Annotated in this window: 204 protein-coding genes, 6 tRNA genes and 3 pseudogenes (1 of these 213 cut by a window edge); 130 read left to right on the forward strand and 83 right to left on the reverse strand. The window is 58.8% G+C overall.

The window, feature by feature from the left end; all coding sequences use genetic code 11:
- Window positions 1-825 precede the first annotated feature (825 nt).
- The 9 genes and pseudogenes from ACFOZ5_RS07475 to ACFOZ5_RS07515 form a co-directional block, all read right to left on the reverse strand.
- A complete protein-coding gene (locus ACFOZ5_RS07475) occupies window positions 826-1,608 on the reverse strand; it encodes a hypothetical protein (RefSeq protein ID WP_379886408.1) in 783 nt (260 codons plus the stop codon).
- 859 nt (window positions 1,609-2,467) lie between these two features.
- A complete protein-coding gene (locus tag ACFOZ5_RS07480) occupies window positions 2,468-2,728 on the reverse strand; it encodes a hypothetical protein (protein ID WP_379886409.1) in 261 nt (86 codons plus the stop codon).
- Window positions 2,729-2,819: 91 nt separating this feature from the next.
- Window positions 2,820-3,362, reverse strand: a complete 543-nt coding sequence (locus ACFOZ5_RS07485) for a hypothetical protein (protein WP_379886410.1) — start codon at window positions 3,360-3,362, stop codon at window positions 2,820-2,822.
- 27 nt (window positions 3,363-3,389) lie between these two features.
- Window positions 3,390-3,950 (reverse strand): hypothetical protein, encoded by a 561-nt coding sequence (locus ACFOZ5_RS07490; protein WP_379886411.1) that lies wholly within the window; start codon window positions 3,948-3,950, stop codon window positions 3,390-3,392.
- A 343-nt stretch (window positions 3,951-4,293) separates the two neighbouring features.
- Window positions 4,294-4,983, reverse strand: a complete 690-nt coding sequence (locus tag ACFOZ5_RS07495; RefSeq protein ID WP_379886412.1) for a TSCPD domain-containing protein — start codon at window positions 4,981-4,983, stop codon at window positions 4,294-4,296.
- Window positions 4,984-5,010: 27 nt separating this feature from the next.
- Window positions 5,011-7,067, reverse strand: a pseudogene (locus ACFOZ5_RS07500) (adenosylcobalamin-dependent ribonucleoside-diphosphate reductase).
- A gap of 341 nt (window positions 7,068-7,408) precedes the next feature.
- A complete protein-coding gene (locus ACFOZ5_RS07505; protein ID WP_379886413.1) occupies window positions 7,409-8,203 on the reverse strand; it encodes an ABC transporter ATP-binding protein in 795 nt (264 codons plus the stop codon).
- On the reverse strand, window positions 8,200-9,123 hold the full coding sequence (locus ACFOZ5_RS07510; RefSeq protein WP_379886414.1) for an ABC transporter permease: 924 nt from the start codon (window positions 9,121-9,123) through the stop codon (window positions 8,200-8,202). The genes ACFOZ5_RS07505 and ACFOZ5_RS07510 overlap by 4 nt, the downstream gene beginning before the upstream one ends.
- A 60-nt stretch (window positions 9,124-9,183) precedes the next feature.
- Window positions 9,184-10,155: an ABC transporter substrate-binding protein gene (locus ACFOZ5_RS07515; protein WP_379886415.1), complete on the reverse strand. Its 972-nt coding sequence runs from the start codon at window positions 10,153-10,155 to the stop codon at window positions 9,184-9,186.
- A 329-nt stretch (window positions 10,156-10,484) separates the two neighbouring features.
- Here ACFOZ5_RS07515 and ACFOZ5_RS07520 point away from each other — a divergent pair, with 329 nt between their 5' ends.
- The gene (locus ACFOZ5_RS07520) at window positions 10,485-12,152 is read left to right on the forward strand and encodes an AMP-binding protein (protein WP_379886416.1); all 1,668 of its coding nucleotides are present in this window, start codon (window positions 10,485-10,487) and stop codon (window positions 12,150-12,152) included.
- A 101-nt stretch (window positions 12,153-12,253) separates the two neighbouring features.
- Window positions 12,254-12,721 carry a thioesterase domain-containing protein gene (locus ACFOZ5_RS07525; protein WP_379886417.1) on the forward strand — a complete coding sequence of 156 codons (468 nt, stop codon included), beginning with the start codon at window positions 12,254-12,256 and terminating at the stop codon, window positions 12,719-12,721.
- Between the two features lie 29 nt (window positions 12,722-12,750).
- Here the strand turns inward: ACFOZ5_RS07525 and ACFOZ5_RS07530 are convergent, their stop codons facing one another.
- Together ACFOZ5_RS07530 and ACFOZ5_RS07535 are read right to left on the reverse strand one after the other, a co-directional pair.
- On the reverse strand, window positions 12,751-14,445 hold the full coding sequence (locus ACFOZ5_RS07530; protein ID WP_379886418.1) for an ABC transporter permease: 1,695 nt from the start codon (window positions 14,443-14,445) through the stop codon (window positions 12,751-12,753).
- Between the two features lie 141 nt (window positions 14,446-14,586).
- Window positions 14,587-15,603, reverse strand: a complete 1,017-nt coding sequence (locus ACFOZ5_RS07535; protein ID WP_379886419.1) for a Fe(3+) ABC transporter substrate-binding protein — start codon at window positions 15,601-15,603, stop codon at window positions 14,587-14,589.
- A gap of 217 nt (window positions 15,604-15,820) precedes the next feature.
- On the opposite strand from ACFOZ5_RS07535, the gene ACFOZ5_RS07540 reads away from it, so the two are divergent.
- From ACFOZ5_RS07540 to queF, 5 genes are all read left to right on the forward strand, one after another.
- A complete protein-coding gene (locus tag ACFOZ5_RS07540; RefSeq protein ID WP_379886421.1) occupies window positions 15,821-16,090 on the forward strand; it encodes a PilZ domain-containing protein in 270 nt (89 codons plus the stop codon).
- Between the two features lie 170 nt (window positions 16,091-16,260).
- Entirely contained in the window at window positions 16,261-17,607 is a 1,347-nt protein-coding gene (locus ACFOZ5_RS07545) for an HD-GYP domain-containing protein (RefSeq protein ID WP_379886422.1), read from the forward strand.
- Window positions 17,608-17,752: 145 nt separating this feature from the next.
- On the forward strand, window positions 17,753-18,712 hold the full coding sequence (locus tag ACFOZ5_RS07550; protein ID WP_379886423.1) for an ABC transporter ATP-binding protein: 960 nt from the start codon (window positions 17,753-17,755) through the stop codon (window positions 18,710-18,712).
- Entirely contained in the window at window positions 18,709-19,482 is a 774-nt protein-coding gene (locus ACFOZ5_RS07555; protein ID WP_379886424.1) for an ABC transporter permease, read from the forward strand. Before ACFOZ5_RS07550 ends, ACFOZ5_RS07555 begins: the two co-directional genes overlap by 4 nt.
- 9 nt (window positions 19,483-19,491) lie before the next feature.
- Window positions 19,492-20,310: an NADPH-dependent 7-cyano-7-deazaguanine reductase QueF gene (queF, locus tag ACFOZ5_RS07560; RefSeq protein ID WP_379886425.1), complete on the forward strand. Its 819-nt coding sequence runs from the start codon at window positions 19,492-19,494 to the stop codon at window positions 20,308-20,310.
- Between the two features lie 43 nt (window positions 20,311-20,353).
- Here the strand turns inward: queF and ACFOZ5_RS07565 are convergent, their stop codons facing one another.
- Window positions 20,354-21,784 carry an adenylate/guanylate cyclase domain-containing protein gene (locus ACFOZ5_RS07565; RefSeq protein ID WP_379886426.1) on the reverse strand — a complete coding sequence of 477 codons (1,431 nt, stop codon included), beginning with the start codon at window positions 21,782-21,784 and terminating at the stop codon, window positions 20,354-20,356.
- Window positions 21,785-21,970: 186 nt separating this feature from the next.
- Here ACFOZ5_RS07565 and ACFOZ5_RS07570 point away from each other — a divergent pair, with 186 nt between their 5' ends.
- The 18 genes from ACFOZ5_RS07570 to secF all read left to right on the forward strand — a co-directional run bounded on the left by ACFOZ5_RS07570 (window position 21,971) and on the right by secF (window position 40,646).
- A complete protein-coding gene (locus ACFOZ5_RS07570; RefSeq protein ID WP_379886427.1) occupies window positions 21,971-22,525 on the forward strand; it encodes a nitroreductase family protein in 555 nt (184 codons plus the stop codon).
- 221 nt (window positions 22,526-22,746) lie between these two features.
- Window positions 22,747-23,145, forward strand: a complete 399-nt coding sequence (gene flgB, locus ACFOZ5_RS07575) for a flagellar basal body rod protein FlgB (protein ID WP_379886428.1) — start codon at window positions 22,747-22,749, stop codon at window positions 23,143-23,145.
- Window positions 23,146-23,175: 30 nt separating this feature from the next.
- Window positions 23,176-23,625 (forward strand): flagellar basal body rod protein FlgC, encoded by a 450-nt coding sequence (gene flgC, locus ACFOZ5_RS07580; protein WP_379886429.1) that lies wholly within the window; start codon window positions 23,176-23,178, stop codon window positions 23,623-23,625.
- A gap of 33 nt (window positions 23,626-23,658) precedes the next feature.
- Window positions 23,659-24,339, forward strand: a complete 681-nt coding sequence (locus ACFOZ5_RS07585; RefSeq protein WP_379886430.1) for a flagellar hook assembly protein FlgD — start codon at window positions 23,659-23,661, stop codon at window positions 24,337-24,339.
- Between the two features lie 12 nt (window positions 24,340-24,351).
- On the forward strand, window positions 24,352-26,286 hold the full coding sequence (locus ACFOZ5_RS07590; RefSeq protein WP_379886431.1) for a flagellar hook protein FlgE: 1,935 nt from the start codon (window positions 24,352-24,354) through the stop codon (window positions 26,284-26,286).
- A gap of 461 nt (window positions 26,287-26,747) precedes the next feature.
- Window positions 26,748-27,500: a flagellar basal-body rod protein FlgF gene (gene flgF / locus ACFOZ5_RS07595; RefSeq protein WP_379886432.1), complete on the forward strand. Its 753-nt coding sequence runs from the start codon at window positions 26,748-26,750 to the stop codon at window positions 27,498-27,500.
- Between the two features lie 79 nt (window positions 27,501-27,579).
- Complete coding sequence (gene flgG, locus ACFOZ5_RS07600) at window positions 27,580-28,368, forward strand: flagellar basal-body rod protein FlgG (RefSeq protein ID WP_379886433.1); 789 nt, start codon at window positions 27,580-27,582, stop codon at window positions 28,366-28,368.
- A gap of 20 nt (window positions 28,369-28,388) precedes the next feature.
- Window positions 28,389-29,099 carry a flagellar basal body L-ring protein FlgH gene (gene flgH, locus ACFOZ5_RS07605; RefSeq protein WP_379886434.1) on the forward strand — a complete coding sequence of 237 codons (711 nt, stop codon included), beginning with the start codon at window positions 28,389-28,391 and terminating at the stop codon, window positions 29,097-29,099.
- Window positions 29,100-29,128: 29 nt separating this feature from the next.
- Window positions 29,129-30,193, forward strand: a complete 1,065-nt coding sequence (locus ACFOZ5_RS07610; RefSeq protein WP_379886627.1) for a flagellar basal body P-ring protein FlgI — start codon at window positions 29,129-29,131, stop codon at window positions 30,191-30,193.
- A gap of 8 nt (window positions 30,194-30,201) precedes the next feature.
- Window positions 30,202-31,257 (forward strand): flagellar assembly peptidoglycan hydrolase FlgJ, encoded by a 1,056-nt coding sequence (flgJ, locus tag ACFOZ5_RS07615; RefSeq protein WP_379886435.1) that lies wholly within the window; start codon window positions 30,202-30,204, stop codon window positions 31,255-31,257.
- 5 nt (window positions 31,258-31,262) lie between these two features.
- A complete protein-coding gene (gene flgK / locus ACFOZ5_RS07620) occupies window positions 31,263-33,275 on the forward strand; it encodes a flagellar hook-associated protein FlgK (RefSeq protein WP_379886436.1) in 2,013 nt (670 codons plus the stop codon).
- A gap of 25 nt (window positions 33,276-33,300) precedes the next feature.
- On the forward strand, window positions 33,301-34,854 hold the full coding sequence (gene flgL, locus ACFOZ5_RS07625; RefSeq protein ID WP_379886437.1) for a flagellar hook-associated protein FlgL: 1,554 nt from the start codon (window positions 33,301-33,303) through the stop codon (window positions 34,852-34,854).
- 76 nt (window positions 34,855-34,930) lie between these two features.
- Window positions 34,931-35,017, forward strand: a tRNA-Leu gene (locus tag ACFOZ5_RS07630).
- A 128-nt stretch (window positions 35,018-35,145) separates the two neighbouring features.
- Window positions 35,146-36,216 (forward strand): tRNA preQ1(34) S-adenosylmethionine ribosyltransferase-isomerase QueA, encoded by a 1,071-nt coding sequence (queA, locus tag ACFOZ5_RS07635; protein WP_379886438.1) that lies wholly within the window; start codon window positions 35,146-35,148, stop codon window positions 36,214-36,216.
- A 10-nt stretch (window positions 36,217-36,226) separates the two neighbouring features.
- A complete protein-coding gene (gene tgt / locus ACFOZ5_RS07640; protein WP_379886628.1) occupies window positions 36,227-37,348 on the forward strand; it encodes a tRNA guanosine(34) transglycosylase Tgt in 1,122 nt (373 codons plus the stop codon).
- 48 nt (window positions 37,349-37,396) lie between these two features.
- On the forward strand, window positions 37,397-37,759 hold the full coding sequence (yajC, locus tag ACFOZ5_RS07645; RefSeq protein ID WP_379886439.1) for a preprotein translocase subunit YajC: 363 nt from the start codon (window positions 37,397-37,399) through the stop codon (window positions 37,757-37,759).
- 60 nt (window positions 37,760-37,819) lie between these two features.
- On the forward strand, window positions 37,820-39,694 hold the full coding sequence (gene secD / locus ACFOZ5_RS07650) for a protein translocase subunit SecD (protein WP_379886440.1): 1,875 nt from the start codon (window positions 37,820-37,822) through the stop codon (window positions 39,692-39,694).
- Window positions 39,687-40,646: a protein translocase subunit SecF gene (secF, locus tag ACFOZ5_RS07655; protein WP_379886442.1), complete on the forward strand. Its 960-nt coding sequence runs from the start codon at window positions 39,687-39,689 to the stop codon at window positions 40,644-40,646. Before secD ends, secF begins: the two co-directional genes overlap by 8 nt.
- Before the next feature lie 99 nt (window positions 40,647-40,745).
- On the opposite strand, the gene ACFOZ5_RS07660 is transcribed toward secF, so the two are convergent.
- Window positions 40,746-41,546, reverse strand: a complete 801-nt coding sequence (locus ACFOZ5_RS07660) for an inositol monophosphatase family protein (protein WP_379886443.1) — start codon at window positions 41,544-41,546, stop codon at window positions 40,746-40,748.
- 211 nt (window positions 41,547-41,757) lie between these two features.
- Between ACFOZ5_RS07660 and trmJ the strand changes: the two genes are divergently transcribed.
- The 13 genes from trmJ to der all read left to right on the forward strand — a co-directional run bounded on the left by trmJ (window position 41,758) and on the right by der (window position 54,622).
- A complete protein-coding gene (gene trmJ / locus ACFOZ5_RS07665) occupies window positions 41,758-42,603 on the forward strand; it encodes a tRNA (cytosine(32)/uridine(32)-2'-O)-methyltransferase TrmJ (RefSeq protein ID WP_379886444.1) in 846 nt (281 codons plus the stop codon).
- A complete protein-coding gene (gene cysE / locus ACFOZ5_RS07670; protein ID WP_379886445.1) occupies window positions 42,596-43,378 on the forward strand; it encodes a serine O-acetyltransferase in 783 nt (260 codons plus the stop codon). The genes trmJ and cysE overlap by 8 nt, the downstream gene beginning before the upstream one ends.
- An 84-nt stretch (window positions 43,379-43,462) precedes the next feature.
- Window positions 43,463-43,963 (forward strand): Fe-S cluster assembly transcriptional regulator IscR, encoded by a 501-nt coding sequence (gene iscR, locus ACFOZ5_RS07675; RefSeq protein WP_379886446.1) that lies wholly within the window; start codon window positions 43,463-43,465, stop codon window positions 43,961-43,963.
- 13 nt (window positions 43,964-43,976) lie between these two features.
- The gene (locus tag ACFOZ5_RS07680) at window positions 43,977-45,149 is read left to right on the forward strand and encodes an IscS subfamily cysteine desulfurase (RefSeq protein ID WP_379886447.1); all 1,173 of its coding nucleotides are present in this window, start codon (window positions 43,977-43,979) and stop codon (window positions 45,147-45,149) included.
- Window positions 45,150-45,262: 113 nt separating this feature from the next.
- A complete protein-coding gene (ndk, locus tag ACFOZ5_RS07685; protein ID WP_379886448.1) occupies window positions 45,263-45,691 on the forward strand; it encodes a nucleoside-diphosphate kinase in 429 nt (142 codons plus the stop codon).
- Window positions 45,692-45,744: 53 nt separating this feature from the next.
- The gene (gene rlmN / locus ACFOZ5_RS07690; RefSeq protein WP_379886449.1) at window positions 45,745-46,857 is read left to right on the forward strand and encodes a 23S rRNA (adenine(2503)-C(2))-methyltransferase RlmN; all 1,113 of its coding nucleotides are present in this window, start codon (window positions 45,745-45,747) and stop codon (window positions 46,855-46,857) included.
- Window positions 46,858-46,884: 27 nt separating this feature from the next.
- Window positions 46,885-47,712, forward strand: coding sequence for a type IV pilus biogenesis/stability protein PilW (pilW, locus tag ACFOZ5_RS07695; RefSeq protein ID WP_379886450.1), 828 nt, complete (start codon window positions 46,885-46,887; stop codon window positions 47,710-47,712).
- Window positions 47,699-48,754, forward strand: a complete 1,056-nt coding sequence (locus ACFOZ5_RS07700) for a RodZ domain-containing protein (RefSeq protein WP_379886451.1) — start codon at window positions 47,699-47,701, stop codon at window positions 48,752-48,754. Before pilW ends, ACFOZ5_RS07700 begins: the two co-directional genes overlap by 14 nt.
- A 79-nt stretch (window positions 48,755-48,833) precedes the next feature.
- On the forward strand, window positions 48,834-49,952 hold the full coding sequence (gene ispG / locus ACFOZ5_RS07705; RefSeq protein WP_379886452.1) for a flavodoxin-dependent (E)-4-hydroxy-3-methylbut-2-enyl-diphosphate synthase: 1,119 nt from the start codon (window positions 48,834-48,836) through the stop codon (window positions 49,950-49,952).
- A 41-nt stretch (window positions 49,953-49,993) separates the two neighbouring features.
- Window positions 49,994-51,277, forward strand: a complete 1,284-nt coding sequence (hisS, locus tag ACFOZ5_RS07710; protein WP_379886453.1) for a histidine--tRNA ligase — start codon at window positions 49,994-49,996, stop codon at window positions 51,275-51,277.
- A gap of 64 nt (window positions 51,278-51,341) precedes the next feature.
- The gene (locus ACFOZ5_RS07715; RefSeq protein ID WP_379886454.1) at window positions 51,342-51,998 is read left to right on the forward strand and encodes a YfgM family protein; all 657 of its coding nucleotides are present in this window, start codon (window positions 51,342-51,344) and stop codon (window positions 51,996-51,998) included.
- Window positions 51,998-53,167, forward strand: coding sequence for an outer membrane protein assembly factor BamB (gene bamB / locus ACFOZ5_RS07720; protein WP_379886455.1), 1,170 nt, complete (start codon window positions 51,998-52,000; stop codon window positions 53,165-53,167). Before ACFOZ5_RS07715 ends, bamB begins: the two co-directional genes overlap by 1 nt.
- Window positions 53,168-53,200: 33 nt before the next feature.
- Complete coding sequence (gene der, locus ACFOZ5_RS07725; protein WP_379886456.1) at window positions 53,201-54,622, forward strand: ribosome biogenesis GTPase Der; 1,422 nt, start codon at window positions 53,201-53,203, stop codon at window positions 54,620-54,622.
- 88 nt (window positions 54,623-54,710) lie between these two features.
- Here der and pta read toward each other — a convergent pair whose 3' ends face one another.
- From pta to ACFOZ5_RS07740, 3 genes are all read right to left on the reverse strand, one after another.
- On the reverse strand, window positions 54,711-56,864 hold the full coding sequence (pta, locus tag ACFOZ5_RS07730) for a phosphate acetyltransferase (RefSeq protein WP_379886457.1): 2,154 nt from the start codon (window positions 56,862-56,864) through the stop codon (window positions 54,711-54,713).
- Window positions 56,865-56,879: 15 nt separating this feature from the next.
- Complete coding sequence (locus tag ACFOZ5_RS07735; RefSeq protein ID WP_379886458.1) at window positions 56,880-58,091, reverse strand: acetate/propionate family kinase; 1,212 nt, start codon at window positions 58,089-58,091, stop codon at window positions 56,880-56,882.
- Window positions 58,092-58,188: 97 nt separating this feature from the next.
- Window positions 58,189-60,594, reverse strand: coding sequence for a bifunctional diguanylate cyclase/phosphodiesterase (locus ACFOZ5_RS07740; protein WP_379886459.1), 2,406 nt, complete (start codon window positions 60,592-60,594; stop codon window positions 58,189-58,191).
- Between the two features lie 296 nt (window positions 60,595-60,890).
- On the opposite strand from ACFOZ5_RS07740, the gene ccoM reads away from it, so the two are divergent.
- Window positions 60,891-61,028 carry a cytochrome c oxidase subunit CcoM gene (gene ccoM / locus ACFOZ5_RS07745; RefSeq protein ID WP_379886460.1) on the forward strand — a complete coding sequence of 46 codons (138 nt, stop codon included), beginning with the start codon at window positions 60,891-60,893 and terminating at the stop codon, window positions 61,026-61,028.
- 7 nt (window positions 61,029-61,035) lie between these two features.
- Here ccoM and ACFOZ5_RS07750 read toward each other — a convergent pair.
- The 3 genes from ACFOZ5_RS07750 to ACFOZ5_RS07760 all read right to left on the reverse strand — a co-directional run bounded on the left by ACFOZ5_RS07750 (window position 61,036) and on the right by ACFOZ5_RS07760 (window position 62,502).
- Window positions 61,036-61,111, reverse strand: a tRNA-Glu gene (locus ACFOZ5_RS07750).
- A gap of 112 nt (window positions 61,112-61,223) precedes the next feature.
- Window positions 61,224-62,132: a TIGR01777 family oxidoreductase gene (locus tag ACFOZ5_RS07755; protein WP_379886461.1), complete on the reverse strand. Its 909-nt coding sequence runs from the start codon at window positions 62,130-62,132 to the stop codon at window positions 61,224-61,226.
- A complete protein-coding gene (locus tag ACFOZ5_RS07760) occupies window positions 62,122-62,502 on the reverse strand; it encodes a sirohydrochlorin chelatase (protein ID WP_379886462.1) in 381 nt (126 codons plus the stop codon). The genes ACFOZ5_RS07755 and ACFOZ5_RS07760 overlap by 11 nt, the downstream gene beginning before the upstream one ends.
- An 87-nt stretch (window positions 62,503-62,589) precedes the next feature.
- On the opposite strand from ACFOZ5_RS07760, the gene ACFOZ5_RS07765 reads away from it, so the two are divergent.
- From ACFOZ5_RS07765 to ACFOZ5_RS07780, 4 genes are all read left to right on the forward strand, one after another.
- Window positions 62,590-63,204: a DUF924 family protein gene (locus tag ACFOZ5_RS07765; protein ID WP_379886463.1), complete on the forward strand. Its 615-nt coding sequence runs from the start codon at window positions 62,590-62,592 to the stop codon at window positions 63,202-63,204.
- A gap of 121 nt (window positions 63,205-63,325) precedes the next feature.
- A tRNA-Gly gene (locus ACFOZ5_RS07770) sits at window positions 63,326-63,401 on the forward strand.
- Between the two features lie 108 nt (window positions 63,402-63,509).
- Window positions 63,510-64,304, forward strand: a complete 795-nt coding sequence (locus tag ACFOZ5_RS07775; protein WP_379886464.1) for an MOSC domain-containing protein — start codon at window positions 63,510-63,512, stop codon at window positions 64,302-64,304.
- 17 nt (window positions 64,305-64,321) lie between these two features.
- The gene (locus ACFOZ5_RS07780; RefSeq protein WP_379886465.1) at window positions 64,322-66,256 is read left to right on the forward strand and encodes an ATP-binding cassette domain-containing protein; all 1,935 of its coding nucleotides are present in this window, start codon (window positions 64,322-64,324) and stop codon (window positions 66,254-66,256) included.
- Window positions 66,257-66,290: 34 nt separating this feature from the next.
- Here the strand turns inward: ACFOZ5_RS07780 and ACFOZ5_RS07785 are convergent, their stop codons facing one another.
- Window positions 66,291-66,722: a universal stress protein gene (locus ACFOZ5_RS07785; RefSeq protein ID WP_379886466.1), complete on the reverse strand. Its 432-nt coding sequence runs from the start codon at window positions 66,720-66,722 to the stop codon at window positions 66,291-66,293.
- A 167-nt stretch (window positions 66,723-66,889) separates the two neighbouring features.
- On the reverse strand, window positions 66,890-67,702 hold the full coding sequence (locus ACFOZ5_RS07790) for a hypothetical protein (protein ID WP_379886467.1): 813 nt from the start codon (window positions 67,700-67,702) through the stop codon (window positions 66,890-66,892).
- A gap of 422 nt (window positions 67,703-68,124) precedes the next feature.
- On the opposite strand from ACFOZ5_RS07790, the gene fadB reads away from it, so the two are divergent.
- From fadB to topA, 3 genes are all read left to right on the forward strand, one after another.
- Window positions 68,125-70,272 (forward strand): fatty acid oxidation complex subunit alpha FadB, encoded by a 2,148-nt coding sequence (gene fadB / locus ACFOZ5_RS07795; protein ID WP_379886468.1) that lies wholly within the window; start codon window positions 68,125-68,127, stop codon window positions 70,270-70,272.
- An 85-nt stretch (window positions 70,273-70,357) separates the two neighbouring features.
- Entirely contained in the window at window positions 70,358-71,533 is a 1,176-nt protein-coding gene (gene fadA, locus ACFOZ5_RS07800) for an acetyl-CoA C-acyltransferase FadA (RefSeq protein WP_379886469.1), read from the forward strand.
- A 323-nt stretch (window positions 71,534-71,856) separates the two neighbouring features.
- Window positions 71,857-74,490 (forward strand): type I DNA topoisomerase, encoded by a 2,634-nt coding sequence (gene topA, locus ACFOZ5_RS07805; protein WP_379886471.1) that lies wholly within the window; start codon window positions 71,857-71,859, stop codon window positions 74,488-74,490.
- Window positions 74,491-74,660: 170 nt separating this feature from the next.
- Here the strand turns inward: topA and ACFOZ5_RS07810 are convergent, their stop codons facing one another.
- Both ACFOZ5_RS07810 and gltA read right to left on the reverse strand, forming a co-directional pair.
- Window positions 74,661-75,530, reverse strand: a complete 870-nt coding sequence (locus ACFOZ5_RS07810; RefSeq protein WP_379886472.1) for an NAD(P)-dependent oxidoreductase — start codon at window positions 75,528-75,530, stop codon at window positions 74,661-74,663.
- A 347-nt stretch (window positions 75,531-75,877) separates the two neighbouring features.
- Entirely contained in the window at window positions 75,878-77,152 is a 1,275-nt protein-coding gene (gene gltA, locus ACFOZ5_RS07815) for a citrate synthase (RefSeq protein WP_379886473.1), read from the reverse strand.
- A 511-nt stretch (window positions 77,153-77,663) separates the two neighbouring features.
- Here gltA and sdhC point away from each other — a divergent pair.
- The 13 genes from sdhC to rluB all read left to right on the forward strand — a co-directional run bounded on the left by sdhC (window position 77,664) and on the right by rluB (window position 93,062).
- A complete protein-coding gene (sdhC, locus tag ACFOZ5_RS07820; protein ID WP_379886474.1) occupies window positions 77,664-78,041 on the forward strand; it encodes a succinate dehydrogenase, cytochrome b556 subunit in 378 nt (125 codons plus the stop codon).
- Entirely contained in the window at window positions 78,026-78,379 is a 354-nt protein-coding gene (gene sdhD / locus ACFOZ5_RS07825) for a succinate dehydrogenase, hydrophobic membrane anchor protein (RefSeq protein ID WP_379886475.1), read from the forward strand. Before sdhC ends, sdhD begins: the two co-directional genes overlap by 16 nt.
- Window positions 78,380-78,382: 3 nt before the next feature.
- Window positions 78,383-80,155 carry a succinate dehydrogenase flavoprotein subunit gene (gene sdhA, locus ACFOZ5_RS07830; protein ID WP_379886477.1) on the forward strand — a complete coding sequence of 591 codons (1,773 nt, stop codon included), beginning with the start codon at window positions 78,383-78,385 and terminating at the stop codon, window positions 80,153-80,155.
- A 14-nt stretch (window positions 80,156-80,169) separates the two neighbouring features.
- A complete protein-coding gene (locus tag ACFOZ5_RS07835; RefSeq protein WP_379886478.1) occupies window positions 80,170-80,874 on the forward strand; it encodes a succinate dehydrogenase iron-sulfur subunit in 705 nt (234 codons plus the stop codon).
- A gap of 315 nt (window positions 80,875-81,189) precedes the next feature.
- Window positions 81,190-84,024, forward strand: coding sequence for a 2-oxoglutarate dehydrogenase E1 component (locus ACFOZ5_RS07840; RefSeq protein WP_379886479.1), 2,835 nt, complete (start codon window positions 81,190-81,192; stop codon window positions 84,022-84,024).
- A 26-nt stretch (window positions 84,025-84,050) separates the two neighbouring features.
- Window positions 84,051-85,310 (forward strand): 2-oxoglutarate dehydrogenase complex dihydrolipoyllysine-residue succinyltransferase, encoded by a 1,260-nt coding sequence (odhB, locus tag ACFOZ5_RS07845; protein ID WP_379886480.1) that lies wholly within the window; start codon window positions 84,051-84,053, stop codon window positions 85,308-85,310.
- Between the two features lie 73 nt (window positions 85,311-85,383).
- The gene (gene lpdA / locus ACFOZ5_RS07850) at window positions 85,384-86,826 is read left to right on the forward strand and encodes a dihydrolipoyl dehydrogenase (protein ID WP_379886481.1); all 1,443 of its coding nucleotides are present in this window, start codon (window positions 85,384-85,386) and stop codon (window positions 86,824-86,826) included.
- Window positions 86,827-87,064: 238 nt separating this feature from the next.
- On the forward strand, window positions 87,065-88,234 hold the full coding sequence (gene sucC, locus ACFOZ5_RS07855; RefSeq protein WP_379886482.1) for an ADP-forming succinate--CoA ligase subunit beta: 1,170 nt from the start codon (window positions 87,065-87,067) through the stop codon (window positions 88,232-88,234).
- Entirely contained in the window at window positions 88,231-89,103 is an 873-nt protein-coding gene (gene sucD / locus ACFOZ5_RS07860) for a succinate--CoA ligase subunit alpha (RefSeq protein WP_379886483.1), read from the forward strand. The genes sucC and sucD overlap by 4 nt, the downstream gene beginning before the upstream one ends.
- Window positions 89,104-89,248: 145 nt before the next feature.
- Window positions 89,249-90,463 carry a tryptophan--tRNA ligase gene (locus tag ACFOZ5_RS07865; RefSeq protein ID WP_379886484.1) on the forward strand — a complete coding sequence of 405 codons (1,215 nt, stop codon included), beginning with the start codon at window positions 89,249-89,251 and terminating at the stop codon, window positions 90,461-90,463.
- Between the two features lie 132 nt (window positions 90,464-90,595).
- A complete protein-coding gene (locus ACFOZ5_RS07870) occupies window positions 90,596-91,330 on the forward strand; it encodes a segregation and condensation protein A (RefSeq protein WP_379886629.1) in 735 nt (244 codons plus the stop codon).
- Between the two features lies 1 nt (window position 91,331).
- Window positions 91,332-92,021, forward strand: a complete 690-nt coding sequence (scpB, locus tag ACFOZ5_RS07875) for an SMC-Scp complex subunit ScpB (protein ID WP_379886485.1) — start codon at window positions 91,332-91,334, stop codon at window positions 92,019-92,021.
- 18 nt (window positions 92,022-92,039) lie between these two features.
- Complete coding sequence (gene rluB, locus ACFOZ5_RS07880) at window positions 92,040-93,062, forward strand: 23S rRNA pseudouridine(2605) synthase RluB (RefSeq protein ID WP_379886486.1); 1,023 nt, start codon at window positions 92,040-92,042, stop codon at window positions 93,060-93,062.
- 4 nt (window positions 93,063-93,066) lie between these two features.
- Here rluB and ACFOZ5_RS07885 read toward each other — a convergent pair whose 3' ends face one another.
- Window positions 93,067-94,020, reverse strand: a complete 954-nt coding sequence (locus ACFOZ5_RS07885; protein WP_379886488.1) for a GGDEF domain-containing protein — start codon at window positions 94,018-94,020, stop codon at window positions 93,067-93,069.
- Between the two features lie 312 nt (window positions 94,021-94,332).
- Here ACFOZ5_RS07885 and smc point away from each other — a divergent pair, with 312 nt between their 5' ends.
- The 3 genes from smc to ligA all read left to right on the forward strand — a co-directional run bounded on the left by smc (window position 94,333) and on the right by ligA (window position 101,218).
- Window positions 94,333-97,830 carry a chromosome segregation protein SMC gene (gene smc / locus ACFOZ5_RS07890; RefSeq protein WP_379886489.1) on the forward strand — a complete coding sequence of 1,166 codons (3,498 nt, stop codon included), beginning with the start codon at window positions 94,333-94,335 and terminating at the stop codon, window positions 97,828-97,830.
- Between the two features lie 129 nt (window positions 97,831-97,959).
- Entirely contained in the window at window positions 97,960-98,982 is a 1,023-nt protein-coding gene (zipA, locus tag ACFOZ5_RS07895; RefSeq protein ID WP_379886490.1) for a cell division protein ZipA, read from the forward strand.
- A 205-nt stretch (window positions 98,983-99,187) separates the two neighbouring features.
- Window positions 99,188-101,218 carry an NAD-dependent DNA ligase LigA gene (gene ligA, locus ACFOZ5_RS07900; RefSeq protein ID WP_379886491.1) on the forward strand — a complete coding sequence of 677 codons (2,031 nt, stop codon included), beginning with the start codon at window positions 99,188-99,190 and terminating at the stop codon, window positions 101,216-101,218.
- Window positions 101,219-101,706: 488 nt separating this feature from the next.
- On the opposite strand, the gene ACFOZ5_RS07905 is transcribed toward ligA, so the two are convergent.
- The 6 genes from ACFOZ5_RS07905 to flgA all read right to left on the reverse strand — a co-directional run bounded on the left by ACFOZ5_RS07905 (window position 101,707) and on the right by flgA (window position 106,951).
- The gene (locus ACFOZ5_RS07905; RefSeq protein ID WP_379886492.1) at window positions 101,707-102,339 is read right to left on the reverse strand and encodes a CBS domain-containing protein; all 633 of its coding nucleotides are present in this window, start codon (window positions 102,337-102,339) and stop codon (window positions 101,707-101,709) included.
- Between the two features lie 225 nt (window positions 102,340-102,564).
- Entirely contained in the window at window positions 102,565-104,457 is a 1,893-nt protein-coding gene (gene mnmC / locus ACFOZ5_RS07910; protein ID WP_379886493.1) for a bifunctional tRNA (5-methylaminomethyl-2-thiouridine)(34)-methyltransferase MnmD/FAD-dependent 5-carboxymethylaminomethyl-2-thiouridine(34) oxidoreductase MnmC, read from the reverse strand.
- A gap of 3 nt (window positions 104,458-104,460) precedes the next feature.
- The gene (locus ACFOZ5_RS07915; RefSeq protein ID WP_379886494.1) at window positions 104,461-105,093 is read right to left on the reverse strand and encodes a peptidylprolyl isomerase; all 633 of its coding nucleotides are present in this window, start codon (window positions 105,091-105,093) and stop codon (window positions 104,461-104,463) included.
- A gap of 145 nt (window positions 105,094-105,238) precedes the next feature.
- On the reverse strand, window positions 105,239-105,709 hold the full coding sequence (locus ACFOZ5_RS07920; protein WP_379886495.1) for a flagella synthesis protein FlgN: 471 nt from the start codon (window positions 105,707-105,709) through the stop codon (window positions 105,239-105,241).
- Window positions 105,710-105,717: 8 nt separating this feature from the next.
- Entirely contained in the window at window positions 105,718-106,047 is a 330-nt protein-coding gene (flgM, locus tag ACFOZ5_RS07925) for a flagellar biosynthesis anti-sigma factor FlgM (RefSeq protein ID WP_379886496.1), read from the reverse strand.
- Between the two features lie 196 nt (window positions 106,048-106,243).
- Complete coding sequence (gene flgA, locus ACFOZ5_RS07930) at window positions 106,244-106,951, reverse strand: flagellar basal body P-ring formation chaperone FlgA (protein ID WP_379886497.1); 708 nt, start codon at window positions 106,949-106,951, stop codon at window positions 106,244-106,246.
- Between the two features lie 294 nt (window positions 106,952-107,245).
- Between flgA and ACFOZ5_RS07935 the strand changes: the two genes are divergently transcribed.
- The 8 genes from ACFOZ5_RS07935 to ACFOZ5_RS07970 all read left to right on the forward strand — a co-directional run bounded on the left by ACFOZ5_RS07935 (window position 107,246) and on the right by ACFOZ5_RS07970 (window position 113,606).
- Complete coding sequence (locus ACFOZ5_RS07935; protein WP_379886498.1) at window positions 107,246-108,175, forward strand: chemotaxis protein CheV; 930 nt, start codon at window positions 107,246-107,248, stop codon at window positions 108,173-108,175.
- A 54-nt stretch (window positions 108,176-108,229) separates the two neighbouring features.
- Complete coding sequence (locus tag ACFOZ5_RS07940; protein WP_379886499.1) at window positions 108,230-109,060, forward strand: CheR family methyltransferase; 831 nt, start codon at window positions 108,230-108,232, stop codon at window positions 109,058-109,060.
- Between the two features lie 33 nt (window positions 109,061-109,093).
- A complete protein-coding gene (locus ACFOZ5_RS07945) occupies window positions 109,094-110,020 on the forward strand; it encodes a LysR family transcriptional regulator (RefSeq protein WP_379886500.1) in 927 nt (308 codons plus the stop codon).
- A 65-nt stretch (window positions 110,021-110,085) separates the two neighbouring features.
- Entirely contained in the window at window positions 110,086-110,442 is a 357-nt protein-coding gene (locus tag ACFOZ5_RS07950; RefSeq protein ID WP_379886501.1) for a DUF7352 domain-containing protein, read from the forward strand.
- Between the two features lie 276 nt (window positions 110,443-110,718).
- On the forward strand, window positions 110,719-111,780 hold the full coding sequence (locus ACFOZ5_RS07955; protein ID WP_379886502.1) for an endonuclease/exonuclease/phosphatase family protein: 1,062 nt from the start codon (window positions 110,719-110,721) through the stop codon (window positions 111,778-111,780).
- A 53-nt stretch (window positions 111,781-111,833) separates the two neighbouring features.
- The gene (locus tag ACFOZ5_RS07960) at window positions 111,834-112,382 is read left to right on the forward strand and encodes a lipocalin family protein (protein ID WP_379886503.1); all 549 of its coding nucleotides are present in this window, start codon (window positions 111,834-111,836) and stop codon (window positions 112,380-112,382) included.
- Between the two features lie 90 nt (window positions 112,383-112,472).
- Window positions 112,473-112,679 (forward strand): DUF2905 domain-containing protein, encoded by a 207-nt coding sequence (locus ACFOZ5_RS07965; RefSeq protein ID WP_379886504.1) that lies wholly within the window; start codon window positions 112,473-112,475, stop codon window positions 112,677-112,679.
- A gap of 9 nt (window positions 112,680-112,688) precedes the next feature.
- Window positions 112,689-113,606, forward strand: coding sequence for an ROK family protein (locus ACFOZ5_RS07970; RefSeq protein ID WP_379886505.1), 918 nt, complete (start codon window positions 112,689-112,691; stop codon window positions 113,604-113,606).
- 9 nt (window positions 113,607-113,615) lie between these two features.
- Here the strand turns inward: ACFOZ5_RS07970 and ACFOZ5_RS07975 are convergent, their stop codons facing one another.
- The 3 genes from ACFOZ5_RS07975 to ACFOZ5_RS07985 form a co-directional block, all read right to left on the reverse strand.
- The gene (locus ACFOZ5_RS07975; RefSeq protein WP_379886506.1) at window positions 113,616-114,563 is read right to left on the reverse strand and encodes an AEC family transporter; all 948 of its coding nucleotides are present in this window, start codon (window positions 114,561-114,563) and stop codon (window positions 113,616-113,618) included.
- Window positions 114,564-114,624: 61 nt separating this feature from the next.
- Entirely contained in the window at window positions 114,625-114,879 is a 255-nt protein-coding gene (locus tag ACFOZ5_RS07980; RefSeq protein ID WP_379886507.1) for a hypothetical protein, read from the reverse strand.
- On the reverse strand, window positions 114,860-116,038 hold the full coding sequence (locus ACFOZ5_RS07985) for a toxic anion resistance protein (protein WP_379886508.1): 1,179 nt from the start codon (window positions 116,036-116,038) through the stop codon (window positions 114,860-114,862). Before ACFOZ5_RS07985 ends, ACFOZ5_RS07980 begins: the two co-directional genes overlap by 20 nt.
- A 409-nt stretch (window positions 116,039-116,447) precedes the next feature.
- Between ACFOZ5_RS07985 and ACFOZ5_RS07990 the strand changes: the two genes are divergently transcribed.
- Window positions 116,448-117,299, forward strand: a complete 852-nt coding sequence (locus ACFOZ5_RS07990) for a fructosamine kinase family protein (protein WP_379886509.1) — start codon at window positions 116,448-116,450, stop codon at window positions 117,297-117,299.
- A gap of 140 nt (window positions 117,300-117,439) precedes the next feature.
- Here ACFOZ5_RS07990 and ACFOZ5_RS07995 read toward each other — a convergent pair.
- From ACFOZ5_RS07995 to ACFOZ5_RS08005, 3 genes are all read right to left on the reverse strand, one after another.
- Window positions 117,440-117,530 (reverse strand) — tRNA-Ser (locus tag ACFOZ5_RS07995).
- A 104-nt stretch (window positions 117,531-117,634) separates the two neighbouring features.
- A complete protein-coding gene (locus tag ACFOZ5_RS08000) occupies window positions 117,635-117,973 on the reverse strand; it encodes a branched-chain amino acid transporter permease (protein ID WP_379886510.1) in 339 nt (112 codons plus the stop codon).
- Window positions 117,966-118,661 carry an AzlC family ABC transporter permease gene (locus ACFOZ5_RS08005; RefSeq protein WP_379886511.1) on the reverse strand — a complete coding sequence of 232 codons (696 nt, stop codon included), beginning with the start codon at window positions 118,659-118,661 and terminating at the stop codon, window positions 117,966-117,968. The genes ACFOZ5_RS08000 and ACFOZ5_RS08005 overlap by 8 nt, the downstream gene beginning before the upstream one ends.
- Window positions 118,662-118,851: 190 nt before the next feature.
- Here ACFOZ5_RS08005 and ACFOZ5_RS08010 point away from each other — a divergent pair, with 190 nt between their 5' ends.
- The 6 genes from ACFOZ5_RS08010 to pgsA all read left to right on the forward strand — a co-directional run bounded on the left by ACFOZ5_RS08010 (window position 118,852) and on the right by pgsA (window position 127,492).
- Window positions 118,852-120,465 carry a methyl-accepting chemotaxis protein gene (locus ACFOZ5_RS08010; RefSeq protein ID WP_379886512.1) on the forward strand — a complete coding sequence of 538 codons (1,614 nt, stop codon included), beginning with the start codon at window positions 118,852-118,854 and terminating at the stop codon, window positions 120,463-120,465.
- Between the two features lie 32 nt (window positions 120,466-120,497).
- Complete coding sequence (locus tag ACFOZ5_RS08015; RefSeq protein ID WP_379886513.1) at window positions 120,498-120,785, forward strand: hypothetical protein; 288 nt, start codon at window positions 120,498-120,500, stop codon at window positions 120,783-120,785.
- A 136-nt stretch (window positions 120,786-120,921) separates the two neighbouring features.
- A complete protein-coding gene (locus tag ACFOZ5_RS08020; RefSeq protein ID WP_379886514.1) occupies window positions 120,922-124,245 on the forward strand; it encodes a carboxyl transferase domain-containing protein in 3,324 nt (1,107 codons plus the stop codon).
- Between the two features lie 173 nt (window positions 124,246-124,418).
- Entirely contained in the window at window positions 124,419-125,075 is a 657-nt protein-coding gene (gene uvrY, locus ACFOZ5_RS08025) for a UvrY/SirA/GacA family response regulator transcription factor (protein WP_379886515.1), read from the forward strand.
- Entirely contained in the window at window positions 125,059-126,924 is a 1,866-nt protein-coding gene (uvrC, locus tag ACFOZ5_RS08030; protein ID WP_379886516.1) for an excinuclease ABC subunit UvrC, read from the forward strand. Before uvrY ends, uvrC begins: the two co-directional genes overlap by 17 nt.
- A gap of 7 nt (window positions 126,925-126,931) precedes the next feature.
- Entirely contained in the window at window positions 126,932-127,492 is a 561-nt protein-coding gene (gene pgsA, locus ACFOZ5_RS08035; protein ID WP_379886517.1) for a CDP-diacylglycerol--glycerol-3-phosphate 3-phosphatidyltransferase, read from the forward strand.
- Here pgsA and ACFOZ5_RS08040 read toward each other — a convergent pair.
- Genes ACFOZ5_RS08040 through ACFOZ5_RS08055 form a run of 4 tightly spaced genes read right to left on the reverse strand, consistent with a single transcriptional unit; the run spans window position 127,486 to window position 130,970 of the window.
- Window positions 127,486-128,124 carry an ABC-type transport auxiliary lipoprotein family protein gene (locus ACFOZ5_RS08040; protein ID WP_379886518.1) on the reverse strand — a complete coding sequence of 213 codons (639 nt, stop codon included), beginning with the start codon at window positions 128,122-128,124 and terminating at the stop codon, window positions 127,486-127,488. The genes pgsA and ACFOZ5_RS08040 overlap by 7 nt on opposite strands.
- Window positions 128,121-129,059: an MlaD family protein gene (locus ACFOZ5_RS08045; protein WP_379886519.1), complete on the reverse strand. Its 939-nt coding sequence runs from the start codon at window positions 129,057-129,059 to the stop codon at window positions 128,121-128,123. Before ACFOZ5_RS08045 ends, ACFOZ5_RS08040 begins: the two co-directional genes overlap by 4 nt.
- A gap of 1 nt (window position 129,060) precedes the next feature.
- Entirely contained in the window at window positions 129,061-129,852 is a 792-nt protein-coding gene (locus ACFOZ5_RS08050) for an ABC transporter ATP-binding protein (protein WP_379886520.1), read from the reverse strand.
- A complete protein-coding gene (locus tag ACFOZ5_RS08055) occupies window positions 129,846-130,970 on the reverse strand; it encodes an MlaE family ABC transporter permease (protein ID WP_379886521.1) in 1,125 nt (374 codons plus the stop codon). Before ACFOZ5_RS08055 ends, ACFOZ5_RS08050 begins: the two co-directional genes overlap by 7 nt.
- A 188-nt stretch (window positions 130,971-131,158) precedes the next feature.
- Between ACFOZ5_RS08055 and ACFOZ5_RS08060 the strand changes: the two genes are divergently transcribed.
- Window positions 131,159-131,234: transfer RNA gene (locus ACFOZ5_RS08060), tRNA-Gly, on the forward strand.
- Between the two features lie 88 nt (window positions 131,235-131,322).
- A tRNA-Cys gene (locus ACFOZ5_RS08065) sits at window positions 131,323-131,396 on the forward strand.
- Window positions 131,397-131,707: 311 nt separating this feature from the next.
- Here the strand turns inward: ACFOZ5_RS08065 and ACFOZ5_RS08070 are convergent.
- The 5 genes from ACFOZ5_RS08070 to ACFOZ5_RS08090 all read right to left on the reverse strand — a co-directional run bounded on the left by ACFOZ5_RS08070 (window position 131,708) and on the right by ACFOZ5_RS08090 (window position 139,382).
- The gene (locus ACFOZ5_RS08070; RefSeq protein WP_379886522.1) at window positions 131,708-132,223 is read right to left on the reverse strand and encodes a hypothetical protein; all 516 of its coding nucleotides are present in this window, start codon (window positions 132,221-132,223) and stop codon (window positions 131,708-131,710) included.
- 376 nt (window positions 132,224-132,599) lie between these two features.
- Window positions 132,600-134,357: a putative bifunctional diguanylate cyclase/phosphodiesterase gene (locus tag ACFOZ5_RS08075; RefSeq protein WP_379886523.1), complete on the reverse strand. Its 1,758-nt coding sequence runs from the start codon at window positions 134,355-134,357 to the stop codon at window positions 132,600-132,602.
- A gap of 278 nt (window positions 134,358-134,635) precedes the next feature.
- Window positions 134,636-136,192, reverse strand: a complete 1,557-nt coding sequence (locus ACFOZ5_RS08080; protein WP_379886524.1) for an FGGY-family carbohydrate kinase — start codon at window positions 136,190-136,192, stop codon at window positions 134,636-134,638.
- Window positions 136,189-137,751, reverse strand: coding sequence for a glycerol-3-phosphate dehydrogenase/oxidase (locus ACFOZ5_RS08085; protein ID WP_379886525.1), 1,563 nt, complete (start codon window positions 137,749-137,751; stop codon window positions 136,189-136,191). The genes ACFOZ5_RS08080 and ACFOZ5_RS08085 overlap by 4 nt, the downstream gene beginning before the upstream one ends.
- Entirely contained in the window at window positions 137,748-139,382 is a 1,635-nt protein-coding gene (locus tag ACFOZ5_RS08090; protein ID WP_379886526.1) for an FAD-binding oxidoreductase, read from the reverse strand. Before ACFOZ5_RS08090 ends, ACFOZ5_RS08085 begins: the two co-directional genes overlap by 4 nt.
- Before the next feature lie 209 nt (window positions 139,383-139,591).
- Here ACFOZ5_RS08090 and ACFOZ5_RS08095 point away from each other — a divergent pair, with 209 nt between their 5' ends.
- Window positions 139,592-140,266, forward strand: coding sequence for a spermine/spermidine synthase domain-containing protein (locus ACFOZ5_RS08095; protein WP_379886527.1), 675 nt, complete (start codon window positions 139,592-139,594; stop codon window positions 140,264-140,266).
- Between the two features lie 51 nt (window positions 140,267-140,317).
- Here the strand turns inward: ACFOZ5_RS08095 and ACFOZ5_RS08100 are convergent, their stop codons facing one another.
- Complete coding sequence (locus ACFOZ5_RS08100; protein WP_379886528.1) at window positions 140,318-141,175, reverse strand: PA4780 family RIO1-like protein kinase; 858 nt, start codon at window positions 141,173-141,175, stop codon at window positions 140,318-140,320.
- Window positions 141,176-141,411: 236 nt separating this feature from the next.
- Here ACFOZ5_RS08100 and ACFOZ5_RS08105 point away from each other — a divergent pair, with 236 nt between their 5' ends.
- Both ACFOZ5_RS08105 and ACFOZ5_RS08110 read left to right on the forward strand, forming a co-directional pair.
- Entirely contained in the window at window positions 141,412-141,825 is a 414-nt protein-coding gene (locus tag ACFOZ5_RS08105; protein ID WP_379886529.1) for a TA system antitoxin ParD family protein, read from the forward strand.
- A complete protein-coding gene (locus tag ACFOZ5_RS08110; protein ID WP_379886530.1) occupies window positions 141,815-142,384 on the forward strand; it encodes an AAA family ATPase in 570 nt (189 codons plus the stop codon). The genes ACFOZ5_RS08105 and ACFOZ5_RS08110 overlap by 11 nt, the downstream gene beginning before the upstream one ends.
- Window positions 142,385-142,467: 83 nt before the next feature.
- Here the strand turns inward: ACFOZ5_RS08110 and ligD are convergent, their stop codons facing one another.
- Window positions 142,468-143,448 (reverse strand): non-homologous end-joining DNA ligase, encoded by a 981-nt coding sequence (gene ligD, locus ACFOZ5_RS08115; RefSeq protein WP_379886531.1) that lies wholly within the window; start codon window positions 143,446-143,448, stop codon window positions 142,468-142,470.
- A gap of 24 nt (window positions 143,449-143,472) precedes the next feature.
- A pseudogene (gene sodC / locus ACFOZ5_RS08120) lies at window positions 143,473-144,028 on the reverse strand (superoxide dismutase [Cu-Zn] SodC).
- Between the two features lie 568 nt (window positions 144,029-144,596).
- On the opposite strand from sodC, the gene ACFOZ5_RS08125 reads away from it, so the two are divergent.
- Complete coding sequence (locus ACFOZ5_RS08125) at window positions 144,597-145,679, forward strand: sigma-54 interaction domain-containing protein (RefSeq protein ID WP_379886532.1); 1,083 nt, start codon at window positions 144,597-144,599, stop codon at window positions 145,677-145,679.
- A 140-nt stretch (window positions 145,680-145,819) separates the two neighbouring features.
- Here ACFOZ5_RS08125 and ACFOZ5_RS08130 read toward each other — a convergent pair whose 3' ends face one another.
- The 8 genes from ACFOZ5_RS08130 to ACFOZ5_RS08165 form a co-directional block, all read right to left on the reverse strand.
- Window positions 145,820-146,710 (reverse strand): hydroxymethylglutaryl-CoA lyase, encoded by an 891-nt coding sequence (locus tag ACFOZ5_RS08130; RefSeq protein ID WP_379886533.1) that lies wholly within the window; start codon window positions 146,708-146,710, stop codon window positions 145,820-145,822.
- 3 nt (window positions 146,711-146,713) lie between these two features.
- Window positions 146,714-148,720, reverse strand: a complete 2,007-nt coding sequence (locus tag ACFOZ5_RS08135) for an acetyl/propionyl/methylcrotonyl-CoA carboxylase subunit alpha (RefSeq protein ID WP_379886535.1) — start codon at window positions 148,718-148,720, stop codon at window positions 146,714-146,716.
- Window positions 148,717-149,511, reverse strand: coding sequence for an enoyl-CoA hydratase/isomerase family protein (locus tag ACFOZ5_RS08140; RefSeq protein WP_379886536.1), 795 nt, complete (start codon window positions 149,509-149,511; stop codon window positions 148,717-148,719). Before ACFOZ5_RS08140 ends, ACFOZ5_RS08135 begins: the two co-directional genes overlap by 4 nt.
- A gap of 10 nt (window positions 149,512-149,521) precedes the next feature.
- Window positions 149,522-151,129: a carboxyl transferase domain-containing protein gene (locus ACFOZ5_RS08145; protein WP_379886537.1), complete on the reverse strand. Its 1,608-nt coding sequence runs from the start codon at window positions 151,127-151,129 to the stop codon at window positions 149,522-149,524.
- A gap of 7 nt (window positions 151,130-151,136) precedes the next feature.
- A complete protein-coding gene (locus tag ACFOZ5_RS08150; RefSeq protein ID WP_379886538.1) occupies window positions 151,137-152,303 on the reverse strand; it encodes an isovaleryl-CoA dehydrogenase in 1,167 nt (388 codons plus the stop codon).
- A 100-nt stretch (window positions 152,304-152,403) separates the two neighbouring features.
- Window positions 152,404-152,793: a MerR family transcriptional regulator gene (locus tag ACFOZ5_RS08155; RefSeq protein ID WP_379886540.1), complete on the reverse strand. Its 390-nt coding sequence runs from the start codon at window positions 152,791-152,793 to the stop codon at window positions 152,404-152,406.
- 80 nt (window positions 152,794-152,873) lie between these two features.
- Window positions 152,874-153,524, reverse strand: a complete 651-nt coding sequence (locus ACFOZ5_RS08160) for a transglutaminase-like cysteine peptidase (protein ID WP_379886541.1) — start codon at window positions 153,522-153,524, stop codon at window positions 152,874-152,876.
- A 15-nt stretch (window positions 153,525-153,539) separates the two neighbouring features.
- The gene (locus ACFOZ5_RS08165) at window positions 153,540-154,190 is read right to left on the reverse strand and encodes a type II secretion system protein N (protein ID WP_379886543.1); all 651 of its coding nucleotides are present in this window, start codon (window positions 154,188-154,190) and stop codon (window positions 153,540-153,542) included.
- 294 nt (window positions 154,191-154,484) lie between these two features.
- On the opposite strand from ACFOZ5_RS08165, the gene gspE reads away from it, so the two are divergent.
- From gspE to gorA, 11 genes are all read left to right on the forward strand, one after another.
- Window positions 154,485-155,999, forward strand: a complete 1,515-nt coding sequence (gene gspE, locus ACFOZ5_RS08170; RefSeq protein ID WP_379886544.1) for a type II secretion system ATPase GspE — start codon at window positions 154,485-154,487, stop codon at window positions 155,997-155,999.
- Complete coding sequence (gene gspF, locus ACFOZ5_RS08175; RefSeq protein WP_379886545.1) at window positions 155,999-157,210, forward strand: type II secretion system inner membrane protein GspF; 1,212 nt, start codon at window positions 155,999-156,001, stop codon at window positions 157,208-157,210. The genes gspE and gspF overlap by 1 nt, the downstream gene beginning before the upstream one ends.
- A gap of 89 nt (window positions 157,211-157,299) precedes the next feature.
- Window positions 157,300-157,734: a type II secretion system major pseudopilin GspG gene (gene gspG / locus ACFOZ5_RS08180; protein WP_379886546.1), complete on the forward strand. Its 435-nt coding sequence runs from the start codon at window positions 157,300-157,302 to the stop codon at window positions 157,732-157,734.
- A complete protein-coding gene (gspH, locus tag ACFOZ5_RS08185; RefSeq protein WP_379886547.1) occupies window positions 157,715-158,299 on the forward strand; it encodes a type II secretion system minor pseudopilin GspH in 585 nt (194 codons plus the stop codon). Before gspG ends, gspH begins: the two co-directional genes overlap by 20 nt.
- A complete protein-coding gene (gene gspI, locus ACFOZ5_RS08190) occupies window positions 158,299-158,679 on the forward strand; it encodes a type II secretion system minor pseudopilin GspI (protein ID WP_379886548.1) in 381 nt (126 codons plus the stop codon). The genes gspH and gspI overlap by 1 nt, the downstream gene beginning before the upstream one ends.
- Complete coding sequence (gspJ, locus tag ACFOZ5_RS08195) at window positions 158,679-159,425, forward strand: type II secretion system minor pseudopilin GspJ (RefSeq protein ID WP_379886630.1); 747 nt, start codon at window positions 158,679-158,681, stop codon at window positions 159,423-159,425. The genes gspI and gspJ overlap by 1 nt, the downstream gene beginning before the upstream one ends.
- The gene (gene gspK / locus ACFOZ5_RS08200) at window positions 159,425-160,444 is read left to right on the forward strand and encodes a type II secretion system minor pseudopilin GspK (protein WP_379886549.1); all 1,020 of its coding nucleotides are present in this window, start codon (window positions 159,425-159,427) and stop codon (window positions 160,442-160,444) included. Before gspJ ends, gspK begins: the two co-directional genes overlap by 1 nt.
- Window positions 160,445-160,460: 16 nt before the next feature.
- Window positions 160,461-161,765: a type II secretion system protein GspL gene (gene gspL, locus ACFOZ5_RS08205; protein ID WP_379886550.1), complete on the forward strand. Its 1,305-nt coding sequence runs from the start codon at window positions 160,461-160,463 to the stop codon at window positions 161,763-161,765.
- A 2-nt stretch (window positions 161,766-161,767) separates the two neighbouring features.
- A complete protein-coding gene (gene gspM / locus ACFOZ5_RS08210) occupies window positions 161,768-162,295 on the forward strand; it encodes a type II secretion system protein GspM (RefSeq protein WP_379886551.1) in 528 nt (175 codons plus the stop codon).
- Between the two features lie 70 nt (window positions 162,296-162,365).
- Window positions 162,366-163,031, forward strand: a complete 666-nt coding sequence (locus ACFOZ5_RS08215; protein ID WP_379886552.1) for a GNAT family N-acetyltransferase — start codon at window positions 162,366-162,368, stop codon at window positions 163,029-163,031.
- Window positions 163,032-163,056: 25 nt separating this feature from the next.
- Window positions 163,057-164,418 (forward strand): glutathione-disulfide reductase, encoded by a 1,362-nt coding sequence (gene gorA, locus ACFOZ5_RS08220; RefSeq protein WP_379886553.1) that lies wholly within the window; start codon window positions 163,057-163,059, stop codon window positions 164,416-164,418.
- A gap of 39 nt (window positions 164,419-164,457) precedes the next feature.
- Here the strand turns inward: gorA and ACFOZ5_RS08225 are convergent, their stop codons facing one another.
- The 3 genes from ACFOZ5_RS08225 to ACFOZ5_RS08235 all read right to left on the reverse strand — a co-directional run bounded on the left by ACFOZ5_RS08225 (window position 164,458) and on the right by ACFOZ5_RS08235 (window position 169,571).
- Complete coding sequence (locus ACFOZ5_RS08225; protein ID WP_379886554.1) at window positions 164,458-166,428, reverse strand: hybrid sensor histidine kinase/response regulator; 1,971 nt, start codon at window positions 166,426-166,428, stop codon at window positions 164,458-164,460.
- Window positions 166,425-167,297, reverse strand: coding sequence for an ABC transporter substrate-binding protein (locus ACFOZ5_RS08230; RefSeq protein WP_379886555.1), 873 nt, complete (start codon window positions 167,295-167,297; stop codon window positions 166,425-166,427). Before ACFOZ5_RS08230 ends, ACFOZ5_RS08225 begins: the two co-directional genes overlap by 4 nt.
- A 129-nt stretch (window positions 167,298-167,426) precedes the next feature.
- Window positions 167,427-169,571 (reverse strand): TonB-dependent receptor plug domain-containing protein, encoded by a 2,145-nt coding sequence (locus ACFOZ5_RS08235; protein WP_379886556.1) that lies wholly within the window; start codon window positions 169,569-169,571, stop codon window positions 167,427-167,429.
- Window positions 169,572-169,871: 300 nt separating this feature from the next.
- Here ACFOZ5_RS08235 and ACFOZ5_RS08240 point away from each other — a divergent pair, with 300 nt between their 5' ends.
- Window positions 169,872-170,591, forward strand: a complete 720-nt coding sequence (locus tag ACFOZ5_RS08240) for a J domain-containing protein (protein ID WP_379886557.1) — start codon at window positions 169,872-169,874, stop codon at window positions 170,589-170,591.
- Window positions 170,592-170,599: 8 nt separating this feature from the next.
- Here the strand turns inward: ACFOZ5_RS08240 and ACFOZ5_RS08245 are convergent, their stop codons facing one another.
- Both ACFOZ5_RS08245 and ACFOZ5_RS08250 read right to left on the reverse strand, forming a co-directional pair.
- Window positions 170,600-171,595, reverse strand: coding sequence for a bile acid:sodium symporter family protein (locus ACFOZ5_RS08245; protein WP_379886558.1), 996 nt, complete (start codon window positions 171,593-171,595; stop codon window positions 170,600-170,602).
- Entirely contained in the window at window positions 171,592-172,275 is a 684-nt protein-coding gene (locus tag ACFOZ5_RS08250; protein ID WP_379886559.1) for a FadR/GntR family transcriptional regulator, read from the reverse strand. The genes ACFOZ5_RS08245 and ACFOZ5_RS08250 overlap by 4 nt, the downstream gene beginning before the upstream one ends.
- A gap of 128 nt (window positions 172,276-172,403) precedes the next feature.
- On the opposite strand from ACFOZ5_RS08250, the gene ACFOZ5_RS08255 reads away from it, so the two are divergent.
- Window positions 172,404-172,634, forward strand: a complete 231-nt coding sequence (locus ACFOZ5_RS08255) for a DUF2789 domain-containing protein (RefSeq protein ID WP_379886560.1) — start codon at window positions 172,404-172,406, stop codon at window positions 172,632-172,634.
- A gap of 15 nt (window positions 172,635-172,649) precedes the next feature.
- On the opposite strand, the gene ACFOZ5_RS08260 is transcribed toward ACFOZ5_RS08255, so the two are convergent.
- Both ACFOZ5_RS08260 and ACFOZ5_RS08265 read right to left on the reverse strand, forming a co-directional pair.
- Window positions 172,650-172,958, reverse strand: a complete 309-nt coding sequence (locus ACFOZ5_RS08260; RefSeq protein ID WP_379886561.1) for an Mpo1-like protein — start codon at window positions 172,956-172,958, stop codon at window positions 172,650-172,652.
- Window positions 172,959-173,061: 103 nt separating this feature from the next.
- Entirely contained in the window at window positions 173,062-174,030 is a 969-nt protein-coding gene (locus ACFOZ5_RS08265; RefSeq protein WP_379886562.1) for a beta-ketoacyl-ACP synthase III, read from the reverse strand.
- A 314-nt stretch (window positions 174,031-174,344) separates the two neighbouring features.
- Between ACFOZ5_RS08265 and egtB the strand changes: the two genes are divergently transcribed.
- The 8 genes and pseudogenes from egtB to ACFOZ5_RS08305 all read left to right on the forward strand — a co-directional run bounded on the left by egtB (window position 174,345) and on the right by ACFOZ5_RS08305 (window position 183,298).
- Window positions 174,345-175,667, forward strand: a complete 1,323-nt coding sequence (gene egtB, locus ACFOZ5_RS08270) for an ergothioneine biosynthesis protein EgtB (protein ID WP_379886563.1) — start codon at window positions 174,345-174,347, stop codon at window positions 175,665-175,667.
- Window positions 175,667-176,632 carry an L-histidine N(alpha)-methyltransferase gene (egtD, locus tag ACFOZ5_RS08275; RefSeq protein WP_379886564.1) on the forward strand — a complete coding sequence of 322 codons (966 nt, stop codon included), beginning with the start codon at window positions 175,667-175,669 and terminating at the stop codon, window positions 176,630-176,632. The genes egtB and egtD overlap by 1 nt, the downstream gene beginning before the upstream one ends.
- A 56-nt stretch (window positions 176,633-176,688) precedes the next feature.
- Entirely contained in the window at window positions 176,689-177,660 is a 972-nt protein-coding gene (gene thpD, locus ACFOZ5_RS08280; RefSeq protein ID WP_379886565.1) for an ectoine hydroxylase, read from the forward strand.
- 16 nt (window positions 177,661-177,676) lie between these two features.
- On the forward strand, window positions 177,677-178,837 hold the full coding sequence (locus tag ACFOZ5_RS08285; protein ID WP_379886566.1) for a zinc-binding dehydrogenase: 1,161 nt from the start codon (window positions 177,677-177,679) through the stop codon (window positions 178,835-178,837).
- Window positions 178,838-178,980: 143 nt separating this feature from the next.
- A complete protein-coding gene (locus tag ACFOZ5_RS08290; protein WP_379886567.1) occupies window positions 178,981-180,444 on the forward strand; it encodes a malate:quinone oxidoreductase in 1,464 nt (487 codons plus the stop codon).
- Between the two features lie 345 nt (window positions 180,445-180,789).
- Window positions 180,790-180,918, forward strand: a pseudogene (locus tag ACFOZ5_RS08295) (winged helix-turn-helix transcriptional regulator); the annotation flags it as partial.
- Window positions 180,919-181,041: 123 nt separating this feature from the next.
- Entirely contained in the window at window positions 181,042-181,452 is a 411-nt protein-coding gene (locus ACFOZ5_RS08300) for an ACT domain-containing protein (RefSeq protein ID WP_379886568.1), read from the forward strand.
- 130 nt (window positions 181,453-181,582) lie between these two features.
- Window positions 181,583-183,298 (forward strand): protein adenylyltransferase SelO, encoded by a 1,716-nt coding sequence (locus ACFOZ5_RS08305; protein WP_379886569.1) that lies wholly within the window; start codon window positions 181,583-181,585, stop codon window positions 183,296-183,298.
- A gap of 329 nt (window positions 183,299-183,627) precedes the next feature.
- On the opposite strand, the gene ACFOZ5_RS08310 is transcribed toward ACFOZ5_RS08305, so the two are convergent.
- The 5 genes from ACFOZ5_RS08310 to ACFOZ5_RS08330 all read right to left on the reverse strand — a co-directional run bounded on the left by ACFOZ5_RS08310 (window position 183,628) and on the right by ACFOZ5_RS08330 (window position 187,908).
- Window positions 183,628-184,026 carry a hypothetical protein gene (locus tag ACFOZ5_RS08310; protein WP_379886570.1) on the reverse strand — a complete coding sequence of 133 codons (399 nt, stop codon included), beginning with the start codon at window positions 184,024-184,026 and terminating at the stop codon, window positions 183,628-183,630.
- Between the two features lie 18 nt (window positions 184,027-184,044).
- The gene (locus ACFOZ5_RS08315; RefSeq protein WP_379886571.1) at window positions 184,045-184,923 is read right to left on the reverse strand and encodes an RHS repeat domain-containing protein; all 879 of its coding nucleotides are present in this window, start codon (window positions 184,921-184,923) and stop codon (window positions 184,045-184,047) included.
- A gap of 20 nt (window positions 184,924-184,943) precedes the next feature.
- Window positions 184,944-185,270 (reverse strand): hypothetical protein, encoded by a 327-nt coding sequence (locus ACFOZ5_RS08320; protein ID WP_379886572.1) that lies wholly within the window; start codon window positions 185,268-185,270, stop codon window positions 184,944-184,946.
- A 238-nt stretch (window positions 185,271-185,508) separates the two neighbouring features.
- Window positions 185,509-186,822, reverse strand: coding sequence for a hypothetical protein (locus ACFOZ5_RS08325; RefSeq protein WP_379886573.1), 1,314 nt, complete (start codon window positions 186,820-186,822; stop codon window positions 185,509-185,511).
- A 159-nt stretch (window positions 186,823-186,981) separates the two neighbouring features.
- Window positions 186,982-187,908, reverse strand: coding sequence for a LysR family transcriptional regulator (locus ACFOZ5_RS08330; RefSeq protein ID WP_379886574.1), 927 nt, complete (start codon window positions 187,906-187,908; stop codon window positions 186,982-186,984).
- Window positions 187,909-188,085: 177 nt separating this feature from the next.
- Here ACFOZ5_RS08330 and ACFOZ5_RS08335 point away from each other — a divergent pair, with 177 nt between their 5' ends.
- From ACFOZ5_RS08335 to ACFOZ5_RS08350, 4 genes are all read left to right on the forward strand, one after another.
- Window positions 188,086-189,996: an FAD/NAD(P)-binding protein gene (locus ACFOZ5_RS08335; RefSeq protein ID WP_379886575.1), complete on the forward strand. Its 1,911-nt coding sequence runs from the start codon at window positions 188,086-188,088 to the stop codon at window positions 189,994-189,996.
- Between the two features lie 4 nt (window positions 189,997-190,000).
- Window positions 190,001-191,191, forward strand: a complete 1,191-nt coding sequence (locus ACFOZ5_RS08340; RefSeq protein WP_379886576.1) for a YbfB/YjiJ family MFS transporter — start codon at window positions 190,001-190,003, stop codon at window positions 191,189-191,191.
- Between the two features lie 7 nt (window positions 191,192-191,198).
- The gene (locus ACFOZ5_RS08345; protein WP_379886577.1) at window positions 191,199-191,801 is read left to right on the forward strand and encodes a glutathione S-transferase N-terminal domain-containing protein; all 603 of its coding nucleotides are present in this window, start codon (window positions 191,199-191,201) and stop codon (window positions 191,799-191,801) included.
- Between the two features lie 137 nt (window positions 191,802-191,938).
- Window positions 191,939-192,217, forward strand: a complete 279-nt coding sequence (locus ACFOZ5_RS08350) for a hypothetical protein (RefSeq protein WP_379886578.1) — start codon at window positions 191,939-191,941, stop codon at window positions 192,215-192,217.
- A gap of 771 nt (window positions 192,218-192,988) precedes the next feature.
- Here the strand turns inward: ACFOZ5_RS08350 and ACFOZ5_RS08355 are convergent.
- The 4 genes from ACFOZ5_RS08355 to ACFOZ5_RS08370 all read right to left on the reverse strand — a co-directional run bounded on the left by ACFOZ5_RS08355 (window position 192,989) and on the right by ACFOZ5_RS08370 (window position 194,969).
- Window positions 192,989-193,666 (reverse strand): hypothetical protein, encoded by a 678-nt coding sequence (locus tag ACFOZ5_RS08355; protein ID WP_379886631.1) that lies wholly within the window; start codon window positions 193,664-193,666, stop codon window positions 192,989-192,991.
- Window positions 193,569-193,913, reverse strand: coding sequence for an RHS repeat domain-containing protein (locus ACFOZ5_RS08360; protein WP_379886579.1), 345 nt, complete (start codon window positions 193,911-193,913; stop codon window positions 193,569-193,571). The genes ACFOZ5_RS08355 and ACFOZ5_RS08360 overlap by 98 nt, the downstream gene beginning before the upstream one ends.
- A gap of 20 nt (window positions 193,914-193,933) precedes the next feature.
- Complete coding sequence (locus ACFOZ5_RS08365; protein WP_379886580.1) at window positions 193,934-194,578, reverse strand: hypothetical protein; 645 nt, start codon at window positions 194,576-194,578, stop codon at window positions 193,934-193,936.
- Window positions 194,579-194,681: 103 nt separating this feature from the next.
- On the reverse strand, window positions 194,682-194,969 hold the full coding sequence (locus ACFOZ5_RS08370; protein WP_379886581.1) for a hypothetical protein: 288 nt from the start codon (window positions 194,967-194,969) through the stop codon (window positions 194,682-194,684).
- A gap of 785 nt (window positions 194,970-195,754) precedes the next feature.
- Here ACFOZ5_RS08370 and ACFOZ5_RS08375 point away from each other — a divergent pair.
- Window positions 195,755-197,062 carry a carboxylate--amine ligase gene (locus ACFOZ5_RS08375; RefSeq protein WP_379886582.1) on the forward strand — a complete coding sequence of 436 codons (1,308 nt, stop codon included), beginning with the start codon at window positions 195,755-195,757 and terminating at the stop codon, window positions 197,060-197,062.
- 96 nt (window positions 197,063-197,158) lie between these two features.
- Here the strand turns inward: ACFOZ5_RS08375 and ACFOZ5_RS08380 are convergent, their stop codons facing one another.
- From ACFOZ5_RS08380 to ACFOZ5_RS08390, 3 genes are all read right to left on the reverse strand, one after another.
- On the reverse strand, window positions 197,159-197,929 hold the full coding sequence (locus ACFOZ5_RS08380; protein ID WP_379886583.1) for an SDR family NAD(P)-dependent oxidoreductase: 771 nt from the start codon (window positions 197,927-197,929) through the stop codon (window positions 197,159-197,161).
- A 92-nt stretch (window positions 197,930-198,021) separates the two neighbouring features.
- Window positions 198,022-198,252, reverse strand: coding sequence for a ChaB family protein (locus ACFOZ5_RS08385; RefSeq protein ID WP_379886584.1), 231 nt, complete (start codon window positions 198,250-198,252; stop codon window positions 198,022-198,024).
- 105 nt (window positions 198,253-198,357) lie between these two features.
- The gene (locus ACFOZ5_RS08390; RefSeq protein ID WP_379886585.1) at window positions 198,358-199,098 is read right to left on the reverse strand and encodes an NUDIX hydrolase; all 741 of its coding nucleotides are present in this window, start codon (window positions 199,096-199,098) and stop codon (window positions 198,358-198,360) included.
- A gap of 131 nt (window positions 199,099-199,229) precedes the next feature.
- On the opposite strand from ACFOZ5_RS08390, the gene pncB reads away from it, so the two are divergent.
- Genes pncB through ACFOZ5_RS08405 form a run of 3 tightly spaced genes read left to right on the forward strand, consistent with a single transcriptional unit; the run spans window position 199,230 to window position 202,040 of the window.
- A complete protein-coding gene (pncB, locus tag ACFOZ5_RS08395) occupies window positions 199,230-200,459 on the forward strand; it encodes a nicotinate phosphoribosyltransferase (RefSeq protein ID WP_379886586.1) in 1,230 nt (409 codons plus the stop codon).
- Window positions 200,460-200,508: 49 nt separating this feature from the next.
- Entirely contained in the window at window positions 200,509-201,387 is an 879-nt protein-coding gene (gene nadE, locus ACFOZ5_RS08400; protein ID WP_379886587.1) for an ammonia-dependent NAD(+) synthetase, read from the forward strand.
- Between the two features lie 17 nt (window positions 201,388-201,404).
- On the forward strand, window positions 201,405-202,040 hold the full coding sequence (locus tag ACFOZ5_RS08405) for an isochorismatase family protein (protein ID WP_379886588.1): 636 nt from the start codon (window positions 201,405-201,407) through the stop codon (window positions 202,038-202,040).
- A gap of 47 nt (window positions 202,041-202,087) precedes the next feature.
- On the opposite strand, the gene ACFOZ5_RS08410 is transcribed toward ACFOZ5_RS08405, so the two are convergent.
- The 4 genes from ACFOZ5_RS08410 to ACFOZ5_RS08425 form a co-directional block, all read right to left on the reverse strand.
- Complete coding sequence (locus ACFOZ5_RS08410) at window positions 202,088-203,188, reverse strand: acyltransferase family protein (protein WP_379886589.1); 1,101 nt, start codon at window positions 203,186-203,188, stop codon at window positions 202,088-202,090.
- Between the two features lie 135 nt (window positions 203,189-203,323).
- Window positions 203,324-203,896, reverse strand: coding sequence for an acyl carrier protein phosphodiesterase (locus tag ACFOZ5_RS08415; RefSeq protein ID WP_379886590.1), 573 nt, complete (start codon window positions 203,894-203,896; stop codon window positions 203,324-203,326).
- On the reverse strand, window positions 203,893-204,555 hold the full coding sequence (locus ACFOZ5_RS08420) for an alpha/beta hydrolase (protein ID WP_379886591.1): 663 nt from the start codon (window positions 204,553-204,555) through the stop codon (window positions 203,893-203,895). The genes ACFOZ5_RS08415 and ACFOZ5_RS08420 overlap by 4 nt, the downstream gene beginning before the upstream one ends.
- The gene (locus ACFOZ5_RS08425) at window positions 204,552-205,763 is read right to left on the reverse strand and encodes a lysophospholipid acyltransferase family protein (protein WP_379886592.1); all 1,212 of its coding nucleotides are present in this window, start codon (window positions 205,761-205,763) and stop codon (window positions 204,552-204,554) included. The genes ACFOZ5_RS08420 and ACFOZ5_RS08425 overlap by 4 nt, the downstream gene beginning before the upstream one ends.
- A 170-nt stretch (window positions 205,764-205,933) precedes the next feature.
- On the opposite strand from ACFOZ5_RS08425, the gene recQ reads away from it, so the two are divergent.
- The 6 genes from recQ to selD all read left to right on the forward strand — a co-directional run bounded on the left by recQ (window position 205,934) and on the right by selD (window position 214,399).
- Complete coding sequence (gene recQ / locus ACFOZ5_RS08430; RefSeq protein ID WP_379886593.1) at window positions 205,934-207,850, forward strand: DNA helicase RecQ; 1,917 nt, start codon at window positions 205,934-205,936, stop codon at window positions 207,848-207,850.
- Window positions 207,851-207,930: 80 nt separating this feature from the next.
- Window positions 207,931-208,860, forward strand: coding sequence for a hypothetical protein (locus ACFOZ5_RS08435; protein ID WP_379886594.1), 930 nt, complete (start codon window positions 207,931-207,933; stop codon window positions 208,858-208,860).
- A 213-nt stretch (window positions 208,861-209,073) separates the two neighbouring features.
- Entirely contained in the window at window positions 209,074-210,627 is a 1,554-nt protein-coding gene (locus ACFOZ5_RS08440) for a GNAT family N-acetyltransferase (RefSeq protein ID WP_379886595.1), read from the forward strand.
- A gap of 242 nt (window positions 210,628-210,869) precedes the next feature.
- Window positions 210,870-211,280 carry a hypothetical protein gene (locus ACFOZ5_RS08445; protein ID WP_379886596.1) on the forward strand — a complete coding sequence of 137 codons (411 nt, stop codon included), beginning with the start codon at window positions 210,870-210,872 and terminating at the stop codon, window positions 211,278-211,280.
- Between the two features lie 132 nt (window positions 211,281-211,412).
- On the forward strand, window positions 211,413-212,132 hold the full coding sequence (locus tag ACFOZ5_RS08450) for a helix-hairpin-helix domain-containing protein (protein WP_379886597.1): 720 nt from the start codon (window positions 211,413-211,415) through the stop codon (window positions 212,130-212,132).
- The gene (selD, locus tag ACFOZ5_RS08455) at window positions 212,129-214,399 is read left to right on the forward strand and encodes a selenide, water dikinase SelD (RefSeq protein WP_379886598.1); all 2,271 of its coding nucleotides are present in this window, start codon (window positions 212,129-212,131) and stop codon (window positions 214,397-214,399) included. Before ACFOZ5_RS08450 ends, selD begins: the two co-directional genes overlap by 4 nt.
- A gap of 32 nt (window positions 214,400-214,431) precedes the next feature.
- Here the strand turns inward: selD and senB are convergent, their stop codons facing one another.
- On the reverse strand, window positions 214,432-215,412 hold the full coding sequence (gene senB, locus ACFOZ5_RS08460; protein ID WP_379886599.1) for a selenoneine biosynthesis selenosugar synthase SenB: 981 nt from the start codon (window positions 215,410-215,412) through the stop codon (window positions 214,432-214,434).
- 127 nt (window positions 215,413-215,539) lie between these two features.
- Here senB and ACFOZ5_RS08465 point away from each other — a divergent pair, with 127 nt between their 5' ends.
- From ACFOZ5_RS08465 to ACFOZ5_RS08475, 3 genes are read left to right on the forward strand one after another with little or no spacing between them, the layout of a single operon-like run.
- On the forward strand, window positions 215,540-216,406 hold the full coding sequence (locus tag ACFOZ5_RS08465; protein WP_379886600.1) for a putative selenate ABC transporter substrate-binding protein: 867 nt from the start codon (window positions 215,540-215,542) through the stop codon (window positions 216,404-216,406).
- Window positions 216,406-217,077 (forward strand): ATP-binding cassette domain-containing protein, encoded by a 672-nt coding sequence (locus tag ACFOZ5_RS08470; RefSeq protein WP_379886601.1) that lies wholly within the window; start codon window positions 216,406-216,408, stop codon window positions 217,075-217,077. Before ACFOZ5_RS08465 ends, ACFOZ5_RS08470 begins: the two co-directional genes overlap by 1 nt.
- Window positions 217,077-218,567 (forward strand): PhnE/PtxC family ABC transporter permease, encoded by a 1,491-nt coding sequence (locus tag ACFOZ5_RS08475; protein WP_379886602.1) that lies wholly within the window; start codon window positions 217,077-217,079, stop codon window positions 218,565-218,567. The genes ACFOZ5_RS08470 and ACFOZ5_RS08475 overlap by 1 nt, the downstream gene beginning before the upstream one ends.
- A 50-nt stretch (window positions 218,568-218,617) precedes the next feature.
- Here the strand turns inward: ACFOZ5_RS08475 and ACFOZ5_RS08480 are convergent, their stop codons facing one another.
- Window positions 218,618-219,070, reverse strand: a complete 453-nt coding sequence (locus ACFOZ5_RS08480) for a hypothetical protein (RefSeq protein WP_379886603.1) — start codon at window positions 219,068-219,070, stop codon at window positions 218,618-218,620.
- A gap of 200 nt (window positions 219,071-219,270) precedes the next feature.
- Here ACFOZ5_RS08480 and ACFOZ5_RS08485 point away from each other — a divergent pair, with 200 nt between their 5' ends.
- The 8 genes from ACFOZ5_RS08485 to ACFOZ5_RS08520 all read left to right on the forward strand — a co-directional run bounded on the left by ACFOZ5_RS08485 (window position 219,271) and on the right by ACFOZ5_RS08520 (window position 229,207).
- The gene (locus ACFOZ5_RS08485; RefSeq protein WP_379886604.1) at window positions 219,271-220,191 is read left to right on the forward strand and encodes an ABC transporter ATP-binding protein; all 921 of its coding nucleotides are present in this window, start codon (window positions 219,271-219,273) and stop codon (window positions 220,189-220,191) included.
- A gap of 32 nt (window positions 220,192-220,223) precedes the next feature.
- Window positions 220,224-220,985 (forward strand): ABC transporter permease, encoded by a 762-nt coding sequence (locus tag ACFOZ5_RS08490; protein ID WP_379886605.1) that lies wholly within the window; start codon window positions 220,224-220,226, stop codon window positions 220,983-220,985.
- Between the two features lie 13 nt (window positions 220,986-220,998).
- Window positions 220,999-221,517, forward strand: a complete 519-nt coding sequence (locus ACFOZ5_RS08495; RefSeq protein WP_379886606.1) for a DUF192 domain-containing protein — start codon at window positions 220,999-221,001, stop codon at window positions 221,515-221,517.
- A 215-nt stretch (window positions 221,518-221,732) separates the two neighbouring features.
- Complete coding sequence (locus ACFOZ5_RS08500; RefSeq protein WP_379886607.1) at window positions 221,733-222,362, forward strand: hypothetical protein; 630 nt, start codon at window positions 221,733-221,735, stop codon at window positions 222,360-222,362.
- A 160-nt stretch (window positions 222,363-222,522) separates the two neighbouring features.
- Window positions 222,523-223,647, forward strand: a complete 1,125-nt coding sequence (locus ACFOZ5_RS08505) for a cellulose binding domain-containing protein (RefSeq protein ID WP_379886608.1) — start codon at window positions 222,523-222,525, stop codon at window positions 223,645-223,647.
- Window positions 223,648-223,679: 32 nt separating this feature from the next.
- Window positions 223,680-226,931 (forward strand): DUF1592 domain-containing protein, encoded by a 3,252-nt coding sequence (locus ACFOZ5_RS08510; protein ID WP_379886609.1) that lies wholly within the window; start codon window positions 223,680-223,682, stop codon window positions 226,929-226,931.
- A gap of 10 nt (window positions 226,932-226,941) precedes the next feature.
- The gene (locus tag ACFOZ5_RS08515) at window positions 226,942-228,234 is read left to right on the forward strand and encodes a DUF1552 domain-containing protein (RefSeq protein ID WP_379886610.1); all 1,293 of its coding nucleotides are present in this window, start codon (window positions 226,942-226,944) and stop codon (window positions 228,232-228,234) included.
- A gap of 205 nt (window positions 228,235-228,439) precedes the next feature.
- A complete protein-coding gene (locus tag ACFOZ5_RS08520; protein WP_379886611.1) occupies window positions 228,440-229,207 on the forward strand; it encodes an SDR family oxidoreductase in 768 nt (255 codons plus the stop codon).
- On the opposite strand, the gene ACFOZ5_RS08525 is transcribed toward ACFOZ5_RS08520, so the two are convergent.
- Together ACFOZ5_RS08525 and ACFOZ5_RS08530 are read right to left on the reverse strand one after the other, a co-directional pair.
- Window positions 229,204-229,659, reverse strand: a complete 456-nt coding sequence (locus tag ACFOZ5_RS08525; RefSeq protein ID WP_379886612.1) for a GatB/YqeY domain-containing protein — start codon at window positions 229,657-229,659, stop codon at window positions 229,204-229,206. The genes ACFOZ5_RS08520 and ACFOZ5_RS08525 overlap by 4 nt on opposite strands.
- A gap of 65 nt (window positions 229,660-229,724) precedes the next feature.
- A complete protein-coding gene (locus ACFOZ5_RS08530; RefSeq protein ID WP_379886613.1) occupies window positions 229,725-230,216 on the reverse strand; it encodes a hypothetical protein in 492 nt (163 codons plus the stop codon).
- 180 nt (window positions 230,217-230,396) lie between these two features.
- On the opposite strand from ACFOZ5_RS08530, the gene ACFOZ5_RS08535 reads away from it, so the two are divergent.
- Window positions 230,397-230,686 carry the beginning of a transposase gene (locus tag ACFOZ5_RS08535; RefSeq protein WP_379886614.1) on the forward strand. Its footprint extends 682 nt past the window's final position, so the window shows 290 of its 972 coding nt (coding positions 1-290); its start codon is at window positions 230,397-230,399; the stop codon falls past the right edge of the window.

A 230,686-nucleotide genomic window follows, 5' to 3' on the forward strand; every position in this document is an offset into this window, starting at 1 on the left:
CCGAAACTTCAGCTTACCGGAATCAGTGACTCTGAATCCGGAAAAGGCGGCGAACTGTTAAAGAGCTGATGACTTAAACGCGACAACTACGTTGACAGACTCCGCACCGGCCGCATCATTCATCCCACAAAACGTGGCTACATCCCTGAATCAACACCTCCAATACTAGCCCGCCTGGGTCTCTCACCTGACGAATGGCTGGAGGAAGCTTGCGAGTTCGAGGCCCGCTACGCCCAGAACCTGCGGGCCGAGCTGGGCAGGCGACGACGAGCGGCCTAATTCTATACCTCTTCAGGACCCCCCGTACTGACACCCTGTCAGCGACCTCCCTCGGCTTGAATTCGAGCGAACTGGCCAAAAATCACCTGAACTGACTACGTGTTGATCAGGCTTGCTGTGGTTGGCGATATTGAGCTTTGGTTCGCTACGATCGGGCGGGAGGCAGAAGGCTTCTTCTTTAGCGGCGCCTGTCTCAATTCCAATCTCTTTCAAGGGATGTCTATTCATCGAGATTTCTTTCCTCTGCCAACTCCACCCTCGTTTTAACCAGTCATCATGGCCCTTAGTAATACAATAGCAACAGGTTACCAGAGGGGTGCGGCTGTCCCTAGTAGCCCGTCTAATGGCGTCGTCGAGTAAGCCGACGGTCAATAAGAAAATACACAGCCATTACCGCAACCCACACCACGGGAAAAACCCACCAGCTGCCGGCGAAGGAGGAAACCACTAGCGCTAATAAGGCACCACCAAACATGAACACCTGCAACAAAATGTCAGAAATCGACTCGGGAAGGGACCGGAAAAATTCGGTGTCTCGCAGGCGTTTCACTTGCACAGGTCCTTATACTTGTTGGCGTTGTCCGCTTGCGCGCAAAACTCGCTGATAGGAACAGGAGCAGGTGATATCTGGTTCAGCGCATCGACACCATTTAATGCTTCATCCATGGCCATCATGATCTCTTGAGCCAATGCATCTTCCGGTGAATTTTCAGCCAGGGAGTAGTAACCATCCGGTAGCGGTCCGGCTTCCCCGGTGAGGATAGACAACAGAATCTGGTCGGCGGAATCATGGTTCTCTGCAATCGCCTTAATTGCTCCCCCGAATGAGGCAATAACAAAGTTAGTGATAGCCACAGGCACCTTGACTTTACGGTTGAGTCGACCCGCACCGATCCTTCCACCCGTGCTGGCGTAATTCGTGAACAGGCCGCCATGCATCCGTCCCGTCAGGTCAGCCTTACGGTACTTCAGCGAAAACCTGACAACACGGCTTCTGATCCTCGATGCCTCTTCCTCATGCTTCGGATCGGTCAGCTTGTATATCAGGACGCCGAGAGCCTGTTGCCGAAGCATCGCTCGAGCTTTCTGCCGCTCGCCCCAAAGTCCGGTTACCATCTGTACTTGAATGATCCCGATCCACCAGGTCTTCGGATGGTTGTAGATACCGTTCAGGTAACGCTGCCACGCAGGGTGACGCTGGTCAGTGAATCGTTTCGCGAAGTCTTCACTATCTGAGGATTGCTGAGCCTGCTGCAGAAACTGGTCTATGAGGGCCTTGTCGGAGGTCGGAAGAGAGAAGGGGGTTGCCCCCTGATTTGCACGAAGCATTGATATGTCCTTTATCAGAAGCCAGTCCATTAATCGTCAAGAGTAGACCACAGGGGCGGGAGCTTTGAAAGGTCTTAGATCACAAAGGGCGCACCAATTCTAGCAGGAACACAGTGATCGCCGGTCATACTCGGAGCTGGGGGCAGGTCAGCTGCTGAGTGGTTTTATGTGGTTACTTGGCACCTGTCTCTGGTTTTCTTTTCTGGGGGTGATTACCTAGCTTAATCTATTGATTAATATGGCTTTTGCGAGTGCCTGTCCACGTTCTGCTGCTGTAATTCTTCTGCTTCCTTTTGTCTAGGATTCTCCATCTCTGATGGGGCCCTCGATTTTGGTAGCACAAGGTCAGTTCCCCAAGGCTGCTATGATCGGCATGCTGGATTGCTGCGTATCGGTTTCTCAATAAAATCTAAGGGCTCAGTATCGTGAAGAATAATCTGATTTATGGGCCGGTTGCTGCATTATTTCTGTCCGCTTGTGGGCCGGTTGATCTAGAGCCTTTTACTGTTGCTGAGGTTTGCAAGGCTGGTATAGCAACAATAATGGGTAAGTCGCCAGATATAGTTAATGTCGACGGAGATGATGGAGGCTCAACGTATTATCTTCATTACTATAGAGCATCCGACAATTCGAGGTGGGACTTTAGATGCAAACTGAAAGGCAGCAAAATTATTTGGGCGACGAGAGAGGGGCCGTGGAGAACTCGTGATGGCGATCCTCCTGTAGATTTTGCCATAGAGGATAATCAGCTTGGTGTCGCAGAAGTATTCTCTGATGGATCATATCGAGGGGAAGTGTATACGAAACAGGATTTGTCGAACGAATAGCGCGAACTGCTACGGCTTGTTACGTTAATTCACTATGACCAATACTGCTCAATGTGCGCTTGCAGCCCGGTGCCAAAGAAATTTTCAATCAGCTCTTGGGAGAGCGGCTCAACTATTATCTCAACTCCATACCGCTCATTTAATTGGGTAGTAACCTGTTCAGGATTTAACCCCTGCTCTTTAACCACAAACTGTGTATCGGACACGGCAAAACCACCAGTCCGCTGGACCTCGTCATGCATTGGGAATTTTTCTATATTTTTAGTGACTGAAGTCAGATACATATCATTCATTGTTCTCTCCGAAAATAAAGCCGTTAAGCACGAGCGGTTACGGGATGGAGGCGAAGCCGCAATGCAGTGACCGTCGCCGTGGGTCGCTTGGTTATGTTCGATGTCCATGTTTAGCCATGAGGTCTCTGCATAGCTTGTCTAGGCTTTTACGGCTCTCCACAACATGTGCTTCGGACTGTTCAAAGGCGACCAGTGCGCGCCCGTCCGTTACAAATTTATTTTTAACCATAATCTCAACAACTGGCATATTTGAGATGTAATAATCTTTTGGTTCAAACCTTGCCGACGTGAAATATAGGCCGCAAATCATCTCCATTTTCGTGACAGCGTCATTCAGCTTATTGACTGAGCTTTTGGGCAAATCTTGATTTTGCGGCCCTGAATGCAAATGCTGAGCAGAGGTTTTCGGCTCTTCTAGTGAATCAATCAATTCTCGGCACGCAGCTATATATCCGTTTGAAGTTTCAAATAGCTCTTCAATTTTCTCAATCAGCAGGCCTCTCCGAGACCTCCTGCTGTTAAACCATTGGTTGAGTAATACTACAAAAATAGCGACTAGCGCGGAAAGCACAACAGTAACTAACCGAGCTTGATCCGATTTATCGGCGAAAATATCAATAATCCAGTTCAGCAACTCAAACTCCTAGAAAATAACGCCACATTAGCTTGGTTTAAAACTGAGTTGGTCGGAGTATTCTATGAACTCAGCTTGTAATTTTTTGAGTGAAGCTGAATCATCAGTAATCCGCTCCTTGCCTCCTGAATCTTCACAGCCATCAAGATACGCCACGCAAATCGACGCCTGCTTATAGCCCTCAAACAGTTTAAATATAACTTCGTTGTGAGTAGCACTTTTGCTCTTTAAATTTTGAACCCATTCAATGACGCTGTTGTAGTGCTGGAGGCAGTTGTAAAAGGTTCTTATATTGTAGCGCTGCCAATTGTCAAACTCATGGGCGACTTCATGATAAAAAGCGTTGAAAACTGGTGTTGTAAGTGTAGAGCCTAAGGAAACTGTAATCTTCCCCTCTTTGCCATACGACAAAGCGCTATTCAAGGCAGATTTGGCTCCCTCTTGTAGGAGAGATTTGATCTCACGCATTTCTTCGACAATAGCAAGCTTTTTGGATCTCAACTTTATGGTATAGCGAATGTATTCAGTCCCTTGAGCAAGTAACCAGCCAAATAACGTCGCTGATAAAGCAATTTCAAATTTAGACAAAAATTTACTCCTTGCGAAAGCTAACAGTTTATTCAACGCCGGTTACGACGATATACCAAGCCGTTTATTTAGGAAAAAGCAGGATAGTCATTAATATCAGTAATCTGCGTTCCCTGTCGGCTCAGTTCTGTGGCACATCCATCCCAGCAAAAGCGACAAAACGCCGGTAGATTTCGAATATACCGTCAAAACTGGTTCAATATCCGATGGATAACCGGAAAAAGCGTCACCGCCCACCGAAAACACGAAACTCTTCACTTTAGGCCATACATCTCTCAAAAGAAAAGCCCGATCAGCAAAACCAACCGGGCTCCTCGTACTACCTCATCTGCCTACCAACCCCTCAACCACACTTGGAGTCGCCACAGGAAAGACAAGTAGCACACCCATCCATAACAACAACAGCCTTGGTGCTGCATTTCGGGCAAAGCGTAGCATTAGCAGGATAATCCCCAACCGAATCATCATTAGAAGGCGTCTTCTGAGCCGTCTCAAACTCAGCCCGCTTCTCAGCCAGAATCCGCTTGGCCACATCACTCATCTCTTCACTCTCGATGAGACCAATAGCCTTCAGGTGCCGTTCAATCACCCCGCCAATCTCAGCCACCAGCGACGGCATGAACACACCGCCTTTCTTGAAGTAGCCACCATTGGGGTCATACACCGAGCGCAGCTCTTCCACCAGGAAGGTGACGTCGCCACCCTTGCGGAACACGGCGGAGATAACGCGGGTGAGGGCGATGACCCACTGGAAGTGCTCCATGGACTTGGAGTTGATGAACACTTCGTACGGCTGCCGGCTTTCGTGGTCGGTGCCTTCGTTGAGCAGGATGTCGTTGATGGTGATGTACATCGCGTGCTCGGCCACCGGCGGCTTGATCTTGTAGGTGGTGCCCAGCAGGAAGTCCGGCCGCTCGATGTTCTCGTTCATCTGGATGGGCTTGTTCTTCGCCGCCTGTTCCGCAGCCTGGGCCTCCGGGTCTGCTTTCTTGACCCGGTAGCCGACGATCTTGTTGGTAATCTTTGCAGTCATGGTCATGTTTTCCTGTCAGTTCCCGGATCAATATTTGCCGTAGGTGCCTTCTTTGAGGGCGTCGAAGAGGTTGGCGGCGTTGTGGATCTCGCCGTCGTACTCGACCTGCTCGTTGCCCTTGAAGGTAACCTTGCTGCCGTCGTCGAGGGTGAACTCGTACAGCGTGTTTTCAAGGTCGGATTCTTTCACCAGTACGCCCTGGAAGGCTTCCGGGTTGAAGCGGAAGGTGGTGCAGCCCTTCAGGCCCTTCTCGTAGGCGTACATGTAGATGTTCTTGAAGTCCAGGTACGCGAATTCTGTCGGCACGTTGNGGTGGTGAAGTAGTCCGGCAGTTTCTTGTCCGCGTCGTCGGAGAAGGGCATGGCGCCGGAGTTGATCAGGTGGCGGTAGGCCAGCAGCTCGAAGCTGAAGACGTCGACCTTCTCCTTGGATTTGCGCCCCTCGCGGATAATGTTGCGGGCGTAGTGGTGCGAGAAGCTCGGCTCAATGCCGTTACTGGCGTTGTTGGCCAGGGACAGGCTGATGGTGCCGGTGGGCGCGATGGAGGTGTGGTGGGTAAAGCGGCCACCTTTCTCGGCCAGTTGTTCCACCAGCTCCGGCTCCACGTCGGCGATGCGCTTCATGTAGTTGCTGTATTTGGCGTGCAGGATGCGGCCTTTCACCTTGTCGCCCAGCTTGTAGCCGTCTTCGGCCAGCTCCGGGCGCCAGGCCAGCATTTTCGGGGTGATCTCGAACTCGTCGTCCATGATCGGGGCCACGCCTTTTTCCTCGGCCAGGGCCAGGGACTGGCGCCAGCCTTCCACGGCCATCTCGCGCACCACGTCTTCGGTGAACTGCACGGATTCTTCAGAACCGTAGGGCATGCGCAGCATGGCGAGGGTGGAGCCCAGGCCGAGGATGCCCATGCCGTGGCGGCGCTTGTACATGATTTCGTGGCGCTGCTGCTCAAGGGGCAGGCCGTTGATTTCCACCACGTTGTCCAGCATGCGGGTGAAGATGGCGACCACCTGGCGGTACTTCTCGTAGTTGAAGCTGGCCTTGTCGGTGAAGGGGTTCTCGACAAACTTGGTCAGGTTCACCGAGCCCAGCAGGCAGCTGCCGTAGGGGGGCAGGGGCTGCTCGCCGCAGGGGTTGGTGGCGCGGATTTCCTCACAGAACCAGTTGTTGTTCATCTGGTTCACCTTGTCGATGAGGATGAAGCCGGGCTCCGCATAGTCGTAGGTGGACGTCATGATAGTGTCCCAGATGAACTGGGCCTTCAGGGTCCGGTAGATGCGACAGGCCACCTTGCCTTCGCTGTTGGTGACATAGCCCTCGGTCTTGGGGAAGTCACGGTAGACGAACTGGCTGGCGTCGTTCAGGTCCAGGCCTTCGTCCTCGGCTTCCTTTTGTGTGACCGGGAACGACAGGTGCCAGTCGTCGCCGTTGCGCACGGCTTCAATGAAGTCTTCGGTGATCAGCAGCGACAGGTTGAACTGACGCAGGCGGGCGTCTTCACGCTTGGCCTGGATGAACTCGATCACGTCCGGGTGGTGCACGTCGAAGGTGGCCATCTGGGCGCCGCGGCGACCACCGGCGGAGGACACGGTGAAGCACATGCGGTCGAAGATATCCATGAACGACAGCGGGCCGGAGGTGGTGGCGCCGGCGCCGGCCACGTAGGCGCCACGGGGCCGCAGGGTGGAGAACTCATAGCCGATACCACAGCCGGCCTTGAGGGTCAGGCCCGCTTCGTGGTTCTTCTCCAGAATATCGTTCATGGAGTCGCTGATGGTGCCGGACACGGTGCAGTTGATGGTGGAGGTGGCCGGCTTGTGCGCTTCCGCGCCCGCATTGGAGGTGATGCGCCCGGCGGGGATGGCGCCATTCTGCAGGGCCCAGATGAATTCCTTCATGTACTGGCCGCGCTTGGCCTTGGGCTCCACCTCGGACAGGGCCTTGGCAACCCGCTGATAGGTGTCATCGATGGTGGCATCTACAGGTTCGCCGGTCTTGGTCTTCAACTGGTACTTGCTGTTCCAGATGTCCAGTGAGGCATCCTGCATCGGAATATCCGTGGTTACTACCTGTAATTTTGCGCTCATCTCCACCCTCGAATTACCTGTGTTTTTATGGTCCGAACGCCGCCACTGCGGCGCTCACTGCGGGTTTGGTCGCCCTGTTGGGGAATCTGGCCAAACACTATATCTAGTTGGGATGATCGGGAGTATAGACACTATATAGTGTTGTGTGAAGAAAAGAGGAGCTATTAAAAGAGGGTGGTTGGTGCAAAAAAATTATCAGCAACAGGGTTGCAACGCCGGTAAGCCAGACGGGACAAGGCTTCCTGAAATATCGACGCCCAGGCGACATATTTTCAGGATGTGAAGCAAGGCGCGATTGTTGGCCGGGCCTTGCTCACATCGGTTACTTCCCGGGCGGCTTCCTAACCCAGCAACAGGCTGTCGTCTTCCACTTCCAGTCCGCGCTGCTGCTCGAACAGGTCCAGCAGGTCTTTCACTTCCAGGCCCTCCCGTTCCTTGCCGGCGATGTCGAACACCACCTGGCCCTGGTGCAGCATCACCGTGCGGTCACCCACCTCCAGTGCCTGCTTCATGCTGTGGGTAACCATCAGGGCGGTGAGCTTCTGCTCGCTGATGATGTCCTGGGTCAGTGCCAGTACGAAGCGGGCGGTTTTCGGGTCCAGGGCGGCGGTGTGCTCGTCCAGCAGCAGAATGGAAGAGGGTGTCAGGCTGGCCATCAGCAGGCTGACGGCCTGGCGCTGGCCGCCGGACAGCAGGCCCATCTTGTCCCCCAGGCGGTTTTCCAGGCCCAGGTTGAGCTTGGCCAGGGCGGCGCGGAAGCGTTCCATATAACTGCTCTTGACGGCACTGGTCAGCCATCGGCGCTGGCCCCGTTTGACGGCCAGGGCCAGGTTTTCCTCGATGGTCAGGCCCTCGCAGGTGCCCGCCAGGGGGTCCTGGAACACCCTGGCCACACGGCGGGAGCGCTTGTGGGTGGGCAGCTTCGTGACATCCTGGCCATCCACTTCGATACGGCCGCTGTCGACGATCACTTCACCGGCCAGGGCATTGAGGAAGGTGGACTTGCCGGCGCCGTTGCTGCCGATCACGGTGACGAATTCACCCTGGTTGACGGTCAGGCTCATGCCGCGCAGGGCCGGGTTCTCCAGGGGCGTGCCCTGGCCGAAGGTCAGCTTGAGGTTCTCTGCACTGATCATGAGGCGTTCCTCCCGGCCTTGTTGCGGGTCATCCGGGCCTGCACCCTGGTGCGAAAGCCAGGCAATACAATGGCCAGGGTTACCAGCACGGCGGTGATCAGGTTCAGGTCCTGGGCCTTGAGGCCCAGCACGTCGGCATTGAGGGCAAAGGCGATGGCCAGGCGGTAGACAATGGCGCCCACCACGCAGGCGATCAGGGCCCGTAATACGCTGCGGGGCGTCACCAGGGCTTCACCGCCAATCAGCGACGCCAGGCCGATGACAATCACGCCCACGCCCATGGTGACGTCGGCCGCCCCCTGGCTCTGGGCAAACAGGGCGCCCGCCATGCCCACCAGTCCGTTGGACAGGGCCACGCCCAGTACGATCATGCCGCCGGTGGCAATGCCCTGGGCCCGGGCCATGCGGGGGTTGGCACCGGTGGCGCGCATGGACAGGCCGAGCTCGGACTTCATGAAACGCCACAACAGCACCAGCACCACCACGGCGACAATGAAGAACAGGGCGACCGGTGCCATGTAGTAGTTTTCCCGGGAGAACTGGTTTTCCCACCAGGTGACCACGGTGGTGTCGCCCAGCAGCGCCAGGTTGGGGCTGCCCATGATGCGCAGGTTCACGGAGTAGAGCGCGATCATGGTGAGGATCGACGCCAGCAGGTTGAGGATGTTCAGCTTGACGTTCAGCAGCGCTGTCACGGCGCCGGCGGCCATACCGGCGAATATGGCCATCAGGGTGGCCAGCCAGGGATTCCAGCCGCCCAGGATGAGTACGGCGGCTACCGCAGCGCCCAGGGGAAAGCTGCCGTCCACGGTCAGGTCCGGAAAGTCCAGCACCCGAAAGGAGATATAGATGCCGAAAGCCACCAGGCCGTAGATAAGGCCGGTTTCCAGGGCACCAAAAAAGGCGATTTCATTAAGCATGAGCAGGATTCGCTGAAGCCTGGCGCAGGCCCGGCGGGATAGCCGGGCCCGCGGGGGAATTTACTTGCTGCCAACCACCTTGGCGGCTTCGGAGATCAGGTCATCGTCCAGGGTAATGCCCATTCGTTCGGCAGCGCCGGGGTTTACGAACAGTTCCAGGGTATCCACGGTTTCCACGGGCATGTCGGCGGGGCTGGCGCCTTCCAGGATGCGGGCAACCATGGCACCGGTCTGGCGGCCCAGGTCATAGTAGTCAAAGCCCATGGCGGCAACAGCGCCGCGCTCGACGGTGGCGGTATCGGCGGCAAATACCGGGATACCGGCGCGCTCACCCACGGAGATGACGGCTTCGGCGGCACTGATCACCGTGTTGTCGGTGGTCAGGTAGATAGCGTCTACCTTGCCGGACAGGGAGCGGGCTGCGCCCAGCACTTCCGACGTCTTCGTGGCGGCGGCTTTTTCCAGGGTCAGGCCGCGTTTTTCCAGGGTCTCCTCCAGCAGTTCGACCAGCGCAACGGCGTTGGCTTCGCCGGGATTGTAGACGGTGCCAATGCGCTTGGCATCGGGGACTACCCGCAACAGCATGTCCAGGTGGCGTTCCAGAGGCAGCATGTCGCTGACGCCGGTAATGTTGCCGCCCGGGGCATCCAGGCTTTCCACCAGCTTGGCGCCCACAGGGTCGGTAACCGCGGAGAACACCACCGGCAGGTTACGGGTGGCTGCTGCCATGGTCTGGGCCGACGGGGTGGCAATGGCGACGACGACATCCGGCTGTTCACCGGCAAACTTGCGGGCAATCTGTGCGGCGATGGCGGAATTGCCCTGGGCGCTCTCGTGCATCAGGGTCAGGTTGGTGCCTTCTTCATACCCCTGTGCGGCCAGTTCATCCTTTACACCCTGGTGCACGGCATCCAGCGCGGGGTGCTCTACAATCTGGGTGATGGCGACGGTCTTGCCTTGCTCTGCCTGGGCCAGGCCGAAACCGGTTATCAGCAGGGCGGTTGCCAGAATGCGCAGAAATGTCTTGGCCATTAGCCGTTTCTCCGGAAAGTATAGTGAGACTGGTCAGGCCCGGCGTCGCCGAACCCGCTGAAAAATGATGCGGGAGTTTATCACACGGTTGCCCGTTTTGCGCAGAGCCAGGTACCCCGGGTTATCCCTTATGGCGGCTTTGGGGTAAGCTCAGGGTGCCGGTTGGCCAGGGTTGCCCAGATCTGAAGTGCAACATATTTTGACGGTCGTGGCCATGATGCAATAGTCTTCAGTTAATCCGGCAGTCAGGTTCGGAAATCTCAACGATAACAACAAACAGGCGCGGCCCCATGAGGTCGCCTCTCAGCCAGAGGTCTTAGGGAAGACGCATGAGTACACAACAAAAACTACCACTGGACATGATTTACCATTGGGAAACGGCCCGCGCGGAGCAGGTCTACATGACCCAGCCCCTGAGCAATGGCCAGGTTACGGAATACACCTGGCGCAGGGCAGTGGGTGAGGCCCGTCGTATGGCCACCTATCTGAAGTCCCTTGATCTGCCGGAGAAAAGCCGCATTGGCATCGTCTCCAAGAACTGTGCCCACTGGATCATGTCCGATTGGGCGATCTGGATGGCCGGCCATATCTCGGTGCCACTGTACCCGACCCTGAATGCGGATACCGTCAGCTATATTATTGAACACGCCGAGATTCCGGTCATGTTCGTGGGCAAGCTGGACGACTGGGAAACCATGAAACCCGGGGTGCCGGATTCCGTGCACTGCATTACCTACCCGCTGAGCCCGTCCACCAACTTCAAGACCTGGGACGATATCGTCGCGGAAAACCCGCCCATGGAGGAGAACACCGAGCGGGATCCGGACGAGTTGGCCACCATCGTCTATACCTCCGGCAGTACCGGCCGCCCGAAGGGGGTGATGCTCAGTTTCGCCAACCTGGCCTATGCCGCCACGGGCGCCGCCGACCGTCTCGAGGTTACCAGCGAGGACCGTTACCTGTCCTACCTGCCGCTGGCTCATGTGTTCGAGCGCTACGTGGGCGAACTGACCTCCATGAACCGGGGCTTCCAGCTGTATTTCGCCAATACCCTGGATAGCTTTGTGGAGGATCTGCAGCGTTGTGAGCCGACCCTGTTCATTGCCGTGCCGCGGATCTGGACCAAGTTCCAGCACGGTGTGTTCGAGAAGATGCCCAAGGAAAAACTGGACAAGCTGCTGAAGATTCCGCTGCTCAACCGCCTTATCAAGAAGAAGGTGCTCACCAACCTGGGTCTGCAGCACGTGCGTTATGCCGGTTCCGGTTCCGCGCCCCTGTCCCACGATCTCCTGGAGTGGTACCGCAATCTGGGGCTGGAGCTGCTGGAAGGCTATGGCATGTCCGAGAACATCGCCTACTCCCACACCACCCAGCCGGGTCGGGCCCGCACGGGTTACGTGGGCGAGGCGCTGCCCGGCGTGGAATGCAAGATTGGCGATGGGGGCGAGGTGCTGGTCAAGAGCCCGGCCACCATGATGGGCTACTACAAGGACCCGGAGCGAACCAAAGAGGCCTTCACCGAGGATAGCTTCCTGCGTACCGGCGACGTGGGCGAGATCGACGAACTGGGCCGGCTCAAGCTTACCGGACGCATGAAGGAGATCTTCAAGACCAGCAAGGGCAAATACGTCGCCCCGGCCCCGATCGAAAACAAACTGATGCGGGATGACCATATCGAAGCAGTGTGTGTGTCCGGCGAGAACCAGGTGTCGCCATTCTGCCTGGTCATGCTTTCCGAGTCGGCCCAGGAGAAGCGGGATGACCCGGAATTCCGCAAGGAACTGGAAAAGGACTTTGTGGAGTTGCTCAAGGACGTCAACCAGACCCTGGACCCTCATGAGCACCTGAGGTTCATGGTGGTGGTAAACGAGCCCTGGACCATCGAGAACAACTTCCTGACGCCCACCATGAAGCTTAAGCGCAACGTGGTGGAAGACGCCTACCGCAAGAACGTAGACGACTGGTATGCTCAGGAGAAGACCATAATCTGGGAGTAGCCCGGATGCTCCGGCCGCCGGCTATCGACGGCCGGTGATTGTTCCAATGCCCGGAAACCGGCCTGCCATGGCCGGTTTTCGTGTTTCTGAGGGATACTGACATGAGCCGCCTGGACGATTTTCAGCAACGCATCCACGATGTTATTCCCCTGACCCATGCCATGGGAGCGGAGCTGCTTCATTACGACGGCCGGCAATTGCTGGTGCGGGCCCCGCTGCAACCCAACAGTAACCACCAGGGCACCGGTTTTGGCGGGGCTATTTACTCGGTGGCGGTTCTGGCAGCGTGGGGCCTGATCGAGCTGGCGGTGGAAGACGCCGGGGTGGAGGGCACGGTGGTGATCCAGAGCGGCAGTATGGACTACGGTCAGCCGGTGGATGGTGACTTTTTTGCCGTCTGCCGGTTGCCTGAGCCAGAGGACTGGGACCGTTTCCTGATCACGTTGCGGCGCCGCGGGCGCGCCCGGGTGGCCCTGAAATCCGGGCTTTACTGCGGTACGCCCGGGCTTGAAACGGAACAGCCGGCAGCGGCCTTCTTTGAAGGGCGTTTCGTGGTGGTGAGCCGTTAACCAGCGTCCCGTTTGGTCAATTCGCTGACCTACTGCTGGCTGTAGGCCCGGGCCGCGCCGATCGAGCGGCTCATCAGTATGATCGGCACAATACCCGCCAACACGATGATCAGCGCGGGCAGGGCGCTGATACCAAGCAGTTCGTCGGAGGCGTACTGGTAGACGTGGGTGGCCAGGGTGTCGAAGTTGAACGGCCGCAGGATCAGGGTGGCCGGCAGCTCCTTCATACAGTCGACGAACACCACCAGCGCCGCCGTCAGCATGGTGCCCCGCAGCATGGGCAGGTGAACCTGCAGCAGGGTGGCGGTGGTGCTCTTGCCCAGAGAGCGCGCGGCCATGTCCATGCTGGGCGTTATTTTCTGAAGCCCGCTTTCCAGACTGCCGGCGGATACCGCCAGGAACCGTACCGTGTAGGCGAATATCAGGGCGAAGGTGGTCCCGCTGAGCAGCAGACCGGTACTGAACCCGAACCACTCCCGCATCCAGGCGTCGACCTGGTTATCGAATGCCGCCATGGGCACGATCACGCCCACCGCCAGCACCGCCCCGGGCATGGCGTAGCCCAGGCTCGACAGGCGCATCATGACCTGCATGGGTTTGGTGTCGTGAAGGCGGCGGCTGTAGGCCAGGGTCAGGCCGATAATCAGGGTGGCGAACGCGGCGGCGGTGGACAGGAACAGGCTGTTGAAGGTGTTCTCCAGAAAGCCCGCAGACCAGCTCTGGTCGAAATAGATCACCGCGTAGCGAGCCAGTACCAGGGCGGGCACTATAAAGCCGAACACGATGGGGGTGGCGCAGGTGACCACGCAGATCCACTGACGGGGGCGGCTCATGGTGAAGCGATGGATGGGCGAGCGGTTGTCGCGGGCGGCGTATTGCTGCTGGCGACGGCGGGAATAACGCTCCAGGGTCACCAGGATCACCACGAACGTGAGCATGACCATGGCGATCTGTGCCGCGCCACCAAGGTTGCCCAGGTTCATCCAGGTGTCGAACAGGCCGGCCGTGAGTGTTTGCACGGCAAAGAAGTCCACGGTGCCGAAATCGTTGAGCGTCTCCATCAGCACCAGGGACAGGCCCACGGCAATCGCCGGGCGGGCGATGGGTAATACCACCCGGAAGAACGTGCTCAGGGCGGAATGCCCCAGGCTGCGGCTGACGGAGAATAGAGAGGGCGACTGCTCCAGGAATGCGGCCCGGGCCAGCAAATAGACGTAGGGATAAAGCACCAGCCCCAGCATCAGGGTGGCGCCCCAGAGGCTGCGGATCTCCGGAAACCAGTAGTCCCGGCTGCTCTGCCAGCCAAAAAAGTCGCGCAGGGCACCCTGTACCGGCCCCGCGTACTGCAGCAGATCCGTGTAGACGTAGGCGATGACGTAAGCGGGCACGGCAAAAGGCAGCAGCAGTGCCCACTGGAACATCCGGCGCCCGGGAAATTCGCACATGGTGACGGCCCATGCGGTGGACAGTCCGATGGCCAGGGTCAGAACCGACACCCCCAGCATCAGGATCAGTGTGGTACCGATATAGCGGGGCAGGGTGGTACTGATCAGGTGCGGCCAGATGTTTTCATCCGGGAACAGGGCCAGCCACGCCACCGACAATACCGGCAGCGCCACAATGGCAGTAATGGCAATAGCGGAAACCAGCCAGCGGCTGGAGGTGCGTCGCGGCGTCAGTGGGGATGGAGTAACCGGGTGCTCAACGACGTCCGCCTGGTTCATGGCAATCCTGTTCAGTGGGAAAGGGCGGGAGTGTAACCAGCGGTTGTATCCGCTTCAATACGCGACTGATTGACGGTGGCCAGAACGAACGATGCCGGAGCTCCGTGAAGAGGCTCCGGCATCGGTTGGTGGCCCGGTGGATCAGTTGTCGTAATCGACCCGGTCAACCATGCGTACGGCCTCATCGGCGTTGTCTGCGATCGTCTGCAGGGACAGGGTGTCGGCGTTCAGTTCACCCCATTCCGCTACGATACCGGTCGGGGAAACCTCCGGGTTGGCCGGGAATTCCGAGTTGGCCTCGGCGTAGATCTGCTGGGCCTCGTCGCCGGACAGGAATTCCATCAGCTTGATGGCATTGTCCCGGTTAGGCGCACTGGTGGTCAGCGCGATGCCACTGATGTTGACGTGGCTGCCCCGGCCTTCGTCGTTCGGAAATACGATGCGTACCTGTTCGGCAATCGGGCGCTGCTCTTCATCCTGCAGCATCACGCCATAGTAGTAGCTGTTGCCGATGGCCACGTCGCAAACGCCTTCGGTAACGGCGCGGATCTGGTCACGGTCGCCACCCTGGGGCTTGCGGGCCAGGTTGTTCTTGAGGCCCTGCAGCCATTCTTCTGCCTTTTCCTCACCGTGGTGGGCGATCATGGAGGAGAACAGCGCAATGTTATAGGGATGCTTGCCGCTGCGGGTACAGATGCGGCCTTCCCATTCCGGATCGGCCAGTTCCTCGTAGGTGGTGATCTCGCCTTCCTCGACACGGTCCAGGGAGGTGAAAATCATCCGGCCCCGGGTGGTCAGTGCGAACCACTTGCCATCGGGATGGCGCAGGTTCTCGGGAATGTTCTCTTCCAGGGTGTCGTTGTCCACCGGTGCGGTCAGGTCACGCTCCACCAGCTCGGAGAGGCGGGAAATGTCGACGGTCATCACGACGTCGGCCGGGCTGTTGCGGCCTTCACGTTCCAGGCGCTCCGCCATGCCTTTCTTGGCGAAAACCACATTGGTCTCGATGCCGGTTTCCTCGGTGAACGCGTCAAGCAAGGGCTTGAGCAGGAATTCCTGGCGATAGGAGTAGATGTTCACTTCTCCGCTGGCGGCAGCGGCCATAGGGGTGAGGGCAACGGTGCAGGCAGTTGCAAGTGCGGCTAGACGTCGTTTCATGATTACTCCGGATGTGTTGAGTGAGCCTGATGTGTAAAGTGAGAAGCGTATGTATTCTCGTTCGCGGGCGTGAAAGTGTCAATGTCTGTAAAAAAAGCAGGGCGAACGTCCTGTTTTCACTCACTGAGCCTGTTTTTTGGGGTGTTTTCTGGTTAGCTTGCAGACTATACGAGATAAGTCGAGCCTGACGGCTGATCGAGATCAAACAGGAAACAGGATGCAGACGGACAGACGTGAACACATAAGAACCGCCCTGAATGCGAAGGTCAGGGTGGTACACAATGACCTCGGCGAGGGCCTCTTCTCCACCCGGGATATTTCCGATGGTGGTGTTTTCGTGGTGGTGGAAGACGGCAGTTTCGTTCCGGAGATCGGCGATGTGGTGATCATTCAGGTTCAGGGGTTGCCGGTGCCTGCTCCGGAGCTGACCATGGTGGTGGTGCGCAAGAGCGTGGACGGGTTTGGCCTGCAATTTGCTGACGAATGATTGTGATATCGCCGGTTTTTTAGTCAACCTGACAATTTACTGGACAGTATGTGATTTTTGTCACAGTATTACGTTGTGTTGCAGAACGACAATATACGTAACCGAATGTGGCATTCCGGTTACTCTTCTACATCCATTTGTAATGGATTATTGGCAAGGAGGTGACGACAATGGATGTTGTCAGAGAGCGTCCAGCACAGGGGTGGAAAGTGGGAGTATCCCGGAGAAAGGTCTATACGCAGGACCTTGAGGTCGGCATGTTCGTGTCTGACCTTGATAAGCCGTGGCATCGCACCCCCTTTCCCATCCAGGGTTTCTACATCCGCTCACAGGATGATATCCGTGCACTGATTTCCCACTGCCGCTGGGTCATGGTCGACGTGGCCGAGGAGCGGGACAGTCTGGAGTACGATCAGTCCGGCGCCCCCACCTTTGCCCGCCGCACCAGCCGCAAGGCCAATCCCGGGGAAGTGGTTCAGCTTCCGCCCATTCAGATCAAGAACCCGGTCAGGCACGAAACCCGGCGCTCCCTCAAGCGTGAGCTGCGGGCGAGTAGTTCGCTTCTGGTGTCGGCGGAAGATGCGGTCCGCAAGGTGGTTGGCAGCCTGCGGAATGACATGGTGCCCGACCTGCGCCCGGTCAGTAAGGTCGCACGGCAGATGACGGCCAGCGTATTACGCAACCCGGATGCCTTGCTTTGGCTGGCCCGGGTTCGCAGCCATGACGACTATACCTACCGGCATTCCCTGAAAACCGCGGTCTGGGCGCTGGTGCTGGGCCGTCACCTGGGGCTGGATGAACAGTTGCTGACCATTCTTGCCACTGGCTGTTTGCTGGCCCATATCGGCAAGGCGGAACTGCCCAGGGAGCTGGTGTTCAACGAGTACCAGCTGGATGCCGAACAGTACCAGGCATTTCGTACCTATGTGGAGCGGGGCGTCCGGCGGCTGGAGGAGGCCGGAGTACCCCGCGGTGTGGTTGCGGTGGTGCGCGGCCACCGGGAACGTCATAACGGCTCGGGATTCCCGGCGGGTGTCCGGGGTGACCGTATCCCGCTGCTGGCCAAGATTGCGGGCCTGGTTGACTATTATGAGGGCCTGATTGCGCCCCGGGAAGGCTACCAGCCACTCTCTCCGGCGCAGGCCGTCAGCCAGCTGTTCGAGCTGCGCAATGTCGAGTTCCAGGAAGACCTTGTGGAACAGTTTATCCAGTCCGTGGGTATCTACCCCATTGGTACCCTGGTGCAACTGACGAATGGCCAGCGGGGCGTGGTGGTGTCCCATTCACCGAAGCGCCGGCTGATGCCCAAGGTCATGCTGATGACCGATAGCAACCAGCAGCCGCTGAAATTGGCGAAAATGCTGAATCTGGCCACCTGCAACGAAGGTCGTCCGCTGGATCAGTCACTGCGCGTTGAGGGTTGTCTGCCCAACGATACCGATGGTCTTGATCCGTCCCGGTATGACGTCACCGGTGCCGAATCCCGCTGGAACCTGCGCCGGCTGGTGGGTGCCTGATAGTAAACGTGAACGTCTGAGCCCCCGTTAGCTGGCGTGTTACGGCCCTTTGCCTGCCGCCCTGGCAGGTCTGCCCTTGATTTTTCCCTGATGAGTCTCAAGATATAGCGCTTTCGCGACCTACATTCGCTGTCCGGAAGATGCTATGACCAGCCAGTCAGATACCCCTGTATGGGCCCTGGAAATTGAAGGGCTTCGTAAACGTTACGGCAGTGGCTTTGAAGCCCTGAAGAGTATTGACCTGCGCGTTCAGGAGGGTGATTTTTTCGCCCTGCTGGGACCGAACGGTGCCGGCAAGTCCACCACCCTGGGTATTGTCTGCTCGCTGGTGAACAAGTCCTCCGGCACGGTCAGGGTATTCGGCCATGACATTGATACGGACCTGGCCAGGGCCAAGCTGAACCTGGGGGTGGTGCCCCAGGAGTTCAATTTCAGCCAGTTCGAGAAAGTATTCGATATCGTCACCACTCAGGCGGGCTACTACGGCATCCCCCTGCGCAAGGCGAAGGAATCGGCGGAGTACTACCTGAAGAAGCTGGGCCTGTGGGACAAGCAGAATGTGCCGGCACGCATGCTGTCTGGTGGCATGAAGCGGCGCCTGATGATTGCCCGGGCGCTGGTCCACAACCCCCGGCTGCTGATTCTGGATGAGCCCACCGCAGGGGTGGACATCGAGTTACGCCGTTCCATGTGGACCTTCCTGGAAGAGATGAACCGCAACGGCACCACCATTATCCTCACCACCCACTATCTGGAAGAGGCTGAAGCCCTGTGCCGGAATATCGCCATCATTGACCAGGGCCGGATCCTCCGTAATACCAGCAAGAAGGAGCTGCTGACCCAGCTGCATGTGGAAACCTTCGTGATGGACACCGACCTGACGTTGACCACGGCACCGGAACTGGACGGCTTTGTCACCGGGCTGGACGCCGAGGGTGCACTGGAAGTGGAGGTGGAGAAAGGCAAGAGCCTGAACGGGGTCTTTGCCCAGCTGGACCAGCAGGGTATCCGGGTGTTGAGCATGAGGACCAAGACCAACCGGCTGGAAGAGCTGTTCCTGCATATGGTTGAAGAGAATGCCCGTCAGACGGAGGTGGCCAAGTGACCCCCCGTGCCATCCTCACCGCTTTCCTGACCATCGTTATCCGCGAGGTGCGCCGGTTTACCCGGATCTGGCCCCAGACCATGCTGCCACCCGCGGTGACCATGACCCTCTACTTCGTGATCTTCGGCAATCTGATTGGCTCCCGGATCGGCCCTATGGGCGGTTTCGATTATATGGCGTTCATCGTACCGGGTCTGATCATGATGTCGGTGATTACCAGCTCCTATGCCAACGTGGTGTCGTCGTTCTTCAGTATGAAGTTCCAGCACAGCATCGAGGAACTGCTGGTGTCGCCCACCCCGAACTGGACCATTCTGGCTGGCTATGTAGCAGGGGGTATGGTTCGCGGGCTCGGCGTGGGGCTGATTGTCACCCTGCTGTCGCTGGCGTTCACCCGTTTGCAGATTCACAACCTGCCGATGGTGGTGCTGACGGTGTTCATGACGTCGGCGCTGTTCGCGCTGGGCGGCTTTATCAACGCCATGATGGCCACCAAGTTCGATGATATCTCCATCGTACCCACCTTCGTACTGACGCCACTGACCTATCTGGGCGGGGTGTTCTATTCCATCGATCTGCTGCCGGGCTTCTGGCAGGGTGTGTCGATGATCAATCCGATCCTGTATATGGTGAATGCCTTCCGCTATGGCATTCTCGGGGTGTCTGATGTGAACCCCTATATCGCGCTGGGTATGATCCTGGTATTTATCGTTATCCTGTCCGTGGTGTCCCTGCGCATGCTGCAACGGGGCAAGGGCATTCGCCACTGAGGAGCCGTCATGGCGCTTGATCACGCCCCCCTGGGCAAGACCAGTGAGTATCCGGAGCACTACGCACCCGAATTGCTTTTCCCGGTGCCCCGGGACGACAACCGCCGCCGGATTGCCCTGGACGACGGCCGCTGGCCCTGGTTCGGGGAGGATCTCTGGCAGGCGTGGGAGCTGTCGTGGCTGCGACCATCCGGCGTGCCCGAGGTGGCCTGGGGCGAATTCCGGTTGCCGGCGGCATCCCCCAGCCTGATCGAATCCAAGTCGTTGAAGCTGTACCTGAACTCCTTCAACCAGGAGGTGTTTTCGTGCCATGACCAGGTGCAGGAGACGATTCACCGGGACCTTTCCAGCGCCTGCGGTGCCCAGGTGGCGGTGACCCTGTTCAGTGTCGACCGGGGCATGACGGCCGCCGGACGCCCCGAGGGCGCTGTGCTGATCGACGACGAGCCGGTGGAGAACGTGGGCTACGCCTATTGCCCGGACGTGCTTGCCGCCGGAGGTGACACGGTGAGCGAGAGCCTCTGCTCGCACCTGCTCAAGAGCAACTGCCCGGTGACCGGTCAGCCGGACTGGGGCACGCTGCAGGTGGACTACACGGGGCCGGCCATCGACCGGTCAGCCTTGCTGCGGTATGTGGTGGGGTTCCGTCAGAAACAGGATTTCCATGAACACTGTGTGGAAACGGTGTTCACCGACCTGATGCGGGCCTGCAACCCTGAGCACCTGACCGTCAGTGCCCGGTACACGCGCCGTGGTGGGCTGGATATCAACCCCTGGCGCAGCACCGACCCGGGGGAGGCGCCCCGGCTGAGGCTGGTGCGGCAATAACCGGTGAGCCACGGGGCCTGTCCGGCAGCCCCGTGGTGCGATGCTACTGATCCGTTTCCTCTTCCCGCAGCCGGTCGGCGGCCTCTTCCAGCGCGTCCAGGATGGCGCGTCGGTCGTTCTCGCAGATATTCCCGGAGTCCAGGTACATGGCGAAGCCGGCGTGTTCGTGCTCCACGAAACTCCGGTTGGGCCCCAGGTCGCGGCGGAAATCGATGACTTCGTAGATGGATACCGGACGCCCGAAACCCTTGACCGTAATCTCGCCCTTGTCCCGGCACATGATCCGTTCCTTGATCAACGAGAAGGTTTCGTAGGAGACCAGGATCTGGCCTGGCTCGGCGAGCTGCTCCAGGCGGCTGGCCAGATTCACTTCCTTGCCGATAATGGTGTAGTCCATGCGGTTCTCGGCGCCGAAGTTGCCCACGGTGACAAAGCCGGAACTGATGCCCATGCGGATTTCCAGGGGTGTGCGGATGCCCTGGCTGCGCCAGCGCTGGCGCATGATCTTCATGTGGTTACGCATGTCCACCGCCATGGACACGCAGGCCAGGGCGTCTTCCTTCTGGCCGCGGGACGAGGGGTCGCCAAAGAAGATCATGATGGAGTCGCCAACGAACTTGTCGATGGTGCCACCGTATTTCAGGGCCACTTCCGACATTTCGTTGAAGTAGTTGTTGAGCAGTTCGGTGAGCGCTTCCGGCTCCATCTCCTCGGACAGGTCGGTAAAACCCTTGATGTCGGAGAAGAACACGCTCAGCTTCTTGCGGCGTGTTTCGAGCCGCACGTCCCGTTCACCGGTAAAGATGGATTGCCACACCTGGGGCGACAGGTACTTTGAGAGCTTGTCCGACAGGGCGATGGACTGTTCCCGCTGCTTCTGGATCTGGCCTTTGGCGGCCAGCAGGATGCGGGCCTGCTGGTGAGTGTAATAGGCGGTCACACAGATGTAGGTGCCAGTGCCGGCAAGCGATACCAGGCTGGTGAGCAGTGGCGTGCTGAAGTTCTCGGTCAACCCGATCAGGCCCACGACCAGTCCTGCCGCTGCAGCCAGTAGCAGGGCCCCGTAAAACCAGAGGTACAGCCCGCCCACGATCAGGCAGCTGAACATCAGCATCAATGCCATGGCAAGGGAGGGGACCGGGGTCAGCCCGGTGAGGCCGATCACCGACCCGACGATAATGCATTCCACCAGCAGCAGGTACTGGCGTATGCGGGGTTCGCGCCCCGAGCCGACGTGGCGGCTGATGAACAGAACCGTGTGGGGCCAGAGCACGCCGCCAGCCAGCAGCCACAGCATGTTCTGGTGGAAGATGTCATCGACCACGCCCGCGATGATAATGCCGCAAATGGCGCTGCAGCCAAGCACACGTCCGTTGAAGTCGGGCAGGGGAGGGATGGCCCGGGGGGTATCCGGTAATGATGTGTCCGCGCTGGACTTGTGGTCCGAATCCGACGTGCTCACGTAGCCTGACATGCTCCGTCCCTGTGGAAGACTGATACGATAGCGGGGATCCAGTGGGGTTCCCTTGTTATTTATTATGGCGGCGGTTACGGTTCCTGCCGAAAACCTGACTGAATCTGACGGTTGAGATTAACAGCAAAGCCAGAGGCGGACAACGCGCGAGGCTTTGCCCCCTGCATTGGGAGACGGCGTTTGACCATGAATACTATAATCAGGGCAATTCTTGATCGCAGCTCGGAGCCCCGGCTGAAAGCCCCGGCCCCGCCGAGGGACGTGCTGGAACTTGCCCTGGCCTGCGCGGCCAGGGCCCCGGACCATGCCCTACTGCGCCCCTGGCGGTACCTGGTGGTTGAAGGGGCGGGGCTTGAGCGCCTGGGTGAGCTATTTGAAGCCAGCGCCCCGGAAGACGCCACCGACGCTCAGCGGGAGAAGCTGCGCAAGTCGCCGTTGCGGGCGCCCATGATGCTGGTGGCCATCGCCTCACCGGTCAGTCACCCCAAGGTGCCCGCCCATGAACAGGCATACTCCTGCGCCGCCGCTACCGCCTACCTGGAACTTGCGTTGCAGGCCGAAGGGTACGGTGCCATGTGGCGGACCGGCGCTGTGGCGGAAAGTGCACAGGTCCGTGAAGGGCTGGGGTTGTCTGCAGATGAGTCCATTGTCGGGTTTATCTACACCGGCACGGTGGATACCCCGAAACCCGCAGTGCCACGTCCGGCGGTGTCGGAGTTCGTCGAGGACTGGCCCGGCTGATCCTGCTTTCTCAACGTTCCGGCAAGCTGAAGGAAAGGGCTTGCCGCATTCTCTTCACAGGTACCCCGCAGCGTTTAGCTTTAGACCCTCCTGGATTTCCATCTCACTGAAAAACAACGAATAAAATATTTTTTCAGACTCTGGCATCCTGATTGCTTTGTTACTTGCAAACGTTCCCTGACCGGCAAAGGCGGCAGGGAGATGCAGTTACTGGAGGCAACATGGCAATCACCTTCGACAACGCGCTGGGTATTCACGAGCAGGCACTGGTTGCCCGCAGCCGCCGGGCGGAAGTACTGGCAAATAACCTGGCCAACGCAGACACCCCCGGCTTCAAGGCCCGGGACGTGGATTTCCAGTCCATGCTCGACAAGGCAACCGAATCCACACAGGGGCTGTCCATGGAACGCACGCATCAGTCCCATATGGACGTCTCGGGCACGGGCTCTGCCAATGAGTTGCTGTATCGCCTTCCGCACCAGCCATCCATTGACGGTAATACCGTGGATGCCCAGCAGGAGCAGACCCGCTATATGCGCAACGCCATGGACTTCCAGGCCAGCTTCCAGTTCCTGAACAGCAAATTTTCCGGCCTGAGCAAGGCCATCAAGGGCGAGTAAGCCGGCCTTCGGGTATAGAGGAGAACAGATATGTCCCTGGGAAATATTTTTGATATTGCCGGCTCTGGTATGACCGCACAGCAACTGCGACTGAATACCACGGCGTCCAACATTGCCAATGCGGAAACAGCCAGCTCCAGCATCGACGAGACCTATCGGGCCCGTAAGCCGGTATTTGCCGCCATCCAGCAGCAGATGCTGAACCCGGACCAGGCCAGCGGCCACTTCGCGTTCGGCGAGGACAACGGACGCGGCGTCACCGTTGAGGGTATCGTCGAGAGCGAAGAAGATCTGCAGATGCGCTACGAGCCCCACCACCCGGCGGCCAACGAAGAGGGTTATGTGTTCTACCCGAATGTGAATGTGGTGGAGGAAATGGCGGACATGATGTCGTCATCACGCAGCTTCCAGATGAACGTGGATGTGATGAACGCTGCCAAGTCGATGATGCAGCGGGTGCTGACCCTGGGGCAGCAGTAAGCGGCCAGTGATTCTTGTTCGGGGATTTGACCAATGAGCATAGTAAATACCACCAATGCAACCACGGACGTGCTGGCGGAGTACCGGGCCAAGCAGGACGACAAAGCCACTGGCAGTGACGATCTGGGCAAGAATGAGTTCATGGAACTGATGATCGCCCAGCTGAAAAACCAGAACCCGCTGGAGCCCAAGGGCAACGGTGAGTTCATCGCTGACCTGGCCCAGTTCAGTTCGCTGGAGGAAATGCAGGGCCTGAATTCCACGGTGAACAGCGTGGTGGGCGAGTTCCGTTCCACCCAGGCCCTGCAGGCATCAGCCATGGTGGGCAAGAGCGTTATGGCGCCGGCCAACTTCGGCATTCTTGATGACAGTGGACAGATGAAAGGCGTCGTCAACGTGCCTTCCAGCACTGGCGGGCTTCGCATCAACATCGAGAGTGCGTCCGGCGAGATGGTCAGGCAGCTGGACCTGGGACAGGCTTCGGCCGGTCAGCAGGCCTTCGCCTGGGATGGACAGGACGGCAACGGCAATGAGTTGCCGCCCGGGAAATACTACGTTTCCGCCCAGGGCAGTTATCCCGGCGGAACCGAGCAGTTGCAGACCCTGATGAGCGCCAATGTGGACAGTGTATCCCTGGGGCAGGGCGGCAGTATCACGCTGAATCTGGCAGGTATGGGGTCTATCCCGCTGTCAGACGTACAGCATATCAACTGAGTGAGGTGACACATGGCTTTTAATATCGGACTCAGCGGGCTGCGGGCCTCACAGGTTGATCTGGATGTGACCGGCAACAACATTGCCAACGCCAGCACCGTGGGTTTCAAGGGCAGCCAGGCCCAGTTCGGCGACCTGTATTCCAGTGGTTTCCTGAGCTCCGGCAACATGTCGGTCGGCGGCGGTGTGAAGGTACAGGACGTCAAACAGAGCTTCGGTCAGGGCAGTATCAGTGGCACCCAGAACGGCCTGGACATGGCCATCGACGGCGACGGTTTCTTCGTGCTGAACAATAACGGCCAGGTGCAGTATTCCAGGGCCGGGCAGTTCAGTATCGACAAGGACGGGTTTGTAACCAACAACCAGTCCATGCGGGTACAGGGCTACCAGGCGGATGAGGATGGCAACCTGAGCGGGGTTCGCGGCGATCTTCAGATCGATACGGATAACCTGGAGCCACGGCGTACCACCCGTTTTGACTCGCAACTGAACCTGGATTCCCGGGAATCCGTGCTGGAGGTGGTGACCCAGACGTTCCCTTCGCCCGGCGTACCAGCCACCGGGGAAACGGTGGAGTTTACCTATCCCGATGGTCGGTCGGTTCCCCTTGAATTCGCCGCCGGGGAATCCGCGCAAAGTGTTGCCGGCAAACTGAATGAGCTGGATGGCGTCAGTGCTTCCGCAAGAACCACGCTTACCATACCGGATAACAGTACGTTTTCAGCGGGTGACAGCTATCTGGTCATGGGGGAGCTTTTCACTATTCCTTCGAGTGGCATTGCCGGCCCGGGGGACGCCCGGGACTGGCTGCAGGATGCGATCAATGCTTCCCCGCTGAGCACGCTGAATGCGACGTCCGAAGGAGCAACCGGACTCAGGTTGATCGACAGCCGTGGTAACCCGTTTTCGGTTCAGGTGGCAGATGCCAGCGGCACTGCGGCCAGCCCGCAACCCGGCGCATTCCCCTATGATGGGGCCGAGGAAATCACCAACCTTACGGTTGATGAAGGGATAGCGATCCGGGTGGATCCGAACGGTGGGGCTGATGAGGCTGACTATGTTTCCGATACAACCACCTCGGAAATCCTGGGGGCCACAGCTCCGACCACGACACGAAGAAACTCGTTTAACCCGGATGATCAGCGTACCTACAACCATGCGACATCTTCCACCATCTATGACAGTCTGGGTAACCCGCACACAATGACCCAGTACTTCGTGAAGGAGCCGGTGTCAGGGGGTGACAGTGTCTGGGCGATGTACGTTCAGATAGACGACGAGGACGTGGGCGACCCACCCTTCACGAGTGGCGACCCGACCCGGGCCAGGTTTGAGCTGGAGTTCAACAGCGATGGCTCTATCTCATCGGTTGATGGTGATCCGAACGGTCAGGTTCTGATTTCCAACTGGACTCCGAAGGACGACTCTGGTCAGCCCAATGGCGCAGATGGTCCGTTGCCGATCGCCAACGGTGGTCAACTGCCGATTGCCGAGCCGCCAGTGTCCTCTAACTTCATGGTCGATATGAACGACACGACCCAGTACGGATCGTCGTTCGGGGTTATTGATCAACAGCAGAACGGCTACACCACCGGTCGGCTGTCGGGTCTGGATGTCTCCGGGGAGGGGGTAATCTTTGCCCGCTACTCCAACGGCCAGTCCCAGAACCTGGGGCAGGTGGCATTGGCGAGCTTCGCCAACACTGATGGTCTGTCTCCGGTTGGTGACACCAACTGGGTGGAAACATTCGAATCCGGCCAGCCGATCTATGGCCAACCGGGTACCGGTACGCTGGGTGGCATCGCGTCCAGCTCGGTGGAGGAATCCAATGTGGATCTATCCCAAGAGTTGGTTAACCTGATCATTGCCCAGCGGAACTACCAGGCAAACGCCAAGACCATCGAGACCTCGGATGCGGTGACTCAGACGATTATCAACCTGCGGTAACCCTGAGGTGGTTGTGACTGGAATGGTCTGAGAGCTTTGGTGGAGGGCCCCGGTATGTGGGGGCCCTTTCTCCACCGCAATTCAGGGGCCGTCCATGGCAACCCGCCTTGCTCCGCGACATCCATGTCGCTGTTCCGAAAGGGCCCCCACATACCGGGACCTTACGAGCCTCGTGCGCGCCTGATAATCTTTAGCGGCATCACTTGTTATAGGCATCACGACAGTCCGAAGAGCCGGAGCATTGGAGGTCTTTTTCGTAACAGCGCCAGGGATGGCGCGGAGCAAGGCAGGGACAGGACGTGCCTTGAATTGCGGTGGAGAAAAAGACCTCCCATGCTCCGGCTCCTGCCCCCAAACCAGAAATCTATCTACAAAAGAGCCTGATCGCTCCATCTGGCACGACTTCTGCAAGAACCACGGAAACGACGTAAAAACGTCAGATTTCCGGCAGGAGTTTTCCCATGGACAAGTCCCTCTACATCGGCATGTCAGGCGCCAAGCAGAACATGATGGCGCAGCAGGCGCATGCCAATAACCTTGCCAACGTCAATACCACCGGCTTCAAGAAAGACTTCGCCCAGGCCCGCAGCATGCCCGTGTTCGGTGAACACCACCCGACACGGGCCTATGCCATGACCGAACGACCCGGCACTGACTTCAGCCCCGGGTCACTCCAGCAAACCGGTCGCAAACTGGATGTGGCGGTGGACGGCGAAGGCTGGCTGGCCGTGCAGAACGATCAGGGCGAAGAGGTATTCAGCCGTTCCGGCAGCATGCAGGTGGATGTTAACGGGATCCTGCGCCTGAGTTCCGGCGAGCCGGTACTTGGCAACGGTGGCCCTGTGGCCCTGCCGCCCTACGAGAACCTGCAGGTAGGCGCTGATGGCACCATCTCCATCCAGCCGGTGGGCGGACCACCGGACCAGTTGGTGGAAATCGACCGCCTCAAGCTGGTTAACCCGAACCCTGATGACCTGATGAAAGGCGAAGACGGCTTTATACGCCGTAAGCCCGACGCCGCTATCGACGGCGCGGAAGAGCCTGATGCCAATGCCCGCGTTGCCTCCGGCTACCTGGAGAGTTCCAACGTCAATGCCGTCGAGGAAATGATCGCCAACCTGCAGTTGAGCCGTCAGTTCGAAATGCAGGTGAAGGTCATGCAGAGCGCCGATGAGAATTCCGAGGCAGCGGCACGGCTGTTGCAGAACCTCTGATAACGACACGATTACCGGCCTGAGTACCCTGATGCGGCAATTATTCGCCGCCGGGTGACAGCCATAGAGGAGTCCAGACATGCATCCAGCACTTTGGGTCAGTAAAACCGGCCTCAGCGCTCAGGACACGAAGATGACCACCATCTCCAACAACCTGGCGAACGTGAACACCACCGGTTTCAAACGCGACAGGGCCGTATTCCAGGACCTGCTGTACCAGATCAATCGTCAGCCTGGCGGCATGAACACCCAGAACGCCGAGCTGCCTTCCGGCCTTCAGCTGGGTACCGGTGTTCGCGTGGTAGGCACCACCAAACAATTCACCCAGGGCAACCTGCAGGTGACCGAGCAGCCCCTGGACCTTGCTATCAACGGTCGCGGGTTCTTCCAGATCCAGATGCCCGATGGCGAGATTTCCTACACCCGTGATGGTCAGTTCCAGATCAACTCCAACGGCGACATGGTGACTCCGGACGGCTATCTGGTGGAACCGAACATCAACATCCCCGAGAACGCCACCAGCGTGACCATCGGCAAGGATGGCACCGTCTCGGCGGTGGTCGAGAATCAGGCGGATCCGGTGAACCTGGGGGAAATCCCCCTGGTGGACTTCATCAACCCGCAGGGCCTGCAGGCCATGGGTAACAACCTGTTCCGTGAGACAGCCGCCAGTGGTGACCCCCAGGAGGGTGAAGCCGGTATCGGCGGACTTGGCTCCATCGAGCAGGGCATGACCGAGGCGTCGAACGTTGAGGTGGTGGAAGAACTGGTCAACATGATCACCACCCAGCGGGCGTATGAGATGAACTCCAAGGTGGTGTCCGCCTCGGACCAGATGCTTCAGTTCATCACCAACAATATCGGCTAACGGTTAGTGAATAGCAGATCATGACAGTCCTCAACAACACACCCGCATTCAGCACAGTCAGGGGCGTCCTGGCGACCTCCCTGGTCATGGTGCTGGCCCTGTTGCAGGGCTGTCAGTCCATGACCCGTGAGCGCCCGGAGCCCAATGACCCGGCCTACGCGCCGGTGCGCGCTGAGTCCATGGAACAGAGGGCGCCCCATACCGGCTCTATCTACCAGAATTCGCGCAACTACAACCTCTATGGGGACAGCACCGCGCTCAACGTGGGGGACATCCTCACCGTTACCCTGCAGGAGTCCACCAGCGCCAGCAAGAATGCCGAGAGCAATATCACCAAAGACAGCGAGATCGGGCTGGGCACACCGTCGTTCTTTGGGCGGACCTTTGAGCGACTGGGCGGCAGCGTGAACGCCGAGCGGGATTTTGAGGGTCAGGCCGAGGCCGACCAGAGCAACAGTCTGGCCGGCAGTATCACCGTCACGGTCATCGAGGTATTGCCCAATGGCGTGCTGCGTATCCGCGGTGAGAAGTGGCTGTCGCTGACCAACGGTGATGAGTATCTCCGGGTCAGCGGGCTGGTTCGTCCGGAAGACATTTCCCCGGACAACACGGTGTCATCCCAGCGTATTGCGGATGCCCGGCTGGCCTACGGTGGTACCGGTGACTTCGATCAGGCGAACCAGCCCGGCTGGCTGACCCGATTCTTCAACAGTGAGTGGTGGCCCTTGTGAGCGCTTTCAGAATTCTTGCAATCAGTCTGATGCTGGCCGTGGTGTCCGCTCCCGTGCTGGCGGATCGCCTGAAAGACCTGACCAGGGTGAAAGGCGTACGTGATAACCAGCTGGTGGGCTATGGCCTGGTGGTGGGCCTGGATGGTACCGGCGATTCCGGCCCGGCCACCAGCCAGACCTACCGCAACATGATGAACCGCTTTGGCATCACCATTCCGGAAGGGGTTAACCCCAACACGGACAATGTGGCCGCCGTCAGCGTGCACGCCACCCTGCCTCCCTTCGCCAAGAACGGCCAGGAGCTGGATATTACCGTGTCGTCCCTGGGGAACGCCGACAGCCTGCGGGGGGGCACCTTGCTGATGACGCCGCTCAAGGGTGCCGACAACCAGGTTTACGCCATGGCCCAGGGGAGCCTGGTGGTGGGTGGTTTCGGCGCCCAGGGGCAGGACGGTTCCCGCATTACCGTCAACGTGCCCAGCGTGGGCCGTATTCCCAACGGCGCTACCATTGAGCGCGAAGTGACCAGCCCCTTCACCGAGGGCGATACCATCACCCTCAACCTGCTGCGTGCCGATTTCACTACGGCCCGCCGGGTGGTGGAAACCATCAACGGCTATCTGGGTGAGGGCATGGCCTACGCCCACGATGGTACGTCCATTTCTGTGAAGGCCCCGAGGGATCCTTCCCAGCGGGTCAGTTTCCTGTCAATCCTCGAGAACCTGGAAGTGGACCCGGCCGAAGAGGCCGCCAAGGTGGTGATCAACAGCCGTACCGGCACGATCGTGGTGGGTCAGAATGTTCAGGTCAGCCCGGCCGCGGTAACCCATGGCAACCTGACGGTAACCATCCAGGAAAACCCCGAAGTGGATCAGCCGGATCCGTTTACCGGTGGGCAGACCGTGGTGACACCGAACACCCAGATTGCTGTCACGGAGGACCCGGCAAGAATGTTCCAGTTTGGCCCGGCCACCACCCTGAACGAAATCGTCCAGGCGGTGAACCAGGTTGGCGCGGCCCCCGGTGACGTGATGGCCGTGCTGGAAGCCCTCAAGCAGGCCGGCGCCCTCAGGGCCGAGCTGATTGTCATATAGGTGACGCGATGCAGACTTCCGGAATCGAGCAGGCACAGTACTACACCGAATTTGGCGGGCTGAACGCCCTCAAGACGCAGGCCAGGACCGATCGCAGGGCCGCGCTTGAAGAGGTGGCGCGCCAGTTCGAGGGTATGTTCCTGTCACAGATGCTCAAGAGCATGCGGTCCGCCAACGAGGTGCTGTCGGAGGGGAATTACCTGAACAGCCAGGAATCCGGGTTCTATCAGGACATGTTCGACAGCCAGCTCAGTCTTTCCATGACCCGTGGCAAGGGCCTGGGGCTGAGTGAAGCCCTGGTTAGCCAGCTCAGCCGCCAGATTCCGGGCATGGACGAAAAGGGCAACGCCCTGGCCGGAGCCCGCAGGACCCTGGCGGATTACGATCGTAGTATCCCCGCGTTGTCGCCCCGTCTGCCGGAGAAGGTGGACGAGGTGAAGGCCCTGGCAGAGTCGGAAATGACCGACCAGTCCGAGGCTGAAAGGGCCGATCAGGCCGACCCGGCAGCCACGACGAAACATTCGGTGTCAGACGCGCAGGCGGCAATGCCGGAACGATTCGAGAGTCCGGAACACTTTGTCCGCACCCTGCTGCCCCTGGCACGGGATGCCGCGGAGGAGTCCGGCATTGATCCTCGCCTGATGGTTGCCCAGGCCGCCCTGGAAACCGGGTGGGGCAAGCACATGATTCGCGGAAACGACGGCAGCCACAGCTTCAACCTCTTCGGCATCAAGGCGGACACCCGCTGGCAGGGCGATTCGGTCAATATTGCTACATCGGAATTCCGTGAAGGGGTGAAGATGCAGGAACGGGCGGACTTCCGCAGCTATCCCGACTACCGGGAAAGTTTCCGGGATTACGTGGCGTTCCTTCAGGACAATCCACGTTACCGGGATGTATGGGAAGTGGCTGACCAGCCGGGTGTGTTCGCAGAGCGCCTGCAGCAGGCCGGCTATGCAACCGACCCGGCATACGGACGCAAGATTCGCAGCATCATGGAGGGGGAGCCGTTCGAGGCTGCCCTGAACCGTTTCCAGACCCTGTCCCGGGTTTCTGAGGAGTAACTGCCATGGCGGGTCTGATCAATATTGGCCTGAGTGGGGTGCTGGGGCACCAGAATGCCCTCAACACCACCGGCAACAACATCGCCAACGCCAATACCCCCGGTTACAGCCGGCAGGAAGTCCAGTTCGAGTCCAGCAACAGCCAGTTCACCAGCAACGGCTATGTAGGGCAGGGCGTGGATATTGCCAACATCCGGCGGCTGGCGGACCAGTTCCTGGTGGACCAGGTGCGCTCAGACACGTCCCTGTACAACGAGCAGGAAACCCTGCGCAGCGAGATGTCCCGGCTGGATGACCTGCTAGGAGGGGAAGATACCGGCCTGTCCCAGTCATTGAACAATTTCTTTGCGGCGCTGCAGAATGCCGCGGAAGACCCCGGTTCGCTGCCTCAGCGCCAGCTGGTACTCAGCGAGGCCCAGAGCGTGGTCAATCGCTTCCAGGCCCTGCAGCAGGAGTTCGTCCAGCAGCGCAACCTGGTCAAGACCCAGATGAGCGAGAACGTATCGGACGCCAATACGCTGCTCAAGAGTATTGCCGAGCTCAACCTGGCCATCTCGGAATCCCCCGGACTGGCCCAGGGCAACCCGCCCAACGACCTGCTGGACCAGCGGGATGAAGCGATCCGCAAGCTGTCGGAAATCGTCAGCGTGCGGGTGTCGTCATCCGGCGCCGGGCAGCTGAACGTCGCGTTGACCAACGGTCAGGCCCTGGTGGTGGGCGCCGATGCGTCGCAGCTCGGTATCCGCCCCAATGCGGACGATCCGTCGCGACAGGAATTCACCCTGACCGACGGCAATCGAACCCAGGTGATCGACGAACAGATCACCGGTGGCAAGCTCGGCGGACTGCGCCGGTTCGAGAGTGAGGGCCTGATGCCCGCGTTTGATAAGCTGGGCCGGGTGGCCATTGCCCTGCAGGAAACCGTCAACCATCAGCACCAGATTGGCATGGATCTGGAGGGTGACCTGGGCGGACTGTTCTTCAGTGAGATCAATGCCCGTGACAAGCAACTGGCCCGGGTGGTTGCCAGCGGCAATAACGCGCCGCCGGGGAATGGTGTGTTAGGGGTGGATATCACGGATACCTCCCGCCTGCCGGCCGGGTCCTTCACCCTGCAGATCACCAGCGAAGACGGTCGTGGCTACGAGTTGATTGACCAGAAGACCAACAAGGTGGTCAGTCAGGGGCAGCTGCCCAGTCCCCTGCCTGCCGAGATCAACATGCCCGGCTTTAACATCCGGGTGGAATCCGGCAGCTTCAGCAAGGGCGACCGATTCCTGATCCAGCCCACACGGCTGGAGGCATCCAACATTTCCCTGCAGGTGGAGCGGGAAGAGGATCTGGCGTTTGCCAGCCCGATCAGGGCGGGGGCAGACAGTGGTAACAGCGGCGACGCCACCATCAGCCAGGGTGTCATGTTCGATGTCCGTAACCCCAATACCAATGCACCCTTGTCGGAGTTTTCCGTCAAGGGTCAGCTGAGCCCGCCCCTGGAGGTCTATTTCACGGCAGACGACCAGTACGAGATCCGCGACCCTGCCGGCACCGTGCTTGAGACCGGCACGTATCAGGCCGGTACCAGCAACAAGTTGTTTACCGAGGATCCGTCGGACCCGGATTACCGTGGTTTCCAGTTCGAGATCAGTGGCAATCCCCGGCAGGGCGACAGCTTCTCCATCGGTTACAACACCAACGGTGTTTCTGACAACCGTAACGTTGAGTTCCTGGCTGCGCTGGCCACGAAAAATACCATGAATGAAGGCTCCCAGAGTTTTACCGAGGGCTATGCCGGGCTGGTGGAAGAGGTGGGTGTGAAAACGCGGCAGGCGCAGCTGGACAGTGACTCCGGAAAGACCCTGCTTCAGCAGTCCACCAATCAGCGGGAGTCGGTCTCCGGGGTCAACCTGGATGAGGAAGCCGGGCGCCTGATCCAGTACCAGGCAGCCTATAACGCGTCCGCCAAGGTGATGGGCGTCGCCCAGGAGCTCTTTAACACGCTGCTCGGCACCTTCCGATAGCACGGGTCAGTTGAGGTAATTTGACATGATCAGGATATCTTCACAGCAGGTCTTCTCCGGCGGCGTCGGTCGTTTGCAGGATCTGAACGTTAACCTGAACCAGACCCAGGAACAGATCTCCACCGGCAAGAGGGTGAACAAACCCTCGGACGATCCGGTGGCGGCCGCCCGTATCCTCAAGCTGGATCAGGAAGTGGGGCGCATTGAAACCTACCAACGCAATGTCGGACTGGCCGAAAACCGGCTGCAGCAGGAAGAAAGTTCCCTGGGCAGCATGATCGATATTGTCCAGAGGGTGCGGGAACTGACGGTGCAGGCCGGTAACGGGTCACTGTCGGCCGACGACCGGCGGTCCATTTCCGCCGAACTCAAACAGCGCCTGGAAGAGCTGGCGTCACAGGCCAACACCCAGGACAGCTCCGGCTCCTACATTTTCAGCGGTTTCCAGGGGGATTCGCCGGCATTCACCAAGAGTGTCGATGGCAAGTGGGTCTATCAGGGTGACGAAGGGCAGCGCAACCTGGAAATCGACGAAGGCGTCAACGTCGCCATCAGCGATCATGGCAAGGAGCTGTTCGTCAACGTACCCAGTGCCGGGCCGACATTCTTCACGGAGTCCCACCCGGATAATTCCGCTTCCGCACGGATCAGTACCGGGGCGACCCTGGACCCACAACTGGTGTCAGATCTGTCTCCCACAGATCTGGTGGTTGCTATCGAGGATCTCGGTGGCGGCAATCTCGGTTACAGGATCACTGAGCGGGATACGGGAGTTGCCGTTGCCCCACCGGTCGCGGGTGATCCTGCCATTTCGTACACCAGTGGTGAAAGCATCCGTGTTAACGGTATGCAGTTCGAGATTACCGGCGCCGAAGCAGGCGACCAGTTCAACATAAACACCAGCGAGAAACAGTCGGTTTTCAGTTCGATCGAAAAGCTCATTTATGGGCTGGACAACCTGAGCAAACAGCCGGAGGCCGCGACGGTTACGGGGTTTGCTGCGGGTGCGGGCGGTGACTCGCTGGATATAAACGGCGTTACGCTGAATTTTGCAGCGGGTGCCGGGCCTCAGGAACTGGCGGACCAGATCAACAGCAGCACAGACGAGGCACTGGCGGGCATTGAAGCCCGTGTCGAGGGCACCGAAGTAAAGCTTCTTTCTTCGTCGAAGGAGATCAGCATTGATGCCTCCGGTGGCTGGGCAGGTACCTTGCAGGTCTCAGGTGCGCGCTTTGACGATATTGACTCAGCGGCAGTGCCGCCGGTTCTTGAAGCCAACTTTATCAGCTCCCAGGCCAGCTATGACCAGTTGGTCTCTGACTCTCTTGGCAACCTGGACAATGCCCAGGAAACCATCCTGCGCACCCAGACCGAAATCGGCGGGCGGATGAACCAGTTGGAATCCACTGGCGAATTCCTGGAAAATTCCGCTCTGTATGCCAAGGATATCCGCTCCCAGCTGCAGGACGTGGATTATGCCGAGGCCATCAGCAACCTGTCGTTCCAGAGTTTCGTTCTGCAGGCGGCCCAGCAGTCTTTTGCGAAGACCTCACAGTTGTCCCTGTTCGATCGTCTGTGAGAGGTCGCGGCGGTTGCTTTCGAAACGTTCCTCAGTATAATCCGGGGCTTCCTCCTGCCGGAGGAGCCCTTTTAGTGGCGGCGTGGTGAAATTGGTAGACACGACGGATTCAAAATCCGTTGGGGTAAAACCCGTGGCGGTTCGAGTCCGCCCGCCGCTACCATCTTCCTGATTCTCTATTTCCATCCAACTCGCCGGGCCGTGCGGTTACATTGGACCATCCCCGGTCAGCCTGTATAATTCGCGCGTTTCTAACGGTTCCTGTGGCCCTTACACCCGAGCATTTCCCGGATGAACGTTTCCGATTTCCATTTTGACCTGCCAGACGAGCTGATCGCCCGCTATCCCATGGCTGAGCGCAGCGCGTCGCGCATGCTGTCTCTGGACGGCGCTTCCGGCGCTGTTGCCCACCGCCAGTTCCGGGATCTGCCCGACCTGCTGGAAGCGGACGACCTGCTGGTTTTCAATGATACCCGTGTCATCCCGGCGCGCCTGTTCGGTACCAAGGAAACCGGCGGCAAGCTGGAGGTCCTGGTGGAGCGGATCCTGTCGGATGATACGGTGCTGGCCCATGTGAGGGCGTCCAAGGCGCTGAAGCCGGGCCAGCGAGTGAGCCTGGAAGACGGCTCGCAACTGGTCATGCTGGACCGGGATGATGCGCTGTTCCGCCTGCAGACAGTCAGCGGCGAGCCGGTGCTGGAGTTGCTGGAAAGGGCAGGGCACATGCCGCTGCCACCCTATGTGGACCGCCCGGACGAGAGCGCGGACCGGGAACGTTACCAGACCGTCTATGCCCGCGAGGCGGGTGCCGTGGCTGCCCCCACTGCCGGCCTTCACTTTGACCAGCCGATCTTTGATCGCCTGGCCGAGAAGGGCATTGAAACCGCCTTCGTCACCCTGCATGTCGGAGCCGGCACCTTCCAGCCTGTACGGGTGGACCGGGTGGAGGATCACGTCATGCACAGTGAGGTGGCCACTGTGCCGGAGGCTACGGTCGAGGCCATTCGCCGCACCCGGGCAAAGGGTGGCCGTGTGGTGGCCGTGGGGACGACGTCGGTGCGGTCACTGGAGTCCGCCAGCCGGGGCGGTGTGGTCCGGCCCATGCAGGGCGAGACGGATATCTTTATTTCTCCGGGCTACCGTTTTCAGACCGTGGACGCGATGATTACCAATTTTCACCTGCCCGAATCCACCCTGATCATGCTGGTGAGCGCTTTCGCCGGCTACCAGAACACCATGGCTGCCTACCGGGAAGCCGTTGACGAGCGCTATCGCTTCTTCAGTTATGGTGATGCCATGTTCATTACTGGCCAGGAGCCCAGCCTGGGTGCGCTGGCCGGCCCAGGAGTCCGTGATGCCTGATCGTTGTTTCATGTCTTTCGAAAAGCTGGGTGAGGATGGCAAGGCCCGCCGGGGGCGTCTGACCTTTCCCAGGGGTGTGGTGGAAACCCCCGCCTTTATGCCGGTAGGCACCTACGGCACGGTGAAGGGCATGCTGCCCCGGGATATCGAAGCCACGGGGGCACAGATCATCCTCGGCAACACCTTTCACCTGATGTTGCGCCCGGGTACCGAGGTGGTCAGGGCCCATGGTGACCTGCATGATTTTACCCAATGGCAGGGGCCCATTCTGACGGACTCCGGTGGCTTCCAGGTGTTCAGCCTGGGTGATATGCGCAAGATCAGTGAGGAGGGTGTGAACTTCCGCTCACCGGTGGACGGCTCGCCGGTGGAGCTTAACCCGGAAATCGCCATGCGTGTTCAGCGGGACCTGGGCTCTGATATCGTCATGATCTTCGATGAGTGCACGCCGTACCCCGCTACCGAAAAGCAGGCCCGGGAGTCCATGGAAATGTCCCTGCGCTGGGCAGCCCGCAGCAAGGCCGCTCATGGAGACAGCCCCTCGGCGCTGTTCGGTATTGTCCAGGGGGGCATGTACAACGACCTGCGCCAGCGTTCCCTGGATGGCCTCACCGATATCGGTTTTGATGGCTATGCCATTGGTGGTCTTTCGGTGGGTGAGCCAAAAGAGGACATGCTGGCGGTGCTGGATTACCTGCCGGTGCGGATGCCCGAGAACAGGCCCCGCTATCTGATGGGTGTGGGGCGACCAGAAGACATTGTCGAGGCGGTCCGCCGTGGCGTTGACATGTTTGACTGTGTGATGCCTACCCGGAATGCCCGCAATGGCTACCTGTTCACATCCACCGGTATCGTCAAGATCCGTAACGCCAGTAACCGCCATGACACGTCACCGCTGGATGCGGAATGTGACTGTTATACCTGTTCACACTTTTCGAGAAGCTACCTGCATCATCTTGATAAATGTGGTGAAATGCTGGGCTCCCAGCTGAACACCATTCACAACCTCCATTACTATCAGGCGCTGATGGCCGGATTGCGTGGGGCTATTGAAGCAGGTACATTGTCCGACTTTGTGGAATCCTTCTACCGCAAGAGGGGCCTGCCCATACCGCCAGTGGCGGGGGACTAGCCTGTCGTGCACCCGTATTTCCCGAACAACCGTTAACGGAGACATCCTATGAAAGCAGTAAAAGCCATGTTGGCCACCCTTCTGGCCGCCGCAACGCCTGGCGCCGCCCTTGCCCAGGAAGCAGGACCGGGTATGGGCATTGCGGGCCAGGTGATCTTCTTCGGTGGTTTCATCCTGATTTTCTATCTGCTGATCTGGCGCCCCCAGTCCAAGCGCGCGAAAGAGCACAAGGCGCTGATGTCCGGCCTGAACAAGGGCGATGAAGTGGTCACCTCCGGCGGCATGGCCGGCCGCATTACCCGCGTGACCGAAGACTTCATCGTGATTGAAGTGGCTGACAACGTGGAAGTAAAAGTCCAGAAGGTTGCCGTTGCCACGGCCCTGCCAAAAGGCACTCTGAAAGATATCTGAACGTACTGACCAGGGAGGCCGCCCCGGTGGCGGCCCGAAGGTGGTCAAGAAAGGGCTCCTATGCTGAACAAGTACCCGCTTTGGAAAAATTTACTGATCCTGTTCGTACTGGCGATCGGGTTCGTCTATGCCTTGCCAAACGTATTCCCCGATGACTACGCGGTCCAGATTACCGGTGCCCGTAGCGGTACCGAAATCGGACAGGACACCATCGAACGGGCAACCGATGCCCTCGAGGAAGCCGGCATTGCCATCAAGGGTGTCGACCGGGAAGAGCGTAGCGCTCTGATCAGGGTCAACAGCTCTGAAGCGCAACTGGAAGCGAGACCGCTTGTTCAGCAGGCCCTGGGTGATGAATACCTGGTAGCCCTGAACATGGCAGAGTCCACACCTGACTGGCTCAAGGCTGTGGGCGCCGGTCCCATGAAACTGGGCCTGGATCTGCGCGGTGGTGTCCACTTCCTGCTGGAGGTGGATATGGAAACCGCCGTTACCCAGCGACTGGAAGCCACAGCCAGCCAGATCAAGAGCGAATTGCGTGATGAGCGTATCCGCTATCGCGGTGGCGACGTGTCTGACGATAACCAGATCCAGCTCTCTTTCCGCAATGAACAGGACCGTGACGAAGCCTTCGACCTGGTTCGCGACAACTACAATGAGTTTCTGCTGAATGAACGGACGGAAGGAGACGATTACCTGCTCGAACTCAGCCTGTCGGAGCAGGAGGTCCAGCAGATCCAGGACTACGCCATAGAGCAGAACCTGACCACCATCCGTAACCGGGTTAATGAGCTGGGCGTGGCAGAACCGCTCGTGCAGCGCCAGGGCTCGGATCGCATTATCGTGGAACTGCCTGGTGTCCAGGATACCGCCCAGGCCAAACGGGTACTGGGTGCCACCGCTAACCTGGAATTCCGTCTGGCTGCCCGTCAGGACGCGCCGGCGTCAGCCACTGAAACCTACCCCTTCCGGGATGAGCCGGGCCGTACCGCTCGTCTGGAAAGGGATATCATCGTGACCGGTGAAAACGTGGCCAACGCCAGCCAGGGGTTCGATGAAAACGGCATGCCCCAGGTCAACATTACCCTGGACGGGGTCGGTGGCGACATGATGACCCGCACCACCCGCAATGCGGTACAGCGCAGCATGGCGGTACTGTTCATCGAGTTCCGGACGGAAACCGAGCAGGAGATGGTGGACGGAGAAATGGTAACCCGTGAAGAGCGGGTCGAAGAACGCAGTATCATTTCGCTGGCGACCATCCAGTCGACACTGGGTTCCAGCTTCCGCATCACCGGCCTTGATTCCATTCACGAGGCGTCCGAGCTGGCCCTGTTGCTGCGTGCGGGTGCGCTGGCTGCTCCCATGTACTTCGTGCAGGAGCGCACCATCGGGCCGAGCCTGGGGCAGCAGAACATTGATGCCGGGTTTATGTCTGTCGTGGTCGGTTTCATTCTGGTGCTGTTGTTTATGGCCGTTTTCTATCGGGCGTTTGGTCTGATTGCGAACGTGGCCCTGACTCTGAACCTGATGTTGTTGCTGGCCTGCATGTCCATTATTTCCGCCACGCTCACGTTGCCCGGTATCGCTGGTATCGTACTGACCGTGGGTATGGCAGTGGACGCGAACGTGCTGATCTTCGAGCGCATTCGTGAGGAGTTGCGGGAAGGTGTGGCGCCCCAGCTGGCCATCAATGCCGGTTACTCCCGGGCGTTCGTGTCCATTGTGGATGCCAACATCACCACCTTCCTGGTGGCCATTATCCTGTTTGCCATGGGTTCCGGTCCGGTCAAGGGCTTTGCGGTTACGCTCAGTATCGGTATCGTGACGTCGCTGTTTACCGCGCTGGTGGTAAGCCGGGCCATGGTCAACGCACTCTATGGAGGCCGGAAGGTCGAAAAGCTCTCGATTGGAGGCAAACTGGCCCATGTCTGATTCCTCTGCCAAACGATTTGATTTCATGGGGCTGCGCAAGATTTTTGCGACAGTGTCCATTCTCCTGGTGCTGGCATCAGCAGTGCTGCTGGGTGTGCGCGGCCTCAATCTGGGCCTGGATTTCACCGGCGGCACCTCGGTGGAGCTGCAGTATGCCGAGGCTCCTGAACTGGACGATGTGCGTTCAGCGTTGTCCGACGCCGGTTACACGGACTATGTGGTGCAGAACTTCGGTTCCGACACCCTGGTGCTGATCCGCATGCAGGAAGCCGGTGACGACGAGCTGGGCCAGCAGATACTGGAGGATATCCAGGCGCGGGCCGACGGTGAGGTCAGTCTGGTCAGTTCCGAGTTTGTGGGCTCACAGGTAGGTGACGAGCTGAAGGAAAACAGCGGCCTGGGCATGTTGCTGGCCCTGGCGGTGGTGCTGATCTACGTGGGCATGCGCTTCCAGTTCAAGTTCGGCATCGCCTCGGTCATTCCGCTGGCCCACGACGTCATCATCGTGCTGGGCCTGTTCGCCCTGTTCCAGTGGACGTTTGACCTGACGGTGCTTGCGGCGCTGCTGGCGGTGATCGGTTACTCCCTGAACGACACCATCGTCATCATGGACCGTATCCGCGAGAACTTCCGCAAGCTGCGCATTGATGATGCCGAGGAGACCGTCAATCACTCGATCCATGAGACCATCAACCGGACCATCAACACCTCCCTGACCACCTTGCTGGTGTTGATGGCCCTGTATTTCCTGGGCGGTGAAGCGATCAATAACTTTGCCATCACCCTGGCTATTGGTGTGATCGTTGGTACCTACTCCTCCATCTACGTCTCCGCAAACCTGTTGGTGGTTCTCGGGGTTACCCGTTCCGACATGGTGGTGCCGCCCAAGGAAGGTGTGGCCGGTGAACAACCGGAGGAAGAAGAGCCGCCCGAGTGGCTCAATCGGATGTAATGGTCGTAGCCGCGACGTAAAAAAGCCGGGCCTGGAAATACCAGCCCGGCTTTTTTTATCGGCCCGACACGCCCCGGGCAGAGTCATGACCGCTTGTAACTAGCGGGGAAGGCGAGCCTGGAAGGGGTGCAGGGTGCGCAGTACTTCCCGCATCAGCTTCGGGTTGGCAATGGCCAGCTGGCGTGAGTCAGCGCTGGCAGGGTTGCCGGAGAAGTCGCTGCTGAGTACGCCGGACTCATTGGCCAGGGCGAGGCCGATGTCACGGTCTTCCGGTGTGGGGCGGAACAGCACCACGGCGTCCATGTGGCCGGCCGCCACCCGGGCGATGTCCAGCACGCTGCAGCCGGTGCTGCGGAACTGTTCCGCCTGGCTGGCAACCTGGGCTGAAAGTTCACCCCAGATGAGCGGGTCTTCAGCGCCCCGGGCCTGATCGAGCAGGTTGGATGCCACCACGGCTTCGCTAAGGTGCTTGATCTCGCTGGCGCGCATGCGACGGCTGTTCAGGGCGGCGCCACGGCCACGGCTGGCGGAGTATTCCTCGCCGGTAACCGGGTTGATCAGCAGCAGGTTCTCCGTGCGGCCATCCTTTTTCTGGACCAGAGCCACCACAAACTCGGGGATGCCCCGCATCAGGTTGTCGGCACCCAGTACCGGGAAGATATGCCAGCTCAGGCTGTGGCCGTCGGCACTGCCATTGTCGGCCGGGGCAATGTAGTGGTCCTTATAGGCCTTCTGCAGTTGCTCGGCGAAATTCTCGTAGATCTTGCCGGTCACCCGGTCCAACTGGCGTTGCCGCTCACCGGGCTCGTTGCCGGCGATATCCTGGCGTTCAAAATGGGCTTTCAGGTAATCGGCACCCTGGCGCGCGACGCGCAGGGCCATCTTTATGGCTGGTTGCATCGGACTCTTCAGTATCTGGAGTGATCAAAGGCGCGATGATAGCAAATCGCCGGTGTGCCTTAAACGTTTTTCCACTCCGTAAAGACCTCCATAGAGGGCTTCGCGGTAGTTGCGGAAGGGGGCTGTCGGAAAAAACCGGACCCCAAACGGGGGTCCACTCTGGTAACATATGCCGCCATTTCGTTTATACAGTTGCCGGATTTACACTGCCATGCACAAGCCTGCTCTTCCCAGTACCTTCGATCTGCCGGCCCGGGACTATGTCCGGGTGGTGATGATGGAAACCTCGCATTCCGGAAACATCGGGGCCGTGGCCCGTGCGATGAAGAATATGGGCCTGGGCAATCTGTGTCTGGTCAATCCGAGGGCATTTCCTGATGAGACGTCCTACGCCCGCGCCGCCGGTGCCTCGGATGTTCTTGATCGTGCCCGGGTGGTATCGAGCCTGGACGAGGCCATCGAGGACTGCGTTCTGGTCATGGGCACCAGTGCCCGTGGCCGCAAGGTTCCCTGGCCGGTGATGTCGCCCACCGATGCCGCCCGTCAGGTGGGCGACTATCATGGCAAGGGGGAAGTGGCGGTGGTGTTCGGCCGTGAGAACAATGGCCTGAGCAACGAGGAGTTGCAGCGCTGCCACGTTCATATACACATTCCCACGAACCCTGACTACAGTTCTCTCAACGTGGCCATGGCGGTGCAGGTGATGTGTTACGAGATCCGCATGGAATACCTGCGGGGGCTTGAAAACAGCGACAGCAATCCGCAACTCAAGGCTATTAATTCGCCTGAGGATCCGGGTTGGGATGTGCCACCGGCAACCGTATCGGAACTGGAGGGGTTCTTCAGTCACCTGGAAGATACGCTGGCCGGGATCGATTTTCATCGCAGGGACAACCCCCGTCAGTTAATGACGCGGCTCAGACGCCTTTACCAGCGGGCTAGGCCGGACCAGATGGAAGTCAATATCCTTCGGGGTATCCTTACGGCAGTACAGAAATCGGCCTCCGATCCTTCGGCGGGCGTCAGCTCAAAAAAACAGGACCAGACAGATGTTTGAGCGAATCAAAGAGGACATCGGTAGTGTGTTCCACCGGGACCCGGCTGCCAGGAATACCTTCGAGGTTCTGACCAACTACCCGGGTTTGCATGCGCTGTTGCTCCATCGGCTGGCGCATCGGGTGTGGAATGCGGGGCTCAAGTGGCTGGCGCGCAGTATTTCCACATTCTCCCGCTGGCTGACCGGTATCGAGATTCACCCGGGCGCGACAATCGGTCGCCGCTTCTTTATCGATCACGGCATGGGGGTGGTTATCGGCGAGACCACGATTATCGGAGACGACGTCACTCTCTACCAGGGGGTAACCCTGGGTGGGACCAGTTGGAACAAGGGCAAGCGTCACCCTACCATTGGCAATGGTGTTGTGGTGGGTGCAGGTGCGAAGATTCTGGGTCCGTTTGAGGTGGGCGAGGGTGCCAAGATCGGCTCCAACTCGGTGGTCACCAAGGAAGTGCCTGCCGGGGCCACCGTGGTCGGTATTCCCGGTCGGGTCGTGGTCAAGAGCAACGCCAGTGAGGGCCGGCGCAAGGAGATGGAAGAACGCATGGGCTTTGATGCCTATGGCGTGACCGAGGAAATGCCCGATCCGGTTGCGCGGGCCATGCGCAGCCTGCTGGATCACATGCATGCCGTGGACGAGCGCATCGAGAAAATGTGCACCGCTATTCGCAAGGTTAATCAGGACTACGTCGACAACGGTGAGTTGCCGCCGCTGGATGCGGAGGAGTTTGACTGTGTGCGGGATGATTCTGATAAGGCTGCGGAAAGCCGCTGACATCATGGCCGGGGTTGAATACTTGACCAAAACAGTAGGTCAATTCATACTCTGGAGCTGTAACTCTTAGCCAGGGCAGCCGATATGCGACTGACAACCAAGGGCCGGTACGCCGTAACCGCTATGCTCGATCTCGCCCTCCATGGTGACGAAGGGCCGGTCAGTCTGGCGGATATTTCCCGGCGTCAGGGCATTTCGCTGTCCTATCTCGAGCAATTGTTCGCCCGTCTTCGTCGTGAGAAGCTTGTGGCCAGTGTACGGGGCCCCGGTGGCGGCTATCGCCTGAGCAGGACAAGTGACCAGGTGTTCATCGCCGATGTGGTGGATGCTGTCAATGAATCCCTTGATACCACCCGCTGTAGTCACAAAGGTGATTGCCAGAATGGCGAGATGTGTCTGACCCACCATCTCTGGTCTGATCTGAGCGATCAGATCCATCAGTTCCTCAGCCGGATCAGTCTTGCGGACCTCATGAACAAGCGTGAGATCCAGGCTGTCGCCAATCGCCAGGACGGCAAGCCGTCGCCCGACAAAGCGACCGATACCATCAACACCGAGCGCCTGGACAGCCGGGCGCCCGCCTGACGCATACAGGACCATGAAGACACCCATTTACCTTGATTACGCAGCGACCACGCCTGTGGATCCTGCCGTTGCTGACACCATGGCTGGCTATCTCACTATTGATGGGGTGTTCGGCAATCCTGCCAGCCGCTCCCACGGCTTTGGCTGGCAGGCGGAAGCGGCGGTCGAGAATGCCCGTCGCCAGGTGGCCCAGCTGATCGGGGCCGACCCCCGGGAAATCGTCTGGACATCGGGCGCGACCGAGTCCGATAACCTTGCGATCAAGGGCGCCGTATCGGCCAACCGCAAGGAAGGGATGCGCCCGCATATCATTACCTCCGCCATTGAGCACAAGGCGGTACTGGATACCTGTACCTGGCTGGAAAGCCAGGGCTGTGATGTCACTCGCCTGTCCCCGGATGACTCCGGCGCCATTTCCGCAACTCAGGTGGAAGCGGCCCTGCGGCCGGAAACCCTGCTGGTCAGCCTGATGCTGGTCAATAATGAGCTGGGGACAATCAGCGACCTCGGTCCGGTCGGCGATCTGCTGCGCTCCAGAGGCATCCTGTTTCATGTGGATGCCGCCCAGGCCGCCGGCAAGATGCGGGTTGACGTGGGGGCGCTCAAGGCTGACCTGGTGGCGCTGTCCGCGCACAAGGTCTATGGGCCCAAGGGTATGGGGGCGCTGTTCGTGCGCCGCTCGCCGGATGTGCGCATTGATGCCCAGATCCATGGTGGCGGGCACGAGCGGGGCATGCGTTCCGGTACCTTGCCTACCCACCAGATTGCCGGAATGGGCAGGGCTTTCGAGCTGGCCGCGGCTGTGCTTGACGAGGAAGCGGCGAAGCTCGAAGCCCTGCGTGACCGCTTTCTGGAGGGTATCGGAACCCTGTCGGGGGTCCGTTTGCATGGCCATCCGGACCAGCGTGTGCCCGGTATCCTCAATCTTGGCTTCGAGGGTGTGGAGGCCGAATCCCTGATGTTGGGGTTGCGGGACCTGGCGGTTTCCTCCGGGTCAGCCTGCGCGTCGGCCACCATGGAACCATCCTATGTACTGACGGCCATCGGTCTCAGTGATGCACAGGCCCATGCCGGCCTTCGCTTCTCGCTGGGGCGTTTCACCACGGCGGAAGAAGTCGACCACGCGGTAGAGCAGATCAACACCGTGGTCAGCCGGTTGCGGGAACGCCGTCGCGCCTCCGCCTGACCCGGCCACGAGAAGAATTATCCGGGGGGCCGCTGTCGGTAGGCAGCCGGCCCCTTACTGCGTATAATCTCAGGCCGGAATTCTGACCTGAAACCCAACTGGAGCAAATAATTATGTCCAACGAGCGTACGCTCTCTATCGTGAAGCCTGATGCCGTCGCCAAGAACGTTATCGGCGAGATCTACACCCGCTTCGAGAAAGCCGGCCTGAAAATCGTCGCCGCCAAGATGATGCATCTGTCCCAGGAGCAGGCGGAAGGTTTCTACGCGGAGCACAAGGAACGCCCGTTCTTCCCCGATCTGGTTGCTTTCATGACCTCTGGTCCGGTTGTGGTTCAGGTACTGGAAGGCGAGGGCGCCATTGCCAAGAACCGTGATCTGATGGGTGCCACCAACCCGAAAGAAGCCGAAGCCGGCACTATCCGTGCGGATTTCGCCGAGTCCATCGATGCCAATGCGGTTCACGGTTCTGACTCTGCGGCCTCTGCCGAGCGCGAGATTGCCTATTTCTTCAACGACAGTGAAATCTGCCCCCGCGGCTGAAGCTGTCCGGGGCGGCTACGGTCGCCCCGCCTGTTATCTGATCGAGACTGACCATGACTGCTGCTGTAGAAAAAACCAACCTGTTGGGGATGCCCAAGTCAAAGCTTGAGGCGTTCTTCGAGTCCATGGGGGAGAAACGCTTCCGTGCGACCCAGGTGTTGCAGTGGATTCACCAGCGCGGTGCGGACGATTTCGATCAGATGACCAACATGAGCAAGGCCCTGCGGGAAAAGCTCAAGCTGGTGGCGGAAGTTCGTGGCCCGGAGGTGGTCTACGACGAAACGTCCAAAGATGGTACCCGCAAATGGGTCATGCGCATGGATTCCGGCAACAGTGTCGAAACCGTGCTGATACCGGACGGCGAGCGGGGCACGTTGTGTGTCTCCTCCCAGATTGGCTGCAGTCTCGACTGCACCTTCTGTTCCACTGGCAAGCGCGGCTTCAATCGCAACCTCACTGCGGCGGAAATCATTGGTCAGGTATGGGTGGCCCGCAAGGCGTTCATGCCGTTCGAACCCAATGGTGACCGGCCGATAACCAACGTGGTCATGATGGGTATGGGCGAACCCCTGCTCAACTTCGACAACGTGGTGGATGCCATGAACCTGATGATGGAAGACCTGGCCTATGGTATTTCCAAGCGTCGGGTGACAGTGAGTACGTCGGGTGTTATTCCCGCTCTGGACCGTCTGGGAGAGGTCAGTGACGTGTCCCTCGCCATATCCCTGCACGCGCCCAATGACGAGCTGCGCAATCAACTGGTGCCGCTCAACAAGAAGTATCCTATTGCCGATCTGCTGGCCGCCACCCGCCGTTATCTGAGTGGTCTGCCCGACAAGCGCAAGGCCACCATCGAATACACGGTGATAGAGAACATGAATGACCAGCCAGAGCATGCCCATGAGCTGGCCGTTGTGTTGCGCGGTTTGCCGTGCAAGATCAACCTGATTCCTTTTAACCCGTTTCCGGAGAGCGATTTCCGCCGGCCGAGCATGAATGCGACCCGGCGTTTCCAGAAAATTCTCAATGAAGCGGGTTACATCACAACGATTCGTACCACAAGAGGCGATGATATCGACGCTGCCTGCGGCCAGCTTGTTGGTCGCGTGGAGGACCGGACAAAACGTAGCCAGCGTTATATTCCGGTTCAGCAGATGACTCCCTAACATTTGTCGAGGCTTCAGGAAAACACCATGCGTCCAGTATTGTCACCAGAGTTGTCAGGCCGGATCCGGCTCTCCCTGTCTGTGTGCATGTTGCTTCTTGCAAGCCTGTTTGCCGGTTGCGTGACCGTTACCGATAGCCGCTTTGCCCGCGAGGAGGATGAGGACCGGGCTGTCGCCAACTACGTGCAACTTGCAACCGCTTACCTTTCCCAGGGTAACTACGACCGTTCTCGCATGCATCTGGAGCGGGCGCTGGAGCTTCAGCCCAGCAATGCCGCAGCCCTGGCCACCCAGGGGTTGCTTTACCAGACGGAAGGAGACCCGGAACTGGCTGAGGAATCCTATCGCAAGGCCCTGCGGAATGATTCCGGCTACACCCGTGGTCGGGTGTTTTACGGTGCTTTCCTGTATGGCGACGGGCGTTATGAGGAGGCCCGGGAGCAGTTTCGTCAGGCGAGTCGAGATACCCGTTATTACGACCGGGCGTCGGTATTCTATAACCTCGGTCGCGCCAGTGAAAAAATGGACGACATGGACGGGGCGGTGAATGCCTATCGCCGGGCACTGGAGCTGGGCAGAGGCGACCCCCGCTGGCTGCTCGCTCTGTCCCGCTCACTTGTGGCTACCGGTGATTACACTGCGGCGGCTCGTTACTATGACCGGCTGCTGTCGATGATGCAGCGCAGCCCGCGGCTTGAACACACGCCGGAGAGTCTGCTGGTGGGCATCCGTATTGCGCGGCATCTGCGCAACTATGACCAGGAATCAAGCCTCGCGCTGTTGCTGCGCAACCGCTTTCCGGACTCGGAAGAATACAGAAAATACAAGGTAATATTGGCCGATGACAACGGATAACGCCAGCCAGGACACCAGCCAGCCAACGGTGGGTGAGCGACTCCGGCAAGCCCGCGAGACCGTCGGGTTGTCCGTGGCCGAAGTGGCCGCAAAACAGCATCTCAGACCCGCAATCATCAGCGCCATCGAAAGTGGAGACTACCGTCGGATCGACAGTGAGTTGTTCCTCAAGGGGTATGTCCGGGCTTACGCAACCCATGTGGGTATCGACCCCGACAGCGTGGTGCGCCAGCTCGACAAGGAGCTGGAGCCGATGCGGGAGGAGCGGCAGGCGCGGGTGGAAGCCAGCCCGCTGGTTACCATTGAGCGCCGTAAGCGTCGTAAACGCCAGATTGCGAAGATTGTTAGCGTGCTGCTGGCTCTTGCCGTGCTGTTCTACGTTGGAGCCCTGTACCTGGCGACCCAGGAGCCACCGGCCGGAAGCGCCACCGACGATCCGGTAACCGACGAGTCAGACGGGACAGAAGCCCTGGTACCCGCTGAACCGACGGATAATGGCGGTAGCGTATCTGACGACGATACACTGGTCGAAGCGCCGTTAGCGGCGTCAGAGCCGACAGAGGATGAGGGCGTAGACCAGGAGTCCGCCATCCCGGATGAGGTCGGGGACGCATCGCCTGGCGCTGCGGAACCCGCAGAGACTGATACCGCTCCGCTCGTGGGAACAGCAGACCCTTCGCCACAGACGTCACTTCAGCCCGTCCCTGAGCCGGACTCCGTGGCAGACACACGGGCAGAGCCTCCTGCTGAAAGTAGCCCGCCGCCCGAACCGGACACGGTTGTGCCGGCGGATAATCAGGGGCGCCTGGTGGTGGAGTTTTCGGGGGACTGCTGGGTTGAAGTTCAGGACAGCACCGGCCGCACTCTGGTTGCAGAACTGCGCCGGTCCGGTGAGACCCTTGACGTCACCGGTAATGGCCCGTTAAGAGTGGTGTTGGGTGCCGTCAGTGCGGTGTCAGCGCTGAGTTATAGCGGTGAGCCGGTCAACCTGGCCGACCGTCGCGCCCGAAATGACCGGCTGGTGCTGAACCTGTCGGACTGATTGTCATACAGGTGAACTCGCAACAGAGTATCCTTCAGTTCAGCGACTCTTTCATTCTTTCACATCGGTTTGACCGTTTATGAAGCTCGAATCTCCCATTAAAAGACGTAAGTCACGGCAGATCATGGTGGGTAATGTACCGGTGGGTGGTGATGCGCCCATTGCGGTGCAGAGCATGACCAACACGGAAACCTGCGACGTGGATGCCACCGTGGCACAGATCAGCGCCCTTGAGCAGGCCGGTGCCGATATCGTGCGGGTTTCGGTACCCAGCATGGAGGCGGCGGAGGCCTTCGGCAAGATCCGTAAACGGGTCTCCCTGCCACTGGTGGCGGATATCCATTTTGATTACAAGATCGCCCTGCGGGTGGCGGAGCTGGGTGTGGACTGCCTGCGCATCAACCCGGGCAATATCGGTCGGGAAGACCGGATCAGTGCGGTTATCTCAGCGGCCCGGGACCGGGGCATTCCCATACGCATCGGTGTCAACGCCGGCTCCCTTGGCAAAGACCTGCAGCGCAAGTATGGCGAACCCACGGCGGACGCCCTGGTGGAGTCTGCCATGCGCAATGTCGATATTCTTGACCGCCATGATTTTCAGGACTTCAAGGTCAGCCTGAAGGCCTCGGAAGTGTTCATGACCGTGGACGCCTATCGCAAGATTGCCAGCCAGATCGAGCAGCCCCTGCACCTTGGTATCACCGAGGCCGGCGGTTTACGCTCTGGTACCGTCAAATCCTCCGTTGGCCTCGGCATGTTGCTGATGGACGGAATCGGCGACACCATCCGCGTGTCCCTCGCGGCAGACCCGGTCGAGGAAATCAAGGTAGGCTTCGATATTCTCAAGAGCCTGCGGCTGCGTAGCCGTGGTATCAACTTTGTCGCCTGTCCCAGCTGCTCCCGCCAGAACTTCGATGTTATCCAGACCATGAACGACCTCGAAGCCCGGCTGGAGGACGTCAACGTGCCCCTGGACGTGGCCATCATCGGCTGTATCGTCAATGGTCCGGGTGAAGCCAAGGTGGCGGATCTGGGTCTGACCGGCGGTTCGCCGAAAAACCTGTTCTATGCCGCTGGCAAACCCAACCAGAAACTGGACAATGCGACCCTGACGGACGACCTGGAGCGGCTGATCCGGGAAGAAGCCGCCCGTCGCAGAGAGCAGGAAGAGTCGATTATTGCGAAATCCGGTGATTAACAGGCCCCGGCCGGCGCTACCAACACGAAAAAGGTTTTACTTTGGCTAAGATTCAGGCAATCCGCGGGATGAACGACATCCTGCCAGAACAGACCCCGGTATGGCAGTTTCTCGAATCCAGGGTAAGGGATGTACTGGGGGCTTACGGGTACCAGGAGATTCGTTTGCCGGTGGTGGAGCACACTGAGCTGTTCCGGCGCTCCATCGGTGAAGTCACCGACATCGTCGAAAAGGAAATGTACACCTTCGACGATCGCAATGGAGACAGCCTGACCCTGCGGCCTGAAGGTACCGCCGGCTGTGTGCGCGCCGCGGAAGAGCATGGTCTGCTGTTCAACCAGAGCCGTCGCCTCTGGTACACCGGCCCCATGTTTCGCCATGAACGCCCACAGAAAGGGCGTTACCGCCAGTTCCACCAGGTAGGTGTGGAATGTTTCGGCATGGACGGCCCGGACATTGACGCGGAGCTGCTGATTCTCACCGCCCGCCTGTGGCAGTCTCTGGGCCTGGCAGAGTATGCCCGTCTGGAAATCAACAGCATCGGTACGTCTGAAGCCCGGGCGGAGTATCGTCAGGCTCTGGTGGAGTATCTTGGGGATTACCGTGCCGACCTGGATCCGGACAGCCAGCGCCGGCTGCTGACCAACCCGCTGCGCATTCTCGATTCCAAGAACACCGAAACCCAGAGGATTCTCGAGAATGCTCCGGCACTGGATGATTTCCTGGACGACGAATCACGCGAGCACTTTGAGCAGCTCACCACCATGCTGGATGCTGCCGGCGTGCCCTACACGGTGAATCAGCGCCTGGTGCGGGGCCTTGACTATTACGGCAAGACCGTATTCGAGTGGGTGACTGACAGCCTTGGTGCCCAGGGCACCATCTGCGCCGGTGGTCGTTATGACGGCCTGGTGGAGCAGCTTGGAGGGCGGCCGACGGCAGCGGTGGGCTTTGCCATGGGTATGGAGCGGCTGATCCTGTTGCTGGAAACCCTTGAGCTGGTGCCTGAAGAGGTCAATGCTGACGCCGATGTCTATGTTACCGCCATGGGAGAAAAGGCGGCCATTGAGGCGTTCCGGGTCAGCGAGGTACTACGCTCGGCACTGCCCGGGCGCACCGTGGTTACCCATTGTGGCGGCGGCAGTTTCAAGAGCCAGATGAAGAAGGCCGACCGCAGTGGCGCCCGGGTGGCGGTTATTATTGGCGAGAACGAGGTCAACGAGGGTACTGTCGGGCTCAAGTACCTGCGCGAAGACCGAGAACAGGAGCAGGTTTCCCGGGATCAGGCCGGCGGCCACCTGGCGAGCCATTTCGGCATCGTCTGAGCCTGGCGCGCAACCAACCCATTAATCACAAGTACAACAGGAAAGGACACTCACAGGAGTCAACATGGCCGAAATGCGGACTGAAGAAGAACAGATTGAAGCCATCAAGCAGTGGTGGAAGAAAAACGGCAGCTCGCTGCTGATTGGCATCGGCCTGGCCCTGGCCCTGGTATTTGGCTGGCAGGCCTGGCAGAACCATCAGGCTACCAAGCAGGCGCAGGCCGCGGCCGACTTTGGCCAGTTGATGCAACAGGCCCAGCAGGCCTCCAGTGAGGAAGACCGGGAATCCGTAACCTATCTGGCGAACCAGGTTCGCGAGGAGCATGGCGACACTACCTACGCGGTCTATGCCATGCTGATTCTGGCCAACCAGCAAATGATGGGCGATGGTGACGCCGCCGCAGCCGCCGAGACCCTGCAATGGGCGCTGGAGCAGTCCGGATCCAGTGATGCCCTGTCCCTGGTAGTGCGTACCCGCCTGGCTCGTGCCCAGTACGGGGCGGGTCAGTATGACGAGGCTCTGGAGACGGTACGCGGTGCGGATAACATGGGTGCATTTGAAAGCATTCTGGCGGAACTTGAAGGCGATATACTGATTGCCAGCGGTGATACCGAGGCCGCCGAAGATGCCTACCTCCGGGCCCGCGATGCCGGTGGCATGGGTAATGTCGGTCTGCTGCAGCGCAAGCTGGACAACCTGGGCGTCGGGGGTGATGCCTGATGTCGATGGCCCCGCTGACGTCTGTGTTGAAACCGCTGGTGGCTCTTGGTCTGACGGGAGCGCTGCTGGTGGGTTGCAGTTCCACGGAAAACTACGAGGAACCGGACCCGGTTCCCGAGGTTGTGTCGACAGTGTCTCTGAAGTCGCAATGGTCTCTGACCGTGGGTGACGGGCACGATGGCCAGTACCTGCAACTTGAACCTGCCATTATTGGCGGCAGCCTGTATGCGGTGTCGGCGGATGGCGAGTTGCTTGCGGTAGGGCCGGCCACCGGCGATGTACGCTGGCGCAATGAACTGGACGAGACCATCATGGCCGGCGTTGGTGGTGATAGCCGCCACCTGTATCTGGTTACCGGTAATGCGGAATTGCTTGCCCTTGACCGCGACAGCGGTGACGAAGTCTGGCGCCTGCGTATGCCCAACGAGGTACTGGCCGCTCCCCAGTCCAACGGCAACCTGGTGTTGACCCAGACCATCGATGGCAAGGTAGTCGCGGCTGACGCAGGCAGTGGCGAACGCTTGTGGCAGTATGATGCGCCCGCGCCCGCCCTCTCCATACGGGCCACCGGGGCCCCGGTAGTGGGGCGTGAGCTGGCACTGGTAACGCTGGCCAATGGCCGGATGGTGGCCCTTTCCACGGCCAACGGTCAGCCGGTATGGCAGTACACGGTGGGTGAGCCCGCCGGCCGTACCGAGCTGGAACGCCTGGTGGATGTCACCGCACAACCGGTAGTCGTCGAGGGCGCCGCCCTGGTGGCGGGTTATCAGGGCAAGCTGGCGCTGGTGGATATTCGCAATGGCGAGGAAATCTGGAGCAGGGCGACTTCCACGTTCCATAGCCCGGCTCTGGCTCCCAACAAGATCTTCATTGTCAGGGACAACGGGGACGTTGTAGGCCTCGATGCGAGCAGTCTCGAAGAGGTGTGGGTTCAGGATGCCCTGTCCTGGCGCCGCCTGTCTGCGCCCGCAACCATTGGCGATCAGCTGGTGGTGGGGGACTTTGAAGGCTACCTCCACATCCTGTCCCAGGATAACGGCCAGTTACAGGGGCAGCTCGAGTTTGATGATGAAGGGATTCGCGCACCCATGCTTCGCTGGGAGAACCGACTGATTGTCTATGGCAATGGCGGTCGCCTGGCGGTATTCACCCTTGAGGATCGGGAATAGCCCGGTCCTGACGTTCATTTCAGGCAGATATTGATGACACCGGTAATCGCTCTGGTGGGCCGCCCCAACGTGGGCAAGTCCACCCTGTTCAATCAGATGACCCGATCACGCGATGCGCTGGTGGCGGATTTTCCGGGCCTGACCCGAGATCGTAAGTACGGCGATGGCAACTACGAGGGTCGCCGGTTCATTGTCATCGATACCGGCGGTCTCACCGGGGATGAGGCCGGGCTGGACGCGGAAATGGCGCGCCAGTCGATGCAGGCGGTGGAAGAGGCGGATATCGTCCTGTTCCTGGTGGACGGTCGCGCTGGCCTGACCGCCGGTGACGAAATGATCGCCGACCATCTGCGTCGCACCGGCAAAAAGGCCCATCTGGTGGTCAACAAGACGGATGGCCAGGACCCGGATGTGGCAGCAGCCGACTTCTATGCCCTGGGCTTTGAGTCCGTTTACCAGATTGCCGCTGCCCACAACCGCGGCATTCGTTCCATGCTCGAGCTCCTGCTGGGTGAACTGGAGGAAGAGGGCGAGGACACCGCCGACAAGTACCCTGGCATTCGCATCGGCGTGGTCGGGCGGCCCAATGTGGGCAAGTCTACCCTGGTGAATCGTATGCTCGGGGAAGACCGGGTAGTGGTGTACGACATGCCCGGTACTACCCGTGACAGTGTGTATATTCCTTATGAGCGTCAGGGCCATGAATATACCCTGATTGATACTGCCGGGGTGCGCCGCCGCAAGAATGTGCGCGAAGTGGTGGAGAAGTTCTCCATCATCAAGACGCTGAAGGCGATTGAGGATGCCCACGTGGTCATCCTGGTGATTGATGCCCGGGACGGTCTGGTGGACCAGGATCTGCACCTGATCGGTTTTGTGTTGGATGCCGGGCGGTCGCTGGTGATAGCCGTCAACAAGTGGGACGGCATGGACCCGGAGGAGCGTAGCAAGGTGAAGGAGCAGGTACGTCGTCGCCTCGACTTCCTGGACTATGCCGACAAGCATTACATCTCGGCGCTGCACGGTTCAGGGGTGGGGTTGCTTTACGACTCCATTCAGGATTGCTACGACTCAGCCATGGCCAAATGGCCCACCAACCGCCTGACGGAAATCCTGCAGGACGCGGTCGTCCAGCATCAGCCGCCGATGGTGCACGGTCGGCGTATCAAGCTCAGGTATGCCCATCAGGGTGGCTCCAACCCGCCGGTCATCGTGGTGCACGGTAATCAGACCGCGTCGTTGCCCGGGGCGTACAAGCGCTATCTGGAAAACACCTTCCGCAAGGTCCTCAAGGTGAACGGTTCTCCCATTCGCTTCGAGTTTATCTCTGGTGAGAATCCCTACGCCAACAAGGTCAATCGGCTGACGCCGCGTCAGAAGGTGAAAAAGGACAATGATCTCAAGCAGGGCCGTCAGATCAAGAAGCCGCGGATGAAGAGCAAGAAGAAAGGCTGACCCGTTATTCAGCAAGAGTCGGTTGGATGGAGAAAGGCAAGGCCCCGACAGGTGCCTTGCCTTTTTTGATGGCGGTATGGTCCGAGGCCTACGTTTGCTCGCTCCCAGCCGCCTCGGCCTGTGATGCCTGGACCGCCGTGAGGGCAATGGTGAACACGATATCGTCCACCAGTGCGCCCCGGGAAAGGTCGTTGACGGGTTTTCTCAGGCCCTGCAGCATGGGGCCGATACTGACTACATTGGCACTGCGTTGCACCGCCTTGTAGGTGGTGTTGCCGGTGTTCAGGTCGGGGAAGATGAAGACCGTTGCCTTGCCGGCCACGGGGCTGTCCGGTGCCTTGCTCCTGCCCACATCGGCAATGGCCGCGGCGTCATACTGCAGAGGACCATCAATCACCAGGTCCGGGCGCCGTTCCCGGGCAATGCGGGTGGCCTCCCGCACCTTGTCCACGTCGGCACCGCTGCCGGAACTGCCGGTGCTGTAGCTGATCATGGCGACCATCGGGTCGACGCCGAATGCCCTGGCCGAATCCGCGCTCTGGATGGCAATGTCGGCCAATTGCTCGGCATCGGGGTCGGGATTGATCGCGCAGTCGCCGTAGACCAGCACCTGCTCGGGCAGAAGCATGAAGAATATGGACGACACCACCTTGGCGTTGTCCGCCGTCTTGATCAGCTGCAGGGCAGGTCGAACCGTATTGGCGGTGGTATGGACGGCGCCTGACACCAGACCATCCGCCTCGTTCTGCGATACCATCATGGTGCCCAGCACCACGTTGTCTTCCAGCATGGCTTCCGCCATATCCGGGGCCAGACCCTTGTGCTTGCGCAATTCCACCATGGGCTCGATATAGCGCTGCCGGACCTCGGCGGGGTTGATGATCTCAAGATCTTCGGGCAGGGGCATGCCCTGGGATTCAGCCACGGCCTCGATGTCATCCCGTTCACCCAGCAGGATGCAGTGGGCCAGCCCCCGCTGGGTGCAGATAATGGCAGCCTGTACCGTGCGTGGCTCGTTGCCCTCGGGCAACACAATGCGCTTGTTGGCCTGGCGGGCAAGCTGTGACAGCTGATGACGGAAGGCCGGGGGAGACAGCCGGCGCAGGCGTTCCACCTTGAGATGTTGCTGCAGCCAGTCGGCATCAAGGCGTGAGGCAACCGTTTCCATTACTTTCTCGATACGGTCCGGGTCATCGGCGGGCACGGCAGCAGGCAGATTGGCCAGCTGGTGGGCGGTCTCGTAGGTGTTGGTTTCTGTCTTCAGCACGGGCAGCCCGGTGGCCAGACCACGGCGACACAGGTCGATGGTGCGCTGGTCCGGCATCAGGCCGCCGGTAAGTAGCAGGCCTGCCAGTGGTACCCCATTGAGGGCCGCAACCGCGGTTGCCAGCAGGATATCCTCCCGGTCGCCGGGGGTCACCATCAGTGAGCCCGGGCGCAATGTGTCCACCATGTTGGGGATGGTGCGGGCGCACACGGTTACTTTCTGCACCCGTCGGGTATCCATATCCCCCTCGTGCAGCACGTCGGCGCCGAGATCCCGGGCGATGTCCGCCATGCGTGGTGCCAGCAGCTCGGGTTGCCAGGGGATGGCCGCCAGCAGGCGCAGACGGCCGGAGTTGAAGATCTTGCAGTCGCCGGCATAATCCGGTGTTGTCACCGGCTCCTGCCGATTGAACGACGGCAGCATGCCGGTCTGCTCGGGTTTGCCCAGTTTGTTGAGAACCACGCCGATAACGTCCGGATCTTCCGGGTCGGCAAACAACCGCGCCGAGAAATCCAGCCATTCGTCCAGCTCGCGACAGTCCCGACCATCGGGGCTGCACACCAGTATGACCTCGGAACCCAGGTTGCGGGCCATCTCCACATTCATGCGCGCGGTATAGGCTTCGCTGCGGTCCGGCACCAGGCCCTCCACAATGACCACGTCCACGTCCCGTGCTACGGTCTGGAAACGCCCTACCATGTCTTCCATGAATTCGTCGGACTTGCCCCGGTTGAGCAAGCTCTGTGCGTCTTTCAGGGCAATCGGTGTCGGCGGGTCGAGATCCGAGCGGGCCCGCACGAAGGGCACGGAAAAGTCGTCCGCTGACTGATCGCCGGAGGACTTCGCCGGCTGGCTGACCGGCTTGTAGAAGCCAACCCGCACACCGACGCGGTCCAGGGCCCGGAGCAGGCCCAGGCAGACCGATGTCAGGCCGCTATTGAGGTCAGTGGGGGCTATAAACAGGCTCTTTGCCATGGGTATCAGGTTCCTTCATTGATTCTTTGATTGGTTCGCGGTGGCTTCTCCGGTAGCCAGGGCGACAGCTTCACGGGCAATCATCGCCTCTTCCCGGGTGGGGATAACCAGTATTTTGAAGCGGCTGTCCGCTGCCGATACCGTGCCGTTCCGGGTGCCGCCGTGGTCATTGTTGCTGCTCGGGTCGATGCGGAAGCCAGGCAGTGAGAGGTGTTCGGCGGTACGGGCACGGACCTCGGCGCTGTTCTCTCCGATACCACCGGTGAACACCAGGGCATCCAGGCGATCCAGGGACACCATCATGGCACCGATATACCGTGCCAGCCGGAAACAGAAGACTTCAAAGGCATCCTCGCTGTCCTTGTCGCCATCCCGGGCGGACGTGAGCAGGTTTCGCATATCGCTGGTGGTCCCGGACAATCCCAGCAAACCGCTTTCCCGGTTGAGGATGCGATGGGTCTGTTCCGGGCTGATGCCTTTGCTGGCCAGAAAGTCGAACAGTCCGGGGTCCACATCGCCACTGCGGGTACCCATCACCAGGCCCTCAAGGGGCGTCAGACCCATACTGGTGTCTACGCTCCTGCCGTCACGGACGGCGGTGATGCTGCAACCATTCCCGAGGTGGGCGGAAATGATCGAGGTCTCGCTGAGCGGCTTGCCCAGGCGACGCGCGGCTTCCTCTGCCATGTAGTGGTGGCTGGTGCCGTGAAAGCCATAGCGCCGCACACCCCAGTCGGTGTAAAACCGTTTTGGCACCGGGTAGAGCCAGGCATGGCGGGGCAGGGTCTGATGGAAGGCGGTATCGAATACGGCAACCTGGGGCACCGTGGGAAAAAGCTCCAAGGTGGCCTCGATCCCGGCGAGGTTCACCGGGTTGTGCAGGGGCGCCAGGCTGGCGCAGTCCTCGATGGCCCGGATCACGTCGTCATCCAGAAGGGCGGCCTGGTGAAAGGCTTCCCCGCCATGGACTACCCGGTGACCGATGGCCAGCGGTGCGTTACCAAGGTGCCCATTGTCCTGCAGCCATTCGATGGCGGCGGCCAGGGACTGGCGGTGATCGGCTTTGTGGGGCAGGTCTACCGCTTCCGCACCTTCCGGTAGCAGGCGGGCGTCCTGCTGGCCCAGCTTTTCCGCCAGGGCCGACACCAGCGGCTCACCCGAACGGTTGAACAGGGCGATTTTCACGGAAGAACTTCCGCAGTTCACGACCAGGATCTGATCATCCATGGTTGAAGGAATCCTTGCTGTGGTTCGTTGTTGCGTTGCGACTTTACAAGCTTACCGGCGGCTGCGGGGCATGAACAGGCCCCGGGTCCGGCAAACGCTAATGTCCCCGGAGCCAGGTCAGAAAATCGGCATCGGGAACGGGGCGGCTGTAGTGGTAGCCCTGGACGAAGTCGCAGTCGTTGGCGATCAGGAAGTCGCCCTGGGCCTCTTCCTCGACGCCCTCGGCCACGACCGTCAGATTCAGGCTGTGGGCCATGCTGATGATGGCCTTGACCAGGGCCGAGTTGTCATTGGAGGCCAGCACGTCGGCCACAAAGGACTTGTCGATCTTGAGCACATCAAACGGATAACTCTTCAGATAGCTCAGCGCCGAGAAGCCGGTCCCGAAATCGTCAACCGACAGTCTTATACCGGCTGAATCCAGTTCCTGGAGGATGGCTGCAGCCTCAATGCTGTTGTCCAGTAGCAGGCGCTCGGTGATCTCCAGTTCCAGCCGTTCGGCCGGCATATTGATAGCACTCAGGATCTGCAGGGTGGAATGCACGAATTCAGGATCCCGGAACTGCCTGGGCGATACATTGACCGCGATATTCAGTGCCTTGCCCGTGGCTTCCTCCCAACGTTTGGCGGCGGCGCAGGCCTGCTCGAGTACCCAGCGCCCAATGGGAATGATCATGCCGGTTTCTTCCGCCAAAGGAATAAACCGGTCCGGCATGACCAGCCCCATGACGGGGCTGTTCCAGCGCAGCAGGGCCTCGGCCCCTGTGACCTGTCCATCCGCGGCACTGATAATGGGTTGGAACCACAATTCAAACTCCTCCAGCTCCAGCGCCCGACGCATGCGGGACTCCATCTGAAGCCGTTCATGGGACAGTTCTTCCATTTCCGGGGCAAACCGTTCCCAGGCACTTTTGCCCTTGTGCTTGGCCTCATACATGGCGGCATCGGCATTCTGGAGCAGGGTGCCGGTTTTATCGGAGTCCGACGGGTAAATGGCAATGCCGATACTGGTGGTGACGAAGACTTCCTGGCCGTTCAGCAGGAAAGGAGCGCCAAAGCCTTTCAGTATGCGGTCGGCGACCTGTTCGGCCCCACTTTCGTCCTTCAGGCCCGGCAGCAATACCAGAAACTCATCGCCACCGAGCCTTGCTACCGTGCTGGTGCCCCGCAGGCAGGACGAAATCCGTCGTGAGGCCTCCACCAGCAGGGTGTCGCCGGCATCATGACCCATGGTGTCGTTAATGTGCTTGAAGTTGTCCAGGTCCAGAAACATGACACCGACCAGGGCGTTCTCCCGTTGTGCCTGGGCAACGGCCAGTTTCAGGCGGTCAAGGGCCAGCATTCGGTTGGGCAGGCCGGTGAGTACGTCGTAGTTTGCCTGCCGGAGCAGTTGTTGCTCGTAGCGCTTGCGAATACTGATGTCTTCGCCGATGACCAGGAAGTGGCTGATGCGGCCGCTTTCATCCTTGATCGGTGAGACCATGAGCTGTTCCCAGTACCGCTCGCCGTTGCGGCGAACGCTGTTGACTTCACCCTGCCAGACACCCACGCGCTGGACCTGAATGCGGATGGTCTGCCACAGGTGCTGACTGTCGCGGGCGGCACGGGCGCCCAGGGCAAGGTCGCCGGGGCGCTGGCCGAGAGCCTGTGTGGGCTGGTAGCCGGTAAGCTGGCTGAACTTGTGGTTGACGAACTGGATCTTCCATTGGCGGTCACAGATCATCACCGAGGAGGGGCTCTGTTCCACCGCCATGGACAGTTTCCGTATTTCCTCCTCGTCCTGCTTGCGCCGCTCAAGGTCGTCTTTCAGCCGTTCGCGCATCTGGTTGAAGGCGTCGGTGACCTGACCAAGCTCGTCATTTCGGTGGCGGCTGGTATCCGCGCGTTCCAGGGTCAGTGGCTGGTCCAGGTTGGTCAGGGAGAAACGGCGGGCATAACGGGCCATATGACTGAGGTGCCTGGTCACCATCACCTGGAAGATCCAGACAATGAGGATGGACGTCAGGAAGGTTTTTACGAACTGGGTGGCAATGGTGATCCATATCTTCTGTTCCAGTTCGCGATAGGTACGTTCCAGCGAGGCGGTCACGGTCAGCCTGCCCAGTTCGGTGTCCAGGGTGTCGTTATGCCAGATATCGAAGCTGTGCTCCCGGGTAGCGGTTTTGCGCTCCGGCTGTTCGCCCATGACCAGTTCCGAGTCCGGGTAGATCATCAGGCGCAGGTGGATGATATCGGGCAGGGAGAGGATGCCCTCCAACTGCACATCCAGAAGGTTTCGATCGAGGGCCCAGAGGCTTCGTGACAGGCTGGAACGGTACCCGCTCTCCACCACCTGGAAACGCTCCTCAATGGCGGAAACATCCTTATGAAAATCACTGTAGATCTGCAGCCCGGATGCGAATAGCGTGAAGACGGAACTGAACAACAGGATATACGTCAGCAAACGGAACGACAGGGGCGAGCCGCGACGGAATTGCTGGAGGCGCGAAAGTGGTCTGAGCATCCTGTTTGACTGAACTGCTTCCTGTATGCATTGCCGGCGCGCCAGGAACTGCTGGTGCCGATGGAGGCTCACGCTACAGACCGGAACATGGTTTTCGGCGTGGCCAATGAAAATATAGCAGCCAGTTCAGGAAATTGTGTCCTCTACGCCGTAGAAAGCGAGAAAAATTCAAAGGGTAGGCGGGTACAATCCGCTTGATGCAGGTCAAGACCGGACCGCCGGGGCGAGAGTAGTCTGAAACTGAACGCAGGGTTTGAGAACTACAGAGTTGTCACTGGTCGAAGAGGAGACCTGTTATGTATATGGACGGAGTTGTCATTGCCGGGGTGGGAACCGTACTGCTAATGGTCGGCTTCATGGCCGCCGTAGGATGGTTTGTGGTGCATGATGCCAAAACCAGAGCCACCGACAAGCACAAGAATCAGGGCCATTGAGAAAGAGTGGCGTCCCCTAGGGGGTTCGAACCCCTGTTGCCGCCGTGAAAGGGCGGAGTCCTAGGCCACTAGACGAAGGGGACGCATTTCTCAAACCGTTGCCTCGTCGAGGTGGCGCGTATATTAAGAATGCGCCTTGCGGGTGTCAACTCTTACACCCGAAAAAATGTCAGATTTCTTTACTCTCAATGCACCTTATTTGCCCAGTGCCTCCTTCAGGGCAGGCTTCAGTTCGGGCCAGGTGAAGCGGAAGCCCTCCTGTTCAAGACGTTCCGGCGTGGCCCTCTGGCCGGTCAGCAGCAGGCGTGACATCTCCCCCAGCGCCAGTTTGAGGACGGTTGCGGGGACCGGGAACAGGGCGGGGCGCCCCAATACGTCCGCCAGGGTGCGGGTGAAGGTACGGTTGGTGACCGGGTTCGGGCTGACCACATTGTAGGGCCCGCTGGCCGACTCCTCTGACAGCATCCAGAGGATCGCATTGACCACATCCTGCCGGTGGACCCATGGCATATACTGGCTGCCATTGCCAATACGACCACCGAGCCCGAGCTTGAAAGGCAGGACCATCCGCTCCAGGAAGCCGCCCCCGGAACCTGCCACCACACCCGTTCGCGAGTAACAGACCCGAACCCCCTGATCGGTCAGAGGCGAGGCGGCTTTTTCCCAGTCGGCACAAAGGCGGTGGCTGAATTCGTCATTGGGTGCGCTCTTTTCGGTGACGATGGCCTCGCCCTGGGCGCCGTAGTAGCCCACGGCGGACCCGGACACCATGACGTGGGGCAGCTTTTCATGGCTGAGCAGGGCCGAGACCAGCTCCCGGGTCAGGGCGATGCGGCTGTCCCGCAGCACCTGCTTGCGGGGTTCGGTCCAGCGTTTTTCCGCAATGCCCTCACCGGCGAGGTTCACAACCGCGTCATAACCGGGGCGTTCACCGAGCCCGGTAAGATGGCGAATGGGGGTGACGCGGCCACAGATGGCGCGTACATCCTCCGGTTTCTGCCGGCTGAGCACGTCCACTTCGTAGCCGGCTTCAAGCAGGTTAGGGCACAGCACCCGGCCAATAAAGCCGGTGCCGCCGGTGACCAGTATGCGTTTATCCGTCATGGCTCTGCTCCAGGCTGCTCTGCACAATTTCCTTCAGGGCGTCGCCGAGTCGCGGGTCTTCACCAATGGGGGGCAGCAGGGTGATGTTGATGCCGTGGCGCTGCCGGTAGTCGTCCAGCATTGCCGGAACGTCCTTGCGAAGATGGCGGCCGGCGGCCAGAAACAGTGGCACCACCTGAACGTGGGTGATCCCTTCGGCAGCGGCCTTCCCAACCTCATCCTCCAGGGAAGGCGTTGCCAGCTCCATATAGGCTACCCTGGCTTCGGGGAGGGACCGCAGGGTCGGGGCGGCCAGTGCCTCGAAGGTTTCGCACCAGCGGCGGTCGCTGCTGCCGTGGGCCAGTAATAGAATCCGTGTGGCTGCCGTCATGGGTAGTAGCGCTCCTTTGGGTTGAACTGTTTTCAGTGTATAACTGCGTGTTTGCGACTGCGAATTCCAATGTCTTCCGGAGTTATTATGTTCGCCTGGCACGAGTTATTGGATTTCTGGTTTGGTTCACTGGATGAAAATGGACTGCCGGACCGTGAGCACCGCGAGCGCTGGTTCCGCTCATCCAGGGCATTTGACCAGGAAATCCGGCGCCGTTTCATTTCCATGGTGCTGTTTGCCTCGGAGAACGGACTGGAGCAATGGCGCCAGGAGGCGGGCGGACGGTTGGCGGAAATCATCCTGCTGGACCAGTTTACCCGTCATATCCATCGGGGTGGGGCGATGGCGTTTTCCAACGACCGCAAGGCGGTGACACTGTGTCTGGAAGGGCTCAATGAAGGTGCTGATGTGCGCCTGGAACCGATTATGCGAGCGTTCTTCTATATGCCCTTGCAGCATGCGGAAAAGCGACCTCATCAGGATCGTTCAGTGGAGCTCTATGAGCAGCTGGCCGCCGCCAATGATGGTCCGCTGGGGGTATTCCTCGGCAGTTTCCTGGAATCCGCCCGCAATCACCGCTCGGTGATTCAGCGTTTTGGCCGCTTCCCGCATCGGAACGCGGCCATGAAACGACCTTCGACCCCGGAGGAGAAGGCCTACCTGAATGCCGGCGCCAGCACCTTTGGTCAGAATCCGACCTGATGAGAAGACGGGGCTGGCTTATCCCTGAACGCTGCAAAGAAAATTTCATGAAAACGGTTGACGGCTGCGGACCGATCAGTAGAATACGCAGCCGTTGAGAGGTTGCAGTCCTCACAACCAAGCGGGAATAGCTCAGTTGGTAGAGCACAACCTTGCCAAGGTTGGGGTCGCGAGTTCGAGTCTCGTTTCCCGCTCCAGATTCCGAAAACCCGGCCAGAAAGGCCGGGTTTTTTCGTTTCAGGGCCCTCAGCTTTCCCTGACTTCAGTATACTGGCGCGGTTCCCTTAGCCGAGGCCATCTATCCCATGCCAATGAACATCAGAGCGCTATATTACTATCCGGTCAAATCTCTGGCGGGTGTCGCCACCTCCGAACTTCGTCTGGACCGTTTCGGGCCGGTCGGGGATCGGCGATGGATGCTGGTGGACGAGGAAGGCCGGTTTGTCACCCAGCGCAAGTATCCTGCATTGGCCAGGATCCGGCCTCACCTCAGGGTTGAGGGACTGTTTCTGGATATTCCTGGTCAGGGCGAGGTCGAGGTCAGGGTCGGTGAGGTAATACGTCAGGTGACCATCTGGCGGGATCAGGTCGATGATGTGCTGGAGGCTTTCCCGGGTGCGTCAAACGCCGTGTCGGCGTTTCTTGGTAGCCCCGTGACACTGGTTCATATGCCCGATTCCGTCACCCGTCCCGTCCGACATGAGCAGTTGCAGGCGGAGCACCCGGTCAGTTTTGCGGATGGGTTTCCGTTTCTGGTGACCAACCAGGCGTCTTTGGACGATCTTAACCGGCGGATGCCCTGGCTGGCTGAGATGCGGCGCTTCCGCCCCAATGTCGTGGTTGAGGGTGCGGGGCCCTGGGAGGAGGATCACTGGAAGACAGTGGCGCTTGGCGAAGTGCCTGTGCAACTGGTCAAGCCCTGTAGTCGCTGTATCATGACCACGGTGGACCCCGACACCGGTGAGCGATCGCCGGACGGGAACCCCCTGAAAGTCCTGTCGGGCTTTCGTCGTACCGAGAACGGCGTCATCTTCGGCGCCAACGGTGTACATCTGGATACCGGTACTCTCCGTGTCGGGGACCCGGTTACCGTCAAATAATAGGAGTCGTTCCGTTCATGCCACTGCTGACCCTGGAAGAAATTTCGTTGGCCTACGGGATGCAGCCACTGCTGGATCATGCCTCATTGGTGGTGGAGCCGGGAGAGCGGGTGTGCCTGCTGGGCCGTAATGGTGAGGGTAAGTCCACCCTGCTGAAGATTATTGCGGGGGAGGTTACGCCCGACGGTGGTGTGGTCCGCCTGGACAGCGGTGCCAGGTTGTCGGTACTGCCCCAGATGCTGCCCTCGGATGATACCCGTACGGCCTACGAGGTTGTTTCAGGCGCCTTTCCTGAGACTGGCGAGCTGCTGGCTGACTTCCATCGCCTGTCCCAGCAGGCAGACGAGGCCAGCCTGGACCGTATGATGAAGGTGCAGGAGCGACTGGAGGCACTGGATGGCTGGCGTCTGGATCAGAAGGTGAGCGCGATTCTGGAGCAATACCGGATTGACCCCGACCAGACCCTGAATACCCTGTCGGGTGGCTGGCAGAGACGGGTTCTGCTGGCCAGGGCGCTGGTCTCTGAACCGGACATCCTGTTGCTGGATGAGCCCACCAACCACCTGGATGTGCCGGCTATTGCCTGGCTGGAGGAAGCGCTGGGGCAGTTCCGCGGGGCGATCATCTTCGTGTCCCACGACCGGGCCTTTATCCGCCGCATAGCAACTCGAATCGTTGAGCTGGACCGGGGCAACCTGGTGAGCTTTGCCGCCACCTATGACCGCTATCTGGACCTCAAGGAAAAGGCCCTGGAAGAGGAGGAGCGTCAGAATGCCCTGTTCGACAAACGGCTGAAACAGGAAGAGGCGTGGATCCGCCAGGGCATCAAGGCACGGCGGACGCGAAATATGGGCCGGGTGCGGGCGCTCAAGGCCATGCGGGAAGAGCGTCAGAAACGTCGGGAGCGGGTGGGGACGGCCAGCTTCTCGGTCGAGGATGCCTCGCGGTCGGGCAAGCTGGTGGTGGATGCCATCAATGCTGGCTTCCGGTATCCGGATGGAAAGGCTGTTATCCGCGACCTGACCATGACCATCCTCAGGGGCGACAAGATTGGCCTGGTGGGCGAAAACGGGACCGGCAAGACCACACTGGTCCGCCTGCTGCTTGGCGATCTGGAACCATCTGAAGGGCGTATCCGGCTGGGCACTAACCGCCAGGTAGCCTATTTCGACCAGTTGCGTGGTGAGCTGGACCTGGATCGTACCGCCCTGGACAACCTGTCCGAAGGGCGGGAATTCATCGAGATCAACGGTCAGCAGAAACATGTCCTGGGATACCTGCAGGAATTCCTGTTCACGCCCGAGCGTGCCCGGTCACCGGTCAGGGTGTTTTCCGGTGGTGAGCGTGCGCGGCTGTTACTGGCGAAGCTGTTCAGCAAACCGGCCAACATACTGGTGCTGGATGAGCCCACCAACGATCTGGACGTGGAAACGCTCGAGCTGTTGGAGGCGCGCCTGGTGGAATTCGCCGGCACTGTGATCGTGATCAGTCACGACCGGGAATTCCTCGATAACATCGCGACCGATACGGTGTTTCTGGATGGCTCCGGCCTGGTGCGGGAATACGTGGGCGGCTATACCGACTGGCGCCGCCAGGGTGGGCGGTTTCCGTCAGAAGAAAGTCCGGCCCGGTCCAGGGCGTCGGCAGGCAAACAGAATACCGAAGCGGACACCCGTGACCCGGATGCCGGTGCCAAACCGGCAGCAGCGCGACCCGCCAAGCTGAGTTACAAGCTCAAGCACGAGCTGGAACAGTTGCCCCGTCAGATTGAAGAGCTCGAGTCCGGGGTGGAGGCACTGAACGACAAAGTGTCGGCGCCGGATTTCTATCAGCAGGACCCGGAAACCGTCGATCGCGTACTCAAGGAACTGACGGATACGGAAACCAGGCTGGAATCGGCCATGAATCGCTGGCTGGAACTTGAGGAGATGCAGGCCGGGGGGCAGGGCTGACGTTATCTGCCAGCCCTGGCCCCCCGGCAGGGAATCAGTTGATCCGCAGGGCCAGAACATCGCATTTGGCGCCATGGAGCACACCATTCGCGGTGGAGCCCAGCAATAGTTGGATGCCCCTGCGGCCATGGCTTCCCACGATCACCAGGTCGACCGCCTTGTCTTCGCTCAGGTGGTGTATTTCCGATTCCGGCCTGCCCACGGTGACAATCTGGTTTTCTTCAGCAATGTTGTATTCCTTGCCGTAGGCCGCCAGCTGTTCCCGTGCTGCCTTGTCCAGCTGATCCTGCAGCTCGCTCAGATCCATGGGAATGTCACCGCCGTAGGCGTATCCCACAGGTTCCACGACGTGGGCCAGCAACAGCTGCGCTTCGTGCTGTCTGGCAATCTCAACCGCCTTCTTCAGCACCTGCGGGGCTTCCTCCGTGAGGTCTATAGCCACCAGTATCTTGTTGTACGCGGACATAGTGAAAAGCTCCTTTCGGGTAGGGCAGATGGGAACCCATTGAATGATTCAGGGATTTACCCACTACTTTAGGTAAATATACACCACTGTAAACTGACTGTGGTCAAATAAACGAAAACGGGCCACCCTTTGGGTGGCCCGCTGACTATGGATAACGGTACCGCGTATCAGGCGTTCTGAAGAGAAGTTACCGCCATGTTGAACTCTTCAAGAATGGCCCGGGAATAACGTTCAATCACAAAGATCACGTTTTGCTTGTTATAGTTGATATAGGAGTCTTTAATGAAACCCCATTTGGTCTGGATTTCGACCGCTGTCTGCTGGAGTTCACCTTGCCCGACAGAGGCGACGAATTCACTGATCAGGGCGTCCAGCTCCTGTGCCTGCTGATCCAGTGGCGCGAGACCGGATGCCCCCTGGAAAGTCTGGGTTACCGGGCTGTAGGAACGGGCGGCGTAGCGTGACAGCATCTGCGCCATCAGCACCGAGGCTGAGCGTGCCGTTTCCACCTGTGGCTTGATCGTTGTCTGGGAGCTCTCCCGGGCCTGCGTATAGACTTCCTGGGCAACGTTGCTCATCTTGACCGCCTGGTTGGCCATTTCGCCCACCAGCCGCAGATCAGGATAGCCGATCTCGGTTACGTCGCTGACGTTTTGGGCCATAAGCTGGCTGAAGGTGTTGAACTCGGTCCTGAGAGAGGCCACCTGTTCCGAGCTCAGAACATTGGCGCTGCTTTCGGAGACTGCCTGCAGGTTGCGGGTAGCTTCGCCCATCAATTCCCTGATGGTGCCTTGTGCGGAGGCGTCGCCGGTTGCGCTGTAACGGTAATAGTTGCTCAGGGCCATGAAGTTGTTGAGGCGGAACTCGTGGAGTTCACGCAGAAAATCGGAGCCTTCGTCGGCCTGGGCCGGGAAGGAGCTGACCAGCAGCAGAACCAACGCTGCCAGTACAGAATGGATTCGGAGGCGAGAGTCATTCATTGGGGCGTTACTCCATAGCTGTGCGCTTTCTTATTGGAATGGACGGGATCCACGTCACAAAGCTAAATTAAGCGCTACGGCCAATCAAGCAGTTTGTTACAGATTGCGACCCCGTTCCGTGATTTTACCGAATTTTGCAGTTTTGCCGGAAACTTAGGCAGTTGTCTTCACGTGCATTTTACGATGTTAGTTAACCTGATGTCACAAATTCGTTGACAAAATCGAAGTTTTTTCACAAGGTGTGCCCTCCAGATTCAAACGACTGTATGAATTTGAATCGAACCATGCGGCGCCGGGTTTCCTGTAGAAGGAAATGAGTAGCCGGGCGATGCACCAGGGCAGTGACCGAAAATCCGCTGTAACGCCGGTTCCGGCGCGGTCGGAACAGGGCACAGCAATCAACACAGACTGGAGATCAGTTGATGATTTACGAAGGTAAAGCCATCACAGTAAAAGAGATCGAAGGCGGAATTGCGCAACTGAACTTCGACTTGCAGGGCGAGTCAGTCAACAAGTTCAATCGCCTCACCATTGAGGAACTGCGTGCTGCCACCGATAAACTGAAGGCACAGACCGGCCTCAAGGGCCTGGTGGTAACCAGTGGCAAGGACAGTTTCATTGTCGGCGCGGACATCACCGAATTTACCGAGCTGTTCGCCGGTCCCGAAGAAGACCTGATCAACAACAATCTCACTGCCAACGCTGTATTCAACGACATTGAGGATCTGCCTTTCCCCACCGTGACCTGCATTAACGGCATGGCGCTGGGTGGTGGCTTCGAGATGGGCCTGGCGACCGATTACCGGGTAATGGATGACAAGGCAAAAGTGGGTCTGCCGGAAGTCAAGCTGGGTATTTTCCCGGGCTTTGGCGGCACCGTTCGCCTGTCACGCCTGATTGGCGTTGACTATGCCATCGAATGGATCTGCATGGGTTCCGAGAACCGTGCCGATAAGGCGCTGAAGACCGGCGCTGTTGATGCGGTGGTGCCGGCCAGCAAACTGCTGGACGCCGCCCGGGCGATCATCGACCAATGCAACGACGGCAAGCTGGACTATCAGGCCCGTCGCGAGGAAAAGAAAGGCAAGATCAAGCTGAACAACATGGAAAGCATGATGGCCTTCGAGACCTCCAAAGGTTTTGTGGCCGGTCAGGCGGGCAAGAACTATCCCGCGCCGGTGGAGGCCATCAAGGTCATGCAGAAGCATGCCGGGCTTACCCGTGACAAGGCGATTGAGGTAGAAGCCAAAGGTTTTGCCAAAATGGCGAAGACCAATGTTGCAGCCTGCCTTGTTGGCCTGTTCCTGAATGACCAGAAGCTCAAGGCCAAGGCCAAGCAGTGGGAAAAAGAAGCCGCTGACGTCAAGCAGGCGGCGGTTCTGGGTGCCGGCATCATGGGGGGTGGTATCGCCTACCAGTCTGCCTACAAGGGCACGCCCATCCTGATGAAGGATATCAACGAAGACGGTATCGCCCTGGGCCTGAAAGAGGCCAAGAAACTGCTCAGCAAGCGCGTTGCCAAGGGCAAGATGAAGCCAGAGCAGATGGCGGACGCCCTGAACAACATCCGGCCAACGCTGACCTACGGCGATTTCGGCAACGTCGACATCGTTGTCGAGGCGGTTGTCGAGAACGTCAAGGTGAAGGATTCGGTGCTGCGGGAAGTGGAAGACCAGGTCTCCGAGGACACCATTGTCACCTCCAACACCTCTACCATTTCCATCGATACCCTGTCCAAGAACCTGAAACGCCCGGAAAACTTCTGTGGCATGCATTTCTTCAACCCGGTACCGATGATGCCGCTGGTTGAGGTTATCCGCGGCGAGAAAACCAGTGATCGGGCCATTGCCACCACCGTTGCCTACGCCAAGGCCATGGGCAAGACGCCGATTGTGGTCAACAACTGCCCGGGCTTCCTGGTGAACCGGGTACTGTTCCCGTACTTCGGCGGCTTTGCCGGTCTGGTACGCGATGGTGCCGACTTCCAGCGGGTCGACAAGGTCATGGAAAACTTCGGCTGGCCCATGGGCCCGGCCTACCTGCTGGATGTGGTGGGCATGGACACCGGCAAGCACGCCAACGAAGTGATGGCGGAAGGCTTCCCGGACCGCATGAAGACCGACTGGAAGTCCGGCATCGACGTGATGTTCGAGAACGACCGGTACGGTCAGAAGAACGGCAAGGGCTTCTACGCCTACGAGGAAGACAAGAAAGGCAAGCAGAAGAAGGTGGTAGACGAAGAAACCTATAAACTGCTTGAACCTGTGGTCAAGGAAAAGAAAGACCTTACCGACGAGGATATCATCGCCCGCATGATGATCCCCCTGTGCATGGAAACCGTTCGCTGCCTGGAAGACGGCATTGTCGAGGAGCCGGCGGATGCGGATATGGGCCTGATCTATGGCATCGGCTTCCCTCCGTTCCGCGGTGGCGCCCTGCGCTACATCGATGATATGGGCGTCGACAAGTTCGTCGAGCTGGCAGACAAGTATGCAGACCTGGGTCCGTTGTACCACCCGACCGAGAAGCTGCGTGAAATGGCCAAGAACGGCGAGACGTTCTTCGGTTGAACCCCAGGGGAGCCCCTGAGCGCCAGACACTCTTCGGCGCGAGTTCAGGGGCGACTGAACGAGATTTCCGAACGGAGAAAGATCTATGAGCCTTAATCCGAGAGACGTAGTGGTAGTGGATTGCGTGCGGACTCCGATGGGTCGCGCCAAGAACGGCTGCTTCCGCAACGTTCGCGCAGAGACGTTGTCCGCCGCGCTGATTGATGCACTGCTGGAGCGTAACCCCAAGGTCAACCCGAAAGACGTGGAAGACGTGATCTGGGGTGCGGTCAACCAGACCAAGGAGCAGGGTTTCAACGTGGCCCGCCACATCTCCCTGCTGACCAAAGTACCTCACGAAGCAGGTGCCCAGACCGTGAACCGCCTGTGCGGCTCGTCCATGACCGCGATCCACACCGCGGCCCAGGCGATTCAGACCGGCAACGGCGACGTGTTCGTGATCGGCGGTGTCGAGCACATGGGCCACGTTCCCATGACCGAAGGCTTCGACCACAACCCGGCGTCGTCAAAGTACTCTGCCAAGGCGTCCAACATGATGGGCCTGACCGCAGAAATGCTGGCGAAAATGCACGGCATCAGTCGTGAGCAGCAGGACGAGTTTGGCGCTCGTTCTCACCGTCTGGCCCATGAGGCGACCCTGGAAGGTCGTTTCAAGAACGAGATTGTGCCCATCGAAGGTCACGACGAGAACGGTTTCGTGAAGCTGATTGAGGATGACGAGACCATTCGTCCCGAGACGACTGCGGAGTCCCTGGGGCAGCTGAAGCCGGCTTTTGATCCAAAGCAGGGCACCGTCACGGCGGGTACGTCCTCCCAGCTGACCGACGGCGCGTCAGCCATGTTGATGATGTCCGCCGAGAAGGCCCAGGATCTTGGGCTGACTCCGATCGCGAAGATCCGTGGTATGGCTGTTGCCGGTGTTGACCCCGCCATCATGGGGTATGGCCCGGTACCTGCTACCAAAAAGGCGCTGAAGCGTGCCGGTCTGACCATCGACGACATCGATTTCTGGGAGCTTAATGAAGCGTTCGCCGGGCAGTCCCTGCCGGTGCTGAAGGACCTCAAGCTGCTGGATGTAATGGACAAGAAGGTCAACCTCAATGGCGGCGCCATCGCTCTTGGGCATCCGCTGGGATGCTCCGGCGCGCGGATCTCCACCACCCTGCTGCATATCATGCAGGCCCGTGGTGGCGATCTGGGCGTATCCACCATGTGTATTGGCCTGGGTCAGGGTATCGCTACCGTCTGGGAGCGTATCTGACGCCCCGTCGTGGCTGCGGTGTTCCGGGCTGAATCCCTGAGCGACCAGCCTGGAAGCCGCACCGATCAAGCCCGGCCCCGTGCCGGGCTTTTTCATTAGGACTTGTAAAAAGGAGCAGTGGCTCCTTTTATGAAAAGGTGCATGGGGTGCTGCGCCACGTTTACCAAAAATCAAAGAATGGGTTGTCTTGAATTTGCTGACACTGTAAAACAGTGCACCTATGCGATCCGGCCAGCCGCCGCAGGCCTTCCAGTTGGCTGATTTTTCTTGCGGTTTGGGGTATGGCTGTTTATTGAACTGTTTCCAGGGGTAATGTCTCTGATATGGGTAAAAGTCTCGTTATCGTCGAGTCGCCAGCCAAAGCGAAGACCATCAACAAGTATCTGGGCAACGACTACATCGTAAAGTCCAGCGTTGGTCATATTCGCGATCTTCCCGTCAGTGGCAGCGGTTCCACGTCCGACCCCAAGGAACGGGCCCGTCAGGCAGCCCAGACCCGCAAGATGGATCCGGAGGAAAAGGCGGCCTACAAGAAGCGCAAGGCCCGGGAGCAGTTGATCGCCCGTATGGGGGTCGACCCGGAGCACGACTGGCAGGCCCGTTACGAGATCCTTCCGGGCAAGGAAAAAGTGGTCAGCGAGCTCAAGCGCCTGGCCAAAAATGCCGACCATGTCTATCTGGCAACGGATCTGGACAGGGAAGGGGAGGCCATTGCCTGGCACCTGCGGGAGACCATAGGCGGGGAATCCGACAAGTATCGCCGCGTGGTCTTTAACGAGATTACCAAGCGTGCCATCCAGGCCGCCTTCGAAGACCCCGGCAGTGTGGATACCAACCGTGTCAACGCCCAGCAGGCCCGTCGATTCCTCGACCGGGTGGTGGGTTATATGGTGTCGCCGCTGCTGTGGTCCAAGGTTGCCCGCGGCCTGTCCGCCGGGCGCGTGCAGTCGGTGGCGGTACGCCTGATTGTGGAGCGGGAAAAGGAAATTCGCAGCTTCGTGCCGGAAGAATACTGGCAGTTGCATGCGGACCTGAAAAAAGGGGCTTCCGCGGTCCGCTTCGAGACGACCCGTTACCAGGACAAGACCTACCGGCCAGAGAACGAAAAGCAGAGCAACGAGCATGTCGCCCGGTTGAAACAGGGTGAGTTCCGTGTTGCCAAGCGGGAAGACAAGCCCACCCGCTCCCGGCCGTCCGCGCCCTTTATTACGTCGACACTGCAGCAGGCGGCAAGTAACCGCATGGGCTTCACCGTGAAGAAGACCATGATGCTGGCCCAGCGCCTGTATGAGGCCGGCTACATCACCTACATGCGGACAGATTCCACCAACCTGAGCCAGGACGCCGTTGCCGGCGCCCGCGCCTATATTGGCAAACAGTTCGGTGACCGATACCTGCCGGATTCGCCCCGGATCTACGGCAGCAAGGAAGGAGCCCAGGAGGCCCACGAAGCCATTCGCCCGACCGAGGTTACGCGAAGGCCTAGTGATATCAGTGGTCTGGAAAAAGATGCCGAGAAACTGTATGAACTCATCTGGCGCCAGTTTATTGCCTGCCAGATGGCCGACGCAGAGTTCCTCAGCACGTCTATCATGGTCGCTAACGGTGACTACGAGCTGCGTACCCGTGGTCGTATCATCAAATTCGAGGGCTTCCTGAAGGCGGCGCCCCAGTCCGCCAAGAAAGACGAGGACGTGGCCCTGCCGGATATCAAGGTGGACGAGGTGCTCGATCTGGCCAGGCTGGACCCCAGCCAGCACTTCACCAAGCCGGCACCGCGCTATACGGAAGCCAGCCTGGTCAAGGAACTGGAAAAGCAGGGCATTGGCCGGCCTTCCACCTACGCTTCGATCATCTCCACCATCCAGGATCGCGGCTATGTGCGACTGCAGAACCGCCGGTTCTATGCGGAAAAGATGGGGGATATCGTCACCGAACGGCTGACGGAGTCTTTCCCCAACCTGATGGACTTCGACTTCACCGCGCGCATGGAAGACGAGCTGGATGAAATTGCCGAAGGGGACGAAGACTGGAAAAAGGTCCTCAACGATTTCTACGCCCGCTTCCGTCAGCAACTGGAGGAAGCCCAGAAATCCGAGGGTGGTATGCGCAGCAATACCCCCACGGAAACCGATATTCCGTGCCCCAGCTGCGGCAGAAACATGCAGATCCGTGTCGCCAGTACCGGTGTCTTCCTGGGTTGCTCGGGCTATTCGTTGCCGCCGAAGGAGCGCTGCAAAACCACCATCAACCTGGTGTCTGGTGACGAAGTGGTCAGCGCCGAAGACGACGTCGAAGGCGAGGGCGAAAGCCGTCTGCTACGAAAGAAACGCCGCTGTCCCAAATGCGGCACGGCCATGGACAGCTATCTGATTGACGAAAAACGCAAGCTGCACATCTGTGGCAACAACCCGGATTGTTCAGGCTACGAGGTGGAAGAGGGCACGTTCCGCATCAAGGGTTATGACGGCCCGACGCTTGAATGCGACAAGTGCGGTTCCGAGATGCAGCTGAAGACAGGACGTTTCGGCAAGTACTTCGGTTGTACCAACACCGAGTGCAAGAATACCCGCAAACTGCTGAAGAGCGGTGAGCCGGCGCCCCCCAAGATGGACCCGGTCCCCATGCCCGAACTGCAGTGCCAGAAGGTGGATGACACCTACGTACTGCGTGACGGGGCCTCCGGTCTCTTCCTGGCGGCCAGCAAGTTCCCCAAGAATCGGGAAACCCGTCCGCCGCTGGTCATGGAGATCAAGCCCCACCGCAAGGAGATCGATCCCAAGTACGATTTCCTGATGGATGCGCCGGAGAAGGACCCTGAGGGCAATCCTACCGTTATCCGCTACAGCCGCAAGACCAAGGAGCAGTACGTCATGTCCGAAAAGGACGGCAAGGCGACAGGCTGGTCAGCGTGGTATGAGAACGGCCGCTGGGTGCCTCGGGACAAGAAGAAATAGGTTTTTTTGCCACGAAATCCACGAAAGAACACGAAACAAAGACGAAGATAGCCACGGACGACACGGACACTCACCGACGAAAATAGAAGACTCTTTCTTTTTGTCCGTGTATGTCCGTGGCAAGATCTCCCGTGGTATTCGGCCTTTTCGTGGATTTCGTGGTTAGAAAATCACTTCGTCCTCAATCGCTTAATCAGCGACGACGTATCCCAGCGCCGTCCCCCCATGTCCTGTACGTCCGCGTAGAACTGGTCCACCAGGGCTGCCACTGGCAGCTTGGCGCCGTTACGGCGGGCTTCCTCCAGGCAGATCGACAGATCCTTTCGCATCCAGTCCACGGCAAAACCATGGTCGAACTCACCGGCAATCATGGTGGCGGAACGGTTTTCCATCTGCCAGGACTGAGCCGCACCTTTTGAAATGACGTCGATGACCTTTGACGCATCCAGGTCTGCCTGCTCGGCGAAGTGAATTGCCTCGGAGAGTCCCTGCACCAGGCCGGCAACGGCAATCTGGTTCACCATCTTGGTTTTCTGCCCGCTACCTGCCGGCCCCATCAGGTTCAGCGCCCTGGCATAAAGGCTCAGGGTCTTGCTGACCCGGGTAAACGCATTATCCTCACCACCACACATAATGGTGAGCTGACCGTTTTCGGCTCCCTGCTGGCCTCCGGACACTGGCGCATCAATGAAATGCTGCCCGGCCGCAGCGGCGGCCTCACCGAGTTGTTCAGCAATGCCCGCCGACGCCGTGGTGTGATCGACGAGCACTGCATCCTTTGGCGCATTGGCGATAATGCCATGTTCCCCAAGGTATACCTCCCGCAGATCCGGATCGGCCCCCACGCAGGTCAATACCACATCGGCGCCGTGGACGGCATCGGCAATGGTGATACAGGCTTCACCGTCGTAGTCATTGGCCCACTGACTGGCTTTCTCGGGGCTGCGGTTCCATACATTGACCGTCAGCCCGGCATTAGCCAGGTGCCCGGCCATGGGGTAGCCCATAACGCCAAGGCCAATAAACGCAATATTTTTCATCCGGATTACTCCCGTTGCCAGGTCAATGTGTCAAGTCGTTGATGATTGCAGAAGCATCCAGCATGTTAAAGTGCGCTGTAGGGCTGAACCAGCTCCCCTAAGGGGGCGGTAATTCCGTGTAGCCCCCTCTCCCTTGACGGGAGAGGGTGGAGGGGCAAGCTCCCGGCTTGGATATCCAGGCACCCTGCGGGTGCTCCCCCTCTCCCTGGCCCTCTCCCTCGAAGGGGAGAGGGGATGTCTGCCGGTAACTCTGTGTGGCCCCTTCTCCCTCCCCCGACCAGAAAAAGAAAGGCCGCTGAGCGAACCCGGCGGCCTTTCAATAGCGTCTGCAATTAAGCGCAGGACTGTTACTTCTTCGGATAATCCCGCTTCTCGGAGCCGGTGTACAGCTGACGGGGACGACCGATGCGGTAGTTGCCGGACACCATCTCGTTCCAGTGGCTGTACCAGCCAATGGTGCGGGACATGGCAAAGATCACCGTAAACATGGAGGTCGGGATGCCAATAGCCTTGAGGATGATGCCGGAATAGAAATCGACATTCGGGTACAGCTTGCGCTCCACGAAGTACTCGTCTTCCAGAGCGATCTTCTCCAGGCGCTGGGCGATCTTGAGCAGCGGATCGTCTTCCAGCCCAAGTTCCTGCAGCACCTCGTGAGCGGTCTCGCGCATAACCTTGGCACGAGGATCGAAGTTCTTGTAGACCCGGTGACCAAAGCCCATGAGACGGAACGGGTCGTCCTTGTCCTTGGCCTTGGCGATAAACTTCTCGATGTTCTTCTCGTCGCCGATCTCCGCCAGCATGTCCAGTACGGCCTCGTTGGCGCCGCCGTGAGCCGGACCCCACAGGGCAGCAATGCCGGAGGCGATACAGGCATAGGGGTTGGCGCCGGTCGAGCCTGCCAGTCGCACAGTGGAGGTGGATGCGTTCTGCTCGTGGTCAGCGTGCAGCAGGAAAATCTTGTCCATGGCCTTGGCCAGGGTGGGGCTCGGCTTGTACGTCTCGCAGGGCACGCCGAACATCATCTGCAGGAAGTTTTCCGCGTAGTCCAGGTCGTTACGCGGATACATGAACGGCTGGCCAATGGAATACTTGTAGCACCAGGCTGCGATGGTCGGCATCTTGGCGATCAGACGATGGGCGGTAATTTCCCGCTGCCGGGGGTCGGTCACGTCCATCTGGTCGTGATAGAAGGCGGACAGGGCGCCCACTACGCCACACATGATTGCCATGGGGTGCGCATCACGGCGGAAACCGTGGAAGAAATTGCGCATCTGGTCATGCAGCATGGTGTGGTTTTTGATGGTGTCGTGGAAACGCTGGTTCTCTTCCGGGGTGGGGAGCTCGCCATTGAGCAGCAGGTAGCACACTTCCAGGTAGTCAGAGCTTTCGGCCAGCTGGTCGATGGGGTAGCCGCGGTGCAGGAGAACGCCCTTGGCGCCATCGATATAGGTGATGGCCGAGTCACAGGCGGCGGTGGAGACGAAGCCCGGATCGTAAGTGAAGACGCCTTCCTGAACGAGGCCGCGAACGTCAATGACGTCTGGGCCGACGGTACCTGAATAAACCGGAAGCTCAATGGATTTGTCACCCACCGAGAGCGTGGCTTTCCTGTCGGTCATGGTGCTCTCCTGTTTTCAGCGTTAGTGGCGCGGGAAGGCGCGTATTATTGGTAAACCGGCGGCAAAATATAGGGTGTTGGCTTTTTTTGTCAATGCGCGGCGAGATAAAAGATACGGATTCTATCCGGGCATGATACCTGATTGTGATCTAAAATGGAGGCGCCCGGAGGTGAAATTCGACGCCTGGTCGGGCCTGCGTCGTGTTGAGGCACAATGAGTATCCGTCTCAAATTGAATTTGTCAATTATCACAATAGCTGAGTGGATGGCCTGTTCTGACAGGGGTTTCCGGGTTTGCCGGTTTGTAATTCCCCGGGGCACTCCTTATAATCCCTAGCCCGGAAACGGGGACATACCATTACGGAACGCCTGCAACGACGTCTGCGGTGATGTTCTCCCTCCTGAATAACCTGTGCGGACACAAAGGCGTGCCGTCACGGTCATCCTTACATACCAACCATCCGCCCCGGCCTGGCCGGAAACGCGGAGTAACGAGAGAGTGTGAGAGCGCTGTGAATAGCAAACGACCAGTTAATCTCGATCTCGGCAAGTTTCATTTTCCGCTGCCTGCCATTACTTCCATTCTGCACCGCATCAGTGGCGTCATCTTATTCGTGGGTGTCGCCTTCCTGCTGTACGGGCTGGACGTTTCCCTCTCCGGGGAAGATGGCTTCAATCGCGTTAATGAACTGCTGAACAGCTTCCTGGCGAAGCTGATCATCTGGGGCATCCTTTCCGCCCTGCTGTATCACCTGGTAGCTGGCATCAAGCACCTGCTGATGGACATGGGCATCGGTGAAGAGCTCAAGAGCGGTCGTCTGGCGGCCAAGCTCACAGTGGTGATTTCAGTCATTCTGATCATTCTCGCGGGGGTATGGGTATGGCAGTAAACAGCGTAACAAATCTCGGCCGTAGCGGCGTTTATGACTGGATGGTCCAGCGCGTCAGTGCCTACGTACTGGCACTTTATACGATATTCCTGCTCGGGTTCATGCTGACCACCGACGTGGACTACGAGGCCTGGGCTGGTCTGTTTGGCCAGACGTGGTTCCGCATCTTCAGTCTCGGCACCCTGATTGCGCTCGGTGGTCACGCATGGGTTGGCTTGTGGACCGTTTCCACCGACTACATCAAGGCGACTCTGCCGAGATTCCTGGTTCAGGCCGTCTGCGGCACCGTTATGTTCGTATATGTGGTCTGGGGCATTCAGATTCTTTGGGGGCTTTAATCGATGGCTAATATCAAGACCATTTCCTACGACGCGATCGTTATTGGTGGCGGTGGCGCAGGCATGCGTGCAGCCCTGCAGCTGACCGAGTCCGGTCTTAACACCGCCTGTATTACCAAGGTTTTTCCGACACGCTCCCACACCGTGTCCGCCCAGGGTGGTATCACCTGCGCCATCGCCAGTGCAGATCCCAACGATGACTGGCGCTGGCATATGTATGACACCGTCAAGGGCTCCGACTACATCGGTGACCAGGACGCCATTGAGTATATGTGCTCCGTCGGCCCCCAGGCCGTTTTCGAGCTGGAGCACATGGGCCTGCCGTTCTCCCGCACCGAGCAGGGACGCATCTACCAGCGTCCGTTCGGCGGTCAGTCCAAGGGGCCGGATAACCCCACTCAGGCAGCGCGCACCTGTGCCGCCGCTGACCGTACCGGTCACGCCCTGCTGCACACCCTCTATCAGGCCAATCTCAAAGGCGGTACCACCTTCCTGAACGAGTGGTATGCCGTCGACCTGGTCAAGAACAGCAAGAACCAGGTGGTTGGCGTGGTTGCCATCGAGATCGAAACCGGTGAAGTGGCCTACATCAAGGCCAAGGCCACGGTTCTGGCTACCGGTGGTGCAGGCCGCATCTACGCCTCTACCACCAATGCCCTGATCAATACCGGCGATGGCGTCGGCATGGCCCTGCGCGCCGGCTTCCCGGTTCAGGACATGGAAATGTGGCAGTTCCACCCGACCGGCATTTATGGTGCTGGAACTCTGGTAACCGAGGGCTGTCGGGGTGAGGGCGGCTACCTGATCAATGCCGAAGGTGAGCGTTTCATGGAGCGCTACGCGCCTAACGCCAAAGACCTGGCCGGTCGTGACGTGGTTGCCCGCTCCATGGTTCTGGAAATTCTCGAGGGTCGTGGCTGTGGCCCTGACAAGGACCACGTACTACTGAAGCTGGACCATCTGGGCGAAGAGACACTTAACCTGCGCTTGCCGGGTATCTGTGAGCTGTCCCGCACCTTCGCTCACGTTGACCCCGTCAAGGAGCCGATTCCGGTGGTACCGACCTGTCACTACATGATGGGCGGCATACCCACCAACGTGGGTGGTCAGGCTCTGTCCCAGGACGAGAACGGCAACGACCAGCCGATTGAAGGCCTGTTTGCCTGTGGTGAAGCAGCCTGTGTATCGGTACACGGTGCCAACCGCCTCGGCGGCAACTCACTGCTGGATCTGGTGGTCTTCGGTCGGGCGGCCGGTCTGCATATCGAGAAGATGATCCGTGACGGCTTTGAGACTGACGCTGCCACCGATGAGGAAATCCAGAAAGCCATGGGCCGCCTGGAGCGCCTGAACAACACCGAAGAAGGTGAGGACGTGGCCAAGGTTCGCAAGGACCTGCAAAGTTGCATGCAGCTTTACTTCGGCGTATTCCGTGACGGTGAGAGCATGGAGAAAGGGCTCAAGCAGCTGGACGAGATTGGCGAGCGTGTACGCAGAACCAAACTGGCCGACCGCAGCGATGCCTTCAATACCGCTCGCATTGAAGCTCTTGAACTCGACAACCTCTATGAGGTTGCTTACGCCACGGCTGTGTCCGCCGTCGAGCGCAAGGAAAGTCGTGGCGCGCACGCCCGTAATGACTTTACCGAGCGTGATGACGAGAACTGGCTGAAGCATTCTGTTTACTTCCCGCTCGAGAAGCGGCTTGGCAAGCGCGATGTGAACTTCGCTCCGAAGACGGTTCCGACGTTCGAGCCAAAGATTCGGACCTATTAAGGGGGAGATGAAAGATGTTGGTAAGCCTTTACCGCTACAACCCGGAAACTGACAACGCCCCTTACATGCAGGATGTTGAGCTTGAGCTCCCGGAAGGCAAGGACCTGATGGTGCTCGACGTGCTTAACCTTCTTAAGGAGCGGGATCCCTCCGTCGCGTATCGTCGCTCCTGTCGTGAGGGTGTCTGCGGTTCCGATGGCATGAACATGAACGGCAAGAACGGTCTCGCCTGTATCACCCCGATGTCCGAGGTGGTCAAGCACGACAAGCTGGTGCTGCGCCCGCTGCCGGGCCTGCCGGTGATTCGTGACCTGGTGGTGGACATGAACCTGTTCTACCAGCAGTACGAAAAGGTGCAGCCCTACCTGATCAACAACAGCCCTGAACCCGCCATCGAGCGGCTGCAAAGCCCTGAGGACCGGGAGAAGCTGGACGGGCTGTACGAGTGCATTCTGTGCGCCTGTTGTTCCACTGCCTGTCCGTCGTTCTGGTGGAACCCGGAGAAGTTCATCGGCCCGGCGGGCCTGCTTCAGGCCTACCGCTTCCTGGCTGACAGCCGTGATACCGCGCAGGCCGAACGTCTGGCGGAGCTGGACGATCCGTTCAGTGTGTTCCGTTGCAGGGGTATCATGAACTGCGTAAGTGTGTGCCCGAAGGGTCTCAACCCGACCCGCGCGATCGGACACATCCGGAACCTGCTGTTGCAGCGGGCCACCTGATCTGCGGTTTTCCGCAAGATCGCTATACTGTTCTGGAGTTGCCAGGCCTTCGGTCTGCGTTCCACCTGGCAGGAAAGCCTTCTACCAAAGGCGCATTGGCAGGTAAGGGCCGGTAAGGCAAGCTATCGAGCCGTCAGGAGTGCCCACAAAGCGCTCCGGCGGCGCGATTTAGTATAAAAACCACCGGGGAACGGAAAACATCCGTGAGTGATATGGTGGCTGCAGTCGATCCGGTAAAAACCCGTATTGACTGAGAAATATCCCTGGCCGACCATTAAAAGCTCCCCCGCACCAGTCCAAGGTGAGCTATTCAAAATGCATGAAAGCATAATGGAGCAGTTATGGCAGACATCCCATCTACAGGGTGGGAATCTTGCCTATGTCGAGCAGCTTTTTGAAACCTACCTGACCGATCCCAATGCCATTCCCGAAGAGTGGCGAAGTTACTTCGACAAGCTGCCGGGCATTGACGGTCATACCCGTGATGTTGCCCACTCCACCATTCGCGAACAGTTCGAGCACATCTCCCGTAACCAGCGCTTCTATAATGGCGCCGGTGTTCCCGCCTCCGCCACCAGTGACGCCGACCGTAAACAGATCCGCGTTCTCCAGATGATCAACGCCTATCGCTTCCGCGGCCACCAGCAGGCCAAGCTGGACCCCCTGGGGGTATGGCAGCGGCCACAGGTCGAGGACCTCGATCCGGCGTTTCACGAATTGTCCGAGGCGGATCGCGATCTCGAGTTCCAGACTGGTTCCCTGAACTTCGGGTCCGAGAAAATGAAACTCGGCGACATCGTCGACGAGCTGCGCAAGACTTACTGCAGCAGTATCGGCGCCGAGTACATGCATGTATTGGACACCCGCATCAAGCGTTGGTTCCAGCAGCGCATGGAGCCGGTACGCTCGAAACCTGCCTACGAACCGAAGACCCGCAAGCACCTCCTTGAACGGCTCACCGCCGCCGAGGGTCTGGAGAAGTACCTGGGTTCACGCTATCCCGGTGTCAAGCGCTTTGGTCTGGAAGGGGGCGAGAGCCTGATCCCCTGTCTTGACGAACTGATCCAGCGTGCCGGTAGCTATGGTGCCAAGGAAATTGTTCTGGGCATGGCCCACCGTGGCCGCCTGAACGTCCTGGTCAACACCCTGGGCAAGAACCCGAAAGAGCTCTTCGATGAGTTCGAGGGCAAGAAAATGGCGGATTCCGGCTCCGGTGACGTCAAGTATCACCAGGGTTTTTCCTCCAATGTGATGACTGAAGGCGGCGAGATTCACCTGGCGCTGGCGTTCAACCCGTCCCACCTGGAGATTGTTTCTCCGGTCGTTGTCGGCTCTGTCAGGGCCCGTCAGACCCGCCGTAATGACACCGATGGCAGCCAGGTGGTGCCCATTATCATGCACGGTGATGCCGCCTTTGCCGGCCAGGGCGTGGTGATGGAAACCTTCCAGATGTCCCAGACACGGGGCTTCGGGGTGGGTGGCACCATTCATCTGGTGATCAACAATCAGGTTGGCTTCACCACCAGCAAGCAGGAAGATGCCCGGTCTACCGAATACTGTACGGATGTGGCCAAGATGGTCCAGGCGCCGATCCTGCACGTCAATGCCGATGATCCCGAGGCGGTCATGTTCGCCACCCAGATGGCCATGGATTATCGCAACGAGTTCAAGGGTGACGTGGTTATCGATCTGGTCTGCTACCGCCGCCGTGGCCACAACGAGGCCGATGAGCCCTCGGCTACCCAACCGGTGATGTACGACAAGATCCGCAAGCTCAAGAGCACCCGCCACCTGTACGCCAGCAAGCTGGTGGAGGAAGGGGTAATCTCCGAGGACGACGCCAAGAAGATGGAAACCGATTATCGGGATGCCCTCGATAACGGTGAACACGTGGTCAAGTCCCTGGTCAAGGAACCCAATACAGAGCTCTACGTGGACTGGACGCCGTATCTGGGTCACGAGTGGACGGCCAAGTGCAAGACCAGCGTTACCCTCAAGAACATCCAGCGCCTGGGCAAGAAGCTGACCTGGGTGCCGGAGGGCTTCGCCATCCAGCGCCAGGTACAGAAGATTGTTGACGATCGCAAGAAGATGACCGCCGGCGCCCTGGGGCTGAACTGGGGCTACGGCGAGATGATGGCTTATGCGTCCCTGCTGGACGAAGGTCATCCGATTCGTATCACCGGCCAGGATGTCGGTCGGGGTACCTTCTCCCACCGTCATGCCGTCCTTCACAATCAGAAGGAAGAGGGGACCTGGACCTCGCTGGCGAACCTGTCCGACAAGCAACCGAAGTTCGAGATCTACGACTCACTGCTCTCGGAAGAGGCGGTGATGGCTTTCGAATACGGCTTTGCCACCACTACGCCCGCCACCCTGGTGGTCTGGGAAGCCCAGTTTGGTGACTTCTCCAACGGCGCCCAGGTGGTCATTGACCAGTTCCTGACCAGTGGTGAGCACAAGTGGGGCCGTCTGTGTGGCCTGACGCTGCTGCTGCCCCATGGCTACGAAGGGCAAGGCCCGGAGCATTCCTCCGCGCGACTGGAGCGCTTCCTGCAGCTGTCAGCTGAACACAACATCCAGGTTTGCGTACCTACCACGCCATCGCAGGTTTTCCACATGCTGCGTCGGCAAGTGAAGCGGCCCCTGCGAAAGCCGCTGGTGGCGATTACACCCAAGAGTCTGCTGCGCCACAAGGAAGCTACTTCGGACCTGGAAGACCTGACCACCGGTACCTTCCAGACCGTATTGCCGGAAAAGGAGCCGTCGGATCCGAAAAAGGTTACCCGGCTGATCCTCTGCAGCGGCAAGGTGTACTACGATCTGCTTGAGAAGAAAAAGGCCGATGGTCGCGACGACACGGTTATCTTCCGCATCGAGCAGCTGTATCCGTTTCCTGGTGATGATCTGGACGAGCTGCTGGCACCCTACACCAAACTCAAGAAAGCGGTGTGGTGTCAGGAAGAGCCCATGAACCAGGGCGCATGGTATTGCAGCCAGCACCACATGCGGGCAGCGCTTGCGCGGCTCAACCCGAAGCTCTATCTGGACTATGCTGGCCGTGATGCCTCTGCCGCTCCGGCCGCCGGTTATATGTCCGTACACGTCGAGCAGCAGAAAAAGCTGGTGAATGACGCCTTTGAACTGTGACCAGTTACCGAACGTAAGGATTTGAAATGTCAACAGAAATAAAAGCCCCTGTTTTCCCGGAGTCGGTCGCTGAAGGTACCGTCGCGACCTGGCACAAGAAGCCTGGTGAAGCCTGTGAACGCGACGAACTGATTGTCGATATCGAAACCGACAAGGTGGTCCTGGAAGTCGTAGCGCCGGCCGACGGTGTTATCGAGGAGATCGTCAAGGATGAGGGCGACACCGTTGAAAGCGGTGAGGTAATCGGCAAGTTCAAGGCTGGTGCCGCAGGCGAGAGCAAGTCCGACGAGGGCGGCGACTCGGGCAAGGAAGAGAAGAGCGAGGAGCCCGAGGCAAAATCCGGGGAGCCAGCGCCTTCCGATACCGGCAGCTCCGCTGCGTCCGGTGACGCTATCCTGAGCCCGGCGGCCCGCAAACTGGCCGAGGAAAACAACGTTGATCCGGACGCCGTCAAGGGTACCGGCAAGGGCGGCCGCGTTACCAAGGAAGACGTGCAGGCCCATGTTGATGGCGCCAAGTCCTCCGCTGGCAGCCAGGCCGCTTCTGAGCCGGCAGCCGCGCCGGCTGCGGATGTACCTGCGGGCGAACGCGTCGAAAAGCGTGTTCCCATGACCCGTCTGCGGGCCAGCATCGCCAAGCGCCTGGTTCAGGCCCAGACCGATGCCGCCATGCTCACCACCTTCAACGAAGTAAACATGAAGCCGGTGATGGAGCTGCGCAAGGAATACAAGGAAGCCTTCGAGAAGCGTCACGGCATCAAGCTGGGCTTCATGTCATTCTTTGCCAAGGCGGCCACTGAAGCCCTCAAGCGTTTCCCGGCGGTGAATGCCTCCATCGACGGCAACGATATGGTTTATCATGGCTACCAGGATATCGGCGTGGCTGTATCCACTGACCGTGGTCTGGTGGTTCCCGTGATCCGCGATGTGGATGCCCTGGGTCTGGCGGATATCGAGAAAAAGATTGTTGAGTACGGCCAGAAGGCAAAAGGCGGTAAGCTGGGCATTGACGAGATGACCGGTGGCACCTTCACCATCACCAACGGAGGCATCTTCGGGTCGCTGATTTCCACACCGATCCTGAACCCGCCACAAACCGCGATCCTGGGCATGCACAAGATCCAGGAGCGCCCCATGGCGGTGAATGGTCAGGTTGAGATCCTGCCAATGATGTACCTGGCGCTGTCCTATGACCATCGTATGATCGATGGCAAGGAGGCGGTGCAGTTCCTCGTGGCCATCAAGGAAATGATCGAGGACCCGACCCGCATCCTGCTGGACGTCTGAACCTCGCAAACCCATTCCGGAGCCCCGGGGGCAACCAACCTGCCGGGGCTTCCGCCAGATAACGGGATAGAACATGTCTGACAAGTACGATGTTATCGTCATCGGCGCCGGCCCCGGCGGCTATGTTGCAGCCATCAAGGCCGCTCAGCTGGGGTTGAAGACCGCCTGTGTGGAGTCGTGGACGTCCAGTGACGGCAAACAACAGGTACTTGGGGGTACCTGCCTGAATATTGGTTGTATTCCCTCCAAGGCGCTGCTGGAAATTTCCCATAAATATGAGGAAGCGCAGCACGGCTATGCCGATCAGGGGATTGAGCTCAAGGACCTGAACATCAATATCGGCAAGATGATGGAGCGCAAGGACGGTATCGTCCAGCAGCTCACCGGCGGTATTGCCGGTTTGTTCAAGACCAATGGCGTCACCGCCATACATGGTCATGGCAAGCTGCTGGCCAACAGGCAGGTGGAAGTCACCGACAAGGATGGCAACAGCAAGGTCTATGAGGCTGAGAACGTCATCCTGGCCAGTGGCTCAAAGCCCATCGAGATTCCGCCGGCTCCCTTCGACGGCGACCACATCGTGGATTCCGAGGGCGCCCTGGAGTTTGATCAGGTACCCAAGCGTCTCGGCGTCATTGGCGCCGGCGTTATCGGCCTTGAGCTGGGCAGTGTCTGGGCTCGTCTTGGCTCCGAGGTTACCGTACTGGAGGCCATGGATTCATTTCTGCCGGCGGTGGATCAGCAGGTGGCCAAGGACGCCCTCAAGCATTTCAAGAAGCAGGGCCTGGACATCAAGCTCGGTACCCGCATGACCAAGGCGGAAGTGAAGCGCAAGCTGGTCTACGTGGACTACGAGGACGGCAAGGACAAGGAGCAGGTCAAGTTCGACAAGCTGATTGTTGCCGTGGGGCGTCGACCCAATACCGAGAACCTGTTGGCTGCGGACGCCGGTGTTAACCTGGATGAGCGCGGTTTCATCTACGTGGATGACAACTGCAAGACCGACGTTCCCGGCGTATGGGCCGTTGGTGACGTGGTGCGGGGCCCGATGCTGGCCCACAAGGCCTCGGAAGAGGGCATCATGGTTGCCGAACGTATTGCCGGCCACAAGCCCCAGGTCAACTACGACTGTATTCCCAACGTTATCTATACCTCGCCGGAAGTGGCCTGGGTAGGCAAGACCGAGGAGCAGCTCAAGTCCGAGGGCGAGGCCTACAAGGTGGGAACCTTCCCGTTTGCCGCGAACGGCCGGGCTATGGCCGCCAACTCGACCGGCGGCATGGTGAAGATCATTGCCGACGAGAAGACCGACCGGATACTGGGCTTCCACGTGGTGGGTCCCCAGGCATCCGAGATCGTGGCTCAGGGTGTCATCGCCATGGAATTCGGCTCCAGTGCCGAAGATCTGGCGCTTACCTGCTTCGCACACCCGACCCTGTCGGAATCTGTGCATGAGGCGGCCCTGGGCGTTGACGGTGGTGCCATTCACAAGGCCAACCGTCGCAAGAAGAAATAACGCTGACGCTTCGGGCAGGGTTGGCAATGGCGCCGGCCCCTTTCGGTGAAAACACACCGTCCCCGAAGCGGCGTTTAGGCACGCTGAGGCGATCCCCGGCGGGCCGTAGCGAATTCGCGTGATGGAGCGCATCGGAGTCAGGCTGCAGGCGTATTGCGCAGGCCTGTTTCCGATGGGTTCTGGCGGGTTCATTTCCGTATATGTGGTTATCCTCCATCAAGAAGCGGGACACTAGACTATGAATTTGCACGAATATCAGGCCAAGCAGCTATTCGCTGAATACGGCCTGCCCGTATCCAAGGGCTATGCCTGTGATACTCCTGAAGAAGCCGTCGCTGCGGCGGACAAGATCGGTGGTGATGCCTGGGTAGTAAAGGCCCAGGTTCACGCTGGTGGTCGCGGTAAGGCCGGTGGCGTCAAGCTGGTCAAGAGCAAGGACGAGATCAAGGCATTTGCCGAGCAGTGGCTGGGCAAGAACCTGGTGACCTTCCAGACTGACGAGAAAGGCCAGCCGGTTGCCAAGATTCTGGTTGAGTCGCTGACCGATATCGATCAGGAACTGTATCTGGGTGCGGTGGTTGACCGTGGTACCCGCCGTATCGTGTTCATGGCTTCCACCGAAGGTGGGGTTGAGATTGAGACGGTAGCCGAGGAAACCCCCGAGAAGATCCTCAAGGCCGAGATCGACCCGCTGGTCGGTGCACAGCCGTACCAGGGCCGTGAACTGGCATTCAAGCTGGGCCTGAAAGGACCGCAGATCGGTCAGTTTGCCAAGATCTTCGTGGGTCTGGCCAAGCTGTTCGAAGACAAGGACCTGGCCCTGCTGGAAATCAACCCTCTGGTCATCACCAACGAGGGCAACCTGCACTGCCTGGACGCCAAGATCGGCGTGGACGGCAACGCCCTGTATCGCCAGAAGCAGATCCAGGAGATGCACGACCCCTCCCAGGAAGACGCCCGCGAAGCGGAAGCGGCCAGCTGGGAACTGAACTACGTGGCCCTGGATGGCAACATCGGTTGCATGGTCAACGGCGCTGGTCTGGCCATGGGCACCATGGACATTATCAAGCTGTCCGGCGGCCAGCCGGCGAACTTCCTGGACGTGGGCGGCGGTGCCACCAAAGAGCGCGTCTCCGAAGCGTTCAAGATCATCCTGTCTGATGACAATGTCAAAGCGGTACTGGTCAACATCTTTGGCGGTATCGTGCGCTGTGACATGATCGCCGAGGGCATCATCGGTGCCGTGAAGGAAGTGGGTGTAAAAGTTCCTGTGGTGGTACGCCTCGAAGGCAATAATGCCGAACTGGGTACCAAGGTGCTCGAAGAGAGTGGCCTCAACATCATCGCCGCAACCAGCCTGTCCAATGCTGCAGAGCAGGTCGTTACAGCCGCAGGGGGTAAATCATGAGCATCCTGATCAACAAAGACACCAAGGTTATCTGTCAGGGCTTTACCGGTGCCCAGGGTACCTTCCACTCCGAGCAGGCTCTTGACTATGGCACCAAGCTGGTTGGTGGCGTAAGCCCCGGCAAGGGCGGAACCGAACACCTGGGCCTGCCGGTATTCAATACGGTGCGTGAGGCTGTCGAGCAGACCGGCGCCGAGGCAACTGTGATCTATGTGCCGGCGCCGTTCTGTAAGGATGCCATCATCGAAGCGGCCGACGCTGGCATCCAGCTGATTGTCTGCATCACCGAAGGTATTCCGACCATCGACATGCTCTACGCCAAGGAATATGTCGACAAGAAGGGCGCCCGCATGATCGGCCCGAACTGCCCCGGCGTGATCACTCCGGATGAGTGCAAGATCGGTATCATGCCCGGTCATATCCACCAGAAGGGCAAGGTGGGCATTGTCTCCCGTTCCGGCACCCTGACGTACGAAGCGGTCAAGCAGACCACCGACTTCGGCTATGGTCAGTCCACGTGCGTGGGCATTGGTGGTGACCCGATCCCGGGCTCCAGCTTCATCGATATCCTGAAGCTGTTGCAGGAAGACCCGGAAACCGAGGCCATCGTTATGATCGGTGAGATCGGTGGTACCGCCGAAGAGGAGGCCGCTGCCTTCATCAAGGACAACGTGACCAAGCCGGTGGTGTCCTACATCGCCGGTGTTACCGCGCCTCCGGGCAAGCGGATGGGTCATGCCGGCGCCATCATCTCCGGTGGCAAGGGTACTGCCGACGAGAAGTTCGCCGCCCTGCAGGACGCCGGTGTGAAAACCGTGCGCAGCCTGGCCGAGATCGGCAAGGCCCTGAAGGAAGTGACTGGCTGGTAAGCCGAAAGGCACAACCGTCAAGTCTGGATCCCCCGCCCGGTGTGACCGGTGCGGGGGTTTTGCGTTTCTGGATGGGGATCTCTGTCATCCCCGCGCGGACTGATTTATCATGTCCGGTCAATTGTGACCATAAGGAGTTCATGCTTTGGGTTCTGTTGATTCCCAGCAACGGGTGCTGTCCGGTATGCGGCCCACCGGACGCCTGCATCTGGGGCACTACCACGGTGTACTCAAAAACTGGGTGAAGCTACAGCATGAATTCGAGTGCTTTTTTTTCGTGGCGGACTGGCATGCCCTGACCACAAGCTACGATGACCCGTCCCAGATCCGTGAGAACGTCTGGGAGATGATCATCGACTGGTTGGCGGCGGGGGTAAACCCCGGGTCGTCCACGCTGTTTATCCAGTCCTCCGTACCGGAGCATGCCGAGCTTCACCTCCTGTTATCCATGATTACGCCCCTTGGGTGGCTTGAAAGAGCGCCCACCTACAAGGATCAACAGGACAAATTACGTGAAAAAGATCTCGCAACATACGGATTTCTCGGGTATCCGCTTCTCCAGAGTGCCGATATCCTGCTGTACCGGGCCGGCAAGGTTCCGGTAGGGGCCGATCAGGTGTCCCATGTGGAGATCACCCGGGAAATTGCCCGACGGTTCAATCACCTTTATGGGCGGGAGCCCGGTTTCGAGGAGCAGGCGGAAGGTGCCATCGTCAAGATGGGCAAGAAAAATGCGCGTCTGTATCGCTCCCTCAAGCGTCGCTATCAGGAGGAGGGTGACCAGGAAGCGCTGGAAACCGCGCGTGCACTGCTCCGCGAGCAACAGAATATCTCCCTCGGGGACAGGGAGCGTCTCTACGGTTATATTGAGGGCGGCGGTAAGGTGTTGCTGCCCGAGCCTCAGGCGCTGTTGACGGATACGTCGAAAATGCCCGGGCTTGATGGACAGAAGATGTCCAAGTCCTATGGCAATGACATCGGTCTGCGGGAATCACCGGATTCGGTGGCAAAGAAAATCCGCACCATGCCCACGGACCCCCAGAGGGTGCGTCGTACGGACCCGGGTGAGCCAGAGAAGTGCCCGGTGTGGGAGTTCCACAAGGCCTATACAGATGAGCAGACCCGGGAGTGGGTCCAGAATGGGTGCCGCAACGCCGGTATCGGTTGCCTGGACTGTAAGAAGCCGGTGATCGAGGCCATCGTGGAGGAGCAGCGGCCGCTGCATGAACGGGCCAGGGAATACGAGAACAACCCGGACCTGATCCAGGCGATTATTGAAGAAGGTGCCGACCGGGCCCGTGATGCCGCCAGGGACACTCTCGAGGAGGTACGTGAGGCGATGGGAGTAGTGTACCGGTGATGGAGCCCAAGGGGGTGACAGGTGACTGAAGAGGTGACCGGTTCCGATAACGTACAGGATACGCCTGCAATCCCTGAGGCTGAGCAGGAACAGGAACCTGTTGCCCGGGTAGAAGGCAAACCCTTGTCGGATATGCCCCGGGACCTCTATATCCCCCCGGATGCACTGGCGGTATTTCTGGAAGCCTTCGAGGGACCGCTGGATTTGCTGCTGTATCTGATACGCAAGCAGAACATGAATATCCTGGATATCGATGTCAGCGAGATCACCCGCCAGTACATGGAATATATCAGTGCCGTTGAAGCCATGCGTTTTGAACTGGCGGCGGAATACCTGGTAATGGCCGCGACCCTGGCCGAGATCAAGTCGCGGATGCTGCTGCCACGCCAGGAGGTGGAAGATGAGGAGGAAGTTGACCCCAGGGCGGAACTGATCCGTCGTCTGCAACAATACGAGCGCTTCAAGAAGGCTGCGGAGGATGTCGACAGCCTGCCCCGCGTCGAGCGGGATACCTTTGTCAGTTCCGCCAAACTACCGGAGTTGTCCCGGGGCGATACCCATCCACCGGTGGAGCTCCGCGACATGCTGCTGGCCCTGCAGGGGGTGCTGCATCGTGCGGATCTTTTCACCAGTCACCATGTGGAAAAGGAACGGCTCTCCACCCGTGAGCGGATGTCCGCCATCCTTGCGAGTCTGCCGGCTGATCGGTTTGCGACCTTCGAGAGCCTGTTTACCCGCGAGGAGGGGCGGCTTGGTGTGGTGGTCACGTTCCTGGCCATGCTGGAACTGGTCAAGGAAGAATTGATCGAGATTGTCCAGGCGGAAACCCTGGGTGCCATTCATGTCCGGGCGCGAACCAGTAACTGAGATGAACGAAGAAAACCTCAAGCGAGTGCAGAATATTGTTGAAGCCGCGCTGCTGTCGGCGGGCCGCCCCCTGAGCATCGATCAGCTCCGTGAGCTGTTCGAGGAGCACGAACGGCCTGCCCGCCAGGTGATGGAACATGTGCTGATGCTGCTGGACGAAGCCTGCATCGGCCGAGGCTTTGAGCTGCGCAAGGTGGCCAGTGGCTATCGCTTCCAGGTTCGTCAGGAGTACGCTACCTGGGTGGGTCGCCTGTTCGAGGAAAAGCCTCAGCGTTACTCCCGGGCACTACTGGAAACCCTGGCGTTGATTGCCTACCGCCAGCCCATCACCCGTGGCGAGATTGAGGACATACGGGGTGTTACGGTAAGCAGCAATATTATCCGTACGCTGCAGGAGCGAGAATGGGTACGAATAGTCGGGCACAAGGACGTACCAGGGCGTCCGGCCATGTATGCCACCACCCGTCAGTTTCTTGACTACTTTAATCTGGCCAGTCTTGAACAGCTGCCACCGCTGGCCGAGATTCGGGACCTGGAGGAGATCGGACGGGAGATCGAGCAGGACATACAGGCCGAAATCGAGTTTGAGCCAACGGCAGCCGCCCCTGAAGACAACGGGGAGTCAGCTCCGGCGCCGTCTCAGGATAAGGGTTCCGGCGATTCGTCGGACAGCAACACCACACTTCATTAATCCAGTAAGGATCATTCCATGGCGTCGCAACGCCCCCCCAAGACGTCCAGGCAGGGCACATCAGTCTCTGAAGAACAGCCTGAGCGTCTGCAGAAACTTTTGTCCCGTGCTGGTGTCGGTTCCCGCCGGGAAGTTGATGCCTGGATCCAGGACGGTCGGGTCATGGTCAACGGAACAGTGGCCCAACCCGGCGACCGTGCCCTGGCCAGCGATCGCATTACCGTTGATGGCAAGCCTGTTGAAAGCCGGTCCGCTGGTGCCGTGGTCCGCCGGGTACTGGTCTACAACAAACCGGAAGGGGAAGTGACCACCCGTCACGATCCCGAAGGCCGGCCCACGGTCTTTGACAGCCTGCCCCGTCTGAAGGACCAGCGCTGGATTGGTGTGGGCCGGCTGGATATCAATACCACCGGGCTGATGCTCTTCACCACCGACGGCGAACTGGCCAACCGGCTCATGCACCCCTCCAGTGAAATTGATCGGGAATACGCTGTGCGCATTTTTGGCACGGTAGACGATGAGATGATCAAGAGGCTGCGGGAAGGCGTGTTACTGGAGGATGGCGTAGCGTCCTTTTCCGACATCTCCCCTGCCGGTGGCAAGGGCCAGAACCAGTGGTTCCATGTCACGCTGATGGAAGGGCGTAACCGGGAAGTGCGTCGCCTGTGGGAGTCCCAGGGCGTGCGGGTCAGTCGCCTCAAGCGGGTTCGGTACGGACCGATATTTCTCCCCAGCCGGCTAAGCGTCGGGCGTTGGGAGGAACTGGATCAGAAGGGCCTGGATAACCTAAGCACGGCGGTCGGGCTGCCGCTTTCACAACTTCCGGACAAGACCCCTGGCGAGCAGGCGGAACATGAACGCCGTCGACGCAAGGCGCCGTCAAAAGGCAACAAGAAACCGGTGGGTGGTCGCTGGCAGGTATCGGATCAGGCAGCGCCCAAGGCCACCGGCGCGCGTCGGCCTGCACGCAGCCCCGCGCCTGAGAAACCCTCTGGTGGCAGGAAGAAGGGTGGCGGGGCGGCGACCGGGCGCTCCCGATAACCTGTCAGGCGGACTGCGTTTCGCTGCCCGCAATGATGTGGGCAACGTGCGTGCAGTTCCTGCCGGCGTTCTTGGCACGGTAGAGTGCATCGTCTGCCCTGGCCAGCCATTGGTCAGGGGTTTCGCCCAGTCGATGTGAGGCAACGCCAGCGCTGGCGGTGACCCGCACTTGCTGGTTGCCACAGGGCACCCGGATGCCATTGATGCCGGCACGGATCCTGTCCGCCACCTCTCGACCATCGGCCAGATTCGTGTGCGGCAGGATAACCGCAAACTCCTCTCCTCCGAAGCGGAAGATGCTGTCGCCTTCCCGGGTAGCCTCCCGCAGTGCCCTGGCGGTTGCCTGTAGCAGATGGTCGCCGATGACGTGTCCGTAGGTGTCGTTGACGTCCTTGAAGTGATCCAGGTCGCAGAGGATGAGCGTGAAGGTGTCCCCGTGGCGGTCATCGATACTGCAGTCGCGTACCAGCGACATGTCCAGTGCCCGCTTATTGGGGATTTCAGTCAGCGCGTCGGTCAGCGCTGCCTGCTCCACCAGCGCGTACTGGCAGGCATTGCGCAGGGGACAGATCAGGATGCCCAACAGGTATTCGATAATCTCCAGCTCTTCCTCATGGAACCGGGTTCGTCTCTGCAGGCAAAGGGCGCCGTAGTTGATGCCTTCCAGTGTCAGTTGGTAATCACAGCGGTGGGGGCCACCCACACCGGTAGAGTAGACAAAATCCTGGTGGCCCAGTCGGTGCCGGTATACCAGTTGGCCAAAGGGTAGGGCACAGGCCAGCTCTTCCGCAAAGATACCCAGCAGAAGCTCCAGTGACAGGGTTGTGCTGGCCCGGCGGTATAATCTTGCCACCGGGTCGTCAGCACCGGACCATGCTTCACGGGCCTGGCGCAGTGCCACCAGGCGCCCCTGTTCAGTCGTCTGAGCGTTGTGAAGTGAGCGGTAATTACCTGCCATGGATACTGCCTTCGTTAATGTTTTTTATGGTTAAGCAGGTAATGTGCCACCCTTTAAAATAATATATAAAACAGTTATATATGATTGATTTTATGTGGCTGGCGGTCGTGCGCAGATAAAGGCGTCAAGTTTTTGCCGTTGCTGTGTCCCGTCCTCAGGCAAATGAGGGGCTGACGGGCTGGGCTTCCGTCATCCCTGTGGTAAACTGCGCCTCTTTAAAAGCGCACATACTTGCCACTTGGCGGCCGGTCCGGTTACCGAATCAACCACACAGACACGAGCCATTACGGTCAAAGGAATACACAGAACAACATGCGCCTGAAGTCCATCAAGCTCGCAGGGTTCAAATCCTTCGTCGACCCCACCACGGTGCCGTTTCCGTCCAACATGACGGCCGTGGTCGGCCCCAATGGCTGCGGCAAGTCCAATATTATCGACGCGGTACGCTGGGTTATGGGGGAGAGTTCCGCCAAGTACCTGCGTGGCGAGTCCATGTCAGATGTCATTTTCAATGGCTCCAGTGCCCGTAAGCCGGTGGGACAGGCGTCCATCGAGCTGATCTTCGACAATTCCGATGGTACCGCACCGGGGGAGTTCGCCCGCTTTAACGAGATTTCGGTACGCCGCCGGGTATCCCGGGAAGGGCAGTCCGACTATTTCATGAATGGTGCCAAATGCCGGCGCCGTGACATTACCGACCTGTTCCTGGGCACAGGCCTGGGGCCCCGCAGTTACGCCATTATCGAGCAGGGCATGATATCGCGGCTGATCGAAGCCAAGCCGGAGGAACTCCGGATATATATCGAGGAGGCGGCAGGTATCTCCAAGTACAAGGAGCGTCGCCGGGAAACCGAGAATCGCATCCGCCGCACCCAGGAAAACCTGGAACGCCTGACCGACCTGAGGGATGAGCTGGAAAGGCAGCTCCAGCACCTGCAGCGCCAGGCTCAGGCTGCTGAACGCTACAAGGAGCTCAAGGCTACCGAACGCCAGTATCGGGCGGAACTGACTGTACTCAGGTGGCAGGGCCTTGACGAGGATCTCAGGCAGCGCCGGGAGCAGTTGCGTGACACCGAACTGGAGCTGGAGAAGCACCTGACCGAACGGGTTAACCTGGAAAGCTCCCTGGAGCGGCTGCGGGATGATCACCAGCAGCGCACGGAGGAGTTCAATCGCAACCAGGCCCGTTACTATGAGGCAGGCGCTGACATCGCCCGGGTTGAACAGAGCCTGGAACACCAGCGGGAGCGTAGCCGGCAGGTTGCGACAGAGCTCGACCAGGCCTTGGCCAGCCGCAGCGAGATAGCCCGGGAGCTGGGCCAGGACGAAGACAAGCTTGCCGGTATCAACGAGGAACTGGCCAGCCTGGAGCCAGAGCAGGAAACCCTGGCCGCCCAGGCGGAGGAATCCGCCATCCAGTTACAGTCCGCCGAAGAGGCCATGAGCGACTGGCAGCACCAGTGGGAGTCCTTCAGTGCCCGCTCGTCCGACACCAAACGGGAGGCGGAGCTGGCCCAGAACCGCATTCGCAATCTCGAGCAGGAAATTGAAAACCTGATTACCCGTCAGCGGCGGCTGGAGGACGAAAAGGAGCTGCTGGATGGCCAGCTGGACCGTGGCGAACTGGACGAACTGCTCGAGCAGGAAGCCGAGCTTAACCTCCGCCGAGAGGAAGCCGCTGAAACCATTGAGGACGCCACCGACCGGTTGCAGGATCTGAAAGGGCAGCTCAGGGACCAGGAGCACCAGGTCAGCGAACTGAGTCAGCGGGACCAGTCCCTCAGGGCATCCCTGGAGTCCCAGCAGGCGCTGCTGGACGAGCAGCTGGGTGCGGACGATGACACCCTGCAGCAATGGCTTGGCGATACCGGCCTTTCCCATGCACCGCGCATTGCCCGGCAGTTACAGACAGACCCGGGCTGGGAGTTTGCCGTTGAGGAAGTGCTTGGCAACCTTCTGCAAGGGGTCGAAGTGGACAGCCTTGACGCGTTGGGGCAGCAGCTGGACCAGGCGCCGCGCGGGCTGGCCCTGGTTCAGAAGGGGCCGGTGGACGCTGGGGCAGAGCCAGACAGCCTTGCTGCGAAGGTTCGCAATGGCAGCAGCCTCGTCCCCTGGCTGGCACGGGTCGGAACGGCGGCCAACCTTCGTGAAGCCCTGGGTCGTCAGCCCGGGCTCGCCGACCATGAAACCCTGGTTACCCCGGAGGGTATCTGGCTTGGACGTGGCTGGCTGCGCATGCCCGAGTCTGATCGTTCACGCACCGGCGTTATCGAGCGGCAGCAAAAGGTGGAGGAGCTGGCATCCGCACTGGACGAGGCCGAAACCCGACTGGCCGAGGCCCGGGAGCGGCTGGCCGAGAGTCAGGAGCGGACCTCCGGGGCCGAACTGCAGCGGGATCAGGCCCAGCAGGCCGCGAACGATATCCAGGCGGACCTGTCTTCACTCACTTCCCGGGTCAGTGGCCTGAAGGCGCGGGCCGAGCAGATCAATGAACGGCTGCGGCGGGTTGACGAGGACGTAACCGACATCCGTGAACAGCTGTCGATCAAGCAGGAAGACCTCGAAGAAGCCCGCCTGACATGGGATCAGTCACTGGCCGACAATGAGGATACCGAGGCAGAGAAGGAGCGCTTGCTGGAGCAACGGGATGACCTCCGGGAACGCCTGGACCACCTTCGTCACCAGGCTCGCAGCGACCGGGACCATGCCCATCAGTTACAACTGCGTACCCAGTCGCTGACCAGCCAGCAGGATGGCCTCAGGCAGACCCTGGAGCGTACCCGACTGCAGGATCAGCGCCTGGAAGAGCGACTGGACATCCTGCGGGAGAATCGTGAGAACGCGGAAGCCCCCATCGAAGATCTGGAAATGCAGCTCGAAGGGTTGCTGGACCGGCGCCTGGCCGAGGAAGAAAAGCTGTCCGTGGCCAGGGACGCACTGGAGGAAATCGACCGGGAGGTGCGGGAAAAGGAGCAGTTCCGCAGCCAGGCGGAACACCGTGCCCAGGAGATCCGTGGCCAGCTTGAGAAGCTGAGGATGGAATCCCAGGCGCTGGAGATCCGATCTGCCAATCACCTGGAACAGCTGGAAGAACTGGAGGTCAGGCTGGCGGATATTCTGGAGAACCTGTCACAGGACGCCACCGAGCAGGCCTGGGCGGAAGAGCTGGAAAAGATCGGCAACCGTATTCAGCGTCTGGGTGCCATCAACCTTGCCGCCATCGAGGAGTACCAGGTACAGAGCGAGCGCAAGACCTACCTGGACAGTCAGCACGAAGACCTGATGGAAGCGCTGGAAACCCTCGACAACGCCATTCGCCGGATTGACCGGGAAACCCGCCAGCGTTTCAAGGAGACCTTCGACAAGGTCAACGGGGGCCTTCAGGCCCTGTTTCCGAAAGTTTTCGGCGGTGGCAATGCCTACCTGGAGCTGACCGGTGAAGACCTGCTCGAGACGGGCGTGACGATCATGGCCCGCCCCCCGGGCAAGAAAAACAGCACGATTCACCTCCTGTCCGGTGGCGAGAAGGCGCTGACCGCCATCGCCCTGGTATTCTCCATCTTCCAGCTCAATCCGGCGCCGTTCTGTATGCTGGACGAGGTGGACGCCCCGCTGGACGACGCCAACGTGGGCCGTTACGCCAACATGGTGAAGGAAATGTCCTCCCAGGTGCAGTTCATCTACATCACCCATAACAAGATCGCCATGGAGATGGCGCATCAGTTGATGGGTGTGACCATGCACGAACCCGGCTGCTCACGGCTGGTTTCGGTGGACGTGGACGAAGCCGCGGCGCTGGCCGAAGCGTGATCACCTGATGACGCGGGCAAGGCGCCTGCGACATGAAAAAACGGCCATTTGACAGGACATTGCGTTGTATTCGTAATGGTCTTTTCTTAGAGTTACCACTTTAAACGACACTAACAGGATCGGGTAGTTATGACGCTTCGGGAATGGTTAATTGCCATTGGTGCCCTGATTATCATCGTCATCATACTGGATGGCCTTCGCCGCATGCGTCGTGCCCGTAAGGATGCTATCGCCATATCAAGCGGCATGGGGGCGGACGATATCGACGATTCGCCCCTGGACGACAGCTTTAACCCTGAGCTGCCGAACGGCGGTGCCCGTCCTGCATCCCGGAATTCCCTCGAAGAACGGGGCTATGTGACCTCTGCCAGCGTTTCGGAAGCTTCTGAAGCCGAACAGCCGGCTGCGTCAGCGGAGCCGGACGTGCCGTCGTTTTCCGCTGACGACCCGGATCCTGAGCCGCCAGGCCCGGACGAACTCTCGTCCCGGGAGCCGGTGAGCGCCGTTGATACGCCCCCGGAAACGGACAGCGAGGAAGAAATCGTCGGTGAGGCTCGCACGGTGCGGCGGCCAAAGCGCCCGGAACGCAAGAAAATGATGGGCCGCAAGGACCCTGAGCCGCCGACTGTCACCGAGGTGGAAGAGGACACCGCGAGCCGTGGCGAGCCCTCCGACGGCCCCCGGGAAGGTCAGCCCATGGCGGGTGCCAACCGGCCTCCGGCAGAGGAAGTGATCGTTATCAACGTACTCGCCTCCGAGGAGCGGGGGGCGTTCTCCGGCACGGTACTCCAGAAACTGTTCGAAGCCTGTGGTCTGGAGCTGGGTGATCTGGATATCTACCATCGCCATGAAACCGGGGAAACCACCAGCCCTGTCCAGTTCAGCGTGGCCAATGCCGTCGAACCGGGTACCTTCACCCCCCGGGAGATGGAGCAGATGTCCACCCCGGGTATCAGTTTCTTCATGAGTCTGCCTGGGCCCACCAACAACATGCAGGCATTCGACTTCATGCTGGAAACGGCACAGGCAGTGGTCCGTAACCTGGGCGGCGAGCTCAAGGACGAACGCCGCAGCGTAATGACCGCCCAGACCATCGAGCATTGTCGTCAGCGTATTCGTGAATACGAGCGCAAACGCCGCTTCAAGCGGTAGGCGTCTGCACAGCAGAAAGTCCCGCAGCTGCGACCGCCCCACTGTGGCCCCTTTTGATCGCTCATTTTCGTTACATAGAGCCACTATGCGCCTCAAATGACCGTCAAAATGGACTCAAAGTGGGAGGCCCTCGCCAGACGCGATTTCTGCCGCGCAGACTCCGTCGTCTGCGCCAGCCCCGAGCCATTTCAGGAATTACAGAGCCATGAGCCAGCCCTCATCCGTTGAAAGCCGCATCCAGGAACTCCGTCAGGTCATTGATGACCATAACCACCGTTATTACGTACTGGATGAGCCGGCGGTGCCGGATGCGGAATATGACCGGCTGATGCGCGAGCTGCAATCGCTGGAGGCGGAGCACCCGGAGCTGGTGACCCCGGATTCGCCGACCCAACGGGTTGGCGCCAGTGGAGATAATACCTTTGACGAGGTTGTCCACCGCCTGCCCATGCTCTCTCTCGACAACGCGTTTTCCGAGGATGAACTGCGGGATTTTGACCGCCGGGTGCGGGACCGGCTGTCTACGGGAGGCGACGTGGAGTATGTCTGCGAACCCAAGCTGGATGGTCTGGCTGTCAGCCTTCACTACGAAAAGGGCGTGCTCACCCAGGCCGCCACAAGGGGCGACGGCTACTCCGGCGAGGATATCACCGCGAATATCCGCACCATTGAATCCGTGCCGCTGCGCTTGCGGGGCAAGACGTTACCGGACGTAGTGGAGATCCGGGGTGAGGTCTACATGCCCCGGGGAGGATTCGAGGAGCTGAATCGCAAGCTGGCCAACCAGGGGGAGAAGACCTTCGTTAACCCCCGCAACGCCGCTGCGGGCAGCCTGCGGCAGAAAAGCCCCCGTGTAACGGCCCGACGCCCACTGGAAATGTGCGCTTACAGCGTCGCCGTCCCCGATGAAGGTATCCTGCCGGACACCCACTATGCCTGCCTGCAGATGGTTCACCAGTGGGGCTTCCGCATCAACCCGGAAATGAGCCTGGCGACTGGCCCCGAGGAATGCCTGAAGGCCTATGAATCGCTGCTGGATAAACGGGATACGCTACCGTACGAAATCGACGGTATCGTCTTCAAGGTGAACATCCTCGAGTTTCAGCAAAAGCTGGGGTTTGTGTCCCGCGCCCCCCGGTGGGCCATTGCCCAGAAGTTTCCCGCCCAGGAGGAACTGACTGAGCTGCAGGATGTGGAGTGGCAGGTGGGCCGCACGGGTGCGGTCACTCCGGTAGCCCGGCTGAAACCAGTCTTTGTGGGCGGAGTGACGGTCAGCAACGCAACGCTCCATAACATGGATGAGATCCGCCGCCTGGATGTTCGAATTGGCGACACGGTATTCGTGCGCCGCGCCGGTGATGTGATTCCCCAGGTGGTGAAGGTGGTGACGGACAAGCGTCCGAAAAATGCCCGTAAGGTGGAGCTCCCCGAACACTGCCCGGTATGCGGTTCCGATGTGATTCAGATCGAGGGCGAAGCAGCGGCGCGCTGCAGTGGCGGTCTCTATTGCCCGGCCCAGCGCAAGGAGGCGATTCGTCACTATGCCTCCCGCAAGGCCCTGGATATCGAGGGGCTGGGGGAGAAATGGATCGACATGCTGGTGGAGAAGGAGATGGTCCGCACGGTTGCGGATCTCTATCAACTGCGCAAGGCGGATCTGGTTCGTCTTGAACGGATGGGCGACAAGTCCGCCGACAACCTGCTAAAGGCGATTGATGGCTCCCGTCAGCCGGAACTCTGGCGTTTCCTCTACGCATTGGGGATCCGTGAAGTAGGGGAGGCGACCGCCAAGGGTCTGGCCATGCATTTCGGCACCCTTGAGAAAATTGCAGAGGCGTCAGAGGAAGCCCTGGAAGAGGTCCCGGACGTGGGGCCGATCGTGGCCGGACACATTCACAGTTTCTTCCGGCAGCCCCACAACCAGGAAACCATTGCGGCGCTTCGTGAACGGGGTGTTCGCTGGCAGTCGGTGGAAGTCGCCGAGCCGGCGGCTCTGCCTCTCAAGGGTGAGACCTGGGTACTGACCGGTACGCTATCAGAAATGACCCGGGATGAGGCCAAGGAGAAGCTGGAGAGCCTGGGTGCCAAGGTGGCGGGCAGTGTCTCAAAGAAGACCAGTTGCGTTGTGGCGGGGGAAGCCGCCGGCTCCAAGTTGGCGAAGGCCGAGTCTTTGGATGTGAAGGTGATGGATGAGGCGCAGTTCATGGCGTTTTTGTCAGAGCAGGGCCTGGGTTGATTCTTGGCTTTGTCTTTTTTGGCGGCTTGCACAAACGTATGATGTCCACAGGGTGAGATCTCTTTCCAGGACCGTCGAAAACCAGGGACGGTTTTCGTCGAGCCCTACATGGATGTACTTGCGGGCGTGTCCTGGAAAGAGATATCGCACTGGGGACAGATCCCGGAAATCCAGGCTCCAGTGAGTTGAATTTGGTGCAGTGCACGCAAGGCGATGACCTTTTCCGGGACACGCCGTGAATACATCCATGACCGATTTTTGCTCCTGCAAAATCGGCACTTCCGCCATCCATGGCGGTCGTAGCTCTTCAAAAACCTTTACGGCTAATTGCTCCTGCGTCGCCGTAAAGGTCCAGGGCCGACCGTCCATGGCCGGCCCGTGAAACGCTGACGCGTTCCACCCCTGTTTTTGAAGGTCCCGGAAAAGGTCCTCACCTCACGTGCTCGAATCTGGGTGCAGGCCTCGAATGATTGAGCCCCGTCCTTCCTCTAAACCTCGCCTTCCTGTTGACTAAGACTCGCATAAAGCCTCAGATAATCCGTACTGGTGATAATGCCGGTAGGGCTGCCATCGGCACCTACAACCAGAGCGGCATCCAGCTGGTGGGCCAGCATCAGGCGGGCCAGTTGGTGGGCATCGGTTTCCGGGGAAGCGGTCAGGAAGGCCGGTAACTCGATGTGCTGGAAGCTTCGGGACACATCCTGATCCCGGTTCTCGTGCAGCCAGTTGAGGATCCATCGGGTATCCACCAGACCACCGACCATGCCGCCAGACGTGATCACCATGTGATGAACGCCATGCTCCTCCATCTCATCCAGGGCATCGGCCAGGGTATATTCAGCGGGCAGGGAATGGAGCCAGGGGCTGCAGACACGACTGACCGGAAGATAGGCGCGCTCGGGCTCAGGTTCGGACTCCTCGGCCTGGCTGTAATGGGCCACGGCCCGTCGTGCGTTGACCTCCCGAGCCTGCTGGAAAGTGCCATCGGAGATTTCTTCACTGCTTTCCCGCATGGCGTTGGTTTCGCTGGTCTGTTCCAGCGTACCCACGCGTCGGTTGCGAAAAATCTCCGGTAGCCGCGTTCCCGTCGGCCGCCCCGGTTCGCTTACGTGTATAGCCATGACTGCTCCTGAAGGTCCGGTAACCAGGCGCTCTGGCAAATCTCCCACTATCAGGATCGGAAAACTGCAAAAGTGCCGTAGCCAATTTATACCCGTTTATCGGCCGTTACGACAAAAACTGGACCTCAAACCAGATAATCTGGCTAGTGTCCCGGTTGGTGAGTTCGCTGGCCCCGGCGTCGCGACTTGCTCTCAAGGCTCCCAGTGGCTCAGTAGATCAGCGAATTATCCAACCGGGACACCCGTGTCGACTGGTTCCGCCAGGCAGCGTTTGGGGTCGACCCTTCGGGCAAGCGACCGTGGCAGGGCCGCGGGCTGGCCAGTCAGGCAGTCTGCCAGGTGTTCAGCCAGCAGGGGTGCCCACATCAGCCCCTTGCTCCCTAGGCCGGTAAAAAGCCAGGCCCCGTCCAGCACCCGGCCATCACCATTGACCAGTGCACCGACCACTGGCTGATAGTCGTGGGTGGTACAGCGGAAAGATACCCGCCCTGAAACCGATGATGCCAGGTCGTCACAGGACAGCAGCCCCGGTATCATCGACTCCAACCCTGCAATGTTTTCCTGGTGACTGCTGAGCCGCTCCTGTGGATCGGAATCGTGCAAGTCAAAGGTAGCCCCGGTAACGGCCAGGCCGTTCATGGGCGGATTGAGGTAGCGGGTTCCGGCGACTACCGCCTTTGGTGTCGCGGTCAGTGCGCCTGAAGGCAGGCTGGTGACCTGACCACGGATTGCCTTCATGCGGAATTCACCCAGAACCGGCATCAGCTTGCGGGTTTCGTGGCCAGCGGCGATGACCACCGCGTCGGCTATCAGGTCCTGGCGGCCCTCACCGGAGAGGCACCAGCGGTTGTTGCAGGGCAGCAGGCGAGTGGCGCGGAAGCCGAATTCCGTCCGGATGTTGGGGTGGTCAAGCAGCGTGGTGCACAGCCTGTAGGGTTCCAGCCAGCCAGAGCCGGGGAACCAGAGCCCACCATGGGGGCATGGAACACCCGTGAGAGAGCGGGCCTGCTCGGCGGATACCGGTGTCAGGATACGGTCCGGGTACTCGTTCTGTTGCAGGAACTTCTGTTGGCGAAGCCGTTCGTGCTCTGAGCCGGCCATCATCAGCAGCCCGGTGCCGTGCCACACCCGGGGGGTGTTTGCCGGGTAGTAGCGCTGCGCGTGGAGCAAAGCGGCGAGACTGAGCCGGGTCTGGTCATTGAACTGGACGCCCAACTTGGCATACAGGGCGCCCTGGGCGTTGCCCGAGGCACCGGTGCCCGGTGCCTCCCCCCGGTCAGCGACGATTACCGTGCGACCCCGGTCAGCCAGGTTGCGGGCCAGCAGCGAACCAGCTATGCCGGCACCGACCACCAGTATCGACCCGTTGCCGTCACCGGTATTCTGCCCGTCGGGCGGTAGGTCACCCCTTATCATGTCCCGCTTGGGGCCAAAGCCGGGCACCCGCTGAACCGCGAAGCCGGCATCGGCCAGGGCACGTCGGATATAACCTGCTGCCGTGAACGTGGCCAGGCTGGCACCCGGGCGGCTGTGCTGCCTTATCTGCTCAATGATTGACGTGTTCCACAGCCCCGGGTTGCAGGCCGGGGCGAAGCCGTCGAGGAACCAGGCGTCGGCTTCGAATGTTAACTCGCCGAGCGCTTCCAGGGCATCACCAAAATAGAGGGTCAGACGGACATCGCCGGACGCCAGTACAAGCCGGTGGTTGCCCACGACCAGCGGCGGGTACTGCTCGCAGAGTTCATCCGCCAGCGACTCCAGTTCGGGCCAGAGTGATAGTGCCTGGCGAAGATCGTCGGAAGTCAGTGGATAGCGCTCGACGGATACAAAATGCAGCCTGGCGCCGCTCGGTGCCTGGTCCCGGAACGCCTGCCACGTGGCCAGGAAATTCAGCCCGGTTCCGAATCCGGTCTCCGCCACGACGAAGGTATCGCCAGCTTTGAGGTTGGCGAAGCGTTCAGGAAGACGGTTATGGGCCAGGAACACATACCGGGATTCTTCCAGGCCGTTCTCGCGGCTGAAGTAGACATCACCGAAGCGGGCGGACACAGGCTGGCCTTCTCGCCATTCCAGTGTTGCCGGTTCAATCGAGGGCAGCATCGGAGTGTCCTGATTCATGGTCTATTGCTCGTCATCAACCAGACGGATGGATTCGATGATGACGGGGTCGACCGGTACGTCAGACATGCCCTTGGCACGAGTGGTCTGGACCCGGGCGATGGCATCAATCACGCTGATCCCTTCGGTAATTGTGCCGAAAACGGCATAACCCTGGCGGGATGCCGTGGCGTCCAGGTGGGGGTTGTCCACCAGGTTGACAAAGAACTGGGCGGTGGCGGAATCAGGGTCCCGGGTGCGGGCCATGGCCAGGGTGCCGCGCAGGTTCTTGGCGGTTTGCCGGGATTCATTGACTATGGGGTCGCCCGTCGTTTTCTTGTTCAGGTTCTTGTCGAACCCGCCACCCTGGACCATGAACCCGGGAATGACGCGGTGGAATACCGTGCCGTCGTAGAAGCCTTCTTCAACGTATTCCAGAAAGTTGGCGACGGTAAGCGGGGCAATGTCAGGGCGCAGGCGGACAGTGAATGCGCCTTCAGTGGTGGAAACCCGCACCTCAGGCAGGGTGTCGTTGTCATCGGAGCTGTCCTGGGCCTGGGCGGGAGCCACGACACCAAGCATGATCAATGCCGTTAGCAGCGGTCCGAGGACGCGAATCAGTTGAGTAGCGATAGTGCGGGTTGAGAGGCGATCCATGGCAGGCTCCATTCGATAAGTGACCGACTGGAGTCTACCAGAATCAGCAAGACCGGTGACCCGGTAACCGGCGAGATTACCAATTCTTCTACTTTGTTGTAGCTGGTAATACCGAGCCGCAAGAGCCGGGGAGCCCGGCCCGGAATCAGGCGCTGGCCAGGATATTGCGCTGGCCGACGGAGGTTTGCTGGCCACTCGCCCCGTAAAGCTTCTGCTGACCTGAACTGCCACGGAAGATATCCGTCAGTTTTGCCAGCCGGGCCTGCAGGTGACTGACCACTTTGCTGTTCTGCTGGTTGAGGGCGTGGCACTCAGCAAGGGTGGCCTGGGCGGATTCCCAGCGCTGGTAGAGCTCGGTAAGGCCTGCGCTGCGGATAAAGCGGGAGGGGTGGCCTTGATCCGGTCGAAATCCCATTTCCACCAGCAGGTGGACTTTCTGGCGGGCGCGGTCGCGGACCGCCGACAGGAGCGTGTTCTTTGTCTCTGTCAGCGGTTCAATACTGCGAACGTCGGCGTTGGCCAACAGGGTTTTTTCTTCCCCCAGCAGGGTTCTGAGCTGCTGGAGTTGGTCAAGATCCTGGTCGAGAAGACCCTGGAGTTTGTCTACGGCGGACATGGTTTACCTCACCCAAAAATGCTTTCATCCATCTCAAGCATTTTCTGGGCCACTTTCTCGGCATCCACCTTGTAGGAGCCATCTGCCAGCGCTGCGCGGATCTGTTCCACGCGGCTGTCATCCACTTCCGGATAGCTCTCCAGTTTATCTCCCATCTGCCTGAGCTCCTTGGCCTGCCTGCTCAGGTTGACGTTCTCCCCACGGGCCGCCGGTGCCTGCCGTGACGCCTGTTCGGTCGAGGCCGACTGGTTTCCACTTTTGGCGTTCGGTGCCTTGTCGGTGCTGGTTGTGGGGGAGTTAACCTGGTTGTTGCCAATCCCGTTAAAGTTAACTGCCATGACGATACCTTCTCTGCAATGTGCCGCTCCGTGGCGGGCGAAATTTGATTCTTACCCGTTTATCGACGGGTCGGGCCCTTTCTTGAGTAAAACTTTGTTCATCTTTCTGTAGCGGAGTGACACTGTTCACTCTCCGCCTCTTAAAGGGGCTGCCGACGGCAATGGTTTGCCGTTACTGGCAGGCCCTTGCCGATCATTACATGGCTATTTCCACTTGCCCGGGGGCGACCACCCGGGCACGTACCGTGCGGGCAGACGACAGGTTCTCCACCCGTACCTGCTCACCGACCCGGGCATTGCCCAGTGCCTTGCCCCGCGTACGGACGGCGAAAGCCTTGCTGCGTGCGGTAATCATAACATGGTCACCGCGGGACACGGCATCGGGGCTGGTCACAAGGTGGGGGGTGAACGGCGTTCCGGCCCGGACCGGGCGCTTCAGTTCCAGCCCGATCAGATTCTCGGGGCGGGTAATGGTGCCCTGGCGGATGGCATTTACCACGATCCGCTCGGTGGTCACCATAGACTGGCTGATGCGGTCGCCACGGTTCAGCGGACGTGCCGCCACAAGGGCATCACCGTAGATATCCAGGGACACGGACAGGTACATGCGCCAGGGGCGTTCACCCTCGCAGGAAACCAGCAGCGACGGCTGCGTACTCTGCATCGGGTCACTGCTGAATTCCACGGCAATCTGGTCGTCGTCACAGGGTGCCAGTGACAGTCTGGGGTCCAGGCTGCCAAGCGCGTATTCCGCCTCCAGACCTTGCGACTCAAGCTCCCCGGCGTAGCGCTCCATGAACGCGCGGCCGGCGCCGACGATGTCGTCCGGGCCGGTTTGTGCTGCCGCAAGGGCGGTCGTGGTCCCCTGGATAACGATAAGCACGAGTGGCAGAAGTATGCGCATTGAGCCGGCTTTGTCCTATGCTGTCTGAAAAGGTGTCAGGAAACGTGATCGGCGGCCGGGCCAATCCGGTCATCAAAAACTCTAAACTTTCCCGGATACCAGCCGTTACACACGCTAGCCGCAAGCAACGCTACAATGTGTAGGCAGTGCATGTGTCAGGCTGGCGCGTCGGGTTTCTGACGCTTTAACCACGTTCTGACCAGTCAATCATAATGAAGCAACTACCGTGCCGTTCCCGGATCTGCCGACGGACACAAGCCGGTAAGCTGCCATAACCATTTTCGGGAGTTTCAAATGGCAGGCGTCCTTGACAGTGTTAACCAACGCACCCAGCTGGTAGGGGAAAACCGCCTGGAGTTGCTGCTGTTCCGGCTACAGGGCAGGCAGCTCTATGGCATCAACGTGTTCAAGGTCAAGGAAGTGCTGCAGTGCCCCAGACTGACCTCCATTCCCAACAGTCGGTCCATGGTGCGGGGCGTGGCCCATATCCGTGGTGAAACCATTCCCATCATCGACCTGTCCATGGCCATCCGGGGCCCGGCACTGCCCGCGGATCAGATTGCGACCAGCTTTGTGATCATTACCGAATACAATCGCCGCACCCAGGGCTTCCTCGTCTCCGGTGTTGATCGTATCGTCAATATGAACTGGGAGGATATCCTGCCGCCGCCCAAAGGCGCAGGTCGTGAGGTGTATCTGACGGCGGTAACCCGCATGGACGATGCCCTGGTGGAAGTGATCGATGTGGAAAAGATCCTGTCGGAGGTTTCACCTCTGAAAGAAGACGTCGCCGAAGACATTCTGTCGAAGAATACCCGGGATCGCAGCGCGTCCAGACCGGTCCTGGTGGTGGACGACTCATCAGTGGCACGGCGTCAGATGATCCGCTGCCTGACCGCCATCGGGCTGGAGGTGGAATCCCGCAACGACGGCAAACAGGCGCTGGATTACCTGCAGGGCCTCGTGGCTGACGGCAGCAAGGTGACCGACCATGTTTCCATGGTGATTTCCGATGTGGAGATGCCCGAGATGGACGGCTACACTCTGGTCGCGCGCTGCAAGAATGACCCGGCACTCAGAGATCTGTACATTATGCTTCACACGTCCCTGAGCGGCATCTTCAACCGCGCCATGGTGCAGAAGGTGGGTGCTGACGATTTCATGGCAAAGTTCAGCCCCGACGAACTTGCCGAGCGTGTCATGGAAATACTCGACCGAGAATAAGGGTGCCGCCCGGCCGCGCCGCCGGCCGATATAGCAAACGACTGCAGAGACTCGATGAAAGCCGATATCACTCCACAGGAATACGACGCGTTCAAGAAATTTCTGCAGGAAGCGTCCGGCATCCTGCTTGGCGACAACAAGCACTATCTGGTCAAGAGTCGCCTGCGTCGGTTGCTGGAAGACAACGGGCTGGACTCCCTGGGAGACCTGCTTCAGCGCCTTCAACGACCCGGATCCAGGCAGATCAAGGAAACGGTCATTGATGCAATGACCACTAACGAGACCCTCTGGTTCCGGGATACCCACCCGTTCCGGATCCTGTCCGAGAAGCTGTTGCCGGAGCTGGCCGCCAGGGGCACGACCCAGCCCCTGAGAATCTGGTCCGCAGCCTGTTCGACCGGACAGGAGCCGTACTCAATCGCCATGGCGATTGAGGAGTACAAGCGGTTCCAGCCCGGGCGCCTGAAAAACGAGGTAAAGATCACCGCCACGGATATTTCCAAGTCGGTGCTGGAGATGGCGAAGCGTGGCGAGTACGAGATGCTGGCTCTGGGGCGGGGACTCTCTCAGGAACGATTACGCCACTTTTTTACCGCGTTGCCCAGCGGCGGCTGGAAGGTGAAGCCCCAGGTCCAGCGAATGGTGGAATTCCGGGAACTGAACCTGATGGACCGCTACGCCCTGGGCCGGTTTGACCTGATATTCTGCCGGAACGTGCTGATCTACTTTTCCGCTGACCACAAACGGGACATTCTCACCCGTATGCACAGCTGCCTGAATCCGGGGGGGTACCTCATACTGGGGGCTTCGGAATCGCTCAATGGCCTGTCCGACCTGTATGAAATGGTCCAGTGCCATCCCGGTATTATCTACCGTCGTAAGTAACCGTATGCGCAGGCTTTCAGCGGAGCCACCCGGATGAATCCAATCAACTTCCGCCACCTTTACTATTTCTGGGTCATTGCCCGGGAAGGTGGGGTCCAGCGCGCCAGCGAAGTGCTGGACCTTACGCCCCAGACCCTCAGCGGTCAGCTCGCAACCCTGGAAAGTGAGCTGGGTGGCGCGTTGTTCCTTCGCCGTAACCGCACCCTGAAACTGACGGATTTCGGCCAGGCGGTTTACCGCTATGCTGATGATATGTTCACCACCGCCGACTCCCTCGCGGAGATGGTCCGGCAGCCGCCGGAAAACCGCCCATTGACCCTGACGGTCGGTTTGTCGGCGTCGATTCATAAACTCATTGGGTATCACCTGCTGGAACCGGCCCTGGGTCTGAGCCGTGAAGTGCGCATGCATTGCCGGACCGGTGATACCAACAGTTTGCTGGAACGGCTCGCAAGGAAAGAACTGGAAGTGGTGTTGACGGACCGGCAGCCGGACTCCAGCCAGGCCGGGGCGTTGAGGGCCTATCGTCTGGCCCGCTCGTCCATTTCCCTGTTTGCCACTGAACCGTTGGCAAGTGCTCTCAGAGCGAATTTTCCCGCAAGCCTGGATGGCGCGCCCTTTCTTGCCACGTCGGTGGATGCCCCCTATTTTACCGAGCTGATGAACTGGTTTGCCGGCAATCAGGTAAGGGTGCGGGTAGTGGCTGAAGTGGACGACAGCGCGCTGATCAAGGTCTTCGGGCGCCAGGGGCTGGGTTATTTCGCAGCGCCTTCGGCGATTGAGGATGAAGTCTGCCGTCAATACCAGGTGGAAACGGTAGCCCGAATCGACGATGTGCAGGACGTTCTGTACGCGGTCACTCGATCCGGGCAGATTCAGCACCCCGCTGTCGCCGCTATTGTGGAGCCGAGACCGGACCTGGAAAATACTTCGAAAAAACCGAAGAATATTGATCAATAAAGTTGATTTATCTCGAATCTCCTGAGATGCACCATGAGGTCGTGTTCCATACAGGAGACTGCACCATGAAAACCATTCACAAGTTCCGCATCAACCCCGGCAAGGAGCCGACCCGTCTCACGCTGAAGCGCGGATTCCGTGTGGTTCGGTGTGAATACCTGGTCGCGGAGAAGGGGGTCTATCTCTGGGTTGAGCAGCCATTGAACGTGGTGACCCCGACGGTCGAGGGTCAGTTCAGGGTGGCTTTCTCCGGTGACCCGGTACCCGAAAGTTTCCAGTATCTTGGTACAGCGCTTGATCCTTTCGGACCGGAAGCCTATCACGTGTTCGAGTTACCGGAGGCGGAGTCGACCATGGCAGAGCCGGTGCCGGATACGGTCTTGCTGGGCCAGACCCAATACCGCCCAACGGCAGGCCGGTGAGTCAACCGCACCAAGCCTCTTGAGGACCCTTCGGGGTCCTTTTTTTTGACGGTGCGATGGCGAACCTGAGCGTTTCTTCTGACCCACCGACAGCCGATATTACCAATGCCGGATAGTGTGGTCATGTTTTGTGTGCTCAGCTGTCAGCTGGCGGCAAGGCAAAGTCGTGATTCTCGCATACCGGAAAAGCCATGGTGTTTGCTATGGTGGTGTATAAATATAGGGACACCAGGATAACCAAGGCCGTCGCTGAACCCACTGGAGCCGGGAGATTACATGACAGGACCTATTCTTCTCGGCGCCGCCCTGGTACTTGTCGCGGTCACGGTATTGGGCAGGGTGCCGATTCATGACTGGTGGGCCAGGGCCTGTGAATTCCCCCGTCTGCAGATAGCAACCCTCGCGCTGGCGGTGGTGCTACTCTCGCCCCTTGCCAGCACGCCCTGGCGCTGGTGGGTACTGGGGGCCGGGCTGTTTGTACTGGTCGTACAGGTGTCGCGCATCCTCCCATGGACCCGCCTGTGGCCCTTACAGGTCCGGCCCGCTGAGCCAGGGCACGAGGACCGGTGTTTCACCCTGATGGTCGCCAACGTGCTGACCTCGAACCGGAACAGCGACGATCTGGTGCGCCAGGTCCAGAACCGACAGCCCGACGTGTTGCTCACCCTGGAATCAGACCAGTGGTGGGGAGACCGGCTGGACGAGGCCTTTGGCGACTGGCCCTGCATTATCCGCATTCCCCTGGACAACCTTTACGGCATGCACCTGTATTCCCGGCTGCCCCTGGAGGAATGGGAAGTGAAGTATCTGATCCAGGAGGACATTCCCTCCATCCACGGCTGGCTCAAACTGTCTGCTGGCTACCGGTTCCGCTTCCATGCGGTGCACCCCCGTCCACCGGCGCCCAGTGAAAGCAAGGAATCCCTGTGGCGGGATGCGGAGTTGTTGCTGATCGGGAGGGAGATCCGCGAGGCCGGGCACCCCGCGGTGGTGGCCGGCGATCTGAACGATGTGGCCTGGTCGCGCACTACCCGGCTGTTCTGCAAGGTGAGCAGTATGTTGGACCCCCGGCGCGGGCGGGGCATGTTCAGCACCTTTCACGCCGGGCACTGGTTCCTCCGTTGGCCCCTGGATCATGTTTTTACCAGCGAGCATTTCACGGTCAGACAGATCGAGCGGCTGGACTATTTTGGCTCTGACCATTTCCCGATCCTGGTGACCCTTTGCTACCGGCCCTCCCGGGCCGACGAACACGAGGCCCCGGAAGCTGACGGCGAGGATCGGCAGGAAGCCCGGGAAACAATCCGGGAAGGCAAGGCCCGGGATCAGCAAACCTGACTGGCCTTTTCCGCGTATCAATCGTTTAACCCATCAGCACACAAGGAATCATCATGCGCCTGGCAACGTTTCCGACAGTGGCCCTGAGCATCGCCATGTCCGCCTGTACCGGCCTTCCGGACGGAATCGAGCCGGTGTCCGGCTTCAACGCCGACAGATACCTGGGTACCTGGTATGAAATTGCCCGGTTTGACCATTCATTCGAGGAGGGGCTGACCAATGTGGTAGCGGAGTACCGCTACAATGACGATGGCAGCATTGAGGTGATCAACCGGGGCTATTCGCCGGAAGCGGGCGAGTGGCAGGAAGCTGAGGGCAAGGCGTGGTTTGTGGGTGATGAAGACGTTGGCCATCTTAAGGTGTCCTTCTTCGGGCCCTTTTATTCGTCCTACGTGGTATTCGAGCTGGACCGGGAAGACTACCAGTACAGCTATGTCACCGGATATGACCGGGATTATCTGTGGTTCCTGTCCCGGACTCCCACGGTCAGTGACCAGGCCCTGGAGAATTTCCGTTCGGTTGCCGAGGCTGAAGGCTTTGACTCCGATGAACTGATCATCGTGGAGCAGGACCGGAACCTGTCCGAAAGCCAGGCCGATTGACCATGGCAGGGTACTTTGCGTCGGGGGGTTCCTTCCTGCATTCTGTAAACGTCGCGCAGACGTTATGATCGGAAGCGGGAGGCAGTCGTCATGGCACGCTGGTTCATTGTCGCAGGAGTGATTCTGGTGGTGATCGGATTGATACTCCATTTCGCACCGGGTCTGGTGCAATGGTTTGGCAAGCTGCCCGGCGACCTGAACTGGCGCTCAGAGCGCACCCAGGTGTTTGTGCCCATTACATCCATGATCATTATCAGCGTGGTACTGACGATCCTTATCAACCTGTTTAACCGGTAACCGCTGCCCATGACCACAGAATGGCTGATAGGCATCGATCTTGGCGGCTCCAAGACCGAGGTCATCCTGCTGGATAACCACTGCAACGAGCATTTCCGGCTGCGGCGGCCCACACCCGCCAACGATTACCCCGGTACCCTGGAGGTTATTGCTGACCTGGTCCGTGACGCTGAAAGCCATGCCGGGGCAGGCAATCTGCCCGTGGGGGTCGGCATACCCGGTTCGGTGTCCCGTGTTACCGGTCGGGTGAAGAATGGCAACTCCACCTGGCTCAACGGTCAGCCTATGGAAGACGACCTTTCCCGTCTGCTGGGGCGCCGGGTGACCCTCACCAACGATGCCAATTGCCTGGCACTGTCCGAGGCCACCGACGGTGCCGGGGCCGGCCATGACGTGGTGTTCGCCGCCATTCTTGGTACCGGTTGCGGCGCCGGGATCAGTGTGAATGCGCGTCCCCTGACCGGCCCCAACGGCGTCACCGGAGAGTGGGGGCACAATCCCTTGCCCTGGACACCGGATGAAGAGCTCAATGCACGCCCCTGTTTTTGTGGACGAAATGGCTGTAATGAAACCTTCCTGTCGGGCACCGGCCTGGCCCTGACCCATCGACTGTTTTGGGGCGAAACGGTCACTACACACCAGATTGTAGAGGCCGCGGGTGAAGGGGAGGAGAAGGCACGGGCAACCCTGGACACCTGGCTCGACCAGCTGGCCCGGGGGCTGGCGGGGGTGGTCAATGTGGTAGACCCCGACATCATCGTGCTGGGAGGCGGCATGTCCAATGTGGCGGCCATCTATGAGGCCTTGCCCGTTCTGCTCCCGCGGTATGTATTTGGCGGTGAGTGCAACACACCTGTCGTCCGGGCAGCCCATGGCGACTCCAGCGGCGTGAGGGGTGCTGCCTGGCTGGGCGCTTCCGTCCCGTAAGGCAGGCTGTCAGATAGTTCCGGTGCCTTGCAGAACGAATACACCGAGAGTCACGGTAATACTCGCGAGCAGCGTGGTCATTGCAACGATATTGGCAGCCATGCGGGCATTGCCGCCCAGGGCTTTCACCATCACGAAGCTGGCGGCGGCCGTGGGGCTGGCCCAGTACAGGAACATCAGCCCCAGCTCACGCCCCTCAAAGCCGGCCAACCAGGCAGCCAGGGTGCACAGCGCGGGCAGGGTGACCATCTTGAAGGCCGTGGCGCCCATGGCCGGGCCGCTCTCCTGGCGAATGGCGCTGAGGGAGACTGTAGCGCCAATACAAAGCAGGGCCAGGGGCAAGGTCAGCGAGGCAAAATAGTCGCCGCTGGTCATCACCCATTCCGGCAGAGCAATCTCCCACCAGGCAAAGGGCACGGCCACAACAACCGCCAGTATCAGCGGGTTGCGCCCGATATCGGCGAGGATATGCCCCCAGTGAAGCTTCTGTTCCGACTGATAGGTGAGCAGCACCACCACCGACAGGATGTTGTAGCAGATAATCACCAGCCCCAGCAGGATACCTCCGGCGGACAGGCCGTAATCGCCGTACATACTGGCGGCCAGAGCCAGCCCGACTATCCCGCAATTACCGCGAAAGCAGCCCTGAACGTAGACACCCCGATCCGCCCTGGGCACGCGCCAAAGAGCCCATAGCCAGGCCAGCGAAAAACTGCCGAGGGTAGCCAGCGCAAAGAACCCGAGCAGACCGGGGTTAAGCGCTGTATCCAGGTCTGCCCGCAGGATACTGAGGAAAATCAGTGTGGGAAGCGTGGCTTTGAAGACCAGTGCCGAGGCGGTATTGACGAAAGCGGCGTCAATCCAGCCGAGTTTACGCAAACCCAGGCCAATAAAGACCATGGCAAACACTGGCAGCGTTGTGGCCAGGGTCTGAAGGAAGATGTCGATGAGGTTCATGAACGGAGGCCATCAGGGCAGATTGAAAGCCTGCTAACGTTAAGCCCGACACCTGACCCTGTCAATTCACCCTATAGTCTGACACCCGCCGGGTGAGTCGCTGCAGCTCCTCCATGGCCGAGTCCATATCCGAGCCAGGTGGCGCGAGTTCGGCCAGCTCGGTACCGAGATGCTTAAGTGCGTCCACCGCCTGGCGGCACTCAGAGAGCCGGAGGCGGATGGATTCCTGCATCTCCTCTGGTGCCCCCAGGCCCCGGAAGCTTTCGAGGATCAGGCACAAACCTTCGAGATTAAGTTCAGCCCAGATCAGGTTCAAGGCGCATTTTCGGGCCTTGCACATCCGACAGGGAATCAATCCGGCGGGCGGCCCTGTCGGTCAGGCTGTTCATCTCGGCAATCGCTTCTCCCATTGCCGGCAGGGCGTTCTGTCGGAAACCGGCGATATCATCGAGAGCCGCATTGATGTCCTCAAACGAGCGCTTGAGCGTTTCCATGTTCAACTGCGACGAGGCGGCCTGGGCCTGGATTCTGGCTCCCTGTTCGCGAAGCTGACTGGCGGTGCCGGCAATCAGCTGATCGGTGGTTTTGTTGACGGCGTCGATCTTGTCCAGAACCACTTTCTGGTGCGCGAGAGAGAGCGCGAGGGTGACGGCAATCTGCAGTGCGCTCACTGTCACATTGGTGGCCCGGTCGACGCCGCGGACCAACTCCTGGTTGTTTTGCAGGATCACCTCGATGGTCAGGATACCCTGCTGATTCACCGCTAATTGCTGTTGCAGGTCAGCGATGCGCTGGCGCAGGGGAAACAGCAGCTTTTCCTGAATGAAGGTGGACATGGTGTCGTCATTCACGTATTCCCTTTCCATGGCGCGTTCAAGGTGGGCGTCCATCTGTTTGCCGGTCTCGATGGCACGGGTCAGTTTCTCGCTCAACTGGCGCATATCCGCCTGGTCCGCCTTCAGGGTGATGTTGTCCCGTTGCAACTGCTCTTTGCCGGCATTCAGGGAGTCGACGATTGCGGCGATGACGGTGGAGGCCGACTCGTAGCGGCTGAAATAACGCTTCAGCGGCGTGCCCACGAATGGCAGGCGCCCTGCGAGGCGGCTCCACCAGCCCGGGCTCAGGTCAAAACCGGCAGGGTCGAGGGATTCGACCTGAACCTTGAGGTTAACCAGCGCATTGGCCACCTCACCGCCATCGTCAGCCCGGTTCGCCAGTTGTGCCACCGGCGCCTGGAGTAACTGGCTCTGGCGGGCAGACTCCCTTTGCAGACTGGCTCCCAGGGCTTCTACGGTAGCCTGTGCCTGGGTGCGATCATGGTCGCTGGCCTCGCTGAGCTGGAGCAGGTCCGCTACCAGTGTTTCGGCACGGGAATAAACCGCCGCGTCCTGCTCTATGGAAGGGGGCGTATGAATATCATCGGGAATTGAACGGGTTGAACAGGGGGTCAGTGCGGCGTTAGCTGAGAGTTCCATTCTTGAACATTCCTTAACTGCAGGTTGGTGGAAGCACTGGTTAATTGGGTTATTCTAGTTTGTCGCTTGCTGAATCCGCTGATCCACCGGGCCACTGAGGGATATGTGACCGATGCCGCCAGTCCCTGGTGTGGGGGCAGCCCATGTGCGCACTGGTGTCGTGGCCAAAGATCCCGGCGTCTTGTAGCTGGTGTGCGAATTCGTCAAACGGACACTAAGGCTTCCAGACATGATTATAGCGCCTAAAACACAATAGTTATCCGCCGATGGATCTGACCTGTCGATCCACGGTTCAGTCTGTGACATGGATCATATACCCGATTGTCCGGGCGTGCGAGTCAGTTCATAGGCAAGTCGGGCGCTCGGTAGTTGAATGGCATCACGCTTTATAATCAAGGTTTTGCATAGGATGTGTCGGGATTGTGTAGGTATTCCTTCTCTGGCCACCAGAACAGGGTATGCCGGCGGAGAGGTGTCAACGTGGGAGTCATTGGGCTCCAGGGGGCGAACCATGTACACAAAGAAAAATGAAACCGGTTTTGCGGATGCCCTGTTCCGGGAGGCGGAGGGCCTGGAATTGCTGGGGGAGGCCATCACCATTGCCGGTGTCAGTGGCTTGCGGGTACCCCGTGTCTACTCCGTCAGTGAGGAAAGGCTGGAAATGACGGCCATTACCCCCCTGCGGCAGTCGGACAGCGTGCTACGACAGTTCGGCCGTGGATTGGCCGGAATACATAACCTGTCCCAGGGCTGCTATGGTTTCCATCGTGATAACTACATCGGTTTGAATCCTCAGAAAAACCGGGAAAGCGATACCTGGGGCGACTTCTTTGTGGAGGGTCGGCTGGGGTACCAGATCAGCCTGATCACCGACGCGGCACTTCGCGACCGCTTCACCGAGATTCTCGACGCCAAACGGGAACGGCTGGCGGAATGGCTGAATGAGAGGGTAGAGGGCCCGAGCCTGCTTCACGGTGACCTGTGGTCCGGTAATGCGCTGTTCGACGATACCACTGCCTGGCTGATTGACCCGGCGGTGTACTACGGCGATTCAGAGGCGGATATCGCCATGACTGAAATGTTTGGTGGTTTCGGACCGGCATTCTATGAGGCCTACCGTGTAGCCAGGCCACTCAGTGCGGATTACGCGACGAAGCGTGAGATCTACAACCTTTATCACTTCCTGAATCACTACAATCTGTTTGGCGGGTTCTATCTCGCGCCTTGTGAGCGGGGGATGGGGGTTATTGGTAAGTTATAGGGGCAAGTGGGCTATGGAGAATCAGAGCAACCTGATACCAGTGTGGTGAAACCGGTCAATTAACCCTGATCGTTACGAGCGAAATCACTCCTCAATCGCCCAATAAAAAACCCCGGCATTTCTGCCGGGGTTCTTAGTATTGGCGGAGAGGGAGGGATTCGAACCCTCGATACGCTATTAACGTATACACACTTTCCAGGCGTGCGCCTTCAGCCACTCGGCCACCTCTCCAATAAACTGTTCCAAATCAGCGACCTTGTCGCTCATTTGAGGGCGCAAACTGTAATGGTTTTTTCGGGGTTTGGCAACCATTGTCCGTAAAAAATCCTGACTGGTTACAGTGCGATCAGGCCACTCTGCTGGATAGCCATGTAGACCGCAGTGCCCGCGACAATAGAGAGCAGGGCGTTGCGGCGCCAGAGATGCAACAGGATCACCACGGCGCAGGGTAGCAGGGCATCGGCGCCGAAAGCGGGGGCAGTCCAGCGAGCGGACTTTATCAGGAACACGACCACCAGCAGCGCCATAACCGCTGCCGGCAGGTAGCGGCCTATATGCAGCAGTAACGGGTGCTCATGGTGCCGGGAGAGGAAAAGGAAGGGGATCACCCGGGTTGCGAAGGTGGCTGCGGTCGCCACGGCTATAAAGGCCAGGATGTACGTGGTGTTATCCATGGGCCTGCCCCCTGCCAACCCTGTTGCGGCGGTACTGCATCAGCAGCGCCACTGTCGCCAGAACCACGGCGCCGATCAGCTGTTGGTCGGAAGGAAGAACCGCCACAGAAACGGCGGCGGCAATCGCCCCGGCCCACAAGGGAAAGGCTTCGCCGAGTGCCTTGTACTGTTCGATGGTCAGCACGATGAACAGCGCGACCAGCGCGAACTCGATGCCGGTACTGTTGAAAGCGACGTTATCGCCAAGCAGCGCCCCCAGTGCGCAACCGGCTACCCAGTAGCCCTGGTTCAGCAGGGTGATCCGGAAGTCGTTGCGTTGCTCTTCCTCCCTGGAACCGTGTCTTGGGCGGCTGGTGAGCAGGGAGTAGGTTTCGTCGGTGAGGCCAAAGATCAGGTAGGCCTTGCGCCAGCCGGCACCCCGGAACTGCCCGAGTAGCGACAGGCCGTAAAACAGGTGGCGGGCATTGAGCACAAACATGGCGACAAACACTTCCAGCAGTCCCACCTTGGCCGCAATCAGGCTGACCGCCAGGATCTGGCCGGCACCGGCGAAGATGGTGATGCCCATTAAGGGCGCGTACCACCAGGCGTAATCAAGCTGGGCACTGAACAGCACGCCGAACGCCACGCCCAGGGGCAGGTAGCCGAAAAGGATCGGTAGTGTCTGTCGGAACAGCGCGGCGTTCATGGATGGTATCCGGTGCAATGTTGCGGAAGCCGGCAATCATAGCCCAGCGGCTTGGCTCTGGCTACTGTGATTCAGGAGCTAACCTTTTACAAATTTTTACCGTAATTACGGAAGGTTGCGCAAGCATTGAAACCGGAATGTCATACAAGGGCCATAGGGTGCGGACATCAGATTGCCATTCGGAGTCATCATGCTTGCCACCGTCCGTGCCCGTATCTTCTTCTTTGCCTTTCTGGCTGTATCCGCTTTGGCTGCTCTGGCCATGGTGTCCTGGTCCATTATTGATCAGGCCAGCCGAGCGACGGATTCGCTGGTCAACCATGAGCTCAGGCAGTCCTGGCAACTGACCGACCTGGAACAGGATCTGCGCCGGATTCAGGACCTGTCGTACAAGATCAAGGCCCAGCTACTGTTGTGGGATGAGGTCGATCAGCAGTTCGATACCATTCAAACCAGCTTCCCTGAGCGCTGGCAGGCAGTCTCCGGAAACCCGGAGCTGGCAACCTGGGCGGACCGAAACAGGGAGTCTTACGCCGAAGTGGAAGCCCTGCTAAAGGCGATGGCTGAAGGCATTGATGCGAAATCCTACTACCAGGTAGGACAGGTAGTGGATTTTCGCCTGATGCCTGCGGTCAATCCAATGCTCTCGGCCATCAGCGAGCAGCAGATGGAAACGCGCCAGTCCATTCAGACCAGTGCGGACAGCCTGCTGGACTTCATGGAGCGACAGGGCGGGTATCTGGTGGCGGGGTCGCTGGTGTTTCTCGCCATTGTTTTGCTGATGACCCTGTGGCTGCGGCATACGGTTATCCTGCGGCTACGGCGCACTGAAGTAGCACTGCGACATATGGAAGCCAATTCGGATTTGCGCACGCCGCCGGAGGTATCTGGGCGAGATGAGGTGACAGGCGTCAGCAAGGCCATTGGTGGTTTGGTGGCCCGGCTTGAGCAGTTTATTCATGACACCCGTAAGGCGGCGATGTCCCTGGATGAGCGGGCACGGATACTGGAAGAAGAAGCCGAGACCGTCCAGCTGGCTTCGCGGCAGACCCGGGATCAGGTGGCTGATGTTTCCGAGTCCATGAATGAAATCACTGTTCAGGCCGACAATGTAGACTTGGCTGCACGGGAATCACGAACCACGATAGCGACGGCAGCCAAGGGCAATCGTGGTGTACAGCAGGGCTTGCGACGCTCCGAGGACGCGGCTGACCATACTATCAGTGTCATTGGCGAAGTCTCTGCAGCGATCCAGGGTCTGTCCTCGTCCACCGGCAAGGTAGAGCAGGTGGTGAGCGTGATCGCAGAGATTGCCGAACAGACCAACCTGCTGGCCCTCAATGCTGCCATAGAGGCGGCAAGGGCGGGGGAGCACGGACGGGGCTTTGCCGTGGTGGCTGATGAGGTGCGCACCCTGTCACGTCGCACCGCCGATTCCACCGGAGAGATCCGCCAATGGGTTGGTGAGCTGGTGGGCAATGTCGAAGGCATCGAGCAACGACTTCAGCTGATGCACCGGGCAGGCGACGAAAACCGGCTCGAACTCAATAACCTGCGAGAGCATCTTGAAAGTCTGAATGAACACTTTTCACGTCTCGAGGCGCTCAGCCAGAACATTGATGGGGCCGTTGTGGCGCAGCGAGAAAACATTGAACGGGTCGGTCGGCGCTCGAATACCCTGACCCAAAGTGCTGACCGGCTTGTCGGTTCGGTGGGGCAGACCCGGGAAGTCAGCGACGCGCTGCGGCTTGAATCCGGGGCGATTCGGGAGATCGTTGGTCGGTTCAGGGTTCGTGAGGCCTGACACCCGTTCCCATCGTCGAGATGACTGATATCATGACGGCTCATTTCCGGAACGAGTTGCCAGCCATGGATGAGAACGGGAAAGTGTCCGACTCCGACCCCCGCGAAGAACCCTTCGTGGTGGAGACGGATCTGATTAACGAGGAGTTGCTGGAGGGTCTGGTGCAGGAGTACTGCACCCGCTACCACGGCCTCAATGACCAGGAAAGTCCCTTGAAGGAGCGTGACCGGGTAATGGCCGCCGTCCGCCGGGGCGAGTTGGTTATCTGGTTCGACCCGGTGGATAACACGGCCGGTCTGGGCAGGCCGTCCGGTCCATAAGCCGGGTGCATGGAGGGGTATAACTGATACCCGGTTCTGTTAATAGGCTTTCCACTTTATCATGATGTTCCATACCTGAAACCGGCACCTGCCAGGGAAGCCGGTTGACGATCAATAACAACGGAACAACCTCCCTATGGCCACTTTTCGCAGTGTTCTGATTGCCAACCGCGGTGAAATCGCCATTCGCATTGCCCGGACCTTGTCCGAGGCCGGTATACGGTCGGTTGGCGTCTATGCGCCGGATGATGCCGGCTCCCTGCATATTCGCCGCGTCGACCATGCCATCGCGCTAAGCGGTCAGGGTGTCGATGCCTACCTGGACGGCGAACAACTGATCCGACTGGCCCGGGCCGAAGGCTGCGACGCGATCCACCCTGGCTACGGGTTTCTCAGCGAGAACGCGGAGTTCGCCCGCCGTTGCGAGGATTCCGGTATTACTTTCGTTGGTCCCTCCGCCCAGTGCCTGGCGTTACTGGGGGACAAGGCCCGGGCCAGGGGGCTGGCCAGAGAGTGCGGCGTGCCCCTGGCTTCCGGAACAGACAGCGGAATCTCACTGGCCGACGCCGGGGACTTCCTGAAGCAGCTCAAGGCGAGCCATGGGGAGCAGGCGGGCCTGATGCTGAAAGCCGTGGCAGGTGGCGGTGGCCGGGGTATGCGTCCGGTTTTTGCCCTGGACGAGCTGGAGGACGCCTGGAGTGCCTGCCAGCGGGAAGCCAAAAGAGCCTTTGGCGACGATGCGCTCTATGCTGAACGACTGCTGACCAACGCCCGGCATATTGAAGTTCAGGTGCTGGGGGATGACGAAGGTAATGTCAGCCATCTATGGGACCGGGACTGCAGTCTGCAGCGCCGTCGCCAGAAACTGGTGGAGCTGGCTCCCGCTCCCCATCTGAGCGATGCGCAGCGCCGGGGCATGATTGACGCCGCCCTCGACATGTCCCGTGCGGCAGGGCTGTGCGGGCTGGCCACCATCGAGTTCCTGCTGGACAACGACAACGGTGACTTCGTGTTTATGGAGGCCAACCCCCGCCTTCAGGTTGAACACACGGTCACCGAGCTTATCAGTGGCAGGGATTTGGTGGACATACAGTTTGCCCTGGCGGGCGGGCGTTCACTCAGGCAACTGGGCCTGGCCGACACACCCTGTAGGCCGGGACCGATCAGTGCGGTCCAGGTACGGATCAACCTTGAAACCCTGACTCCGGAGGGTGACGCCATGCCCGCCGCGGGTACCCTCTCGGTGTATGAGCCCCCCGGCGGGCCGGGTATCCGGGTGGATGGCGCCGGTTATGCCGGATACACCAACACCGCCCGCTTTGATTCCCTGCTGGCCAAGCTGGTGATTTCCGGGCAGGGTTCACTGAAGGAGCTGATGCGCAAGACCTACCGGGCGTTGTGTGAGTTCCGCGTGGAGGGTGTTGACACCAACCTTGGTTTCCTCCGTAACCTGGCCCGTCTGCCGGCCATGGCGGACTGGCGGGTCAGTACTGCGCTGGTTGAACAGCAAATGCCGATGCTGACCGACACCCGGGACGACGCCCATCCATGCTACTTCTTCGGGCAGAATCCCCAGACCACCGCAGCGCCGCCCGCATCGGGTTCCGATCCGACCATTGAGCCTCCTGACGGTCAGTTGGCCATCAAGTGCCCGGTCCAGGGCACGGTGGTACGGTTGCAGGCCACCCCGGGTGACTACATCGAACCGGGTCAGGTGCTCGCCATCGTCGAATCCATGAAAATGGAGTTCGAGGTGAAGGCGCCAGCGTCCGCACGGGTAGAGTCCGTGCTGGTGGAGGAAGGCCGGACTCTCAGGGAAGGGCAGCCCGTGTTTCACATTTCCGGTGACGGGGACCAGGACCATGGTCCCCTGACGGAGGAAAGCTGGGACCTGGAGCATATCCGCGACGACCTGGCAGCGGTGCTGGATCGCCATGACCGGTTACAGGACCACCGTCGTCCCAAGGCAGTGGAAAAGCGCCGCAGGACCGGCCAGCGCACCGCCCGTGAAAACATCCTCGACCTGATGGACGACGACAGCTTTACCGAATACGGCGCCCTGGCCCTGGCTGCCCGACGCCGCCGGGTGCCTATCGACGAGTTAATGGACGCCAGCCCGGCCGATGGCCTGATTGCCGGTATTGGCACCGTCAACCGGAGTCAGGTGGGGCCCGAGCAGGCGCGATGCATGGTGATGTCCTATGACTACACGGTGTTTGCCGGTACTCAGGGCATGATGAACCACAAGAAGACGGACCGCATGCTGCAGCTGGCCGATCGCTGGCAATTGCCGCTGGTGCTGTTTGCCGAGGGTGGTGGCGGACGCCCCGGGGATACGGATCATGTCGGTGTGGCTGGACTTGATTGCCATACGTTTACCGCGATGGCCGCGCTGTCAGGCCGGGTGCCGTTGATCGGCATTGTGTCAGGGCGCTGTTTTGCGGGTAACGCGGCCCTGCTGGGCTGCTGTGACGTGATCATTGCAACACGGGATGCCACCGTGGGCATGGCAGGGCCGGCGATGATCGAAGGCGGCGGGCTCGGACGTTTCACACCGGAACAGGTTGGACCGGTCTCCGTGCAGTCCCCCAACGGAGTCATTGATGTTGTGGTGGACGATGAGGCCGAGGCAGTTTCTGTCGCCAAGGAATACCTGTCATACATGCAGGGCAATCTGTCACAATGGAAAGCGGTCGATCAGCGTCTGCTCAGGCATTTTATCCCTGAGAATCGGCTCAGGGTTTACGATATCCGTCAGGTGATCGACACTGTTGCTGATACAGACTCGGTCATCGAGTTACGTCGTGAGTTTGCGCCGGGTCTGGTTACCGCCCTGGTGCGAATTGAGGGGCGCCCATTCGGGCTGATGGCGAACAACCCGGCTGTACTGGGCGGTGCCATAGATGCAGCCGGCGGCGACAAGGCGGCCCGGTTCATGCAATTGTGTGATACCGCCGGTTTGCCCGTATTATCGCTGTGTGACACACCCGGCTTTATGGTGGGCCCGGATGCCGAACGCGAAGCCACGGTACGGCACGTTTCCAGGATGTTTGTAACGGCTGCCAAGCTCAGGGTGCCATTCTTCACTGTCGTACTTCGCAAGGGGTACGGGCTTGGTGCCCAGGCCATGGCTGCGGGCAGTTTCCATTCGCCGATGTTTACGATTGGCTGGCCCAGCAGTGAGTTTGGCGCCATGGGGCTTGAGGGGTCTGTCAGGCTTGGTTTCCGCAAGGAACTGGAGGCCATTGATGACCCACGGGAACGTCAGGCTGCGTTCGACAAAATGGTCGCCAAGGCCTATGAACACGGGAAGGGCATGAATATGGCCAGCTTCCTGGAGATTGACGCGGTGATTGATCCGGCTGAGACCAGGCGTTGGGTGATCCGTGGGCTCGAGTCTTCACCGTCAGCCAGTCGCCAGGGTTATGACCGGGCAGACCGTTTTATTGATAGCTGGTAGCACATAAATCGTGACTCATCGGCCTGCGTAACACGTGTGAAATGGCGACAGATATTTTTCGTAGTGTTAATTCGTAGGCTATTCGTCTATTTCGTCTGGCGGTACAATTGGTGATGTCCCCAAGGGGCGGGTACACCGATCATCGCAGCATTGATCCAGGCAAGAGGTGAACATTGATCAGCGTACTGGTTGTAGATGACCACGAACTGGTTCGTTCCGGGATTACCCGGATGCTGGCCGACAATCCTGATATAGACGTGCTTGGTGAAGCCTCATCCGGTGAGGAGGCGGTGGAATCCGTGCGTAATAAACGGCCGGACATCGTCCTGATGGACATCCGCATGCCGGGTATCGGTGGCCTTGAGGCCACCCGTAAGATCCTCCGCCTTGACGACTCCATCCGCGTTATCGTGGTAACGGCGTGCGCGGACGATCCCTATCCCACCCGGGTCATGCAGGCGGGCGCCACCGCTTACATCACCAAGGGAGCGGATATTGACGAAATGGTGCGCGCCATTCGCAAGGCCCACTCGGGCCAGCGTTATATCAGCCCGGAAATTGCCCAGAAAATGGCTCTCAAGCAACTGGGGGGCGATTCGGACGACCAGGACGAATCCCTGTTCGACCGCCTGTCCGAGCGGGAACTGCAGATTGCCATGATGGTGGTCGACTGCCAGAAGGTGCAGGATATTTCCGACAAGCTGTGCCTGAGTCCGAAAACGGTTAACAGTTACCGTTACCGGATTTTCGAGAAGCTGGAGATTTCCAGCGATGTGGAGCTGGCCCTGATGGCCGTCCGATTCGGGTTGCTGGATGCCGACAGGATCTGAGCCGGCAACAGAGCCACAGGAACAGGGATTTGACAGCAAGGCATTCCTCAAGCGGCTAACGGAACGGCCCGGCGTTTATCGGATGTACGATAGCGGCGGGAGCCTGCTGTATGTGGGTAAGGCCCGGAACCTCAAGAAGCGTGTTGGCAGCTATTTCCGCAAAACGGGGTTGGCGCCCAAGACCGCCGCGCTGGTGGCACGCATCCAGCACATTGAGGTAACGGTAACCGGCAGCGAAACCGAAGCCCTGCTGCTGGAACAAAACCTGATCAAGTCTGAGCGCCCCCCGTACAACATCCTGTTGCGGGATGACAAATCCTACCCTTATATCTATCTGTCCCCGCATTCTGACTATCCCTCGCTGACCTTCCGGCGCGGGCGCACCCGCAAGGGGCAGGGTACCTGGTTCGGGCCTTATCCCAGCTCGGGGGCGGTCAAGGAAAGCCTTAATATTCTGCAGAAGATATTCCGCATAAGAGACTGTTCTGAAAGCTATTTCAGAAATCGTACCAGACCATGTCTTCAGTATCAGATTAACCGATGCACGGCGCCTTGTGTGGGCTATGTCACGCCGGAGGAATACCAGGAGGATGTACGACATGCCACCATGTTCCTGGAGGGCAAGAATCCCGTCATCATCCGTGATCTGATGGATACCATGGAAAAGGCCTCCGCCAACCTGGAGTTCGAAAAGGCTGCCGCCTGCCGTGATCAGATAACCCATCTTCGTCATGTTCAGGAGCAGCAATCCATGGAAGGCGAGGGTGGCGATGCGGATGTCATTGCGATGGCCCAGGATGCGGGAGTGGTCTGTGTGGTGGTGATCATCGTCCGGGGTGGTCGGGTGCTGGGCACCAAAGACTATTTTCCCCGCTTTTCCCTGGAGCAGACCGAAGAGGAGCTGCTTGGATCATTCCTGGGGCAGTTCTACTTCGGCAGCGCTGCCCGCCGCGAAATTCCCGGGGATGTGCTGGTCACCACCCTGCCGGAAGAACATGAGCTTCTGGCCCGGGCACTGTCGGAGCAGGCTGGCCGCGAGACCCGCATCCGCCGCAACGTTCGTGGCGAGCGCCGTAAATGGCTGGAGCTGGCCCAGACCAATGCCCGGCAGACGCTTCTGACTCACCTGGCCAGCAAGGAAACTGTGTATCGACGCTTGCTGGCATTGCGGGACCTGCTGGACCTGCCTGAAACCCCGTCCCGTATGGAGTGTTTCGATATCAGCCACAGCCATGGCGAAAACACGGTCGCATCCTGTGTGGTTTTCGACGAGAATGGGCCCCTTAAAAGCGACTATCGGCTCTATAATATTGAGGGTATCACCGGTGGAGATGACTATGCGGCCATGCGGCAGGTGCTTACCCGTCGTTACAGGCGCATGGTTAACGGCGAAGGTAAGCGACCGGACCTGGTGCTGATTGACGGTGGCAAGGGCCAGCTACGCATGGCGCGGGAGGTCTTCGAGGAACTGCAGATCCGTGATATCCCTCTGGTTGGTGTTGCCAAGGGCGTTACCCGCAAAGCCGGCATGGAGCAGTTGATTGATGCCCTCACGGGCCGGGTCTTCCGTGTGCCGCCGGATTCGCCAGCGCTGCACCTGATCCAGCACATCCGGGACGAGAGCCACCGCTTTGCCATATCCGGCCACCGGGCGGGTCGCGACAAGAAACGACGCCAGTCCACCCTTGAGGGTATTGAAGGCGTTGGCCCGAAAAAACGCCGGGACCTCATCCGCTATTTCGGAAGTGTGCGCACCTTGCGTGACGCCGGAATCGATGAAATCGCCAAGGTGCAGGGCATCAGCAAAACCCTGGCCGAAACCATCTACGCCGCATTACACGACGAGTAAGGAATCCATGAACCTGCCGAACGTACTCACCCTGTCCCGCATCGTGATGATTCCGGTTTTCGTGGCGATATTCTACCTTCCTGTGGACTGGCGATACGCGGTCAGCGCCGCGATTTTTGCCATTGCGGCAGGCACGGACTGGCTTGATGGCTACCTTGCCCGCAAGCTGGACCAGTCAACACCCTTCGGGGCCTTCCTGGACCCGGTAGCGGACAAGCTGATGGTGGCGGTGGCCCTGACGGTACTGATCGAGGAGCATGCCGACTTTATTCTCACCATCCCCGCCATGGTCATCATCGGGCGGGAGATTGTCATCTCGGCCCTGCGCGAGTGGATGGCGGAAGTCGGCAGCCGTGCCAGCGTGGCGGTGTCCTACATCGGCAAGATCAAGACCACCGCCCAGATGGTGGCCATTGTGATGCTGCTGGCGATGCAGCCAGGCACCTTGGTGGCCAATGCGGGCACTGCATTGCTGTATCTGGCGGCGGGGCTGACGCTCTGGTCCATGCTGCTGTATCTGCAGGCTGCCTGGCCGGATCTTTTTCCGGAAGAGAACAACACTCAGTAGTCAGCCAGCTCAGACCCTATCCAGTCTGCCATTTCCGCCGCCAGACTGTCGGCAGCTGCACCGAACGCGGCCACGCTGTCGTCAAGGCCTTCTCCGGCTGAAGGCACCGTCACGTTAAAATCCCGGGTGGCGAGAATCTGTCGACTGCCGTTTTCCACCAGTTGTGCCTGAAGGTACAACTGAATCTCCGGGGGCTCACTGGTGCGCACTTCCTGGAACGCCCGCAGCTCTGAGGTGAGCGTAATATCGCTGCCGGAACCACTGGTGTCGGATACCACCGTGGCTATTCGCGGATCCTCACGCAGCGATCGCACCAGATGGTCCCGCAACAACGAAGGTGCGTTCGTGGTCCAGCGTGCAGCACTGATAGCTGCCAGTTCGTTTGGGCGAACCTCGATCACGATGCGCTTGGTGTCCAGCACCCCGCTGGCCTGAGGCTGTGCCACCTTCAGCACCGGCCCCTTGCCCGGGTGGGCAATCTCGTCGGCGTCAGGCGTATATCCGTAGGGGAGGGTGAAGATCCGGAGTGACTGTTTCTCGGGCAGTAGCGCAACACTACAACCGGATACGGTCAGCATCAGCAAGCCGGCTGTCAGAATTCTGAGACTGTGGCACTGCCGGAAGCGGCTCATGGCGATACCTCCTGAATAGCGTCCCGGCCCAGTAAAGCCCGCGACGGGTCTTCTTCCAGCCGTTTGGTGAGCAGGCTCAGGCTGCGCAGGGTTGATTGCAGCTCCTGCATGATTGGAGCAAGCTCTCCCAGGCTGTCGAGGCCCTGACCGACTGAGCCCTCATTGTCGGCGACCAATGCATCGATCCTGGTGGAGGCGCGATTGAGGGCCTCTGCGGCCTGGCGGGCCTGGGTCAGGGTGGGTTGCCCCTGATCTTCCAGCAGCTCACCCAGGTAGTTTCCCAGCTCGTGGTAACGGTCGAAGGTTCTCCGGGCCCGCTCCGCCGCGTCGTAGACGCTGACCAGGGCGCGGTTGATGTTGTCTCTTTCTGCGACCAGCGTTTCCGTGGTCAGCCTGAAGTTCTCCAGAGTAACGGTAAGGTTCTCGGCATTTTTTTCAGACAGGAACCGGTTGGCATTGGTAAGGAAGTCGTCCGCCTTGGTCATCAGGTTCTCGCTGCTACTGAGCAGGGAGCTGAACTGGGACGGCTCCGCTTTAATATAGGGGGGATTGTCACGGTCCCCAACCAGAACGGTGCTGTCCGGCGTGCCACCATAAAACTGGATGGTCATGGCGCCAGTGATGTTTGCGAGGTTCAGGGTTGCCTTGGTGTCCCTGCGAACAGGGATATCGCTGTAGACTCTTACCAGGGCTTTTACATGGCGGGGGTCTTCCGGGTCCAGGCGCAGGGTGACGACGTTGCCCACCTCGATGCCGCTATACTGAACCGGGCTGCCTTCGGACAGGCCGCTGACGCCATCGTGAAAGCCTACCTCGTAGTAGTCGTAATCCCGGTTGTTTTCCGTGTCACCAAGCCAGAGCGCAAACAGCAGGATGGCGGCAATGGTCACCACGGTAAAAATACCGATCAGCACATGGTGGGCTCTGGGTTCCACGTCAGTGGTCCTCCTTTGCATACCGACTGTGCGCTCCGGCAACAGCCCGGCCTCGGGGGCCATGAAAGTAATCCTGAATCCATGGATCCGGGTTCTGTTCTACCACATCCAGTGAATCCGCCACCAGAACCTGGCCACGGGCAAGTACCGCGACCCGGTCACAGGTGGCGTACAGGGTATCCAGGTCGTGGGTGACCATGAAGACGCTGAACCCCAGGGCATCACGCAGGGTCCTCAGCAATGCATCGAACCCGGCGGCGCCAATCGGGTCCAGCCCGGCGGTAGGTTCGTCCAGAAACAGCACCTCCGGGTCCAGGGCCAGGGCCCGGGCCAGGGCTGCCCGTTTGACCATGCCGCCGGACAGTTCGGATGGGTAGTTCAGGGCAGCTTCCGGTGGTAACCCGGCCAGTGCCAGTTTCATTCGTGCCAGGTGCTCGGCATCCCTTCGAGTGAGGCGGGCGTGTTCGATCAAGGTCAGCGCAATGTTCTCCTGCAGGGTGAGCGACGTGAACAGGGCACCACCCTGGAACAGCACGCCGAACCGTCGTTCGGTTCGGGATCGTTGCTGTGGCGACATGGTCATCAGGTCGCCGCCGAACACGCTGATGGTACCGCCATTTGGACGGTGGAGCCCGACGATACTGCGCAACAGTACGGATTTGCCAGTGCCGGAACCACCGACGACACCGAGTATTTCCCCGGGGTAGAGATCCAGGTCAAGATTGTCATGAACCTGGTGCTCTCCGAAGTGGTTCTCCAGTGCGCGAACCTGTATCAGTGGCTCCGTTACCATCCCATCTCCATAAAGAACAACGCTGCAACCGCATCGAGCAGTATGACCATGAAAATCGACTGGACCACACTGGACGTTGTGTGCTGACCGACGGATTCGGCGCTGCCGCTGACTTTCAGGCCCTCCAGGCAGCCAATGACCGCGATGACAAAGGCAAACACCGGAGCCTTGCCCAGTCCAACCAGGAAGTGATTGAGGGGGATATCCCGCTCGACAATCGACAGAAACTGGGTCGCAGAGATATCCAGGCTGTACAGGCATACCAGGGCGCCGCCCAGGATGCCGCTGACCATTCCCACGAAGGTTAAAAACGGCAAGCTGATCACCATTGCCAGCACCCGTGGAATCACCAGCATTTCCATAGGGTCCAACCCGGACGCACGCAAGGCGTCAATCTCCTGGTTGGCCTTCATGGACCCGAGTTGGGCCGTATAGGCGCTGGCCGTGCGCCCCGCGAGCAGTATGGCAGCAAGCACCACCCCGAATTCCCGCAGGAAGGCGAAGGTCACCAGGTGCACTGTATAGATGGTGGCGCCGAAATCATCCAGCACGGTGGCGCCCAGAAAAGCCACCACGGCCCCCACCAGAAACGTCAGCAAGGCCACAATGGGCAACGCGTTCAGCCCGGTACGCTGAATATGGGCGACCAGGGCGGTGACTCGCCAGCGTCGGGGCATTGGTATAATGGAAACAAGGGTCGCGAGGGTCTGTCCGATAAACCCGGCCAGCAATTTCTGGCCTCGGGCGAACCCGGTAATGGCACGGCCTACTGCAGCAAGGGACTCCCGGATACCCGGCGCATGGCTGGGTGGTGTTGCATCCAGTCCCGATGTTGCTCGCGCGACCGCAACCAGCAGGCCCTTTCGCTCGGGCGTCATGGCCGTATCGGCCTCCGCCAGTTGCATCAGTCTCTCGCTACCCAGCAATTCCGCAATCAGCGTGGCCCCGGCGCTATCGAGGTGGTTCAGGCCTGACCAGTCGATGTCATACCCGGGCAGATCATCATCGGGGCGGGCAGCAAGAACCTGCTTCCTGAGGTCATTGAAACACGACAACACCCAGTCATCCCGCAGTACGATGGTCCTGCCTTCGATTCTCAGGCTGCCGGCTGTCGGCATTTACCGCTCCCGTATGGAAAGGTTACTGATAGCTGCATGATAGCGGATTGAGTCCGATAGGGAATGACTGCGGCATTGCTGACGCGCAATAAATGCTCAATATCACTGAAACGTGAGAAAAAGTATTGACGCCCCGACCGTAATCCGTAGAATACCCAGCCGTTGACGAGGCATTGCCTCTGATGACTGCGGGAATAGCTCAGTTGGTAGAGCACAACCTTGCCAAGGTTGGGGTCGCGAGTTCGAGTCTCGTTTCCCGCTCCAATTTCTCTCCGGTATCGCCGGTTGGAAATCACAATTCAAGTCTCTCAATGCCCACCTGAGAGCAAGAGCCAGTTCAAACGGCTTTCCCGGCGCGGTGGCAGAGTGGTTATGCAGCGGACTGCAACTCCGTGTACGCCGGTTCGATTCCGACCCGCGCCTCCATTTTTCCTGATTCTGTGAAAAGCCGTGTAATATGGGCTATCCAGTGCTTTGCTCTATATAATGTTTGCCCCTGCCGTACAAAACAAGGGTACGAGCCTTCCTCACCGACAACAGACCACCCCTGCAGTGAATCATCGCCATGGTGTTGTCCATAGATAACATTGGTTCAGCGGGAGAGAGTGGGGATCCGGGCGTGGCGGCAGCTATCCGCAGTCCTGGGAGGCTGATCTGGAAGGCTGTGCGGAGGCCGGGTTGGTCGTGGATTCGGACTGCGGACGGAAGCCCTGACCCGGCAGGGCCAGGGGCTTGGGTCAGAAATTGAAGCCCATGCCGACGCTGTAATACAGAATGCCGTCGTCATAGTTGTCATCCACATCGCTGCCGCTATCGAACAGGAACTGGTACTGCACCATGCCCTGAACGAAGGTCTTGTCCAGAACGTAGTACTTCAGGCCCGCTTCGGGGCCAGCGGAGAAGGTCTCTTCGGTACGATCACCGTAGTTGTAGCCCAGGTTGGCACCGAGGAAAGGTCGTAAATCTCCCCCACCAAAGTGATAGTCGTAAAAGCCAACGGTTGCGCCATCGAAATCTGCACTGTCGCCTTCGCGATCAGAAATGCTGAGTGATTGACGGATACCAATCTGACCCTGGTCGCTCATATACTGGCCGTAGCTTGCGGTCATGGAAAAGGCGTTGTTATCCAGGTCCTTGTCGCTTTGACCCTGGCCGCTGATGGTGACTTCCCGGTCGCCACCCACCGCCTGGGCAAACACCAGGGAAGGGGTGAGGGTGGTCGCTATAAGAGTGGCTTTCAGAAGCTTGTGCATGTCAGATTCCTTCTGCAAATGAAGAGTGGACTAGCGCTTTTGCGCTGCACCTCATGAATAATCTGCAGAAGGCATGCCACGACGGAGAACTACGAAAGCTCCCGGAAAAGTAAGGCCAAGTAACCAGTTATCTTTTGTATTTAAAGCGATTTCTCAATCTGCTACCTGGCGAGACTGCTAACAGTAACGTGACCGTCCGTGTAAAATTTACCGAAATGGCGGTCAATACTACCGATCAGAGCGATGCTATTGATGGCAGACAGGGCGGCTATCCGGCGTCTACTGTATCGGGGGCTTGCCAGGAGCCTCCCCATGCACGGCGCCATGGCGAAGTACCTCCTGGAGCACAGTATGGCAGTTCGATAGATTGACTGGCTCAGTGATCTGACTCGATACCAGCAAGAAATGCCGGCATCTGATCGGCAGGCATCGGCCTTGCGTACAGGTACCCTTGGGCAAGGTCGAAGCCTGATTCTCTGACCAGGTTGTCCTGCTCGTGGGTTTCCACACCTTCTACGACCACACTCAGGCCAAGACGGTGTCCTACGGAAATCATGGCCTGCATAATCGCCATGTCGCCTTCGTTCTCCATGGCATGATGCAGAAAACTTCTATCTATCTTGAGGCTGCATACTGGTAATCTTCGTAAATAGACCAGAGAAGAATAACCGGTTCCAAAGTCGTCAATGGAAATATGCACGCCAACGCTTTTTAATCGTTCCAGTTGTCCTATCTGCCCCTCATAATCCCCGAACACCACGTTTTCCGTCAGTTCCAGGCCCAATTGATCGGGCGTCAATTCATAACGCTCAAGCGTTTGCAGAATATGCTCTGCCAAGTGCTGATTGTTGAGCTGCCTGCCGGACACGTTGATATCTATTCTTGTTTTTTCAAGGTCTGTGCCCTGCCAGGCCTTAAGCTGCCTGCAGGCAGTTTCGATGACCCAGTCTCCAAGGCGATTTATCAGCCCTGACTTTTCTGCCACTGGAATAAACATAGCAGGGAAAATCATCCGGTTGCTTTCATCGAAGCAACGCAATAGCGCTTCGCAGGAACCAATGCCACCGGTTTTCAGATCAATTTGGGGCTGAAAATACAGCTGCAGCCTGTCCGTTACAATGGCACGTCGCAGCATGGCGCTGACTTCCTGATAGCGAACCAGTCGGTCGTTGATATCCGGCGTGTAAAAACAGATGCCATTTTTGCCATTTTCCTTGGCCTGATACATGGCGGCGTCGGCATTCCCCATCAGATCGGCAACGGTCTCACCATCGTCCGGAAACAGGCTGATCCCGAAACTGGCCGTAACCTGATAGGAGTCTCCATCCAGCGTTACACCCTGATCAAGCTTGCCGATCAAACGTTTGAGGAGTTCATGGACGTGTTCGGGGCCATCAAAATCAAACAACAACAAGACAAACTCATCGCCTCCAAACCGACTTAGGAGGTCGGAACGGCGAGTTTCTGTTTTCAGGACTTCAGCCACCGCCAGTAGCAGTTTGTCGCCGTAATGGTGACCAAGGGTGTCATTAATCAGCTTGAAATTGTCGAGATCAATAAACACCACCGCCATTGCTCGACTGGTGCGCTCTGCCTCAGCCAGGCGAGCCGACAATTCAACCTCCATCAACCTTCTGTTGGGTAATCGGGTCAAATCATCAAAGCTCGCCATCCTGTACAATTCCTGCTTGGCTTTTTTCTGTTCCTCCAGGCTGATGTCAATGCAGAACATCTCACAGTTACCAGTATCCTGTTTGATCATTACGTGACTGGAATACACAGGCACTGGATAACCGTCTTTATGCTTCAGTTCAATTTCTTCCGAGGGAATACTGATATTATTATCCAACCACTCCTGATGGGCATGTATGACATCTTCGCGCATGTGGTCGGGAATAATCAGGTCTTCCAGTAACTGTCCGTGAGCCTCTTCACGGGTATAACCATAGAGACGTCGGCTCGCATCGTTCCAGTAGATAACCCGGCGCTTAATATCGTAGCCCTGAACGGCGACCATCGGCAGGCTTTCGATCAACTCATAGAAGCGTTGCTCACTGTCTTTGACAGCAGAAAGCGAGGTTTCGTTGCCAGAAGCGGGCGTGACGGGCGTTACAGGGCCCTGCTTATCCGCCATTGACTGAACTCATGCATACCACCTGATGGTCACAATGGAAAACAACCCTCGCTTTTATTTGGTTATAAGTAATTGGAAAGCCCTTTTCAGTCTGCATAAAGCTTGCTCCACGTTTTTTGCGCCTATAGCCTTTCGGACTGTGAGACAGTCGCAAAAATGTGAACTTTGTCTCTAAATGCTAGAGCAATAGTTGTAGATTTTCTAGCTGCGCTCTGAGTGGTACGCCAAACCATGGAATAAGATCATGCCATTCATGGCGGACAAGGCGGTTATCGGCATTACTCCGGATAACCGGTAATGCGCCTGATGTCCTTGTAAAGGGGCTCCAGCCGACGGTACATACGCTGGTATACCGTGCGGTATAGCTGGTCATACAGTTTTACGGCTTCCGGGTCGGGTTCGAACATCCGCACAGGGCAGGCCATGCCCTCTGCGGCGGCCTCAACCGAGGCGTATCGCCCCAGCGCTGCCATGGCAACCATGGCGGCTCCCAGGCCTGAGACTTCCAGGCACTCCGGTCGTCCGGCGGGCATTCCGAAGATGTCGGCAGTCAACTGCATGGCGGCTTCGCTGCGGGAACCGCCACCGGCTACCCGCAATGTGGTGATCGAGGTACCACTGCGTTTTTCGATACGTTCCCTGCCTTCCCGCAGGGCGTAGGCCAGCCCCTCCAGAATCGCCCGGTAGATGTGGGCACGGGTATGCACGTCTCCAAAGCCTATTATTGTCCCCTTGGCTTCCGGCCCCGGATGACGCACACCGGGCGACCAGTAGGGCTGCAGCATCAGCCCCATGGAACCGGGCGGCACGGCATTGACCAGATCGTCGAACAATTCCTCGGGCTCAATGCCGCGATCGTCGGCTATGCGTTGCTCTTGCGCGCCGAACTCCCGCTTGAACCAGCTCACCATCCAGTAACCCCGGTAGATCATCACCTCGGTAGAGTAATGACCGGGCAGGGCGGATGGGTAGGGTGGCAGCAGCCGGACCGGCTCCACGTACCTGCGGTTGGTGACATTAATGGTGGCTGTGGTGCCATAACTCAGGCAACCGACATCCGGTGTGATGCCGCCGCTGCCCAGTACTTCACAGGCCTTGTCGGAGGCGCTGGCAATCACTGGGAGCCCCGCAGGCAATCCCAGGTATCTGGCAGCGTCCGTTGTCAGATCACCCAGGGTGTCGCCGGGGCGAACAAGTTCCGGCAGTTGCCCGGCGCGGACCGGCATTAACCGCCATTTGAAGTTCCGGCGACCGGCCCAGCGGTGGCGCTTGTAGTCGAAGGGCAGGTAGCCCACCTGGCAGGCGGTGGAATCGCGGTACTGGCCCGTGAGACGCCAGGTAAGATAGCCGGACAGCAGCAGGTATCTATGGGTGCGCTGCCAATTGTCCGGCTCGTGCTGGGCCAGCCAGTTCGCCTGTGTGTTACGTCGGAACTGGTTGATCGTGTCTTCCAGGCGCAAGGCCCTGAAGGTCCAGCCCCAGGGGCCGGCCAGCGGTCCTTGTAGGTCGGCATGACGCTGGTCCAACCAGAGGATGGCGGGGCGCAGGGGCCGCCCCTGGTCGTCCAGGATGACGACTGTGCCCCGCTGTGTGGTCAGGGTGACGCCCATGACCTGCTCAGGCGTGGCTTCGGTATTCTGCCAGAGCAAACGGCACGCTTGTCCGAGGTTATCCCAGAAATATTCAGGGTGTTGTTCGGCCCAACCCGGATGGCGGGAAAAGTAAGGTTCTATGGGCTGGTAGCCACGGCCAACCAGGTTGCCGTCGGTATCGAACAGCAGGGCCCGCACGCTCTGCGTCCCCTGATCGATAGCGAGCACCAGCGAGCGGTTCATGAGGCCTGATCGCCCTGGGGCAGGTAATAGGCTTCCCGCCAGAGGGCGAGGTAACGATCGATCTCCTGCTGCCAACGCTCGTCGGTCCAGACCAACTCCCGGGCCAGTCGCCGGCGGAGCTCCGGCAACAGGCTTCTGGCGCCCTCCGGCAGTATCAGGCCCAGCCGGCTACGCCGTAACAGCAGGTCGTCCAGATGCACGATCGATTCATTCCGTGCGGACCAGCGCAGCTCCGCCCACAGATAGGGGCTGCCCGGGATGCCCTCCAGTGGGCCCGCTTTCAGCACCTCATGGATGCGCAGTCCGTACTGCCCCTGAAGTCGGCGCCAGGTGAGATGACCAACTTCCGATGGGCGACGGACGGGCGGTACATGCGGGAAGATCGGTGTATCGTCTTCCTGCAGGATCATGTGACTCAATCGGGGCGAACCGATGATAAGTACATCCCTGGCAATCCGACGGAAGGTGGTGAGCTTGCCCCCGGCCACCGAGATCAGTCCGCCTTCATCCCAGATAACGTGTTCTCGGCTTTCATCCGAGGGTGCACGCCGGGATCGTTTGGTGACCACCGGACGGATACCGGCCCAGGTCGAGATGACATCGCTGTGATCGACGGCTGCTGCGGGAAAAGCGGTGTCGACGGCCTTGAAAAGGTATCTGAGCTCCTCGTCGGAGATCCGGGGTTCGTCATCCAGGTTGTCAGTATGGTCCAGATCCGTGGTGCCGATTACGGTGCACCCCAGCCAGGGGAAGATGAAAACCGGGCGCTTGTCTTCGGGGTGCGACAGGGTGAGGGACACGGAAACCGGCAGACGATGGAAGGGCACCACAATGTGGCTGCCCCGCAGTGGCCGGATATGCTCCTTGCCATGGGACTCCCGCCACAGCCTGTCAGCCCAGGCGCCCGTGGCATTCACCACCAGTGAGGCGGATAGTGTCTGTTTTACCGTGCGCTCCGGGTGCTGGCCCTCAATGGTGACCGACCATGGCGCGTTTTCGGGTTTTTCGACGTGGGTGGCACGCACGTAATTGTGGGTTTCAGCCCCCAGTGTCCGAGCCTCATCCAGCACACGCAGCACCAGCCTGGCGTCGTCAGTGACCGCATCGCTGAACCCGGAGGCCGCTTTCAGACCGTCCGTCTTCAGGCCGGGCAACCATTGCAGCATTTCCACCGGGTTGATCCGCTGGCGGTAATGCTCACCGGCAAAGCGATCGTACAACCAAAGTACCTTGCCAAACAGCCAGGGGCCCGGAAAACCCCTGTGATAATGGGGCATCACGTAACGCATTCTATCCACCAGGCCGGGCGCCTGATCCAGTAGCCGTTGACGCTCCCGGACCGCATTTCGGGTCAGCCTGAAGTGGCCGCCTGCCAGGTACCGAAGTCCGCCATGGACCATCTTGGAGGAGCGACTGGACGTCCCCCAGGCATAGTCCCGCTGCTCAATCAGCAGCGTTTTGAGCCCGGCTGCGGCCGCCTCCCGGGCAATGCCGGCACCAGTGATACCGCCACCGATAACGATGACATCATAGTGGGAGGTCAATGCGCCCAAGCTCATGGGTCGGTCTGCTCGCCTGTCCCGGTCGTACCGCCGTCACCCCGGAGCAGGGTACCCGGGTTAAGGCGACTCCCGGGATCGAAGGTACGAACCAGCCCCCACAGGGCTGCCATGCCAAGCTCGCCTTTTTCCTCTGGCAGCCAGGGGGCGTGGTCCTTGCCGACGCCATGTTGATGGGAAATGGTGCCACGGTTGCTGACGATCATCGCCGAGGTGGTTTCCTTGAGGTGTTGCCAGCGGGCATGGGTCGCCTCGTAACTGTCGGCGACCGGAAATACGTAGGTGGTGTAGATGCTGCTGCCCTGGGGGTAGACGTGTGACAGGTGGCTGAACACATGAACGGGTTGCTCGTCGCTGGACAGCCCGTGGCGCAGGTTCACTTCGATCAGCCCCATCAGGTAGTCGACATTGTCCCAGTCAGTGGCCGTTTCCAGGGTGTCCACGGCATAGCCCTGCTGCCAAAGGCTTTCGCGCAGATAAGGCATGGCAAACCGTTTCTCTGCCCACTTGCGCCCCATGCCAGTGCCCATGTACACGGCCCGGAAGGGCTTGCAGAAATCGCGCACCACCTCCAGTGCGAACCGGCTTTCGCGCTTGGAGCCGGTGATGCCGAAAGTCATCATACATTTGCCTTCGCCGGCACCGCGCAGCTTGAGGTATTTCTCCAGCAGGCCGATCATCAACGGATGACCAGCCAGAGCCAGCTGGGTTTGTGTTTCCACGGCATTGCTCAGTCGCAGCATGGACAGGGGCAGTTTTGCCTGCACCATTCGCCGCGCCGCTTCCCGGGCAAGGTGCCAGTTGCGGAAAAACATGACGTGAAAGGATTCCCGTTCCGGTAGCGGGGTGACCCGGACCTTTGCCTCGGTAATGATGCCGATCCGGCCTTCGGAGCCGAGCACCATTTCCCGCACGTCCGGCCCGGCAGAGGAAGCGGGCAGGGTGGGTATGGTCAGGGTCCCGCGCAGGGTTTCCACGGTACCCCCGGCGAAAAGCTGTTCGATACGGCCATAGCGAAGGGACTGTTGTCCGCTGGAGCGGCTGGCGATCCATCCGCCTATGGTGGACAGTTCAAAGGACTGAGGGAAGTGGCCCAGGGTGTAGCCGTGGGCCCGCAGTTGTGACTCCACCAGCGGGCCGGGGGTACCGGCCCCAAAGGAGGCAATCTGGCTTTCGGTATCCAGATCCAGCAGGCGGTTCATCCGCTCGAGGCTGATGGTGAGCACCGGGGTGTCGCCCTCCATGGGGTTAATGTGGCCCGCAACGCTGGTTCCGCCGCCATAGGGAATAACGTTGAATCCCTGATCCAGGGCCAGTCCGAGTAGCTGGCGGACCTGCCCGGCGTCTTCCGGTTGTGCTACGCCATCCGGGAATACCTGGAACTGCCCGCTTCGCATCGCCAGCCAGTCTGGCAGGCTCTGACCACGGGCGTGGCGGACGCGAATGTCCGGGTCGGTCTGGATCAGCGAATGCTCCGGCAGTCTGGATGGGGGAACCCTGGCTATCACCTCTTCCAGGGAGGCGTCCGGCAACGGAATGGCGTGGCCAATGCGCCTCTTGAGAAATTTGAGGCCGCTGCCCGGGAGTTCTGGCTGGATACTGTCGTCACCCCAGCCGTTCCATCTGCGCATGGTGTGCTTCCCTTGTAGTTTTTGTCCGCTTCAGGGGCCTGAAGCTCTCTTGATCTTGTCAGTAAAACCAGAGTCGATAAAGCGCCCACGGGTCTAGTAGCTGAACAGGTTTATCCTGTATTAGAAAGCGACAATGCAGTTTTACATCAGAAAGACGTGTAATCTCACCCTTTTTCCGAATCATTCCATACCTTTTACCGAGGTTCCCCATGGCCCGTTTCGAAGAACTTGGTACTGCCATTATTCCCGGCGAGGGAACAAAGTTGCGTTTACTGCGTCGCAATGACGAATTTTCCATCAGGATTGCCGGCAGTTCAGGGGAGTTGATGAACAGTCGCCTGCATGGTTCAGAAGACGCGCTGGCGACTCTTGCCTGTGAGTATCTGGCGGATAATCCGGCGCCACGGGTGTTGATCGGTGGCCTGGGAATGGGCTTTACCTTGGCGGCGGCCCTGCAATCATTAGGCGAGACGGCAGAGGTGACGGTGGCCGAACTGGTACCGGAAGTGGAAACCTGGAATCGTGGCCCGCTGGGTGAGGCCGCAGGGTTCCCTTTGAATGACCCGCGGGCACGGGTTCATCATGGGGATGTGGTGGAGCTGATACGGTCTTCGCCGGAGGCGTACGATGCCATCTTGCTGGATATCGATAACGGGCCGGAAGGCCTGACCCGCAAGGAGAACGACTGGCTCTATACCACGGCGGGCATTGCAGCGGCCCAGGCAGCGTTAAAGCCCGATGGCGTTCTGGCTTACTGGTCAGCGGGTCAGGACGCCGCCTTTACCGAGCGGCTCAAGCGGGCAGGCCTGTCGGTGGAGGCAGTGACGGTACGCGCGCACCGCCCGGGCAAGGGCGCCCGCCATGTAATCTGGCTGGCGTGGTAATACTGCAGTAACGTTCCAGCGCCCCTGGATGAGCCGGGCATTCAGGCTGGGTCAGTCATCATCGTCGTCGTCCTGCAGCCGCTCCCGGCGTTCCCGCTCTTCCTCCTTCGCAGCATCAATGACTTCCATGACCTCGTCGATGTCGGCGTTGGTTTCATCGCGGGTGAACAGGCCAGTCAGCTGGCTGTCCGGGTGGAGCTTGCCGGATTCATAAAGCGCCCAGATCTCGCCGGCGTAGTCGGTTTTGAGCAGCTCGGGGGCAAATCGACCGAAGTAGCGGCGCATGTTGTCCACATCCCGCTGGAACATTCGTTCGGCGTTGTTGTTGCCAGCGGCATCCACGGCCTGGGGCAGGTCAATAATGACCGGTCCTTCGGCGTCCACCAGCACGTTGAATTCAGACAGATCGCCATGAACCAGTCCGGCGCAGAGCATGCGGACCACGTCGGCGATAACCCGGTGGTGATAGTCGACGGCCTGCTCGGGGGTGAGGGTGACGTCGTCAAGACGGGGCGCGGCCTTACCAGCATCGTCGGCCACCAGTTCCATCAGAAGAACGCCATCCACGAATCCGAAAGGTTCAGGTACCCGAACGCCAGCGGAAGCCAGACGGTACAACGCATCGACTTCTGCATTCAGCCAGGCACTCTCTTGTTCCTTCTGCCCGTATTTTGTTTTCCGGTTCATGGCCCGGGCCCGTCGGGTGTTACGGACCTTGCGCCCTTCCTGGTACTCGACAGCCTGCTTGAAACTGCGTTTCTGGGCTTCCTTGAACACTTTCGCGCAACGCAGCTGGTCGCCGCAGCGCACCACGTATACCTGTGCCTCCTTGCCGCTCATCAACTGGTAAAGGACCTCATCCACCAGGCCATCATCTACAAGGGGTTGTAATCGTTTTGGAACCTTCATAAAGCCTTTTGACGTAATAATGAGCCTACTGGCCTGGTGTTTGCGGATGATTGTGGCCTGAAAACCAAAAGGATCAGCGCTTATTACCCAGGGTCTCTGCGGGCAGTATAGAGCGCCGGCACAGGAAAGGGCAGTCGAAGGTGTTTTGCAGGCGTCTGGTTAGCTTTTTGGGCGTTGCAAAATGCAACATCTGTGGTAATCTGATACAAATGATCCAGTAACCGTCAGGAGGTCCCATGACTACAGCGGTCAGACTTGAAGATACCCTGGTGCGCCATGCCTCTGCCGAAGCGCAGGTCCAGCGGCGTTCAACGCCGAAGCAGATCGAATTCTGGGCTGAGATCGGCCGGGCCATTGCCGGAGAGGTCAGCGCCGAGGACCTGATTGCGATCAGTCAGGGCATCCGCAAAGTGAAGGTGGAGCCGGTAACACCGGGGCCGGTGTCCGGTGATGATATCTGGGCCGAGGTTGAAGCTGATCGTGAATCCGGCGAATTGTCGCGCCATATCGCACGGGACCGAATCGTGTATCAGGCATCGGAGAACCGCCCGGGTTACCTGGAGGCGATCTACCCCGATGGCCAGAAAATTACCGGTCAGTTCCGTAATGGCCGTTTCGAGCCCCTGAGCGGGCAGGGTCATGCAGCCTGAGCTCTGGCTACTTTGCGGAGGGAATGGTTCGGGTAAATCAACATTTTATGAGCGATTCCTGAAACCAAAGAATATCCCCCTGATCAACGCGGACAACATAGCAAGGACGCTCTGGCCCACAGACCCCGAAAACCATAGCTATGAAGCCGCCCTGATCGCCGAGAAGGAGCGCTTCCGACTGGTGGAGGAAGGGCATACCTTCTGTTTTGAAACCGTTTATTCCCATCCTTCCAAGCTGGATTTCATTGCCTCCGCCAAGGCGGCGGGATTTCGTATCCATATCTTCTACTTTCATCTGGGCGACACCGGCTTGCATAACGCCCGTGTAGCCTCAAGAGTCAGGTCCGGTGGCCATAGCGTGCCGGAGGACAAGGTGAACAGCCGTGTACCCCGCACCTTTGCCAATATCCGCGACTCCGTCGGTCTGGCGGACGAATTGCACCTGGTGGACAACGCCAGCACGGTGAAGCCATACGTGAGGGTGGCATCCTGGAAAGACGGCGTCTGGGAAATTTTCGTGGGGCATGTGCCGGAATGGGCTTCCCAGATTATGGGTTAAGGTACGCCCTGGCAGGTTGACCGACAGGTCATAGCCTCCGCTGGTTCGACTCTACAATCGGCCGGCGATCGCACCGCATCGGTTTATCCTCCCGCGTACTGATCAAGCAGGCGTTTGCTGATGGTGTTTCTGGCGTCTTCGTATCCGTGCCAGGGGTCTGCTTTCAGGGCACTCAGGCGCCGGCGGATATTATTGACCGTGTATCGATTGGCCGTGGCGCCGGGGGAGAGCTCATCCCAGCGCAACGGGGTGGCAACGGTGGCGTTTTCCCGGGCCCGGGTTGAGTAACGGGCGATGCTCGTATTGCCGCGACCATTGCGAAGGTAGTCGATGAACACCTTGCCCCGGCGCCTGGCTTTCGACATGTTGGTGGTCAGGGCCTTGGGATCGTCTGCCGCATGAGCCTCTGATATGCCCTGGGTAAAGGCTTTCAGTTCATCCCACCCCCACTCTGGCTTCACGGGCACCACCAGGTGCAGACCCTTGCCACCGCTGGCTTGTAGGAAACTGACGAGTCCCAGGCTATCGAGCCTCTCTTTCAGGCTGGTGGCCGCCTGGCTGATGGCGCGCCAGGGAACACCGGGGCCCGGGTCCAGGTCGAATATCAGCGTGTCCGGTTTCTCCACGTTGTTGATGGTGCAGCCCCAGGGATGAAACTCCAGCACGCCGTACTGAACCAGCCACACCAGATCGGAAGCGGAAGTGACGTACAGGTATGTGGACGAGCCCCCCTGTTTCTCGGCAATGGAAGTGCGTGGCACGTCACGGGCAAAGGATTTGTCAGGATGCTTCTGGAAAAAACATTCCGCTTCCAGTCCCTCCGGACACCTGACCAACGACAACGGCCGATTGACCAGGTGGGGTAGCAGGTGGTCCTGTACCTGTTCGTAGTAACGGGCAACATCCAGCTTGGTGATGCCTTGCCCGGGATAAAGGACACGGTCCGGGTGGGTGATCGGAACGCCTGCCACCATTGGACGGCCCGAGTGGTCCCGGGTGCTTTCGGTGCCGGAACGCCCCCTACGGGTTGTTGCCCTGCTTGCCGCCTGATTGGTGGACGTCATGACACCATGCTCCGGACGGATCCGTTACTGTCCGGCAACCACGCCACACGCAACACGGGCACCGCCACCGCCAAGGGGTTGGGGATCATCCGAGTAGTTGTCGCTACCCTGGTGGATCACCAGCGCACGCCCCATGAAATCATCCAGTTTCAGGCGGGGGGCGAGATAGGTCTGCTCGGACTCACCACTCTGGCCAACATGGAGTCGGGGCAGGTCCCCCAGGTGGCCCCCAGTGTCGAACGGGCCCTTATGGGCATCCGTATTCTCCGGATCGTAATGTCCTCCCGCAGCCCCCCGCCGGGGTGGTTTTGCCGTCCCTGGTCGCCGGGCCACACTCCGGGTTTTGGTGTAGATGAAAGCCATGGGGCCCGGGACCCAGCCCCTTCAGATCAGACACGATCAATACGCCATGACGATTCTTCTGGAGGGTTACGGTGCCGATTGAGTCGCCCTGGCCTTCAGCAGTGGCTCGATGCATTTCCACCTCCACGCTCTCACTTTCATTCGCTTGCGCCAGTGGGGCGGACACGAGAACGGCGGAAACAACAAGACCCACAAGGCCTGGTTTCGTATATCTCATCTGTTGCTCCTTTTTTGCCGATGTGGGAGTGATGTCCGGCGGCCTTCCGAAACTCACGTTAATAACGTCAATGTTCACCGGACATCCTGACTTCAAGCCTAGTCAAGAAACCCGGGATGCAATCGTCAGTAGCAGGAACCTAACAAAAATTAATATTGGGACAATATCGCGAGGTTCCCAGGGGACGGAAGCGGTCACCTATATGTGCCAAATTAGAGGCTTACCGATAAATAATGCAGGGGCTCAGGCGGCGCTTTGCGATTAATGCCCTCGAGACAGACAGCGGAGGTCGGTTGACTTTTTTGTGATGCGGTTCCATATTTCTCAACGAATGCATTTAAATAGCTTAAAAAACAATAATTTGTGAGTGGATTCTTGTGTAGCTTTTAAGGACTGTTGTGATTGGAGACTATTGCGCTTTTGATCAAGTGAACATGTTATGCACTTTAAGTACATATGTATATTAAATGTTCATGAGGTTTGTGCGACCTGTATAAGTGCTGGTGTGGGTTTTTAATACCAACATCAATAGTCCAGGTCGTTACTGACTAAAGCGAGGGAGAAGGCAATGAGTCCTGTCGAATATGGAAGGTCTTTGGAGACCAGCGCTGCCTCTGGTCAGGATGGTTCAGGGCACTGGCCGTACAACGGGTCTGGCTATGCGAGCGATCGGCCGGGCGAGAAACAACTGGAAGTCCTGTTTGGCCCATCCCCCGTCATGAAGAGGGTTATGGCCCAGGTGCGTCGGGTAGCTCCAACCTCCGCAACCGTATTGATTACCGGCGAGAGTGGTACCGGCAAGGAGGTCATTGCCAGAGCCATCCATGACCTCAGCGACCGATGTGGCAGGCCCTTTGTGCCAGTCAATTGTGGCGCGATATCACCCCAGTTGATCGAGAGCGAGCTTTTCGGGCATGAGAAAGGCAGCTTCACAGGCGCGGTACGGACTCACCGTGGCGTGTTCGAGCAGGCGGACGGAGGTACTCTGTTTCTCGATGAAATCACCGAGATGCCGATCGAGCTGCAGGTTAAGCTGCTTCGCGTTCTTGAGACCCGGCGGTTCGTGCGGGTAGGCAGTGACCATGAGCAAAACACCGATATACGGATTCTTGCGGCAACCAATCGATGTCCGGAAGAGGAAGTTGCATCGGGCAAACTGAGGTCGGATCTGCTCTACCGTCTTCAGGTGTTTCCGATTGAGCTGCCCGGGCTGAGAGAGCGCAAGGACGATATCGGGGATCTGGCGAGGTTTTTCCTGCAGGAACTCAACGACGCCGACGGAAATCACAAGGCTTTTTCGGACGAAGCACTCCGTTCCCTCGAAGAGTATTGGTGGCCAGGCAATATCCGCGAGCTCAGGAATGTGGTTCAGCGAGCCTATATCATGGCGGATCATGTCATCACGTCGAAGGAGTTGCCTCCGGATCTGGTCCGCCCGGTAACGCCTGTACGTCAGAAAGGTCACACGCTGACCGTTGATATTGGCACCTCCGTGGCCGAAGTGGAGCGAAACCTGATTTTTGCGACGCTCGACCAGTGCGGTGGCCGCAAGGAAAAGGCAGCCAACATCCTGGGCGTCAGTATGAAAACGCTCTACAACAGGCTGCGCAAGTATGAGCAGACCCATGACCGTCGAGTCACCGACGCGTAAATCCGGTTGTTACAGTACAGCTATGGTTGAAGGCAGAATCATACTTGAAGGTATCGGACCCTGGCGGAAGGCTCGTTCACGCGGGGTGGGATAGTCAGGGGGAGGCGAGTGGCCTCCCCACAAAGGGTTACTGGCTGGTATCAGCTTGTCAGTGCCTTGCCAGTGCGAGACGGGTTGTCCCGGGAGAGTGCGTTACATATCGTAGCGCCGAGGTCCGCTATCTTCTGCAGGTCCACGCCGGTTTCGAACCCTTCGCCCGCCAGCAGATAAAGAACATCCTCGGTCGCTACGTTACCGGTTGCGCCCCTGGCATAGGGGCAGCCGCCGAGCCCGGCCACGGCCGAATCGAAGATACGGATACCGCGTTCCAGGCCGGCTGTGATGTTGGCGATGGCCTGGCCATAGGTGTCATGGCAATGCAGGGCCAGGGTATCCGTCCCCGTATCAGGAACCACCGCATCGAGCAGTGCGTGGATTTCCCGGGGGCGGGCCACGCCGATTGTGTCGCCCAGGGATATCTCATCCACCCCCAGTTCCAGCAGGCGGTCGGTTACATGGGCCACCTGCGTCGGGCGGATCCTGCCCTCATAGGGGCAACCCACCACGCAGGAAACGTAACCCCGGACACGCCGGCCCGCCGCCTTTGCCCCTTCCACGACCGGTCGGAACCGTTCGATGCTCTCATCGATAGAGCAGTTGATATTACGCTGGTTGAAGCTCTCCGACGCCGCGGTGAACACTGCCACTACCTCCGCTGACGTTCGCAATGCTGCCTCCAGTCCCTTTTGGTTGGGCACCAGCACCTCTGCAGTGACATGGTCCGGCTTGCGGATCAGGGACATCACTTCATCGGTGCCTGCCATCTGGGGCACCCATTTGGCAGAGACAAAGCTGCCCGCCTCGATACGTTGATGACCGGCGGCGACCAGGGCGTTGAACCATTCCGCCCTCTGGGCCGGCGAGACCGGCGTCTTCTCGTTCTGCAGGCCATCCCGCAGCCCGACTTCTACCAGGGTTACCTGATTGTCCATTGATCAGTCCTCCGCTCTCCCCAGGGTGATCAACACCTGAGCTGCTTCCACATTACCGTCTTTTTGACAGTGCAGGGCCTCAACAGTGCCATCGAATCCGGCTTTCAGGGTGTGTTCCATCTTCATGGCCTCCATGGTCAGCAATGCCTGGCCGGCCCGGACGGTATCACCAGGCTGGCAGAGCAGGGCCGTAACGCGACCGTGCATGGGGGCGGCCAGTTCGGTTTCATCCGCTACAGCGCCCTGGGCCACTTCCGGGTGGTTAACCCTGGCTTTCCAGGTGGCGGCATCGGCGAACACTGCCACCTCATCACCGCGGCCTGTGCCAGCGAGACGGATACGGCGCCCGGACAGTCGTACTTCCAGCGCGCCGTCGGTCATTCGGCGCCAGCGTACGATGGATTCAGCATCCTCCATGCGAACCTCGAGCCGTCCGTAATCGATGCCCACTTCGGTAATCTGGTAATGACCGTGATAGCGGACGGCACCGAGATCCAGCTCAAAGGGCTGCCAGTGACTGTCGCCAATACGGAAATTGCGCAGAATGCTCCACACATCGCGGTCGTCGGTGTGTGTAAAGGCGCCCACGTTGTCGAGCCAGGCAACCAGGCTCAGGTGTTTCCGGGCCCATACCGAGAACAGCGGTTGCGCCAGGACATCCCCATGAATCTCCACAAACCGGGTGGTCAGATCCGCCCTGGCGAAGGCGCCGTGGTGTAACACCCTGCTGACGTAGTCGGTGTTCAGTACAACGCCGTCCGTGTGGTAGCGGTTCAGGGCCTCGATCAGGTTGATGCGGGCCTGGTCCCGGTCATCACCGTAGGCGATCACCTTCGCCAGCATCGGGTCGTACCAGGGGGTGATCTCCAGCCCCTGGCAAACCCCCGAGTCCACCCGCACGGAGTCACTTTCCGCAGGTTCCTGCAGCGTGTGAAGCCGACCTGTCTGGGGCAGGAAGCCATTGTCAGGGTCTTCGGCGTAGATGCGAGCCTCCATGGCGTGGCCCCGACAGGTGAGGTCTTCCTGATTCCAGGGTAACGTCTCGCCGTTGGCGACACGGATCTGCCACTCCACCAGGTCGAGCCCGGTAACCATCTCGGTAACCGGATGTTCGACCTGCAGGCGGGTGTTCATTTCCATAAAGAAGAACTCGTGGTTCTCCGGCTCGTAGAGAAACTCCACGGTGCCGGCACCCACGTAGCCAACAGCTTCACCGCACCTGACCGCGGCTTCGCCCATGGCCCTGCGGACGGCATCCGGGATGCCCGGAGCGGGAGCCTCTTCGATGATCTTCTGATGCCGCCGCTGCACGGAGCAGTCCCGGTCAAACAGGTAGACGCCCTTGCCATGCTGGTCGAACAGTATCTGGACCTCCACATGGCGCGGTGTTTCCAGATAGCGTTCCAGCAGCAGTTTGGGATCGCCAAACGAGGCCCGGGCTTCCCGCCGGGCGGCCTCGAGTTGTGGTTGTAGCTCGGCCGGGTCCCGCACAATGCGCATGCCCTTGCCACCACCGCCGGCGCTGGCCTTGATCAGCAACGGGTAGCCAATACGTTCGGCTTCGTCCTGGAATACGTCCAGGCTCTGATCGTCACCGTGATAACCTGGCACCAGGGGCACGCCCGCCTGGTCCATAAGCGCCTTGGCTGCGCTCTTGGAGCCCATGGCGGCAATGGCACTGGCCGGCGGGCCAATGAAACGCAGGTTGGCCTGTTCGCAGGCGGCGGCCAGGTCGGTATTTTCCGACAGGAAACCATAACCCGGGTGGATAGCGTTGGCCCCGCTGGTGCGGGCGGCGGTGATGATTTTTCCGATGTCCAGGTAGCTCTTCTCCGCCTCCGCCGGACCGATATTGATGGCGGTGTCTGCCTGTCGCACGAAGGGGGCGCGGCTATCGGCTTCGGAATGTACCGCCACGGTGTCCAGACCCATGGCCTCGGCGGTCTTGAAGATGCGCAGGGCGATTTCGCCCCGGTTCGCCACCAGCAGGGAAGTAATGGGGTTGTTCATGAGGTCACGGCCCAGTCCGGAGTACGTTTTTCAAAGAAGGCCGCCAGCCCCTCCTGTCCTTCCTCACCGGTACGCAGGCAAGCAATCACGTCGGCGGTGTACTGGATGATATCGTCGGAGATGGCGCCACCTGAAACTTCGGTCACCAGCGCCTTGCCCGCGGCCATGGCGACCGGCCCGTTACGTAGCAGGGCAGTGATTATCTCGTCAGCTTTCGTGTCCAACTCATCATCGGCTACCCGCTCGTGAATCAGGCCCAGGTCCAACGCCCGGCCAGAGTGAATGACCTCAGCGCTCTGGAAGTACCGGCGGGCATGGCGCTGGCCCAGGGTTCGGACCACATAGGGGCCGATTGCGGCGGGGGTTATGCCCAGCCTGGCCTCGCTGAGGCAGAACTGGCTGCTGTCAGTGCCAATGGCAATGTCCGCAGCACAGATCAGCCCCAGGGCACCGCCATAGGCGGCCCCCTGGACAAGGCAGAGGGTGGGGCGGTCGAGTCTGTCCAGGGTTTGCATCAGCTCAGCCAGACGGCGGGCATCGTCGATGTTTTCCTGTTGGCTCAGCTGCGCGGTGCGCTTCATATAGTTCAGATCGGCGCCGGCGGAGAAATGTTTGCCCTCACCGGCAAGGACCACTACCCGACAATCCGGGTTACTGCCGGCAGCCTGTAGGGCTCCGGTCAGCTCGTTGATGATGCGGTCGTCAAAAGCGTTGCGTTTGTCCGGACGGTTCAGGGTAATCCTGGTGACGCCCCGGCTGTCGGTGCTGCTGATGATGGCGGATTCGCTCATGGGGTTCTCCTTACATCCGGAATACGCCGAAGCGGGTGTCTTCGGCCGGGGCATTGAGGGAAGCGGTCAGGGCCAGGCCCAGAACCTGGCGGGTGTCGGCAGGATCGATGATGCCGTCGTCCCACAGGCGGGCGGAAGCGTAGTAAGGATTCGATTGCTCCTCGAACTGGTCGATGATCGGCTGTTTGAAGGCCTGCTCCTCATCGTCACTCCAGCTCTTTCCCTTGCGCTCCAGACCGGTTCTCTTGACATCGGCGAGCACGCCGGCGGCCTGCTCACCACCCATAACGGCAATGCGGGCATTCGGCCACATCCACAGGAAGCGGGGGTTGTAGGCCCGGCCACACATGCCATAGTTGCCGGCACCAAAGCTGCCACCGATGATCACGGTGAACTTGGGGACCCGGGCGCAGGCCACGGCGGTCACCATTTTGGCACCGTTCTTGGCGATACCGCCGTGCTCGGCCTGTTTTCCAACCATGAAACCGGTAATATTCTGAAGGAAAATCAGAGGAATACCCCGCTGACTGCATAACTCTATGAAGTGTGCCCCCTTGAGGGCCGACTCGGAGAAAAGAATCCCGTTGTTGGCAACGATGCCTACCGGATGGCCGTACAGGTGAGCGAAGCCGCACACCAGGGTGGTGCCATACCCCGCCTTGAATTCATCAAACTCCGAAGCATCCACCAGTCTTGCAATGACCTCATGCACGTCGTAGGGGGTGCGCAGGTCAGCCGGCACCACACCATGGAGTTCGCCCGGATCGTAAAGCGGATCCCGTATCGACCTGGTGGTGAGGTGGTTCTTCTTTTGGTGGTTCAGATTGGCGATACACCGCCGCGCCCGTTCCAGTGCTTCCTCTTCCGTATGGGTCAGATGGTCTGCCACGCCGGAGACGTTGCAGTGCACATCGGCGCCCCCCAGCTCCTCAGCGGAGACGCTCTCGCCGGTAGCGGCCTTCACCAGGGGCGGGCCGGCCAGAAAGATGGAGCTCTGGCCTTTCACCATAATACTTTCGTCCGCCATGGCAGGTACGTAGGCGCCCCCTGCGGTGCAGAGACCGAGCACCACCGCAATCTGGGGGATGCCCTTGGCGGACATGTTGGCCTGACGGTAGAAGATGTGGCCGAAATGCTCGGCGTCAGGGAATACGTCGTCCTGTTGGGGCAGGTTGGCGCCACCGGAATCCACCAGGTAGATGCAGGGCAGGTGGTTTTCTTCGGCGACGGTGAGGGCGCGGATGTGTTTCTTGACCGTGAGCGGGTAGTAGGTGCCGCCCTTGACGGTGGAGTCGTTGGCAACGATCAGGCATTCCACGCCCTGCACCCGGCCGATGCCAGCGATAATGCCGGCGGCGGGCACGTCGTCATCATAGACACCGTCCGCGGCCAGGGGCGCTATTTCCAGAAACGGTGAGCCGGGGTCCAGCAGGCGGTTTATGCGTTCCCGGGGCAGCAGTTTGTTGCGGCTGCGGTGGCGTTCCTGGATGTCCTTGCCGCCGCCCTGGGCGACCCGTTCGAGGCGCGTACCCAGATCACTGACCAGCGCTTCCATGGCGTCCTGGCGTTGCCGGAATTCCTCCGACTGGGTATTGATAGAGCTGTGGAGTATTGCCATGGCGACCTCAGGTGGATTCCTTGAACAGTTCCCGGCCAATCAGCATGCGGCGCACTTCCTGGGTGCCGGCACCGATTTCGTAGAGCTTGGCGTCCCGCAGCAGGCGGCCGGTGGGGTAGTCGTTGATGTAGCCGTTGCCACCGAGGATCTGGATGGCTTCCAGAGCCATTTTGGTGGCCCGCTCGGAGGTGTACAGGATAGCGCCGGCGGCGTCCTTGCGGGTGGTCTCGCCCCGGTCGCAGGCCTGGGCCACGGCGTAGAGATAGGCGCGACTCGCGGCCAGTTCGGTGTACATGTCGGCCAGTTTGCCCTGGATAAGCTGAAATTCACCGATGGGCTGGTCGAACTGTTTACGTTCATGAACGTAGGGGATCACTGCATCCAGGCATGCCAGCATGATGCCGGTAGGCCCGCCGGACAGCACCACACGCTCGTAGTCCAGGCCGGACATGAGCACCTTCACCCCTTCGTTCTCCTTGCCGAGGATATTGTTTTCCGGTACTTCCACATCTTCGAAAATCAGTTCACAGGTGTTTGAGCCACGCATGCCGAGTTTGTCGAGTTTCGGCCCCCGGGAAAAGCCTTTCCAGTCGCGCTCCAGCAGGAAGGCGGTGATGCCCCTGGGGCCGCCCTGGGGGGCGGTTCTGGCGTAGATGACGTAGGTGTGGGCATCCGGTCCGTTGGTGATCCACATTTTGCTGCCGTTGAGTATGAAACGGTCGCCCTTCCTGTCGGCACGCAGTTTCATACTGACCACGTCAGAGCCGGCGTTGGGCTCGCTCATGGCCAGCGCCCCGATATGTTCGCCGCTGACAAGTTTGGGCAGGTACTGCTGTTTCTGTGCGTCGGTGCCGTTGCGGTGGATCTGGTTAACGCAGAGGTTGGAGTGGGCACCGTAGCTGAGGCCGATGCTGGCGCTGGCGCGGCTGATTTCTTCCATCGCAATGACGTGGGCCAGGTAGCCCATGTCTGAACCACCGTATTCTTCGCCGACGGTCATGCCCAGCAGGCCCATGTCGCCCAGTTTTGGCCACAGGTCATTGGGGAACTGGTTGTCCCGGTCGGTCTTGTCGGCGATCGGGGCGATCTGGTCGCGGGCGAAGCGTTGGACCTGGTCCCTGAGGGTGTCCAGGGTTTCGCCGTGGTTGAAATTGAGGGTGGTGTATTGGTTCATTGTTTTTGTTCCTCGTACTTAAAACCGGAGCATGTATTGTTAACTTGGAGGCAGGGCGAACTTGGGAGATATTCGCCTCAAAGAATCTGTAAATTAAGGTTCACGCTTCCTCCGGATCACCTAGTGCCTCCAGACACTTCGCTTCCGCCTCGTCAAGCTCTTCCCGCATCAGTTGGATATCGTGAAGCTGAGCTTCAAGCTGTTCACGTCGTTTCTGAATTTTATCCAGTAGAGCATTGATCTGGTGACGGTTGTCGGAATCCGGGTCGTACATTTCGATGAGCTCCCGGGATTCCGACAGGCTGAAGCCCAGGCGTTTGCCCCGCAGGATCAGTTTGAGCTTTACCCGGTCGGCGTCGCTATAGAGCCGCGTCTGGCCGTCTCTTGTCGGGGCGAGCATGCCGGTTTCTTCATAGTAGCGGATGGTGCGGGTGGTGATGTCGAATTCCCGGGCCAGATCGCTGATGGAGTATTGGGCTCTGGAGGTCATAAAGAGGTTCGCCTGTACGTTTACGTTAACGTAAACCGGATAATAAAAATCTGCAAGTAGGGCAGGTAGTGTCAGCTGGATTATTTGAGGATATCGATCAGCCGTTCCTGGAGGGAGCGCCAGTGCCGTAATTGTTCTGCGGTGCCGGAGCGTTTGGTGCGGCTGCCGCTTATGCGCCAGAGGCCTTCACCGTTGAAGCTGTAAACAGGTTCCAGGTCAGTACGTTGGGAGGCCCGTTTGATCTGGTTAATGAGGTTGTCGAGTATCAGCGGGTCAGCGTCCGGAGTGGGGTACCAGGCGACGACCATATGGGCCTGGTTAAGCTCCAGGGCCTTGACGTACACGATCCGGAGCTGGTCGTCGGGAACCCCCAGAGATCTCAGGGTGAGGTATTTCGCGATGGAGAAGTCTTCGCAATCGGCGCCATTGGTGGCCAGCATTTCCACCGGGGTGGCCCAGTAGTCTTCCTGGTTCCAGTGTTCCAGGTCACTGAGAAAGGGGGTGCGGTTGAAGAAGGAATTGACCAGCTGGATCTGTCGCCGGATGGTGGCGGAATCAGCGATGTCGTGGAGACGTTCCCAGTTCTGTAACCTGGCCCGGGCTGCTGCACCGTATTCATCTTCAATGTACTGAAGCAGGTCCGGGCCAAGTTCAAAGGCAGCAACAAAAGCGGAGAACATCACGACCAGGAGCAGGGAGCTGCGTCTGGGCGCCTGCCGCTTTTGTGACATGAAGCTACCTCATCGTTATTGGTCTCTCAGCCGTTCACGCAGCTCTTCCAGCCGCTGGCGTATCTGTTCACGACGCTCGTCGGTGGCCTGAGGCGTTGATGGTGCCCGGGTCTGGCTGCCTCCACCTTGCCGGGCCTGTACCGGGTCCGGTTGGGTGTTGTTGTCAATGGCCGCCAGTTCTACCCCCCGGGAATCGTCTGTCTCGGGGAAATACAGGTTTTCCAGCTTGCCGCCACGCTCGATGATTATGCGGTTGGCATGCACCGAACGCAGCTTGGCGTTCCCCGGAAGTTCATCACCAATGATATAGACCTCTGTGCGGTTTCTGTCATCCTCGATCAGTGCACTTCCTGGCTGCTCCTCGTTGCCGGCCAGTACACCACGGAGGAACAGGCGCAGATTGGTTTCCGGAAGATCTTCGGTATCCTGGTCGGCGGTCATGCCCTCGGGAGCGGCGCGGCCGAACATTTCCACGTTTGCGAGCGGTATCTGGGGCTGCTGCCGGGCAGGGCGGCTGGACTCCGCCGCGGGCCGGGCCGTGGCCTGGTATTGTTGTGTTTGTTCCTGTTCCCAGAACCGGTATCCCTGCCATCCCAGTGTGCCGACCATGGCAACGGTGAGCAGCGATGCGGTTATCAGGGGCAGTCTGGCACTAAGAGCAGACATGACTATCCTTATATTTGCTTGCCTGGCAGCACCTGAAGGGTGGCTGGTACAGGGCTCTGTTGCCCCGTTACAAGCTGGAAACCTTCATCAATAACGCCGCCGTTCTTCCTGAAAAGCCTTAAAAAAGACGCCCATCACAATGTAACAGCTTTACGGTCATTATAGTGTATTGAGTTATTCAGCGGGCGCCAAAACCTGTGGTAGCCTTCACACCTACAGGGAATAATAAAAGAAACGGCTGTCAGGGAGGCGGGTTTTGACGCGCTTGACGACCGTTCGGACTGACACACGGGGATGACCTTGACTACTGAAACGCAAATCCAGCCGCAGGATGCTCCGCTGGGACGGCTTCCTTTCACCTTTGCCAAGCGCAACGGGGTAATTCTTACCCGCAACGCCTCCGGTGAAACGGTGATACTGGTTCGTCCCGGTGCCCCTCACAACGCACTGGCCGAGGCCAACCGGATGAGTGGCGGGCGTGCGCGATTCGAGTCCATTGACCCCGACCACTTCGACGAGGCCCTTAACAACGCCTACCAGAACGATTCTGCCGAAGCCATGCAGATGGTGGAAGGCATCGGTGACGACATGGACCTTGCCTCGCTGGCCGAGTCCGTGCCCGAGACCGAAGACCTGCTGGAGCAGGAAGACGACGCGCCGATTATCCGCCTGATCAACGCCATCCTCACCGAAGCCGTCAAGTCGGGCGCCTCGGACGTTCACATCGAAACCTATGAGAAACGCCTGGTGGTGCGGTTCCGGGTTGACGGTGTGCTGCGTGAGGTGGTGCAGCCGAAACGGGCGCTGGCACCGCTGCTGGTATCGCGGATCAAGGTTATGGCAAAAATGGATATTGCCGAGAAGCGGGTGCCCCAGGATGGCCGTATTGCCTTGCGGGTCGCCGGCCGCGAGGTGGACATCCGGGTGTCCACCATGCCCTCGGCCAGTGGCGAGCGGGTAGTGCTTCGTCTGCTGGACAAGAACGCCGGCAACATCAAGCTGGAATCGCTGGGCATGAAGGGGCGTGACCTGGAGCTGCTGCGCAAGATGGTCAAGCGCCCCTATGGCATCCTGCTGGTCACCGGTCCCACCGGTTCTGGTAAGTCCACCACGCTCTATGCGGGCCTGCAGGAGATCAACGATCGCAGCCGCAACATCCTGACGGTGGAAGACCCCATCGAGTACAACCTGCCGGGCATCGGCCAGACCCAGGTGAACACCAAGGTCGACATGACCTTTGCCCGGGGCCTGCGCGCCATTCTCCGTCAGGATCCGGACGTGGTGATGATTGGTGAGATCCGGGATCTGGAAACGGCGGAAATCGCCATCCAGGCCAGTCTGACCGGTCACCTGGTACTGTCCACGCTGCACACCAACACCGCCGTGGGTGCCATTACCCGGATGATGGATATGGGCATCGAGCCCTTCCTGATTTCCTCCAGTCTGGTGGGTCTGGTGGCCCAGCGCCTGGTCAGGGTGCTGTGCCAGGAGTGCAAGGAGGAGTATCAGCCCTCGGCGGAAGAGTGCGAGTTTATCCAGGCTGACCCGGCTAACCCGCCCACCATCTACCGGTCCAAGGGCTGTGAACATTGCAGCAACCTGGGGTACAAGGGGCGTATCGGCATCTATGAGGTGGTCGAAATCACGGATGCCATGAGCTCGATGATCCACAAGCGCGCCGGGGAGCTGGACCTGGAAAAAGTGGCCCGTGAGTTCGGGCCCAGTATTCATGCCGATGGTGTCCAGAAGATTCTCAGTGGCGTGACAACCATGGAAGAGGTCCTCCGTGTGACCCACCGGAGCCGCTGATGCCAGCCTACGATTACAAGGCGCTCGACAGGCGCGGCAAGCAGACCAGTGGTGTCATAGAAGCCGACAGCGCCAAGGCGGTTCGCCAGCAGTTACGGGAAAAGGGCATGGCGCCGCTGGCTGTGGACCAGGCCAGGGAGAAGCAGGGCAGCAGTGCCTCGTTCAGCCGACGGGGCAGCCTGAGCGCCTCGGACCTGGCGCTGGTTACCCGCCAGTTGTCCACCCTGATCCAGTCCGGCATCCCCATTGAACAGGCCCTGTCGGCCGCGGCCCAGCAGTCCGAAAAACCGGCCATGAAGAGCATGATGATTGCCATCCGCTCCAAGGTCATGGAAGGCTATACCCTGGCAGACAGCCTGGGTGAGTTCCCGCGGGCTTTCCCGAGACTTTACCGGTCAACCGTGGCGGCAGGTGAGCATGCCGGCCACCTCGACCTGGTACTCAATCGCCTGGCGGATTACACAGAAGCCCGTCAGGAAGCACGACAGAAGATTCAGCTGGCCGCCATCTACCCCATCATCCTGACGGTTGTGGCTATCGCCATTGTGGTGTTCCTGCTGACCTATGTGGTGCCGGATATCATCGAGGTCTTCGTCAAGCAGGGGCAGGAGCTGCCCACCCTGACGCAGGCCATGCTTAACATCTCTGACTTCCTCTCGAGCTACGGGATCTTTCTGTTGCTGGCCCTCATTATCGGCGGTGTGGTGTTCAGCATGTCGCTACGCCAGGAGGGCAACCGACGACGCTTCCACAAGGCCTTGCTGGATATGCCCCTGCTCAAGGGCATGGTGCGGGGCATCAATACGGCCCGCTATGCCAGCACCCTCAGCATACTGACCACCAGCGGTGTGCCCCTGGTAGAGGCCATGCGTATCGCCGGCGAGGTTCTGGGCAATGATCACCTGCGAGCCAGACTGCGGGACGCCGCACAAACCGTTTCCGAAGGCGGCAGCCTCCACAAGGCCCTCGAGCAGACCGGCTACTTCCCCCCCATGATGCTTCACATGATCGCCAGTGGTGAATCCAGTGGCGAGCTGGACAGCATGCTCGAGCGGACCGCAAGGATGCAGGAAAACACCCTCCAGTCAAAAATTGCGGCCATGGTCGGGCTGTTCGAGCCCCTGATGCTGCTGGTGATGGGTGTGGTGGTTCTCATCATTGTGCTGGCCATCATGTTACCGATCCTGAACATGAGTAACCTTGTGGGGTGAACCATCCGACGGATCGGTTGACCAATATCGAATAACAATAACTGAAAACCAGCAAAACCAAGTCGAAGCCTTAAACAGGAAAGAGAGCAATGACGATGAAACAACGGAACCAGCGAGGGTTCACCCTCATCGAGATTATGGTGGTCATGGTTATCCTCGGCCTTCTGGTTGCAGTGGTTGCGCCCAACATCATGGGCCGCAGCGACCAGGCCAAGGTCACCATAGCCAAGACCCAGATGAGAAACGTGGCCAACGCCCTGGACATGTATCGCCTGGATAACAGTCACTACCCCAGCACCCAGCAGGGGCTTGAGGCCCTGGTCAACCGCCCCAGCGGTTCTCCCGAGCCCAGGAACTGGAACCCCGATGGCTATCTGGATGCCGTTCCGGAGGACCCCTGGGGCAACGAGTATCAGTACATAAACCTGGGGTCCAGCGACTACGACCTGTTCTCCTACGGGTCTGATGGCAACCAGGGCGGCGAGGGCGACGCCGCGGATATCAGTGTTGAAGATATCAAGTAACCCGTTGGCTTTACCCGGCTCCAGGCCGTTCCGCCAGGCCGGTTTCACCATGATTGAAATCATGGTGGTCATGGTGCTGGTGGGTTTGCTGGCATCGCTTGCCATCGTCAATCTGGGCGGTGGCAATCAACAGCGGGAAATGACCAGCAAGATCCGTGAACTTTACGTACTCATGCAGACGGCATCGGAACAGGCCATCCTCAACAATGAGGAGCTGGGCCTGGTCATTGACGAGCAGGGCTACCGGTTCGTGGTCTACGGAGAGCGTGACCAGGAGTGGAAAAGCGAGAGTGAGCGTCTGTTCCAGGGGCGCGGCTTCCCGGAATGGATGAGCGTCACCCTGTTCAGCGAAGGCGACATTCCCCGGCTTGCCAGCAATGACGAGGATGAGGACGACGAGGGAAACCAGCTGCGCCCTGACATTGTCTTCTATTCCAGTGGCGAAACCACCCCGTTCGAACTGGAATTCGTGCTGACACAGTCCTCTGACCGGGTTTATCGGCTGGTGTCGGATGGCCTCAACGAGATCGAGATGAAAACTCCATCGGACACGGAAGACTTCTGATGCGACAGCGTGGTTTTACCCTGATTGAGGTGCTGGTGGCGTTGATGGTGTTCGGCCTTATCGCTACCGCCGCATCTCAGGTGGGCAGCCAGTATATTGGTAATTTTGAACGTGTCAGGGATCTGACCCTGGCATCCTGGCTGGCCAGCAACCAGATGAATGAAGTGCGTCTCCAGGAGGAGTTTCCACCAGTATCAGAGAACAGCAAAGAAGTAGAGTACGCCGGTAGTCGCTGGCGTGTCGTCACCACGGTCTCGGAAACCGACGAGCCCACCATGCGACGGATAGAAGTTGATATCCAGACATACCGGGGCACGGGGGATCCGGTTCAGATCCAGAGCCTGTCCGGGTTCCTGCGTGATTCGGAGCAGACCCTGTGATGGTAGGCCGCCCTTTCCCCGTCAGTCGTCATCAGCGGGGCTTTACCCTGATGGAAGTGCTGATCGCCGTGTCAATCACCGCAGTGATTGGCCTGGGCGTATGGCAGGTGATGTCCAGCGTGATCATGTCACGTGACCGGGTCAATGAGGTGGCTGAAGAGTTCGAGGGGGTGCAGAAAACCTTCCTGTTGCTGGAACGGGATCTGCGACAGGTTATCAGCCGTCCTGTTCGCAACATCTATGGGGATTACGAACCGGCTATCAGCTCCCAGGGTGAGGAGTTCGAGCTGGTGGTGACCCATCAGGGTTGGCGGAACCCCCTGGGCAAGCAGCGCAGCGAACTGCAGCGCAGCGCCTGGGAATACACCGGCGACGAAGTGCGGCGCCGGTACTGGACGATGCTCGACCAGCCCCAGGAAGAAGACAGCCGTGACCAACTGCTGCTATCGGATGTGACCGCACTTGATATTCGCTTCCTCGATGAGAACCGTACCTGGCAGGATAACTGGCCGCCACCCAACCAGGGTATTCCCAGTGGTCCCGGCGCCCCCGTTATTCCCCTGCCCATGGCCGTAGAGGTCACCCTTGTGCATGATCGCTTTGGCGAATTGTCACGGCTGTTCCTGATGCCCGATTTCGATGTCACCCAAGTCCAGACCAACCTGACCCAGAGCGGCCGGCAGGGCGACGGGGAAGAGGACGACGATGACGAGGAAGAGCAGGGTAGCCAGGGAGGTGGCTCTTGATGGCGTCCCGTGTTCCAGGGTCCCCGCACTCGGTCAGTCGACAACAGAAAGGCATGGCGCTGATCATGGTGCTGTTATCAATGGCACTGATCGTCATGATGATATCAGGCATGATGCAGCAGCAGAGCGTGCGGGTCTTCCGCGCCGGACACTTTCTGGCCCAGAGCCAGGGGTACAACGTGGCACTGGGTGCTGAAGATTTTGCCCAGCAGATCCTGTTCCAGGACCTCAAGACCGACCGTGAGGACAACGAGCTGGTAGACAGCCCGGACGAGGTCTGGTGGAAGCATTCCGCGGTGCTGCCGCTGGACGACGGCGGCGTGGTAGAGGTACAGATCGATGATCTGTCTGGCCGTATCAACCTCAACGACCTGGTAAGCCCCACCGGCGCCATCGACCAGACCACCCGGGAGCGTTTGATGCGCTTGCTGATGGTGCTGGGCATTACCGATGTCCATGTGGACGCACTGGTTGACTGGGTTGACCCCGACGAGGAGCCAATCTCCGCATACGGTGCCGAGGATGGCCAGTACCTGATGAAGGATCCGCCATACCGGGCCGGTAACCAGCCCTTTGCCAGTGTCACGGAGCTGCGTCTGATCGAGGGGATGACCGAGGAAACCTACCGGTTGTTGCGGCCACATGTTGCGGCACTTCCCGTTTCCGGTACCGGTATCAATGTTAATATGGCGTCGGCCCCGGTCATCCGCTCCTTGCACCAGCAGATTACCGACGCCCAGGCCGAAGCTGTCGTCAAGCGCCGCGAAGAGGAGCGATTCCTTACCACTGGTGATTTTACGGCACTGCCAGAGTTTGCTGGTATGGGGCTGAAGCCCCAGGGTCTGAATGTGAGTTCCGAGTTTTTTGACGTGGTCTCCCGGGTTACCTGGGATGACCGCGTGGTTAACCTGGTCAGCACGGTGTACCGTAGCCGGGATGGGGAATTCTCGGTGGTTCGACGCGACACCGGACAAAAGCACAGAATTACCAAGGAACCCTACGGGGTGACCGAGGAATAGAACAAGGACGCATGCTATGTCATATCATCTCTACGCAAGACCGGTGCCTGCTGACGCCGACAGCCCTGATGGCGAACTGCGTTTCGACTGGGTGCTGCTGGACGCGAGCGGCGACCTGCAGAGCACGGGGCTGAGAGAGACCCGGGAGACTATCGAAGACACCCTGAGTCAGAACTCCCTGGACGGGGTTCGACTTGTCGGCCTGATACCCGGGGATGAGGCCCTGTTCTGTTTTGCGGACATCCCGGCCAAGCAGGCACGTTTCATACGCCAGGCCCTGCCATTCGCGGTTGAGGAGCAGCTGGCCCAGGACGTGGAGTCGGTGCATCTGGCCCTTGGCGGGCAGGGTGCCGACGGTGACGGCTACCGGGTTGCCGCCATTGATCACCAGCGCATGGCGTTGTGGCTGAACAGGTTCCTGGACTGGGAAGGCGCGGAGCTGGAAGCCATCTACCCGGATGCCGCCCTGGTGCCACTGAAGGACCACGACTGGGCCATCTGTCTCGGTGACGACATGGCCTTGCTGGCGTCGCGGCGTGGAGAGTGGATGACCATGCGGGCCGATAACCTGGCGGTGTTTGCCCAGACCCTGGCCATGCCCTCGGAAGATGAGGTGGCCGCCGAGGTACAGGTCGTGGTTTACGGGACCGACCAGGCCTTTACCACGCACGAAGAACTGATATCCGTGCTGGTTGGCACACCACGCCTGAGTGTCCACCGTGAGCCTATGGAAGGGTCGGCATCGGAGTTGCTGGCAAGCGCGCATTATCACCACGCGGTTGACCCCATTAACCTGTGTCAGGGCCAGTATGCCCCCAGCAATAGCGAGGGCGGCGCGTTCAGGCCCTGGCGACCGGCCATCGCCATCGCAGCTACCTGGTTCGTCCTGCTGATAGGCAGCCAGCTGGGCATGGGCTACTACCACAACCAGCAGGCTACATCGCTGGAGAGTCAGGCCATGGCCATCTACCACCAGGCCTTTCCGGATGACCGGCGGGCTTCACCCCGCAACGTCCGCCGCATGGTCGAGGCGCAGATGCGTATTGCCGGCGAGCAGGGCGGTGATGCCGGCTTCCTGCCACTAATGAAACATACCGGTCAGCAATACCAGCAGTTGGCAAACAACCAGTCGATGACATTCAATTCCGTCAATTACACCAGCTCCCGGGGTGAACTGGTGGTGGATGTGCGGGCGGACAGCTATGAAAAGCTCAATGCCCTTCGGTCCAGCATTGCAAACCAGGGGCTGGAGGCCAGCGTCGGTTCCGTGGTCAATGACTCAGAGGGCACCCGGGCCCGTCTGACGGTATCAGGAGGTTAACCGTGATCAGCAAACTGAAGGAAAACCCGTCGGTCAAACGAATGATCACGCGCTACGATCACCTGCCACGTCGCGATCAGCAGGCACTCAAGCTGATGATTCTCGCGGTATCGGTAGCCCTGGTCTATTTTGTCATCTGGCGGCCTGTAGACCAGTATCAGGACCAGGCCCTGTCGGATCGACAGAACGCAGCTGAACTGCTGGCGTGGATGCAGGAAAACCAGGTCACCATTCGGGAGTTGTCCGGTAACAAGGGCAGCGCCGGCAACAACGCACAAAAGCCGGCCGATGGCAGGGCACTGATGGCAACCGTCACGTCCACTGCCCGCGAAGCCGGGCTGAATCTGCAGCGGTTCGAGCCCAGCGGTGACGATGCCATCCGGGTTTGGCTGGAGGACGTACCTTTCACCAAGGCCGCCGCCTGGCTTGAAAGCCTGAGCAGTAAGCATGGCATCCTTATCGATCAGGCTGCCCTGGACCGCCGTGAAACCCCCGGCATTGTGTCGGTTCGCCTCACACTGGCAATCTGACATGAGATAGGACAAAGTACCGCTTACTATTCCTGAAACGCCCAATGGAGTCCCTGCGATGGCAGAAGGCATGGCAACGACTGAAAAAACCAATAACAGTGTTCGTGAACCATCCCTTGTCCGACTGGACGAAAGTGCCTTCAACGAGGCCAAGTCCATCCTTTATCAGGCCTACCGGCATGAGCCCACTTTTCAGTACCTGTTCGATCACCGCAAGCCCGGGTATGACAAGCGGGTTCGGGCCACCATACGGGAATTGCTCAACCTTTATTTCGAGCTGAACCAGGAAGCTATCGGTGTAATGGCCGACAATACCCTGGTGGCGGTGGCCTTCATTGGCGAGCCGGAACTCCGGCTGAATCTGGCGGAGCAGCTCAGCTGGCGTCTGCGCATGGTCATGACCGCCGGTTTTGCGTCTACCCGGCGGTATCTCGATTATCACGAAAAGATTCGCGCCATGCTTCCTGGCAAGGGAACTTACCAGTTGCCCTTGATGGGAGTGCAGCCAAAGTATCAGAATCGCGGTTTTGGCCGCCTGCTGCTGTCGGCGGTGGAGAAGCTCTGCTCCCAGAACCCCCGCGGTAATGGCCTGGTACTCGATACCGGCAACAGTCGTTACCTGCCGTTCTACGAGTCGGAAGGGTTTCGCAGTCTGGGCACCATCAGGCTTGGTGACTACGAGGATTTTGTATTGTTCAGGGATGCGGACGCGCCACCGTTGGCTGCCAGTGAATAACCTATTACCTTGAACAGGAGTCCACGTGTCAGAATCCCGGGATTTTGATCTTATTGTTATTGGCGCCGGTTCCGGCGGTGTTCGTCTGGCCCGCATGTCCGCCCAGCGGGGTGCTCGGGTCGCTATTGTTGAATCCCGTTACCTCGGCGGTACCTGCGTCAATGTGGGGTGTGTGCCCAAGAAGCTGTTTGTCTACGGCGCCCATGCCGGCGAGGATATCGAGGACGCGGCAGGCTATGGCTGGCATGTACCCCATGACGATATCCGTTTTGACTGGCCAACCCTGGTCGCCAACAAGAACGCCGAGATCGAGCGCCTTAATGGCATCTACGGCCAGCTTCTCGAAGGCGCCGGCGTTACCATTATTCAGGGCACGGCATCGCTGAAGGACCCCAACACCATCGCGGTTGGTGACCGGGAACTGACTGCCGGCCACATTACCGTGGCCACCGGCAGCTGGCCGGCCACGCCTGACGTCCCCGGTCGGGATCTGATTCTCTCTTCCAACGAGATGTTCTACCTGCCTCAGCTGCCCCGGGAAGCCGTGGTGTGGGGTGGTGGTTACATTGCCGTTGAGTTCGCCGGTATCCTCGCGGGGCTGGGTGTGGAAACCACACTGATTTACCGGGGTGAACTGTTCATGCGGGGCTTCGACGATGATATCCGCCGGTTCCTGGTGGGTGAGCTTGAAAAGAAGGGCATCCGCCTGCGGTTCCAGACAACCATCAATGCTGTTGAAGAGTCAGACAGCGGGTATTCCATCAGCCTGTCTGATGGCAGCGTGATGGAGACCGGGCTGGTGCTGGCCGCCACCGGACGTCGTGCTCTCACCGATGGTCTGGGTCTGGAAGCGCTTGGCATCGAGTTTACGACATCTGGTCATATCCGGGTGGACGAGGGCTTCCGGACCGCTGTCCCCAGCATCAGTGCCCTGGGTGACGTCATCGGCACACCCCAGCTGACCCCCGTGGCGCTGGCCCAGGCCATGGTGCTGTCCCGCCGCCTGTTTGGTGATGGCGAGGGCGAGATGGACTATCGCAACATCCCGACCGCCGTGTTCTGCCAGCCCAATATTGGCACCGTGGGCCTGACCGAAGCGGAAGCCCGGGAGGCCGGCCACGCCGTGGTGATCTATCGTTCCGAATTCCGGCCGATGAAGCACACCCTGAGTGGCCGTGATGAACGGAGCCTGATGAAGCTCGTGGTGGATGCCGATACCGATCGGGTACTGGGTGCTCACATGGTCGGACCGGACGCCGGCGAGATCATGCAGGGCCTCGGGGTTGCCCTGAAGTGCGGCGCGACCAAGGCGGATTTCGACAGTACGATCGGTATCCACCCAACGTCGGCGGAAGAGTTCGTCACCATGAGGACGCCGGTCGCCTGACGACGGCGCTCTGCCCCGGGTTTGTCGATCATCCGGACGTTAAAAGGGTACCCAGCGGCTTAGCACCAGGCGTAGCTGATGCTTGCGTACCGGTTTCGCCAGGTAGGCATTCATGCCGGCTTCCAGGCACGCATCCTCGGTGCCTGGCAGGGCGTCGGCGGTCAGCGCGATGATGGGTACCTGGCGGCGGCTTTCCCGGCGTTCCCACTCCCGGATCGCCTGGGCCGCAGTAAAGCCGTCCATGACCGGCATATGGCAGTCCATCAGTATCACGGTGTAACGGCCGTCCTGGTCGGTAACCAGCTCCACCGCCTCCTGTCCATTGCTGACCGCTTCGGCGTCAAAACCGAGCCGGTCCAGCAATGTCCTGGCAACCCGCTGGTTAACCAGGTTGTCCTCAACCACCAGGGCCTTGGGCGCCGGGCGGTTCGTTGTGCCTTCCGGCCGGGCTGCCATATCCGGTCCCGGCGGGACCTCGCCCACCTGGCTGGAGGCGCAAGGCAGGTCGAAGGGCACCTCGAAGCGGAAGCTGGAGCCCTCGCCGGCATGACTGGTCAGCCCCACATGGCCGCCCATCAGCTCGACCAGCTTCTGCACCAGACTCAGGCCTATGCCGGTACCACCGGTGGGGCGTGACGGGGAGGAATCCAGAAGCTCAAAGCTGTTGAAGACCCTGGCCAGTTGCTCGGCAGGTATACCATCGCCACCATCCTGGACCTCGCAGGTGATAAATACACAGTCATCCGCTTCCTGGTGCCAGTCCATGACAATGAGCACCTGCCCGTCGTTGGAAAACTTGATGGCATTGTCCAGCAGACTGGCCAGCACCTGGCGATACCGGACTGCATCGCCGGCTACCTCCGGGTTGTCGGGCCAGGGGCCGGTCCTCGAGAGCTTCAGGGTCAGGCCATGTTCCTCGGCGGTATGACGAAAGCTGGCCAGGCAGTTTTCAGCCAGCTCCACCGGATTGAACGGGCGGTTCTCGAGCAGAAGCTTGCCCTGGTCCAACCGTGATACGTCAAGGATGTCATTGATCAGGGTGAGCAGGTCTTCCGTGGACTGCCTCGCTGTGTTCAGGTAGTCGGCCTGCCGCTCCGACAAGGTTTCCTCTGACACCAGGTCCACCATGGCGAGTACACCGTTCAAGGGTGTGCGCAGCTCATGGCTCATCAGTGCCAGAAACTCGGATTTCGCCTGACTGGCCGACTCCGCCTTTTCCCGGGCACCTTCCGACAGGGCCAGGGTCTGATCCCGGGATTCCTGAAGTTGCGACAGGTTCCTGGCAAGCTGGTTGAGGTTGTCTTCCAGCTCTGCGACTTCCACCACCCTGGCCCGGGTGGGCTCTATTTCCTGGTAGTTCCGGTGGTTCATTTGCTCAACGCGATGGGTCAGGGCCCGGATGGGCTCCAGCAACGTTGCGGATATACGGTTCACCAACAGCAGGGTGAACACCAGCAGCGAGATTCCCACAACGCCGGAGGTCAGCAGGATGTCTGTGCGTCGTTCCGTCAACTGCTGTTCGCTGACGGCCACCTCTACCGAACCAACCCGCACCGCTCCCGCAGACATCCGGAAATCGGGTTCGAACCACTCGACACTGCTGTTACCGCCAAGCTCCACAGGCTGCTGCAGAATGTCGGCGGTGAAACGATGTACCCCGGGACGTGGTGTTTCCTCCCCTGGCCATCGCTCGATGTTCTCTCCGCCGATAAACCCGACCTCGTGCCCCATTACGTCGGTCACCCGTATCCATTCCAGGGAACTGCCGGCCATCGCTTGATCGAGAATCTCATCGAGTATGTTGTGGTTCCCCGCCAATACGGCGTATTCCAGGGCAGGGGCCAGGTTATCGGCCAGTTTCTGGGTCGAGTCAAACAGGTCCTGCCGGGCATCGGACAAGCGGGCATTGGTGAAAAACACCATCAGCCCTACGAACATCAGAATCGCGGGAATCGCACCCAGCAACAGTAGCTGGGTTCCCAGGCTGCGTTGACCGTTAAGGTAGGTCATTGCGCTTCCCCCGAAGGAGCCCGCTTGAGCATCCGCTTGACTTCCTCAATGATCCGCTGAGTGTCTGGCAGGGGAATGTTCAACGATCGTGCTACCTGTCGGTTAATCTCGATACTGAAATCGTCCGGGTAGGCGGAGGCAGGGAGTTTGCCATTACGTTCCCACTCGCGGATATATCGGGCAGCCGTTTCCGTGTAATCGGCCAGCGGTACATAGGAGGACGCCAGCACGCCAGCCCTGACAAACGCATGGCCCGGACCAATAACCAGCCGGTTACGACGATAGGTAGTCAGTAGTATGTGCTTGATGGTACGAGCGTTATAGATGGCTTCATCCGGCGTGGCCAGCAGGAAGTCACCGAAACCAAGGGCACGGTTCAGGGCCGGAATCAGGGCATCTTCACCGGAAACCAGAAAAACCCTCGCCTCGATGTCGTAATAGGCCAGCTGTTCAATAAGGGTGTCGTAGCGACTGGCTTCTCCCGGCCTTGCCAGCAGTGCCATACGCGATGCCTGGGGCAGTATCACCCGGCCAATCAAAGCCTGGCGGAGCAGGGGAGGATCGTAGAAGATCGCGGATACAGGTGCAGAGTGATCACTGGAGATTCCTTCCAGGTAGGATCGTCCCACCAGAAGGGCGAGTATGGGGCGGTGGGTATCCTGTTCGATAACCTGATTAAGGGCCTCCTGCCCCAAAGTGATCACTGGTCCTGGCGGACCCTCAAAATTACCCAGTGAACCGTAGGAACGAATATCGATGCGGCTGCCGAGTTGTTCCTGAAGCAGTTCCTTGAAGCGCAGGTTAAACGTCGGGTTGGCAGAGCCCTGAAGGTAGACCACCGTGGCGTGAAGTGGCAAACCAAACACCATCAATACCGCCAGAACAAAACACCTGGCCCACCGGTGTCGGACTGGTCGCTGGTGTGCTCGTCTGAAACGGGGAATACTGCTGCCCATACCCATCCTGGTTATCCTCGGTTACCGGTCCGGCCTGAGATTTCAGAAACGGACACCAGCTTCCAGGAAGAACTGATTGCGATCCTTGTAGTTATTATCGCGGCTCAATAACGGATTGTCGTTGAGATAATGGTGCATGATCAGCGCGATATCGTAACTAAGGTTAGACCTGTGAACGGTTTTTGCCAGCCGGAAATCCGCCCGCTGATAGGGGCCGGAGCGAAATTCATCAGCGACATACAGGGCCAGGGCGGTATTCCAGTCAGCCGGGTAGCGCTGGATCCAGGCCACACTGCCGGAATGCCGGACACTGAGTCGACTCTCCAACCCCAGTATTTCCTGTTCCTGACTGGTCGTTTTACCATCGTTGGCAATGTACTCACTGTCCTGATCCAGATAACCGTAACTCAGGCGCAGTCGGGTGTCGCCGAGATCGAGTGCCGTTTCCAACTCGATCCCCTGCTGGTCAATATCGACCCGGTTGCCCAGGTCAAACCCGGAAACGTTGATTTCCCCTGCCACCAGGTCTCTCAAGTGATCGTAGAAATAACGAATCTCGCCTGAGAAAATCCCTCTTCCAAGCCGGAACTGTCCGTAATAGCTGACCTCGTGGCTGGTTATGCGCTCTTCATCAAGATTACCTCCAGCCTTGGCATAGAAGTCGGAGAAGTCACCTGGCGTCCGGGCATCAAATTCAGCGTCAACCCGCTGGTCTTCCAGAAAATCGTAGGCGGAAGGAGTGACGTTTTCCGGTTGGTAAGCCCAGTCAGCACGCTGTTCCAGTGCATCCGGGGTACGAACGGCCTTTGAGTAGACCAAACGAAGGGTCTGGTTTTCCGTGACATGAAAATTGGCCGCCATTCTGGGTGACAGGTAGTTTTCATCCATCAGCGACGAATGCTCCCAGTTGGCACCGGCATTCAGAGTGAGCCAACGCACGGGGGTGTACTCGAGGTTGGCGAACACCCTGGACTGATAGATATTGCCGCTGCCACCGAAGAAGGTCTCCGACTCGTAACCGTCGTCCCGGTAACCGATGCCCGATACCAGCCGGACATCCGGGGTGGCTTCCCAGGTGTCCTGTAATTCGAATTCCAGACGCTGTTGTCTGGAATCCTGATTCAGACGCATACCAACACAGGGCGTTGTCGCGTTTCCATCCAGGTCGATACAGCTGTTCCAGCTCTGATCACGATCATAGCGCTGAAAACTGCTCTGGAACTCAATCAGGTGGTTTTCTGCTCCGGTAAAGCCGTAACGGGCCTGCAGGTAATAATCCCGGACCTCTTCATCGGGATTGTCCTGAATGCCGAAATCGTCACCCAGTTTGTCGGGGTCGTCCTCGTCAACACCGTCGGTCACACCCGCCCGTATGGCCACCGAGTGGTGTGGCAGGGGCTGTACGACACCGTCGTAATAAAACTGGTTGAACTCGAATCCATCACGAATCGGCGTTTCGGCAAAGTTGTTGTCGCTATCGCGCTGGTAATCGAACCCGTCCGACTGTCGTTTCTGCCAGGCCACCCGCCAACTGTAGGCGTCGTCAGCGCGGCCATGGTAAGCCGTGTAGTTGCGGATGCCCAGGTCACCGCCCTTGAAGGAGAGGCCGCTGCCGGCTGTGTTCTCGGGCGAGAGGGTGATAATGTTGATAGAGGCCAGGAAGGCATTGTTGCCGTAGGCGGCTGAGTTGGGGCCGCGGCTCACTTCAATGCGGTCGATGAGCTCCAGGGGCACCGGCATGGCGTTCCAGTCAACATCCGCGAGACTGGGCTGGTACCCTGTGCGACCATCGATCAGCACCTGAAGGCGACGCTGCTCGTAGGCCACGGTGCCATGATAGCTGACCACGGGCTGGTTACTGCCCACGGATGCGACCGTCATGCCCGGCACCAGCCGGAAGACATCCGCCAGCGACAGCATACCCAGATCGCGGATGGTTTCTCCGGAAATCACGGTTGTGGTACCGGGCACCCTTGCCTTGGGCTGGCGCAGACGAGTGGTGGTCAGCACCTCTGGCACGGTGTAGATATCGTCATCGGAAAGTCCGGTGGAAGCGCCCATGCCAAGCCATGGCGCCGGTGGAGGCTGATCCTCCGCCTGGGCCAGGTATGGCAGGCTGAAAGCCAGGGCAATGACTGATATCGTCAACTTGTCAGGTGATACATCCAAACCACGAACTGTTTTCATGTCGCCGGGGCCTTGCTGAATCGGTTCAGTGTGGTTTACTCGCCATGACGTCGATCACAGAGGAGCGAAAAGCCCATGCCAGCTTCCTGATCGCAGGATGACTATCCTCGATATTATTCTAAGATTAGTACAGGAGTTGGCATGATATTCAGAACGGTGAACATTAACGCATTGTTAGCAACTTTGCAGTAAAGCCCCATGTAATGCAAGACTGGCAAAGCAAGCAAAACACAGGCGCTGAAGGTCACCAACGTTATTCACGACAGGCCTGAGAGTCTGTTAGCAGGAGTATCCTGATCAATGAACTGCTGGGAAACACTTGGCATCGAGCCGACCCGGGACAGCACGCAAATTCGCGATGCATTTGAGCGCCAGAGCAAGTTCGCCGATGGCGAGGAAGCCAAACGCCTGGAGGAGGCCTACCACCAGGCAATGGGGGAGGCTGGTCATCAGGTTGTGAGCGAGCCCGAGCGGCAGTCTGAACACAACGATGGGCATGCCTCTGATCCCTCCACCTGGCAGTCCCAAAGCCGCAGTGCGCCATTGGATGCCACCGGCCGGCAGGTGGTGCGGGAAGTGGTCATCCAGGTCAATGCCATGCTCAACGACAGCGCGCGCCTCAACGACGTAGCCATCTGGCGGGCAATATTGACCGAGCCGCCGGCGGACCAGGAGGCTCTGCGGGCTGCCATCGGTGAGGAACTGGAGCCGAAATTGAGACCGCTGGCGGAAGAGGCCGAACTGGCGGCTCCGGTGGCGCGTTTCCTGGGTGACTGGTTCGGCTGGTATGGCATGACGGACGCACTGGAGCGAGAGGCCCGGAAAGACGAGCTGACCCTGGATGATGCCGGGCGCTACCAGGGCATCAACTTTCCTGACAGCGACGGCTCCGAGGGGGCGGAAAACAATGGCCAGCAACGTCCCCAGATGACGAACTTCTGGCCGGCCGTCATTGGCTGGATTGTCGGCATTGTCATACTGACCAGCCTGTTCGGGGCCATGACCGGCGGCGGGGGCTGATTCGCTGTTTATTCCGGTGGCTCAGCCGAGCCGGCCTCGATCAGCCGCCGGTAACGCTGAGCCAGCATTGCGCCCACAATGACCTGAATCTGGTTGTAGCACATGATCGGCAGCACGATCATGCCAAAACCCGGGTGGCCCGAGAACAGCACCTTCGCCATGGGCAGGCCTGATGCCAGGCTTTTCTTGGACCCACAGAACACCACCGCTGCCTCATCCTCCAGGCTGAAACCAAAACGCCTTACCAGCAGGTGGGCCACCAGCATGAAGAACCCCAATAGCAGGAAGCACAACACAACCGTCAGACCAATAGCGGTAACTGGCAGCTGCTCCCAGAGGCCACTGACCACAGAGTGGGAAAACGCCGAGTAAACGATCAGCCAGATCACACACTGGTCGTATCGGGAGGCCAGGTTTTCATGGCGGGCCAGGAACCCCCCCAGCCACGGGCGCATGGCATGTCCCACCGCAAACGGCAGCAGCAATTGCAGCACAATATCCCTCAGCGCCTGCAGAACCGAAAACTCCCCACCACCAGAAGTGCTGACCAGCAGGATCAACAGAAACGGGGTCAGCATCATGCCAAACACATTGGATGCCGCCGCACTGCAAATGGCCGCCGGTACATTGCCCCGGGCCATGGCGGTATAGGCAATCGAGGACGACACCGCCGAGGGCAGTACCCCCAGGTAGAGAAACCCAAGCCCCAGATCTTCCGGCATCCATTGCGGCGCTATACCACTGAGCTCGTTAATGGGCAGAACGGCCAACGGAAAGAACACAAACGTGAGGGCGGTGATCAGGATATGCAGGCGCCAGTGGGTGGCGCCATCCACAATCTGTTGGCGGGACAGTGCTGCGCCGTGCAGGAAGAACAGCAGCCCGACGGCAAGCGTACCGATGACCGACAGGGTTTGCGCCAACTGGCCGCGAACCGGCAGGAAACTGGCCAGTACGATAGCGCCCAGCAGCAACAGGGTGAAAGGATCAAGCCTGAGCTTCACTGTTCCCGACCTTTCAGTGCGCCCAGGCTGGGCTCCAATAGTGCCCGGGCCTGGATGGTTGCCCGATCAGCATTCTGCTGTCGGATAGCCGCCAGTAGTAATTCGTGGTCTTCCTGGGAGGGTTCCGGTAGTTCGGCATCGGTTTCCGTGCGTTCAATGGTTTCCGCCACCGACTGCGCGAAGTAGCGGTACATCTCGAGCAGGGGAGGGTTGTGGGCTGCCTCTACCAGAGCGTGATGGAAACGTTCATCGTGGTGAACCCGGGCGGTCAGGTCATCACCTGAACGGGCGCGGTCATCCAGGGCTGCGGTCATGCGTCGCAGGTCTTCTTCCGTGCGACGGCGAGCGGCAAGGCTGGCCGCTTCTGTTTCCAGCATGATGCGAACTTCCAGTTGGTCCTGCAGGCGCGAGCGGGCAACCCGCCGCAGGGATTCGCCAGGATCACGGATGGATCGAACGTAGGTGCCATCACCCTGACGGGTCTCCAGCATCCCCACATGGGCCAGCACCCGGACGGCCTCACGCACCGTGTTACGGCTTACCCCCAGGGCTTCCGCCAGCTCGGCTTCAACCGGCAGGCGTTCGCCGACCGGCCATTGGCCATCCTGTATTGCCGACCTCAGGCTTTCGATGGCGGTGTCCACCAGGGACCCGCGCCGAATACGATGTAACTGGACCATACCATCATCCCTTCATTGGACATCCAATCATCCTATGATTGGTTGTGTAGTTCAACCGGTTTCGTTCAACGGATTTGCGTCTACACTACAGGTAAGAATTTCACGAACTTTTGCGCAGGAGAATATCTATGGACCAGGCTGTGCACACACTGTCCGAGCTGTTCAAACAACTGGGGTTGCCGGATGATCACGACTCTATCGAACGTTTCATCGACACCCATCGCCCCTTGCCGGAAAGCACACGCCTTCCCGATGCCGAGTTCTGGAACGACAGCCAACAGCGGTTCCTGAAGGAGGAATGGGACGAAGATGCCGACTGGGCCGAACTGGTGGACACCCTGAACAACCGGTTGCGATAACGGCCGACCGGCTTTTCAGAAACGGATCCGCCCGATCAGGATATCCCGGAACATCACCCAGTCGCCCATCAGGCTGTACAGGGGGTATTTGAAGGTGGCGGGTCGGTTCTTCTCGAAAATGAAGTGGCCCAGCCAGGCAAAGCCGTACCCGATCACCGGTATGGCAAGCAACCAGAGCCAGGCTTCGGTAATCAGCACGCCTGCCAGTACGGCCAGCACCAGCACACTGCCGACAAAATGCAGACGGCGGCAGTTTCTGTTCCGGTGCTCGTCCAGGTAATAGGGGTAGAATTCAGAGAATGACTCGAATCGCTGATTAGCCATAATGGCCTCCGTCAGAGCTGTTGTTATAGTTATGACAGCAGTTTAATGGAGGCGGTCAGAGGATCTCAACAGCTACGATCTCAACAAATACGAGAGACCAAAATCAGTAACGGAGCAGAACAGATCCCCAGGTAAACCCACCCCCGAACGCTTCCAGTAACACCACCTCATTCTTCTTGATCCGGCCATCCCGGACCGCCACGTCAAGGGCCAGGGGTATGGATGCCGCAGAGGTGTTGCCATGCTTGTCGACGGTTACAACCACCTGATCCATGGACATGTTCAGCTTTCTGGCGGCTGCCGAAATAATCCGCAGGTTGGCCTGGTGAGGCACCAGCCAGTCCACGTCGGACTTGTGCATGCCACTGGCGGCCAGGGTTTCGTCCACGATACGACCCAGGGTATTCACCGCCATCTTGAAGACTTCGTTGCCCTTCATTTCGATGAACGCCTTGCCCGCCTTGACCTGTTCGTAGTTGGACGAAATGCCACAGGGAACGTGCAGCAGGTCTTCATAGCGTCCATCGGCGTGAATATGACTGGACAGGATGCCGGTCTCCTCGCTGGCCTCAAGAATCACCGCGCCGGCACCATCGCCAAACAGTACGCAGGTGCCCCTGTCTTCCCAGTCCACGATCCTTGAAAACACTTCCGAGCCTACCACCAGCACCTTCTTGCTGGCGCCTGTGCTTACGAACTTTTCAGCGGTGGCAAGGGCATAGACAAAACCACTGCACACCGCCTGGATATCAAACGCAGGGCAGCCATTGGCGCCAAGCCGGGCCTGCAGGATGCAGGCAGAACTGGGGAAGATCTTGTCCGGGGTTGAGGTGGCAAATACGATCAGATCAATCTCTTCAGGCGCTATGCCTGCCGCTTCGATAGCCCGCCAGGACGCCTGTTCAGCCAGATCCACTGCGGTCTGGCCTTCGGCGGCAACATGCCTTTGTGCAATGCCGGTTCTTTCCCTGATCCACTGGTCGGTGGTGTCGACCATGGTTTCCATGTCTTTGTTGGTAAGAACTTTTTCCGGCAGATAGGACCCCGTACCGGTAATTCTGGCGTATGGCATGCGTGACGTTTCCCGGGATTGCAAAATGATGTAAAGCCTAATGTTATGGCAGCATCCTACACTGTATCAACGGCTCATGGTTATTAGCGATTTGTCAAAGAGGTCAAAAGGTCAGGTTCGCGTCACCAATCTGTGCGCCAGAACATGAATGACAGGCAACTTGACCATTCCGGGGCGGCGGGCCTTTACTTGAATCAACCCTGTCGGTTGTCGGACATGAATCAGGCGCAGCTGACAGTGGTCCTTAACGCACTCCGGTTGTTGGCCATTTCGATGGCTACGGGCAGGCCCACAAGTGACCAGAGAGCGCAGCCATGTCCCACGCAGAACCGTTATACCCGGTCCCGGCTGAAGAGCCCAACGCGCCGGAAGACTGGCTCGAATCCTTCAGAAACGTTCGTGCTGTCACCGAGCAACTGTGCAGCCCGCTGCAAACGGAAGACTACGTCATCCAGAGCATGGACGACGTCAGCCCTCCGAAGTGGCACTTGGCACATGTCAGCTGGTTCTTTGAGGCATTCCTGCTGAAGCCGTTCCTGCGGGGCTATGTTCCGCTGAACGAACAGTACGATCATCTGTTCAATTCCTACTACGAAACCCACAGTACACCCTTTCCCCGCGCCAGCCGGGGAATACTGTCGCGGCCAACGGTGGAAGACATCTACCGTTACCGGCACTACGTGGACGAGGCCATGGGGCTGCTGCTGAGCAATCCGCCCGCCCAGCATAGCCGCACGATTGCCGAACGGGCCTGCCTGGGTATCCAGCACGAACAGCAGCACCAGGAACTGCTGGCCATGGACATCAAGCACATCCTGGCCCAGAACCCCATGGGGGCGCTGTATTCCGATGCGCTCAAGACTCCCCCCAGACAGCGTCCGGTAGGCATGGGGTGGCGCCGTTACGAGGGCGGTTTGGTGTCGATCGGAGTAGACGACACCAGCGCAGACTTCGCTTTCGACAACGAGCGCCCGGCCCACCGTGAGTATCTGGAGCCGTTCGAGCTGGCAACCCGGCCCGTAACCAACCAGGAATACGTTCAGTTCATGGAGCAGGGCGGATACCACGACCCGGCATTCTGGCTGTCCGACGGCTGGCAACTGCTGAAGCAAACCCGCTGGGAGGCGCCGCTGTACTGGCAGCGGCGGGATGGCCACTGGTGGCATTTTACCCTCACAGGCTGGAAACCGGTGGATCCCCATGCGCCGGTGTGTCACGTCAGCTACTACGAGGCAGAGGCCTTCGCCCGCTGGGCCGGAGAACGGCTACCCACTGAAACCGAGTGGGAGCATGCCGCAACATTTACCCGGAACTGGAACGGCCATTTCCTGGAAGACGGCTATCTCCAGCCTGTGGCTCCGGAACCCCCGACCGAATTCCAGCGTGGCCTGCCGCTGCAGCTGTTTGGCGATGTGTGGGAGTGGACCGGCAGCGCGTACCACCCCTATCCGGGCTTCCAGGCACTGCCCGGCAGCCTCGGCGAGTACAACGGCAAATTCATGTCCGGCCAGATGGTGCTGAGGGGCGGGTGCTGTGCCACCCCGGCAAGTCACTTCCGGCCTACCTACCGAAACTTCTTTCCACCATCGGCCCGATGGGCCTTTTCAGGATTCCGGCTTGCCAGGGAGGCCCTGTAATGAACGCAACGGACATTCATTTCTACGACCAGTTACTGGACGGTGACCACCCGACCATGGCGCAGGAGGTGGTCGCCGGACTGATGGCCAAACCCAAGTTCTGTTCGCCAAAGTTCTTTTATGATCATAAGGGTTCAGAGCTTTTCGAGAAAATATGTCAACTTCCGGAGTATTATCCGACCCGTACCGAGGAGGCGATACTCCGGCAGGCCGTGCCGGAAATCGCCGAGCTTGCCGGCGATAACGCCACGCTGGTCGAGCTGGGCAGTGGGGCGAGTCGCAAGGTCCGGCTGTTGCTGGAATCACTGTCGGTGCAATGCTATCTCGGTGTCGATATTTCCCGTGACTTCCTGATCAGCAGCACCCGACGTCTGGCAGCCGACTATCCGTGGCTGGAAGTGCATGCCGCCTGCGCGGATTTCACCCGGGGTCTCTCACTGCCGGAGGCTATCCGCCCGGAACAACTGGTTGCATTTTTCCCCGGCTCAAGCATCGGCAATTTCACACCGCAAGCGGCGGAACGCTTCCTGACAAGCCTGCACGGGTGCTTACCCACCGGCAGCGGCCTGTTGGTCGGCGTTGACCTTCTCAAAGACCCCCACCTTCTGGAAGCGGCCTACAATGATGCCGAGGGCATTACCGCTGAATTCAACCTGAACCTGCTGGACCGGCTGCGACGGGAGCTGAAACTGGACATCCGCCGGGAGCGTTTCAGCCACCGGGCCGTGTTCAACCAACGACAGTCACGGATCGAGATGCATCTGGACAGCCGGATTTCCCAGGTGTTAAGCCTCAATGGCCAATCGATTCGTTTCAGGGAAGGGGAGTCGATCCACACCGAAAACTCCTATAAATACACCGTTCCCGGCTTCCGGAACCTGGCCAGCCGTGCTGGTTTCGAAAGTTGCCGGGTGTGGTCGGATGACGAGGGGCTGTTCAGCGTCCATTACCTGGTATCGACCTGAACCTGCCTGCTGCATGCGTTGAAGCCCATATACCCCACGGTAAAGGAGTCTGCCCTATGACCAACTTCCAGGATCCATTTCCTTCACGGCTGAAAGAGACTGCTGAGCCCATCGCCCCCTTCCTGAGGAAGGACCCGGTGATACATTCCAGAAACCAGTTCCGGTGGGAGGGGCCGTTGGACGAAACCGCCCTTTCACGGTATGAACGGGACGGATTTCTCTGGTTTGAAGGTTTCTTCAATCAGGAGCGCATGGAGCCGTTTTTTGGCGAGCTCAGGGAGATGGCCAACAACAAGGAGCTGATGGAGTCGGAACAGATCATCAACGACCCCAACACAGGCGAGATCCGGTCCGTTTTCGCCATGCATCAACTGTCGGAAAAGTTCCACCAACTGACCCGTGATCCACGTATCCTGGGCATGGTCCGGCAATTGCTCGGCAGCGAAGTCTACATTCACCAGTCACGGATCAACGACAAATTCGGTTTTGAAGGCAGTGGCTTTAACTGGCATTCCGATTTCGAGACCTGGCATGCGGAGGACGGCATGCCACGCATGCGCGCGGTCAGTGCCTCACTGATGCTGACCGACAATAATGAGTTCAACGGGCCACTGATGCTGATTCCCGGCTCCCATCACTATTTCGTACCTTGCATAGGGGAGACACCGGACAAGAACTGGAAAGATTCGCTCAAGACCCAGCGTCTGGGCGTCCCGGACCAGACTGCGCTGGCCAGGCTCGCCGACCGGGGCGGCATCCAGGCACCGAAGGGCCCGGCAGGTTCATTGTTGCTGTTTGAATGCAACACACTGCATGCTTCCAACAGGAACATGTCCCCCTGGCCAAGATCTAACCTGTTTTTCGTCTACAACAGCGTCGAGAACACCCCGGGCGAGCCCTATGCGGCGAAACACGAGCGGCCCGAGTTCCTCGCGACCAGGAAGAGCTTTGAACCGCTGACCATGTACGATGACTTTCCCGATCTTGCAGGCCAGGGCGTTGCGCCGTTAGGGTTCAGGGAATCGTAATCGGAGGTGCCCCAACATGAACCAGAACGCTATCCCGGAAACCATGAAAGCCATGGTGCTGACCGGCCATGGCGATGTCGATAACCTGGTTTATCGAGAGGATTTCGCCACACCCACACCGGGTCGTGGCGAAGTGCTGGTAAAGGTGACGGCGACCGCCAAGAACAATACCGACCGCAAGGCCCGCGAGGGGCTGTACCCGACCAAAGACAAAGGCGATGTAACCTCCTTCGCCATGGGCGGCGAGCCAACGCTGACATTCCCCCGCATTCAAGGGGCAGACATCGTAGGCCGTGTGGTCGCGGTCGGTGAGGGCGTTGATGCGGCCCGCATTGGTGAACGCGGGCTGCTGGATTTCAACCTGTATCCCGATAGTCGGCGGGACATCAACCTGACGCCGGATTACTACGGCCATGGCGCCGACGGCGGCTTCGCCGAATACGTGGCCCTGCCGTCAGACCAGTTTCATCACGTGCCCAACCCGGAGCTGGCCGATGCGGAACTGGCGTCCATGGGCATGTGTTCCTACCAGACCGCCTACCACATGATGACGTCTGCCGGTATCAAGTCCGGAGAGCGGGTACTGGTCACCGGTGCCAGCGGTGGGGTCGGTACCGCCCTGATCCAGCTATGCCGCATCGTGGGCGCCATACCCTATGCCCTGAGCCAGCAGAGCAAGGCAGACGCCCTGAAGGAGCTGGGGGCCGAGGCCGTACTGGATCGCTCGGATATGGACAACTTCGAGGATCGTGTCAAAGCGGTGACCGGGGGCGACCCGATCGATGCGGTGATGGATCTGGCCGGTGGAGAGATGACCGACCGTTTTATCGACACCATGATCTTCGACATGAAGTCACGCAAAGACTACCCGAGACTCAGCATCGCAGGCGCCAGTGCCGGCAACCTTTCAGAGATCATGTGGACCCGTATCTACCTGTACCAGGTCCAGATATTCGGTGTCTCCCATGGCACCCGCGAAGAAGCGGAACAACTGGTGGAGTGGATCCGCAGCGGTCAACTCAAACCGGTCCTGCACGCTGCGTTCAGGCTATCGAAGCTGCACGACGCAGAGCGTTATTTCGTCAATCGCGGCAGTGGTTACCTGGGCAAGATCGTGATTGTGCCGGATTCGGAGTGGGCGGAGCATGGTCAGGCATTCGGATTATCCGCTGGCTGAGCGTCTGGTCCGTATCGTTCACGGTTGAGAGCAGAGACAGGGGTCAGGGTCCGTTTTTCCGTGTTGGCTCCGGGCATGGTACCTTCAGGCCATACGAATCTGATGTTTCACGTCAGTAAAGCGGAGTCTGACAGGTAGAGCTTATGAACGTAACCATCATTGGCGCAGGGATCATGGGAACCACCTTCGCCGTTCTGGCGAAAGAGTTGGCCCCAGAACTGGATATCACCCTTCTTGAACGACTGGACGGCCCCGGGGCCGGGAACTCTTGGGTCTTCAACAACGCTGGCACGGGGCATGAAGCAAACTGCGAACTGAACTACACCCCGGTGGATGAAGAGATCATTTCCGTTGAAAAAGCACTGAAGATCCATGCCCAGTTCAACGTGGCCAAACAGTTCTGGGCGTATCTGATAGACAAGGGCGCCATAACCGACCCGACAACGTTCATCAACCAGACCAGACACTGCACCATTGTTTCCGAACCGGCCATTGAAGAGCTGCGCCTGAGATTCAGGGAAATGTCCGCTCACCACTTTTTTGAGCAGATGCGCTACTCGGAAGACTTCGACGAAATCAAGAGCTGGATTCCGTACACGATGGAAGAGCGGCCGCGCCATGAGAAAATGGCGGCGACCATTGTGGAAACCGGAACCGACGTCAACTTCGGCGCACTGACAGAACAGATGGCCCGGCACGCCGCCGATGACCTGGGCGTGAAGATCCACTACGGCACCCACGTCAAGCGCGTCCACCGTAGCCCCGCCGGAAGCTGGCTTGTGGAAACGGAAAGCGGTGGAGTTGCCACTCAATACAAAGCCGATGTGTTGTTCGTGGGCGCCGGCGGCGGCGCATTTCCCATCCTGAAAAAGAGCCACTTGCCGTTCGCAAAGCGGTTTACCGGCTTCCCGGTGGGCGGGCGCTTCCTGCAGGCTCCGATCAGCGCGGAACAGGCCGACCAGTACCGGGCCAAAACCTATGGCAAGGCCAAGGTGGGAGCGCCTCCCATGTCGGTACCGCATCTGGATCTGCGGGTTGCGGATGGCCAGTACTATTTGCTGTTTGGTCCTTTCGCCTCATTCAAGCCGGTTCTTGAGAAAGGCCGTGGATTTGTGGACTACCTCAGGTCCATGCGCCTGCATGACATTCCGGGCCTGCTGAACGTCGCCATGGAGCACTTCCCCCTGGTCAAATACCTGGTATCGGAGACCTTCAAGGGCGAAAAAAGCATGTTCGAGGAACTGGATAGCTTTGCGCCGGGAATGAGCAAGAAATTCGACTGGAAGCCGGTTGAAGCAGGCCAGCGCGTGCAGATCATCCGGGATGGCGATTTGCAGATGGGCACCGAGATCCTGGTATCCAAAGATAAAACCTACGGCACCATACTGGGCGCATCACCAGGCGCATCGGTTTCACCTGAGGTGATGTTGCGTAGCCTGGAGCAGATGCTGCCAGATATCTTTTCCAATGAACAAGCCGAGAAAAAGAAGAAAGAAATTTTCCCGGAGGACAGCCTGGAAATCCTGGCCAAAAATCCTGAGCGGTATCGGGAGATTCGTGATGCGGTCAACAAGCGGCTGGGGATAACCCAGACAGCGTCCCGCTGACGTCGACGTTAATCAACTGCGATCCTGAGGAGCAAGCAAACGGAACCGATTCCAAAACCCACGCCCCAAGTGGGTAGAGGGGGGGCGGTGAAGGGCATCCTCCCCCTTGAATCAATGTCCCAGTACATCGGTTTCGTTTTTCTTGGCGTTTTTCTCCTTCTTTTTTTCCTTGGCGGTTAAAAGCGGTTTCTTTTTCGTATCTTTTTTTCTGTCTTGGCTTTTACTCATGCGGTCTGTCTACCTCTGACTGCGAGTGATTTGGCATTAGCGCTCTGTCGGATGCCCATGCTTTCAACATTCAGTATGAACCCAATTTCGAATAACTGATAGGTACGCAAGGAGAGCTTTCCGGAAGTTCCGCCACGCCCCGAATATTCGCTGACCAGGTCGGGTAAGAAACTCATTGAAATTATTCAGCAGATACAGGACCTTGATGTGGAACTAAGCGAGACAGGTGGATCGTCTGCAAGGTAACCTGGCCGGCCGGCCAAAGCGCTGTTCCGAAAATACAACAGTGTTGAAACCACCGGACCAAAGGAGCAAAGTCAGTAACCATGAACCCTATCCCCAAGACATTTGGTTAAAGGACAGTCAGACATGAACCGCTCACAGTTTCTCCAGGATTTGATCAAGCAGCTCTCGCCAAAACTGGATTTGACGACCTATGTCTACTGCACTGTGCCGCGCGCAAAGTATGGTGAACTGGAAAAGCTCAAGCCCATTGTCAGCATTGCCGAACTGGAAGGTCTTACCCTGGTGATTCCTCTGGAACAGGCCAAAGCCGAAGGCCTGGATTATTATAGAATCTTCCGCCGCATTACGCTGGAAGGCCATTCCAGTCTTGAAGCTCTGGGGCTTACATCCGTGGTAACAAGCCTGCTTGCCGAGCGCGGCATAACCACCAACGTCATTGCAGGGTTTTATCACGACCACATGTTCGTACCCAGCGATCGGGTTGATGAGGCCATGGAAGCGCTAAAGGACCTCAAAAGCAAACCCAATGGGTAGAGCGGTAGGCTGGACATCGTGATGGACAATGTTGACCGCCTGATTCGCTGGCACTGCAAATGCCACCTCAAGCAACGCTGAAAGCGTCTTTCGCTTTCAGCATCATCTGCCCGACGCAAGAGGAGTCCCCATGATAAACCGACATCACCGGGAAACGCCCACTACTATCCGGACCCTCGACGATCTCGCACCGTTGGCAGACTATTCATTCATGGACACGCTCCACAGCGATCCTGAGGGGAAAGCAAACGGAGCCGACCACGCGCCAAGACAGGTCTTCTCGGGCCATTATGTTCCGGTCAAGCCCACGCCCATCGAAAATCCCGAGTACGTTTCCCACGGAAAAAACCTGTTTCGCGAACTGGGCTTTGCTGACAGCCTGGCGCAGTCAGACGATTTCGTCCGCATGTTCTCCGGCGACTTATCCCGGGTTCCGGAGCCTCTGCGCAACGTTGGCTGGGCCTGTGGCTACGCACTTTCCATCTACGGCAATGAGTTTTATCAGCAATGCCCGTTCCAGACCGGCAATGGCTACGGCGACGGTCGTGCTATTTCCGTGCTCGAGGCTGTCATCAATGGGCAGCGCTGGGAAATGCAGTTGAAAGGGGCAGGGCGCACACCCTATTGTCGCGGCGCGGACGGCCGGGCGGTTCTGCGGTCCAGTGTCCGGGAGTTCCTGGCTCAGGAGCATATGCACGCGCTCGGTGTGCCCACGTCACGGTCCCTGAGCCTGTACGTATCGAAAACCGAGCAAGTCAGACGTCCGTGGTATTCGGAAGGCTCACGCTCAATAGATCCCGATATTCTTGTGTCCGAGCCTGTTGCCATCTCCACGCGTGTTGCACCGTCGTTCATCCGGGTAGGGCAGCTCGAGCTATTCAGTCGTCGTGCCCGCAAGGAGGAACACCCGCAGGCGATGGAGGAGCTCGAGAAACTCGTCCTGCACCTGATTGACCGCGAGTACAGTGACGATATCGACCGGTCACTGGCCACTGCCGAAAAAGTCGTGCTGCTTGCACGGGAGTTCCGAAGCCGGCTGACATCACTTGTGGCGAACTGGATCCGGGTTGGTTACTGCCAGGGGAACTTCAACAGCGATAACTGCGCGGCCGGCGGCTTCACGCTGGATTATGGACCCTTTGGTTTCATTGATTTGTTTGATCCGCAGTACCAACCCTGGACGGGTGGCGGAGCTCACTTCTCGTTCCTCAACCAACCATTGGCGGCAGAACGTAACTTCTACTCGTTCTGTTCAGCGCTACGGCCTTTGTTGACGGCGCGCGAGGACGATCTGCGGCAGCTCGATGAGATTCAGAGCGGCTTTCCGAAGGTGATGCAGGAACAACTGGAGAAGATGTGGGCGGACAAACTTGGGCTTGAGGCGTTTGACGAGGCCTTGTTCGTCGATCTTGCAAAACTGATGATGCAAACGACTGTTGATTACATCCTGTTTTTCCGGGAACTGTCTTCGTTGCCCGACGACATTGGGCCAATCAAAAAGAGCTTCTACAAAGGCCGGACCTATGCTGCAGACCCGGACGGGATAGACAGGCGCTGGTCAGCGTGGCTTACGAAATGGAAATCGCTCACTCAAACTCGTTCTCGTGAGGAGCTTTCAAGTCAGATGAAGCGGGTCAACCCGAAGTACAGTCTTAGGGAATGGTTCGTTGTTCCTGCCTATCAGCAAGCCGCAGCCGGGGACTATGCCTTGCTGCGAGAACTGCAGGAGGTCATGACTCAGCCATACGCGGAGCAAACCGAGGACGTGGAGAAGAAATACTACCGGCTGAAGCCGCTGGAACTCTTTAATGTTGGAGGATCGTCGCACTACAGCTGCTCGTCGTGACCGGCATCGTTCTGCATGCGTCTGCGCAGCAGCCGCATGCAGATGACCGGTTTCCGGAGCTGGCTGCTGGACGACCACACAAAGTACTAAATCTCTGCGGCCGAAAATCAGAAAGTTACGGCACAATTTCCACACGAAGTGCTAAACAAACTTAAAGTAAATTCTAGAATAACGGGCCGATTTCAGTTTCCACACAATGTACTAAATTGGTCGTCCGGCTCAAAAGCCGGATTTTTCTGGGGGATTACCGCGTAAGCCGGCAAACTCTAATGACGCAGGCACCGATTTCAGGGGATGGTTACAGGAGCGCCTGAAACTAAGGTGCTGGGTTAGAGTTGCTCGTTTATTCTAACAGGACGATAAATTGGCTTTGTGATCCTCAAGTCTACCAATCCACAATTAACAAAAAATTTAACTTTATTTTTAATGCGATCAACACTATCAATCTTGTAAGTAGAGAACCCTTTCCAAAACCCTGGCGAATGATCAAACGCCTCCAAACAATCAAGCTGTCTAACTACAAAATATGACTGCTGGTTCGTTGTAAACTTCAAATCACTTTCATGAAGCCTGGCCTTGAGATGGAGCCATAGGACATCTAAAACATCACTATTCTTTTGAAAATCACCTTCAAATTGAAGGTTGGCGAAAAAACCCATATTGACGGCGTCACCGTCAATATGGGAAGTAAAATTTACACCTTCAATCAGTGCATAGTATTTCGGCACTGCTTTATCCTTCTATTGTTACTCAGAGTTTTCCGACGAATTCCCTTCCGAATCGACACCTGGCTGGGATTCTGCTGCCTGCGTGCGCTTCACAATATCATCCCATGATACTTCATTGCCGTTAGGATCAAGGTATCGGTCACCACCACTAGTTAGATAAGTAGTCGGATCTATTATTTCTACTCCATTCGCAAGATGATCAAGACCAATACCCAGACCCATTAAAGCACTTCCCAAAGTTCCCCAGAATGTATGTCCCCTCAAGCCTTCAGTTTGATAATGAGGGTTACCGGTTGAGCCGTCGGCTAGTTTGTGTCCTTTATGCTTTAACACCTTGCGGTTCCCAGCGGCGGCCCTTTCAATCTGTTGAGCCGCTTGTCTGCTATCAGCATGAACATTCTCACCTTGTAGCCTGGCCCGAACCGCCCGTTGTTTCGTTATACGACCAAGCTCCTTTGATCCTGAGCCAATAAGTCTAATTAAGGTTGCTATCTTTCCTGCCCGTCCATCGGGGTCAACGAATTTATAAGGACTGTTGTTGGCATAAGCATATCGATTAAAGGAATGGATATTACTTTCTTGCCACTTAACGGGATCGATAGCTGTAAAACGACCGATTGAAGAAGTATACCAGCGCGCTTTGTGATCAGCGAGACCGGTTGCCTCGTCTAACCAATTACCGGTGTAGCCTCGCTCATCAGTATTCTGGGTTAGCTTAAAGCCCCATGGATCATATGCCTGTTGCCAGACCACAGCCCCGGTGTCGTCAGTTGCTGCTATTGGTGATCCTAGATAGTCATTGTGGTAATAGGTCACCACTTCAGCTGCGCTAACAGGTAGTGAAGCAAGAATCGTAGCTGCCAGCGCAACAAGTACTTTAGCGTAGATGGTTTTCATGATGCGGTCCTCCTTGACTATTACTGGCCGACGGTGGCAGTGTCTTCGACAACTTTCGCCGCGACCTGCGAGTCCACGTAGATGTACTCTTTGAAACCTGCTGAAAGGTCGTATTCGCCCAGCAGATCGCCATTTTTCAGATAGAGCACGTCGGTGAAATCCGTAGAGGACGCCCGACCGACCCGGGTGTTTGTACCATCGTAGATGTAGTCGATGATGTCGGATCCATTGTCGACGGAGGCGAGGTTGTTTGCCCCATCGTAGACCATGATGTTGGGGCCATCGCTAGTCATGTTGCCCCGAGCATCGTGGGCAATGACGTAGTAGAAGGTAGGGAAGAAGCTCATTGAAATTATTTAACAGATACAGGACATTGATGTCGAATTAGGCGGGACAGGTGGAACGTCTGCAACGAACATTACTAAAGAGAGGTTGGATTTAATAGCGGAGGAAAGATCGATGTGATTCGCTGGGGTGATGGTTCCTGGCAGCGACTTGATGAGCCTGACTTTGAGAGCGTTATGTTGGTTGCGGAGGTTGAGGAATCAGACCTTTCAGAACTTTTGGGAACTAGGTGGGACTTCGCTAAAGGAGGCTTCCAACCAATGAAAGATATCCTACGCAACAAATTGACAGCAGCAGAGCGAACCCGGCATGGAGCCGTAAGCTGACCTTATAAGGACTCAGTCCGATTGACGAAGCTGCTGCAATAGCGCTGATTGAAACTGGCGATATGAGCTGTGAAATCACGAACATGGCTATCCACCAGTGATACTGAATGACGTTGCCGACAGTGGAAACTGAGTGAAATATGGGGAAAAAGGCTGTGAACAAAACCATTGGGTGTATGCCACAGACTGAAAGCAGAGGGAGGGCCGAAACAATCACAAGCGCTTGAACGGGCGTTATCGATAGTACGCCAGATGCTCCCTCAACAGCACCCTGCAGAAACAGCGAACCCTCAGTCGAGTTCAACGCCACAAAAAGCGTGCCGCAGGCGATGAACATCAGTATTTCAGCGCTTGAGTTATTAACTGCCTCCCCGGCATTGGCTATTAGGGCTTTCAGCCCTTGCGCGTGGATCGTTGAAAGCGCTCCGGACAGGGAGACTGCCAGTGCTACAGCCGTAACAGTCGCGAGTCCGGCTACGAATTTCGCGCCAATTAAGATGCTGACGAACAAGCCAATCAATCTGTAGAGCCAACGAAGGTCAGTCGACCCAGGTGAAGGAACCTGCTTTTCACTTCCGGCCCCCGAACCACGCAAACACGTCAACATCATCATCGCAGCCGCCAAAGGGATGCCGACCACTACAGCCTGGCCCCAGTTTAGATCCGGAAACATCAAAGCAACGGCGGCGGCGCCAACGGTCGTTGGTGCGATAAACATCGTCGAGCCAACTGACCGCATGGCTATACGAACATGGTCCCGATGGTCGAGCTGAGTATTCCGCGTAAGAGTGCCAACCAGCGGCACTACGGCCAAACTCAGCAAGAAGGTAAGCGATGAATACAAAAGGAAAAGGGGGAAGGGGGACTCCCTCAACCTCGGCTGCCCTAACACCTGCTCTATGACATGCGAAATATTCTGGCTAACCAGGTACTTTCGAAGAATGCCGATGCCTAACAAGAGGAGAATCACCGACGAAAACCGGGTGGCACCTGCAGCTGGGTCGAAAGGGGTATTCAGAACCGTGTAGGAGATGGCTGCCAGCCCAAATAACGCAAGGCCCCAGCCGGCAGAGCTTTTCCTCATCCAGGTGGATAGGCTTAGCAGTATTCCGCCGCCCACAGACGCCAAAGTAACGGTCTTCGCCCAGGCACTTTCTGGCGAAACCCCTATGCTTAATAGTGCCACCCAGCAACACGCTGCAAAGCCTACAACGGGCTGAGATTTCACTACCAGGTTTCGTGTTCGAAGCTTTAGCGGCGCCGGACTGGCGTTGATAGACTTTAAAAGCATTAGGAACCCTTGGTAAGCCGCTTCGACTTACGCCATGCACTACCTTGTTTGACGGTGCCATGGAGGTTCCCGCATTAGCCACTTTCAGTCCAATTATCAGGTGTGAACTGCGGTATCATTCTTAGTGATACTGCCGACATCTACACATGACTCTGGCTGGACCACCGCCCTTCGGAGAATATCCGCAAACGCCGTCATTGCCGGTGTCCAGGTGTCGGTTTCGGGTGCCGCGAAATAGGTGCCTACCTGCCCAATCTCCTTGGGCAGGGGGTGGCTGTGCACATCGAAACGGTGCCGATGGGCCTCAACCGTCTTGCGAGGTAATATGGCGTATCCCATCCCAGCTGCAACACACCCCAGCATGGCGTCAAGAGTGCCGAATTCGAATATGCGGGTCGCATAGACACCATAGTTCGCCATCAGCAGCTCAATTCGCTGACGGTAGCTGCACCCCTGACGAAAGGCTAGAAATGTCGCCGTTTGTAGTTCCTGGGGCGCCGGCATCTCTTCCATGTGCCGCCCGGCGACAAGAACCAGTTGTTCGTCGAACGCTTTGAAGAGATGAAGGCGGGGGTGATTCACCTTCCCGGCCACAAAGATACAGTCGTGCTTTCCTTCCATCATTCCCTTGATCAGGTCCGCCGTCGGTCCGGTCTGAAGCTTTATATCGACCTCAGGGTGCATTTCGTGGAATTTTGCGAGGATGGGTGGGAGCCTCAGGGCTGTTGTGGTTTCCATTGCTCCGATCCGGAGACGCCCCCGGGGGGAGGCGTTCTTCTCGAAAAGTGAAAGCGCTTCGTCGTGGGCAGATAAGATACTCTCTGCGTACTGAATCAACGCCTGACCAGCGCTGGTAAGTCGAACTGTTCCGTGGCGATCTATCAGCTTGGCATCCAGCTCCACTTCGAGCTTTTTGATATGTGCGGTGACGTTGGACTGGACCGTATGCAGTAACTCAGCCGCAGCTACAAAGCTCCCGGTCCGGGCCACTTCTCGAAATATCCTTAACGACTTCAGTTGCATCTGACGCTCCTCCATGCAGTGAGTATCACAATAGATGATCTCCAATATCATAACAAATCACTTCAAATGAAATGGCTGGTTGCATACCTTGCGAGCAGGGATGGGGTGGGGTTAGGCCCACGCTGTTCGAAGTGCCCCGTGTTGATGGGGTCGTCCAAATCTGCAAGGAGCGAAACAGTGACTTCGATAGCTATCCTGGGGTTAGGGCCTCGCGGCCTGAACGTTTTAGAGCGCATTACCGCCTACGTCTGCAACGGCTATGGCTCACAACCGGTACACCTCCACCTGATTGAACCAGGCGTCCCCGGCGTCGGAATACATTACGACGACCAGCCCGACTACTTGCTACTGAATACAGTTGCTTCGCAGATAACGATGTTCATGGATCCAACCGTAAAGGATGCAGGGCCACTACTACCTGGACCGAACATGTATGAGTGGGCCGCAGGGTTGGATGACCACCGTTATAACCAGTGCACGCCCAACTGCTATTTGCCGAGACGATTATTTGGAGAGTATCTGCACTGGGTCTACCAGTACCTATGCCGCCGCCTGGACCGTTTCTGTAAGGTGACCCTGCACAAGACCTCCGCAAAGGACGTAATTCACAGGCCTGACCAGACCTTTTCCATCCTGTGTGATGATCAAACTGAGATCGATGCAGATTTTCTGTTCATGGCGACAGGCCATTCTGAGAACTACCCCGATGAGCGTGATAGGGCCCGGATCCAGTTTGTAGAGAATAATCGTTTTCGCAATCGATACCTCCAATATGTGATGCCAGGGCCAGCCCCTATCCATACTCATTTCAAGGACGTTCCACCGGGAGCAACGGTTGCTATAGAGGGAATGGGGCTGACCGCTATTGACGCCATTGTGTCCCTGACTGTCGGGCGAGGTGGTCGGTTCCATCGGAACGCTGAGACTGGCGAACTGTGTTACAAACCATCTGGCGATGAGCCCCGCCTTGCTATCATCAGCAGAAGTGGCCTCCCGCTCTCATGCCGGGCGATAAATCAGAAAGGCGCATCCGATCAGTATCAGGCTCGCTTTCTGACGGCGGACCAGGTCAGACACTGGAAAATGACCAAGAACCGGGGGGAGCTGGACTTCTTCAACGACATATTCCCTCTGCTTCTGAAAGACATGCAGTACGTTTTTTACACCACCCAGGCAACCAAACTGTATGGAAACAGTTATGCACACCTTCTGGGTGAGATGCTGGTACGTCTTGGCGCTGAGGCCACCGAGAATCTAATTGTGAATGATTGCCCCGGTATCGAGCTATTCCGTTGGGAAAACATCGCTAATCCGATCGCTGACTCTGCCCTGGATAACCCGGACGCCTATCGGAATTGGCTAGTGACGTTTCTGGAACAGGATCTTCATGAGGCCCAGTTGGGGAATGTCTCCGGGCCCTACAAAGCTGCCTGTGATGTGCTCCGGGATGTACGCGACAACCTGAGAAACGCGGTGGACTTTGGTTGGCTATCTCCGGAATCTCACCAACAGTTCCTGAAGAAGTTCATTCCCGTTATGAACCGCCTTGCCGTTGGCCCACCTGTTCAACGGTTAGAGGAAATGATCGCGCTGTACAAGGCCGGATACCTGGATATCGGGTTTGGCCCGAATCCTAAAGTGACGTTCTCAGAAGGCGCAGCACAATTTCAGATCGTCAGTACCACATTCAATGAGCAGCAGAAATCGATCTATGCTGACGTATTGTGCAAGGCGCAAATCCCCAAGTCATCACCGACGCAGGATCGGTCCGCCTTGGTACAGAACCTCATGATGCGGGGGCTGATACGCCCCTTCACAAACGGGAACGTCGAAGTTGGAGGCATTGAGGTGGATGACCAGCTCAACCTTGTCACGAGCTCTGGCGAGAGCGTGCCAAATGCCTGGGCGCTTGGGACCGTTTCAGAGGGCACGAAATTCTACACCTATATCGTTCCCAGACCCTGCGTAAATTCGACAGCTCTGGTAGATGCGGGGAGAAGCGTGACCATCATGTTCCGACAGAGCCTGAGGCCGACCCAGTCAGAACAGGGCCATGAGCCGGGCAAACTTAGCGCCACGGGGGCATAACACCATGATAGAGAGCAGGTTCAATCTCTCTGCGTTGTTCGTTGGAGCGATGGCCACGTTTGCGGGTATTGGCGTGGCGCGGTTTGCCTACACGCCAATTATTCCCGCACTCGTAGAAGCCAACTGGTTTACAGCCACGGAAGCTGCATACCTGGGCGCCGCGAATCTGCTCGGCTATCTCGGCGGTGCCATTGGCGCGCATACCCTTTCTGAGCGATGCAAGCTCCGCTATGTGCTTGGGGGGGCATATGTCGCAGTAGCGTTAAGCTTCTTTCTCTGTCTGAGTCCAATTGGCTTCCTGTGGTTCTTTCTCTGGCGTTTTGTGTCTGGTTTTGCCGGTGCAACCCTGATGGTTGTAGGTCCGTCTCTGGCACTCTCGAGTACACCAGAGGCACAACGACCAGCTACCGGAGCGATGGTTTTTACCGGTATCGGGATCGGGGCTTTTTTGTCGGCCACCGCCATTCCATTACTGCTAAACGGAGGGCTTGTTTTTGCCTGGATTGGACTCGGCGTACTTGCTGCTGCAGCTGGCCTAATCGCCGATCGGGCTTTCGCTGGCTTGAAGTCATTACCAGCCGCTCCCCAGCCAGGAAATGGGGCAGGGGGCTTAACCGCTGCACAGAAATGGAGTATCGGTATAGTCTTGGCGGCTTATGCGATGGACGGAGTCGGGTTCGTTCCCCATACGGTTTTCTGGGTAGATTATCTTGCTCGTGAAGTTGGTATGGGGCAGACCATGGCGAGTTACCAGTGGGCTGTTCTGGGTGTAGGAGCTGTGCTCGGACCCTTTATTGCCGGTCGGGCGGCCAAAAGGCTCGGTTGGCATGGGGCCCTGCTGTCAGGGTTTCTGGCAAAGTCCATAGCAACGGCATTGCCGGCTGTATCTGTCTCCATGGTCAGTGTCACCGTTTCATCCTTGGTCGTTGGGGCCATGATCCCCGGAATTGTGGCTCTCACAGCAGGACGCCTTTCAGAGATCGTCGGGCCTGCGGGCCATAAAAAGATATGGGGCACGGCTACTGCCATGTTTGCAGCGTCTCAAGCAGCGGGTGGGTACGCTTTGTCATCTGTCTATGCGTTTCTTGGTACCTACGAACCGTTATTCAGCATTGGTGCCGTTATTCTGATGAGCGGCGGCCTCTTACTATCAACCCGATACCTGTTATTTCGTAAAGCCACACAGATGGAGTAGAACTGATATGGAACTGTACCTGAACAAAACGTCGCCTTACGCAAGAGTCGCCCGCATCTGCGCGATCGAAAAGCAGCTGGGCAACGATGTGAATCTCATTTGGGTAGACCCCTGGGCGGACGACAAAGCTTTGCTCAATGCCAACCCGAACGGAAAAATTCCTGTGTTGGTAACGAATGAGGGAGAGGCCATCTCAGAATCCCTTCTCATAGCGTCCTACTTGGACGGGCTTTCCTCGACCAACAGCTTGCTCCGTACCCCCGACTATACTGATGTTCTTGCCCTCTCGGGTCTGAGCCAGGGTCTTACCGATGCGGCTTTCACGACGGTTATCAATCGGAAGCACTTTGGGAAAGAGAGCGATAGTACGGTACTCGGAGTTCGTCGGCAGAATGCCATCACCAGGTGTCTTCAAAGGCTGGAGGATATGGTAAACACTGACGTTATGAGGTCCGACATCAACCTTGGCCAGATTATTACTGCCGTTGCATTGAGCTATATCGATTTTCGACTGCCTGAGCTGCAATGGGGGAGCGACCAACCACTCCTGGCTGACTGGGCAGCGAGGTTTTCTGAGCGTGGAAGTGTCAAAGAAACTGCTTTCGCATAACGCAAGTGCATGAAAGTGAATACTTATTTAGATCTGCGCTCCTGTAAGATGATCCAGCACAGGAGCCGGTTTTTCCCAGCCTGGCTCAACCTAGTATTGGGGCAGTATTGATTATGGGCAAAAGTATGAAAATCCGAGTGAAAGAACCCTCGAAGTTCTATTCATATCTTGATGAAGAAAATTTCTTCAAATGGATGCAATCTATTCCGGCTGTGAACTTGATAGAACGGGAAGGACATCACCTGGTGATTACCCTAATTGATCAGGATATTGAAGAAATGGACCTGAGGGATTTGATCGCTGTGTTTGCTAGGTACCAAATCGATATGGGCGATCTCAAGAAATTTGCCGATACCGAGCATGGGGAATGGATCAATAATCCCGACGCGTACTGGTATTGTTCGATATTTGGGTGAGTTGGGTTTGGCTTTGCGAAAGCAAGGGATCATCTCCTGGTGTTTGGCCAAGGCTCGCTCGCAGTCTTCGTTTAGCACTTTCTGTGATCGCCCAATGGACGACCACAGAAAGTGCTAAATTCCCCCGACCACGAATCAATAGGTTACAGTACGATTTCCACACAAAGTGCTAAACAAACTTAAAGTAGATTCTAGAATAGGGCGCAGGCCTGGGCGTCCACACAAAGTACTAAATCTGTCGTCCAGCTCAAGAGTGACCCTACCTAAGCAGACAGCGGTTTAGTAAAAGGGGAACAGGTCACGGTGATTCGACTTTCCACATAAAGTGCTAAATTTTTCGTCCAACTTGGTGATGAGAATTACCAAGCTGAAAACGGTTCAGCTAGAGGGGGCGGCAGTCGCCCTTTGATTGACTGACCCCGTCTCCGTAGCGCTCATTGCCAGATAAATCCGGCTCTCGCCGGAGCACAAAAAAAGCCCGCCGAAGCGGGCCAGATTAAAAGGATTAAGTGAGAAATAAATAAACCTTATAATTCAACGTAAATTTTGGTTGCGGTTTCACTGATTACTCTAAACCATTTTATCAAGTATAGACCCAATTTCACTAAGTAGCGTATCGACGCGGTCACGCTCGGCACCGATCCTGGAGTCAAACTCGAACAGTTCTATACCATTACATACCTCATTAAGAGCAGAATTTATAATTGACAGCTCTTCCCTGGTCATGACTATCTCTGCTTTACCAATATCTGAGTCTAACAGTTTCACATTTCACCTCAAGTTATCAAAATATTTCCGGCCATTCTTTGGTTGGAATGCTGTTCCTCCATCCGAAGCACGAGGGTTCCGGATAACGACTGTACTACTTGCATCGTCCCAATACGCAGTCCGCCCTCCACTAAGCTGTCGGGTTGCAGTAGGATTATTGATTACATTGCTAATATGCTCTGCGAACTGCCTACGGGTTCGGATACCGAGGCCGGCGAACTCCCCGTTTTGCAAAACGTGTTTTTGGAAAGCGTGCCCCCCAGCAATTTCCTCTCCAGCTAGCTGACCTCGAAGGCGTGCTGCATTAGCTGCGCTCTCAGCACCGGATTTTGTTCCATTTTTAGCATCGCCAGCCCGTGCAACCTTACTAGAACCAGCTGGCACATAAGGTATGAGTGTAGCAGCTAGGTCAACGGCCAAATCTGTTGTGGCTTCTGCAACTATTTGGTCGTTGCCGGTAGCCTTGCCATAAATAATACGTCCACTATCATAAGCTACATTCACTATATCCCATATGGTATCGACCGGTACGTTTCCATCGGGATCCTTGTATCTATATGGACTATTATTTGCATAAGCATATCTATTGAAAGAATGTATGCATGGACTCATGCCAAGGTGCGTTATCAATTTGAGTAAACCGGCCAATTGATGAGCTTTGCCATCGAGCAGAGTAGTCATTCAGACCAGTTTCTAGATCACGCCATTTCCCCGTGAAAGCCCGATTGTTGGCAGTGGTAGTTATAGGCTCTCCCCAGGGGTCATAAACCTGTTGCCAAACTACAGCTCCCGTGTCATCGGTCGTAGCTATTGGTGATCCCAGCTGATCATTGTGGTAATAGGTCACCACCTCAGCTGCGCTAAGAGGTAGTGAAACGAGGATCATAGTTGCCAGTGCAGCAAGTGTTTTAGCTATCATGGTCTTCATGATGTGGTCCTCCCTGACAGTTATTGGCCGACGGTGGCAGTGTCTTCGACGACCTTCGCCGCAACCTGCGAGTCCACGTAGATGTACTCTTTGAATCCTGCCGAGAGGTCGTACTCACCCAGCAGATCGCCCTTACTCGAATAGAATACGTTGGTGAAATCGGTAGACGATGCCCGGCTCACCCTGGTATTCGCTCCATCGTAGGTGTAGTCAATAATGTCGGAACCGTTATCAATGGAGGCGAGGTTGTTCGCGCCATCGTAAACCATGATGTTGGGGCCATCGCTGGTCATATTACCCCGGGCATCATGGGAAATGACGTAGTAGAAGGTGGGGAAAACGCGGTATGTCATCTTGTCGGAGCTGTAGTAATACTCCTGCAGGTCACCATTGCGGTCGCGGGTGAGGATATCCCCTCGGGCATTGTAGGTGATGGTTTCCGTTCCCCACGGGCCAGTCGCCGATGTCATTCGATTCACGTCGTCATACCCTATGGTCCGATCGTGAAGTGAACCGGCATTGTCGACGACGCTGTTCAAATTACCCGCCAAGTCATAACCGAACTGCAGATCGACGAAATCGATCTGGCGATGCTCTTGGATAACGCTCAGCAGGTGGGCGAACTGCTCGGGCGTGAGCACGCGTGCCTGGCCGGTTTTGCTCATCGATTAAGCTCCTGGTAAGCCGCTCGCAGGCAAGGAGAGGGTAAAAATAAAATCCGTAATAAAATGTTATTTTAACGGATTTTTGATGTCAGCAGTGGGATGTCTATTCCCAAGGGCAGTCCGGGCTTCCCCATTCATTTCCGACCGGACCGCCAACAGCCCCTTGCAGCTTTCGCTTCTTGATCCACGCAATGGCAATGTCGTCCATAACCTCCGCAGGGATCTCGACGACCAGACTGTCGAGAACGCCATTCCGCGTAGTTTCTTTCATCACCGAGAATTCGCTAGGGCTAGTGATCTCCAAGAAAACGTTCTTGGGCTCTGAATTTAGATATTCTTGGAAGTAGAGGTGATGGCGTTTACCGCAAGTGATTGAAGCCTTTGTGCTCATAGTCAACGCTCCTGGCTAAAAGTACCTTACTGTGAAAGATACTCGCTTCTCGATGGGTGCGCGACTAGGTTTTGGCTGTCAGTGTGAGCCGAGGCACAATCGTTAACTACTTTGAAAACAGCATCATACACTCCGGACGTCGAATTTAGCGTTTTGTGTGAAAATTTAGCACTTTGCGTGGAGAAATTTAGTACTTTGTGTGGTCATACACCCAACCGGGGCGGAATTTAACCGTTCCTGGCAACTCTGACTGCGCATAATGTATATTATGTTAAATGCGCTATCCGCCTAGGATATCGTTCCCTGCAAAGTTGCACCCTCCTTTAGGCAGCCCCCCCGCCGTTGAACGGTTGCCCATCACGAATCAAAACCCAGACGCAATCGAGCACAACCTGCCCGCCTCGATATAATTGTCCAGGCGCCGCGGACGTCTAACGCATCCAGAGCGCCGGGAGCTTCCATTTCAGGCACTTGGGTATTGGACGCCGTTGGGTCACTTTGATGCGCTCAGGATAGCGTAACGATGCGCTCCAGGGATTGCGGAAGCCATCGATTCCGGCCCTTTCGTTTCTATTTGTAACCAGAGAGTCTATATTGAAGTAGATGATCGGGATGCAATGACCCGTCGTAACTTCTCGGCTAAAGCGTCAAGAAAGCCGATTTTGCCTCGTTCTGGGTCACTAAACCCCCTGCAAGGTACACAGCCTGAAGCACAAGGCTCAGTTCACCTGGAGCGCTCCAAATTCAGCGCATTTCTTCCAGGCTAACCAGCAAGGAGAACCTATATGTCGATGACATCGGAGAAAGAGCTACCTAGAGAGGTAGCAGCCTGGCGCGATCCGGAAATGGACTCGGTGAAAGGCACCGAGACTCCGAAGGATCCGAACAAAGGCTACATCGCCCTGCTTGGCTGGAGCGTCAACGCGATCAAGGCCGCACAAAAGTTCGACCGGCGCTACATCGTGGTTGCACCGGAATGGGCTGCGGATTTCTGTACCGCGAACAACATACCTTTTATTCCATGGGATTTTATCCGACTGAATGATCGATCCATGGAAATTGCCGAAAAGTTGAAAGCGGAAGGTGTCGATGTCGCCATACCTCTATTCGAGGAAACCGTAGAGTGGTCTGGCGCTATCAACTCTGTTCTCCTGGACAGCCCTCGCATGTATGGGCAGTCGATTCTGTTTCGTGACAAGGCGTTGATGAAGCGCCGCGCCCAGCTTGGCGGTATCCGTGTCGGTATTTTTGAGGAGGCCCACGAGAAAGACGATATCGTCCGCTTCATGAAGCGCGTCAACCAGACACTGCTCAAGCTGGATGGCGACCCGGATGACCCGATTCACGTCAAGGCCTTTGACAAGGCCGGCTGCCTTGGCCACCGGATGATCCGCACCCTGGAGGAAATTGACCTCATTCCGGATGAGGAATACCCCCTGCTCATGGAAAGCCACCTCAGCGGCTGGGAATTCGCGGTGGAGGCCTGGATCCACGACGGTAAAATCCAGTTCCTCAACATCTCGGAGTACGTAACGCTGGGCTATTCGGTGTTCGTGCCCGCCACCAAGGAGCTGGAGAGCTGGCGAAACGCGATTACCAAACAGATCGAGCTGCTGATCAAGACGTTCGATATCAAGTTCGGCCTGATCCACCCGGAATACTTCGTGACCGCCGATGGCGAGATGTACTTCGGCGAGGTGGCCTATCGTCCACCCGGGTTCAAGGCGTTCGAGCTTATCGAGATGGCCTATGGCTTCAATGCGTACCAGGCTTCCATGCTGGTGTTCGACCCGAAAAGCACCAAAGAGGAAGTGGAGGCGTTCTTTCCTCAGGAAGTCGTGGATGCGAAAGGCTACGCAGGCTGCTTCGGGGTTTACCCAAGGCGTCGTGTGGTCAGCAAGCTTGAGATGCCCAAGGAAACCATTGAGCATCCCTATTTCGTGTCGCACGAGTTGCATGAGCCAACCGAAGAGACCGTGCCTGACCGCTCGGCCTTCGGGACCCATTGGGGGCTGGTGTTCTTCTTTGGTGATGATCCCATCAAAATGCGGGACCTGCTGAAAGCCCAGGAAGACCTGGACTTCTACGTCTAGCCGCCCGCAGCGTCCTTCAATGTGACGTCCATGGTTCCGGTTATGGTGAACCCGGAATCGTGGATAGTCTCAGCCCCTGCCCCACCTTTTTTTGCCCTATCGCGCCGTGTACCCGCCATCAATCACCAGCTCACTGCCGGTGACGAATTTCGACTCGTCCGATGCCAGGTAGACCGCTCCCCACGCGATATCGTCCGGTTCTCCCATATGCCCCACGGGATGCAGTTCGTCGGTCATTCGCCTGGCTTCCTCAGGGTCCATGCCGGTGGTTTTGAGGTGAGCCTCAACCAGCGGTGTCCAGATGAAACCGGGGTGAATGGAATTGGAACGGATGTTCTCGGTGGCATAAAGCAGCGCGTCGGTCTTCGTCATCAGCCTGACCGCGCCCTTTGAAGCGTGGTACGGCGGTACGTCCGGGGCGCTTATCAATCCATAGATGGATGACAGATTAATGATGCTGCCAATACCGGCTTTCTGCATGTGGGGTATGGCATGCTTGATACAGAAAAACACGCCCTTCACGTTGACGTTCTGGACGCTGTCCCATTCTTCCTCGGTCAGTTCGTGGGTAGGCTTGTTGGCGCCTGAAATGCCGGCATTGTTCACCAGTACCGTCAGGCTGCCGTATTTGTCGGCCACCTCATCAAGCACCCGTTTTACCTCCTGTTCACGGGTGACATCGCAGTGCCAGTAGCCCGCTGTCAGCCCCTGATCCGTCAGTTTCCGAACCAGCGCCTGCCCTTCGTCATCCTGGCGGTCCAGAATCGCGACAGCGGCGCCCTCCTCCGCCATGCGGACAACGGTTGCCGCGCCTATACCCACGGAGCCTCCGGTTACCGCTGCTACCTTACCTTTTAATCTGTTCATGACACACGACCTTCCATCAGTGTTCCCTGGTTCATCACTTGTACCCTGAAACGAACCGGAATCGATTGACGTTGATCAAAAAACAATCGCTGTCAATCCTTGTCTTTCACCCAGCGCTCTCCTTCCTTGTGGTATTCCTGCTTGACCGCCGACCAGGCCACCCTGTGCGCCGTTTCCTCCCGGTCGGCGTTACCACGGCGATCGTCCGGATCGCTGTATTCGTCCCAGGCGGAATTGAAGGCCTTGCGATAGATTTCCTGGGCATGGGAAGGCAGGTTGTCTCTGACGTTGTCCGGAAGGTCGGCGTTGTTCTGGTATGGCACGTTCAAATCCTCCTTAATGTATGCAGAGGCGACAGGACTCCCCGCCAACTAGCGGTTTGCCCGTGCTTTTCACCTACTGAAATATGGAAGCCTCTGGCCATTCCGTCAACTGACCCGCGATTCAGTATCACTCCCCGATCGTGTGCCATAACTCTTGCCGATCTCGCTATCAAAATACGACAGGGAGTCTTCATCCAGGCGATACAGCTTTGAGGCCTGGCCCCGGGCACTGAGGGACTTTCGTTCACCGGTATCCGTCAGCAGACCGGTGTTTACCCACCGGCTGAACACCGTCTGTTTGGTAACGCGAATGCCAAAGGTTTCGTAGGCAGCCACAATCTGGCTGACCGCCACCTTCTCTGGTAACAGGTAAAGCAACAGCGATGAGTACTTGATCTTGTTCAGGAATGCCTCGTGGGCAGTAGTGACCAGGGTGCGGTGGTCGAAAGGCAGGGGGTACTGTCCGTCAAGGATCGACTCCAGGGCAACCCAGCGGATACCCTCCCGCGTTTGCAGTATCCCGGTGTCGTCCCGGCTGAACAGGCTGAGATGGGGAATCGTCACCGACCACCCCAGGGCGGGATCCCGGCTGATGCTGCCTTCGGCCCTTACCTGTTCCAGATAGCTGGGCATAAGCCCCACCTTCCGCTCCATAATGCGTCTGACGGCATCCTCCAGGGTTCTGTCAAACTCTCCGCCCTCCTCCTGCGGTTGCTCCCAGACCCAGCCGCCCACCAGGGCATAACGGCCTTCCTCCGGGCCATGGGTGCGATGTTGAAGCATCACTTCCGGCTGGCCGGTTTCCGGGTTCAGCCTGAGACAAATGAAGTCGAGGGTGACAACCATCTGGTTTCTCCGGTCAGGTTTACAATGAGCCAAAGAATAGCAGCCCACTTTTTATAGTCAAATGGTTTGACTATTTAGATCAATGGCAGTAGATTATTAGTCAAATGGTTTGACACAAGGAAGGAAGCACAATGAATCCCACCGTCAGCAAGGAACTGTTTCGCCCACAAGTGATCACCAGCGCGATGGATACCGATGCGTACAAGCTGCACATGCAGCAGGTGGTGTTCGAAAAATACGCGGCCGTACAGGTGAAGTACGAATTTCGCTGCCGTACCGACGAGAACCTCGCTGAATTCGCGGCGGAAATAAGGGACCGGATCTTTGCACTGGAGAACGTCACCTTTACGGACGATCAACTTCTGTACCTGTCGCGTATCCCCTTCCTGAAACCGGCCTACATCGATTTCCTGCGGCAGTTCCGCTTCGACCCCCGCCGTTATGTGACGGTGCGTGTTGAGCATGATGAACTGGTGATCCGGGCTGAGGGGCCGTGGCTGTACACCATCCTGTTCGAGATCCCGGTACTGGCCATTGTCAGTGAAGTCCGGAACCGGCACCGGTACGGCATGGTCAATGAAGAAGTCTTCCGGGAAGTCCTTTATCGGAAGGTGGCATACCTGCAGTCAGAGCTGGAGCGACGTCAGATCGACAACTTCCGGTTCGCCGATTTCGGGACCCGCCGCCGTTTCTCCTACAATGTGCAACGGGACGTGGTGGCATACCTTGCCCGCACCATGCCCGACCACTTTATCGGCACCAGCAACTATCACCTGGCCCGAGAGTATGGATTGACGCCCATTGGCACCATGGCCCACGAGTATCTGCAGGCGCACCAGGCCTTCGTTAACGTATCGCGCTCGCAGAAGGAGGCACTGGAAGTCTGGAATCAGGTGTACCGTGGTCGACTTGGCGTTGCCCTGACCGACTGCATCACCAGCGACGCCTTCCTCAAGGACTTTGACTATCTGTTCTCGGTGCTGTTCTCCGGCGTCCGGCACGACAGCGGCGACCCGTTTGAGTGGGGTGAAAAATTTATCCGCCACTATGAGGACTTCGACATCGATCCCCGGACCAAGACTCTGGTGTTCAGTGACGGACTCAACTTTGATCGTGCCCTGGACATCGCCGAGCACTTCCAGGGACGGATCAGGACCAGTTTCGGCATTGGTACGTTCCTGACCAATGACCTGGGAGATTTCCGCAGAGCCGATGGCCAGGCCTACCGGCCCCTCAATATCGTGATGAAAATGGTGGAATGCGACGGCATGCCGGTCGCAAAAATCAGTGATGAACCGGGCAAGAGCATGTGCAACGACCCGGTCTACCTGGCCAACCTCAAGGCCAGATTCAATGTCTAGTGTGCCGTCTGGCGAATTCACCAAACGGCACAGCAATAAGGAGACTGCCATGAACGACAACAGCACATTAGCCGCCGACGACATGCTCCGGGAGTGGGCGGTACAGCCAACCGAAGGAAGGGACTGGGACGCTGAAATTACAAGCCGCGTCCGGTTTCTCCAGCAGACCCTGATCAGTGCCGGGCGTAACCGGCTGGTATTGGGGATCAGCGGCGGCGTGGATTCACTGGTGGCCGGCAAACTATGCCAACTGGCGATCGATGGCCTGAAAACCAGGGACCCCGGCGCTGCCTTTATTGCCGTTCGCCTGCCCTACGGCGTTCAGGCCGATGAGGGGGATGCCCAGGCGTCAATCGCCTTCATCGGCCCGGACCGGACAGACCTGGTGGACATTGAGCCGGCGGTGAATGCCATACACACCGCCGTCATGGGCGCCGCCAGCAGCAACCACGACCTGCCCGATGAGGCCCGGCTGGATTTTGAGCGGGGCAACGTCAAGGCCCGGGTACGGATGACCGTGCAATACGAAATTGCCGCCCTGAATAACGGCCTGGTGGTAGGCACGGACCACAATGCCGAGGGGATAACCGGGTTCTATACCAAGTGGGGCGATGGAGCCTGCGACCTGCTACCCCTGCGTGGACTGAACAAACGCCAGGTGCGGCTGCTCGGAAAAGCCCTGGGCGCGGGTCCCGAACTCCATGAGAAACCGGCCACCGCTGACCTGGAAGACCTGCGACCACTGCGTTCGGATGAGGAGGCGCTGGGCGTCACCTACGATGTGATTGACGACTTCCTCGAGGGTAAGGCCATCGCAGACGCCGACCTTCGCCGGATCAAGGCTCAGTACCTGAAAACACAGCACAAGCGGTCAGACCCGCCCGCCGCCATGGGCCCCTTCACTGGCCAGGACAGCCAGACCAGGTAATAACGGGAGACAGAGAGATGACAATGATTGCCGCTTTCGATGTGGATGCCCAGAAAACGTTTACGCCCCTGTGCCCGGACGAGTTGCCAGTCCCGGGCGGGGACGGGATCGTCGATGAGCTGAATGCCAATGCTGCCCTGGCCCGCTACCGGATCGGCTCCCGGGATGCTCACCCGGGCAATGCCCGGTGGATTGCGGACGACCCCGAAGACGTCCTGACACCTGTGGAAGGCGCCAACATCGACGTGCGCTGGCCCCGTCACGCCATGATGGGTACCCGTGGCTTCGAACTGCTGGATGGGCTGCCTCACCCTGTCACCGGTTATGACTACATGGTCAGCAAAGGGCTGGACGTGGACTGCCACCCCTACGGCGCCTGCTACCACGATCTTGGCGATACCCGCACAACGGGGGTGATTGAGTTCCTGCGTAGCAAAGGCGTGACCACGGTTATCGTTGGCGGCCTGGCGTTGGACTACTGCGTGGCGAAGACAGTCCTGCAACTGCGCGCTGCTGACTTCGACGTAGTCCTCAATCAGGCCGCGTGCCGCGGCATTGCCAGTGACACGGTCGACAAGGCCCTGACGGATATGCGGGCCGCTGGTGCCCGTATCGCGGCCAATAGCCGGGAAGCCGCCAGTCTGTTGGGCTGACACTGCCTAAGACGACAGGGTGTGCCAGCGCGGCAGCCTGAGAGGTTTCAGGTGGTGGTTCTCTGCAGGCTACGCCCCTGCACCCTGTTTTTAACCCAGTCGCGGCCCGGTTTTTCGACCCACTCGTAGGTATAACGGGAAAACCCGATAATCACGATCAGCATGGCCAGATTCAAGGGCAACGAGGGCCACCCAATAGGCGAGCTCGGGTCGATATCCAGTACAAACTCGAACACATTGGACACGCCAAACTGTATAAGCCGGTGGGTCATGTAGATCGAGAAAGACCAGACCCCGATCTTACGGACCAGCTCCGCATCCAGCACGCGGCTGATCATGCCCCCTCCCCGGGTGGCAAACACAAAGACCGCCAGGGCAAAGCTCAGGATGGCCATTATGATCACCGGATAGCCGGAGTCTGACGCGGATACCGTGACGATTATGGCCGCCATGGCAAACACCTCCACCACGGAGAGACGCCCTGAAGGGAGTCGGTCCAGGGTGCCGACGGCCCTCAGCCTGTAGACAAACACCCCAAGATAGAAGGCAGCCAGGCAGCGAATAAAGCCATGATCATAGGTGATCTTGAGCTGGTCCGGCTGGATCGCCAGGAAAATGATGCCGTACAGCACCACCGATAATCCCAGCGGCACCCACAGTTTCTGGCCACGGTCCAGGGTGATGGCGGTCGCAAAAAACACAATATAGGCAAAAAACTCGGTACTGATGCTCCAGCTGGGCTGGTTCCAGCTCAGGGTGTCGTTGATGCCAAGCCCGTGGACAAGAAACAGGTTGCTGATAAAGGTGAACAGGTTGTTCTCGTCAAGCTGACTGGTACCACCAAAGCCACTTTCATACAGGTATTGCTTGATCAGTATGTAGGGCACCCAGAGCATCAGGGTGAAGAAATGCAACGGATAGAGGCGCCCCAGCCTTAGCGCAAGATACTGACCAAAGCCCATGCCGCCCCGGATCTTGTCACCGTAGGCATACGCCATCACAAAACCGGACAGCACGAAAAACAGGTCCACGAACAGGTAGCTGTTGCTGATCAGGGCGGGGGAAGGTTGTTCGATAAAGAATGGACTGTGGTAGAGCACCACCATGATAGCGGCCAGCCCGCGCAATGATTCCAGTCTGGTAAACATGGCCCGGCTCCCTGGGAAATAAATTCCTTGCTGTTCCTCGACCGGATCGGTCAGGCAGGAATTTGTACGATAACAGACTCTTGGCCCATGTCACCTGTCGCTATTGATGTCGTATGGCCCCACTTGGCAGGCAAGTCATCTGGTGCGGCTGAACTCAAGCAGGTCAGGAAAAAACGTCAGGAAACGGGCTTCCAGCTCGGCGTCCAGCGGGCGGATTTCCTCGATAATGCCGGCGAATCCATGACGAAAACGAATACGGCTGGCAACACGGTCCATGGCTCCACCAACAGTTTCCAGGTCCTGATAGGCGTGGAACCAGTCGTAGGCCACCATGCGCCGGGTAACCTGCTCCATAGCCGGCGGCATAAGTTTATAACCTGCTTCAAGATCATTGTATAATTCACTGATAAACAATGTTTTATCAGTGTGACCAAAGGTCTCCCAGTGACGAAGCAGGTAGTGATCAAAAAGGATATCCAGCGCGATGCCCGCAAACCGGCGCCGCTGGTTCGAGAAGTGGGCCTTGCAGGCCAATACCTCGGGGTGGGCATCGGTGAACGCATCCACGGCCCGGTGGTGCTCCAACCCTTCCCTCACCTGCTCCGGCAGCGCCCCGGTATCCAGCCCGCGGGCAAAATCCCCCAGCAGGTTGCCCACACGGGACTCAACCGTGGGGCGTGCCAGGAACAGGTGACAGAAATGGTTCACAGGTTCAGCACTCTCCGCAGGAACTCACCGATGGCATGGATTTCCTCCATGCATACCGCGTGTTCCATGGGATAGGTCTTGTAGCTGGCCTGGTACCCCATGGATTCGAGCTTTTCGACCGAGGCGCGGCCCAGGTGTTCCGGCACCATGGGATCATGGGTGCCGTGAAACACGCTGATCGGAATGTTCCGGTTGGCCTCGGAACACGCCACGGTGTCGGCAGTGGCAAAATAGGTGGACAGCGCGAGGATGCCTGCCAGCGGTTTGGGGTAGCTCAGGCCCAGTTGGTACGCTACCGCCCCGCCCTGGGAGAAGCCGGCAATCACGATTCGATCGGATGCCACACCCCGCTCGATTTCCTGCGCCACCAGGGCGCCGACCGCCTGGGCGGATCCGACCAGTTGATCCTTGTCGACGGTGCGCCCCAGCTCCAGGGACTTGATGTCGTACCAGGCCGGCATGCGAATGCCGCCATTGATGGTGACGGGCATCTCCGGCGCATGGGGGAAGATAAAGCGTACCGACGCATCCTGAGGCAGTCCCAGTTCCGGCACCACCGGCTCGAAATCATGGCCATTCGCGCCCAGGCCGTGCAGCCAGATGACCGCGGCATCCGGGTTTTCTCCGGTGTCCAGCTGAATATACTCGAGTTGGTTCATAACACCTCGTGGTCAGTCGGTTGATGGTCCTGTGCCTGCTGCGCATCAAGCGCACTCCGGACCGGATTGGCATACATGGAAATCAGGTACGGCCGGATAGCCTCATCACAGGCATCAATGCGGCGTTTCAGCTCCTCCTCGGCGGCTTCCAGTTCCGCCGGTGTCCAGCTTTCGGCGGTCACCACTTCCTCGCTGACGTTTTCCGGCGTGTCGTGGGCCGAAGGATGAACCCCCCTCATGTTGTACGCGACCAGATTGGATGCATGCAGGTGGTAATTCGCATGGATCTCCGTGTCAATCAGGGCGGCGAGGTCCTTGGCGTTATCCGGCGAATCGGTGATCGGCCGGCCAAAGTGTACATGCACGTGGCCCTTGAACCCCGTCAGCCCCTTGACGATCTGCTCCGAATCCTCGTTCTCGGCCTTGGTGTAGTTGCCGGTGCGTTCACGGGTCTCCAGCTCGCGGGCCTTGTCGACATCACAGGGGTCGTACTCATAGGCAATGGAGACCGGTACGATGCGCATGCGGTTCATCGCCTCGGCAAAACCGTCCCCTTCCTTCTTGCGGCTCATGTAGAACATCTTGATGATGGCCGGGTCGGTCAGATCAACCCCGTTCTTGGCCCGCCCTTCCCGCTGGGCAATCCAGATGCTGTGGCCATCGTCCAGGCTGTGATTGATGAAACCGGACAGGGTCAGGAACGCCTGGCGCATCTCCCTTGGGCTCTGGATATCCCGCTGCACAACGAAGCTCTTGTTCAGCCGCATCATTTCCGCAAACACCGGGTTCTTCAGCAGATTGTCGCCGATGGCGATGCGGGTAGTGTCATAGCCGTGCAGGTGGAACAGGTGATTGACCACCATCGGATCAAACACGATATCCCGGTGATTACACACGAACAGGTACGACGTCTCCGGGTCCAGGCGGTCGAGGCCGGACGAAGTCAGCTGCGTGGTGGTCCTGCCGACCAGGTCCGTCACATAATCAGCGACCTTTTGCTGAATATCCCTGATGGTACGGGCGTTACCGAACTCCCTCTTTAACCAGGCCTTCACGCGTCCGCGAAGCAGGCGCGGGAACCAACGCGCCAGCAACGGTGAACGGAAACGGCCCACCATCAACAAAAAGTCCGGATCGTTGGACAACCGCTGAACGGCGCCAACCACCTCGTCATCCCCGTAGGGACGTATGGCATCAAATTCCTGCATTACAGTCCTGTTTTTATTGACGTTATATCGATAAAAACGCCGTCCGGCTGTACCGGTCGGGTCGAAAAACCGCGTTATTGTAGCGCGGCAGCGTCGCAGATGCCTCATCCCGACAACCGGAGCCGGTTTTGGTATCATCCGCCCTTCATTTGAAACCTGGCCAGCCACCCATGGACACCTACGTGGATTTCGATCAGCTCAGCCCCGAAAAACCGGTCTCACCCTCTGCCAGCCCTGAGCAAGTGCTGCACGAGGTTTTCGGCTATGAGTCGTTTCGTCCGCTACAGGGTGACATCGTCCGGGAACTGGTCAGCGGTGGCAATGCCCTGGTGCTGATGCCTACCGGTGGCGGCAAATCGCTCTGTTACCAGATACCGGCCATGGTCAGACCGGGCACTGGTGTGGTCATTTCACCACTGATTGCCCTGATGCAGGACCAGGTGGCCGCACTCCAACAGGTGGGGGTGCGGGCGGCATTCCTCAACTCCACCATGGGGATGGAGCAGGCCATGGACGCCGAGAACGCCCTGCTGCGCGGCGAACTGGATTTGCTCTACTGTGCTCCGGAACGCTTGTTGCAGCCGCGCACGCTCAGCCTGCTGGAAGATGCATCGCTGTCCCTGTTCGCCATCGATGAAGCCCATTGCGTGTCCCAGTGGGGCCATGATTTCCGTTCTGACTACCTTGGCCTGAGCATCCTGGCTGAACGGTTCGCGGATGTACCGCGGATCGCCCTCACCGCAACCGCCGACGAACGCACCCGCAAGGAGATTGCCGAACGCCTGTCACTGACCGAGGCCCGGCACTTTATCAGCGGTTTTGACCGCCCCAACATCCAGTACCGGATCGCCCCCAAGACCAATGCCAACAAGCAGTTACTGGACTTTATCGCCGCCGAACACCCGGACGACTCGGGCATTGTCTACTGCATGTCCCGGAACAAGGTCGATGCCACCGCGCGGCTCCTGCAGCAAAAGGGGTATACCGCCCTTCCCTACCACGCAGGCCTGGGCAGCGACGAACGGGCGCACAACCAGGAGCGTTTTCTGCGGGAGGACGGTGTCATCGTGGTTGCCACCATCGCCTTTGGCATGGGCATCGACAAACCGGATGTGCGTTTTGTGGCCCACCTGGACCTGCCCAAAAGCCTCGAAGCCTATTACCAGGAGACAGGCCGGGCCGGTCGTGATGGCAACCCGTCCACCGCCTGGATGGTCTACGGTCTGCAGGATGTGATCAAACTGCGCCAGATGCTGGAGGGGTCCCAGGGCAATGACACCTTCAAAAGGGTGGAACGGCAGAAGATGGATGCCATGCTGGGGCTCTGCGAAATCACCACCTGCCGTCGCCAGGCACTGCTTCGCTATTTCGGCGACCAGATGGAACAACCCTGCGGCAACTGTGATACCTGCCTCACGCCCCCGGAAACCTGGGATGGCACCGACGCCGTGCGCAAGGCGTTGTCCTGCGTTTACCGCACCGGGCAACGGTTTGGCGTCAACTATGTCATTGATGTGCTGCGAGGCTCGGATAACGAGCGCATTCGGCAGTCCGGCCACCAGGCTCTGTCCACGTGGGGCATCGGCACCGAGCTATCTGCCAACCAGTGGAAGTCGGTGTTCCGGCAGCTGGTTGCCAATGGCTATCTCCGTGCGGATCCGGAAGGCTACGGGGCATTGCAACTTACCGAGATCTGCCGCCCGGTGCTGCGCGGAGAAGTCAGCCTGGAGCTGCGCAAGGACCCTGAGCGCAAGATGACCCGTCGTTCAGGTGGCGACAGTCAGCGTCGAAGCCAGACAATATCCGACCCGGCAGGCTGGGAGGCCCTTAGGAAGAAACGCAAGGAACTGGCAGACGAACAGGGCGTACCGCCGTTTGTGATTTTCCATGACACCACCCTGATGGAACTTCTAGACCAACGTCCGGCCAGCCTTCGGGAAATGTCAGAGATCAGTGGTGTGGGTAGCGCCAAGCTCGAGCGCTACGGCGAAACTTTCCTCGCCGTGTTGTCGTCGCTGCCGGTAAGCCATAACGCTACCGAATCGACCAATATCCCGGTGGAACCTGCTGACTTGTCCGAAAAATGACTACACTCTTGTGATTGGCACCGGCAACATCGTGTTCCGGCAGTGGCACGGAACCCCCAATCCAGTAGTATGGAAAGACTATGGCCCCCTTCAAACCCCGCAACCTGGGTCGCCTGGCCCTCGCAGCATTACTTTCACTGCCTGCCGCAAGTGCCTTGTCCGATTCCGACCCAGGAACCATCGCCCCTGAGCCAAGCGTCCACCGCCTGTGGTACCGCAACTACGACAGCCCGGCGGTACTTGCCGCACTGAACCTGGCCTTCGCAAAAACTCCGGAATACGGCCCCTACCAGATCGATCGTTCACCCGAGATGGTCCAGGGTCGGGCCATGCTCGAGCTGGAGCAGGAAGGCAGCCAGTTGGTAACAATCGCCAACGTCGCCACATCGCCGCAGAGGGAACAAGATCTCTATGCGATCCCGCTGCCAATCGATGGCGGCCTGCTGGGACTGCGGGTTTGTGTGATCAAGGAAGACCACCTGTCACGCTTCGAAGGGATTCAGTCTCTTGAGGATTTCGTTGACCGGCGCCTGAGCATTGGGCAGGGCTCCCACTGGCCCGACAGCGCCATTCTCACCGCAAATAACCTCCGTGTGGTAACCCATACCCGGTACGAGACACTGTTTACCATGTTGCGACGGGAACGGTTTGACTGCTTTGCCCGCGGCGTGAGTGAAGTGTTGTTCGACCTGGAGCGGGTGCAGAACGAGGGGCTGATAATCGAGCCCAACCTGTTGCTGGCCTACCCCATGCCGTCGTACTTCTTCGTCGGCCCCGGAGACCACGAAACCGCACAACGAATTCAGCTCGGTCTTGAGCGAGCCATTGCTGATGGCAGTTTTGCCGCTTACCTGGCGGCCTATTATGGGCGGGCGGTGGACCTGCTAAAGCTTGGCGAGCGCACGCTACTGGTTCTGGAAAATCCGGACCTCAGTAATGATTCAGCGCCCATAGGGCGTGAAGCCCTGGAGACCCTCCAACGCCGGATCTCCAATGGTCTGTCCCAGTGATGACACCTGTTCAGGCCCGTGCCGGCCAGACCGGGCCTCCGAACCACTATGGGTGCCTCTATCCAACAGAGGGGAGAAGTCTTTAGCGATCTTTTGATACCATCATCCACTCGTGTTAAACGTGCGTAATCTCTAGCGTTCCCGTTTCGCCCCATTTCAAGCGTCTACACTTGTCAAAACACATCGATTTTCCCAGCAGGAGCCACCCCGTCTATGGCACATGAAGAACTGCACCTGAATCTGCGTAACCTTGAAGTGGATGATTACGAACAGCTCAAGGTGTTGATGGACCGGGTCTATGATGACATCGGTGGTGCCTGGCCCAGGGATACCATCAAGGCGCTGATCGAACAATTTCCTGATGGCCAGCTCTGTATCGAGGACAGCGGAGAGCTGGTGGCTGTGGCGCTGACGGTTTGCGTCCAGTACGAGCGATTCAGCAACCCGCACACCTATGACGACCTGATCCTGCGCAACGAGAAGATCTGGCACAATGCCAGCGGCGACTCCCTGTATGGCCTGGACGTTTTCATCCACCCGGATTACCGCGGCTATCGCCTGGGTCGCCGCCTTTACGAAGCACGCAAGGAGCTGTGTCGCTCCAAGAACCTGCGGGCGATACTCGCTGGCGGACGCATTCCGAGTTATCACAAGTACGCCGACCAATACACGCCTGCGGAGTACATTGAACGGGTCGACCGCAAGGAAATATACGACCCGATCCTCAGTTTCCAGTTATCCAATGATTTCCAGGTTACGCGCCTGATGCACAAGTACCTTCCGGAGGACGAGAAATCATTGGGTTACGCCACACTCCTCGAGTGGAATAACATCCTGTATACGCCACCTTCCACGGTGGTCAACATCCGCAGGACCCAGGTCCGCATGGGTGCCGTGCAATGGCAGATGCGGGAGTTTACCTCGGTGGACGAGGTGCTGCGGCAGGTGGAGTACTTCGTCGATGCGCTCTCCGACTACAAGAGTGACATTGCGATCTTCCCGGAGTTCTTCAACGCTCCCCTGATGGGCCTGACCGACCAGATGGACCAGACCCGGGCCGTTCGTTTCCTGGCCGGTTTTACGGAACAATTCCGTAACGAAATGTCGGAGATGGCGGTCAGCTACAACATCAACATCATCACCGGCTCCATGCCGCTGCTGGACGATGACCGGGTCTACAACGTGTCCTACCTGTGCCACCGCGATGGTCGTGTGGACGAACAGCGCAAGATTCATATCACCCCCCACGAACGCCGGGACTGGGTCATCGAGGGTGGAAACCGGTTCGAGGTGTTCGATACAGACGCGGGCCGCGTGGCCATCATGATCTGCTACGATATCGAATTCCCGGAACTGGGCCGCATGGCCGCGGCCGAGGAAGTCGACATTATCTGTGTGCCCTTCTGGACCGACACCAAGAACGGTTACCTGCGGGTACGCCATTGCGCCCAGGCCCGGGCCATCGAAAACGAGTGCTATGTGGTCATCACCGGCAGTGTGGGTAACCTGCCGAAAGTGGAAAATCTGGATGTGCAGTACGCCCAGTCATCGGTGTTCTCACCGTCCGATTTTGCCTTCCCCCACGACGCGGTCATGGCGGAAACCACACCCAACACCGAGATGATCATGTTCTCGGATCTTGATCTGGAAAAACTCAAAGTGGTGCGCAACGAAGGCTCGGTAACCAACCTGAAAGACCGCCGGACGGACCTTTACACCCTGCATACCAACGACACGGATCATGATATCGTAGAAGATGAAAGCTGACGGAAGCGTCCGTGTTTTGTGATGCCGGCACCAACACACATTAAGAGTAGGGGCTACGGCGCTGAAAATATTGCCAAACAGCGCTGCTATGGCTAAGGTTCCATCATCGGAACCACAACGATAATCAGACGGGGAACCCGCAGCGGATTCCGGGATACCCACCGGATCCCGTTGACGGGTGACCTGCAGCGTCGAGTCAAAGAAAAATGTTGTCGGCGGCATCGCCGCCCAGGGAAAGAACCATGCAAATGTCAGACAACGCTTACCATACCCCCCTGCCAGACCTGGTAGCACGGTTTACCCTGAAAAAAGGGATATTCCGCAAGGAGCTGGTAGAAGCCCTGCTGTTTGACCTGGATCAGTTCGGTTGCGTACTGAAAACCGATAAGGTATTCGAGCCAGGCGAGACCCTCGGGCTGGAACTCGAAATGAACATGCCCTTCGAGAATCTTCAGGCATCAGGCCTGACAGGGTTGATCACTGAAAGAAGAAAGTATTGTAGCAACTTCTTCTACTTTGTTGATTTTATTGGAACAGACTATCGCCCAAAAGCTGATCGCTCGGAACAGCTCGAGCGCATTCGCGACGTACTGGACCGTAAAAAGTCACTACTATCCCGCCGCGAAAACCCCAGCCTGGGCGCAACGGCCTGACCCCCTCCAGCTCTTCGCCGGGCCGGGCTCTGGTCAGGTAACACCACGAATTCCGTCGGCCGGGTGATCCGGTCGGCTTCCTTGACGGTATATCCGTTAGCTCGTCACAACCCGTGAACAGGGAGCGGCACCATGGCCAAGACCAGCAAGAGCAGTAAATCCGACAACAAGCGTCCTAACGTCGACAAGATCGTAAAGAAGGTCAACAAGGAGTTCGAGAAAACCTCCAGCCAGATCGAAGGTCTCGTAGACGACGCATTCAAGCAGCTGGATTCGCTTCAGAACCAGATCCAGGAGCCGGTGCGCAAGTTGATGAAGGAGATTGACGAACTCCGGGAGCGCGAAATGAAGCGATTCCATGACGAGCTCGATCGCCGCATGGAGGAGTTTCAGAAGATCCAGAACTCTGTCATGGAACGGCTGGGTATTGCCCAGCGTGAGGCCAAGCGCGGCCAGGAAGCGGTAACCAGGTCTCTCGGCAAGGAAACCCGGGAAACGGCAAAAACCGCCAAATCGGCGACCAAATCCGCAGGCAAATCCACCACGAAAGCGGGCAAGAAAACCGCCGCCCAGGCCAAGAGCAGTGCCAAAAAGGCCGCTACCGACACCAAGGCCGGGGCCCACAAGGCAGGAGCCACTGCCAGGGCGGCCGCCAAGGGCAATGACCTGTCCGACCTCACCAGAATCAAGGGTATTGGTCCCGTCACCGCACGCAAACTTCAGGGTGCCGGCATTACCTCCATTAACCAGATCGCCAACCCGACCAAAGCCGAACAGGAGAAGCTTGAGAAGTTCTCCTCCATGAAAGGCTTCAAGAGCTGGCCCGACGAAGCGAAGAAACTGATCGGATGAAGGAAACGGAACAGCCGGTACTGCGTGACATCGTATTGATTGGTGGTGGCCACAGCCACGTTGGAGTCCTCAAGCGTTTTGCGATGAAACCAGTGCCTGGGGTTCGCCTCACCCTGATCTGTCGCGACACGCACACCCCCTACTCCGGCATGTTGCCCGGCTACGTGGCCGGGCATTACACCTATGACGACTGCCATATTGATCTCAGCAACCTGGCCGAGTTTGCCGGGGCCCGGTTCTACCGGGATGAGGCAGTCGGGATAGACCGCTCCAACCGGCGCGTGATCTGCCGGGGGCGCCCTGATGTGCCCTACGACCTGCTCTCCATCAATATCGGATCCACGCCGCAGGTCAATGACGTACCCGGTGCCAGCGAGCACGCCGTTCCGGTCAAGCCCATCAACGGTTTCAATCAACGCTGGCTCGCCCTGCTGGAGCGTGCTGAAACCCACGAAGGGCCCCTGTCTATCGGTGTGGTGGGTGCCGGTGCTGGTGGTGTCGAACTCACCCTGGCCATGCAACATCGCTTGCGCACCGAATACCGCGCCCGGGGCAAGGACCCGGATCAACTATCCTTTCACCTGTTTGATCAGGCCAGCGACCTGTTACCCACCCACAATGACCGGGTAAGACAGGCATTCGCCGACACGCTGCGCAAACGACACGTGCACATCCACCTGGGCAGTGCCGTGACCGGGGTCGACGCGGGCCACCTGCGTACGGACGGTGGCCACACCTTTGATCTGGACGAGGTGCTCTGGGTGACCAGGGCCGGTGGCCCCGAGTGGCTCCGGAACACAGGTCTGGCCCTGGACGACGGTGGGTTTATCCGTTGCCGGGAGACCCTTCAGACAGAAACAGACGACGCCATATTTGCGGCCGGCGACATTGCCAATGTCGTGGACCATCCCCGCGAGAAGGCCGGCGTATTTGCCGTTCGCCAGGGGCCACCGCTGGCAAACAACCTGCGCCGCGCCGCCCTTGGCAAGACACCCAAACCTTTTACCCCACAGAAAACCTGGCTGGCCCTGATCAGCACCGGCGACAAGTATGCCATTGCCTCAAAGGGTGACCGTTTCCTGCAGGGGCGCATGGTGTGGCGCTGGAAGGACTGGATCGACCGCCGGTTCATGAAGAAATTCAACGAACTGCCGGCCATGGAGGAATCCGCTGCCCTGCCCGACACCGCCGCCGCGCAGAATCCAGAGGAGGCCTCCCAGGCCATATCCGCAGTGGCCATGCGCTGTGGTGGCTGTGGCGCGAAAGTGGGCAGCACCGTTCTGTCACGGGCCCTGGGTGAGCTCCGCCCGATCGAACGGGACGACATCCTGGTAGGCCTGCACGCTCCGGACGATGCCGCAGTGTTAACGGTGCCACCGGGAAAGGCCGTAGTGCATACGGTGGATTTCTTTCGGGCGTTTATTGATGACCCCTATATCTTCGGCAAGGTGGCTGCCAACCACAGCCTGGGGGATGTCTTCGCCATGGGCGCCGAGGCACAGAGTGCCACCGCCGTGGCAACGGTGCCTTACGGTATCGAATCCAAGGTGGAAGACGTGGTTTTCCAGATGATGACCGGCGCCGTGGAAGTGCTTAACGAAGCCGGTTGCGCCCTGGTGGGCGGCCATACCGGTGAGGGCCGGGAACTGGCCCTGGGCTTTGCGGTCAATGGGCTGATCGATCCGGAACAGGTGATGAGCAAGGGCGGTCTGAAGGCGGGCGACAAACTGATCCTCACCAAGGCCATCGGCACCGGCACCCTGTTTGCGGCCCATGCCCGCCTTGCGGCCAGGGGCCGCTGGATTGATACCGCCCTGGCCTCCATGATCCAGTCCAATCAGCAAGCCGCCCGTTGCCTGTTGCGCTACGGTGCCAAGGCCTGCACGGACGTTACCGGGTTTGGCCTGCTGGGCCACCTGGTGGAAATGACCCGACCCTCGGAAGTGGATGCCACACTGGATCTCTCCGCCATACCGATCCTGCCGGGCGCCGAGGAAACCGCGGCTGCGGGCATTCTCAGCTCCCTGCAGCCGGCCAATATTCGCCTGCGCCGGGGTATAAAGGACCAGGCCCGGTGGGTGGACCACCCCCGCTACCCACTGATCTTCGACCCGCAGACGGCCGGGGGATTGCTGGCCAGTGTGCCGGCGGATCAGGCGGAAGCCTGCGTGGCGGAACTGCGTTCACTGGGTTACCCACTGACCGCCGTAATTGGTGAAGTAACCGAGCAGGGCGAGGCCATCGAGCCCATCACGCTGCGCGACTGACTGCTGTGTGCCGCCGGTAAAAGGCGCGAACGTCATGAACGATTGACGGCCTTGTCCAGGGCCTCTGCCAGGGAGGCCCTTTCTTTCTCCGGGGTAAAATTTACGGCCAATGTATCGACGATAGCCCTGAGGCAGTCCAGCCATTGCGGATCCTTTTCCGCCCGCTCCATCAAGGCAGCCAGGGCGGCTTCGTCACCCACCGGGTATACCCCGGGATAGTCCTCTCCCAGCAGTCCCAGATTACCGGCAATGTCCGAAGCCAGTACCGGCAATCCTGCGCGGCAGGCTTCCGACACCACATTGGCGCCCCCTTCCATAATGGAACTGATGACCATGGCCCGGCTTTGCGTCATCAGCCGGGCGGTCTGTTCACGGGGTATCTCGCCCAACCAGCGATAGCGCGGATTAGTGGCCATCTCGTCCCGGGCCGCCCGTTCCCACCGGTCATCCTGCGCCTTGCCTGCCTGGATGACCCGTACCGCGGATTCCTCCGGCAGCAGCCGGGCGGCACGCGCTGCCCGCAACGGGTCCTTTTCCTCCCTGAGGTGTCCGATCACGCAGATATCAAAGCTGTCCCCGGCCCTGGCTTCAGGCACCCTGTTCCGGGCCGGTGCCGGTGCGGATTGCAGTACCACGGCGACCCGGTCTCTCAACGGCGCTGGCACCACCTGCCACGCCAAATGGTGCAGCACGATCAGGGCGCTGGCCTGGTCCATGGAAGCAATGGTCTGGTCCGGATGGCTGTACTGGTATCGGTACAGGTCAGTACCGGTCAGGGCAACGATCAGTGGTTTGTGCTTCTGCTCTCTCCGCCAGCTGGCCACCGCCTTATGACTGCGCCAGGCATGGAGGGCGATTAGCAGGTCAGCGTCATCGGCCTTCGCGGAGTTATAGTCCGTACCCAGAACAACCTGGTGACCCAGGCTCTCCAACAGCCCGGCCCAGCGCTCGGCCGTGGCACGGTTGCCAGCGAGGGATCCCGGCGGGGCCGGGGTCAATAGCAGTAGTTTCATTAAGTTGCTACCATTCGTGATGTGCGCTGTTATTCCTGCGGTGAGCCGATCCGTTCGGGTTGTCGTAGAGTATCATTACCACTGGCGCGTTTGTCGCCTCAATCCTTCTTATCAAGGAATGACTCCTATGCTCAAAAAATTCATTGGCCTGGCTACCATAGCCGCCGCCATGCAGAGCTATGCCGTTTCGGCGAGCGCCGAGACCTTCGTGTTTACCGCCATCCCCGACCAGGACGAGACACAGCTGGTAGAACGTTTCGGAGCGGTTGAAGCCTATCTGGAAGAGCAGCTGGACATGGATGTACGGTATATTCCGGTGAAATCCTACGCCGCAGCCGTGTCCGCCTTCCGCAATAACCAGGTGCAGCTGGCCTGGTTTGGCGGACTGTCCGGTGTTCAGGCCCGTCGCCTGGTGCCCGGTTCCGAGGCCATTGCCCAGGGTGAGGAAGATCCCGAATTCCAGAGTTACATCATCGCCAATACCAGCACCGGGCTGGAACCCATGGACGACCTGTCCGACGACCTGCGGGACATGACCTTCACCTTTGGTTCCAAGGGGTCCACGTCCGGGCGCCTGATGCCCGAGTTCTACCTGCGCGAAGCCTATGGCGAAGCACCCGATGAGATCTTTTCCCGGGTGGGCTTCAGTGGTAACCACACCCGCACCGTCCGCCTGGTCGAAGCCGGCACCTACCAACTGGGTGCGGTGAACTTCAAGGTTTGGGACTCCGGTGTTGAGGATGGCTCCATCGACACCGACAAAGTGCAGGTCATCTGGGAAACACCCCATTACCCGGACTACCAGTGGACCATTCGCGGCGACGTGAATGAGCGCTTTGGTGAAGACTTCAAGGAAAAGGTCACCCAGGCCCTTCTGGACATGGATGATCCGGACCTGCTCGAGCGCTTCCCCCGTTCCGGATTCATTCCTGCCTCCAATGAGGACTATGCGCCCATCGAGGAGACTGCCGAGTCCCTGGGCCTGCTCAACTGATGAAAGACCCGCTGGTACTGGATGGACTGTCCGGCTTTTTCGGCGGGCAGCGGGTTCTTGGCCCGCTGTCCCTGACCATTGCCCCCGGCGAGAAAATCGCGCTGGTGGGCAAGAGCGGAGCGGGCAAGTCCACCCTGATACGGCTCATCCATGACCGGGTCAGGGACATGGCCGCCCTGGTTCCCCAGGAGCTGGGGCTGGTCAACGCCCTGCCCGTGTTCCATAACGTGTTCATGGCCAGGCTGGACCAGCACAGTGCCTTCTACAACCTGGTCACCCTGCTTCGTCCCTTCCGTGCTGACCGGGAGGCTGTCGCCGGCATCCTTGAGGAGCTGGACATGGCGGACAAGCTGTGGAGCCCATCCGCACGCCTGTCGGGTGGCCAGCGCCAGCGCACCGCCATTGCCCGTGCCCTGTTCCGGGAGGCCGAGCTGCTACTGGCGGATGAGCCCGTATCAGCCCTTGACGGCCCACTGGCCCATGCCGTCATGGGGTTGCTCAGGGATCGCTTCCCCACTTTTGTGGTGGCCTTGCACGATGTGGAGCTGGCACTGGCGTATAGCACCCGGGTGGTAGGCATCCAGAATGGGCGAATTGCCCTGGACGCCCCCCAGCAACACACTGACCGTGGCGGATATCCGCCCCCTGTACGATTGACGGTGATCCTGTGATGCGAGGTTGGGCCAGCATTCCGCTCAGCCGTTCACGAACGGCCCGGACCAGCGTATTTTTCCTGGTGCTGGCGCTGGTTTGCCTGCTTTTCTCGGACATTGCCATCACGACCGCCAACCCCTGGCAGGATCTGATGCGATTCTTCTGGGGCATGATGACCCCGGACTTTTTCTCCAGCGAAGGCCTGGCTACTGCCGTTCTCCGTACGCTGGCGTTTGCGTTCGTCGGCGTTACCATCGGCAGTATGGCGGGTTTCCTGCTGGCGCTGGTGTACCGGTTCCGGATTGTACGTATCTTCAGCGCCTTTATCCGCGCCATCCATGAGCTCTTCTGGGCGCTGATTTTCCTGCAGTTCTTTGGTTTTCATCCACTGACCGGGGTGCTGGCCATAGCCATTCCCTACTCCGGCATATTTGCCAAGGTGTACTCCGAAATCCTTGACGAAGCGGATCCGGAACCCCGCAACCTGTTGCACTCCCGGGTTGGCGCCCTGTCGGCCTTTGTCTATGCCCGCATACCGGATTGCTGGGAGCAGCTGCGCACCTACACGTCATACCGGCTTGAATGCGGCTTTCGTTCCAGTGCTATCCTGGGCTTTGTCGGGCTGCCCACCCTGGGCTTCTATCTCGAATCCGCTTTTTCCCAGGGGCTGTATTCCGAAGCGGGCGCGGTACTTCTGCTGTTCTACGTACTTATCGCCACCATCCCGCTCTGGGTACGGCCCCGTATGCTGCCCTTATACATTGTGGCCGCGCCCTTCTTTCTTGGCGATGGCCTGCCCATCGTATGGGGCAACGTGCACCGTTTTTTCACCGAGGATATTGTTCCCGCTCCGTTGCGGGACGGTGCAACCGGCGAGGCCTTCTGGCCGTGGCTTTCTGAACTTCTTGTGGACCAGGCGCTGCCGGGTATCTGGAATACCCTGCTGCTGACGCAGATGGCCCTGGTGGGCACGGGTATACTGGCGCTGCTCGCCTTTCCGCTGATTTCCAGACATTTTGGTAACCGGCTGTCCCGAACCGGCGGCCATGTGCTGCTGGTGGTCGCCCGGTCCACCCCGGAATACATCCTTGCCTACATCCTGCTGCAACTCTGGGGCCCATCGATGTTGCCGGCGGTGGTGGCACTGGCGCTGCACAACGGTGGCATTATCGGCCATCTGATCGGTCGCCAGTCCAGCACCATCACCCTGCGGCCTGACGCGCCCCGGGGTATCACCCGCTACGGTTACGAGCTGGTACCGCGGGTGTACCCATCGTTCCTGGCCTTCCTGTTCTACCGGTGGGAAATTATCATGCGGGAGACGGCAATACTGGGGATTCTGGGTATCTATACCCTGGGGTTCTATGTGGACAGCGCCATCCAGAATATCCAGTTCGACAAGGCGATGATCCTGATCCTGGTAACGGCATTGCTCAATATTGGCATCGACGGGCTATCCCGCCGTATTCGCAGGAGGCTCGCGCTGCAGACCATGCCCACCTGCTAGTTGCCGCGCGGTAGGTCAACGAATTAACCGCACGGCACAGTAGTGTCACGTCAGGTACCGGTATGTCTGAACAGCAGCCTGAAGGGCGTGGAAACGGTTTCAGTGCCCACCCGCAGGTTCACTCGCCAGATCATGTCGTCCCCGGTGGAGCAGAATGGCGGCACGAATCGCGCCCTGAACCGGCCCGCTTCGCCCGTGTTCTCCATGCGAAAGGGATACTCGCCCATGTACATGGATTCCCCAGTGAGAATAACCATTGCCCGATCAGGCTCACCCGGCAGGGTGATGTCCAGCTGTAACTCGTCGCCTTCCAGGGGCGCCATCGCCACAGCCGCTTCGCCTTCAGGCATCTGCCAGCGGCAGGTCTGACGCAAGGGATAGCAGACACTTGCCGGTTCCGCGTTTTCATCCGCACTGTCCTGCTGCGACAACCAGCGATAGCCGAAAACCGCCGTTGCGGCCAGCCCGACCATCACCACAATAACCACCAGACCACGTACCATTACACCTAACCCGACCCTGCTTCCACGCCCGGAACAGGCGCGACCGGCGCATTATGCGCTTTCATTTCCGGATCTGACAACGCACGGGCTGATCGATCTGGTAGCAAGCAAACGTATAAGGGGGGATACGGGGTGCCCTGCCGACCCATAACGTGCGAAAATGTCGAACTTTTCCCAAACCTGCTGACGGAGAACCCGCTGTGCAACCGGATATATCGGTCCAGAACCTCAGCAAGACCTATGGTGACGGTTTCCAGGCCCTGAAAAACGTCAGCCTGGACATCGAAAAGGGTGAGATCTTCGCCCTGCTCGGCCCCAATGGTGCCGGCAAGACCACCCTGATCAGCATCATCTGCGGCCTGGTCAACGCCTCCAGCGGCAGCGTGACCGCCGCCGGCCATGATATCCAGCGCGAGTTCCGGGCCGCCCGGGAAGCCATCGGCCTGGTGCCCCAGGAGCTGAGTACCGACTCCTTCGAGAAAGTCTGGAACACCGTCAGCTTCAGCCGCGGCCTGTTCGGCAAGGCCCCGAACCCGGCCCATATCGAGAAAGTCCTGCGTGACCTGTCCCTGTGGGACAAACGCAACAACCGGGTGATGTCCCTCTCCGGCGGCATGAAACGCCGGGTGATGATCGCCAAGGCGTTGTCCCATGAGCCGGACATCCTGTTCCTCGATGAGCCCACCGCCGGTGTCGATGTGGAACTGCGCCGTGACATGTGGGAAATGGTGCGCAAGCTGCGGGAAAGTGGTGTCACCATCATCCTCACCACCCACTATATCGAGGAAGCGGAGGAGATGGCCGATCGCATTGGCGTTATCCGCAACGGCGAGCTGATCCTGGTGGAAGACAAGTCCGCCCTGATGTCCAAGCTCGGTCGCAAGGAACTTCGCCTGCACCTGCAGAACCCGATGGAGGAGTTGCCGCCAGAACTGGTGGATCAGCCGATTGAGCTGTCCGGTGATGGCTACGAGCTGATCTACACCTTCGACAGTCAGCAGGAACAGGCCGGCGTTGCCCTGCTGCTTCGTACCCTCGGGGAACTGGGCGTGGACTACCGCGATCTGCAAACCCGTGAGAGTTCCCTGGAAGAAATCTTCGTTGGCCTGGTGCACGACTGAGCCGGCACCTGAGACAAAACTGGAGAGAGTCTATGAACCTGTATGGCATCCTGGCCATCTACAAGTTTGAAATGGCCCGCATGTGGCGGACCCTGATGCAGAGCGTTGCCTCGCCGGTGATTTCCACGTCTCTGTATTTTGTGGTGTTTGGCTCGGCCATTGGCTCTCGCATGGGCGACATCGATGGCATCAGCTACGGCGCCTACATCATCCCCGGTCTGATCATGCTTACCCTGCTGATGCAGAGCATCTCCAACGCCAGCTTCGGCATCTACATGCCGCGGTTTTCCGGCACCATCTATGAAGTGCTGTCTGCCCCGGTCTCGTTTGTGGAGGTGGTCATTGGCTATGTCGGCGCGGCCGCCACCAAGTCGGTTATCCTGGGCCTGATCATACTGGCGACGGCACGGCTGTTTGTGGACTACAGCGTGTTGCATCCGTTCTGGATGTTTTCCTTCCTGATTCTGACGGCCGTTACCTTCAGCCTGTTCGGGTTCATCATCGGGGTCTGGGCAGACGGCTTCGAAAAACTGCAGATCGTGCCCCTGATGATTGTGACACCGCTGGTCTTCCTCGGTGGCACCTTCTACTCCATCGACATGCTGCCGGAGATCTGGCAGACCATCACGTTGTTCAATCCGGTGGTGTACCTTATTTCCGGGTTCCGCTGGGCCTTCTATGGCGTGTCGGATATACACGTCGGCATCAGCGTGGGCATGATCCTGCTGTTCCTGACCGTATGCATGGTGCTCATCCGTTGGATCTTCCGCACCGGCTATCGGCTCAAGCCCTGAGGGAGAACGACCGATGATCCGTTGGGTGGCGCTGGCTCTGTCTTTTCCAATACTGGTTGTTGGCATACCGGCACTGGCGGTGACACCCGCACCCCCTCCCCCCCAATTCCTCAAGGCCTACCAGGCCTGCCTGGTGACCGAATCCCGTACCATACCGGTACAACTGGAACAGGCCACCAAACCGCTTGAACACCGGTACGGCCTGATGGAACGCCAGTCCCTCCCGGCCGACGCCGGAATGCTCTTCGTCTACCCCACAGAACGTGGCGCCAATGCCGGTTTCTGGATGTACCGGACACGTATCCCCCTGGATATTGCCTGGCTTGATGACAAGGGTGTCATCCTGGCAATGGACACCATGACCCCCTGTGATACCGAATCGGCCAGAAACTGCCCCACCTGGTCACCCGGGGTTCGCCATCGACATGTGCTGGAAATGAACGCCGGCTTTTTTGACAATAATCATGTCGACATCGGCGACAAGTTAGTTGTAAACCTGAACGACAATACCCCCTGCCGGGCGGCTGATTAGGTCACCCACCCCCGTTTTTGCCTTGACTGATCTCACAGCTCCGCCTATCCGGCTGTCTTCGTGTTCGCATAAATCCTTATACTCGCCGTGGCTATTGTGGTGACGCAGTCGTAAGTGACTGTCGTTAATGAATAATATTTCATTAACATGACCGACACTGGCACGCCGGAAATGGATGTACCGGGCCCAGGAACACAACGCAAGGACGTGACGCCATGGAATTGCCTCCGGTAGAGACGTTAAAAACCCTGTTTATCGCCGGCCACCTGGTTGGGCTCGCCTTTGGTGTCGGCGGTGCCCTGACCCTGGATATCATCGCCTTCCGCTATTTCTACCTGGAGCGCATCACCCAGGAAAAGCTCGTTCTGTTCCACTTTATTGCACGCCTGGTCACGGTGGGGCTGACGATTCTCTGGCTAACCGGCCTGGCCTTCCTCTGGATCTACTGGCAGACACAGCCTGAACTGCTTGGTAACCCCAAAGTCTGGGCCAAGGTTGTGATTGTGATCGTGCTGACCGTTAACGGTTACTTCCTGCACCACAAGGTGTTTCCCATTCTGGACCGTAACCTCGGCCACCACATGTTCCATCGGGTGAAAGTGGACGAAAAGGCCATGATGTTCACCCTTTCCAGCATTTCCATCATTTCCTGGGGCTTCCCACTGGTGCTGGGTGTTGCCAGTTCGCTGAACTTCACCACCGGGATGGAAAACATCCTGGCGTTCTATTTCCTCATGCTCAGCAGCACCTGCCTGCTGATGCTGCTGGTTTTCAAACTGTTCCTCGAGCCGTTCAAACGGTTCGTTATTGATCGCCCCGTCCACCGTCGAGAGGCGAGGCCCTAGCGCCGATGAAATCACGGGCCGAGGGATTGGCAGGTTTCCATTGCAAGCAGTACCCCCGCAGTTTTCAGGGCCGGTTTCAGCAGTACGGGCCAACGTTTGCTACCCGCGCTTGTGCGGTAGTCGTGTTTAACCACCAAGAACAGGATTAAAAACGTGTGCTATGAAGACTAAATCCAGACTGGCACTGCTGTTATGCGGCACCGCACTGTCGGGCACAGCAGCCGCCGAATCGCTCTGTGACGTCGAGTACAGGATCCAGCATAGCTGGCAAACCGGTGCTGTCCACCGGGTCCAGATGACCTATAACGGTCCCGAGGTCAGCGGCTGGGAGCTGAGCTGGACATTTCCCGGCCAGGACACCATCGACTCCATCTTCAACGTCACCCACACCCAGGAAGGCCAGGATGTGACGGTCGAGAACCTGCTGTGGAACGCCCGTCTGAGAGAGGGGCGTGAAATCAAGTTCGGTTTCAATGTGCGTAATCCCTCGGGCGAGATACCAGAGCAGTTCTACCTCAACGGAGAGCCCTGTGGCGAGCAGACCGATTCGCCGGAAGAGCCTGAAGATCCGGACGAGCCCGATACCCCGGATGAGAATCCTGACGACAATCCCGGGGATGACAGTGGCAACGACAGCGGTGACGGCGACACCCCCGATGACGGCCAGGGCAACGATGGCGATGAAGAACCCGGGGATGGCAACGGTGATTCCGGCGACGATCCGCAAACCCCGGATACCCCGTCAGCCTGGTCCCTCGACGCTGATGACTCCTATCTCGGTTTTGTCACCACCAAGAACACCCACAAGGTGGAAAGCCATCGTTTCGCCACCCTCTCCGGAGCGGTTACCGGTGATGGTGTCGCCACCCTGGATATCGACCTCAACACTGTCGAGACCGGTATCGATATCCGTAATCAGCGCCTGAAGGAAATGCTGTTCAATACCGGCCAGACGCCCACCGCCACGGTGGCCATCGAGCTTGGCGAAAACCTGTCGCAGGTTCAGGGCCTGGATGCCGGTGATGTCATGACCCTGGAGGTGCCGGCGCAAGTCCAGATCAGCGGTGAAACCCGCGAAATCAACAGTCAGCTTCGGGTACAGCACCTGGGCGAGCAGCGGTTCCTCGTCAGCAGTGCTCAACCGCTGATCATCACGGCAGACCAGTTCGGTCTTGAGGGCGGTGTTGAAGCCCTGCGGGAAGTGGCCGGCCTGAACTCCATCAGCATCGCCGTCCCGGTGGACTTCGCCCTGTTTTTCGAAGCCGACGGGCCCACGGCACCGTGACGCGCTACTGACACCGCATGAGAGAGGCTTTTATGAAACCCTTATTCAAACTGCTGACCCTGACCGCGGGGGCGATGGCCGGCAATGCTGCACTGGCCAACGAGCTCTGTACCGTGGACTACCAGGAAACCAACAACTGGGGCATGGGCGCCACCCATCAGGTGACCGTTCAGTACAATGGCCCGGGTCTGGAACAATGGGACCTGTCCTGGAGTTTCCCTGGTAATGAAAAGATCTCCAACCTCTGGAACGGCCATTTCGAGCAGGAAGGCAAACAGATTGGCGTCATTGACGCCGGCTACAACGGCAAGGTTGCCAGTGGCGGCCAGTTCAACGTCGGCTTCAATATCGAGAACCCCTCCGGCACCCTGCCCACTGAATTCTTCCTGAACGGGGAAAGCTGTGGCAGCACGGTGGCCGACGGTGGATCGGATCCCGGTGGCGATTCCCCGGGAAGTGAGACGCCTGACACTGGCACACCGGACCAACCCGTCATGGGCTGGTCCCTCAATGGTGCAAAGTCGGACTTCTCGTTCGTCACCGTCAAGAACACCGACGTGGCCGAAGCCCAGACCTTCCAGAACCTGCAGGCCTTCGTGGATACCAGCGGCAAGGCCACACTGGCCATCGACCTGAACACGGTCGACACCGGTATCAACTTCAGGGACCAGCGGATCCGTGACTACCTGTTCGCCAGTGGCCTGCTGCCCACCCTGTATTTCACCACCCAGGTGGACATGGCGACTGTAACCGCGCTGGAGCCGGGCGAGAGCGAGATGATGACCCTTGACGGTCGTCTCAGCCTCAACGGTATCAGTCAGGACACTACCGCCGACGTGCTGGTCATCCGCACGGCTGACAATCGTGTGGCGGTTCGCACGGCACGCCCGGTAATGATCCAGGGCGGTGATTTCGAGCTGACCGGGGGTATTGAAACCCTGCGTGGACTGGCCGGCCTTTCCGCCATTGGCCAGACCGTGCCGGTGTACTTCAACCTGAGCTTCACGGCGATTACCGGTGACAACGCCGACAACCTGATGCCCGTGGAAGCTGGCGTGGCTCCGGCGGCACCGTCCATTGTGGATGCGACCTATACCGCGGCCAACAGCACGGTGACCGTAAGCTGGCAGGACCTCAGCAGCAACGAGACCGGCTTCGTGATCAAGCGTCGCCAGGGCGATGGTTACTGGGAAACCCGCGCAGCGGTTGATGCCAACCAGACCCAGTGGATGGAACAACTGGACACCGAGGGCAACTACACCTACCGGGTGATCGCCGTTAATGACAGCGTACCATCCGCATCCTCCGGCAATGTGATCGTCAATGCCCAGCCGGGCGACGACATGCCTGGCGATGACGGCGGTGAGGACCCGGGCACCGACCCCGGAGAGGACCCCGGCAACGATGACGGTAGTAACGACAATGGCGGCTCACCGGACGATGGCGGTGATAACGGCAACGACAACGGTGGTGACACCGGCGGCGACGATTCCGGCAGTGGCAACGATGACGGAAGCGACACCGGCGACGAGCTGGATGGCGCCGAAATCTATGCCGCCCAGTGCTCTTCCTGCCACGGCGCAGACGGCTCCGGCGGTGCGGTTGGTGTCTCCCTGACCGAGGCTTCCGAGCTCAGCTCTCTGGTCAGCTATATCGACGCCACCATGCCCCTGGGCAATGCCGGCAACTGTACCGATGACTGTGCCCAGGCCGTTGGCGAGCACATCGCCGATAACTTCTGGAGCGACCAGGGCGGTGACCCGGTCAACCTGGAAGACGAGATCGCCGGCCCCCGCCAGCTCAACCTGCTGACCCGCTATCAGTACGAGAACGCGGTGACCGATCTGCTGGGCGTGAATGCCGACAACATCACCACCAACTTCCCCACGGAAGCGCGGGTGAAAGGCTTCAGCAATAACGCAGCCAAGAACTACGTGACCGCCCGTCACTTTGACGAGTACATGCGTGCCGCCGAGAAGCTGGCCAGTGATGCCATCAGCCAGCGCAAGAGCGCCCTGCTCTCCTGTGACGAGAACGCCGACGGCTGTGCACAACAGTTCGTGGAGAGCTTCGGCCTGAAGGCATTCCGTCGTCCGCTTACCAGCGACGAGCGCAATGGGTATGTCTCTCTGTTCGAGGACCAGGGTGATTTCAACAGCGGCATGACGGCCGTTATCGAGGCCATGCTGATCTCCCCCAACTTCCTGTATATCAGCGAGCTGGGTGAGGCCCAGGGCAACGGCGTGTATGAGCTGACCCCCTACGAGGTAGCATCACAGCTGTCGTTCATCTTCCAGGGCACCATCCCGGACGATGCGCTGCTGGCCGCAGCCGCCGGCAATCAGCTGGAAACCCCCGAGCAACTGGCCAGCCAGGCCCGTCGACTGCTGCAGACCGAACAGGCCCGCGTTCACATGGGGCACTTCGCCGAGCAGTGGCTGGAATCTGACCCGGCATCCATGGGCAGCAAGGACCCGAACATCTATCCGCGCTTTAACGCTGACGTCCGGGATGCCATGCACAAGGAGCTGCGTGCCTACTTCACCCACGTGATGTATGACTCCACCGGTCGTTTCCAGGAGCTGCTGAATGCCGACTATGTGTTCGTCAACCAGGCCCTGGCCAACTACTACAACCTGCCGGGCGTCAGCGGTGACACTATCCGCAAGGTCACCGATACCACCGGAACCCGCGGCGGTATCCTTGCCACCGGTGCGGTGATGGCCTCCCACGGCCACGCCAACGAGTCCGCGCCGATTCCCCGGGGCAACTTCGTGCGCCGTCGCCTGATGTGCCAGGACCTGCCACCGCCCCCGGAAGAGCTGGATACCAGCTTCCCGGATCCGGATCCGGACTTCACCACCCGTGAGCGGTTTGAACAGAAGACCGGTGACCCTGACTGCCAGACCTGTCACCTGTACATCAACGGCGTTGGCTTTGGCTTTGCCGCCTTTGATGGTGCCGGCGGCTACCGCACCACCGACAACGGCAAGCAGGTCAACACCTACGGTGAGATCTACGGCCTGGAAAGTCTGCTGGACGACTCCAGCGCCACCTACGACGGTGTCCGCCAGATGCAACAGGTACTGTCCCGGACCGAAAGCAGCAAGAGCTGTCTGGCAACCCAGTTCTACCGGTTCGCCCGAGGCTATATCGAAACTTCATCGGATGAAAACACCATCGACAACCTGACCCAGCTGTTCGCAGCCAGCGACTACAACCTGCAAGAGCTGATGGTGGGCATCACTCAGCTGCAGACGTTCACTCTGCGCAGAGATCAATAAGGAGATCGTCATGAATTCCAACAGACGTCAGTTTCTCAAAGGCCTCGGCGGCAGCGCACTCGCGCTGCCCCTGGCGACGATGCCCTGGGCCCGGGTTGCAACAGCGCAGGGTGCTACCGCCAAGCGCGCTGTCTTCATGTACATTCCGGACGGGTGTATCCCCCAGCGGTTCCACCCGACCGGCGGTGAGTTCGACTTCCAGCTCAACGAGATGACCAGTCCGCTGGAGGCCGTACGTCAGCACTGCCTGTTCGCCAGCGGCCTGAACATGTACGAAGGCGGCCACACCCACGAAGGCGGCGTGGCCAAGGTACTCACCGGCAACAACACCGAATCGCTGGACTATTTCCTGGCCCAGCGGCTCGGCTCCGCCACGCCGTTCAAGTCCATGAACCTTGGGGTGGCGGCCACCTTCCAGAATGGTGAAGGCAACGTCTTCAACTTCAGCTCCGGGAACGTACCCATCACCCCGAACGACAACCCTATCAACGCCTTCGACACCATGTTTGGTGGCGGCAGCGGGGGTGGTGAGCCATTGGCGGACCGTCGCAAGCGCAGTATCCTGGACCGGGTGCTGGCCGACCTGAACGCCATGAACAGCAAACTCGGCCAGAACGAGCGCGAAAAGCTGGAGTTCCACACCCAGAGCCTGCGTGAGGTGGAGTCGCGCATCCTGGACGCCGGGGCCGAAGCCGGCGTCTGCAACACCGGTGGCTTCAACAGCGACAACTTCACCGTACCCGAAGGCTGGAATGGCTACCCGCCCAAGATCCACCTGGACGAGCACTACCAGACCATCGGGCGGCTGCAGATGGACCTGATTACCGAAGCCTTCTCCTGTGACATGACCCGGGTCGCCTCATTGATGTGGTCCCACCCGGTCAGCCCGCTGCGGGTGGAAGGCATCGACCAAGGCCACCATGACACCTCCCACTATGGTGCCAGAGACAGCGAGACCGCGGACAAGTTTGTTCAGTACAAGCAGTACCACATGCGCCAGTTCCGCTACCTGATCGAAAACCTGGCCAGCCGTACCGATACCGACGGCAACAGCCTGTTGCACAACACGGTCATCTTCCTGTGTTCGGAGCTGGGCGACAGCAATGCCCATGATCATCGGAACATGCCGTTCATCCTTGCAGGCAACGCCGGTGGCGCCCTGCAAACCGGCCGTTATGTCGACTTCGGCGGCGATGCCCATAGCAAGCTGCTGGTATCCATTGCCAACATGCTGGACGTGAACATCGACAGCTTCGGCTACACCGGCCACGGCACCGGCGGCCTGCCCGGCCTTCTCGCCTGATTCAGCAGCATGCCACAGGGATGTGGCACCGCTGACAGGCAACAACAAGAAACTCGGTCTGTACAAGCCCTGCCCCGGTCCGCCGGGGCTTTTTTGTGGGCGTTCAGTCAGCCCGGTTGCCCCGGCCCGTGAAGAACGTCAGCATGGTATTGTTTTCGGCAGCCCGACCCCATTTTCAGGGCCTGATTACAAGGAGCCAGCACCTATGACAGAACAACTCCCGGTCATACTCATCACCGGCGGCGCCCAGGGCATTGGCAAGGGTATTGCCGCGTATTTCCTGGACAAGGGCTGGCGAGTGGTGGTCTTCGACCAGGATGCAGATGCCATCAGGGCCTGCAGACAGGACCTCGGCAATCCGGCCAACCTGCACCTGATTCAAATGGATGTGTCCCGGGAGTCCGACGTGGTCGCCGCCGTGGCCGAAGCCGTGGAATGGGGAAAACGGCTGGACGCCATGGTCAGCAATGCGGGGCTCGCCGACCCTGACACCGGGCCTATAGAAGAACTTGAGCTTGAACAGTGGCAGCGGCGCATCGACGTCAACCTGACCGGCGCCTTCCTGATGGCCAAGCATACGGTGCCGCACCTGCGCCAAAGCCGGGGCAGCATCGTCAACATGGCCTCCACCCGCGCCCTGCAGTCAGAGCCCGACAGTGAAGCCTACGCCGCCAGCAAGGGCGGCCTGATCGCCCTGACCCACGCCCTGGCGGTGAGTCTGGGCCCGGATGTCCGCGCCAACAGCATCAGCCCGGGCTGGATCGATGTCCGTGCCTGGCAGGCCCATGCGCCTTCCGAGCAGGCCCCGCTGTCAGGCGACGATCACGGGCAGCACCCCAGTGGCCGTGTCGGCACACCCCGCGACGTAGCGGCCATGGTCGCCTATCTGGTGTCACCCGAGGCCAGCTTCGTGACTGGTCAGAACTTTGTCATCGACGGCGGCATGACCCGCAAGATGATCTACAAAGATTAACCTGCGAGGGCCGCCCGCACCTTCTTGCTCAGGTGGCCCATATCAACCCGGCCAACCACCTGCGGCCGCAGCTCGTTCATCACACGCCCCATGTCCTGCATGCCCTGGGCGTCGGTTGAACTGATGGTCACACGGATCAGGGCGTCCAGGTCATCCTCGGTCAGGGCGGCGGGCATGAATTCCTCAATAATCACCATTTCCGCCCGTTCCTTGTCCCCCAGCTCCTCGCGACCGGCATCATCGTACTGGGCGGCGGCATCGCGGCGCTGCTTGAGCATCTTGTCCAGTACCTTCAGAACCTCATCGTCGTCCAGCTCGCGGCGTTCATCGATTTCGATCTGTTTGACCGCGGCCTGGGCCATGCGAAGGGTGGTAAGCCGGAGCTTATCCTTGTTCCGCATGGCCTCTTTCACCGCGTTGCTCAGTTGTTCCTTGAGTGATGCTTCCGCCATTGTCGACCTCCTGTTCTGTGGGTTAAGGGTACTGTCCCGTTAAGAATTCACTGACTGGTATCCAGCTATCGCGAGATGCTGACTCGAAAACGTCCGGTACCTGGCACTTCGCTAATGTTTACCGGTATGGGGCTGAATTGCTGCAGGTACTCAGGCATCGCCCGATCTTCAAAACGGTGCTGAATGAACTGATATACCTGTGGCTCCAGAATGGGGCCCTGATGTACGTATGCCAGAGGGTTCCCTCGCTGGAAGACAACAACCGAATACGGTTTGATGGCCATCTGGACATCCAGCGCCGAGTCAGTACCACCAGCACCTGAAACATGATGAAAGAATGCCCAGTTACCCTCTACAGACGCCGCAAACTCATTCAGATAGTAGGCGAAGTCACCATAAGTTTCATCCGCTTCCCTGGGTGTAGCATCCAACGTCATGACAATGACAGAGCCATTGGACCACGCTTTAGCGAGCGAGGTTTCGCCATCCTTTGCCTGCGCACAACCCCATGCCAGAAGGACGAGCGCCGCGACAATCAGCCGTTGCATGTTTTGCATAACTTACCCAATCGAAAGATGGTTGGAGATGAAGCGCTGGTGTGAATGGTACCTGAAATCGAGGCTGATCAGTTCCGTGCCGGGCCTTGTCTGGAACCGACGCGGGAAACGACTCTTGCAGACGTCACCCAATGCTGGTTCGATACTAAATGGACTTCATTGCTATTGCTAAGGATCAGCATGCCCCGCCCCAGAGAACAACAAATCTCTATTGCCGATACGCCCTACTATCACATCGTGTCCCGCTGTGTTCGCCGCACCTTCCTGTGTGGCGTGGATCGCCACACAGGCCAAAGCTATGAGCACCGGCGCCAGTGGATCGAACAGCGCATCCGGTTACTGTCCTCCATATTCACCATCGACCTCTGCGCCTATGCCGTTATGTCCAACCACTACCACCTGGTGGTAAAGCTTTGCCCGGAGCAGGCCGTAAGCTGGGGCGACGACGAGGTGCTGGGCCGGTGGACCAG

The organism is Marinobacter lacisalsi (assembly GCF_042651045.1).
Lineage (GTDB): Bacteria > Pseudomonadota > Gammaproteobacteria > Pseudomonadales > Oleiphilaceae > Marinobacter > Marinobacter lacisalsi.

Bases quoted from the DNA above. Each gene is read 5' to 3' on its own strand.
- ACFOZ5_RS07475 (WP_379886408.1), bottom strand. From the start codon at position 1,608: ATGCTTCGTGCAAATCAGGGGGCAACCCCCTTCTCTCTTCCGACCTCC.
- ACFOZ5_RS07480 (WP_379886409.1), bottom strand. From the start codon at position 2,728: ATGAATGATATGTATCTGACTTCAGTCACTAAAAATATAGAAAAATTC.
- ACFOZ5_RS07495 (WP_379886412.1), bottom strand. From the start codon at position 4,983: ATGACTGCAAAGATTACCAACAAGATCGTCGGCTACCGGGTCAAGAAA.
- ACFOZ5_RS07505 (WP_379886413.1), bottom strand. From the start codon at position 8,203: ATGATCAGTGCAGAGAACCTCAAGCTGACCTTCGGCCAGGGCACGCCC.
- ACFOZ5_RS07510 (WP_379886414.1), bottom strand. From the start codon at position 9,123: ATGCTTAATGAAATCGCCTTTTTTGGTGCCCTGGAAACCGGCCTTATC.
- ACFOZ5_RS07515 (WP_379886415.1), bottom strand. From the start codon at position 10,155: ATGGCCAAGACATTTCTGCGCATTCTGGCAACCGCCCTGCTGATAACC.
- ACFOZ5_RS07520 (WP_379886416.1), top strand. From the start codon at position 10,485: ATGAGTACACAACAAAAACTACCACTGGACATGATTTACCATTGGGAA.
- ACFOZ5_RS07525 (WP_379886417.1), top strand. From the start codon at position 12,254: ATGAGCCGCCTGGACGATTTTCAGCAACGCATCCACGATGTTATTCCC.
- ACFOZ5_RS07530 (WP_379886418.1), bottom strand. From the start codon at position 14,445: ATGAACCAGGCGGACGTCGTTGAGCACCCGGTTACTCCATCCCCACTG.
- ACFOZ5_RS07535 (WP_379886419.1), bottom strand. From the start codon at position 15,603: ATGAAACGACGTCTAGCCGCACTTGCAACTGCCTGCACCGTTGCCCTC.
- ACFOZ5_RS07540 (WP_379886421.1), top strand. From the start codon at position 15,821: ATGCAGACGGACAGACGTGAACACATAAGAACCGCCCTGAATGCGAAG.
- ACFOZ5_RS07545 (WP_379886422.1), top strand. From the start codon at position 16,261: ATGGATGTTGTCAGAGAGCGTCCAGCACAGGGGTGGAAAGTGGGAGTA.
- ACFOZ5_RS07550 (WP_379886423.1), top strand. From the start codon at position 17,753: ATGACCAGCCAGTCAGATACCCCTGTATGGGCCCTGGAAATTGAAGGG.
- queF (WP_379886425.1), top strand. From the start codon at position 19,492: ATGGCGCTTGATCACGCCCCCCTGGGCAAGACCAGTGAGTATCCGGAG.
- ACFOZ5_RS07565 (WP_379886426.1), bottom strand. From the start codon at position 21,784: ATGTCAGGCTACGTGAGCACGTCGGATTCGGACCACAAGTCCAGCGCG.
- ACFOZ5_RS07570 (WP_379886427.1), top strand. From the start codon at position 21,971: ATGAATACTATAATCAGGGCAATTCTTGATCGCAGCTCGGAGCCCCGG.
- flgB (WP_379886428.1), top strand. From the start codon at position 22,747: ATGGCAATCACCTTCGACAACGCGCTGGGTATTCACGAGCAGGCACTG.
- flgC (WP_379886429.1), top strand. From the start codon at position 23,176: ATGTCCCTGGGAAATATTTTTGATATTGCCGGCTCTGGTATGACCGCA.
- ACFOZ5_RS07585 (WP_379886430.1), top strand. From the start codon at position 23,659: ATGAGCATAGTAAATACCACCAATGCAACCACGGACGTGCTGGCGGAG.
- ACFOZ5_RS07590 (WP_379886431.1), top strand. From the start codon at position 24,352: ATGGCTTTTAATATCGGACTCAGCGGGCTGCGGGCCTCACAGGTTGAT.
- flgF (WP_379886432.1), top strand. From the start codon at position 26,748: ATGGACAAGTCCCTCTACATCGGCATGTCAGGCGCCAAGCAGAACATG.
- flgG (WP_379886433.1), top strand. From the start codon at position 27,580: ATGCATCCAGCACTTTGGGTCAGTAAAACCGGCCTCAGCGCTCAGGAC.
- flgH (WP_379886434.1), top strand. From the start codon at position 28,389: ATGACAGTCCTCAACAACACACCCGCATTCAGCACAGTCAGGGGCGTC.
- ACFOZ5_RS07610 (WP_379886627.1), top strand. From the start codon at position 29,129: ATGCTGGCCGTGGTGTCCGCTCCCGTGCTGGCGGATCGCCTGAAAGAC.
- flgJ (WP_379886435.1), top strand. From the start codon at position 30,202: ATGCAGACTTCCGGAATCGAGCAGGCACAGTACTACACCGAATTTGGC.
- flgK (WP_379886436.1), top strand. From the start codon at position 31,263: ATGGCGGGTCTGATCAATATTGGCCTGAGTGGGGTGCTGGGGCACCAG.
- flgL (WP_379886437.1), top strand. From the start codon at position 33,301: ATGATCAGGATATCTTCACAGCAGGTCTTCTCCGGCGGCGTCGGTCGT.
- queA (WP_379886438.1), top strand. From the start codon at position 35,146: ATGAACGTTTCCGATTTCCATTTTGACCTGCCAGACGAGCTGATCGCC.
- tgt (WP_379886628.1), top strand. From the start codon at position 36,227: ATGTCTTTCGAAAAGCTGGGTGAGGATGGCAAGGCCCGCCGGGGGCGT.
- yajC (WP_379886439.1), top strand. From the start codon at position 37,397: ATGAAAGCAGTAAAAGCCATGTTGGCCACCCTTCTGGCCGCCGCAACG.
- secD (WP_379886440.1), top strand. From the start codon at position 37,820: ATGCTGAACAAGTACCCGCTTTGGAAAAATTTACTGATCCTGTTCGTA.
- secF (WP_379886442.1), top strand. From the start codon at position 39,687: ATGTCTGATTCCTCTGCCAAACGATTTGATTTCATGGGGCTGCGCAAG.
- ACFOZ5_RS07660 (WP_379886443.1), bottom strand. From the start codon at position 41,546: ATGCAACCAGCCATAAAGATGGCCCTGCGCGTCGCGCGCCAGGGTGCC.
- trmJ (WP_379886444.1), top strand. From the start codon at position 41,758: ATGCACAAGCCTGCTCTTCCCAGTACCTTCGATCTGCCGGCCCGGGAC.
- cysE (WP_379886445.1), top strand. From the start codon at position 42,596: ATGTTTGAGCGAATCAAAGAGGACATCGGTAGTGTGTTCCACCGGGAC.
- iscR (WP_379886446.1), top strand. From the start codon at position 43,463: ATGCGACTGACAACCAAGGGCCGGTACGCCGTAACCGCTATGCTCGAT.
- ACFOZ5_RS07680 (WP_379886447.1), top strand. From the start codon at position 43,977: ATGAAGACACCCATTTACCTTGATTACGCAGCGACCACGCCTGTGGAT.
- ndk (WP_379886448.1), top strand. From the start codon at position 45,263: ATGTCCAACGAGCGTACGCTCTCTATCGTGAAGCCTGATGCCGTCGCC.
- rlmN (WP_379886449.1), top strand. From the start codon at position 45,745: ATGACTGCTGCTGTAGAAAAAACCAACCTGTTGGGGATGCCCAAGTCA.
- pilW (WP_379886450.1), top strand. From the start codon at position 46,885: ATGCGTCCAGTATTGTCACCAGAGTTGTCAGGCCGGATCCGGCTCTCC.
- ACFOZ5_RS07700 (WP_379886451.1), top strand. From the start codon at position 47,699: ATGACAACGGATAACGCCAGCCAGGACACCAGCCAGCCAACGGTGGGT.
- ispG (WP_379886452.1), top strand. From the start codon at position 48,834: ATGAAGCTCGAATCTCCCATTAAAAGACGTAAGTCACGGCAGATCATG.
- ACFOZ5_RS07715 (WP_379886454.1), top strand. From the start codon at position 51,342: ATGGCCGAAATGCGGACTGAAGAAGAACAGATTGAAGCCATCAAGCAG.
- bamB (WP_379886455.1), top strand. From the start codon at position 51,998: ATGTCGATGGCCCCGCTGACGTCTGTGTTGAAACCGCTGGTGGCTCTT.
- der (WP_379886456.1), top strand. From the start codon at position 53,201: ATGACACCGGTAATCGCTCTGGTGGGCCGCCCCAACGTGGGCAAGTCC.
- pta (WP_379886457.1), bottom strand. From the start codon at position 56,864: ATGGCAAAGAGCCTGTTTATAGCCCCCACTGACCTCAATAGCGGCCTG.
- ACFOZ5_RS07735 (WP_379886458.1), bottom strand. From the start codon at position 58,091: ATGGATGATCAGATCCTGGTCGTGAACTGCGGAAGTTCTTCCGTGAAA.
- ACFOZ5_RS07740 (WP_379886459.1), bottom strand. From the start codon at position 60,594: ATGCTCAGACCACTTTCGCGCCTCCAGCAATTCCGTCGCGGCTCGCCC.
- ccoM (WP_379886460.1), top strand. From the start codon at position 60,891: ATGTATATGGACGGAGTTGTCATTGCCGGGGTGGGAACCGTACTGCTA.
- ACFOZ5_RS07755 (WP_379886461.1), bottom strand. From the start codon at position 62,132: ATGACGGATAAACGCATACTGGTCACCGGCGGCACCGGCTTTATTGGC.
- ACFOZ5_RS07760 (WP_379886462.1), bottom strand. From the start codon at position 62,502: ATGACGGCAGCCACACGGATTCTATTACTGGCCCACGGCAGCAGCGAC.
- ACFOZ5_RS07765 (WP_379886463.1), top strand. From the start codon at position 62,590: ATGTTCGCCTGGCACGAGTTATTGGATTTCTGGTTTGGTTCACTGGAT.
- ACFOZ5_RS07775 (WP_379886464.1), top strand. From the start codon at position 63,510: ATGCCAATGAACATCAGAGCGCTATATTACTATCCGGTCAAATCTCTG.
- ACFOZ5_RS07780 (WP_379886465.1), top strand. From the start codon at position 64,322: ATGCCACTGCTGACCCTGGAAGAAATTTCGTTGGCCTACGGGATGCAG.
- ACFOZ5_RS07785 (WP_379886466.1), bottom strand. From the start codon at position 66,722: ATGTCCGCGTACAACAAGATACTGGTGGCTATAGACCTCACGGAGGAA.
- ACFOZ5_RS07790 (WP_379886467.1), bottom strand. From the start codon at position 67,702: ATGAATGACTCTCGCCTCCGAATCCATTCTGTACTGGCAGCGTTGGTT.
- fadB (WP_379886468.1), top strand. From the start codon at position 68,125: ATGATTTACGAAGGTAAAGCCATCACAGTAAAAGAGATCGAAGGCGGA.
- fadA (WP_379886469.1), top strand. From the start codon at position 70,358: ATGAGCCTTAATCCGAGAGACGTAGTGGTAGTGGATTGCGTGCGGACT.
- topA (WP_379886471.1), top strand. From the start codon at position 71,857: ATGGGTAAAAGTCTCGTTATCGTCGAGTCGCCAGCCAAAGCGAAGACC.
- ACFOZ5_RS07810 (WP_379886472.1), bottom strand. From the start codon at position 75,530: ATGAAAAATATTGCGTTTATTGGCCTTGGCGTTATGGGCTACCCCATG.
- gltA (WP_379886473.1), bottom strand. From the start codon at position 77,152: ATGACCGACAGGAAAGCCACGCTCTCGGTGGGTGACAAATCCATTGAG.
- sdhD (WP_379886475.1), top strand. From the start codon at position 78,026: ATGGGTATGGCAGTAAACAGCGTAACAAATCTCGGCCGTAGCGGCGTT.
- sdhA (WP_379886477.1), top strand. From the start codon at position 78,383: ATGGCTAATATCAAGACCATTTCCTACGACGCGATCGTTATTGGTGGC.
- ACFOZ5_RS07835 (WP_379886478.1), top strand. From the start codon at position 80,170: ATGTTGGTAAGCCTTTACCGCTACAACCCGGAAACTGACAACGCCCCT.
- ACFOZ5_RS07840 (WP_379886479.1), top strand. From the start codon at position 81,190: ATGCATGAAAGCATAATGGAGCAGTTATGGCAGACATCCCATCTACAG.
- odhB (WP_379886480.1), top strand. From the start codon at position 84,051: ATGTCAACAGAAATAAAAGCCCCTGTTTTCCCGGAGTCGGTCGCTGAA.
- lpdA (WP_379886481.1), top strand. From the start codon at position 85,384: ATGTCTGACAAGTACGATGTTATCGTCATCGGCGCCGGCCCCGGCGGC.
- sucC (WP_379886482.1), top strand. From the start codon at position 87,065: ATGAATTTGCACGAATATCAGGCCAAGCAGCTATTCGCTGAATACGGC.
- sucD (WP_379886483.1), top strand. From the start codon at position 88,231: ATGAGCATCCTGATCAACAAAGACACCAAGGTTATCTGTCAGGGCTTT.
- ACFOZ5_RS07870 (WP_379886629.1), top strand. From the start codon at position 90,596: ATGCCCCGGGACCTCTATATCCCCCCGGATGCACTGGCGGTATTTCTG.
- scpB (WP_379886485.1), top strand. From the start codon at position 91,332: ATGAACGAAGAAAACCTCAAGCGAGTGCAGAATATTGTTGAAGCCGCG.
- rluB (WP_379886486.1), top strand. From the start codon at position 92,040: ATGGCGTCGCAACGCCCCCCCAAGACGTCCAGGCAGGGCACATCAGTC.
- ACFOZ5_RS07885 (WP_379886488.1), bottom strand. From the start codon at position 94,020: ATGGCAGGTAATTACCGCTCACTTCACAACGCTCAGACGACTGAACAG.
- smc (WP_379886489.1), top strand. From the start codon at position 94,333: ATGCGCCTGAAGTCCATCAAGCTCGCAGGGTTCAAATCCTTCGTCGAC.
- zipA (WP_379886490.1), top strand. From the start codon at position 97,960: ATGACGCTTCGGGAATGGTTAATTGCCATTGGTGCCCTGATTATCATC.
- ligA (WP_379886491.1), top strand. From the start codon at position 99,188: ATGAGCCAGCCCTCATCCGTTGAAAGCCGCATCCAGGAACTCCGTCAG.
- ACFOZ5_RS07905 (WP_379886492.1), bottom strand. From the start codon at position 102,339: ATGGCTATACACGTAAGCGAACCGGGGCGGCCGACGGGAACGCGGCTA.
- mnmC (WP_379886493.1), bottom strand. From the start codon at position 104,457: ATGAATCAGGACACTCCGATGCTGCCCTCGATTGAACCGGCAACACTG.
- ACFOZ5_RS07915 (WP_379886494.1), bottom strand. From the start codon at position 105,093: ATGGATCGCCTCTCAACCCGCACTATCGCTACTCAACTGATTCGCGTC.
- ACFOZ5_RS07920 (WP_379886495.1), bottom strand. From the start codon at position 105,709: ATGTCCGCCGTAGACAAACTCCAGGGTCTTCTCGACCAGGATCTTGAC.
- flgM (WP_379886496.1), bottom strand. From the start codon at position 106,047: ATGGCAGTTAACTTTAACGGGATTGGCAACAACCAGGTTAACTCCCCC.
- flgA (WP_379886497.1), bottom strand. From the start codon at position 106,951: ATGCGCATACTTCTGCCACTCGTGCTTATCGTTATCCAGGGGACCACG.
- ACFOZ5_RS07935 (WP_379886498.1), top strand. From the start codon at position 107,246: ATGGCAGGCGTCCTTGACAGTGTTAACCAACGCACCCAGCTGGTAGGG.
- ACFOZ5_RS07940 (WP_379886499.1), top strand. From the start codon at position 108,230: ATGAAAGCCGATATCACTCCACAGGAATACGACGCGTTCAAGAAATTT.
- ACFOZ5_RS07945 (WP_379886500.1), top strand. From the start codon at position 109,094: ATGAATCCAATCAACTTCCGCCACCTTTACTATTTCTGGGTCATTGCC.
- ACFOZ5_RS07950 (WP_379886501.1), top strand. From the start codon at position 110,086: ATGAAAACCATTCACAAGTTCCGCATCAACCCCGGCAAGGAGCCGACC.
- ACFOZ5_RS07955 (WP_379886502.1), top strand. From the start codon at position 110,719: ATGACAGGACCTATTCTTCTCGGCGCCGCCCTGGTACTTGTCGCGGTC.
- ACFOZ5_RS07960 (WP_379886503.1), top strand. From the start codon at position 111,834: ATGCGCCTGGCAACGTTTCCGACAGTGGCCCTGAGCATCGCCATGTCC.
- ACFOZ5_RS07965 (WP_379886504.1), top strand. From the start codon at position 112,473: ATGGCACGCTGGTTCATTGTCGCAGGAGTGATTCTGGTGGTGATCGGA.
- ACFOZ5_RS07970 (WP_379886505.1), top strand. From the start codon at position 112,689: ATGACCACAGAATGGCTGATAGGCATCGATCTTGGCGGCTCCAAGACC.
- ACFOZ5_RS07975 (WP_379886506.1), bottom strand. From the start codon at position 114,563: ATGAACCTCATCGACATCTTCCTTCAGACCCTGGCCACAACGCTGCCA.
- ACFOZ5_RS07985 (WP_379886508.1), bottom strand. From the start codon at position 116,038: ATGGAACTCTCAGCTAACGCCGCACTGACCCCCTGTTCAACCCGTTCA.
- ACFOZ5_RS07990 (WP_379886509.1), top strand. From the start codon at position 116,448: ATGTGTCGGGATTGTGTAGGTATTCCTTCTCTGGCCACCAGAACAGGG.
- ACFOZ5_RS08000 (WP_379886510.1), bottom strand. From the start codon at position 117,973: ATGGATAACACCACGTACATCCTGGCCTTTATAGCCGTGGCGACCGCA.
- ACFOZ5_RS08005 (WP_379886511.1), bottom strand. From the start codon at position 118,661: ATGAACGCCGCGCTGTTCCGACAGACACTACCGATCCTTTTCGGCTAC.
- ACFOZ5_RS08010 (WP_379886512.1), top strand. From the start codon at position 118,852: ATGCTTGCCACCGTCCGTGCCCGTATCTTCTTCTTTGCCTTTCTGGCT.
- ACFOZ5_RS08015 (WP_379886513.1), top strand. From the start codon at position 120,498: ATGACGGCTCATTTCCGGAACGAGTTGCCAGCCATGGATGAGAACGGG.
- ACFOZ5_RS08020 (WP_379886514.1), top strand. From the start codon at position 120,922: ATGGCCACTTTTCGCAGTGTTCTGATTGCCAACCGCGGTGAAATCGCC.
- uvrC (WP_379886516.1), top strand. From the start codon at position 125,059: ATGCCGACAGGATCTGAGCCGGCAACAGAGCCACAGGAACAGGGATTT.
- pgsA (WP_379886517.1), top strand. From the start codon at position 126,932: ATGAACCTGCCGAACGTACTCACCCTGTCCCGCATCGTGATGATTCCG.
- ACFOZ5_RS08040 (WP_379886518.1), bottom strand. From the start codon at position 128,124: ATGAGCCGCTTCCGGCAGTGCCACAGTCTCAGAATTCTGACAGCCGGC.
- ACFOZ5_RS08050 (WP_379886520.1), bottom strand. From the start codon at position 129,852: ATGGTAACGGAGCCACTGATACAGGTTCGCGCACTGGAGAACCACTTC.
- ACFOZ5_RS08055 (WP_379886521.1), bottom strand. From the start codon at position 130,970: ATGCCGACAGCCGGCAGCCTGAGAATCGAAGGCAGGACCATCGTACTG.
- ACFOZ5_RS08070 (WP_379886522.1), bottom strand. From the start codon at position 132,223: ATGCACAAGCTTCTGAAAGCCACTCTTATAGCGACCACCCTCACCCCT.
- ACFOZ5_RS08075 (WP_379886523.1), bottom strand. From the start codon at position 134,357: ATGGCGGATAAGCAGGGCCCTGTAACGCCCGTCACGCCCGCTTCTGGC.
- ACFOZ5_RS08080 (WP_379886524.1), bottom strand. From the start codon at position 136,192: ATGAACCGCTCGCTGGTGCTCGCTATCGATCAGGGGACGCAGAGCGTG.
- ACFOZ5_RS08085 (WP_379886525.1), bottom strand. From the start codon at position 137,751: ATGAGCTTGGGCGCATTGACCTCCCACTATGATGTCATCGTTATCGGT.
- ACFOZ5_RS08090 (WP_379886526.1), bottom strand. From the start codon at position 139,382: ATGCGCAGATGGAACGGCTGGGGTGACGACAGTATCCAGCCAGAACTC.
- ACFOZ5_RS08095 (WP_379886527.1), top strand. From the start codon at position 139,592: ATGGCCCGTTTCGAAGAACTTGGTACTGCCATTATTCCCGGCGAGGGA.
- ACFOZ5_RS08100 (WP_379886528.1), bottom strand. From the start codon at position 141,175: ATGAAGGTTCCAAAACGATTACAACCCCTTGTAGATGATGGCCTGGTG.
- ACFOZ5_RS08105 (WP_379886529.1), top strand. From the start codon at position 141,412: ATGACTACAGCGGTCAGACTTGAAGATACCCTGGTGCGCCATGCCTCT.
- ACFOZ5_RS08110 (WP_379886530.1), top strand. From the start codon at position 141,815: ATGCAGCCTGAGCTCTGGCTACTTTGCGGAGGGAATGGTTCGGGTAAA.
- ligD (WP_379886531.1), bottom strand. From the start codon at position 143,448: ATGACGTCCACCAATCAGGCGGCAAGCAGGGCAACAACCCGTAGGGGG.
- ACFOZ5_RS08125 (WP_379886532.1), top strand. From the start codon at position 144,597: ATGAGTCCTGTCGAATATGGAAGGTCTTTGGAGACCAGCGCTGCCTCT.
- ACFOZ5_RS08130 (WP_379886533.1), bottom strand. From the start codon at position 146,710: ATGGACAATCAGGTAACCCTGGTAGAAGTCGGGCTGCGGGATGGCCTG.
- ACFOZ5_RS08135 (WP_379886535.1), bottom strand. From the start codon at position 148,720: ATGAACAACCCCATTACTTCCCTGCTGGTGGCGAACCGGGGCGAAATC.
- ACFOZ5_RS08140 (WP_379886536.1), bottom strand. From the start codon at position 149,511: ATGAGCGAATCCGCCATCATCAGCAGCACCGACAGCCGGGGCGTCACC.
- ACFOZ5_RS08145 (WP_379886537.1), bottom strand. From the start codon at position 151,129: ATGGCAATACTCCACAGCTCTATCAATACCCAGTCGGAGGAATTCCGG.
- ACFOZ5_RS08150 (WP_379886538.1), bottom strand. From the start codon at position 152,303: ATGAACCAATACACCACCCTCAATTTCAACCACGGCGAAACCCTGGAC.
- ACFOZ5_RS08155 (WP_379886540.1), bottom strand. From the start codon at position 152,793: ATGACCTCCAGAGCCCAATACTCCATCAGCGATCTGGCCCGGGAATTC.
- ACFOZ5_RS08160 (WP_379886541.1), bottom strand. From the start codon at position 153,524: ATGTCACAAAAGCGGCAGGCGCCCAGACGCAGCTCCCTGCTCCTGGTC.
- ACFOZ5_RS08165 (WP_379886543.1), bottom strand. From the start codon at position 154,190: ATGTCTGCTCTTAGTGCCAGACTGCCCCTGATAACCGCATCGCTGCTC.
- gspE (WP_379886544.1), top strand. From the start codon at position 154,485: ATGACCTTGACTACTGAAACGCAAATCCAGCCGCAGGATGCTCCGCTG.
- gspF (WP_379886545.1), top strand. From the start codon at position 155,999: ATGCCAGCCTACGATTACAAGGCGCTCGACAGGCGCGGCAAGCAGACC.
- gspG (WP_379886546.1), top strand. From the start codon at position 157,300: ATGACGATGAAACAACGGAACCAGCGAGGGTTCACCCTCATCGAGATT.
- gspI (WP_379886548.1), top strand. From the start codon at position 158,299: ATGCGACAGCGTGGTTTTACCCTGATTGAGGTGCTGGTGGCGTTGATG.
- gspJ (WP_379886630.1), top strand. From the start codon at position 158,679: ATGGTAGGCCGCCCTTTCCCCGTCAGTCGTCATCAGCGGGGCTTTACC.
- gspK (WP_379886549.1), top strand. From the start codon at position 159,425: ATGGCGTCCCGTGTTCCAGGGTCCCCGCACTCGGTCAGTCGACAACAG.
- gspL (WP_379886550.1), top strand. From the start codon at position 160,461: ATGTCATATCATCTCTACGCAAGACCGGTGCCTGCTGACGCCGACAGC.
- ACFOZ5_RS08215 (WP_379886552.1), top strand. From the start codon at position 162,366: ATGGCAACGACTGAAAAAACCAATAACAGTGTTCGTGAACCATCCCTT.
- ACFOZ5_RS08225 (WP_379886554.1), bottom strand. From the start codon at position 166,428: ATGACCTACCTTAACGGTCAACGCAGCCTGGGAACCCAGCTACTGTTG.
- ACFOZ5_RS08230 (WP_379886555.1), bottom strand. From the start codon at position 167,297: ATGGTGTTTGGTTTGCCACTTCACGCCACGGTGGTCTACCTTCAGGGC.
- ACFOZ5_RS08235 (WP_379886556.1), bottom strand. From the start codon at position 169,571: ATGAAAACAGTTCGTGGTTTGGATGTATCACCTGACAAGTTGACGATA.
- ACFOZ5_RS08240 (WP_379886557.1), top strand. From the start codon at position 169,872: ATGAACTGCTGGGAAACACTTGGCATCGAGCCGACCCGGGACAGCACG.
- ACFOZ5_RS08250 (WP_379886559.1), bottom strand. From the start codon at position 172,275: ATGGTCCAGTTACATCGTATTCGGCGCGGGTCCCTGGTGGACACCGCC.
- ACFOZ5_RS08255 (WP_379886560.1), top strand. From the start codon at position 172,404: ATGGACCAGGCTGTGCACACACTGTCCGAGCTGTTCAAACAACTGGGG.
- ACFOZ5_RS08260 (WP_379886561.1), bottom strand. From the start codon at position 172,958: ATGGCTAATCAGCGATTCGAGTCATTCTCTGAATTCTACCCCTATTAC.
- ACFOZ5_RS08265 (WP_379886562.1), bottom strand. From the start codon at position 174,030: ATGCCATACGCCAGAATTACCGGTACGGGGTCCTATCTGCCGGAAAAA.
- egtB (WP_379886563.1), top strand. From the start codon at position 174,345: ATGTCCCACGCAGAACCGTTATACCCGGTCCCGGCTGAAGAGCCCAAC.
- egtD (WP_379886564.1), top strand. From the start codon at position 175,667: ATGAACGCAACGGACATTCATTTCTACGACCAGTTACTGGACGGTGAC.
- thpD (WP_379886565.1), top strand. From the start codon at position 176,689: ATGACCAACTTCCAGGATCCATTTCCTTCACGGCTGAAAGAGACTGCT.
- ACFOZ5_RS08285 (WP_379886566.1), top strand. From the start codon at position 177,677: ATGAACCAGAACGCTATCCCGGAAACCATGAAAGCCATGGTGCTGACC.
- ACFOZ5_RS08290 (WP_379886567.1), top strand. From the start codon at position 178,981: ATGAACGTAACCATCATTGGCGCAGGGATCATGGGAACCACCTTCGCC.
- ACFOZ5_RS08300 (WP_379886568.1), top strand. From the start codon at position 181,042: ATGAACCGCTCACAGTTTCTCCAGGATTTGATCAAGCAGCTCTCGCCA.
- ACFOZ5_RS08305 (WP_379886569.1), top strand. From the start codon at position 181,583: ATGATAAACCGACATCACCGGGAAACGCCCACTACTATCCGGACCCTC.
- ACFOZ5_RS08315 (WP_379886571.1), bottom strand. From the start codon at position 184,923: ATGAAAACCATCTACGCTAAAGTACTTGTTGCGCTGGCAGCTACGATT.
- ACFOZ5_RS08320 (WP_379886572.1), bottom strand. From the start codon at position 185,270: ATGAGCTTCTTCCCTACCTTCTACTACGTCATTGCCCACGATGCTCGG.
- ACFOZ5_RS08330 (WP_379886574.1), bottom strand. From the start codon at position 187,908: ATGCAACTGAAGTCGTTAAGGATATTTCGAGAAGTGGCCCGGACCGGG.
- ACFOZ5_RS08340 (WP_379886576.1), top strand. From the start codon at position 190,001: ATGATAGAGAGCAGGTTCAATCTCTCTGCGTTGTTCGTTGGAGCGATG.
- ACFOZ5_RS08345 (WP_379886577.1), top strand. From the start codon at position 191,199: ATGGAACTGTACCTGAACAAAACGTCGCCTTACGCAAGAGTCGCCCGC.
- ACFOZ5_RS08355 (WP_379886631.1), bottom strand. From the start codon at position 193,666: ATGACTACTCTGCTCGATGGCAAAGCTCATCAATTGGCCGGTTTACTC.
- ACFOZ5_RS08360 (WP_379886579.1), bottom strand. From the start codon at position 193,913: ATGAAGACCATGATAGCTAAAACACTTGCTGCACTGGCAACTATGATC.
- ACFOZ5_RS08365 (WP_379886580.1), bottom strand. From the start codon at position 194,578: ATGAGCAAAACCGGCCAGGCACGCGTGCTCACGCCCGAGCAGTTCGCC.
- ACFOZ5_RS08370 (WP_379886581.1), bottom strand. From the start codon at position 194,969: ATGAGCACAAAGGCTTCAATCACTTGCGGTAAACGCCATCACCTCTAC.
- ACFOZ5_RS08375 (WP_379886582.1), top strand. From the start codon at position 195,755: ATGTCGATGACATCGGAGAAAGAGCTACCTAGAGAGGTAGCAGCCTGG.
- ACFOZ5_RS08380 (WP_379886583.1), bottom strand. From the start codon at position 197,929: ATGAACAGATTAAAAGGTAAGGTAGCAGCGGTAACCGGAGGCTCCGTG.
- ACFOZ5_RS08390 (WP_379886585.1), bottom strand. From the start codon at position 199,098: ATGGTTGTCACCCTCGACTTCATTTGTCTCAGGCTGAACCCGGAAACC.
- pncB (WP_379886586.1), top strand. From the start codon at position 199,230: ATGAATCCCACCGTCAGCAAGGAACTGTTTCGCCCACAAGTGATCACC.
- nadE (WP_379886587.1), top strand. From the start codon at position 200,509: ATGAACGACAACAGCACATTAGCCGCCGACGACATGCTCCGGGAGTGG.
- ACFOZ5_RS08405 (WP_379886588.1), top strand. From the start codon at position 201,405: ATGACAATGATTGCCGCTTTCGATGTGGATGCCCAGAAAACGTTTACG.
- ACFOZ5_RS08410 (WP_379886589.1), bottom strand. From the start codon at position 203,188: ATGTTTACCAGACTGGAATCATTGCGCGGGCTGGCCGCTATCATGGTG.
- ACFOZ5_RS08420 (WP_379886591.1), bottom strand. From the start codon at position 204,555: ATGAACCAACTCGAGTATATTCAGCTGGACACCGGAGAAAACCCGGAT.
- ACFOZ5_RS08425 (WP_379886592.1), bottom strand. From the start codon at position 205,763: ATGCAGGAATTTGATGCCATACGTCCCTACGGGGATGACGAGGTGGTT.
- recQ (WP_379886593.1), top strand. From the start codon at position 205,934: ATGGACACCTACGTGGATTTCGATCAGCTCAGCCCCGAAAAACCGGTC.
- ACFOZ5_RS08435 (WP_379886594.1), top strand. From the start codon at position 207,931: ATGGCCCCCTTCAAACCCCGCAACCTGGGTCGCCTGGCCCTCGCAGCA.
- ACFOZ5_RS08440 (WP_379886595.1), top strand. From the start codon at position 209,074: ATGGCACATGAAGAACTGCACCTGAATCTGCGTAACCTTGAAGTGGAT.
- ACFOZ5_RS08445 (WP_379886596.1), top strand. From the start codon at position 210,870: ATGCAAATGTCAGACAACGCTTACCATACCCCCCTGCCAGACCTGGTA.
- ACFOZ5_RS08450 (WP_379886597.1), top strand. From the start codon at position 211,413: ATGGCCAAGACCAGCAAGAGCAGTAAATCCGACAACAAGCGTCCTAAC.
- selD (WP_379886598.1), top strand. From the start codon at position 212,129: ATGAAGGAAACGGAACAGCCGGTACTGCGTGACATCGTATTGATTGGT.
- senB (WP_379886599.1), bottom strand. From the start codon at position 215,412: ATGAAACTACTGCTATTGACCCCGGCCCCGCCGGGATCCCTCGCTGGC.
- ACFOZ5_RS08465 (WP_379886600.1), top strand. From the start codon at position 215,540: ATGCTCAAAAAATTCATTGGCCTGGCTACCATAGCCGCCGCCATGCAG.
- ACFOZ5_RS08470 (WP_379886601.1), top strand. From the start codon at position 216,406: ATGAAAGACCCGCTGGTACTGGATGGACTGTCCGGCTTTTTCGGCGGG.
- ACFOZ5_RS08475 (WP_379886602.1), top strand. From the start codon at position 217,077: ATGCGAGGTTGGGCCAGCATTCCGCTCAGCCGTTCACGAACGGCCCGG.
- ACFOZ5_RS08480 (WP_379886603.1), bottom strand. From the start codon at position 219,070: ATGGTACGTGGTCTGGTGGTTATTGTGGTGATGGTCGGGCTGGCCGCA.
- ACFOZ5_RS08490 (WP_379886605.1), top strand. From the start codon at position 220,224: ATGAACCTGTATGGCATCCTGGCCATCTACAAGTTTGAAATGGCCCGC.
- ACFOZ5_RS08495 (WP_379886606.1), top strand. From the start codon at position 220,999: ATGATCCGTTGGGTGGCGCTGGCTCTGTCTTTTCCAATACTGGTTGTT.
- ACFOZ5_RS08500 (WP_379886607.1), top strand. From the start codon at position 221,733: ATGGAATTGCCTCCGGTAGAGACGTTAAAAACCCTGTTTATCGCCGGC.
- ACFOZ5_RS08505 (WP_379886608.1), top strand. From the start codon at position 222,523: ATGAAGACTAAATCCAGACTGGCACTGCTGTTATGCGGCACCGCACTG.
- ACFOZ5_RS08510 (WP_379886609.1), top strand. From the start codon at position 223,680: ATGAAACCCTTATTCAAACTGCTGACCCTGACCGCGGGGGCGATGGCC.
- ACFOZ5_RS08515 (WP_379886610.1), top strand. From the start codon at position 226,942: ATGAATTCCAACAGACGTCAGTTTCTCAAAGGCCTCGGCGGCAGCGCA.
- ACFOZ5_RS08520 (WP_379886611.1), top strand. From the start codon at position 228,440: ATGACAGAACAACTCCCGGTCATACTCATCACCGGCGGCGCCCAGGGC.
- ACFOZ5_RS08525 (WP_379886612.1), bottom strand. From the start codon at position 229,659: ATGGCGGAAGCATCACTCAAGGAACAACTGAGCAACGCGGTGAAAGAG.
- ACFOZ5_RS08530 (WP_379886613.1), bottom strand. From the start codon at position 230,216: ATGCAAAACATGCAACGGCTGATTGTCGCGGCGCTCGTCCTTCTGGCA.